The following is a 230,686-nucleotide window of genomic DNA, read 5'->3' as shown; positions in this document are numbered from 1 at the left end:
AAAACTGAAGAGGCTTACTTAAAAGAAGTGTCAAGTCATCGGTTTAGACAGCCTTTAGATGTTAATCAGTATCTTTTTCGGTTGTGGCAATTGTGCTCAGGTCGCTTTTATCCTGTAAATATATTTGAACGTGGTCAAAACTTTAACTTAAGGCTACAAAATCTTCCTGAAATTAATCAAGTGATTAAGAATGAAAGGCTTCCACAAATTTGTCTAAATGATGATGAACATGGGGTTGATTTTGAAAAGCTTAAAACAGGAATCATTCAGATTTTTGATCAAAAATTTAAAACGCTCTCAAGTTTTGAAAAAGAAATATCTCATTAAAATTTGAAAATTAATGAATAAAAAACCCTGCATAAGCAGGGTTTTTTAATTTGAGAATCTAAAAATTATTTAGATTCTTCAGCTTTTGGCTTTTCACGTAAGCGGATGCCCAAGTCACGAAGCTGATTTGCTTCAACAGGAGCAGGTGCTTGAGTAAGTGGACATTCAGCAGTCTTAGTTTTAGGGAATGCAATAACGTCACGAATAGAAGTCGCGCCAGTCATTAACATCACTAAACGGTCAAGACCAAATGCCAAACCACCGTGAGGAGGAGCGCCGTAACGAAGTGCATTTAATAAGAAGCTGAATTTCTCTTCTGCTTCTTCATCAGAAATACCAAGCGCTTCAAAAATCGCTTTTTGCATTTCTAATGTATAAATACGAAGTGAACCACCACCAACTTCAGTACCGTTCAATACCATGTCGTAAGCAACAGAAAGTGCTTCACCTGGATTGCTCTTCACTTCTTCTACGCTTGATTTTGGTAGCGTGAATGGATGGTGAACAGAAGTCCATTTGCCATCGTCAGTTTCTTCAAACATTGGGAAGTCAACAACCCAAAGTGGAGCCCACTCACAAGTTGAAAGATTCAAATCATGGCCAATCTTCACACGAAGAGCACCCATTGCATCATTTACAACTTTAGCTTTATCTGCACCGAAGAATACGATATCGCCATCTTGCGCACCAACACGTGCCAACAATTCAAGTACGATCGGTTCAATGAATTTCACGATTGGAGATTGAAGACCTTCAATTCCTTTAGCGAGTTCATTAACTTTGATGTAAGCCAAACCTTTTGCACCATAGATGCCAACGAATTTGGTGTATTCATCGATTGCACTACGTGGCAATGATGCTGCACCTGGAACACGTAAGGCAACAATACGACCTTTAGGATCTTTTGCAGGACCCGCAAATACTTTGAACTCTACTTCTTGCATTAAGTCTGCAACATCGACGAGTTTCAACGGAATACGCATGTCAGGTTTGTCTGATGCATAGTCACGCATTGCATCTGCATACGTCATACGTTGGAATTTATCGAATTTAACGCCAAGAAGTTCATCGAACATCTTCACAGTAAGGACTTCCATTAAGTCCATAATGTCATCGTCACTCATGAACGATGTTTCAACGTCGATTTGAGTAAATTCTGGTTGACGATCAGCACGTAAGTCTTCGTCACGGAAACATTTCGCGATTTGGTAGTAACGATCAATACCACCCACCATCAACAATTGTTTGAATAATTGTGGTGATTGTGGAAGTGCATAGAAACTACCATTTTGTACACGACTTGGTACTAAGTAGTCACGCGCACCTTCAGGAGTTGCACGTGTCAAAATAGGTGTTTCAACGTCTAAGAAACCATTATCTTCGAAATAGTTACGAATAAGATTGGTCAATTTAGAACGGAAGCGTAAACGATCCAACATTTCAGGACGACGAATATCTAAGAAACGATATTTCAAACGAATTTCTTCAGAAATATTGGTATTTTCATCATTTAAAGGGAATGGAGGTGTTTCTGAAGCGGCAAGAACTTCGATGTCTTTACCTAAAACTTCAATTTGACCACTCACCATGTTGGCATTTTCAGTACCTTCATAACGGCGACGAACACGACCTGTAATTTTTAATACATATTCAGAACGTGCTTTATCTGCAGTTGCAAATGCTTCTGGAGTATCTGGGTCAATAACCACTTGAACGAGACCATCACGGTCACGCATATCAAGGAAAATAACACCACCATGGTCACGGCGACGATGTACCCAACCGCATAGTGTAACGGTTTGGTCGATTTGGGCTTCAGTTAAAGAGCCACAGTAATGAGTTCGCATCATAATGAAAATTATCCAAACTATATTGGCTGAAAAGACGGATGCGTAAACCGCGCACCGTCAAAAAAAAATAAGTTTTCGATTATGCCTTGTTGCATGGTTTGTCACAAGAAGTAGATCAAAAAACCGCAGAAATTAACCTGAAAATGAGCAATTTGGCAGCAAGTTTCCTGATTCATCCCATTCTTTGTTGCCTATCTAAAAACAAGAATAATAAGCATCCTAAGCTAAAGGTGCTTAACCAGCCCTGCATAAACTCATTAATCGAACGGCCTGTAAAATAATAGGTATCAGCATGCCAAACCTCATGAGGAATATAGCGGGCATAATCCCAAAAAGAAAATAAACCCAAGAGCGTAGATAGAATAAATAAAGACCATGCAAAAATTTTAATTTTTCTACTTACTTTCCAATGCTGTTTATAGCGCTGGTAATAGTGAAGGCACATCCAAGCGAGAAAAGGTAAAGCAAGAGCAGAAGAGCCTAGTTGCAAAAGACGATGTAATGGATATGTACGTCCAAAAAGATGAACTGTTGTCGCTAATACATCTTTAAATACAAAGGTCCGAAAGTCTGCATGCGTTAAACCATCCCAAATCAGATGAGTCGCTATGCCGATGATGAGTGCAAATATGATTCCAATAAAAAATATAGAAATACGTTTTAAAGAATTGAGCGCAAGATCATGTTGCACACCAAAAAAACGGTACACCACTGGACGATAAAGAAAATACCAAACTGCACAAAAGACGAGACCTAATGCAAGGTTGGGATAAATCAGACCTTTCCATTGGTGCGTCAGCATGCTGGATTGAACTGTAAATAAGCGGTAAAGATCGGGTGTCATACTCCCAATGGCTAACGCAGCAATCGGTAAAGTGTTTTGGCTAAGCTTAGATAAGGGAGGAGCTATAACGGCATGAGAGATGGTAAAAGGCATTAGAAATCAAAAATTACTCACATCATTTAGTTGACTAGTCTAACGAATCGTCTAATTAAAAATGTTTTTTATTGCAAAACAAATGAAATGTTATAGTATAACAAAAATAAAACATATCGTGATTCGGGACACATCCAATGCAGTTTTATAAAAATATTTTGACCTTATCCATTTTAGCTGTCATATCCGTTCCTTCGTTTGCAGCAGAAAGTGAAAATGTTGAAAAGTTAGAAACTATTCGAATTAAAGCTCATCCACTTGAGCAAACTTCACAAGATTTTGCAGTTGCAGATACTGTTGTTGATCAAAAGCATTTATCGCAAGGTGCTGCCACCATTGGGGATGCGCTGAGTAGTGAAGTAGGAATTTATGCTAATCAGTTTGGGGCTGGTTCGAGTCGTCCAGTCATCCGTGGACAAGATGGGCCACGCGTTAAAGTACTTCAAAATTCATCAGAAAATATTGATGTCTCAACCTTATCTCCTGACCATGCGGTAACTGTAGATCCTGTGCTTGCAAAACAAGTCGAAGTGATTCGAGGTCCTTCAACTTTACTGTTTGGTGCTGGAACTGTGGGCGGTTTAGTTAACGTTATTGATAACAAGATCCCTACGCAAATGCCTGAAAACGGTTATGAAGGACAAGTTGGCTTACGTTACAACACTGGAAGTGATGAAAAACTGACGAGTGCTGGTGTAACTGTAGGTTTGGGTAGTCAAGTGGCTTTACGTGTTGAGGGGTTAACACGTGATGCGAATAACTACATTGCACCAAATTATATTCATGAAGGTGAAAAAGAGCGTCGTGTAGACAATACTTTTGCTCAGGGTGATTCAGTTAACGTTGGGTTGTCTTGGATTTATGACCGTGGTTATACAGGTATTTCTTATAGCAACCGTCGAGACCAATATGGTTTGCCTGGGCATAGCCATGAATATGAAAGTTGTAGTGCTCATCTAACGGGAATACCGCATTTACATTGTGGCGATCATGAACATGAAGATGGTGAAGAAGCCCATGACCATGGAAATGAAGAACATGATCACGAACATGGTGGCCCATGGATTGATTTAAAATCTGAGCGTTATGACTTTAAAACTGAGTTAAATGATCCATTTGCAGGCTTTCAAAAGTTACGCGCACAAGCAAGCTATACCGACTATCAGCATGATGAAATTGAAGAAGGCGCGATTGCTACCCGATTCCAAAACAAAGGCTATGACGGGCGTATTGAGTTAGTACATAACCCTATTGCTGATTGGGAAGGGGTCATTGGCGCGCAGTTAGGCCAGCAAAAATTAGATTTGACTGGCGAAGAAGCTTTTATGGCTCCGACCACTACGAAAAAGTGGAGCATATTTGCCTTAGAACATAAACAATGGAAAGACGTACATTTTGAGCTTTCTGCACGTGCAGATCAGCAAGAAATTGATGTAGACGACAACTCTAAACAAGATTTTGATGGTTCTGCCTTTTCTTATGCTGGTGCTGCGAACTGGGAGTTTGCGCCAAACTATAAACTTTCTTTTGTAGCCTCTCATCAAGAACGTTTACCTTTAGCTCAAGAGTTATATGCAAATGGTGGGCATTTTGCGACAAATACTTATGAGCTAGGGAATGACCAACTCAACAAAGAAAAGTCGAATAATGTTGAGCTAGGTTTGCATTTTGATAATGACAAACTCGACTATCATCTTCATGTTTACCATAACTGGTTTGATGATTATATCTATGCGCAAACCCTTGACCGCTATAAAGACTTCCGTTTAGTTCAATATACTCAAGATAAAGCACGTTTCTATGGTGCAGAGGGTGAAATTGGTTATCAAATTACCCCAATGTACAAGATCAGTGCTTTTGGTGACTATGTACGCGGTAAAATTGATGCTGAAGGTAATGCTCCGCGTATTCCAGCAGGACGTTTAGGGACTAAAGTCGACGCAGATTTTGGTGATGGTTTTAGTGGTTCTGCTGAGTATTATCATGTCTTTAACCAAGACAAGATCGCGGCATATGAGACCGAAACTGAAGGCTATAACATGCTCAATCTTGGTGTGGCATATTCAGGGCAATATGCTGCAAAAACGGATTATCGCGTGTACTTAAAAGCGAACAATTTGTTAGATGACACTATTTATCAACATGCTTCGTTCTTATCAAATATTCCACAAGTTGGACGCAATTTTACAGTAGGTGTTGATTTTAAATTTTAAGGGTTTAACACGAAACTAAACTTGAAAAATCAATCTAAAAGACCTAACTTGAAGCTATCAAGTTAGGTCTTTTTTATGCGTATTTTTCAACGAATTCATCAAAAAATAAATTGGTCAGGGCGTCGTTATATGGCGATATTACTTTGCGTTGTTGCTATTGCATATCTTGCATCGGCAATTTACCACACAGTAAAACCATTGCCACAAGGGATTAACTTTAGTGGCAAGCTTAGACATGCCGATGTCAAATTTTTAGCAGATAAAACCTACCTTGATGCAAAAGGGCAACAACAGGTTGATCAGCACATCTTTGATGAAATCTTGAAAATGATTGATGAGGCCAAAACCACGATTGTGGTGGATATGTTCTTGTTTAATTCAGAAGTTGGCGATTCAAAAATAAAGCAAAGACCTCTCATGCAAGAGTTAACCGATGCATTGGTAAGTAAAAAAAGACAAAATCGCCAAATTCAGATTGTGATGATTACTGACCCGATTAACTCGGTCTATGGGGGCTTAAAACCTGAAAATTACCGTCAGTTACGTCAAGCAGGTGTTGATGTGATTGAAACCAATTTAGGCCCATTACGTGCGTCTAACCCATTCTGGTCCGGCTTATGGTACATCTGCTGCCAGAATGTTGGAAATAATCCTGAAAAAGGCTGGTTACCAAATCCGTTCGGTGATGAAAAAATTACACTACGTAGCTATTTAAACTTATTTAACTTTAAGGCGAATCACCGTAAAACCGTGGTCGTCGATACCGATACTGGCTGGAAATCACTCGTAACTTCTGCAAACCCACATGATGGTAGTTCTAGACACTCAAATGTTGCATTGGTTGTAACGGGAGCCACAGCAGCAGATGTTTTACAATCTGAAGCCGCGGTTGCACGAATGTCGGGAAGTAGTGCACCCTCGCTTATTTTAGGTGATTTTGAAAAAGACGTAACCAAACCTCAAGTCCAAGTCTTAACTGAAGGGGCGATTTATCAATCTGTATTAAAATTGATTAACTCGGCTAAGCCTAAAGAGCACCTTGATTTAAGTATGTTCTATTTATCTGAACGCAAGATTATTCAGGCTCTAAAAAGTGCTCAAGAAAGAGGTGTTATTGTCCGAGTTTTGCTTGATCCCAATAAAGATGCTTTTGGCCGACAAAAGAATGGTATTCCAAACCGTCAGGTGGCCTCAGAACTTCATGCTTTAGGTATTCCAATTCGTTGGTGTGATACACATGGCGAGCAGAACCATAGCAAAATGATATTAAAATATAACGCTCAGCAAGCTGAGTTGATTGTAGGATCGGCTAATTTTACAGCCCGTAATTTAAAAAATTATAACCTTGAAACTGATATGTTGGTGATTGGCAAAGTTCAAGATCAAGTCTTTAAAGATGCTCAAAATTACTTCAATACATCGTGGTCAAACCTGCAAGGCAGACAGATGAGCGTGGACTATGCGAAGTATGCAGATGAGTCAAAAGTGAAGTATTGGATTTATCGTTTTATGGAATGGTCAGGTTTATCGACTTTCTAACTAACAAAAACAGTCTTGGAGTTTTTCAGAAATTGGCTTGTGCCTAAAGTCATCCACAACCTGCCCAAAATCTGCGCTTAAATTGTTTTTGCAATAAAATTAGTTAAGTGAAAACAGTGAACAGGTTTTGTGGATGACAAATGCTTTTGGTTACTTTGGGCGAAACCAAAGTAACGAATTAGCTACTAGTAATTAGAAGTTAAAGCGGTAAGACTCCGCCATGCTAATTAAAAAATAGAGAATACAACTTTGAAAATTTTAAGGCGCTGGAGGAATCAACTGATCCAAAGTCTTATCATCTAACTTTTCTAATTCACTCAAATCAGTCTTAATTTTCCACTGTGACTCATCATCAACAGGATTTGGCAAACGCGCTTCAAGCCAATCACAGACTACATCTGGAGAAAACTCAGGATGATTACACTGAATAATCCATGATAAAAAATCTTTTGCTTCACCGTTCATATACGGAGGTGGAGAAACAGGAAAGAATAAGGTCGGTAGGCGTTCGTTTGTTGATAGGTAGTTTAAAACATGCCCTAACTCTTGAACTGTTTGCCATGCAAGTGGGTGTTCTACATCAATACTGAACTTAAACCACCAAGCGTGTTCGCCATCTGCACCATTCGCCATGATACGTGCTTCTTGCACACTTGGAACTTTGCAGAAAAACTGATGAAGACGTTCAAAACTGATTTCAGACACAGCAATTGACCTAGCTAGAAAAAAGCTAATGTTAGCATAGATACAGATTCTTCATATTTTCTTTATAGTCATTACAAACCTTAGCAATGTTATCTGTTTTATTCATGGTTTCTCCTTGGCTGTCTTCTAATCTAGCTTCATATCAAGATTAAAAGGAAATAGGGCATGAAAAAGCCAATCGTTCTTGTACTTTCGACGTTAATGTTAGGTATATCAGCTACCGCGATGGCCGATACAAATCATCGTTGGGATAATAATCATGGTAGAGACCATGATCGATATGAACATCGTGATCGTGATGACCGCCGTCATGATTATCGTAATGATCATCGAGCTCCAAGTTGGTCAAATTCCGATCGTGGTAAGCACTATGGTCGATATGTAGCATTTAAACGCGGTGATCGTATTCCTGCGGAATACCGTACTAGTCGCTATTATGTTTCAGACTGGAGATCGCATCGTTTGTATGAGCCGCCACGTGGATACCGTTGGGTTAAAACGCCTAACCAATATTTACTTGTAGACTCAAAACATCAAATTTATCGTGTTCGTTAATTTTGAAATATAGAATATATAAATGGCCTCAATGTTGAGGCCATTTTTTTATGCTAATTCATCATCTTGAGGTTGAGGGGGCTTTAAGGTTGTGGGTGTTTTTGCATGCTTTTCTTTCATCACTGAAGGATAATTCCAAGATGCAAAACGAACGACTAAGATAGAAAGGGCTAAAATAAGAATTGAGCCTGTAATAATGACTTGGTCCATATCTGCTTTATGGTCATGTTGGATATCTGAAATAAGTAGACGGGTTAATGCCGTAATCGCAACATAAATAAGAAAGCGTACAGGCATATGATTGGTTTTAAAGTAAATCCCAACCATTGCTCCAAGCTCTAAGTATATAAATAATAATAAAATATCATCAATTGAAGCATAATTTTTGACTGTCAAAATTTCAAAAACAGTATTGGCTGCGGACCACGCCACCATACAGCCAATAATAAACAAGGCTAAATAATGAAAAGCTTCAACGGCATAATGACCAAATCGGTCCAGAATACGCTCATACTTTTTGGGATCAGGCATAGTAAAATCTTTTGTTTGCTTCGTAATGTTTAGAAATTAAACAAATTTCATGCCAATTGAAATAGTAGATACAAAATAAAAAACGCCTGATTTTTCAGGCGTTTTTTATAAAGAACTTAATTAAGCTTGGTTCGTAAAGTAATCTTCACTAAAGCCCATAATTAAGTCAGAACCTGCTTTGATTTTAGCAATACGCGCATCAATATCTGGCAAGATACGTTCAGCAAAGTATTGAGCTAAAGCAAGTTTGTTTTGGTAGAAATCACCAGATTTATCTTTAGCAGCAGCTGCAATCTTCGCAAACATATAAGCGAAGCTGAGTAAACCAACTGCATGTAAGTAATCAACCGCAGCTGAGTTCGGGAAGTCTACATTTTCAGCAGCTTGTTCGATAATAAACTGAGTGATTGCTTCAATTTCAGTTGCAGCATCTAAAGTTGCATCTTTAATAAAGTTCAAATCTGTGTCTAAGTCATTTGCAAAGTCACGGATTTCAGTGATGTATTCAGCAATGAACGCACCGCCGCACTTAATGGTTTTACGACCAATTAAATCTTGAGATTGAACGCCGTTTGTTCCTTCGTAAATTTGAGCAATACGAAGATCACGGATACATTGTTCCATACCCCATTCACGAATATAACCGTGACCACCGAACACCATTTGAGCATCTAAAGTTGCTTGGAATGCTGTATCGGTCAGGTAGGCTTTAGCAATCGGCGTTAAAAGCGCAACGCGATTATTGGCTTTTTTCACTGCTTCTGCATCAGTTGAGAATTTAGTGATATCGAGCTGTTGACCTACATAGACTGCAAATGCACGTGATGCTTCATTGTTTGCACGTACGTTTAACAACATACGACGCACGTCACCATGTACCAAAATGCTATCTGCTGGTTTGTTTGGTGATTGAACACCTAATGCACTACGGCCTTGTAAGCGGTCAGTCGCATATTGTGCTGCATTTTGATATGCAAACTCAGATGCACCTAAACCTTGAATACCCATAGATAAACGTTCGTAGTTCATCATAACGAACATGGCAGCAAGACCTTCGTTTTCTTTACCAACGAGGTAACCTTTTGCTCCATCAAAGTTCATCACACAAGTTGCAGATGCTTTAATCCCCATTTTATGTTCGATAGAACCTGGACCAACTAGGTTGCGTTCACCTAATGAACCATCTTCATTCACAAAGTACTTAGGTACGATAAAGAGCGAGATACCACGTGAACCAGCAGGGGCATCTGGAGTTTTAGCAAGTACCAAATGAATGATGTTTTCTGCTAAGTCGTTGTCACCACCAGTGATGAAGATTTTAGTACCTGTAATGTTATAAGTACCATCTTCATTAGGTTCGGCTTTAGTTTTGATAATACCTAAGTCAGTACCTGCATGCGGTTCTGTCAAACACATAGTGCCTGACCATTCGCCTGAATAAATCTTAGGTAAGTAAGTTTCTTTTTGTTCTTGAGATGCATAGCTGCTTAAAGCCATACCTGCACCCACTGAAAGAAGCGGGTAAAGCATAAACGATGGGTTAGTTGCAAATAACATTTCATCAGAAAGAACGGTGAGCATTTTGGGCATGCCTTGACCGCCCCATTCTTCATCGGCCCCTAAGCCAATCCAACCGCCTTCTGCATATTGACGGAATGCATCTTTAAAACCTGCTGGTGTGAACACCTCGCCGTTTTCATAGCGAGCGCCTTCTTCATCACCGGTACGGTTTAATGGATGAGTCACGTTCTGAGCAAATTTAGCCATTTCTTCTAAAATTGCTTCAGCAGTTGCAGCATCTACATGAGCGAGTTTCTCATTAGACTGCCAAAATTGTTCTGCTTTGAATACATCATTTAAGATGAATTTCATATCAGCTAAAGGAGCATTGTAAATTGGCATAATCGTTCACCTTTTTTGTGCACATTGGCCTGTGCTAGATATCCTGTTAAACGAAATGGATATGGAATTTAAAGTGTAAATTTATCATTGATTTTATAAAAAAAGGACCGTCAAAACTGAGCAGTCCTTTTTCGTTTTTTAACATTGCATATCGCAACTAACTATGGTTAGAAAGCGAAATGTTCAGCATCTAATGACATTAATGGATCTAGGCCACCAGCAATAACATCTACATGTGAGCGAACACGTGGCAAGATTTTTTTGAAGTAGAAGCGAGCAGTTGTTACTTTTGCATTGTAGAAGTCAACTTCGCTAGTACCTTCTGCTAATTTCTCTTGTGCAACAAGTGCCATACGAGCCCATAGGTACGCTAAAGTGATATAACCTGAGAAGTAGAGGTAGTCTACAGCAGCAGCACCTACTTCATCTGGGTTTTGCATTGCGCGCATACCGATTTGCATAGTGAGATCGCCCCATTCTTTGTTAAGCGCTGCAAGCGGCTCAACAAATTCTTTCATGGCAGCGTTGTCTTTGTTTGCTTCAACAAATTTGTGAACCATTTTGGTAAAGTCTTTCAGCATTGCACCTTGAGTTTGCAATACTTTACGACCTAACAAATCAAGTGCCTGAATTTCGGTTGTACCTTCATACAAGCAAGCAATACGTGTATCACGTACGATTTGTTCCATGCCATGCTCAGAAATAAAGCCATGACCACCGAAGACTTGAACACCGTGCTTAGCAGACTCAGAACCAGTTTCAGTTAAGAATGCTTTTGCAATTGGAGTCAATAAAGACAAGATGTTGTCAGCAAACTTACGCTCTTCTTCTGTTTCGCCTTTTTCAACGATGTCAGCGTATTGAGCAAGTAAGTAAACAAGTGCACGACCGCCTTCAGCAAACGCTTTTTGAGTTAAAAGCATATTACGTACAGCAGGGTGAACGATAATCGGATCTGCATCTTTTTCTGGAGCTTTCGGACCAGAAAGTGAACGCATTGCTAAACGTTCTTTCGCGTAAGTTAACGCACCTTGGAAAGATGATTCAGATGCTGCTAAACCTTGAACAGCAGTACCAATACGTGCTGTGTTCATGAAGGTGAACATACAGTTCAAACCACGGTTTTCAGGTCCAATCAAATAACCTTTTGCTTGGTCAAAGTTGATGACACAAGTCGCGTTACCATGAATACCCATTTTGTGTTCGATAGAACCACAACGTACCGCATTACGCTCGCCAATAGTTCCATCTGCATTTACATGGAATTTAGGAACGATGAATAATGAGATACCTTTAGTACCTTTCGGTGCACCTGGTAAACGTGCAAGAACGATATGGATGATGTTCTCAGCCATGTCGTGTTCACCAGCAGAGATAAAGATTTTCTCGCCAGAGATTGCATAGCTACCGTCAGCATTTGGTTCTGCTTTAGAGCGGATAATACCTAAGTCCGAACCTGCATGAGATTCAGTTAAGCACATCGTACCTGTCCAAACACCTGAAACAAGGTTTGGTAAATAAGTATCTTTCTGTTCATCAGAACCATGATGTTCTAATGTACGTACAGCTCCGTGAGACAAGCCTGGGTACATACCCCAAGACCAGTTTGCTGTACCAACCATTTCAGAAATTGCAATACCTAAAGAGTTAGGTAAAGCCTGACCACCGTATTGTTCTTCTGCTGATAAAGACGGGAAGCCAAGTTCAATATATTTTTGATAAGCTTCTTTAAAGCCTGTTGGAGTGGTAACTACGCCATCATTCCAAGTACAACCTTCGCGGTCGCCAACTTGGTTTAAAGGAGAAAGTTCATTTTCACAAAAGTCTGCCGCAGCTTCTAAATATTGATCAACCAATTCACGGCTTACGTTACCTTGGAAATCAGGTAATTTTGCATAGTGTTCTTCAGCATTTAATAATTCATGCAAAACGAATTGCATATCACGTAAGGGCGCTTTGTATTGTGGCATATCGGGTTCCTCAATACTGGTGAAACCAGAGTTATAATCTTAATCTATGAGAATGTGCCATGAGGCACCTTGGACTATTACATCGTGCAACAACTTGCATAACTGCACAAGCACCTCAGGACCTTTACTTTGTGACTGCAAAGTCAAGAAAAAAATGCTTAAACTAGCTAAGTGCTTTGAGTGTAAACACTTTTGGTTATGTTTATATGATACAAATAGTCAAAATCGTAAATAGTTATGTATAAACAAAAGGCGCCTATAGGCGCCTTTTGTTTCATGATTTTTAGAATTATTTTGCTTGAGCTGATGCAGGAGCAGGGGCATTAACAGGAGGTTGAGGGCGTTTGGGTTCAAAACGAAGGTTACAAGTACCTTCAAGTGTCTTATCTCCAACTTGAACATTTACTGCTTGTCCGTTGGCCTTGCCATCACATGCTTTTTGGATTTGTTCAAAGCGAGCTTGACGTTCTGCACGGTGCTGTTCCCATGCTACTTTTTGTTCTGGTGTGAACTCACGATGTTTCATACGGTGGTGGCCTTCACGTGGGCCATCTTGCATCATGCCACGTTCTGGCTTAGGTGGTTGAGTCGTCGATTGACAAGCCGCTAAACTTCCCATTGTTACAATTGCCGCACTAAATAATGCAATTTTTGCCGTCGTTTTCATATTTAAAGCCTTTTAATGTTGTGTTTACTGATGGCTTAAAGATTAGATAATAAAGATGTAGAAACAATGGAGAGTTTTTCTTTTCGTTGTTGGTTACAATGCCAAATATAGCGTAAAAATGAGAGAGTGCTTTTGAACGTTCTACGTGTTCCCATTGCATTACGGTTGTTTTTGACAGTCTTGCTCACCACATTGCTTATTGCGACCGCAAGCTTGAGCGTTTTGCACTGGACAATGCAAAAGAACTTTGCCAAATATGTGGCTGACGTTGAAATGCAGAAGCTCGACCGCCTTATTACCAATCTTGGCAATGTCTATACGGTGTACCATGATTGGGGAAATGCGATTCAGGCACAAATTTTACAAATCGAAGGGACTGCGGCTCCCGATGATTATGATCGCCTCTCACAGTGGTGGCTTCGTCGCCAATATGATATTGCCATACAACAGCACTCTTTCGATGAACATGCCCTCATCAATATTTCACCCCAAGTTGCGCCGACAAATAAAAATACTATTTTTAGCGATGAAGAGTTAAAAACGCTTGAGCAAAATTTACCTTCTCAATATCAACCGTTTGAAGGGCTACGTTTCCCTTTAAGTGCAAACCAGTTTCGCCCAAGTGATGATAAAAATAAGTCAAAGAAGGGGAGCTTAAAAGATATTGAAACTCAAAATGGTAAGAAGCGTTTTATTGCTTTGCCTGACCGCTTGGGTTTAAGTTCTCGTTTATCTTTATATGATGCAAATCACCAGTTTGTGGTTGGTGAACCGCCTTCTTCAGATCAGATGTCATTTCGCCCGATTATCTTAAACAATCAAGTCGTGGGATATTTAGGCTTAAAACCTGTTTTAGATAAAGAAGATGCTTTAAGTATTAATTTCTTTAGTAATCAAAAGCGTTATTTACTCTTAATTTATGCTTTAACTTTACTATCCAGTTTAGTTGCAGCGCTATTGATGGCGACTTATTTTAAGAAACCGATTCAGCGTTTATTAAATGCGACAAATGAATTAACGAAAGGAAATTATCAGCATCAAGTTGTTATTAAACGAAATGACGAATTAGGTGATTTATCTACCCAATTGAACCATTTGGCAGAAATTTTACACCGGCATGAAGAATCACGTCGTCAATGGGTAGCGGATACTTCCCATGAATTAAAAACGCCATTGGCTGTATTGCAAGCACAAATTGAAGCGATGCAAGACGGTATTCGAAAGGCAACCCCTGAACATCTTGATGCGATGATGCGTCAGGTTTCAAGCCTGAAAAAATTAACACAAGACCTTGCAGACTTGGCACAGGCAGATGCCCAGCAGCTTAAGTGTTATTTGAGTTCTGTTAATCCGTGGGAAGTTGTATTACAAGAGGTTGAGAACTTTAAACCGAAACTTGAGCAAGCTGGTCTCGAAATTCAAGTTGAAGGAACAAGTTCTCCGCTATTATTAGATCGTGATCGGTTTAAACAGATTATTGTTAATTTAATTAGTAATAGTATTCGTTACACAGAAACAGGTGGCAAAATTCATATTCATACAGCTCAAACTCCACAGGAGTGGACTTTGTATGTTGATGACAGTCCATTTGGTTTAAACGATGAGCAGTTATCTCGTTTAGGTGAACGTTTCTATCGCGTAGATGATTCGCGTACGCGTAGTACAGGTGGAACAGGGCTAGGCTTGGCTTTGTCTTGTAAAATTGCGCAGGCGCTCGGTGGTACACTCAGTTTTGAACATTCACCATTAGGTGGTTTACGTTGTGTACTCACTTTTAAAAAGCAGAGTTAAATATAAAAGGAAAAATATCTCATGAAACATGTGATGTTGGTTGAAGATGAAGTCGAATTGGCGCATTTGGTGCGTGATTATCTTGAAGCTGCCGGTTTTGAAGTAAGTATGTTTCATGATGGTCAAGACGCCTATGCGAGTTTCCAGCAACGTAAACCTAATTTAATGGTTCTGGACTTAATGGTTCCACGAATGGATGGTTTGACCATTTGCCGTAAGGTACGTGAACAGTCAGATTTACCGATTATTATGGTGACTGCTCGTACCGAAGAAATCGACCGCGTCTTGGGTCTGAATATGGGCGCTGATGATTATGTATGTAAACCGTTTAGCCCAAAAGAGTTGGTTGCTCGCGTACAGGCAGTTTTACGCCGTTTAGAACGTAAGGCAGAGCCTGAACAAAATGATTCTTTCCGAATTGATAAAGCACAGCAAAGAATTTGGTATCAACAAAAATCGTTGAGCTTAACGCCAACCGAATTTCGTTTACTTGAGCTATTTTTAGAGCATGTTGGACAAGTCTATTCACGAGCACAATTATTGGATCATATTAATCCAGATAGTTTTGACGTTGCCGATCGTGTGATTGACAGTCATATCAAAAACTTGCGTCGAAAAATTAGTGAAGCGGCTGAAACTGGTAACCGCCATGAGTGGATTCAAGCAGTTTACGGTGTAGGTTACCGCTTCGAATATCCAGAAGAATAAGCACTCACAAAAGTTATTCTGTGGATAACCACAATGTTATCCACAGAAAATGTGGATAATTTTAAAGATTTTATGGATAAATTATAATCTTTGTATGATTTGGCACGAATTGCCAAATCTCGTCTATATCTACATTTCTAACTGCGATACATCCTAAAGTCCAATCCTTATGTGGCATATAAGTCGAGCTAAAAGGCATCGATAGTAAGGATTTTGGGACTGATCCATGAATCATGATATCTCCACCTGTTGGTTGATTATGTTGCTTGGCATAAGCAATATCTTTCGCATCGGGATAGGAAATATGCAAAGATTTATAGTAGGCACTTTGTGAGTTGCGCCAATCTATAGAATAAACCCCTTCAGGTGTTTTTCCATCATTTTCAAAGTGTTTATGCCCTTCAGGGTTAAAGCCTAGACGAATAGGATAACGACGAATCACCTCATTATTATTTTTGAGGAGGAGTATGCGTTGATTTTTAAATACTTCAATTGATGTGATGGGCTTGGTCTTAATGAGTTCTAAGATCTCTTCGGTTGAAAGAGCTTTATGGGATGATGTAAAAGTCGGTAAATATTTTTCATAATTATAAAAAGCGATTCCCAATGGAATCATGAGAAGTGTACAAATAATGATAGGTCTAATTTTCATATATTATTCTTTAATGTTTAAGAAACTCTCTAAGCTACCACTAAAGCGGCTTAAGAGAGCTTTAGTCTTTTAAAATATTAAGAAGAGCAGCTTACCGCTACATCTGGTACGTCATTTGGTAAAGGACCTAAATCTTGTGGCTGTTCAAGTTCTGGTTGTCTTGTATATGGCTGATCAAGCAGCTTAAACAAACGGTCTACTTCGCTAAAATCATCTCGTTCAGCTGCTTCAATAGCATGTTGAGCCATGTGATTCCGTAAGATATAAACTGGATTAGCTTTTTGCATATTCGCATCAAGCTCATCTGTATCTTGATGTTCACGAATGCTTTCATATTGGCTAAGAAACTCATCAAACTGTCGAATATCAAGGCAATCATCTCGTAGAGCTTTATATTCTTTATTTTGAAGTCGGATAAAGCTCTGAGTGTAGTCGAGTTGTTCAGCCTGTAAGATTTTTAAAAAACTAAAACTACAATCAAGGCTGTCTTTATGAAAATGAGGTAATCCCATTTTTTTACATAAACCAGTTGTGTAATGTTCCATGAAGGTTGGTTCAAATTGTTCTAAGCAACGCGCTAACTCTTCTTTGAACTGATCCTTTTGTTCAGGCTCAGCGAGAGGGATTAAGTTGTTTAACCACGTCCATAAATTCCAATGACCTATACTTGGTTGATTTTGGTAAGTATAACGGCCTTGATAATCCGAGTGGTTATTGATCCAGTTCGGACGAAAGCGCTCCATAAAGCCATATGGACCAAAATCGAGTGTAGAACCAGTAATGTTGAGATTGTCTGTATTCATCACCCCATGAGCAAATCCAACCAACTGCCATTTTGCAATCATAATTGCAGTACGCTCAACCACCTTTTTGGCAAAAGATAAAATAGGGTTCTCGGTTTCTAGACACTCAGGATAATGCCACTCAATACATTTTTGAGTGAATTCTGGCAGCAACTCTGGAGCGTATTGATTAATCCATTCAAAATGTCCTAAACGGATATGGCATTCAGATGTTCTTAGTAACATTGCTCCCAATTCTAGTTTTTCGCGCTGTACCCCTTGAGTGGAGGTTGTAAAACCTACCGCGTGGCTAGAAGCGACTCCTAAAGCATTTAAAGCATGCCCAGCTAAATATTCACGAACCACAGAACGCAATACTGCGCGTCCGTCTCCCATTCTTGAGTAGGGTGTCGGGCCTGCACCTTTTAGATGTAGATCTATGGTTTGACCCTTTGTATTAAGTATTTGCGCAATTAGTAAGCCACGCCCATCACCGAGTTGTCCCGCCCATTGTCCGAATTGGTGACCAGCATAGACCATAGCAAGAGAAGGAAATTGAGTAAAAGTACGCTGTCCGCTACAGATTTCAACCCATGCATTTTTTTCGTCTTCTGACCATTGCAGCTCATCAGCTAAAGCAGTATTGAAATGACCTGCTTTTGCACCACGTAAAGGGGACGGCTGCTGAACATGGAATAATTTAGAAGGAAGTGAAGGGTAGAGCGGATTAAATTGCATGGGCTTGGCAAAATAGAGAGAGCGGATTTCACTATACCATAGTTAAAAAGCGGGCATAAAAATAGCTCCCGAAAGAGCTATTTTAGAGCAGAATTTATTTTAGTCTGATACTACATTAGTGTTCTTTTTAATGTTACGCATTAAAGTTTCTAAACACTCACGATGATGACTTAAACGGTGTTCAAGCAATTGAAAATCAACTTTAAGCTTGTGATCCATTCTATGAATCTTTTCAGCCATTGCTGCTTTTTTCGCTTGTAGTTCTTGCTCTTTTAGCTTTGCCCAGTCATTTAATGTATGGGTAAAAGCTTCGTATTCCTGAGCAATACGTTGTTTCATCTGAGTCATATCAGCATTTACATTGTGACCATAAATAGCAAGGTCTTGTTCAGCGTATTTAAATTTCATCGCCAATTCTGCTTTTTTAATATTAAAGCTTGGAATACGACGTAAATTTTTAGCTAAACCAAGTTTAGAACATGACCAGATCAACCATTTTGTTGGATCATATTGCCACCATTTCACACCATTACGATAATCGTATTGGAAGATGTGATGGTAGTTATGGTAACCCTCGCCCCAGGTAGCAATGGCTAACCAGAAATTATCACGTGCAGTGTTTTCGTCTGTATAAGGACGTTTACCCCACATGTGGCAAAGCGAGTTAATAAAGAAAGTCACTTGATGGCTAATGATTAAACGCAATAGACCACCTATGAGGACTACACCCCACAAATCGCCAGTTGCCCAACCAATTAAGCCTAAAATTCCAACATGAACTGCAACTACGAGTAAACCATAGTATTTATGCTGGAACATGACCAGTTTATCGTTCAATAAGTCTGGTGCATTTTTAAAATCTGGCTCAGATGGTGAATGATCGCGGATCATCCAACCCATATGGGCATACCAAAAACCACGATTAATTGAATATGGATCTTCATCAACATGATCAACATGTCGATGGTGTGTACGGTGACCAGATGCCCAGAACAAAATACTATTTTGCACGGCAAATGTACCACCAATCATTAAAAGAATTTTAAGTGGTAACGACGCTTCATAAGCTCGGTGAGCCCACAGGCGGTGATAACCAGCAGTAATCCCCATACTACTTAGAGCTAAAAGAAAAAATAAGCTTACCCATGCGCTTACACTAAAATCATAATAATACGCATAAATCGGGATTATGATTGCAGCAAGAATTGGTAAACCAATTAAGGTAATGCTAGCGGTCCAGTTAATTGGGGCTTTGAGTGGGGCGGAAGTCATATCCGGCAGCGCTCCTAGAAACCTTGTCAGACAAGGTACAAAGACAAAACGACATAGCAAAACCAATCATCAAGATATATTGCTATTCTATCCTTCATATTAGCACGTGCTTAGTGAGAATCACTAACATTATTGTACAGATGTATTGAAAGAACGGTAACAGATTTAAACTATGTCACAGAGTTTTTCAAGTAGGAGAAGTTGTTTAATGAACGTACAACGATTGAAAAAAAAGAACAACATTGATATTGCAAGAAAATTATCATTGAAGTGTGTCTTGGTCACGATCAGTCTTGTATTAGCTGCATGTCAAAGTACCCCACAACAAAATATTCAGAAAGGCCAGAAAGCTCAAGTAAAACCAGTCCATCGCGTACAACCTCCTGTAGTAAAAAAGAGAGTAAGTCCTGATGGGATTCAAGATATTGATTGGCAAATTACCCAGATTAATGGTCATAAAGCCAAGTTTTTTGATCAATGGCCAGTTCTTTCTTTAAATTCTGCTGTCAAAACAGTCTCAGGTCATACGGGCTGTAATGGCGTTTTTGGTCGATATACTTTTGATTTCAGTCAACAGAAACTTGATATGCAGGTTAATGCAGGACATTCAAGTTGTGATGGTGCGTTGGCTCAAGAGGCAGAGTTGATTGATTCTTTACAGCGTATTCAAAAATTTCAATTGGTAGGGAATACACTCTATTTGCTTGACCAAAGCGGTCAGCGATTGATTCAGGCACAAAAGAAATAATAAAAGGTGGTTTTACCACCTTTTTTATATTTACAGAGCTTGTAACATCGTAGTTGGAATATCTGTAATTAGCCCCTGTACATCTAAATCCCGTAAAGATTTAGCTCGTTCAATGTCATTTACTGTCCAAACACTAATATTTAGGTTTGCTTGTTGTGAAAGCTGAATCATTTCATCTGTTGCGAGTTGATCATGCCAGCCAATATGACAGCAACCATATTGATGAGCGAGTTCAATTGCGATTGCACCCACTGGAAGTTCAACTAACAACCCACGTTTAAATGAAGAATTCATCTCACGTAAAGCTGTTAGGATTTGAAGGTCAAAACTTGTGATTGTTACGACTTTCTCAAAACCCTGCAATTCAGTCTCAAGCTTTTGAACGAGTTTTTCTGCTAAAGCCATGTCTCTTACAGCTTTCACTTCAACTTCAATATGATCAAAGTTATCAAGTAAGTTTAAAACGCCTGTAAGTGTAGGTGTTGGTTCAGAGTTTGGCCAATTGGGCCAGTTTTGACGATGATCAAATGATAATGCTTGAGACAAATTAGATTGCTCAACAATTTGATCTATTCCTGCGGTACGTAAAAAGTTGTCATCATGGATAACAACTAATTCTTGATCTTGAAGCTGACGAATATCAAATTCGACACCACGAATACCTAGATTTTTTATGTGCTGAAAACCACCTAGCGTGTTTTCAGGAGCTTCTTTGCGTGCACCACGATGACCAATAATGCGCATAATTTTCTTCTATCAACTATTTTTAATGATGGTCTCTTCAAAAGAGCAGAGACCATTCTTAATCTAATCTATTTTTAAATAATCTCATTAATATTTTTTTGCCAAAGCACTTCTTGTCCACCTTCAGCACGTTGTAAAGCGCGGGATGCTACAAACAACCAGTCAGACAGACGGTTTAAAAGTTGGAGTGCCGTGGTTTGAATATTCTGGTCGCGTGTTTGTACTGACATTAGAGATCTTTCTGCACGGCGGCAGACAGCACGTGCCTGATGGGCATAACTGCAAGTTAAAGAGCCAGACGGTAGAATAAACTCTTTCAGCATCGGTAAGTCTTCATTCATACGGTCAATTTCTTTTTCAAGAAATTCAATGCAAACAGGCTGAAGTAAATTGTAGTTTGGAATACAAACCTCGCCGCCTAAGTCAAAAAGCCAATGTTGAACTAAGCTTAGACTCTTATCCCAATTTGCTTTGTCTATTACTTGACTTGCAGTGATTTGAGCTCGAAGAACGCCAATAATGGCATTTAGTTCATCGACATCACCAAGTGCTGCAACCCTTAAATCATCTTTGGCAACACGAGAGCCATCGCCTAAACCTGTTGTACCTGAGTCGCCTGTGCGTGTATAGATTTTGCTTAAACGGTGTCCCATGATGGATATCCTGAACATAAAAAAGGGGATAATGTCGGTCAGAACATTACCCCGAAACTGGAGTTAAGAAAATATTTTTATAATAAAGTTTTGCTTAGTAGCTTAAGGTCACACCAGCTGATGCAAGGCGGCCGCCGTTAATATAATAGCTTCCACTACCATATGCGGTGCGATATTTAGAGTCACTTATGTTTTGAATATTAGCAAAAACATTTATATTCTTATTGATCTTATATTGGCCATACATATCTACACGGAAATGTCCTGGAATTTGGACATCGTCAAAGGCACTATTGTCGTAATCGCCATTTGCAAGCATCGTAGTTGAGAAGGTATAACGTTCATCTGTCCAACCTGCTGTTAGAGCAATATTTTGACGTGGACGACGGCTTAAATCATCATTATTAGTCTTATTTTTAGCACGGACATAGTTATAGCTTAAATTTGTAAATAGGTTTTCACCTTGCCATTTTATATAAAGTTCACTGCCTTCCATTTTAGCTTTATCAAGATTTCTCATTTGATTAAGAACACCATCAAAATCAATGAGATTATCGACTTCAGTTGTATATAGCGATAGACCAGTTGAAATATTATAGGCTAGTTTCTGGTCTAGACCAATTTCATATGAAAAGCTTTCTTCTGGTTTTAAGTCCGGATTGCCACCATAAGCATACATGTCATTAAGTGTCGGTGCTTTAAAGGCTGAACCAATATTTGCATAAATACTAGTTAATGGTAGAACTTGATAGCGGACAGAGCCTTGAGCAACGGTGTGTGTGCCGAATTTTTCATTGTCTTCCACACGAAGACCAACCTGTGTATTTAATCCTGCCTGATCATATTTATGTTGAATATAATAGCCTGTTGAATCAATATCTTCCTGATATGGCGTACCGTATGAGATAACGTCACCATCAATATTTCGATGTGTTACACCTAATAATAATTTTTGATTTGGTGTAAAGCCCCATTGGCCATAAATTTCAGCTTCTTGGGTTTTGCTATGTACATAATCTGGCGAATTATTTTGATCGATATCATCTTTAAATTGAGAGACGCGTGCGTGTAACGCTAAATTCTCAAGAATATTTACACGTCCTTTGACATTAATGATTTCATTTTTAAAATCTTGAGAAATGAGGTTGCCATTATTGTCATAATCGCTATAGCCTTCATTTTCACTATAATCAACAGAAGCGGCATAATTCTCTTTATCAACGCCTACCTTTGCACTATAACCTTTTTGATCAAATGAGGCATTGGGAGCATTTTTTATATCTTTTACAGGTGTCCCATCGGTTTCTAGGCGTTGGCCACGAATTTGTGCATAAAAACCATCCTCTGCTAAATCAGCACCGATAACAGATTTATAAGTTTTATCTTCACCAATCTCACCTGTAACAAAAGCTGAGGTTTTTTCAGGTGTTTTTGAAATTAGCTGTACAACACCAGAAATTGCATCAGTGCCGTACAAAACAGAGGCAGGACCCTTAAGTATTTCAATTTGCTTAATATCAGTTGTCTCAATAAATGCGAGTGATGCTGTACCGGACGTTGCTGAATTTAGACGGACACCATCTCTTAATATAAGAGCTTGTTCCGATTTGCCGCCACGCAAGAAAATTGAAGCTATTTGTCCATAACCACCACTTTGCACCATATTAATGGATGCATCTGTTTGTAATAATTGTGGTAAAGATGCGATAGGTGATTGTTCGAGAACTTTTGGCTCAATAATATTGATTCGAGCCGGAACTTCACTCGCTTTTTCAGCACTTTTTGAAGCAGTCACTACAATTGGATCAAGTTGAGTTGCGTTCGTTGTATCTTCAGCAAAAATAACAGGTGAAAACCCCATCGCAATAGCGATAGCCCCTACCAGACGAGTAGGTTGAAAAGTCTTAGACATAACATGCTCCATACATTCACCCCACGTGAATGATCGGGTAGATAGATGAAACAAGTAGGTCTCCGGACTTCAACGCCATATTTAAGTTATGGACATATTCACCTTCCCACATCATTGCAGTGGTGTAAGTCGAGAACGACTTAAAAAATATGCTTTACATTGTTACCGTTGCGGGGGCAGTGCCGGACTTTCACCAGCTTCCCTAAAGCATTAATTGCTTACACTTGCTTCCAATTTTACGCAGTATAAAGTGGCGATTTATTTCATACAATGTCATTTGGACCAATTCCCAGAGAACTTTTACGCAAGGGACAAAAATTGCATTACAATGGCACTTATTTTAAGAAATGGTTGTAGTTTAGGCAGATCATGAGCCCATCAAACCAAAAACGTACACGAGCGAAAATCTGTGGAATTACTCGCCCTCAAGATGTTCAGTCAGTAGTTGCGGCTGGAGCTGATGCAATTGGTTTTGTATTTTTTCCACCAAGTCCAAGACATGTCACACTCGAGCAGGCACAAGAACTAGTTAAATTTATTCCTCCTTATGTACAACTTGTTGGTTTGTTTGTGAATGCAAGTGCTACTGAGATTCAGTCAGTACTTGATTGTGTTCCCCTAGATGTATTACAACTACATGGCGACGAAACTCCAGAACAATGTCAGGAGATAGCTCGCCATTGTAAGCGTCGCTGGTATAAAGCGATTCAGGTTAAGCCTGACCTTGATGTTATTGCTGAAATTCAAAAATATCAGGCGGCTGGAGCCAGTGCTGTCTTGCTCGATGCGTGGCATCCTGAGCTTAAAGGGGGCACAGGACATCAGTTTGACTGGTCTAAATTCCCAAAACTTGATATTCCATTAATCTTGGCAGGTGGTTTAACCCCTGACAATGTCATTGACGCTATTCATACTACCGGTGCTTTTGCAGTAGATGTGAGCGGAGGCGTAGAGTCCGCAAAAGGTATAAAAGACCAACAACTCATTGAACGATTTATGCAAGGAGTCCAACGTGGATCAGCAAAACAATGTGATTGACTATACACAGTACCCAGATGCTGCAGGGCATTTCGGTATCCATGGCGGACGTTTTGTGTCAGAAACTCTAATGGCGGCATTAGAAGATTTAGAAAATCTATATTCCCGCATGAAAAATGATGAACAGTTTCTGGCAGAATTCGACCGCGATCTCGCCTACTATGTAGGTCGTCCTAGTCCACTTTATTATGCTGAGCGATGGTCAAAAGAGTTAGGTGGTGCGCAAATTTACCTGAAACGTGAAGACTTGAACCATACAGGCTCACATAAGGTAAACAACACGATTGGTCAGGCGTTATTGGCAAAGCTTTCTGGTAAAAAACGTATTATTGCTGAAACTGGTGCTGGGCAACATGGTGTGGCAACTGCAACAATTGCCGCGCGTTTGGGTCTTGAATGTGTTGTTTATATGGGTGCTGAAGACGTTAAGCGTCAAGCTATGAACGTTTATCGTATGCGTTTGTTGGGCGCGACTGTTGTGCCTGTACAGAGTGGCTCTAAAACACTTAAAGATGCCATGAACGAAGCGATGCGTGACTGGGTGACCAATGTTGATAGTACTTACTATGTGATTGGTACGGTGGCAGGTCCTCACCCATACCCACAACTTGTACGTGATTTCCAGTCAATTATTGGGCGTGAAGCACGTAAACAGATTTTGGAACAAGCGGGTCGCTTACCAGATGCATTGGTTGCTTGTGTGGGTGGTGGTTCAAATGCAATGGGCTTGTTCTACCCATTCTTAAATGATGCCAATGTGAAAATGTATGGTGTTGAAGCTGCTGGTTTTGGTATTGAAACTGGTAAACACTCTGCGCCGTTAAATGCTGGTCATGTTGGTGTGTTACATGGTAACCGTACTTACTTGATGAGTGATGAGCAAGGTCAGATTATCGAAACACATAGTATCTCTGCTGGGTTAGATTATCCGGGTGTTGGTCCTGAACATAGTTTCTTGAAAGATATGAAGCGTGTTGAGTATGTGCCGATTAATGATACAGAAGCTCTACAAGGCTTCCGTGATTTAACTAAAATCGAAGGAATTATTCCTGCTCTTGAAAGCTCACATGCCATGGCTTATGTCTCTAAGCTTGCACCAACGATGTCTAAAGATCAGATTATTATTGCGACCGTTTCAGGTCGTGGTGATAAAGATTTAATGACTGTTGCACGCATTGATGGCGTAGAAATGGTTGAGATGTAAGCGGGAATAAAAATGCCAAGTCTGTTTATGGTAATGTTGGGTGGGCGTCATGCACGCGCAAATACAGAAGTTCATGATGTTGTCATGGCTGTAGGAGATACTTTGGAAGAAGTTTATCCTCAACTTAAACAGGCTTGGTTTGGTAAGGCTCAAGGATTACATATTGATGCTTGGGCTAAGCTTTCAGGAGTAAAATCCCAAGAGCAAAATTATCAAATCCATTTTACTGATGCAGCACCAAAACCAGATGACTTAAAGTTATATTTAATTAATCTGGGTGGATATAATGCTCATGAGTTCGGTGAGCTCCATCAGTATGAGTTTGTTGTTGCACCCAATGCTGTTATTGCAAAACAATTGGGTAAACAATTTATAGATCAACAGTGGCAAAAAGCGCATACGGATCGAGTCATTGATATTGATGACTGCTTAGCGATAGATTGTGTGGCAGGGCGCTATATTCATTTAATAAAAGGCGATTTTGCTGCAACAATTTGGGAAAATACGTATTTGACCGTGGTATAGGTCATTTGAAATCTAATATTCATATGGAAGTGGGTAAATGGATTTAATTCAAGAAAATGGACAGCCTCGTTATGGGCGTTTTGAATCTGTACCGTCAACCATTCATGTACAACATTATATTTATAAAACCCCTTATGGTAAGGTCTTAAAAGGCTGGCGTAAGCAATTAAAATACAAGAAATTTAAATTCTGTGGCATTCAACATAAACACTATAGTATTGGTCTAGCAATTGCAGATATCGGCTGGGTCGGTCACGGTTTTTTCTATATTTATGATCATGAAACACAGCAGGTAATTGAGTGGAATGCAATTCAGCCTTTGGGGCATAAAACCTATCTCGATGAACAGCCATTGTTTAATCAAAGCTATTTTTCTAAATCGCCTTATCAATTTGATATTCAGCATGCGAATGGTGTGCGGTACATTCGAGTTACTAAATATGGTGAGATTAAACTCAGTGCTCGGATTTTTTGTGCTGGCACCGATATATTAAGTTTGTGTACACCGACAGGAATTAATGGTTGGACCTATACTCAAAAGCAGACGACGCTGGGTGTAGAAGGGATGTTTATTAATAAACAAAACCAAGTTGTACAATTTGATGAAAAGACTTTTGCATCTTTAGACGATACTTGTGGTTTTTTGCGACCTGAAACAGCTTGGTTCTGGCTTTCATGTAATTTCTGGGATGAGCAAGGGCGGCGTATTGGTTTAAATTTAGCTTCTGGTGTTAATGAAAGCTTTGGTAATGAAAACTGTTTATGGATTAATGGGGTTTTATTTCCACTGACTGACGTTTTATTTGAAAAAGTAAATGATGAACTTTGGAAAATTAGTTCTCTAGATCAAAAGCTTAATCTGCAAATCCATATTGGTTGGTGTAGATACGAAAATATTAATTTAAGAATGATTGGAAGCCAGTTCAATCAGTGGCAAGCTAAAATTAGTGGCACGATTGAGCATGAGACGAATGATGTCATCACTTGCAATGAACAATATGGTTTACTAGAACAACATTATGCAAAATGGTAACAAGCAGGTTATAAACCTGCTTGCCAGAATGCTTCGCCAGCTGCAATTGGATCATTTGTCTTTTCGAGTGTTTCAATCCAAACAGGATATTGACGAATTACCGGATGCTGACTTGGATGAAAGTCTTTTTTAAACCAGTCCAGATATTGGCTTTTCATGGCTGTTAATGTGCCATTTTTGCCAAAGAACCAAGGTAAACCCTTAAGGCTCATTAAGAGTCTTTCTCTAGAACTAAAACCATCACATTTCAACATGACATTGGTGCGATAAAGCGTAAAACCAAACATTAATACTGTTGTAGCAACTAATACAAAGCGACGTGTTGACTCTGGTACTTCACCGACTTGTTTCATCACATCAAATGCAACATCTCGATGCTCCATCTCTTCAATGGCATGCCAAGCAAACAGTGCTCGAACATACGGATGTGCATTTTCCAAAGTTTTTTTATTGCTATAAAACGTCTCTGCCATTAAAGCTGTTAAATGTTCGGCAGCAGCAGTCATGGCAATGTTGTATTGAGGTGAGCGTTTTGTCAGTTCAAAACGGAAAATCCTTTTCAGCGTGGTTGTGAACTGGTCAACAGGCATGCCTTGCTCTTTCATGATCTGATTCATTTTGTCATGAGCAATACCGTGTTGGGCTTCTTGTTTAATAAAGTCCACAACTCGTCTTTGTAGTTCTGGATCATCAATTTTGTCACGGAACATACGAACACATTCGATAAAATAACGCTCTCCATCTGGAAAGGTTAAGCTGAGTGCATCGAACATACGAGTCAAAAAAGGATCATTATTAAACCAAAAGCGAGGTGCTTCGTTTAAATGAAAATCTAGATCTTTACGAACCACTGGATCGACCTGATAAGAAACATGTGCGTTCATATTTTTATTTCTCGCATCTAACTTGTTCACTAGTATGTCGCGACTGGTCGGCTTTGTTTTGACAGTTATTGCCAATTTTTATACAGTTTACGACAAGGTGGCAGTAAAAAAAGGATGCGCCATGCAGGAGTTTACGATTTCAAATGGTTATTTTTACCTTTGGAATACTTACTTAAAAGAAAAGGGGATGGACTGGCAGGCATTAAATCTAACAGATGTTCAGGTTCGCCAAGTTCAAAACATTTTATCTGCATCTATCGATGCTCAATCACCTTTAACTTTTTTTCTTGAGCTTTTAGAGCTGACCGAATTTCGACTACAAGTTTCCAATTTAGCTTTGGAAATGGCAACTTGTATTACACCTGCCAATTTTGGTGTATTGGGATATATGGCATCCCGAAGTGGTAGCTTTGCAGAGGTTCTTGAATATATCATGAAGTTTCACCGTCTGGTGATTGACGGTGAGCAAGTCGTGCCTATGCAAATCGAGCAAGATGCTTCTAAAATTCGTTTGTATTGGCCGTTGGTTGATGACAGTAATATCATACTTTGTGAATTGACCTTGGCAGCTATGGTACAACTTGCTAAACAAATAGCCCCACTGCATGATTTTCTCTTGCAACAAGTTGAGTTTGTGCACAGCGCACGTGGTCCGTTAGTGCACTATCAGCGTTTCTTTCAATGCAAATTATCATTTGGAAAACCTTACTATGCATTAACTTTTGCAAGTGAGGGACTAAGTATTCGCCCTCAACATGCAGACCCGACCTTAATGCAACTTTTGGTGAAACAGGCAGAAGAGGCGTTAGCTCAGCGTAAAATACAAACAGATTTAGCTCAGCAAATACATTGGATCGTGCATGAATATTTTAAGCAAAGACAGCAAGCACCTAAAATAGAAGATATTGCCATCGAGTTGAATATTTCAGTACGAAGCCTACAGCGCCAACTACAGTCATTAAACACTTCATTTAAATTAATTTTAGATGCAGAGCGCATGAGACGCTGTGAGATATTACTCAATCAAAATGCAAGCCTCACTTTAATTGCTGAACAGTTGGGATATTCGGACCAGTCAGCACTTGCACGGGCTCATAAAAATTTGACAGGACAAACCTTGCTGACAAGAAAAAGACAATTACAGCTAACCAATAAAAATGCAGTGAAATAGGCATTTTTGGATGGTTTTCTATTCAGATGACGATCTAATAATGGCTCGAAAATAGGAAGCTTTGATCATTGAGAAAAGTTTCAAAATATTGATAAATGTACGCCATGGGTTGTATGAATCATACAATCGAATATCGCCATAACGTTAGACCTGTTCAATGGACAAAAAATAGCGTTAAAATGCGATGTTCTTGTATTTCTACAAACAACTCCTCAATTTTAAATAATTCAAGGAAAGCACAACCCTATGTCACGTCTTGCCACCCGTTTTGAAAAGCTTAAGTCCCAACAACGTAAAGCGCTTGTATCTTATGTTATGGCGGGTGATCCACAACCGCAAGTAACAGTTCCGTTACTGCATAAAATGGTTGCGGCAGGAGTAGATGTCATTGAGCTTGGTTTACCATTTTCAGATCCAATGGCTGATGGTCCGGTAATTGCGCTTGCAGCTGAACGTGCGCTTGCAGCAGGGACTAACACATTAGATGCTCTTAATATGGTAAAGGAGTTCCGTGAACAGGATCAGGATACACCTGTTGTTTTAATGGGTTATCTAAATCCGGTTGAAGTGATTGGTTACGAGAAGTTTATTTCTCATGCGAAACAGTGTGGTGTAGATGGCTTATTGCTGGTGGATTTACCGCCGGAAGAGTCAAAAGAGTTTGGTGCTGTGTTGAAGCAACATGACATGGATCAAATCTTCTTGCTCGCGCCAACTTCTACAGACCAACGCATTCAACATGTGGCAAATCAGGCAAGTGGATTTATCTACTATGTTTCACTTAAAGGTGTAACAGGAGCAGCAACACTAGATACGGCAGAAGCTGCTGCACGTATTCAGAAAATCAAAAATGCCACTGATATTCCAGTTGGTGTTGGTTTTGGTATTAGTGATGCTGCTTCAGCAAAAGCAATGGGTAGTGTTGCTGATGCTGTGATTGTAGGTAGTGCTTTCGTTAAAAATTTTGCAACGTTGGCAGCGGATGACGCTGTTGAACAGACGGTGAATAAAGTCAAGGAGCTTCGAGCAGCGCTCGATGAGTTAGTATGAATCAAGAAGTGAAATCAGGGAAAGTTCTTAGCCCTGCGACCCCATGGACAAAACGTCCGGTTCCAGGTATTGAAGTCGCAAATGAACAACAAATTCTCAAAGCAACATTTACTGAGCCAACGATTGAATGCCCTGAATGTCATGCTCTAGTGACACGTACAGCAATCTCTTTCAATGCGTATGTTTGTCCGCAGTGTGATGAACACTTACGAATGAAAGCTCGTGATCGTTTGAACTGGTTCTTCGACAATGTAGTAACAGAATTAGGACAAGAGTTTAGCGCGAAAGACCCGTTAAAGTTTGTCGACACCAAACCATATCCAGACCGTATGCGTGAAGCGCAAAGCAAAACTGGTGAAACAGAAGCTTTAATTGCAATGCAAGGCAATTTAAATGGCGTGGATATGATTGCATGTGCTTTTGAGTTCGACTTTATGGGCGGCTCTATGGGTACTGTAGTGGGTGACCGTTTTGTTCAGGCTGCTGAACTTGCTATTGCAAAACGTCAACCATTGATCTGTTTCGCAGCTTCTGGTGGCGCACGTATGCAAGAAGGCATGTTGTCACTTATGCAAATGGCACGTACTTCAGCGGCGATCCAAAAATTAAAAGATGCAGGTTTACCTTATATCGTGGTGTTAACACATCCGGTGTATGGCGGTGTAACAGCTTCTTTAGCAATGTTAGGTGATATTCATATTGCTGAACCGAAAGCGATGATCGGCTTTGCAGGTAAACGTGTAATTGAACAAACTGTACGTGAAACATTGGAAGAGCCATTCCAACGTGCTGAATATTTGCTTGATCATGGCGTAATCGATCAGATTGTTCATCGTCATGCTTTACGTGATACTGTATCCCGACTTGTATCGAAATTGATGAACTTACCTTGAATCAACAAGCTCCACTTTCAATAGACTCTTTAGATACATGGCTCAATTATTGGAGCCATGTTCACGTTACAGGGATAGATCTTGGTCTGGAACGTGTAATTCCTGTGGCAGAAAAGCTGGGTGTAACTCAGCCTACTGCTAAAGTTTTTACAGTAGCCGGAACGAATGGTAAAGGCTCAACTACAACTACACTAGCTGCTATATTAAATGAGCAGGGGTACAAAGTTGGGTTATATCAGTCACCCCATATCTATCGCTTTAATGAACGAGTCAAATTAGGTGGAGTCGAAGTCGATGATCAAAGTCTGATTGATGCTTTTGTTCAAGTCGATCAGGCTCGTCGCGATTGTGATTTAAGCTTATCTTTTTTTGAAGCAACCACTTTGGCTGCTTTTGTCATTTTTAAACAACAGCAATGCGATGTATGGGTGCTCGAAGTCGGCTTGGGCGGGCGCTTAGATGTTGTTAATGTAATTGATCCCAATGTTGCGATTATTACTAATATTGGCCTAGATCATACCGATTGGTTAGGCGATACCATTGAAAAAATTGCTTTTGAAAAAGCAGGCATTATTCGTCCACACATTCCGGTTGTCTTTGCTGGCGAACAATTTCTACCTCAAGCAATTCAAGATAAAGCAGAAAGCACACAAGCAATTTTATATACCGTTAATCGTGATTATTTTTATAAACTCGCCGATGATGGGCAAAACTGGTACTTTGCTTCAGAAGGAACCACTTTAAAGCTTCCTTTAGGTGGTTTAGCCATCGAAAATATTGCGGGGGCGGTTGCAGCCATTTTAAATAGCGGACTTGAAATTTCTCAGTCTGCTTTAGAAAAAGGTATTCAAGCTGCACGCTTAGCAGGGCGTTTTGAACAGCGTCAAGTGGAAGGGAAAACGGTAATTTTTGATGCTGGACACAATCCACATGGTGTTGAATTTTTGTTAAAGCAATTGCGAAATTTCTTAGAATACAATAAACAGTACACAGAAGTTGTCGCAGTATTTTCAATGCTGGCAGATAAAGATATAAAATCAGTAGTCGAATTATTGAAACCTACTGTTTTACATTGGAAAATTGCTGAGTTGAATGTGCCGCGTGCTGCATCGATTCAGCAACTCAATGATGCCTTGCAAGGTCAGACAGTACAACAATATGGCAATATCAAAGAGGCATTTAAATCAGCGCTTGAGCAAACAAATAACAATCAGCTGATTTTGGCCTGTGGTTCGTTTCATACTTTAGAAGCGATTTGGGAGTATTTGGAAGAATGTCAATGAATAACAAACAACGCTGGATGGGTGGTGTTGTTTTACTGGGTGGTGGTGTTTTATTGGCAGCATTACTTCTAAAAGGAAATGAAGAAATAAAGCAGGTTGAAGTTCAGCCAGACGCATCCACAGCGCCAAAAACTCAAACTAAGCCAAAACAAGCAACTGAAGGACAAATGGTACAACTCCAACCTCTAGCGGTTGATGTTGCAACAGAAAAGCGGTTGCTAGAAGAACAACGCCGTTCGCGTGAAAAGGCTGTTGCAGAGCAGGAAGCACGTGCAGCTGAGTTTTTAGCAATGCAACAGCAAGCTGAAGCCGATGCTGCTCGTAAAGCGGCTGCCGAATATGCTGCGATTAATGCACGTCGTACAGCTGCTCAAGAAAGTTCAGACAATATTCCGCCGGAAGTTGTCGGCAGCGATGGTAAAGTAAAAAGTCCACAAACTGATGTGAAGAAAAAATCTGTAGATAGTGCAAAAGCAGAAGCAGATAAAAAAGCGGCTGATGCCAAGCGCCAAGCAGAAGCTGACAAGAAAGTAGCTGAAGCAAAACGCCAAGCAGAAGCAGATAAAAAAGCAACTGAAGCAAAACGCCAAGCAGAAGCAGATAAGAAAGCAGCTGAAGCAAAACGTCAGGCAGAGGCTGATAAGAAAGCAACAGAAGCAAAACGTCAAGCAGAAGCAGATAAGAAAGCAACTGAAGCAAAACACAAAACAGAAGCAGATAAGAAAGCATCAGATGCTAAACGCAAAGCTGAAGCTGATAAAAAAGCTGATGCTGAAAAAGCGCGTGAGCTACTTGAAAATGGTGATAAAAAGTGGATGGTGCAAGTTGCATTGGCTGCTAACCAAGCAAATGCAGATTCAGTTGTTTCTAAATTACGAGCTAAAGGCTACAAGGTAACTACGAGCCAAACCAGTAAAGGAATCCGTATTATGGTTGGACCAGCGAAAGACCGTGATACAGCAGATGCAGCCCGTAAGAAAATTACTTCTGATTCAAGCTTAAATATGAAATCAGCTTGGGTAATTGACTGGGTGCCGCTTGATCAGCGATAACGGCTGATCATCCCCTAAATCAAATCAGGAACACTCAAAGGCTTTATTCTTGTGAGGAGTGTTCCATTCAATAGGGGATTTTGAAGATGAATACAACGATCCAAATATTAGAACGATTTGTTTTTGCACAAGATTCAGTGATTAGCGCACTGTCTGGAGTTGCTTGTGTGGGGGATGATGTTTATTTTGTTGGTGATAATCTCCCTTATTTATTAAGAATCAATCGAACCCAGAACATGGCCGATGCAACGGTCTTTGAAAAAATTCCATTATTTGATCCTTCAGAGCAAATACCGCTAAGTACATTAAGCAAAGAACAGAAGCCTGATTTTGAAGCTTTAACCTCCATAAGTTGGAACGGACAATCACAGCTTTTGGTGATGGGCTCGGGTTCTACAGAAAATCGAAAACGAGCATTACTCTATAACCCTGCCAATGATCAGGTCAGAACTTTCTTGGATGCGGTTGATTATGATTTTTTGCAGCATCAGGTTGAATTAACAGGTGGGGCTGATCTCAATATAGAAGCCATATGTTCAGACCATCGTTATCTCTATATCTTTCAACGTGGTAACATAAATCTCCATCATGGGGTTTTAGTCTTTGATTTAATCAAAATTCAAGCAGGAAAATCCTTAGAAAATGCACTTATACATTCGCTCAAACTGAGCTTAGCTGAGCTTGATGGTTCAGCAAGTGGCATTTCAGATGCTTGTTTTTTAGCGGATAAAAATTTGATTGTTGCTACAGCTACGGTCGAACAAACACTCAATACCTATGATGACGGTGCTGTCTTGGGAAGTTTTATCTTGGTGTTTTCGCCTGAGGGTAAAGCTTTAGCAGCTCATTTGATTCGAGATGCGAAAGGACAGACGCTGCCAATCAAGGTCGAAGGGATTACTTGGTTTGAGTCGAGATCCGATGGCGAAGTATTTTTATTAGTGACAGACAGTGATGGTGGTGATTCTGAAATTTTGAAGGTATTACTTAGCAACGCCGCTTTGGGAAAATCATAAAGTTAAATCATATTTTTGATGATCATCTATCTTTAAATGTATATTTTTCGATGTAATTGATAATAATGAAAACAATAAATAAGTTGGTGATTGAGCCAACTTATTTGTCTAATAATCGTGTTTGAATACAAAAGTAATCCAGTCTTTAACTGCTGGAATTCGACAGTTGCTGTTGAGTCCATTTTACATTTTCAGGTGTAAATAGGCCGTCAATGTTCTTCCAGATAATATGATAGCCATAACCGCCTTCCTTCATTTCTTTAACCGCATCATCAATTGCCCAATTTTCAAAAATAATGCGATACATGGCAACACTAGCACCTGTACGGTCTGAGCCATGGTAGCAGTGCAATAAAACACGTTGATTATTCTGCTTGGCAATCTTAATTTGTTGCATGACTTCTAATAGATCTTGTCGGTCAATTGCCCATGTATTGATAGGAATATGTGCAAGGTTAAAATTTTCATTTTTAAAAACTAAATCATCTGAAGCTCTAGCTCTTAAATTAATAATGGTACTTATTTGATGACGTTTTAACTCGGGAACCATCGTTGCATCGGGTTGTTCACTGCGAAAAACAGTATCACTAATTTGATAAAAGTTATGACTCTGAGAGACTAAAGTGCCCCAGTCTTTTGGTCGTTGCTCATGGGCAATACTTTCATGCTGCATACATCCCTGTAAATTTATACAGATGGCAAGTGTGATGAGTGATAATTTTTTCATGTTTGATACCGGTTAAGCTCATAAGGATCATGAGCACAAATTATTTCAATCGTTGGCTCATGTTGAGCTAAATGCTGCAAGCGTTTGAGATTAACAAGACGTTTCTCATTATCTTCTGCAAATGTTTTTTCCAGCAAACTAAGTGATCTTAATTTATTTTTAGGGTTTAACTCTAGGTGTGAGTAGTACGCATCTCCACAAAATAATAACCATTGATTTTGTTGCTTTATGGCAATGCCACAATGACCAGCTGAGTGACCCAATAAAGGTATCATTAAAATTTCATCTTGAAAAAGAGGAAAGCCTTTTACTTTTTCCAGATTAAACCATGCTTCACCTTGCTGATATTCAACAAAGTTCCAGTAACGATGGTCTTTATATTGATTGGTTCTATAGCGAAGTTTGCCCTTAAGATTTGGAAGTTGGGTCGCGTTATATTCTGCCGCTAAAACATGAACTGTGGCATGGGGAAAATCTGAAATTCCACCGGCATGATCAAAATCAAGATGAGTGACAAAGATATGTTGTACATCCTTAGGACTAAATCCGAGTTTTTGGATTTGCTGGATGGCACTAAACTCAAGATTAGTCTCAATTTTGCCTAAACGTTGGACTAATGAACCTAGTCGCTGCTTCATATGTAAGTAATCTTGCAATCCAAAACCTGTATCAATAAGTACAAGGCCGCGATCGGTTTCAACTAACAGGCAATGGCAGACGACTTCAGCCCTGAAGCCTTTTTGTCCAAAGAGTGGGGCACAAACTGGGCACATGCTACCGCACTTTAAATGATGAATTTTATAGATCATGATTTTTATTTTTTATACCGAATCGCTTCGAGTTATAACTGATCTGGGCAGTAAAAACCATGTGTATTCAATACATAAATAAAAAGCCATCACGTTGGATGACTTTTTAGGGTGTGATATTTAATTAAGATTTTCTAAAAATTTGGTACTTGCTTCGCATGTCCTGTTATGAACTTTTTAACTAGTTGCGTACGTGTCGCTGACAGTTTTTATTAGGAAAATTTCGAATGCCTGCCTACGTGTCTCGTTTGTCTTGCACTCGATTAAAGCCTTTTTTAAAGGCTTTTAAAATCAGCACATAACTGTCAGCTTTATTAGGAAACTTTAGAATGTTTGCCTACGCGCTTCGCTTGCCTTGCAAGCAATAAAAACCTTTAGTCGGTTTTATTGCTTTCAGGCTGTGGTGTTAAGCGTAAATAAGGTTTAACCGCTGTATAGCCTTTAGGAAAGCGCTGTTTAATTTCTTCTTCATCTTTAAGTGAGGGCACAATAACGACATCTTCACCTTGCTGCCAGTTCGCTGGCGTCGCTACTTTATGCTTGTCAGTTAATTGTAAAGAGTCAACAACACGTAAGACTTCATTAAAATTTCGGCCTGTTGAAGCAGGGTAGGTAATGATTAAGCGAACTTTTTTATTCGGATCAATAATCACTAATGAACGAACTGTTAGTGTTTCACTGGCATTTGGATGAATGAAATCATATAGCTCAGAGACTTTACGATCTTTATCTGCAATGATTGGAAAATTTACAGTCGTATTTTGTGTTTCATTAATGTCATTGATCCATCCCTTATGAGACTCTACATCATCTACTGACAAAGCAATTGCTTTAACATTACGCTTCGTAAATTCATCTTTTAATTTTGCTGTGTAACCTAACTCTGTTGTACATACGGGCGTATAGTCGGCTGGATGTGAAAATAAAATTCCCCAACTATCCCCTAGAAAATCATAAAAATTAATTGTGCCTTCACTCGATTCTTGTTGAAAATCGGGGGCAGTGTCTCCTAATCGTAGTGTCATGATCGTTCCTCAATTGCTCATAATTTGTTATTCGATCCACTGAATATGCAGCATTTTCTTTATGATTAAAATTATTGTTTTTGTATTTTATTATGAGTTTTTTATATAAGTGTAAATATATATGACCAAAACTCACTATTTTATGTGCTTAATCAATGTAACTTTAAGGTAAATTTGCTAAATTAGATTTCTCGGAAGTTATGCTTAATAGATGAGCGTTAATGTTACGTTTTTAGGGGCAGGGCGCATTACGGGGGACTAGGCGAATGATAAAACCATTCGTCTAACTATCAGATTTTTTTTAGGGGTTTTGTGCAAAACCCTTGTACTTCAAATTTCTGGCACCATAATAAACGACTGAGAAAAAGTTTATTCATTTGACCAAGCAAGATTTAGAGAGTTTATCCATGTTGGCAAGTCTGATCGGAGGTATCTTCGGTACAAAAAATGAGCGCGAACTCAAACGCATGCGCAAAATTGTTGAGCAAATCAATGCGCTCGAGCCGACGATATCAGCTTTAAGCGATGCAGACTTATCTGCAAAAACTCCAGAATTCAAACAACGTTATAATAATGGCGAAAGTTTAGATAAATTACTTCCAGAAGCGTTTGCAGTGTGTCGTGAAGCTGCCAAACGTGTAATGGGCATGCGTCACTATGACGTTCAGCTTATTGGTGGTATTACCTTACATGAAGGTAAGATTGCCGAAATGCGTACCGGTGAAGGTAAAACCCTGATGGGTACTTTGGCGTGTTATTTAAACGCATTAAGTGGCGAAGGCGTTCATGTCATTACTGTGAACGATTATTTGGCACAGCGTGATGCTGAGTTGAACCGTCCATTATTTGAATTTTTGGGTTTATCTATTGGTACGATCTATTCAATGCAAGGACCTTCTGAAAAAGCGGAAGCTTATCTTGCTGATATTACTTATGGTACCAATAACGAATTCGGTTTTGACTACTTACGCGACAACATGGTGTTTTCTTTAGCAGAAAAGAAACAACGTGGCTTGCACTATGCCATTATCGATGAAGTTGACTCAATCTTGATTGATGAAGCACGTACACCATTAATTATTTCTGGTCAAAGTGAAGACTCTTCGCATCTTTATGCTGCAATCAATACGATTCCCCCTAGATTACGTCCGCAAAAAGAAGAAAAAGTCGCAGATGGTGGGCATTTCTGGATTGATGAAAAGCAGCGTTCAGTTGAAATGACCGAAATTGGTTATGAAACTGTTGAGCAAGAACTTATTCAGATGGGCTTGTTGGCTGAAGGTGAAAGCTTATATTCAGCAACGAATCTAAGCCTTGTTCACCATGTGTCTGCTGCTATCCGTGCACATTTCTTATTCCAACGTGATGTTCACTATATTATTCACGATGGCGAAGTCGTGATTGTTGATGAACATACTGGCCGTACAATGCCGGGCCGTCGTTGGTCAGAAGGTTTGCATCAAGCAGTTGAAGCGAAAGAAGGTTTGGAAATTCAGCCTGAAAACCAGACTTTAGCGACCACAACATTCCAGAACTATTTCCGTCTATATAAAAAGCTTTCAGGTATGACAGGTACTGCTGATACTGAAGCTGCGGAAATGAAAGAAATTTATGGTCTTGATGTTGTGATTATTCCAACTCACCGCCCAATGGTACGTAATGACCAAAACGATTTAATTTATTTAAACCGTAATGGTAAATATGACGCGATTATTCAAGAAATTACGAATATTCGTGAGCAAGGTGTGGCACCGATTCTTATTGGTACAGCGACCATTGAAGCTAGTGAAATTTTATCTTCTAAGTTAATGCAAGCTGGTATTCATCACGAAGTGTTGAATGCAAAACAACATGAGCGTGAAGCTGACATTATTGCTCAAGCGGGTAGCCCGAATGCAGTAACGATTGCAACGAACATGGCGGGTCGTGGTACTGACATTATCTTGGGTGGTAACTGGAAAGCGAAACTTGCCAAACTTGAAAACCCTACTGCTGAAGATGAAGCACATCTGAAAGCACAATGGGAACAAGACCATGAAGATGTATTGCAATCAGGTGGTTTGCACATCATTGGTTCTGAACGCCATGAATCACGTCGTATTGATAACCAGTTACGTGGTCGTGCGGGCCGTCAGGGTGACCCTGGTGTTTCTCGTTTCTATTTGTCTCTTGAAGATGACCTTATGCGTATTTTCGCAGGTGACCGCGTAGTTGGAATGATGCGCGCGATGGGTCTACAAGAAAATGAAGCGATTGAACACAAAATGGTGAGTCGTTCAATTGAGAACGCTCAGCGTAAAGTTGAAGCTCGTAACTTTGATATTCGTAAAAACTTATTGAAATACGATGATGTGAATAATGAACAACGTAAGATCATTTATTCACAACGTGATGAAGTGTTAGCTGAAAATACCTTAAAAGAATACGTCGAAGAAATGCATCATGAAGTGATGAAAGGCGTGATTGCTAACTTTATTCCACCTGAGTCAATTCATGACCAGTGGGATGTTGAAGGTTTAGAAAATGCTTTACGTATTGATTTGGGCATTGAGCTACCAATTCAGGAATGGTTAGATCAAGATCGTCGTCTAGATGAAGAAGGTTTAGTTGAGCGAATCAGTGATGAAGTGATTGAACGTTATCGCCAACGCCGTGCTCAAATGGGTGATGAATCAGCAGCAATGCTTGAACGTCACTTCGTTTTAAACTCTCTTGATCGTCATTGGAAAGATCACTTAGCTGCAATGGATTACTTGCGTCAAGGTATTCACTTACGTGGCTATGCGCAAAAAAATCCTGAACAGGAATACAAGAAAGAAGCTTTCAACCTGTTTGTAAATATGCTCGGTATTATTAAAACTGATGTTGTGACTGATTTGTCTCGTGTACATATCCCAACACCAGAAGAACTTGCAGAAATGGAAGCTCAACAGCAGCAGCAAGCTGAATCGATGAAGCTTTCTTTTGAGCATGACGATGTAGATGGTTTAACAGGGGAAGTTACACTTTCTCAAGAGACTATGAACGAGTCTGCCGATCAGCAAGCTTTCCCTGTTCCAGAAAGCCGTAATGCACCATGCCCATGTGGGTCTGGACTAAAATATAAGCAATGTCACGGTAAGATCTAATTTGCCTTCATAAAAAAGCAGAACAATTGTTCTGCTTTTTTTACGTTTGTAGTAAGCCTGTGAATAATGTTTGCAGTTTTAAGCATTAAATGCTATTTACTTCTCATCCAGAGTGTATGTTGGAAAGACAATGAAAAAAGTATTACAACCTTTATTTTTAACTGTTCTTGCTGTGCCTAGTTTTGTTTTCGCAGCAGAAGCAGCTTCAGCCCCTCAAACGACAACGGTTGATAAAGTACTTGCAGCAAAAGGGCCAACTTCGGCTCAAGCTGTAGTGAAGCAAGAAAATACAACAGTGATTAGCCCGCGTACTGGTATTCGCTATACGTTAGGTAACACAGCTAATCGTCCAATTATTTTACAAACCACTGCGATTGCTCCGGCAAACTCAGCAAATATTAATCGTATTGTGGCAACTAACCCTGCTTTATCTGCGAAGAGCCAAGAAAAAGCAAAAGTGGCTTTAATTGGTGAAGCAGCTGTAGCAGGAGCAGCCGCTGTTGCAGCAAGCAATGTAGCAGCTCCAGCATCAATAAACTAAGTCACATATTTATAAAAAAGCCGGTCAATGATGAACCGGCTTTTTTTTTATAAGAATTTCTAGTTTTTAGATCTGATTATTCACATCATCATTTTTTGTTTCACGAATGAATAAGAAAGCGATGAGTGATAAAAGTGATGCCACAGTAAGATAATAACCAACTGCATATAAACCATAAGTTTCAGCAAGTTTAGTGGCAATGAGTGGAGCAAAAGATGCACCAAAAATACCTGCCAAGTTAAACGTTAATGCTGAACCTGTATAACGAACTGAAGTTGGGAAAAGTTCAGAAAGAACCGTACCAATCGGACCATAGGTCAGGCCCATAATCGACAAGCCTGTACATAAGAAGAGAAAGACAATTAACGTATTTCCAGACTCTAACATGCTAGAGAAGAATAAGCCGAAAATCGCAGCAGCAATACAAACACCAATCGAAGTGGCTTTACGACCAAATTTTTCTGCAAAAATAGCCGATAAAGGAATGAATGCAGCAAAGCACAGTGTGGCAAAGAGTTGAAGTTCTAAGAACTCACCACGTGAATAGCCAAGTTTGGTGGTTCCCCAGTTTAAGGCAAATACAGTTGTAAGATAGAACACCACAAATGTACAGATTGCTGCAATCGTACCAAGTACAAGTTTACCTGTATGTTTGGTTAAGACTTCTTTAAATGGAATATTGACTTCTTTTTGCTTATCCAAAACTTTTTGGAATGCTGGAGTCTCATGGAGTTTTAAACGGATATATAAGCCAACAATCACTAATACAGCACTTGCAATAAAGGGAATACGCCAGCCCCATTGCATGAATGCCTGCTCAGGAATGGCTGCACCCAATAATAAAAATGAACCTGTTGCTAAAATGAAGCCAATTGGAGCCCCAAGCTGTGGGAACATGCCATACCATGCGCGCTTACCTTCAGGTGCATTCTCTGTCGCAAGTAATACAGCACCGCTCCATTCACCACCTAAACCTAAGCCTTGCCCTAGACGGCATACAGCTAATAGTAATGGAGCGACAATTCCAATCTGTGCATATGTTGGAAGTAAACCAATACAGACTGTTGAAATACCCATGGTGAGCAAAGCTGCAACTAGCGTGGCTTTACGACCAATACGGTCTCCTAAATGACCGAATAATGCTGCACCGATAGGGCGGGCAATAAAGGCAATGGCGAAGGTTGCTAAAGATTGTAAGACTGCGGCACTGCCACTACTAGCAGGGAAAAACAGGTGAGGAAAGATAAGTACTGCGGCAGTTGCATAGATATAAAAGTCGAAGAACTCAATGGTTGTACCGACTAAACTTGCAAACAAAACCCGCGTTTTTGAATTAGTGGCTACTGCCGGAGCAGCAGTCGCAGAGGTTGACTCCATATAAGACCTTATATCAGTTAAAATTTATTTTTAATTTACTATTCTTTTTAAAGACATATTTTTCTAAAAGAATAGCGTGAAAGAACATCATCCATGACTCTTTCAGGATCACTGAATAAGAGTGAAAAATGAACTAAACAATGTACCAATAGATCGCAAGAAAGTGTGCTCCTGCACCTAAAAGCACAAAAATGTGCCAGATCGCATGGGTATATCTTACCTTTTTTAACGCGTAAAACAATGCTCCAACCGTATAAGCTAAACCGCCAATAATCAAGAAAATCAATGCGTCTTTACTCAAATAAGTACGCATATCATCCATTACAAAAACAGCAAGCCATCCCATTACAATATAGGCCAGCAAAGAAATTTTTTGAAAACGATGAATAAAAACTAACTTGAAAAGTGTACCAATTGCAGCAATGCTCCAGAGTGCAATAAGCAGAATATGGGCTTTTTGTGTAGGAATCGCGATGCTTAAGAAAGGGGTATATGTCCCAGCAATTAAATAATAAATAGCAGTGTGGTCTAGTTTCTTATACCAGTAACGTAGATTTTGTGTCTGAGCAAAGTGATAGAGAGTTGAACTCGTGAAAACTAGAATTAGACTAAATGAGTATACCCATAACCCCACCCATTGAGCAGTTGGAAGATAAGATCCCTTCATAATTAAAAAGATAGAAGCAATAACTGCCATAACGACACCAGCTCCATGGCTGTAGGCGTTAAGTAGTTCTTCTTTTGGATCGTAAGTTTCCAGCACAGATTTACTCATGAGTTTAATTTTTTTGATTAAAAATACAAATGTATAGAAATACAAAACAGTCGTAAAGTTATTTTATTTTTAATCCTAGACCCTTTAAACTTCTATTTTATATGAGTCTTCATTTTTTAGGTATATCCGTGTCGGTTTTCTCCTTTGAGCAAGAACAGCAATTCTTTTATGAAATCAAACAAATGCTTGATGAGCAGACTTTTGAGCGTTTGATTTTGAGCCAATATAAAGGAGAGTTGGAACAACTGGAAAAAATCACTTTCCGTATTGTAGAGTTACATGGACAAAAACAGCTTTCAGCTCTATATCACCACACTACTCAGGATGTGACCAAAAACTATTCTTTTGAAGAGGGTTTGGAGCAGATTGAGCAGTTAATCATACAGTGTAAGCAAGCGAACTTATTTTCAACTACTCAAGAAATTCAACTTAAAAAAAATAAGAAAAAAGCCCTATTAAATATAGGTAAAAAGCAGGCTGTAAATGCGACACAAACGGTTCAGACGCATGATCGTGAAAAGCAACGCTATGTACAGCAGGGCAATGCATTTCTAAAAGAGCTTGGTATTACCGATGAAAAAGGCCAAATCATTCCAAGCATGGCTCGTAAATGGAAACAGATAAATAAATTTATTGAAATTTTTGCGAGTGCCTATGAACAGATTGACGCATCTCAGCAAGAGTTACGGATTGTCGATTTCGGTTCAGGTAAAGGCTATTTAACTTTTGCTTTATATGATTATTTGCAAGAACAACAAAAAACACCTCTCATTACCGGTGTTGAATTACGTCCGAATCTGGTTGAATTCTGCCAAAAAGTTGCAGATAAAGTTGATTTCAATCATCTAGATTTTTTTGAAGGTGATGTACGTAGCTATCAACCAGAAAAGCTGGACGTCATGATTGCCTTGCATGCTTGTGACATTGCTACCGATTTTGCGATTCATACCGGCATTCGTTTAAATGCATCAATGATTATGTGTGCCCCATGTTGCCACAAAGAGTTGCGCCCACAATTACATAGTCCCGAAGTTTTACAGCCAATGCTGCAATTTGGAATTCATGCTGGTCAGCAAGCTGAAATGTTAACCGATACATTACGTGCATTACTTTTAAAAGCTTATGGCTATGAAACCAAAGTTTTTGAGTTTGTATCGCTTGAACATACCAGTAAAAACAAAATGATTCTGGCGACGAAGCGTAAGGATGTCACTCAGCCTGATGCCAAGATCATGGCTCAAATTCAAGCCTTGAAAGACATGTATGGTATTAAAAAACAAACTCTAGAATTGTTATTACAAGACCAGTTGCCTATCGAGAATATTGGTTGTAAGTGTTAAGCAGGTTAACCCATGTATAAAATTATAGCGGGTGGGTGGGAGCAGCTTCAGAAAGATGCCAAGCTCATCCGTGAGCAAGTTTTTATTCAAGAGCAGGGAATTGCCCCAGAAGATGAATGGGATGATTTGGATGCTAGGGTTTTGCACTTTATTGTGTATGACCGTGAGCAACCAATTGCTACAGCACGCTTGTTGCCGCAGCATAGCGTAGGGCGGGTAGCTGTTTTAATGCCTTATCGAAAGCAGGGTGTGGGCAAAATTTTAATGCAGCACATTATTGATTATGCGCGCCAGCAGAACTTACCTTATCTAAAGCTTTCAGCTCAAACTTATGTGACCGCGTTTTATGAAGCATTGGGCTTTGTAGTTCAAGGCGAGGAATATCTAGATTGTGGTATCCCACATATTGATATGACTTTAGAGGTAAATTGAGACTTCTTTTTAGAAATCTCAATTTGGCATTATTTCATTGCATTCCAGCTTTCAATGGCTTGTAAACCTGTTTCTAAGCCGACTTCATAGCTATAGCGAAGCTTTTTCGGATTCGTACTTAAACGACCTGCCATATTCTTAAGGGGTGGCGGGCAAACTTCTAAAATTTGCTGGTCTGGGTTAGAACCGCGGACAAAATCTACTGAAGCATTATATCTGGCACAACGGCTACGTAAGCTGTTTGCGAAACCATAATGATGTTTAAATGCATATTTCGCGAGGAATTGATCCCCTCTGCTGCTGGCTTTAAAGTAATTTTTTGGGCGAGTGCGTAAAACTAACAGTTTTTTGACATCACTTTGCTGAGCCGTCCAGCGTACAGGTAAAGCATCTGCAACACCGCCATCAAAGTATGGTTCACCCATAATATCGACGGGATGACGCGTTAAAACTGGAATTGAGCTAGAAGCACGAAGTGCATTTAGCAAGTTGTCTTTACCAGCACGCAGATATTCAGCATGACCTGTTTTGGCATGCGTTAATACCATATAAAAATCAGGATTCTTAGCAAACAGGCTTTGCTGATCAAGCGGATGCTCTTGCTCGCCAATCTCCCACATCCATTCTAAATCAAGTAAATCTCCGCCTTTAAAAAAGCGTTTGTAATCGATAAATTCAGGACGGAGGGAGTGATCAGTGTAAAACGTTAACGTGCGGCCTTGTTGACCTGCTAAGTAGTTTGCAACGTTGGTTGAACCAGATGATACTCCAACGTATAGATCGAAAGGATTGAACTGTTGCTGTAAAAAAGCATCAAGTACGCCACTGGTAAAGGCACCACGCATGCCTCCACCCTCTACAACAAGTGCATTACGGGAAAAATCTGTCATTTGATATCTAATTACTGAGTTGAGTTCTGATGTTCTTTCATATCCATTTCAGACATGTTGTCACTATGTTGAGCGTGTTGCTCTGTGGAATTTTCAGCTTTTTGCTGCATTTGCTCTTGTTGTGCTTTGCGCTGAGCCCCTGGCATATAGTCAGGTTCATTACTCATCGCTAAATAGAAAAAGCCAAGGAAAATCGCACTCAAAACACCAACGATCAGAACAAATTTCCAACCTAAAATTGCTGACTCGGAAGAATTTTTATCGGACATAAGGATTTCTCGAATGTGCTTTAGAAGCACAAAAATGAAGTCTATTTATAGCATATTTAGGCAGGAGGCTGAAATCTTAAAGGTCATAAAGAAAAACCCATATAAATAAAATATATTTATATGGGCAAGGTTTATGCAGTTTTTAAATATTCAATAAGTCTAAGTTATTGAATATTTTGTTTCTGCTCAGCTTTGGTTTTTAGCAAAGTTGGAGGTGTAAAACGTTCACCATATTTGGCAGCTAATTCTTCAGCTCGCTTCTGTGCTTTATCAGTACCATATTGGTTGAGGAATTGAATGGCTCCACCCGTCCAAGGTGCATAACCAATCCCAAAGATAGAACCGACATTGGCATCAATCACAGACTCTAATACGCCTTCTTCATAACAGCGTAGGGTATCTAAAGCCTGTACAAACAGAATGCGATCTATCATATCTTGTTCAGAAATGTCGTGATCTTTTTGCCAGCGGTTTAAACCTTCCCACAGGTGCTTTTTACCATTTTCTGGATATTCATAGAAACCTGCACCGGCTGCTTTACCTTTACGGTTTAACTCATGAATCATGGTATGAACGACTTCATCGACAGAGGTCTTAGGCAAATCTTTCCCTTCGGCTTGTAGCGCTTTACGTGCTTCACTGGCAACATGTTCGGTTAAGGTTAAAGATACTTCATCTTGAATAGCGAGAGGGCCTACAGGCATCCCTGCTTTAAGCGCTGCCATTTCAATGCGGGCTGGATGAACGCCTTCGGCAAGTAAGCGCATACCTTCTTGAATAAAAGTACCAAACACACGACTGGTAAAGAAGCCACGGCTATCATTGACAACAATTGGCGTTTTTCCAATTTGTTGTACAAAGTCGTAGGCTTTAGCAAGTGTGTCGCTTGAGGTGTTTTTACCTTTAATAATTTCTACCAACTGCATTTTGTCTACTGGGCTAAAGAAATGTAGTCCAATAAACTTCTGGGCATCTTTACTCGCCGTTGCCAAACCTGTGATTGGTAGGGTGGAAGTATTCGATGCAAAGATTCCACTTTCAGCTAAATATTGTTCAGCTTCTTGAGTGACTTTGGCTTTGAGCTCTTGGTTTTCAAATACTGCTTCAATAATGAGATCACAGCCTTGTAAGTCTTGTGCTGAGGCAGTTGCTGTAATGAGGGATAATACTTGGTCACGTTTTTCTGCGGTCATACGGCCTTGAGAAACGCGTTTATCTAGAAGTTTCTGCGAATAGGCTTTGCCTTTTTCAGCATTTTCAACAGATACATCTTTTAGTACAACAGGAATGCCTTTAATTGCGGTTGAATATGCAATACCAGCACCCATCATGCCTGCACCTAACACACCAACTTTGGTGGCTTGCCATTTTGCAACATCGGTAGGGCGGCTAGCACCAGACTTAATTGCATTTAGACCGTGCCAGAAAGTGCCGATCATATTTTTAGAGATCTGACCCGTGGTGAGTTGGGTGAAGTAACGAGATTCGATGCGTAAAGCGGTATCTACATCGACCTGAGCGCCTTCAACTGCTGCCGCCATAATTGCTTCAGGAGCAGGGTAACAACCTTTGGTTTTGTCTCTTAACATGGCTGGGGCAATAGCAAGAACTTGAGCAACAGCTGGAGTCTTTGGATCGCCACCCGGAATTTTATAACCCTTCACATCAAAAGGTTGTTGAGATTTCGGATTGGCTTTTACCCATGCGATTGCTTTATCTAAAAGCTCTTGTTCGTTTTCGGCAGTGTCATGGATTAAACCTAAAGATTTTGCTTTATCGACACCAAATTGCTTGCCTTCCATTAAGAAAGGAAATGCATTTTGTAAGCCAAGTAGGCGTACCATGCGGACAATACCGCCACCCCCAGGCAATAGGCCTAAAGTGACTTCAGGTAGGCCGAACTTACTTTTTGGGTCATTAATGGCAATACGATGATGGCAGCTTAATGCAATTTCCCAACCGCCACCAAGCGCTGTGCCATTTAAGGCTGCAACTACAGGAATACCTAGAGTTTCAATGGTACGTAAATGACCTTTTAACTTTTCAACCATGTTGAAAAAATCAGTGGCATGTTCGGGCTGAACCTGAATAAGCTCATCTAGATCGCCCCCAGCAAAGAAAGTTTTTTTGGCTGAGCGGAAAATAACGCCCGCAAGTGCTGTTTCTGCTTTTAGTTTTTGGGTTGCCTCATCAAGCGAGTCTCGAAACTCGGCATTCATGGTGTTTGCAGATTGACCTGTTGAATCAAGCGTTAAAATGACAATGTTATCGGCATTTTTTTCGTATTGGATTGCACTCATCTTTAATATCCCTAATCTTTATACGCGTTCAATAATGGTGGCAATACCCATACCACCACCGACACAGAGCGTAGCTAAACCGCGCTTTTTATTTTGACGTTCAAGCTCATCAAGTAGCGTGCCTAAAATCATGGCACCCGTTGCACCCAATGGATGGCCTAAAGCAATCGCACCGCCATTTACATTGACTTTTTCTGGTGGAACATTGAGTTCATTGATAAAACGCATTACAACTGCTGCAAAGGCTTCATTGACTTCAAACAGGTCAATATCATCAATGGTAAGACCAGCTTTTTCTAAGGCTTTACGTGCAGCGGGAGCAGGGCCAGTCAGCATGATCGTAGGGTCTGTCCCGACCAGTGCAGTCGCCAGAACTTTAGCGCGTGGTTTTAAGTTTTGTTCTTTCACGGCTTTTTCTGAGGCCAATAAAACCACAGCAGCTCCATCAACAATGCCAGATGAGTTACCTGCATGATGAACATGATTGATTTTTTGTGCTTCAGGATATTTTTGTAAGGCAACAGCATCAAAACCCATTTGTCCCATCATTTCAAAACTTGGGTTGAGTTTAGTCAGTCCTTCAACTGTCGTATTTCCTTTAATAAATTCATCTTTTTCTAAAATCACCACACCCGAGTGATCTTTTACTGGAACCACTGATTGATCGAAATAGCCATTTGCCTGAGCTGCTGCGGCTTTTTGCTGAGAGTTTACTGCAAATGTATCTACATCTTCGCGAGTATAACTATCTAAGGTTGCAATGAGGTCAGCTCCTACACCTTGTGGAACAAATGATGATTTAAGGTTTGTTTCAGGGTCTAACGCCCACGGCCCGCCATCGGAGCCCATTGGAATACGTGACATTGACTCGACGCCACCAGCAACCACTAAATCTTCCCAGCCTGAGCGAACTTTCATTGCTGCCATGTTGACTGCTTCTAAACCTGAAGCACAAAAACGATTTATTTGCACCCCAGCAACATCATCATTCCAGCCTGCGGCAATGGCTGCTGTTTTTGCAATATCACCACCTTGGTCACCAATTGGCGTTACACAGCCCAGAACAATATCGTCGACTTTAGACGTATCGAGTTTATGGCGTTGCTGTAATTCATTTAATAAAGTGGTGAGTAAGGTAATTGGTTTTACTTCGTAAAGAGAGCCGTCTTTTTTTCCTTTTCCGCGTGGTGTGCGAATGGCATCAATAATATAAGCCTCGCTCATAACAGTTCCTTTTTTATTGCTTAAAATTTATTTGTGTTTTGAGTGTACTGGTTTTAATAGCGAGTGCAATGACGATAAGCGCACCAGTCAGGTGATGATTTTTGCCAATAGAGATACAAAAAAGCCCAAGTTGAACTTGGGCTAAATGTGAAACTAAAGAGATTAAAGAATTAGTGGTAACCGTGTAGCTGGCGATATAAGCCAGGGGTCACACCTGTCCATTTTTTAAATGCGCGGTGGAAAGTACTGGTTTCACTAAAGCCAACTTGTTGTGCAACATCTTCAAGTGTTAATTCAGGATTGAGTAACAAGTGAATAGCAGCATCTCGGCGTAGGGCATCTTTCACGCCTTGATAGCTTTTACCTTCAGCAGCCAAGCGGCGGCGTAAGGTTTGAGGAGATAAGTACAACATTGATGCAACGTCATTAAGCGTTGGCATTTCTTCACCAATCTGGCTTTTGAGTACGTCACGAATACGAGAAGTCAGCGAGTTTGTGTTTTTGAATTTTACTAAAAGCTGAGCAGGAGCTGCTTTTAAGAACTCTTCTAGCGTTTTTTCATCTTGGCGGATTGGCAAATCAAGATAATCGGCCGCAAAGGTAATTTCAGTACGCGGTGCATCAAACTGCATGACTGGTGCAAAAAATAATGCATCATATTCATCTGCATGGGCAGGACGTGGATAGCTAAAATGAACACGTTCTAACGGTAAGCGACGTTCAATCAGCCACGATGCCAAACCATGCCAAATCATTAACATACTTTCAGTAATGAAATGGTCCGGATCTAATGTTTTTGGAATGAGTGGAACTAAACGTGCTTCATGTTTGTCACGCTCTAGGCTTACAGACCATTCATCACCGAATAATTTGTAAAATTGAGATGAGAGTTCAAGGGCTTGGCCCAAGGTTTTTGCATGAATAATCAACTGACACATAATGGCAAAAGTGCCCAAACGACGTGGCTGTACATCAAAACCGACGTGTTCATCTTGTGTGACCATCCACAACATTTTTATAAAACGAGTGTATTGTTCTGGCGAGATTCGAGCTTTAGGTTGACGTAATAGTTCCGCTTCGATACCCACATGTGAAAGTAACGTCTCGACATCCATGCCAAGGCGTTTTACGCCTGTCAAAGCCGCATTCACGAAGTGGATGCTAATCGTATCGCGACTCATATTGAATCCTTCAGTCTCTTTGATGTTCACTTTAAATTGACCTAAATGACCGTCTAAAAAAATAAATTGGCGATTTACAACAGAGTAAAAGCACTTTTTACATGTTAAATTGCCGAAATGATCAAGGTAAATGGCTGAACATGACATTGTTTTAGAATATTTGCTTAACTAATATAAAAGAAAATATGAATAATAGTGGTTAAAAAACGATGATGACAGCATTAAATGGACTTAAAGTTCTCGATTTCTCGACACTCTTACCTGGACCTTTTGCCACAATGTATTTAGCCGATATGGGTGCAGAAGTCATCCATATTGAATCTCCATCACGTCCAGATTTAATTCGCATCATGCCGCCTTATGCAAATGGACAAGCAACGGCACATAGTTATTTAAATCGAAATAAACAGTCGATTGTTCTTGATTTAAAAGATCCGGCGAGTATTGAGCTGATTAAAGCCAAGATTTCTGAATTTGATATTGTCATCGAGCAGTTTCGACCTGATGTGATGCGCCGTCTAGGATTAGACTACTCAACGCTTGCAGAAATTAATCCACGTTTAATTTATTGTTCAATTACCGGATATGGACAGACTGGAATCTATAAAGACAGAGCTGGGCATGACATTAATTATTTAGCTTTAGCTGGTATTGCTGGGTATAGCGGCCGACAAGACAGTGGCCCGCCACCGCTTGGTATTCAAGTTGCGGATATTGCAGGTGGTTCACTTCATGCGGTCATTGCTATTTTAGCCGCAGTGGTCGAGCGCGGGCGTAGCGGCATGGGGCAATACATTGATATTTCCATGACCGATTGTGTGGCAAGCTTAAATAGTATGGCCGCATCAGCCACACTTGCTGCTCAAGTTGAGCAGGCTCCAGAACATGGCATGCTCAATGGTGGCATTTTCTATGATTATTATATAACGCAAGATGGGCGCTATCTATCAATTGGTAGTCTTGAACCACAATTTATGTCAGGTTTATCAATCGCACTTGATTTACCTTTATTATTACAAAAAGGCGCTTCCTTAGATGTAGAAGACCGACAAGAAGTTAAACAAGCTATTCAAGAAAAAATTAAAACTAAATCATTTAAAGAATGGCATGAAATATTCGCAAATCTTGATGTATGTGTAGAACCTGTTTTAAACCTAACTGAGGCTTTAAATTCTCCCTTAGCACAAGAACGTGGATGGATTGTGGATGTACCTTTGCAAAATAATACAGCAGATACAGAACCACAATTGGCTTGTCCAATTAAGTTTTCACGGTCTAAAATGAGATATTCCTTTATAGGTCAAAAGCTTGGCGAAGGGCGATGGTAAGGGCTTAATGTTATTTTTTAGTCAGGGTGGGTGAAAATTATTATCTGATTAATCAATTAATTAACATTTTGAATAATTTCTTTACATAAAATTAGCGTACCCTTAATAAACAAAGACATAAAAGGTATGTAAACATGAAAGCACATAAATCCTTGATGGCTTCTTGTTTATCCGTTTTATCAATTACCCTTTTTATTCAGCATGCACAAGCTGCGGCTGCATTTGACCCAAATAGTCCGTGGATGTTGGGTGATTGGAACGGTCAACGCACAGCGTTACAAGCACAAGGTTATGATTTTTCGTTTGGATATACCGGTGAATATGCTGGTATTTTAGACTCAAAGCAGACATCTACCCATGGTAGTGCTTATACAGGGCAACTTGCTTTAGGAACTCATTTTGACCTAAATAAAATTTTAGGTTGGCAAGATACAGAAGCTCAAATCACGTTAACTTATCGTGATGGGCAGTCGCTTTCTGAACACTCACCAGCTTTAGCAGGGCACTTAAGCTCGGCACAAGAAGTGTGGGGGCGTGAGCAAACTTGGCGTTTAACAGATTTGTGGATTAAGAAAAAATTCATGGATCAAAAGTTAGACGTTAAAGTGGGCCGTTTTGGTGAAGGTGAAGACTTTAATAGTTTTGACTGTGATTTCCAGAACTTGGCGCTTTGTGGTTCTCAAGTAGGGAACTGGGTCGGCGATCAGTGGTATAACTGGCCAGTTAGCCAATGGGCAATGCGTGTTAAATATAACTTGCAACCTGACTTATATACGCAAGTTGGTGTATATGAATATAACCCAGAAAATCTGGACCGAGGCAAAGGTTTTAACCTGAGTACGGATGGTTCTCACGGTGCAATTATTCCTGCCGAAGTGGTTTGGTCACCTAAATTAGGTGCTCAAAGCATGGCTGGTGAATACCGTTTAGGTTATTACTACAGTACTGCTGATGCCAAAGAAATTGCAGATGAAACAAAAAATTCTCATAAACAAGGTGTTTGGGTAACTGCAAAACAAAAATTATTTCAGCCTGCTGATCAAACAGACCGCGGTTTGACTGGTTTTGTAAACCTGACTTTCCACGATTCCGACACTAACAAAATTGATAACATGCAAAATGTAGGCTTAGTCTATAAAGGTTTGCTGAATCAACGTCCTCAAGATGAGTTGGCATTAGGTGTTGCACGTATCCATATCAACGATGATTGGAACGATGTCCAAAATAAAGAATACGACACTGAATACAATACCGAGCTTTACTACGGTATTCATGCGACGAATTGGCTGACTATCCGTCCAAATGTGCAATATGTTCGTCATGTTGGGGCATTAAAAAATGGTGATAATACTTGGGTAGGCGGTATTAAATTCTCAACTGCATTCTAAGCGTAATTACTCCGAAAACGGATTGTCGAGGGTTAAATCATTGATTGACATAACTTGACCTTCCGTTTTTTTCTTTGTGCCTGAGTTTTATTTTAGATGTATTGATAGGCCAGTTTTTGAACAAAAGCTCGGCGTATCTTTCCGATAAAAATGATGATTGATAAGAGGTGATTTATGAATCAACCTACTTCAAGATCAGGATTAACGACTTTTACCGTAATTATTATTGGGTTATTAGCGTTATTCCTGTTAATTGGAGGTATTTGGCTCGCTACATTAGGCGGTTCAATTTACTATATTATTGCTGGTGTATTACTCCTAATTGTTGCATGGCAACTTTATAAGCGCGCATCCACAGCATTGTGGGTGTATGCCGCTTTAATGCTAGGTACCATTATTTGGGGTGTCTGGGAAGTTGGAACCGACTTTTGGGCGCTTGCACCGCGTTTAGATATTTTAGGCATTCTTGGTTTATGGTTATTGGTTCCAGCCGTGACTCGTGGAATCAACAACCTTGGATCAAGTAAAGTTGCCTTATCTTCAACTTTAGCAATTGCAATCTTGTTGATGGTTTACTCTGTTTTCAATGATCCGCAAGAAATTAATGGTGAAATCAAAACACCTCAACCAGAAACTGCTCAAGCAGTACCTGGTGTTGCCGAGAGTGATTGGCCTGCTTATGGTCGTACTCAGGCAGGTGTGCGTTACTCGCCGTTAAAACAGATTAATGACCAAAACGTAAAAGATTTGAAAGTTGCTTGGACTTTACGTACTGGCGATCTTAAAACGGATAACGATTCTGGCGAAACAACCAATCAGGTTACTCCGATTAAAATCGGTAATAACATGTTTATCTGTACAGCTCATCAGCAGTTAATCTCGATTGATCCTGCGACAGGTAAAGAAAAATGGCGTTTTGATCCGAAGCTTAAAACGGATAAATCGTTCCAGCATTTAACTTGTCGTGGTGTGATGTATTACGATGCAAACAACACAACTGAGTTTGCAACGAGTCTTCAAGGTAAGAAATCTAACTCTACACAATGTCCGCGTAAAGTCTTTGTTCCAGTGAATGACGGCCGTTTAGTTGCGGTGAATGCTGACACTGGTAAAGCATGTACTGACTTTGGTAAAAATGGTGAAGTGAACTTACAAGAGTTTATGCCATACGCTTACCCAGGTGGTTACAACCCAACATCTCCTGGTATCGTGACTGGTTCAACAGTTGTTATTGCTGGTTCGGTAACAGATAACTACTCAAACAAAGAGCCATCAGGTGTAATTCGTGGATACGACGTTAACACTGGTAAACTTCTTTGGGTGTTTGATACTGGCGCAGCAGATCCAAACGCAATGCCGGGTGAAGGCACGAATTTCGTTCATAACTCACCAAATGCGTGGGCACCTTTAGCATACGATGCCAAACTTGATATCGTTTATGTGCCAACAGGTGTAGGTACTCCAGATATCTGGGGTGGTGACCGTACTGAGTTGAAAGAGCGTTATGCAAACTCGATGTTAGCGATTAACGCTTCAACTGGTAAATTAGTATGGAACTTCCAGACAACCCATCACGATTTATGGGATATGGATGTACCATCTCAGCCATCTTTAGCTGATATTAAAAACAAAGCTGGCCAAACTGTTCCTGCAATCTATGTATTGACGAAAACAGGTAATGCCTTTGTTCTTGATCGTCGTAATGGTCAACCAATTGTTCCTGTAACTGAGAAACCAGTTCCACAAACAGTTAAACGTGGACCACAAACGAAAGGCGAGCATTATTCAAAAACTCAGCCATTCTCTGACTTGAACTTGGCTCCACAAGACAAATTGACTGATAAAGACATGTGGGGTGCCACAATGCTTGATCAGCTCATGTGTCGTGTATCTTTCAAACGTCTAAATTACGATGGTATTTATACTCCACCATCTGAAAACGGTACTTTAGTTTTCCCTGGTAACTTAGGTGTGTTTGAGTGGGGCGGTATGTCGGTTAACCCTGACCGTCAGGTTGCTGTAATGAACCCAATCGGATTGCCATTTGTGAGCCGTTTGATTCCTGCTGATCCAAACCGTGCGCAAACTGCAAAAGGTGCGGGAACTGAGCAGGGCGTACAACCAATGTACGGCGTGCCTTATGGCGTAGAAATCAGCGCATTCTTATCTCCACTTGGTTTACCTTGTAAACAACCAGCTTGGGGATATGTTGCAGGCGTAGATTTGAAAACCCATGAAGTGGTATGGAAAAAACGTATTGGTACAATTCGTGACAGCTTGCCGAACTTGTTCCAGTTACCAGCTGTAAAAATTGGTGTTCCTGGTTTAGGTGGTTCAATCTCTACTGCGGGTAATGTTATGTTTGTTGGTGCAACTCAAGATAATTACTTACGTGCGTTTAACGTTACTAATGGTAAGAAACTTTGGGAAGCGCGTTTACCAGCGGGTGGACAAGCAACACCAATGACTTATGAAATCAATGGTAAGCAATATGTTGTAATTATGGCCGGTGGTCATGGTTCATTTGGTACGAAAATGGGCGACTATTTAGTGGCTTATGCCTTACCAGATAACAAATAAAATGCTTCTATAAAAAGGGCCTGGATTTATCCAGGCTTTTTTTATATCGATTTATATTAAAGCTTATCAATAAAACCGTTATTAAATATGCAAAAAAAGCATTTTATTGATGAATAAAAGCTCGCTATGCTATCTGCCTTAATAATGAATCTACTAGCCATACGCCATGTATTTATATACCGATTTCGATCAGCAGCTGATTAATCAACGAGTTGCTCAGTTCCGCGATCAGACAGAGCGCTATTTAGCGGGCAAACTTTCTGAAGATGAATACCGTCCATTACGTTTGCAAAATGGTTTATATGTGCAACGCTATGCGCCTATGCTGCGTATTGCTGTGCCGTATGGCTTAATGAGTTCAAAACAATTACGTAAAATTGCTGAAGTTTCAACTGAATATGATCGTGGCTATGCACACGTATCTACACGTCAGAACATTCAGTTAAACTGGCCAGCTCTTGAAGATGTACCAGAAATTTTAGCTGAACTTGCAACCGTACAAATGCATGCCATTCAAACCAGTGGTAACTGTATTCGTAATACAACGACTGACCAATATGCAGGTGTGGTTGCAGGTGAAATTGCAGACCCACGTCCAACATGTGAATTGATTCGTCAGTGGAGTACGTTCCACCCTGAATTTGCATTCTTGCCACGTAAATTCAAAATTGCCGTTTCTGCACTTGAAGAAAAAGACCGTGCTGCAACAGCATTCCACGATATTGGTGTATATATCGTGCGTAATGAAGCGGGTGAAATCGGCTACAAAATTATGGCTGGTGGTGGTTTAGGCCGTACTCCAATCATTGGTAGCGTCATTCGTGAGTTTTTACCACGTGAAGATTTAATTTCTTACTTAGAAGCCGTTCTGCGTGTTTATAACTTGCATGGCCGTCGTGATAACAAATATAAAGCGCGTATCAAAATTTTAGTGAAAGCATTAACTCCTGAAGTTTTTGCTCAGAAAGTTGAAGCTGAATTTGAACATACACGTGAATCATTAAAAATTCAGCCAGAAATCTTGAAAAAATTGGATGAAGAGTTCATCCCATTTGACTATCAAGATTTGGCAGATGAAGATTTCACTGCTTTATTTGCTGAGCATCCAAAATTCAAGCAATGGTTCAATATCAACACACATGCACATAAAGTGAAGGGTTATCGTATTGTTACGATTTCTCTAAAACGTGCAGGTATCGCACCGGGTGATATGACCACTGAAGAAATGAACTTTATTGCAGATCTTGCTGATAAATATACTTTCGGTGAACTTCGCACAACTCACGAACAAAACATTGCTTTGGCAGATGTACCTCAAAAAGATTTGTTCGATGTATGGCAAGCGCTTGAACAACAAAATATGGCTCGTGCACATATCGGTTTCATTACCGATATTATTAGTTGCCCGGGCGGTGATTTCTGTTCACTGGCAAATGCGAAATCAATTCCAATTGCTGAAGCAATTACACGTCGTTTCGATGACTTGGATAAGGTGTATGACCTTGGTCATTTAGACTTAAATATTTCTGGCTGTATGAATGCCTGTGGTCACCACCACGTAGGTAACATCGGTATTTTAGGTGTAGATAAAAAAGGTGCTGAATTCTACCAAATTACATTAGGTGGTAATTCAGACCATGATGCATCAATCGGTGATATCTTAGGGCCATCATTTGCAGCAGATGCTGTGCCTGACGTAATTGAAGAAATATTAAATACTTATCTTGATTTACGTACTGAAGGTGAGCGTTTTGTTGACACATATCGCCGTGTAGGAATTCAACCATTTAAGGAGCGTGCATATGCTTAATACAGCTCTACCAGTGCTTTATAAAGATGGCACGATCGCTGACAATACTTATCAAATCATTGCTGAAGATGGTGTTATTCCTCAAGGTGATGTTGTTGTAACAACAGCTCAACTAGACCAATTAGCAAACATTCAAGGTAAAAAAGCTTTGTATGTTACTGTGAATGATTCACCTGAAGATCATACATTCCCATTAAATGAGCTTAATGCAATTTTCATTGAGTTTGCAGGTTTTGGTGATGGTCGTGGTTATTCATTTGCTGCACTATTACGTCGCCAAGGTTTCCAAGGTGAATTGCGCGCAACGGGTGATGTATTTAAGGATGTCTTAAACTACTTAAAACGTTCTGGTTTTGATAGTTTTGTCGTAAAAGAAGGCAAAGACGTACAAGAAGCGGCGGCAGGTTTGCAAGATTTTACCAACCCATATCAAGCTTCAACCGCTGTACCGCAAGCAAGTTATCAAACTGGCGCTTAAATAGATTTCAAATATGAAAGCTGAACTTAGGTTCGGCTTTTTTTATAAATAATTTTTAAATGACTTAAATGAAGAACAAGAATGCTAGGTTTAATTTCAAAAATAAACCCCGGCGCTTGGTGGTTATTATTTGCCATCGCGACGGATGTACTCTCAACATTTTATTCTGCTAGAGGTAATGGCTTAGTTAATAAGACAGCTCAAGGTATTGCTCTGATTCTATATATGATCTCTTTCGCTTGTGCTGCGATTGCTTTGAAATATATGCAGGCTGGAATTTTGTATGTACTTTGGTCTGGAATTGGCGTATTAGCGACAGCTTTTCTGGCAAAGATTTTTCTTGGGCAAAATATTGATGTGGCGGGGTGGGTTGGAATTGGATTCATTACGGTGGGGCTGATGATTATTGCTCAATATTCCAATATCGATATTTAAAAGCCTCATAGAAATATGTGAGTGTTTCTATGAGGCTTAAGTGTTGAAAATATTAAGTATCAAGCTGGCAGTTGACCATCCATTTTATGCCAAATTGATCGGTAAACGCTCCGTATAATGCACCCCAGAACGTTTTTTCTAGAGGCATTTCAATTTGACCGTTAACAGACAACGCATCAAAAAGTTGTTTAGCTTTTTCTTGCTCGTCCTTTTCAAGATTAATTGCGATGTAGTGATTATTGCCTTGGGTAAAAACACTGTTAGGCGCACAGAACTGATCATTTGTATCTGATGCCATAAGTACAGTGTATTCATTAATGGGTAGAGAAACGTGAAGAACCAGATTTTTGTTCGCTTCAGATAGTGTCACACCTTCTGACGGTGGCATATCACCATAGCGACTCAACATGGCAAACTCGCCGCCAAAAACTGATTTATAGAAATTAAAAGCTTGCTCTGCCTGACCTTGAAAGTTGAGATAGTGATTGAGTTGCATTGTTATAGTCCATTGTTGTTTTCATTTAGAAGAATAAGTTAAAACGTAAAAGTGATTTTGTGGGTCATTTTTTGTAGTTTTTTCATAAAAAAAATCCCGCCGAAGCGGGATTTTGAAATATTGTTTTTTTAATTAAATGAGTTCAATTGCAACGGCTGTAGCCTCACCACCACCAATACAAAGAGCAGCAATACCTTTTTTACCGCCAGTACGTTTAAGAGTATGGATCAATGTAAGAATAATACGAGAACCTGTAGAACCTACTGGATGACCTAATGCGCAAGCACCACCATTGATATTTACTTTTTCAGCATCAAGTTTGAAATCATCAATTGGGCACATGGTGACCATGGCAAAAGCTTCGTTAATTTCCCAAAGGTCGACATCTTGAGCATTCCAGCCAGCTTTTTTCAAAACTTTCTCGATAGCACCAACAGGAGCGATTGTAAATTCTGAAGGATGCTGAGAGTTTGATGCTGTTGCGATAATTTTCGCAAGCGGCTGTAAACCACGTTGAGCAGCAACTTCACTTGATGTTAGTACTAATGCAGATGCACCATCCGAAATAGAACTCGCATTTGCAGCAGTAATTGTACCGTCTTTTGCAAAAGCTGGTTTAAGCGAAGGAATTTTGTCGATCTTTGCATTTAGAGGTTGTTCATCTTGATCAACAACAACATCGCCTTTGCGACTAGGTACGGTAACCGAAACAATTTCATCTTTGAAATAGCCTTCAATAATCGCTGTTTGAGCACGTTTCAAAGAACGAATTGCAAAGTCATCCATTTGCTCGCGTGTATAGCCACGTGTGTTTGCCATATCTTGAGCAAAAGAACCCATTAAACGACCAGTTTCAGCATCCTCAAGTCCATCAAGAAACATATGATCCTTAATTTCGCCATGGCCCATACGATAGCCAGCGCGTGCTTTTGGTAAAACATAAGGCGCATTTGTCATGGACTCCATACCGCCAGCAACAACAATTTCAGCGCTGCCTGCTTTAATCATATCGGTTGCTTGCATTACTGCTTTCATGCCAGAGCCACAAAGCTTATTAATAGTCACAGCACCTGTAGAATCTGGTAAGCCTGCTTTACGCATTGCTTGACGAGCAGGGCCTTGTTTTAAACCAGCAGGAAGAACACACCCCATAATGACTTCTTCGACATCAGTAGGTTGTAAACCTGCTCTTGCGATTGCCTCTTTAATGGTTACAGCACCTAGTTCAGGCGCAGTAAGTCCCGATAACGATCCTTGAAAACCACCCATGGCAGTACGAGCACCATTAACAATTATGATGTCAGTCATTGTTCTAATCTCCAGTTGTTCTTAATCTCAAAATAAGAAATGTTTAAAACCTAGGCAGTATATTGCAAAAATCAGAGAGAAATATCTTCTGCATTAGACTGTAGAGTTCTAACAATTTTTAAGGTCTTCTAAACGAATATGTCCCATTTTGCTGAGAACTAATTTAAAGTTTTTAAGCTGATCATAAGAACAATATGTAAAACTGCCGTTAGACTCACGTGGCAGTCCAGTGTCTCCCTGAAATACGATACTATTGAGTTTTTTTCCAAATTTTTGAAATTTTAAAGAACCATAACGATGATTAAGTTCAACATTGGTCAATATCTCTTCGTCGCTTTCTCTCTGTAGATTATGATTTGTGTCTACAAAGCTTATAAGGCTTGTATCCCAATTACTATTACACAGCGTTAAATCAACACTTGGGCAAAGTACGACACTCTTATGTCGTAGAATTGCGTCATATTTGGCTTTTTGTATATGAATTGTCAGTAGTCGAGGAGTGTTTTTTAATTCTACCGAAGCCATAAATTGATGGTATAAAGGAAGAGCTATAGTGAACATAATCATAAGAATTGCGAGCGTTATAGTGAGTTCCATCAATGTGAAACCAGGAGATTTAAACATTAAAATTCCTTAATATATAAAAGAATATTTTGATTTTATGCGTTCTATCAATGATTTATATAGTTTTTTATAATGAGGAAACACAAAATTAAATAAAGGTTATCAGGACGCTAGAATACTGGTAAAATCACCCTAAGCGAAAGAAAGAAGTTGTTCATATTTGCTAGTTGAGTAAAAAATTACCGAATTACAACGGAAATTGTAAGTAATTTTGTCAATAATTTACTTGATTAAAATTATCAAGCACTTGGAAAGTCTATCAAGTGTTTGTATGATTCAAATGTGAATAGCTTAAAAATAATACTGGGGTAAAAATATCTCAGGGGCCAATAAATTTAGGCTGAGCTTGAACAACAATTGTTATCTCTGGAGGATATCCATGAAATTGAGTCGTATTGCACTTGCTATGCTTGTCGCTGCTCCATTAGCTGCTGCTAATGCTGGCGTAACTGTTACCCCATTATTGCTTGGTTACACTTTCCAAGACACTCAACACAACAATGGCGGTAAAGATGGCGAGTTAACTAACGGACCTGAACTACAAGACGATTTATTCGTTGGTGCAGCTCTTGGTATTGAGTTAACACCATGGTTAGGTTTCGAAGCTGAATATAACCAAGTTAAAGGTGATGTAGACGGTCTTGCTGCTGGCGCTGAATACAAACAAAAACAAATCAACGGTAACTTCTATGTTACTTCTGATTTAATCACTAAAAACTATGACAGCAAAATCAAGCCATACGTATTGTTAGGTGCTGGTCACTACAAATACGAGATTCCTGATCTTGCGTACCATAATGATGAAGAAGGTACTTTAGGTAATGCTGGTTTTGGTGCTTTCTGGCGCTTAAACGATGCTTTATCTCTTCGTACAGAAGCTCGTGGTACTTATAACTTTGACGAAAAATTCTGGAACTATACAGCTCTTGCTGGTTTGAACGTAGTTCTTGGTGGTCACTTGAAGCCTGCTGCTCCTGTAGTAGAAGTTGCTCCAGTTGAACCAACTCCAGTTGCTCCACAACCACAAGAGTTAACTGAAGACCTTAACATGGAACTTCGTGTGTTCTTTGATACTAACAAATCAAATATCAAAGACCAATACAAGCCAGAAATCGCTAAAGTTGCTGAGAAGTTAACTGAATACCCTAACGCTACTGCACGTATCGAAGGTCACACAGATAACACTGGTCCACGTAAGTTAAACGAACGTTTATCTTTAGCTCGTGCTAACTCTGTTAAATCAGCTCTTGTAAACGAATACAATGTTGATGCATCTCGTTTGTCTACTCAAGGTTTCGCTTGGGATCAACCGATTGCTGACAACAAAACTAAAGAAGGCCGTGCTATGAACCGTCGTGTATTCGCGACAATCACTGGTAGCCGTACTGTAGTTGTTCAACCTGGTCAAGAAGCAGCAGCTCAATAATTTGAGTTTTTGAACAGTAAAAAAGCGACTCGTTAGAGTCGCTTTTTTTATTGCGATTTTTAAAATATTTAGTCATTTCTATATCTCCTTAATAATAATTTCTTTCGATTTTGGTCTAAATTATTTACCAATCGCCTTTTCTTAATTGCTGTTTAGTATCTTGTCTATCTCTACGATGTTGAGCACGAGGCTTTTCCGTTTCATGCATCCCGCCTTTTTGAAGTAAAGGGGAGAGAGCCACCTGATTACGGACTTTGATTTTTGACATTTCTTTAATTTTCATGTTTTAACCTTTAATACATAAAACTTGTTTAAGTGTGTGGACAACTTCAATGAGGTCACCCTGATTTGCCATGACTTCATCAATATCCTTATAAGCACTTGGGATTTCGTCGACAACGCCACTGTCTTTACGGCACTCAATACCTTGGGTTTGTTCAATAAGATCTTGCTGGTTAAAAAGGTTTTTTGCCTTGCTTCGACTCATCTTACGACCTGCACCATGAGAACAAGAACAAAATGACTCAGGATTTGCTTTACCTCTGACGATATAAGATCTTGCCCCCATTGAACCTGGGATAATGCCTAATTCATCTAAACCAGCACGAATTGCGCCTTTTCGGGTAATCAATAAATTTTCACCAAAATGTGTTTCACGGCTTACATAGTTATGGTGACAATTAATTGCTTCTTTTGTCATTTGAAAAGAGGGTAGAAGAGGGCGAATTGCCTCTAATATTAATCGCATCATTTCTTTGCGATTTTCAAAAGCATATTCCTGAGCCCATTCTACCGCTTCCACATAGTCATCAAAACTTTTTGAGCCTTCGGCAAAATAACTCAAATCTTTATCAGGGACATGACCAAAACGATGTTGAGCTTCTTTCTTGGCTAACTCAATAAAATAAGTACCAATAACGTTACCAAGCCCTCTGCTACCCGAATGCAGCATGATCCATACGTCTTGATTTTCATCAATACAAAGCTCGATAAAGTGGTTGCCGCCACCTAAAGTGCCCAATTGTTTTTGCCATGTCGCATCAAATTGTCGAAGCATCCGGACAAGACCGGGATGCTTTTTGATAATCGGCTCTAAGCTTTTTTCAAGTGGAATAATGCTTGAAGCTTTTGCCTTGACCTGTTTATGTAAGGCAAATCCAACGGGGACTTTGCGCTCAATAGCATCGCGTAAACGACTTAAACTATCTGGCAATTGAGAAGCCTTTAGACTTAAACGAATTGCATTCATTCCACAGCCAATATCTACGCCTACAGCAGCAGGAATAATGGCATGTTTCGTCGGAATAACACTGCCTACAGTCGCACCTTTTCCTACGTGAACATCTGGCATAACAGCAATATGTGAGTATATAAATTGCAGTTGAGCCATTTTCTTGAGTTGTTCAATACTTTCACTATCTATATCTTGAGTGAAAATTTTAACGGGAACACCGTAAAGTGCTTCCTCGTTTAATATTTTTTGTATGCCCATAATTTTTCTCTTATTTTTGTCCGAGCAGGCATAAAAAAACCTAGCGAATGCTAGGTTTTAAATTTGAGCATTCGGACAAGTGAAGTGAATTCGTACACTTGTCCGTGAGCTGACATCGTGCCAAATTATTTAGTCTGTTTTACCTAGTACTGTTGGCATGATGTCCTCCTTATTTAAAAGTGCCGTTGAAAATCTGAACGGAATTTTACGCTTTTTAAATCAAAGATCAAGCTTTTGATCTTTGATTTACTTTTAATTGTCTATTGAAACTGATTTTTAATCTTGTTCAGGTTTGACGTTCATTTGATCATAAGGGATCAGTTTGGTTTTATTTTTCCACTTATAGCCTAACCAGATAATTAAGAACAATGGCAAGCTGATATAGGTTGAAAGTAGGCCTAACCAGTCAATTTTTCCACCTAAAATGGCTTGATAGTTTTGTCCCAAAATAATAATTGAACATAGGATAAATGCAAACCAAGGGGCAAATGGGAAAAATTTGGCACGGTATGCTAAATCTTCTAATTTATAGCCTTGAGCAATATAACCTTTGCGGAAACGATAGTGTGAAATAGCAATTCCTAGCCAAACAATAAAGCCGCACATACCTGACATATTGAGTAGCCAGTTAAATACTTGTTTTTCACCAATAAAAGTTGTCAAGAAACAAAAAGCGGCGATAATTGTTGTGGCATATAGTGCATTCATTGGAACGCCACGACCATCAAGTTTTGCAAACCATCTTGGCGCACGGCCTTCCTGAGCCATTTTAAACAACATGCGAGTTGAAGAGTACATGCCTGAGTTACCTGCTGATAAAATAGCAGTAAGAATGACAGCATTCATTAAGCCAGCCGCAAAAGCAAAGCCAACTCTTTCATAGAGTAAGGTAAATGGAGAAAGCGCAATATTTTCAGTGGTAGCAGCTTGTAGTAGATTTGGGTCATCATAGGCAATCAGAGTGCCGATAATGAAAATACATAAGACATAAAATAATAAGATTCGCCAGAAAATCTGTTTGATTGCAAGTGGAATCGTTTTCTTTGGATCTTTTGATTCACCAGCGGCAACGCCAACCATCTCAGTTCCTTGGAAAGAGAATCCGGCAATCATTGCAACACCAATCATGGCCTGTAAACCACCTACAAAAGGTGCTTCTTTATAGGTCCAGTTTCCAAAAGCTGCGACACCTGGAGTTAGCATAATCTTAATGATCATTGCTAAACCAATGATAATAAAGGCAACGATGGCGATCACTTTTACCATTGAGAACCAGAATTCGCTTTCGCCGAATCCCTTTACTGTCATGGCATTAATCATAAAGATAACGATAAGGAATAGGGCACTCCAATAGAAGCCTGGTATATCAGGGAACCAGAATTTCATAATAAACTGAACTGCAACAAGTTCGAATGCAACTGTAATTGCCCAGTTATACCAGTAGTTCCAACCTAGAGCGAAGCCAAAGCCTTCTTCAACATAACGACTGCCATATGTAAAAAAAGCACCAGAAGTCGGATTGTGGGTTGCAAGCTCACCTAAACTGGTCATTAAGAAGTAAATCATAATGCCAATGAGAGAGTAGGCGAGTAGCGCCCCACCTGGGCCAGCATTTGCAATGGTTGATCCAGAAGCAAGGAAGAGGCCTGTACCAATGGAACCACCAATGGCGATCATATTCAGATGACGAGCCCCGAGCTTACGCTGGAGTTTTTCAGGAGCATGTGTTTCGCTCATGGAGATTCCTTACATAGTTTGTTATGCACAGGCATATAACACCTTAAAGCCTTGAAGGTCAGTTTTAGTCTGGCACTGACCAAAGTGCTTCTCAATTAAGATCGGATAGTTTAAAAAACGGTTTGCTACAATCCATAGCTCACCTGATGCCTTTAAATGTTTTTTAGCGTTCTGGCAGAGTCCTTCACTTGCATCATAGTTGGTATGAATACCTTGATGAAAAGGAGGATTACTGACAATGGCATCGAGTTCTGTTGGGGCGTCTGCAATACCTATAACAGGCTGCAATCTCAACTGGTCTGAACCTATTCCATTTCGACTAAAAGTCATTTCCGTTGACCGTAAAGCGAAAGCATCAATATCTAGGGCATGAATAATATTACTTGAATTTATTTTTGCCAAATAGCAACTGATAATTCCAGCACCACACCCGAAGTCGGCAATTCTACCTGATTTCACCTGATTAAGATAAGGGAGTAAAACAGCAGTTCCGACATCTAGATGATTTTGGCTAAAGACACCGGGTAGGGCGCAAATCGTAAGCTCTTGTTCATTCACCTGAACAGTATAAGTTTTAAGCCATTTTTCCAGAGGTTTAATCTGTTCTGTTTTCTCAATCTTTAAGTGCCACAATTGACAGTGGCGGGCACTATCAAGTTTTAGTACTTTGCCGAAGTTTTGTAATTGTTTAGCCGCTCTTTCTACGCCACCCTTTTTTTCACCGACTAAAAAAACAGATTGATTGGTTTTAAGATGACTCATCACTACATGCAATATGTAATTCAAAAGCTCTTTAGATTTTGGAACAAAAATGATTGCTTGGTCGAATTCTTGTGATGGAAACTCAACTGAGAAGTGCGCTTCTGTTCCACTATTTATAAATCCCTGATAGTCGGCATGATTCCATGTCCAGACTGACGCATCAGTCCCAGCGGGTAATTGACTGACTAAGGCATCATTCGGCGCATTAATTAACAAGATTCTACCTTTTAAATAGTCTTGCTGTCTTAATACCACTTCACTTCTAGGATCCATGTACATCTCTCATGAAGAAGAATGCCCAGTGGGAGCTGGGCAGTAATCAAAATTAAAAGTTAGTTATTTATGAGTTTCAGGAAGCACAACATTTAGAATTAATGCCGCTATACCACCTGTTGCCACGCCCGAGCTAAAAATATTTTTAAATAATTCTGGAAGGTGTTCTAAAATTTGAGGAACTTGAGCAACACCTAAACCTAATGCAAGTGAGATGGCAATAATTAATAATGCTCGGCGATCAAGATGAACTGAAGACAGAATATTAATACCAGATGCAGCCACTGCACCGAACATGACCATAACAGCGCCACCTAAAACCGCTTGAGGAACTGCTTGTATCACACCAGCTACCGCAGGAAATAGACCTAATAAAACCAGTAAAATGGCAATCCAGATACCTACATAGCGGCTAGCAACCCCAGTGAGTTGAATTACACCATTGTTTTGAGCGAAAACAGAACTCGGGAAAGTGTTAAATAGTCCAGCTAGCAAAGAGTTTGCACCATTCACTAATACGCCACCTTTAATGCGTTTCATCCATTCAGGACCATTAACAGGTTGGTTGGAAAGTTTACTGGTTGCTGTCACATCACCAATTGCTTCTAAAGAGGTCACCAAGTAAATGAATGCCATTGGAATGAACAATCCCCAAGAGAAACTCAAACCAAAGTGCATTGGTGTTGGAATTTGGACGAGTGGCGCGTCTTTAATACCAGAGAAATCTAGATGACCCATAAATCCAGCAAGAACATAACCACTCACTAAAGCGATTAAAATAGCTGAACTTTTAATCCAAACCACTCGAATACGATTCAGCACAACAATAATGGCAAGTACCGTACATGACATAATAAGGTTGTCTGCACTTGCAAAAGTATGATCTTGCATGGCTTGGTAGCCACCACCCATACTAATCAAGCCTTCTTTAATAAGCGTTAAGCCAATTAATAAAACAACAATACCTGTCACCAAAGGAGTAATGAGTCTTTTTACCCATGGAAGAATTTGCGAAACACCCATTTCAATGAAGGAGCCGGCAATGACCACACCAAATATTGCAGCCATAACTTGGTTGACTGGTGTTCCTGCGGCAACCATTGCACTACCAATACCAATAATAGGACCAATAAAGTTAAAGCTTGTGCCTTGAACAATCAGAAGACCTGCACCAAACGGACCAACTTTTTTACATTGTAAAAATGTAGCAATACCTGAAATTACCAAAGACATCGATAAAATCATGTTAGTTTCGGTGCGTGAAACACCTAAAGCTAAGCAAATTAAAAGGCCAGGTGTAACAATTGGTACAATAATCGCAAGCAAATGCTGGAAAGCTGCTAAAAAAGCGATCAAAGGTTTTGGTCGATCATTTAAACCATAAACAAGGTCTAAATGGTCTTGAGAGTGTTGATTGGACATGGGTATAGGTCCGCCGCAATTTTGCAAATTGGCGCTATTCTAATCGAGATAACTATCTTTACAAAACGAAATACAGGCTATTAGAAATTTTTTTGTCAATGTCAATAAACTGTCACTACTCAAGAGTAGTGTTTTTCTGTATAATTTGCCCTCAAACTTTAGGCGTATCGAATTTACATGTCAGATATTAAAACACTCCGTAACATTGCCATCATTGCGCACGTCGATCATGGTAAAACGACTTTAGTCGACAAACTTTTACAACAATCAGGTGCATTAGGTGATCGCGCGGGTGAAATCGAGCGTGTGATGGATTCAGGTGCAATTGAAAGTGAACGTGGTATTACCATTCTTGCAAAAAACACTGCAATTAAATGGACTGATGCGCGTACAAATACAGAATACCGCATTAACATCGTGGACACCCCAGGACATGCTGACTTCGGTGGTGAAGTTGAACGTGTAATGTCGATGGTTGACTGCGTACTTCTTCTTGTCGATTCTCAAGAAGGTCCAATGCCACAAACTCGTTTTGTGACATCGAAAGCCTTTGCGAGCGGTTTGAAGCCAATCGTGATTATCAACAAAGTAGATAAGCCAAGTGCGCGTCCTGATTGGGTAATTGACCAAGTATTTGATTTGTTTGATAACTTAGGTGGTACTGACGAACAGTTAGACTTCCCAGTTGTTTATGCTTCAGGTCTTCGTGGTGTTGCTGGTCCTTCTCCAGAAGAACTTGCTGACGACATGACTCCATTGTTCCAAACAATTGTAGATATCGTTGAACCACCAGCAGTTGATGTTGATGGTCCATTCCAAATGCAAATCTCTTCACTTGATTATAACAGCTTCGTAGGTGTTATCGGTGTTGGTCGTATTCAGCGTGGTTCAGTTAAATTAAACACACCTGTAACTGTTATCGACAAAGAAGGTAAAACACGTAACGGTCGTATCTTAAAAATCATGGGTTACCATGGTCTAGATCGCGTTGACGTTGAAGAGGCAAATGCTGGTGATATCGTTTGTGTAACAGGTATCGATGCACTTCATATTTCTGACACGATTTGTGATCCGAAAAATGTTGAAGCTTTACCGCCGTTATCTGTAGATGAACCTACTGTTACGATGACTTTCCAAGTAAACAACTCACCGTTTGCGGGTAAAGAAGGTAAATTTGTTACTTCACGTAATATTCGTGAACGTTTAGATCGTGAATTGATTCACAACGTAGCATTACGTGTTGAAGATACTGACAGTCCAGACCGTTTCAAAGTGTCTGGTCGTGGTGAACTTCACCTTTCAGTTCTTATTGAAAACATGCGTCGTGAAGGCTTCGAAATGGGCGTATCACGTCCACAAGTTATTTTGAAAGAAGTTGACGGCGAAAAGCAAGAACCATACGAAAACGTAACATTTGACGTTGAAGAACAGCACCAAGGTTCGGTAATGGAACAAATGGGTTACCGTAAAGGTGAAATGACAAATATGGAAGTTGACGGTAAAGGCCGTATCCGTATTGAAGCAACTGTTCCTTCACGTGGCTTAATTGGTTTCCGTTCTGAATTCTTGACCATGACTTCTGGTACAGGGATCATGACATCAAGCTTCTCGCATTACGGTCCAATGAAACAAGGTACTGTTGCGAAACGTCAAAACGGTGTGTTGATTTCTATGGTTCAAGGCGTTTGTTTGGGCTATGCATTATTCACATTGCAAGACCGTGGTCGTCTATTCGCTAAACCTCAGTTAGAAGTTTACGAAGGTATGATCATTGGTATTAACTCTCGTTCAGATGATATGGTTGTTAACCCAACTAAAGCGAAACAGTTAACAAACGTACGTGCATCTGGTACAGATGAAGCGTTAACGTTGACACCAGCTGTTGAATACACGCTTGAACAAGCGCTTGAGTTCATTGAAGATGACGAATTAGTTGAAGTTACTCCAAAGTCAATCCGTATCCGTAAGCGTTACTTGACTGAAAACGAACGTAAACGTAACCGTGATAAATAATTTTTCTTAAGTGAAAAAGAAAAAACCGCTAAATTAATTTAGCGGTTTTTTTAATCGTTATATTTGAAATTAAACTAAGCTTAAAATCATATTTTTCTTATCAGTTAATATGTTGTTAAAGTGTGAAATAACTTTCTTTTTTTGATAAAAATATTAAATTATCAATATCATGGCGATTACTATCTAAATGGATAAGATGCCAATGAAAAGAAAAATATAACGTGTTTTAACCCCCGACATCTGGAGATGTTTAGATGAGTATTATTCAAGAATTTAAAGAATTTGCCGTGAAAGGCAATATGATGGATTTAGCCATTGGTGTGATTATTGGTGGTGCTTTTGGCAAAATCGTAGACTCTTTAGTAAAAGATATTATCATGCCGCTTATCACTGTAATCACGGGTGGTGGTGTTGATTTTTCGCAGAAATTCATTGTTCTAGGAGCAAATCCTGCCAATCTACAATCTTTAGATGCTTTGCAAAAAGCAGGTATCAATGTTTTAACTTATGGTAATTTCCTCACCATTTTAATCAACTTTATTATTTTGGCTTGGGTTGTGTTCTTAATGGTGAAATTATTAAACAGACTTCGCCGTGATAAGAATGAGCCAGAAGCTCCAGCTGCAACTCCTGAAGATATTCAATTATTGCGTGAAATTCGTGATGAATTGAAAAAGCAAGCTTAACAATCTTCTGAAGTAATAAAAAACGGTACTAAAGGTGCCGTTTTTTATGACTAAGTATTTTATGTTGGGCTAAAGATATTGATAAAATTGAAAGATTACCAATAAGTTCAATTACACATATTGTAAAAGGGGTATAAATAAATGAATCAGCTTTTTGTGTATGGAACCTTATGTCCAAATAAAGCAAATGCTCATATTTTAGAGCAGATTGGCGGTAACTGGACAAAAGCCACTGTGCGTGGTGTGCTTCATGTTTTAGATTGGGGACCCGACAAAGGCTTAAAAGCAATTGTTTTAGACGAAAAAGCCGATTGGGTAGAGGGTTATCTGTTTAGCACAGAAAAACTGGCTGAAAACTGGCAGATGCTTGATGATTTTGAAGGTTTTCAATATCAACGTGTCATAGTCGATGTGAAGCTTGAGTCAGGTGAACAGATCAAAGCTTGGACATATCAACTGAATGCGCAGGCTCAAGCTTCCAAAAACTATAATTAAAATAATGGAATCAACGTAAGCTACTCATTCTGAATTTAACTTCTAAAAGATGATAACCAAATTGGCTTTTTATTGGACCTTGTAGTACACGCTCAGCGGCTGTAAATACCACTTTATCAATCACTGGTACCAGCTGTCCTTTTTTGACTTCGCCTAATTCACCACCGCGTTTTGCTGAATTACAAGTTGAATATTGCTTAGCAAGTTTGGCAAAGTCAGCACCACTTTGTAGCTTCTTTTTTAACTGTTCAGCTAAGTCTTTATCTTTGACCAGAATATGTCGGACGATTGCTGTTTGCATTATAACTTCCTCTGAAAATTAGAGCTTATTGGGCTTTTTGAGGGGTTGGCACTCTGGGCAAAATACACTTGCACGTTGTCCAAGTTTCAAGTTTTCTAATGTGGTTTCACAGTTAACACACATCTGTCCGGCACGTCCATACGCCAAAAGGGTCTGTTGGAAATAACCATTTTCACCCATGGCATTGCTGTAATCACGTAAGGTCGAACCGCCCAAATCAATAGCAGATTTTAAAATCCGTTTGATTTCGATCACCAGTTTCTCGATTTGTTCAAAGCTAAGGTCCGCAGCAGGCTGTGCTGGATGGATCCCGACATTAAATAAACTTTCGGTTGCATAAATATTGCCAACACCAACCACAACATGATTATCCATAAGTGCAATTTTTGTGCCGACAGATTTATTTTTAAGTTTTGAAGCTAAATATTCTGCATTAAAGTCAGTACTTAAAGGTTCAGGTCCTAAAGTATCAATTAATTTCCCTTGTGTTTCAGAGTTTAGCCAGAGAATGCAGCCAAAGCGACGTGGGTCATGATAACGTAACTCATGTTCCTCAAAGCGAATGATGAAGTGATCGTGTTTTCTCAGCTCATCATTTGGCTGACACAAGCGGAAGCTGCCTGACATTCCTAAATGCCAAAGCATTTGATCTTGTTCAAATTCTGCCAAGATATATTTTGAGCGTCGATTTAATCCAATAAGACGTTGCCCAACAAGTTTTTGAACATCATCTGGTATTGCCCAGCGTAAGCTCGGGTTACGTACTTCTACACTTTGAACTTTTTGATTCAATAAGGGAAATAAGCTGGTTTTAGTTGTTTCGACTTCGGGTAACTCAGGCATCGCCAACTCGCAGAATTAACAGATATACTGGAATAATTAAGTATATCGTGTGGTATGTAATATTTCAGAGATTACTATGTCAGATATTTTACCATTAAGCTGGTTTCAACGTGAAACTTCACAGGTTGCTCATGATTTAATCGGATGTGTGCTATGTAAGCGACAAGCTGATGGACACGTCATTCGATGTACGATTACCGAAACAGAAGCTTATTTAGGAATTCGAGATAAAGCTTGCCATAGTTACAATGATAAACGCACAGCTCGAACAGACGTGATGTATGGTTCAGGTGGCACGATTTACGTCTACTTAATTTATGGCATGTATGAAATGCTCAATCTCATTACCCAGACAGAAGGCATCCCTGAAGGGGTAATGATTCGTTCTGCATTTTTGAATGGTGCTTCAACCAAAAAAGAATATAAGCTTTTAGCTGGACCCGGCAAACTCACACGATATTTAGGCATTGATCGATCTTTAAAAGGTCAAACTTTAGGTGAAGAATCTGGACTGTGGGTTGAATCGGCATCAACGCAGCCTGAAGTGGTGATGACACCACGTATAGGAATTGACTATGCCGAGGAGGCAAAAGATTGGCCTGAACGATATTGCTGGAAAGATCATCCCTCTTTAAGTCGTTAATTAAAGTAGGTAGTAAGTTCTTCGATAGTGATTAAGTGTGTTCCAGATTTAAAACAATGCAGAGCAAATTCTATATCCAGACAAGACACTGCTTTTTGTTATCATAACTACAATATAAATAAAGGAAATAAGCATGTCCTTATTACGCTTAGACCGACTTCATTACTGTATTTTGATGAGTATGGGTTGTATTTCTAGCCCACTTGTTTGGGCAGATGACTTAGCTCAAGACATTACGGTATTGCCAACTTTACATGTTGAAGCAACACGTACCGATACAACCTATTTGCAAACACCTGCTTCGGTTTTTAGAGTTGATGCGCCTCAAGTTGATAATTCCTCACAAGTAAATTTAACTGAAGTTGTGAAAGGAATACCGAGTTTACAGATTCGTAATCGCGAAAATTATGCACAAGATTTACAGCTCTCCATGCGTGGTTTTGGTGCACGTTCAACTTTTGGTGTTCGAGGTATTCGCCTGTATGTGGATGGTATTCCTGCAACGATGCCAGATGGACAAGGCCAAACCTCTAATATCGATTTAAGTAGTCTGGATCATGTTGAAGTTCTAACAGGACCTTTCTCTTCACTTTACGGAAACTCATCTGGTGGGACGATTTTAACGTCTACTAAAGAAGGGCAAGGGAAAGACTCGATTGAGCTGAGTTATTCGGGTGGAAGTCATGATAAAAGTCGAGCTGGGCTTGTGCTACAAGGTGGGGCAAAGGGTGCGAATGAACCAAGTTATGTTATTAGTTCATCATATTTCGATACCGATGGTTACCGAGAACATAGTAGTGCAGAGAAAGTATTAAACAATGCAAAGCTCAGTTGGAATCTTGATGATGGAAGCAAAATCAACTGGGTGACTAACTATGTCAAAATTCATGCAGATGATCCGCAGGGTTTAACTCATGACCAGTGGAATGCTAACCCAAAGCAACAGGTTCCATTTTTAAAGCAATTTAATGTCCGTAAAGATATTGAACAAACTCAAACGGGCGTGACATGGTCTAAACCGATTAATGATAAAAATGAACTCTATGCCATGGCATATCTAGGCAATCGTCAGGTGACACAATATCAATCGATTCCAAAAGGTGAAGTAACGCTAAAAGATGGTAAACCTATTTACTCAGGTCAAAAAAGTCCTACACATGCTGGTGGGGTAATTGATTTTGAGCGTAACTATTATGGTGCTGACTTCCGTTGGACGGGTAAAGAACTATTGCCGAATACGACGATTAGTGCAGGTATTGCACTTGATATGATGGATGAGGACCGCAAAGGTTTTGAAAATTTTAATGTAAATAATGTTTATGGTGTTAAAGGTAATTTACGCCGTGATGAAGACAATACTTTGTGGAATATCGACCCCTATTTACAAGCTTCATGGCAGTTTTTGCCCACATGGCGTTTAGATACGGGTGTGCGTTATAGCAATGTGCATTACAAATCAAAAGATCATTTCACTTCAGGGCCTGATCAGTACGGGACTGTGAACGGTGATGATAGTGGTAAGACTGATTACAATAAAGTTTTGCCTTCTGCTGCTTTAAGCTGGCAAATTTTACCTGAACTTATGGCGTATGTGAGTTATGCCAAAGGTTTTGAAACACCGACATTTACTGAAATGGCATATCGTCCAGATGGTTTGAGTGGCTTTAATTTTGGTTTAACAGCATCAACAAGTGATACCTATGAAACAGGCTTAAAGTCACAAAATCATTTGGGTGATTTTACTTTGGCAGTTTTCCAAACTAAGACCAAAGATGACATTGTTTCAGCAGGGAATTCTAACGGCCGTTCAACATTCCGTAATGCAGATAAAACCTTACGTGAAGGCGTAGAGTTTGCATGGAATAAAAAGTTGTGGCGAGATTTAACTGCTACTGCTAGTTATGCCTATTTAGATGCAACCTTTGATGCGGATATTCCAGCCTCAGGAAGTGTTGCTCAAATTCCATCAGGGAATGCCATCCCAGGTATTGCTAAAAATCAGGCTTATGCATCTTTGGCTTGGCAACCTACGCACGGTCTATATGGTGGGGTAGATGTACAGTATATGGATAAAGTATACGTGAATGATACCAATAGTGACGCAGCGCCAAGCTACAGTGTAACCTCAGCTAATGTTGGTTATGCATGGGTAATGGGCGACTGGAAAGTAAATAGCTTTGCTCGTGTAGATAATCTCTTTGATAAAAACTATGCAGGTTCAGTCATCGTGAATGATTCAACTCAACCAGTTGGTCGTTATTTTGAACCCGCTGACGGGCGTAACTGGAGTGCAGGTTTACGTGTAATTAAACAATTCTAGGAATTAAAAATGGCAAAATTATTTGAAACGGTTAACTTTGGTTCACTACAACTGGCCAATAGAATTGTAATTGCCCCAATGTGCCAATATTCGGCAACAGATGACGGTGAAGTGACCTATTGGCATGAGCAGCAATGGGCAAATTATGCGTTGTCTGGCGCAGGGCTTTGTATTGTAGAGGCGACTGCTGTACAAGCTGAGGGACGTATTAGTTATGCAGACCTTGGACTTTGGAATGATCAGCAACGTGACCAAATCAAAACGTTATTGGGTAAGGTTAGAACACTTTCACCCATGCCATTTGGAATTCAGTTAGCACATGCAGGTCGTAAAGCGTCTACTGAAAAACCATGGTTAGGGAAAGGGCAAATTGCAAAAGATCAGCCACATGGTTGGCAAACGGTTGCCCCAAGTGAAAGTACCTTTTCCGTTCATGATGCTGCACCGCATGCTTTAACCATTGCTGAGATTAAAGAAGTTCAACAAGACTTTGCAGCAGCAGCAAAACGTGCCGTAGAAGCTGGCTTTGAGTTAATCGAAGTTCACGCTGCGCATGGTTACTTATTACATCAATTCTTATCGCCAATTGCGAATCAGCGTACAGATGAATACGGCGGTTCTTTAGAAAACCGTATGCGCATGACACTTGAGGTTCTTCAGGCGATTAAACTCGCTGTTCCTGCTGGTTATCCCGTGGGAGTTAGATTGTCTGCGACCGACTGGTTGGACGGTGTAGAACACTGGGATATCGAATCTACAGTTGGTTTATCAAAAGCTTTAGAGCAGTTGGGCGCAGCCTATGTGCATGTGTCTAGTGGTGGTTTGCACGAGCACCAATCTATTCAGATTGGAGCTGGCTACCAAGTTCCTTTTGCTGAACAAGTCAAAAAGCATGTGTCTATTCCAGTCATTGCTGTAGGGCTGATTACCGAACCTGAACAAGCAGAAAGTATCCTTACTTCGCATCAGGCCGATGCAATTGGTCTTGCTCGTGCCATGTTATATGACCCAAGATGGCCTTGGCATGCAGCAGCAGCTTTAGGCGCGCAAGTTAAAATAGCACCTCAATATTTACGTTGCCAACCTCATGGGGTAAAACAGCTTTTTAATTCTTTTTAACTGTATCGGGCAAAGTTATCTTTGCCCGTTTTTCTTTAGATGAGTGAGGTCGTTCGGTGGTTTTTCAGGTTATTTTGCCTATCTTGATATTGCTATTGATGGGCTATGTTTGTGTCCTCATCAAATTGGTAACGCCTGAACAGATCCGGGCACTTAGCGCATTTGTGATTAAAATTTCTTTACCAGGTTTTTTAATTCATTCTTTAGCAAATAAAAACTTACAGGACATTTGGCACCCTGCTTATTTTGTTGCTTATGGCGGTGGCTCTTTAATTTTATTTTTCTTGGCTTTTATTCTTTATCGAAAATATTTTAAAAATAGTTTAACCCATAGCGCCGTAATCGCGATGGGCGCTTCGATGTCCAATACTGGATTCATGGGAACTGCTATTTTGACTATGTTAATTGGCAACCATGCAGCAATCTATATTTCTTTAACCTTAATCATTGAAAATTTATTGATTGTGGCACTCATGCTGATTTTGGCTGAAGCTGGTCTACATCAACAACAAAATCTTTTACCGCTTTTAAAACAAACCTTTTTGAATTTACTCAAGAATCCAGTGATTATCGCTATTTTGGTTGGGATGGGATGCATTCTTTTAGATGTTAACCTTCCTACGACTCTTGATCAGTCTTTAGAGTTACTTGGGCGCACGGCATCACCTTTGGCTTTGTTTGCAATTGGGGGAAGCTTAGTTGGAATTGGAATTACAACAGTAAACATGCAAAGTGTTTTGTTGGCGACATTTAAAGTTATCCTGATGCCATCTGTTATTTTTGCACTCTTTTTAATCACTCCAGATGTAAGCCGTGAAATGCTTTACGCTGGAACATTAATTGCTGCTTTACCGATGCCAATTGCTTTTGGAATTTTTGGACAAGCATATGGTTTAAATGAAAAGGCCTTAACACCTTTAATGATTAGTACCGTTGTTGGTTTTATTGGGGTGAGTGGACTTATCGCTTTGTGGTGGTAAATTAAAAAGCCCCTCGCGGGGCTTAAATCATTCACTATTTTTTCGGAGCTGGCTGTGCTGGAGCAGTGGCTGGTTGTTTACTTTTTTCTGCAATAATTTTATCAACCGAAGCTAAAGATTCTCTAGCATTGGGAACATTTTGGTTAGCTAACTCAGCAAAAATCTTTTTAGCCTGTGGCAAATTTTGCGGAATGATATTGCCATTGGCCATCATGGTCGCTAAAGCCATAGAAGCTGGTGCATAACCTTTTTGTGCAATTGATTGTAAAGACTCAATACCTTGACGTTTCATGAGTGGGTTTTTATTTTCCACACCTTGGCTAATATCATAAAGGGCTTTGACCTGAATCGCTGGGTAGTTGCCCTTTCTAATTAAAGGCGCTAACTTTTGCAGAGCGATTTGATGTGATTGCGGTTTTTTCTGAGCAAATAAAATCGTCGCAATTTTTACAGTCGCATCATCAGAACCTTGAGCCGATGCTTTTTGAATATATTGACTGAATTTATTACTATCTTTGGCAACGCCTAGTTCGCCTGTCTCATAGATTTGAGCGAGTGTGTAACTCGCTTGTGCGTAGCCTTTATTAGATGCATCTTCATAATACTTAAGGGCTTTAGAAGAATCTTTTGCTGTGCCTTGCCCAGTTTGGGTCATGTAACCTAAGTTATAGATGGCTTGGGCATTACCCGTTTGAGCTAGGCGTTGCATTTCCTGAAATGCAGCTGGGTAATTTTTTGCTGCATACATTTGTTCAGCTTGTTTAAAAGCATCTGTTTTAGCAGCCGTCGTAGTGTTATCTGCCGCAAAAATTGATGCACTTGAAAGGGTGATTAGGCTTGCGATTAGTAATTTCTTCATTTCTTTTTAACCTTTTACTTCGTAGCTACATCATTCCATTGATGCATTAAATAGTTTCAAGTTCTCATCATAAATCTTGAACGCTGAAAGTAAACAGCCGATTTGTATATGAAGCACTGCACTTTGGACAAATTGTGGAGAAAAAATACCCACTCACGTTAATAAAACGGAGTGGGTGATACTGTTATTTTGCTGTCTGGAGTAATGCTTCAATTTGCTTGGCATCATTTGGTACGCCAGAAATTCTTTGACCATCTTGCAAGAACAGGGTGGGCGTTCCATCAATATTTAATTTATTACCGAAAGCAATATTTTTCTGGATTGGTGTTGAACAGTTTTTGCTGGTCGTAGGTAGCTTACGGTTAAGCATATAGTTCGTCCAAGCTTCTGCCGGATTTTTTGAACACCAGATTTGATTTGAAACTTTTTCAGCGTTCGGATGTAAACTGGTAAGAGGGTAAAGGAAAACATATACCGTTACGTTATCAACCCCAACCATATTTTGTTCTAGGCGCTGGCAATATGGACAATCAGGATCACTAAAGATATAGATCGTACGTTCACCTTTTCCTTTTACGTATTTAATCGCTTGATTAAGCGGTAAGCTTTTAACATCAATCTTACCTAATTCGGCAATTCGTTCATCAGTCATATTTTTTTGTTGTTTAATATCGACTAAATTACCGACAAAAAAGTACTTGGCATCTTGATTGGTATAAACAATACGGCCGCTTGTATACACTTCATAAATGCCTTGTACAGGAGATTGGTAAACACCTTTTACAGGCAAATCTGGATAATTGGTCTTAAGATTTTGTTCAAGTGTTTTAACATCAGCATGAGCAGAACCGAAAATAGCCAAACTCAACATGAGTGTAGCAAGTTTAGTCTTCATCTTTTTTCTCTTTAATTTCAACAGGGTTAATGATGGCATATAAAACTTAAAAAATTGACGTTCTAATTTAATGAATTCATTAGTATTTTGTATCTATAAAAAAGCCCACAAGTTTATAGGTGGGCTTTCCAGCTTAAGCAAATAATGAGTTATTGTGGTCTGGCAACATCACCGCTTAAGGCTTCAGGTAAATCAAGAACTTGAAGGCCCAGCTCTTCTAGAGCAGCAGGTTTAGCCACAACTAAAGCAAGATAACCTTCCTCATTTGCAACACTATTGACGACTTCAATATCTTTATGGAGTTGAGCTTTCGCTGCAGGTGCTTCACCTGTACCTTGCACTAGATGTAACCAGTGTTTGGGTTTTGCTTTAAACCAAAGGCGCGCCACAATTTCTTGACCAAGGTAACAGCCCTTATCGTAATTAACGCCTTCACGTTGATGTAAGCGGAGTTCCTGTGGTTGAAACTCGTGTTCTGTTGCCTGTGTAATCCAAGCTTGGCCAGAAAGAATAGCTTGTTTCTGCCATTCAGAAATATCAGTTTCTAGTGCAGAAAACTCAGTCTGATGACCAGAGATTTTTGGAAAAGCAGGACCTTGTTCACTCAAGGTCATTTTCGAAAAAGCACCAAATTTTTTAATATGTTTGGCAAACTCTTCTGCTTGATCTTGAGCAACTACGATTTCAAAACTTTCAGCATTAATCTTTTTTAACCACAAGCCAAAGTGGATACGACCTTTAAGATCACAGATGGCTGTATAGCGTGTTTCATTTTCAGCTAAACGTTCAATATCTACAGTAACTTGGCCTTGTAAAAACTTTTGTGCATCTACACCGTTTAAAGCATATGAGGAGAAAGCGAGCAGACTCATGATTAATCTCAAATTCAATATGTTTCTTTATGATTGCCGACTATTTTGCTCCATTTTTACTAAAAAATCAGCCATAGTTTTTGTATTTTGATTTTGCATAAAAGATAGCTTTATTGTTTAAAAAAACACCAAAAATATACGTTCGGATGAATCCGAAGGTTTAAGCTAATAAACATAATTTCGATAATTCAAAGGAAATTAAAATAAGGAGAATAATGATGGCAACAGGTACAGTGAAATTTCATCGAGTGTTTAAGGCACCAGCCGAGCGTGTTTATCGTGCATTTTTAGATCCAGACGCTTTAGTAAAGTGGTTACCACCTCATGGTTTTACCGCAAAGGTCCATAGTTTTGATTCAAGTGTGGGTGGCTCATATAAAATGAGTTTTACCAATTTTTCGACAGGTTCAACACATGCTTTTGGTGGAACCTATGTTGAATTAGTTCCAAATGAGCTAATTCGCTATAACGACCAATTTGATGACCCTAATTTACCTGGGACTATGCAAGTCACCATTACATTAAAAACTGTATTGGTGGGTACGGAAGTGCATATTACGCAAGAAGGAATACCAGAAGTTATTCCTGTGGAAGCGTGCTATTTGGGATGGCAAGAATCCTTATCTTTACTGACTTTGTTAATAGAAGCGGATATCCCTGACCAATAAACCTTCTAAAATTTTAATTAAATATTTAAAAAGTGAGTGGAGCTAAATCTACTCACTTTTCTTTTATCAGATCTATCCAAAATGAAAAAAATATTGAATGATTTTATAGGGCTAAAATATAAACCTTACGCAGAGAAAGACTATGGATATACACATTAAAAGAATTTATGAAAATGCTGACCCTAGTGATGGAAAGCGTATTTTAGTTGACCGTCTATGGGGTAGGGGAATTAGCAAAGAAAATGCTCATTTAGATTTATGGCTAAAAGAAGTGGCTCCTTCAACTGAACTTCGAAAATGGTTCCATGCAGCAACGCCGGATCATTGGAAAGAGTTTAAGCAGCGTTATCTGGAGGAGCTTGAAACCAACCCAGCAGTGAAAGAGCTACAAGAGATCGCATCGAAGCATAAAGTCACGCTCTTATATTCAGCAAAAGATGTTGAAAATAACCATGCAATTATTTTGAAGGAATATTTATTAAGCAAAAACTCAAAATGAATATATAAATTTTTTTTTGGTAAAAGTGTTTTATTTAAAACTTTAAAAAATGAGTCATATCTCGCATAATATACTTTTTGAGATTTTTTTCATGTCTTTGCCAAATTGCCCAAAATGCCAATCAGAATATACTTACCAAGATGGCGACTTATTGATTTGTCCTGAATGCTCAAATGAGTGGAAAGAAGGAGATGCTTTAGCAACTGAAGAACAAGAAATTATTAAAGATGCTAATGGAAATATTTTAGCCGATGGCGACAGTGTGACTGTAGTTAAAGACTTAAAAATTAAAGGCTCATCTTCAGTGGTAAAAGTAGGTACGAAAGTAAAAACGATTCGCTTAGTTCCAGATGCAAGTGACGGTCACAATATCGATTGTAAAATTGATGGTATTGGTCAGATGAAATTAAAATCTGAATTTGTAAAAAAAGCTTAAATTGTTAATTTTCATTACATTTCGGTAGAGATATACGTCTATATCTCTATCTTTTAAATTTCTAACATCATTATAATTTTATTACGAAAAAGTATAAAAAATGGGCTATTCAAAGAATGATTGCCCATTTATATTGTCATAAATAACAAATAACTTTCGTCCAGAATAATAACGAAAGTCATACCCACACCAACAAAAAAATGAGGTTTTTATGGCAGGATGGTACGAAATTTCACAAGCGAGTGATGGTCAATACCGCTTTATCTTAAAGGCAGGAAATGGTGAACCTATTTTAAATAGTGAGCTATATAAGGCAAAAGCCTCTGCTGTAAATGGTATTGAATCAATTCAAAAAAACAGTGGTGATGACGCGCGATATGAGCGTTTAACTGCAAAAAATGGAAAGCCTTATTTCAATTTAAAAGCTGCAAATCATCAGATTATTGGAACGAGTCAGTTCTATGCGAGTGAAGCTTCACGAGATAAAGGAATTGAGTCTGTTAAAACCAATGGTTCATCAACGACCATTAAGGATTTAACAGTTCAGGCATAAAAACTCAGTTAAAAAAAAGCAGCTTCTCAAAGCTGCTTTTTTATTTATGTATTTATTAACGCGCTAACTTAGCTAAAAGTTCTTCTTTAGTTAAATTGCTCGCTTCAGCATCTCGGCGGCCTTTATATTCAAAAGTGCCTGCATCAAGACCTTTTTCACCGATCACAATACGGTGTGGAATACCCATCAATTCAAGGTCAGAGAATTTAACGCCCGGACGTTCGTTACGATCATCAAGTAATACATCAAAACCTTGTGCCTGAAGTTCTGCATAAAGAGATTCTGCTGCTTCAAGAGTACGTGGAGATTTGTGCGCATTCATTGGAACAATTGCAATTTCAAAAGGTGCAATGGCTTGTGGCCAGATAATGCCTTTGTCATCGTAGTTTTGTTCAATTGCAGCTGCAACTACACGTGTTACACCAATACCGTAGCATCCCATGGTTACTGTAAATGGTTTGCCATCTTCACCTAAAACTTTACAACCTAAAGCTTCAGAGTATTTAGTACCAAGTTGGAAAATATGGCCTACTTCAATACCACGTTTAATTTGTAGTGTACCTTTGCCATCTGGAGATGGATCGCCTTCAACTACATTACGCAAATCGAAAACTTCGGTAATTTGTGCATCACGCTCCCAGTTTACACCTACAGCATGTTTGTCAGCTTCATTTGCACCAGCAACGAAGTCTGAAAGAACAGATGCAGCGCGGTCAACAATCACAGTTAAGCCTTTTTCGACTAAACCTTGTGGACCTGTAAAGCCAGCAGTTAAACCAAATGCTTGAAGTTGTTCTTCAGTTGCAAAAGTAAGAGGGGCAGCCACTAAAGGATGCTTCTCAGCTTTAATCTCATTAAGTTCGTGGTCACCACGTACAAATAGAGCAACGACAGGAACCTGACCTTTTTCGTCAGCCATGCCTTGAACCAATAATGCTTTAACAGATTGCTTAGGATCAGCATTTAAGAATTGGCAGACATCGTCAATCGTTTTCTGATCTGGTGTTTCAACCAATTTTAGTTCTTGAGTAGGGGCTGCACGTTCACCCACTAAAACAGCCTCAGCCATTTCAACGTTTGCTGCATAATCAGATTCAGTTGAAAATGCGATGTCATCTTCACCACTTGAAGCCAAAACGTGAAACTCATGTGAAGCTGAACCACCAATTGAACCTGTATCTGCTTGTACTGGGCGGAAGTCTAAGCCTAAGCGAGTGAAAATACGGCTGTATGTGTCGTACATCACGTCATAAGTTTCTTGTAATGACTCTTGAGTTGCATGGAAAGAATAAGCATCTTTCATGATGAACTCACGTGAACGCATTACCCCAAAACGTGGGCGAATTTCATCACGGAATTTGGTTTGAATTTGATAGAAATTTACAGGAAGCTGCTTATAACTTTTGAGTTCGTTACGCGCCATATCCGTAATAACTTCTTCATGCGTTGGTCCAAGTACAAATGGGTTCGCATGGCGATCTTTAAAGCGTAATAATTCAGGACCGTATTGTTCGTAGCGACCTGATTCTTCCCAAAGACTTGCGGGTTGAGTCACGGGCATGAATACTTCCATTGCACCTGAACGGTTCATTTCTTCACGAACAATTGCATCTACTTTTTTGAGCACACGTGTTCCCATCGGCAGCCATGTATATAAACCAGATGCCAATTTACGAATCATCCCCGCACGTAACATGAGCTGGTGTGAAATCACTTCAGCATCATTTGGGGTTTCTCTCAACGTTGCAAATAAAAAGCGGCTTGCGCGCATGGAAAAAGTCCTAAAAGTTAAGCGTTATAAAAACGCAGATTATACGATAATCGCTGCATTATGACATGAATCGTCGAGTTTGACGCAGCATAAAGTTTTTCAAGTCATCTAGATAAGTGAAAATGACGGGTACAACCACAAGAGTCAATAGGGTAGAGGTAATCACTCCCCCAATCACAGCGTGGGCCATTGGTGCGCTTTGCTCACCGCCTTCGCCAAGACCTAAAGCTAGAGGAACCATACCCATCACCATAGCGCTTGTAGTCATTAAAATTGGGCGTAAACGGGTTTTGCCAGCTTGTAAAATAGCATCATAACGGCTGACACCCTGATCCATCGCTTTCTTAATAAAATCGATAAGCAAAATCGCGTTTTTGGTGACAAGCCCCATAAGCATGATAATGCCAATAATCGAAAACAGGTTCAGTGTGCTTTGGAACAAGAAGAGGGCAAGGAATACGCCAATTAGTGATAATGGTAAAGAGGCCATAATCGCAGCTGGATGAATAAAGCTATTAAATTGAGAACCTAAAACAATATAGATAAATACAATCGATAGGGTAATTGCTGTTAATGCATATCCTGCAGATTCTGCCATATCGGCATTGGCACCTTGAGTATCAAATGTATAGCCCGCAGGTAGCTTAAACGCCTTTTGCATTTTATCGATGTCTTGACCAATGTCGCCGCTAGGTCGTCCTGAGGTATTTGCCTCAATCAGTACTTCACGCTCAAGATCACGTCGGTTAATTTGTGAAGCGCCAAGTTTTTCTTCGGTTGTTGCAACTGCGCTAAGTGGAACTAAAATGTTTTGCCCATTGGCATTGGTTTTATTTGAGTTGAGATATAGGTTCTGAACATCTTGCGGCAGCATACGTTTATTTTCGTTTAGACGAACATTAACGTCATAGTTTTCACCATCCCGATCTTCCCATGTTGTCACATTATCACCAGCAATTAATGGACGAATCGCATTGGCAATTTGTGAAACTGATAGGCCTAAATCACTTGCCAGTACACGATTAATATGAACACCCAGAGTTGGTTTTGGTTCTTTCAAAGAGCTTTCTAAATCAACTACACCTTTAATTTTTTCCATTTCAGCGATAAAACGATCTGAAATTTTTTGTAGTTCATTTAAGTCTGTCCCTTTAATAGAAATCATGATTGGCTTTTGCCCACCCGAAACAGAATCTTGTGCTGCGGCAACAGACGTAACTCGAATGCCCGCTACAGTTTGCAAACGATCACGGAATTCATTATTGAGCGCATTAAGATCCTTGTTTCGCTGTTGTTTCGGCTTTAAGGTAACCCCCAAACCGGCGCGATTTTTACCAGAATCAACCCCACTATTGACAACACCATAAGTTGAAACGACATCTGGAAATTGCCTGATAATTTGGTCAACCTGATGGAGTTTTGCTTGGGTATATTCCAAAGAAGCGTCTACAGGAGTTTCGAACTGAATCCGAATTTCGCCTTTATCTGGAGTAGGTACAAATTCAGTTCCAATGAGTTTAGAAAGTCCTAATGCAGCAAATAATGAAGCGATTGCAATAATCACCGTGATGAAACGGAAGCGTAGAGCTAGTTTTAATAGCTTTTCATACATATGACTAAGTCGATCTAGCAAATTAGAAATATGGTCAAAAAACCGTTGTAGCCAATTATCTTTTTTCTTGACCGGATCTTTCCAGTGAGCAGAAAGCATTGGATCGAGCGTAAAGCTAATAAACATTGAAATTAGAACAGCGGTACTGACTGTTACACCAAACTGATAAAAGAAACGTCCAATCAGTCCGCCCATAAAGGCAACAGGTAAAAAGACGGCTACAATAGTAAGGGTAGTTGCGAGTACAGCCAAACCAATTTCTTTTGTCCCTTCAAGGGCAGCTGTGACATGATCTTTGCCAAGTTCTGTATGTCTTACAATATTTTCCCGAACTACAATTGCATCATCAATTAATAGACCAATACTGAGTGATAGGGCTAACAGCGTCATCATGTTAATGCTAAACCCAAAAGCCCAGATAAAAGTTAGGGTTCCAAGAAGGGTAATGGGTAAGGTTAAACCTGTGATGACGGTAGAGCGGAAAGAGCCTAAAAATAATAAAACAATTAAAACTGCTAAGGCGGCACCTTCAATAATAGTACGGGCAACATCTTTAATTGAAGCGCGAATGCCTTTAGAGCTATCAGCTACGACTTTATAATTTAAGCCCGCAGGCATCTGAGCTTTTAACTTCTCTAAAGTTTGATAAGTTTTGTCGACGACTTGAATTACATTGGCATCGGAACTTTTTAAAATATCAATAGAGACAGCCGTTTTACCATTATAAAAAGCGCTTGATTGTAGTTCTGCTTGAGTGTCTTCAACAGTTGCGACTTGCTTTAAAAAAATCGGTGAACCATTTTTATTGGCAATCACCAAATCGCCAAATGCAAGGGGATGAATAACCTTTGATTGAATCTGTACAACAAGTTCTGAGTTCTTTTGTTGTAAGGTTCCTGCCGGAACTTCAATATTTTCATTTTTTAATGTAGTAATGACCTGATCAATGCCTATGCCGTAACTTTGCAATTGCTCAGGAAGAATTTTTATTCGTATTTGTCGTTTGGCATCCCCCAATAAATTCACATTACCGACACCAGACACGGTTTTGAGTTGAGGCACAATCCGTTTATCGACATATGAACTCAATTGAGCCAAATTCATGCTAGTAGATTCAAAGACAACAGACATAATTGGACTAGAGGAAGGGTCGTAGCGCTGTACAATTGGTGTATCAATTTCATCACGGAACTGTGCTGCGACGGGAGCAATTTTGTCTCGAACATCTTGTGCTGCAATGGCTGAAGATGTATCAAGATTAAACTCTGCAACGACCATCGAAAAACCTTCACTTGAACGTGAGGTAATTTGCTTAATGCCTGAAATCGTATTGATTTGATCTTCGAGTTTTTTAGTAATATCTGATTCGACAGCTTCAGGCGAAGCACCAGCATATTCTGTAGTGACTACGACGAATGGGAAATCTATATTTGGAAACTCTTCAACAGTCATCCGTTTCCAAGAAGCTAACCCGAGTACCATTAAGCTGATCATCATCATAATAGTAAAAACGGGGTATTTCACGCTGATTCGAGTAAACCACATACGCTATTTGCTACCTTATTTATTTTTGTCGTTTGTAACCGTCACTTTTTTATTAATGTCGGAATCTTCAAATTGAATACGGCTCACCAGATCTGTGCTTTGCAAACCACCAACCAAAGCAATATTGTCGTTATAGCGCTGTTCAATCACTCGAATTTTAACTTTTTGGATGGTGTGATTACGTACCACCCATACAAAAGGATCATGCTGCATATTTTGAATGCTGTCTAAAGGAATCGTTTGGCCTTGATTGGTGTCACTACGAAGAATATTTCCATTAATGAAAGCTCCTATGCTTAACGAATCAATTTTTTCTTTAGGAACTGCAAAAAATTCGATTTGTCGGCTGTCTTGATCTGCAACAGGTGAAATACGAGTAAGCGTTGCGTTTAATTGTTTAGAATTTCCCTGAATCTGATATTGGATACTGTTACCTACCTTAAGCGCAGACTGCTGTTCAATGGGTAACTTGGCCTGTATTTCAAGTTGGTCTGGATTTACGATTTCAAATAGCGTTTGACCAACTGATACAGTCTGACCTGGTTCTACTTGTCGCTTAGTAATTACACCTGAAATTGGACTGGTAATAATTCCGTCTTGATCCGCTTTACGTGCAATATCAACATTGGCTTGTTGAGCTTTTACACTTTCAAGTTGGCCTTTGTAGTCAACCTGACTCTGTTCAAACTCGACACGAGCAATAAACCCTTGATTAAACAGTCTTTGCTTTCGGTTCATTAAATTGCGTGCAAGTTCAGCTTGTGATTGAGCTGATGCAAGGTTGGCGCGCGCTTGTGCTAATCGTGCAACATTGTCCTGATTATTCAATCTCACTAAAACTTGGCCTTTTTGTACCTGTTGACCAACATTTGTAGTTACAGTGGTCGCCGTGGCGCTCACTTGAGCCTGAATTGAACTTTGCTGAACCGCACGGATCGTTCCTGTAAAAGCAGTTTGAGAGTCAAGCGCTCCCTCTTTAACTGCAATCAGGTCTTGAGGAATGAGTTCAATTTTTGCTGGAGCTGGTGCCGTTGTTTTAGTTGTTTCTTGCTGATTACATGCAGCTAAAATCAAACATAAACTAATAATACTCAGTTTAAAAATAGTGGAAGGGGTGAGATGCATTTTGTGCATACAGCATCATCCTATAATTCAAATTTTATTTTGCCCCTATTCTTGATAAACCTTTACAGTTATTCAAGCTTTTTTAAACGTTCGATAATATTTTCATACTCGCTGTTGGTACGGTTGTAGGTCTTGGAAAGTGTTTCAAGTGTTTGTTTAACCCTGTAAATATTATTTAGATTGTTTTCAATCAACGTCTTATGGTGCTCAGGAATAACTTCTCTTTTTCTGAAATATTCCATTTCTTGACGTTTAAATAAAATTTTGTCTTCTTGTAACTGGTCGAGTTGTTCCTGTTGATAGTTAATTTGCTTCTTTATAGCAAGTAATGCTTGATCTCTTTTAATCGTGGCTGTCTTACTATTGCTATAGGCTTTTTTTAATTTGATATCTAGTTCTCTATGTCGTGCTGATAATGCTCTTTGACTTGATTGATTTAAATCAGCCTGCGCATTATAAGAATGGTTTCTTTTAATCACTTGCATATTTTGATCTAGAACTTCATAACCATAACGAATATGAGCAGGTGTGACTGATGTACTGATATTGGCCGTACCCTGTTGATCATAATAACGATACCAGACCACTTTAGAAGTATCGGCTATAGCAAGGGTGGAAGCCCAGAAAAAGAGTGAACCGAAGGAAATAATGCCTATAGATACAGACAAGCAGTTCCTATAAAAGGCATATTTCATCCAATCATTCATTGAAAATCCCCAGAAAAGAAAGCTAAATCGCTTATTTTTAAATAATTAATCTTTATTATATTAGTTATTATTTAGCTGAATAAAAATATAGTCATTATAAAAAAAATGATAATTTCAATTAAAGTGTGATGAGGTTAAAAGTTATTGTTTATAAATGAGAAAGTAGACAAAAATGCCTCATTGAAAATAGACCGTGAGATATGTTAAAAATGCTTATAAATGCGTAAAAACAAATTTAAGTTAAATTGCATTTATATTTTATATTTATTGGGGATGGAAGATTAAATGGAAGATGCATTCCAAAATCTGAAAGTAATGGTAATTGATGACTCAAAAACCATTCGCCGTACAGCCGAAACTTTATTACAGCGAGAAGGCTGTGAAGTGATTACTGCGGTGGATGGATTTGAAGCTTTGTCCAAAATTGCAGAAGCAAATCCAGATATTGTTTTTGTCGATATCATGATGCCTCGTTTAGATGGTTATCAAACTTGCGCTTTGATTAAAAACTCTCAAAATTATCAGAACATTCCCGTTATCATGCTCTCTAGTAAAGATGGTTTATTTGATCAGGCAAAAGGGCGTGTGGTAGGTTCAGATGAATACTTGACGAAACCTTTTAGCAAAGATGAATTGTTAAACGCGATTCGTAATCACGTAAGTTCATAATTAAGTAATTTAAGGGCAAAGAAATGACACGTATTCTCATTGTTGATGATTCACCAACAGAAACTTTTCGTTTTAAAGAAATTCTAACCAAGCATGGTTATGACGTACTTGAAGCATCTAATGGTGCAGATGGTGTAACTTTGGCAAAAGCAGAACAACCTGACTTAGTGTTAATGGATGTTGTCATGCCAGGTGTAAATGGTTTTCAGGCAACACGCCAGATTACCCGTGATGAAGACACTAAGCATATTCCTGTGGTAATCGTGAGTACTAAAGATCAGGCAACTGACCGAGTATGGGGCAAGCGTCAAGGTGCAATCGACTATCTGATTAAACCTATCGAAGAAAAGCAATTGATTGATGTAATTAAACAATTTCTAAAGTAACTCATCCATCCATAAAAACATAAATAGCGGGGTTATATGCCCGTTTTATAGGATCGAGTATGGCAGCGAATGGATTTATCGAGTTACTTCGTTTGTCTAAACGGGGTAATAAGAATTACGCTTCAGTTCAAAATGAAGCACAGCGATGGTCAGGGATTGCTTTTGAAATGAGAGGGCAATACTTCGTCGCACCACTTGGGGAAGTGTCAGAAGTTATCTATCCACCGAAATATACGCCAGTTCCAAATGCTCAAAGTTGGGTGAAGGGTTTGGCGAACATTCGGGGACGGTTACTTTCGGTTTCTGATTTGGCTCATTTTATTTCAGGGCAACGAAGTACATTTTCGTCTGCCCAAAAAGTGTTATGTATTAGCCATCACGACCAGTATGTGGGGTTGGTTGTGGATCAGGTCTTGGGGATTCAGCACTTTAATAAAAAAAGTTTTTTTTCTCAAAGCTTAGACTTGGAGGAAAATCTAAAAGATTATTGCCAAGGTTATTTTCACCAACATAACCAGCATTGGCATGTCTTTTTATTTAGTCGTTTATTGCAAAACCCACACTACATGAATGCATCGACAAAATTTATAAACTAATTTTTACGCTGTGAAAAACAGAGTATTTTCTGGGGAGAAGCTATGGGCTTTAAGCTTAAAAAGAAAGGCGGCAATCGTGTTGCGTCCGAAAAATCGGGTCTCAATTTTATTGCAAAAATCCAGTCGGGAATTGAGCAATACGCCAGTTTATTTGGGGAAAGTGAAAAGTCCAAGCCTATCCTTTATGTAGCGTTGTTATGTTTATTATTTGCTTTAACTTCGCTCGCTTATTTATTTTATAGCGTACCTCGACATAACGAATTAACACGTAGTTTGGGTGAATTGCGCTTATTGTCACAAACTATTTCTAGACAGGCTACTGAAGCAACGGCTTCAGGATCACCTAAAGCCATGAAAGACTTGGCCGAATCAAATAAACTTTTTGCAGAAAATATCAAAGATGTTGAAAATATTCATGGTACATCTTCAAAAGAATACAAAAAGGTTGCGGTTCTGTGGAAAGCTTTGTCGTATGACATTAACTTGATCTCGTCACATCAGGACGTAATTAATCAGTTATACAACATGAATATCTCGATTAGTGATTCTATTCCAGAGATTCAGGCTGAATATAACTTGATGGTCGATAAGATGGTTCGCGAAAAAGCACCGAGTAGTCAGGTGATTATTGCTAAGAACCAAGTATTTATTGCAGAACGTATTTTACGTTCTATTAACACCGTTTTAGTTGGTTCAGAAAATTCTCGGACCTCAGCACATGACTTTGGTGTAGATATTGAGACCTTCGGTGTGTATTTAAATGCACAGCTAAACGGAAATGCTGAATTGGGCGTTGCTAGAGTTGAGTCTCCAGAAGTACGTGAATCTTTGGAAGGTATTAAATCTGAATATGATCAAGTTTTAAAATCTGCAGCGGCATCAGTTCTTAAACATACAGATCAGATTGTAAACGTACGTCAATCATCAGGTGAGATCTTCTCGGAATCTGATGAAATGTTATCTGTTTTGGGTGATCTTTCTAAGCAAACACAGTATGGTTGGAAAGCCTTTGTTTTAGTTGCGCTTCTTACATTATCAATTATTGGTTTAATTAGCTCAGTCTTAAAGCTTTTATCACTTCGTAGTAAAGCGGATAAACAACGTGTAGCTACCTTACAAGAAGAATATGACCGTAACCAAAACGCGATTTTACGTTTACTAGATGAAATTGCCGACTTGGCAGATGGTGACTTGCGTTCATATGCAACGGTATCTGAGGACTTTACAGGAGCGATTGCCGACTCGATTAACTTCGCGATTGACCAATTACGTGATCTTGTATCCCGAATTCATGAAACTTCTCAGGAAGTTGCCCGCTATACGCATGATACACAAAATATTACTAACCAGTTGGCAGAAGCATCAGAGCATCAGGCACAAGAAATTGCTGGCGCGTCGACTGCAATGAATGAAATGGCATTGTCTATTGACCAAGTATCTTCAAATGCATCTGAATCTACCGAAGTAGCAGAGCGTTCGGTAGAAATTGCTTCTAATGGAGCACAAGTAGTAAACCGTTCAATTGAAGGGATGGACACGATTCGTGAACAGATTCAGGAAACCTCTAAACGTATTAAACGTTTGGGTGAGTCTTCACAAGAAATTGGTAACATCGTATCGTTAATTAATGACATTGCGGACCAAACAAACATTCTTGCATTAAATGCAGCAATTCAAGCATCTATGGCAGGTGAAGCAGGACGTGGTTTTGCCGTGGTTGCAGACGAAGTACAGCGTCTTGCAGAACGTTCTGCATCGGCAACTAAACAGATTGAAACTCTGGTTAAAACAATTCAGACCGATACGAATGAAGCTGTTATTTCAATGGAACAAACAACCACTGAGGTTGTGCGCGGAGCGAACTTGGCAAAAGATGCAGGTATTGCCTTGGACGAGATTCAAAAAGTATCTGGTGACTTGGCAAACTTGATGGCCAACATTTCTGATGCAGCAAAACTTCAGTCTGCATCTGCGAGTCACATTGCGACAACCATGACCGTCGTACAAGAAATTACTTCGCAAACGACAACTGCAACATTCGATACAGCGCGTTCTGTTTCTGAATTAGCAAATATGGCAGAGTCATTACGTGAATCGGTAACGGACTTTAAATTACCTGATTAAATTGGGGACGAGGATAGCTGTTTCTATACTAGCTATTCTTCTAAAAAGTATTAACAACACCAGATAAGTATTGGGGACACAGCTATTTATCTGGTGTTGACTCTGTCGTTTTTCTCCATTTAGGGGACAAGCAAAAGAAGCCTTTGCTATGAAAGAAATATTAAAAACTTTAACTGAAGCAATGATGCTACCGGAAGATAGCTATTCTCAACAAGATGCTGAATTTCTTGATATCTTCGTTGAAGAAATTGAAGAAATTTTTGTTGAATTACAATCTTTGATTCATGAATGGATGCAATCTAAAAATGTTGCTACGCTGACTGAGATCCGTCGCCATTTTCATACCTTGAAAGGTTCAGGGCGAATGATTGCAGCGAAATCCTCTGCTGAGCTTGCTTGGACTGTAGAAGATACGCTTAATCGGGTAATCAATGAGAGTCTCACATTAACTCCTAACGTCCAACAATATGTTCAGTTGGTATTTAAGTTCTATTTCTTTAAATTAGTAGATGACTTTAAATCTAAAAAGGAACATGCAGTAGATTTTAGACCTCTTATTTTATTGGGACAACAATTACAACAACAGCAAAGTCTAGAGCCTGCTTTAGAAGAACTTTTATTATTGTCGGATACTCTCACTGCGGAAACTAAGACTGGTTTAGAGGTGGGGGATTTAGAACAGGAATCAGATAATTTAACTCTAGAAACCGCCATAGAAAGTGAACATAACCTTGCTGAAACCTTAGTTTTATTTATGGAAGAAGCGGAAGAGCACTTAGCGACCATCGATCAGTTCTTAGAACAAGAAATACATCAGCACGAGAGTTACAATGCATTAATCCGTGCATTACATACGTTGCGCGGCAGCTCAGCAATGGCTCAGGTAGAAGCAATTTTTGATGCTAGTACTAAAGTTGAGCATTTATTCAAAATTCTATTACAAGAAGAGCTATCTTCTCATTCAGAAGAAATTTTACTACTCCGTGATTACCGTCAGTTTATTCGAAATTGTTTAGATCTATTGGCTGCGCATTGCTCTAATGAGCAATTAGACTTTAACCTGAAACAGTTCAATCAGGTTTGGGATGTTTATATGGAACAACATGGGGAGCATGCGAGCCCGCTCACGCCTCCACATGGTTTAGTATCTCAGCTGTTACAGCTAGATGTTTCAGAATTACTTGATGCAGAGTTGGATTTTGAAAAGGGAATTCGTTCTGAGTTTCCTCATTATCTTGAACGTTTAAGTGAACAAGCTGATTTGTTATTGCAACATACTCAGTCGCAGGCCATGATTGGTTTATATGAATATACGAACCAGCTGAAAGATAGCTATGACGTATTGCTTGATCGACCTGATTTATTACATTCAGATTATGTTTTTGAAATTTATCAGAAAGCACATCAACAATTAATTCAGTTATTTGATGCATTAGCTGCGGGTCAAAGAGTTAGTATTATTGAGCAACACCAAAATATTTTGGAAGAGTTAAAACTATATACCCAATATATTCCAAGCCTTAATTCTGAAGCATTAGAAAGTCATCAGGAAGTTGTTGAGTCGCTATTTAGTGCTGATGTAGAACAAACAGCAAATGAATCTTCAGCATCTATCGAAAGTATACTAACTGATCATGTAGTGATGAGTCAGAGTGTGCATTTAGATCGCCAGTTCATGTCTACGGAGCACGTAAACCGTTATTTTGATCCAGAACTGTTAGATATTTTTCTTGAAGAAGCCGATGAGTTGCTTGAAGGAATGGATACAGATCTTAATATTTGGGTTAATGATCAAGAGAACTTTGCTGCTCTTAATAATCTGATGCGCTATTTGCATACCTTAAAAGGTGGGGCAAATATGATTCAGGCAAATTATATTGGTTTAATTGCACATGAACTAGAAAGTATTTATGAGCGCTTAATTCAAAGACAGTTAATTACTTCATCTGCTCTCATTGATTTTATTCGTCTAGTTCAAGATGATTTAGCTGATCGCCTACAAATAGTACGTGAACAGCACCTAGATTATGCTGCTTCTCATACTATTCAAGCGCTTAAGAATGCAGGTAAGGTATATAATTCACTCGGGTCTGCTGCTAAAGAGATGCAAGCAGAGTCTGAAACAGATGTTATACCGGAATCAAATTTTGAAGTATTACAACAAGAAGCTATACACAATACTGCGTTAAATCTCGATGAGTTAACTTCTAATTTTGAGCAGATTGTTGAGTCTAATAATAGGCTTGTTGAGTACACCGAATTACAAGTTTTTGATGCAGAAGGCTATACAGAGAGTATCCAAGATCAGGATATTGACTCTGTTGTCGAGCAGACATTTATGGAGGAAGCGGCCGAGCTGTTAGAGATGGCCGATCACCTATTAAAGCAGTGGTTTGAGCAGCGTACCAATCGTAGTATCTTGCTTCAGCTACAAAGGGCAGTACACAGCTTGAAAGGTGGTTCCCGTATGGTGGGACTTGAAACCGTACAAGCGATTGCTTATCAACTTGAAAACGCTTTTGAAAAATTTGCGCTTTATCATTTTAGCTCAAATATTTATGACAACTTGCTAGAGAGTGCGATTGTTTGGTTAAAAGAGGCAATTTTCAAGCAAAATTATCAACATTTCGATGGTTTACAACAAAGTTTAGAAAATATTCAGTTTATTGAAACTGCAATACAGATTCCAAGTAAGTTGACCAGAACTGATCTATTTAGCACTGAACCTGTAATGAGCTTTGTGCAAGGTGATGGTGCAGAACCGCCGCCAATGATGGGGGCATGGGAACAAGCACAGCATCTTGAACAAAATAATGAGATGATCCGGGTTTCGGCAGATTTAATTGAGAAAATGATTGATTTGTCTGGTGAAAATTCGATTAACCGTTCACGAATTGAAATGGATCTCAGTCAATTTGGTCATACGTTAGTGGAAATGGAATTAGCCATTCAACGACTAGCAGATCAGTTACGTCGAATGGAAGGCGAATTAGAAAGTCAGATTATTGCAAAACACGGTATTGAGCACTCTCGTTATACAGAATTTGACCCTCTAGAGATGGACCAATATTCTTCATTGAATCAATTATCGAAATCACTTGCCGAATCTGCATCGGATTTAGTGGATTTCAAAAATACATTATCCGAAAAAATCAGAGACACTGAAAGTTTGCTGGTACAACAGTCACGTATTCAGGCCGAAATTCAAGAAGGTCTCATGCGAACACGATTAGTACCATTTTCTCGATTGCTACCTCGTTTACAAAGAATTGTGAGGCAGACTTCTACTGCGTTGGATCGACCAGCAGAGCTTTTTGTTAATAATACCGAAGGTGAATTAGACCGGACAATGCTAGAACGTTTGGTTACACCACTTGAGCACATGCTTCGAAATGCGATTGACCATGGTTTAGAAGATCGTGTGCAACGTGAACAAGCGCGAAAACCAGAAACTGGACGTATTGAACTGAATATTCATCGTCAAGGTACGGATGTTGTTGTTACATTTAAGGATGATGGCCGGGGTATTGATATCGAGAAGGTCCGTCAAAAGGCCCTATTGTCTGGTTTGATTAATCCTGAACAAGTATTAGAACATCAAGATATTTTACAGTTGATTTTCCATCCAGGGTTAAGTACGGCCGATCAAGTCACTCAGATCTCAGGTCGTGGTGTAGGACTAGATGTTGTACAAAGTGATATTAAAGCTTTGGGCGGACATGTGAGTGTGGACTCTGTGTATGGGCAAGGAACAATCTTTACAATACGCGTTCCAACCACAGTAGCTGTTAGTGATGCCTTAATGGTTAAAGTTGCTGATCAACAATTTGCAATTCCTTTGGCTCAAATTGATCGAATTGTTCGAGTTTCACCAACATCATTAGAACAGTATTTTGGAAGTGCACAAGAATTCTTTGAATTTGAAAATAAACGCTATCCATTACGCTATTTATCTGAGTTTGTTGGTAATCAACCAATTCCACGTTTAAGCGGGATGATGTATTCATTACCAGTATTAATGATTAAGACCAATAATGGACAAACAATTGCATTATTGGTTGATCAGCTTATTGGTTCACGTGCGCAGATTGTGGTTAAGCCAATCGGGCAGCAGTTCTCTAGCATTGGTGCGATTGCAGGCGCAACTATTTTAGGTGATGGCCAAGTTTGTCTAATTTTAGATGGACAAAATATTGCTCGCCAAATTCAGTCTACCCGCCGACATAAGCAGCTGAATGAAGCTATCTATAGACAACGCGAGTCTGACGAACGCCGTCTCATTATGATTGTAGATGACTCTGTCACAGTCCGTAAGGTAACGACTCGTTTACTTGAACGTCAGGGCTATGACGTAGTCACTGCTAAAGATGGTATCGATGCAATTGAGCAGTTGGAAAATATTAAACCAGATCTTATGCTGCTTGATATCGAAATGCCGCGAATGGATGGCTTTGAGGTACTTAATCTCGTGCGACATCATGATCTACATCAAGATATGCCAGTCATTATGATTACATCCAGAACTGGCGAAAAACACCGTGAACGAGCATTTACTTTAGGGGTTAACCAATACATGGGTAAACCTTTCCAAGAAGAAGACTTACTTCACAATATTGATGCTTTTTTCACAATACGTGAAGAGGAACTTGCCTAATGAAGAGTCATATCAGCACATCTTTAATTAATGAAATGGATCAGCAAGAACTTCAACATTTAATTACTGTTTCAACTGGTTTTATTGATGCATATATTATTGAATGCGATCAGCAAGTGCCGATGCTATTGCCTCAAAATATAGTGTTATCAGCTATGGATGTTAAAAATGGTATCAAGCATATTGAATGGCATGACGTAAAACTTCCTGTCTATACAGTGCATAATGAAATTGATTCGCGAGCGGTGGCATTAGTTATTGAAAGTGAAGATATCAGCCAACGTTTTGCACTCATATGTAAATCGATGCCAGTTTCAGTTCGTCTGCGTATTTCTGAAGTCGTAGATGAAAACGAAGATATACAGGACTCTTTGCAGCACCCAACTGTATTTAAATATGTGCGTATGGAGAATCAACGCTACCACGTTCCTAATTTGCAATATATTCAAAATTCGCTTCATCTATAAAAAAAGGAACTCATTTTGAGTTCCTTTTTAATTTTTATTTAGCTAATAAATTTTCTAAAATTTGCTCATAAATATCAGTGAGTGGATCGAGGTCATGCACGTCAACATGTTCATTAATTTGATGAATTGTTGCATTAAGAACGCCTAACTCCAATACCTGTGCGCCTGTTGGAGCAATAAAACGTCCGTCAGAAGTACCACCACTTGTTGAAAGCTCAGTTTCAGTGCCAGTTACATTTAAAATCGCAGTTTGAGCCGCATTAACGAGTTCACCAACTGGAGTCAGGAAAGGTAAACCAGAGAGATTCCAAACGATTTCATACTGTAAACCGTGTTTATCTAAAATCTCATGAACACGTTGTTTAAGCTGTTCAGCAGTCACTTCTGTTGAATAACGGAAGTTAAAAGTAACTTCTAAAGTACCTGGAATTACGTTGGTTGCACCAGTTCCAGCATGAATATTTGAAATCTGAAATGATGTTGCTGGAAAATATTCATTTCCATTATCCCAAACGCTTTGGCATAGCTCTGTTAAAGCAGGTGATGCTTCATGAATTGGGTTTAGTGCTAAATGTGGATAAGCCACATGACCTTGTTTACCTTGGACCTTTAATACTGCATTGAGTGAGCCACGACGCCCATTTTTAACAATATCACCTAATTTATGAGTACTTGAGGGTTCACCTACCAAACACCATTTAATTTTTTCATTACGTTCTTCAAGAGTCTCAATAACCTTGACCGTACCGTTAACCGCAGGGCCTTCTTCATCAGAAGTAATTAGAAATGCGATAGATCCTTTATGGTCTGGATGTTTTGCTACAAAACGCTCAGATGCGACAACCATGGCTGCCAAAGCTGTCTTCATATCTGCCGAACCGCGACCATATAATTTTCCATCGCGGATTTCAGGTGCAAATGGGTCTGAATTCCACGCTTCTAACTTACCTGTCGGCACTACGTCAGTATGACCTGCAAAACAAAATACAGGTTCTTCAGTTCCGTGACGTGCCCAGAGATTATCAACCTCACCAAAACGCATTGGTTCAATATGAAAACCAACTTGGCTTAAACGGTCTGCCATGATGGTCTGGCAAGTATGATCAATTGGAGTAACAGAAGGTTGTTGTAAAAGTTCTAGGCTAAGCGAGAGAGTATCTGAATGGTTCATACCGGACATTGCGTGCTGATCAGGTGAAATATAGTCCGATATAATAGGCGAATCTCTACCTGATGGGTACGTAAAAATAAAAAAACCTTATCGGAATGATAAGGTTTTTTAGTGACAACTCTAACTTACATTTTATCTTGTGTTTTTTCAGCAGTATTCGTTACAGCATCACCTGCTTTAGAAACATCTTTACCAAAACCCTTAAACGTATTACAGCCTGTTAAAACAACAGCAATCATTACAGAAGCAGCTAAAACTTTTTTCATCATTTTCTCCGTTTAAATTTAATAATGAAGTAAATTTAGATTAAAAAACAAACGGAAAAAGAAACATGACTGTTTAATAGTAAAAACGTTATAAAATGTGTCTAGAATCTTAAATTTATTGTTAATTATTTAAATTTCTGCATGTTGGACTTCAATTTTAAGTGTGAAGGGTGTCTAAACATATAAAACAGAACTTCCTGACCATTTTTACAATATAAGCCGTCTGTCCACCAGTGTGCTGGGGCGGAACTAGGCTGTTTATTTGGACATAGCCATTCGTGCCTTTCTAATCGATAAAAAGAAGAATGAGGAATTGTGGTGTCCCAATAGCCCAAACGACGCTTTAAATTGATCCAGTCAGGTAGAGGCTGCTGTAAATTTAACTCAAAAGGAAGATAAAGTTGTCCCTTTAAAACTGCAAAGCGTTGATGAATTTCAAAGTTTAATGCTTCAAGAAATTGAAATTGTTTGTTGGTAAAGTGGTAAAGCTTTTTGCTTAAAGTATCCTGACGGTTCAGGCCAATCCATTGTTCTAAATGTAAATCTGCCTCACCGAGATAATATTTTAAGGCGACCTCCCAATGTTCAATTTTTTGCGTTTCTTTATTTAAAATTAAAAAATCTAGCTCACCTAGGGTTTTTGCCCCTTCAATTTTTTGAATACTATGTCCCAATAATTGATAGGGATGGTATTGATCCTCTTGTAGCCAAAACCAAAGTAGATGTTCAAAGCGTAAACCTAGGCGTGTACTTTTAAGCTGAGATAAAAACTGAATTAAAGGTTCTGGGGACTGATCGAGCTCTTTTAAACGTGGCAAATAATTTTGAAAATGACTTTCCCATACTTCGGTTGGATGTAGCTTAAAATGATGTTGTATATATAGACTTTTTGGTAGTTGGGAAAGTAAATTTGGACTAGCAATACAAAATGCTAGCTGTCGAACTATAGGATGTTGAAATTGTAGCCATGGTTCGAAATAGGACATTTTAACTGAGGCAATATTCATACATTTAATACTCGAAGTAATTCATCCTAATTTCATAACGGATCAACAAAAAACATTAGAAAAACACTTTATACTAACGCCAACAGCAGGTTAAGGTTTATATATGCGAACATTGTTCTGGCGCTTTTTAGTCGTGATTTTTATCACGCTAGGCATTATTGGAGCAATTTTACCTGGTATGCCGACAACAGTGTTTTTGATACTGGCTGCTTGGGCTGCTTCAAAAGGCTGGCCACAAATGGATGATTGGTTGTTAAATCACCCTAAATATGGACCAACATTACGTGATTGGCGAGCCAATGGCACAGTGCCTCGTAAAGCGAAGTGGATTGCAAGCATAATGATGGCAATTAGCGGAATTATAATGCTATTTACTTCAGCGCCACTTTTGGTCAAGGCTTTTACTGATATTACTATGTTCATCGTTGCAGTTTGGTTATGGCTACGCCCTGAGCCAAAATAAAAGATTGATAATCTTTTATTTTGGCTCAAGACAAGCAGTGAAACTGCGCGTAGATATAAGAAGATTGATAATCTTTTATTTTTAGTGCAAGAGAAGCCCTTACAATAATTTTTTAGTTAAACTCAAAATATTTGAGTTGATATAAGAGAATAAATTCAATGTCTCAATTTAAGTTCGAAGATGCTGATGTTCTCATCGATTTAGCAAACCAAACATTAACTTTGCCTAAACATAATAAGTTTTATGTCATTTCTACAGGAAAGAATGGAATTGGTGAGCAGGAAAATACGGGTAGAACACCACGTGGATGGCATAGAGTGGCGAAGAAAATTGGTGCAGAGGCCCCCCAAAATGCAGTTTTTATCGCGCGTAAGCCAACAGGGGAGGTTTATAGCACTGAGTTAGCTGCGCAATATCCTGAGCGAGACTGGATACTTTCTCGTATTCTCTGGTTAGATGGTCTAGAGACCGGGTTTAATAAAGGGGAAGGCCACGACACTATGCAACGTTATATCTATATTCATGGAACTCCAGACACGCAACCAATGGGGGTGCCAATGTCACATGGGTGTGTTCGAATGCGTAATGAAGAAATCATTGAGCTATTTGATTTAGTTGCTGAAGATGCATTAGTTTACTTGTCTGAACAATCTTTAACCTGAGTACGAGTTTTATCTATTCTTCATTAGCGGTGTAAATGCAGAAAATATTGAAATAAGTGTTTAAATAAAATACAAAAAATTGTTTTTTACTTAATAATGACTTATTTTTAATCATTCATTCGCATTTTTTTAAAAAGAAGTCGAAAAGCGTTTGACACCTGTTAAAGATTCTCTATAATGCACCTCACAAACGATGAAGACGTTAAAGGGCGCTTAGCTCAGTTGGTAGAGCGTCTGCCTTACAAGCAGAATGTCGGCGGTTCGATCCCGTCAGCGCCCACCATTATTTCATTCCAAAAGTTAAATTTTTCAAATATTTAAATTGCTTATTTGTTTGTAATTTTTAATCTTTATTTGAATTCTTTATCTAAGTCACTCTAAATTTAGTTGTTCTATTCTAAAGCTCAAAGTTTATATCTCCAATTGACTGAAAATCATTAGTAAAGTTATTTCTTATTTGGATAAATGACTTTTGTGTTATTTAATTTGGGGCTATAGGTTTAAAACCTAACTGTGTTTAAAAGTGATTGCTTGAGTTATAGACTAAAATTATTTCACATAAAATTTTCTTAAAAAATTTATTTTATATTTTTATTGAATAGACTTTTCTTATATTAAATTTGCCATGTAATGACTCAAATAGAGCTTTATATATTTCATAAGCTTACGATATCTATTTCTAACCAATAACAATACTTTCTTGCGTAAAAAAAACTGCTATTTTTTTAATAGCAGTTTTGAAATAAGTCATTCTTAATATTCGTTAAAAAACCATCCACTTGCAAAAGCGAAGTATTCTCGTAACCAAGAATTGTAGCGAGTAGCTAATGGTGTTTCAGCTGCCACTGTATAAACTTGCATATAACCTTGTTTTTTAGCAATAGCTGCTGCTCGTGGAGTGTGAAAATCGCTTGTCACAATAGCAATCGGTTGGTCGAGGGTAATGTGGTGCTGTGCTAATAGTGGTTTACTATTCATTAGATTAAGTTCAGTACTTGTACTTTTATCTTCAAGTATCATTCGTTCTTTTGCTAAATGATAATGTTGTTCTAGATAACGCGACATCACTAATGCTTCGCTTTCCTTTTCTGAAAAATCAAGACCTCCCGTTACAACAACTTTTGCTTGGAGCTGTTTTAGAGCAATAGGGGCGGCCGTATCTAAACGTTTTGCAAGAGTTTTGGATGGTTGACCATTTTCAACGCCACTACCTAATACAATGATTGCATTTACTGGAGGCAGATTTTGACTTGTCTCTTTATTCTCTTTAATAAAATCAAAGAAATAGCCTAAGCTAATTAGCCATATCCAGAGGCATAACCATCCAAAACGCCAAAGTGTGTGTAAGCGATAGTGATAGAAGAAGAAACGCTCTAAATGATAATAAAATAAAGAATAGAGGCAGAAGAAAGCGCCCAAAATTAAAGGGATAATTGTGCCGACATTAATTTTATTTAGAGAAATTAAAATTAACCCATCCAGAAATAAAATCGAACCAATGATTGCTAGGAAAATACGGATCCACTTACTGACTTGCATTGTGTTTACAGTTGCAATTTAAATTGCAGACAGTGTATGCAAAATCATTTTGAATGCAATAAAAAACCGAGTAAAGCATCTGTGCCATACTCGGTTTTCTGATTTATTGGCCTTTAATAAACATCACGGCGATAACGGCCTTGTTGTCTTAATTCATCTAACTGTTCATCACCTAGAATTTCAACCAGTGCTTGGTCGACTCCACTTGCCATACCATCAATGCTACCACAGACATAGAGAACAGCGCCGCGTTCTATCCAGCTTACTAATTCTGCTGCATTCTGACGGATTACATCTTGAACATACACGCGTTGTTCTTGATCTCGGGAAAATGCTAAATCTAGACGTTTTAGCATTCCTGTTGTTTGCCATGCTTCAATTGTTGATGCATAGAAGAAATCACATGCGCTTTGACGTTCACCAAAGATTAACCAGTTTTCAGTGTAATCATGACGAGTACGTGTATGTAACAGGCTCATTAAACCTGCAATACCGGTTCCGTTACCAATACAAATAATAGGGCGGTTGTCATCAATAAGATGGAATGATTCATTGGTACGAATACGCAAAGCAACGTCATCATTGACTTGAGTATGTTGAGTCAGCCATCCAGAACCTAAACCTAAGTTACCAGACTCATCATGTTGTTGACGAACAACCAAACGAAGCACTTGCTGAGAAGGAATACTCGCAATTGAGTACTCTCGCGTTGGTAAGTTAGGAAGCTGTTCTAATAAATGGTCCAGATTCGCAAATGGTTCAATTTCGCTCGTTAAATCTTTATTCCAAAGCGCTTTCTCAATTGAGATTTCTAATGAGTCGACTTTGGCATTTTTAAGAATATGATGCTTCTGTAAGAATGCCTGAATACGTTCAGGGCTATTACCAGGCTGAATTTCAGCAATATCACCAGCTTGCCATATTGCTTCGTGCTTTGCGTTAAGCTCAATATTATAAGCAGGTTGCCCTAAGCTATTTGGATTGAGTAAGTCACGTTGTTGTAACTTCCATGTATCAAAAACTTTTTCTAAATTTACAGCATGTAAATCTAATTTAGTTGCTTTCGCGAGTGCTTGATTCCAGTTTTGAATATCCGCTAAGTGTGCATTATCAACTTCAATTGTATTAAAGAGGGCATGAGCACCATTAATTTTAAGCCAAGCATCTACTGCGTGACCAAAACTACAATACGTATCAGGATATTCTTTAGAACCTAGCGCCAAAACAGCATAGTTCATGTGCTTAAGATCTAGATTTGCTTTTAAAAGCTTTTTAGCAAAGCTTGTAGCGAGGTCGGGAGCATCACCAGTACCGTATGTACTGATTACAAATAAAACCTGCTCATGCTGCTCTAAATCAGATTGTGTTAGCTGCTGTACAGGTTTAACCAGAACTGGTTGATGAGCTTCTTGTAAACTTGTTGCTGTACTCCAAGCAAGTTGTTCTGCTACACCAGTTTGAGTTGCATAGGTAATAAGCCAAGGCTTTGCATTTGGATCAATGTATTGCCCAGCCAAAGACTGACGAGCCGCCTGTGTTAACTTTTTCTGTTTGCGGCGTTTAAGATAAAGCATCAACCCTGTAACAAAGAATAAAGGCATTGCCAATGAAGCAAGCATCGCAACGAATTGATAAATTGGTCCAAAGAAGCTACCACGGTGTACGGGTAACATACTGCTCATGATTTTTTGATTAAGCTTTTTATCTTCGTAAAGCTCCATCTTTTCGATAGTGCCAGTTTGATAATTATAGATGGCTTGGTTGCGTGCACGTTCGTGTTGCGGGGTAGCATCGACAAAGCTTAACTCAATTTTTCCATCATCTTTTTTAGGTAGGCTTAATGTTAGCGTCGAATAATCACGTCCGACCTGACTATTGAATCCACTCCATGTTTGATTAAGTACTGTAATGAGCTGAGTATTATCTAACTGAGGCTCTGATTTTTTATCAGTATTATGCTCAGATCGTTTATTTTGTTGCATTCCTCGATTTTGAGGAGCGGAGCCATGACCTTGTGGTTTGGGTTGTTCAACTCCCATCACTTTGAACATGCCACTGCGCCACCAGTCATAAGACCAATATAGACCTGTACATGCGAATAGTAGATAAAAAACAATGACCCATGTCCCAACAACAGCATGTAGATCCCAAATAAAATTTCGGCCTTTCAATTTTGGTTTAACCGCGAGCCATTGACGAGCAGAATGCTTTTTAGGCCAGCGTAAATATAATCCACTCAGTACAAAATAAATTAACATTAAGGCACAAGCACCAGTAATTTGCTTGCCAACTTCGCCTGCGGTTAAATTACGATGAATTTGTTGTATTAATAACAACAGTTTTCTGCCTTTAACATCGGGCAGAACCTGAGCGTTATAAGGATTCACCATCATATTATAGCCACGGCGTTCACCTTCTTTTTCAATATTGACAGTAGAAGAGGTGGTCGGATCCTTGGCAATCGTAATGCTATTAATTTTAATTTCAGGCTGAGTCGTATTGAAATGTTGATATAGCTGAGCAGGCGTTAATTTTGGAGTGCTTTCAGCTTGAACAACATAACTATCAGAATTTACCCATTTTAAAATTTGTTGGTCATAAGAATAAATTGCACCTGTTACACCCATAATGGATAAGATTAGGCCAGCAGTAATACCCAGAAACCAATGAATTTGAAATAAAATTTTTTTAAACATGGTCGAAAATGTGAATATGATGGAGATCTTGTAAAGAAGTATAGCCGAAGATTGAGTAGATAATATGGATTTTGGAGATAATATTAATTTTCATTATCATTTGTTTTTACTGCAATAAAAAACCTCCATAAGGAGGCCTTTTATGAAATCAAAACTTACAGAGTTTTCGGTTCGCCTACAGATTCTTTTAAGTGCGTGCGAATCGTATTGAACGAGAAGTTTTTAGAATCCATACGCTTAGGTAAAATATAAGCACCTTGTTGTTCTTGGCCTTTTGGGTCTTTTACTTTGAAATTTACCAAGATGAAATCAGGTCCATTGTACCATTCGTAGATATTTTTCCATCCAATTGTACCAACGCCTTCTTGTTGGCCCATTTTTTGGCGCATCACAATACCATGAGGCTGCACGCCTAAACGAATACCTTTGATTTCCTGTACCGGAAATTCATTCATTTTGCGTTTAACGTACCATTCTAATCCGTATTTACGACCTAGGTAGTAAAGTACTACAGCGACAATAGCAACCCAGCAAAAAACAGTAGAATAGTTCTTAATAAAAATAAGACCTAATATAGCTAGGGCTAAAACTACACCCATAATTGCCCAAATTTTTGTGCTGATTTTATTGGTGCTGCGCCAGATAAGAAGCTGTGCATTACGTTGTTCAGCTTCTGACACGTCATATGGAACAGGCTGAAGCGTATAAGCGTATAAAGTTTTCGCGGTCATAGTGCAAATAACAAATTGTAAACTGTTTTAAGTTTAGCACTAATTGGCATAAGTCAGGAAAGGATATTATGCCAATTTAATACTAAATTCCGAGGCAAATTTATAATGATGCAAGCTCACTGGCATCATTATCAAGATCATGACTTAGACGTTGTTTTAACATACTAAATCGGTTCAACACACCAAGCATGAGTGAGAGCTGCTGTAAAATAATGAGTGATTTTTGGTCATTTTCGTCATTTTGGCTTAGACGCTGACGTATCGTTTGGAGCATATTTTGTGCTGTAAGATCAGGCATCTCATCTCTTAAGAGAGCTCCTTGAATATCATCTAGTGCTTGGTCTAATAATTTAAGAACAGCTTGATCCTGAAGGCTTTCTCGATGTGCCCCAAGTGCCGCGATATAACTTAAAAATGTATGGTTTAAACATAAAAATTCAAAAATATCGGATTTACGAGTTGGGTCAAAGTCTGGTTCAGTCGCTAAAGTTGAAATAAGTGAAGCAACTTCAGCATCTGTATTATGTGCAGCTCGACGTACAATTCGGTAATTGAGCGCATGATTACGGCCTTCATGATACTGTTTCACAACTTCAGCTAAATAATTACATTGAGCTTGTAATGAACGTCTGATGTTGCGAGGTAAACGACGGAACTTCCAGTCGGGCCAAATAAATGTCACGCCAAACCAAGCTAAAGCACAACCAATTAAGGTATCTAAAAATCTTGGAATGGCCGCAGCCATTGCTGAACCGTCCAGATTAAAGTTAATTAGTGCAAGAATTGTGATAAAAGCGGTTGCTTGCGCATATTGCTTACTGCGTAATTCAAAAAACAGGACTCCACTTAATATCAACATGAATAGTTGCCCTTCGGTTGAAGGAATTAAGAAGATAATCGCAAGACCTACAATAATCCCAACTAATGTTCCAACAATTCGTAGACGTAAGCGACGCTTGGTAGCGTTAAAATTAGGTTGGCTTACAAATAGAGCTGTAAGCATAATCCAGTAGCCATATTCAATATGGGTCATTTGGATGAGCACATATCCAATAAATAAAACAATCGATACACGAATCGCGTGGCGGAACAGCACAGATTCTGGAGTTAAATTTTGTTTTATCCGGATGACAATATCATTCCATCCTTGTAAATCATCATCTTTAAGCTGGTTTTCGGCTTGTTTCACTTTATCAGATTGAATGTGTTGTTCAGTTTCCAAGTTGAGTAACTGGGAATCGATAGATTTTAAGTTTTGGTATAAAGCGAAAAGCGCATTTACCCATAAAAGGTCATAATGCTGATCGTGTCTTAGCTTCTCTAAAGAAAGGCGTAGGTTTTCAAAGCTTTGTTTAAACCTTTTATTATGGTTATAAGGTTTACGTTGCAAAATACATTCATTTAACTCTTGGCAAGCTTTGCCTTGGATTGCCAAAATCCGTTGGAATCTAAATAAAATATCACTATGCTGAAAAATTTTGGCTAACTTTTGATAGTCGATATGAGCAGAGTCAGCACGCTCATGAATGTCTTGAGCGACAAAATAATAATGTAAGCTTCGGCGTGTATCTTTTTGCCCACGGTCGCCTTTTAAACGAGTCAATAAAGCTGTTTTTAAGTCATTAAAAATCGTAATTAACTTACCGTTTTCTAATGACAGTTCGATCATACTTTGCTGATAGCTTGCAGCAGTCATATCTACATCAAACAAATTTGATTTTGCAAATAGAAAATCACCTAGGGATGCATAAGATGCAGCCAGTTTGTCTTGTAGTTGTCGAACCGGAAATAGTAAAAAACTAATAGTTGCAATTAAGCCATACCATGCAGCACCTGCAACTAAAAGGGCTGGTTGAATATACCAGTGGTCGAAGAGATGAACACCTAGCATGGTATAGACTGAAACAACCAAACATCCATAAGAGATGGTTGCGTAACGACGTCCTAATGAACCCAGTAAAATCCAGCCAATACACGAAGCAATCAATCCCAAAGCAAAAGCCATTGGGTAGGGGAAAAGTAATTGTACGGAAGCTGCGGTAATGAAGAACCCAATATAAGTATAAATCAGGTTCATGATTCGTACTGAAAAGCGATCATCAATATCGCTTAAACCGGCTGCAACCACACCCAAAGTAAGTGGAATTGTTGCTAATTGATAGCCCAGAAAATAAGGCACGAAAGCAGTTCCTGAAAAGGCTATCAGCATTCGCACGTTATACATAAATGTTGTGTTATAAGTCGCTCTTTTTAGGCGTTTAAACCAAGATTTCAAAGGAAGTCCTTGCTGATCAACCTGAGGATAAAGGATTTGTGTATTTCTACACCAATGTTGCACAAATCATACGATAGACAGTGTAAGCTTGTCTGTATGCAAATGATTGAAAAATGAAATATCGTTATGTCTGAACAAACAGCCCAGCGTCAATACTCTATTGGCTGGATTATGTTGCTCGCTTTACTTACGGCTTTAGGGCCATTATCCATCGATATGTACTTACCTGCTTTGCCACAAATGGCGCATGATTTTGGGGTAAGTACACAAATGGTGGCCAATACACTACCAGCTTACTTTTTTGGTTTAGCTGTTGGGCAATTGGTTTATGGTCCTCTAAGCGACCGGATTGGTAGAAAAAAACCACTTTATTTTGGTCTCGCACTTTATGCAGTCGCAAGCTTATTTTGCGTATTGGCTACAAATGAATGGGGCTTGATTGCTGCTCGTATTTTGCAAGCTTTAGGCGGCTGTGTTGGTGTGGTTATGGCCCGTGCAGCCATACGCGATAAATTAGATGTTCAAGGCTCGGCACAAGCTTTTTCAAGCATGATGATTGTAATGGGGTTAGCACCTATTTTGGCACCGATGATCGGGGCTTGGATTTTAATTTGGTTTCCGTGGCAAGCGATTTTTATTGCGCTTTCAATCGTGGGAGTCATATGTTGGTTGTGCGTACATTTCTTCTTTAAAGAGACCTTGGCAATCGATAAAAGACTCAAGCTGTCACCATATCAAGTCGTTACCCTCTATGGGGCTATTTTCAAAGATGCGAGTTTCCGCTTACCTATGTTTGCAGGTTGTTTAACAGGGGCGGCGCTATTTTGTTATATCAGCTCAGCACCAGCAGTTTTTATGGATCAATACGGACTTAATCAGCAAGAGTTTGCTTATGCCTTTGGACTAAATGCTTTTGGCATTATGTTGATGTCATCTTTAAATAAGCATTTAACATCACGTGTTGAGATCACTAAACGGTTAAAGGCAGGTTCACTTGTACAAGTGACTGGAGCTATTATCGTATTTATTGCGGGTTTAATTCCTGCTGCGCCTTTATGGCTTGTTATGTTAGGGCTATTTTTAGCTATTTCAGGCATTGGTTTAACAGGACCAAATGCAATGGCGCTGGCAATGTCCAAACAAGGTGCCCGTGCAGGAACAGCCAGTGCAATTATGGGAAGTATGCAATTCGCTTGTGGCCTCTTGGGGGGCGTGCTGCTTAACTTCCTCATTTGGTCTGCATCGCTCAACATGGGCGTGATGATGGTGTTATTTACGCTGAGTGGGTTCGTTGTCGTTCTAAAAGCGGTGCAACAAGTAGAAACCAAGCCATTCTCATAGTTTTAAAAGAATGGCGACTTAGATCTTATTCGTCTAGAAAAACTGTGAAATTTTCGACAGGTTCTCTAGGTGTAATGAAGGTATTTACAATGTGATTAGGGTCAGCATGACCTAATGCAATTGCACAAACTAGTTCTTCATCATCTGATGCACCTAAGATATCTAAAACAATAGGGTGAAAATGGTTCCAAGCTGCTTGTGGGCATGTATCTAAACCTCGTGCCTTGGCAGCAACCATCACGTTTTGGATCATCATTGCGATATCCATTTTAGACCCGATTCCCATGGTTTTATTTACTGTAAAGAAAAGGCCAGCTGGTGCATCAAACAGTTTAAAGTTACGTAACTGTTGTTCAGCCATTTTTTCTTTTTCGCCCTTTTTAATTTCGAGTAGACCATAGAGCCCCCAACCATTTTCGCGGCGGCGGTCAATAAAAGGGGATATCCATTTTTCAGGGTAATAGGCAAAAGTTTCTTTATATTGTTCTGCAAGTTCCGGGTTTTTTGAAACTTCGATTTGTGCTGCACAGACACGTTCAACCATTTCATTACGCTTGTTGCCTGTTACTACATACACTTTCCACGGTTGAGTATTAGTTCCAGAAGGTGCTCGACTTGCGACTTGTAATATATCTTTAATAACTCCTGACTCAATTGGAGTATTTAAAAAAGCGCGGACAGAATGTCGAGAAGTGATAGCTTCATCAACGAGACGAACTTGTTCCAGATTCATGAGATACTCCTATATCATTTTCTTAAATATTTCATACTTTATTGAAGCTTAATTTCATGTTTTGAAAGTACTTCATTTATAAGCACAAAATATTAGAAAAGAGATATTCTTACAGGTATGATAATTTAATTAGTTTAGACATATTGTCTGATTAATCATAATTCGAATATGCCACTTTAGATTTAAATAGACAAAATAGTGTGATTTTGTCGGTTATAAAAATAAAAGCATAACAGTGAGTGGGTGAAAAATATTCAATTGAAAAAAAAGGTATAATATGTTTAAAAACAGTACAAAACGGATAGTTTTATATAAAATATGACCATTTTTTATATAAAATTTTAATGAAAAATATACACAAAACTTTAAATTTCTGCATAATACCGACTTTTTTACGCAGGTATGATTTCTCCATACTCACGTTAGGAAATAGTGGCTGCAAACAAAATCCCTTTACAAAAGGATTTAGGTGCAGAAATGGAGAAATACACGAGATATAGGAGCTTTACATGAGTCTACCACTCATCAACAAGCAGTTCATGAAACAAGGATTGGCGATTACCATTGCAACCATGAAAATGAACGTAACTCACGCAGCTACTGGGCCACAAAAAATACAACAGCTTATAAACGCACTCTTCTTTGATCATGGAGAAAAGGGCGCAGATAGTCGCGTTATGGCGATCGCTTGTTACAGTCTTTGAAATTTATATCCAGTTTAGACATTTGCTCAAAAGTATATGTAAATATGCTTATTGGCTTAAATCCAGTTTTTGTATAACTCGCTTGATTGATGGGAATCATTAGACGAGTTTATTTAGCGGTGGTCATTTGTTAGTTTCCAAGTTTGTAGCTGAGTCGATGCATACTGTTTTTCCAAAAGCGGAAATTTTCAGTAGTGCAATGATATTATTTTGTCTGAAGGTCGCTTTCTCTCATGCAACCTTCAAAGGCTTAGTGTTGGGCATGATGTTGCTTAAACTTGTGACGATAATTGCTATTCAATTGACATTAAAAGTTTTTTCTTGAATTTACTGAAAAGTCCCGGTTTCTAGGGGCTTTTTTGTTTATTGCAGTATTTTGGCATGTGCTTTTAGCACATTAGCAAGGAACGTAAGCGGACCGAGTATGAATGAACAACTCAATGCCACACTGATGTCGTGGGTAAAATTTTTTAATGACCCTTTATGGGACTTTTTGGTTATTTTCTTGCTGGCTGTAGGCGTTTTTTATACGGTCTTAACAGGAGCAGTGCAAATTCGCATGTTCTTGCAAAGTATCCGAGTGATGAAAAGCAGTCGTACCGAAGGCGAAGATGAGCATGGTCTTACACCTTTTCAGGCGTTTGTAACTGGCCTTGCGAGCCGTGTTGGGGTAGGTAATATTGCTGGTGTAGCAATTGCCATCGCAATTGGTGGCCCTGGTGCAGTGTTCTGGATGTGGGTAACAGCTGTTCTTGGTATGAGCTCTGCTTTTATTGAGTCTACGCTTGCTCAACTATTTAAAGTTCGAGATAGTAAGACTAAACAGTTCCGCGGTGGACCAGCCTACTATATTACTCAAGGTTTACGTAGTAAAACCTTTGGTGTGGTCTTCGCACTTGCATTGATCTTTACCTATGGTTTCGTATTCAACTCAGTTCAAATCAATGCGATTGCTAATGCATCATCACATGCTTGGGGTTGGGACAAAGCTAATTTTATTGCTCATTTAGGTGGCGTTGATCTAGAAATTTCATGGGTTGGCCTTGCTCTTGTAGTTTTAGTGGCATTGGCAATTTTTGGTGGTATTAAGCGTATCGCTAAATTTGCAGAGATGTTTGTACCTTTAAAAGCAGGTCTTTATCTATCTGTTGCTCTATATATTGCAATCAGTAACTATGCAATTTTGCCTGATATTTTAAAGCTGATTGTGACTGAAGCTTTCAATTTTAATTCTGCAGCAGGTGGTTTCTTTGGTGCGGCAGTGTCAATGGCAATGATGCAAGGGATTAAGCGTGGTTTATTCTCTAACGAAGCTGGTATGGGTTCTGCACCAAACGCAGCGGCTGCATCTGATGTAAAACATCCTGTAAACCAAGGTTTGGTACAAATGCTCGGTGTATTTGTAGATACTTTCATTGTATGTACAAGTACTGCAATCATTATTTTGGTTTCTGGCGTTTACCAAGATGCAGGTTTTGTTGGTGTTGAATTAACACAACGTGCCTTAGAAACTCAAGTTGGACATTGGGGATCGGACTTCCTTGCAGTTCTATTATTCTTATTCTGTTATTCAGCTGTACTAGGTAACTATGCCTATGCAGAAGGTAATGTACAGTTTATTAATAACAATCCGAAAGTCATGTTCATCTTCCGTATTTTTGTATTGGTGATGGTGTACTTCGGTGCAATTGGTAGTGTTCCACTCGTTTGGTCTATGGCTGACTTGTTTATGGGTATCATGGCAACCATTAACTTGATTGCAATCTTACTGTTAACGCCGATGGCGCGCACATTGTTGAAAGATTACCGTGAACAATTGAAAAAAGGCATTAAAGAGCCTGAGTTTAAAATTGATAAGTATCCGGAATTGAAAAAGAAAGTTGATTCAGATATCTGGTAAGTTAAAAAAGGCCTCTTATAAATAAGGGGCCTTTTTCATAGGGGGATAGATAAAATACTTGAGTCTAAATTTTAAACATGACAAATTAAATAAATTCGATACAGCTTTTCACAAGACTAGCAACTAAAATTGCAATCCGAACTTAAACCTCATAGTGCGAAGATAGGCCATGAAACAGCTTAAATTGTGGGTTCTCGGACTCTCTATGGTGTTGGCAGGATGCCAGACCACTACACACTTGTCTGCTGCTCTAAAACCGCAAACAGCGGAGGCTTATGCTCGCTCTGTCGATCAGCCATTTGCACGAATTAAAAAACAGCAAAAACGTCCAGTTGTTGCGCTCGTATTGGGTAGCGGTGGAGCACGAGGTTATGCTCATATAGGCGTCATTGAGGTTTTGGAACAACATGGTATTCGACCAGATTTTATTGTAGGTACCAGTGCCGGTAGTATTGTTGGAGCACTTTATGCAAGTGGTAAAAGTCCTTCTGAATTACGTGATACTGCATTAAAAATGAAAGCTGGCGATGTGCGTGATATTAGTATCGGGCTAAAAGGTTTTTTTGATGGCAAAAAAGTAGAAAACTACGTTAACGAGCAAGTAAACAACATGCCACTCGAAAAAATGAAAATCCCAATGTATGTGGTTGCAACCGAATTAAAGCATGGCACTAAAACTGTGTTTAACTATGGTAATACTGGGCAAGCCGTAAGAGCCTCGGCTTCAATTCCAAGCATGTTTGTACCGACTAAAATCGGTAAATCTGAATATGTCGATGGTGGTTTAGTGAGCCCTGTACCTGTTGAAGTCGCACGCGATTTAGGTGCTGATGTCATTATTGCCGTTGATATTTTAGCTCAGCCTATTTATACAGAAACCTCGAATGTCTGGGGGCTGTTTAACCAGAATATTAATATTATGCAAGGTCGTCTAGCAGCAGAGGAATTACAATATGCGGATGTTGTTATTCAACCAGATTTAAGAGAAAAAGCCCATATTTTTGATGTGAAAGGCCGTGAAGCTACTATGAAATCCGGTATAGATGCAGCTAATGCAAAACTTTCTGATATTCAATTTGCAATTGATGAAAAAATAGCTGAACAAAATCTATCTACGGATGGTTTGAGCGCACAAACCCAATAATTTAACGTTAATCTTTTGAAAATTAAATAAAAAGCCTCAGCAGGGCTTTTTTTTATGCGAGTTTAAATCCTTAATTTTTGGAATAAAAATTTTTGTATATTAGGTACATGTTGGATATGCTGAAAACTCTGATGACCAATATAAAATATTGATGTCATTTTTAAAAAATAATTGATTTGTAATGTATTGAGGCTGACTAGATAAATGATACAGCAACAGGTTAAAAATGGGTTTCCAACATTAGATGATGTTCATGCTGCCGCAGAGCGTTTGGAAGGTTTAGTCGTAAAAACTCCTTTTGTTTTCTCAGAAACCATTTCTAAAACCTTAGGGGCTGAAATGTGGCTGAAATTTGAAAACTTACAATTTACAGCTTCTTTTAAAGAGCGTGGGGCACTGAATAAACTGTTGTGTTTATCTGACCAAGAAAAACAACATGGTGTTATTGCAGCTTCGGCAGGCAATCATGCGCAAGGCGTAGCGTATCATGCTCAGCGCACAGGGGTAACAGCGACCATCGTGATGCCGAAATCTACACCTAATGTAAAAGTACAGCGAGTGCGTGAATATGGGGCACGAGTGATTTTACATGGACATGATTTTTCTGAAGCTGCTGCTGAAATGCACCGCGTTGCACAAGAAGAATCTTTAACGATTATCCATCCATTTGATGATGCAGAAATTATTGCAGGTCAAGGAACCATTGCGCTTGAAATGCTTGCAGCTGTACCTGACCTAGACATTTTAGTTGTGCCAATTGGAGGGGGCGGCCTAATTTCAGGTATTGCGATTGCTGCCAAAGCCATAAATCCAAAGATTAAAATTATTGGGGTGCAATCAGTTGTATACCCAAGTATGGCAAAACTACTGTGCAATTATCAGCATGCCGTTTCAATGGGCTCTACAGTTGCAGAAGGTATTGCGGTAAAAACTCCGGGTGAGCTTACAACCCAAGTTGCTAAAGAATATGTCGACGATATTGTGGTTGTCACTGAAGACATGATTGAAGAGGCAATTGCACTCTTACTTAATATTGAGAAAACAGTATGTGAAGGGGCTGGTGCGACTGGTATTGCTGCGATTATGTCTCGTCCAGATCTATTTTTAGGCCATAAATTAGGTGTAGTGCTGTCTGGTGGCAATATTGATACACGCGTTATGGTTTCAGTATTACAACGTCATTTAACGCGTACAGGGCGTATGGTTCGTATTCGTGTTGAATTACCAGATAATCCGGGTGCTTTAGCTCGTTTAACCGCAATTATTGCTGAGCAAGGCGGTAATATTTATGAACTACGCCATGAGCGCTTTGCGGCAACAAGCCGTGCAAAAGAAAGTGCCGTGAGTGTTGACGTTGAGCTTAAAAGCGCCTCAGACCTAGATTTGCTCATTCAGGCAATGCAATTGGAAGGTTATATTGTTCGTAAAGAAGAGATTTAATCTCTGATATTGCTGTGTTATAAAAGCCGTATATGGCTCTATTAAGGGTCATATGCAACGCAATTTAAATGGATTAAATTGCTCAAAAGGGATGAATTTACAAAAAAACGATCAAATCCTTCAATGAAACGAGAAAAACTGACAATTCTCTAAACTTTATCCTTCACAATTTTAAGGTTTAGGTTTTAGTATTCTCCTCATTGTAAATTTGAAGAAATATAAGGATATCCGCGCTTAATGTTCAAATCATTTTTTCCATCACCACGATATTTCTTTATATCTGCGGTTATTTGGATCGCATTAAATATGGTGCTCTGGTACTCAGGTGGAAACACATGGGGAACTTTTATCGGGTTTGCTAAGGGCTACCATGACGCACAACTACCTGTTGGTGTTAGCCGTTTTTGGTCTCCAACTTTCTTATGGTTTTACGTTTGGTTTTTAGTTTCTACAGCACTCTTTGCCGGCTTTTGGAAAATTATATCGAACAACCCATGGCAGAGTTGGTCTATATGGGGGTCGGCATTTATTTTGTTTAATATCTGGTTTGGAGTTCAGGTCAGTGTTGCGATTAATGCTTGGTATGTACCATTTTGGGATTTAATTCAAAAAATGCTTTCTGACGGAGGTGGTGACCTCTCGGCATTATATAGTGAAACCCTAGTTTTTCTTTATATTGCAATGGTTGCAGTGACTCTAGCCGTGATTAATGCTTTTTTCACAAGCCATTATGTATTTCGTTGGCGTACGGCAATGAATGAATACTATACAGAGCATTGGGAAAAGCTACGTCATGTTGAAGGTGCTTCACAGCGTGTGCAAGAAGACACCATGCGTTTTGCAACGATTATGGAAGATTTAGGTGTTGAGCTGGTAAAAGCTGTCATGATTTTAATTGCGTTTTTACCTATTTTATTTCAATTGTCTAAACATGTTCCTGTTTTACCCATCGTTGGTGAACTAGAACATTCCTTAGTATGGGCCGCAATTGTATGGGCAGCTTTTGGTACAGTTTTATTAATGGTAGTAGGTATTAAATTACCAGGACTGCAATTTAATAATCAGAAAGTAGAAGCAGCGTACCGTAAAGAACTCGTTTATGGCGAAGACCATGCAGATCGTGCAAGACCAGCTACTTTAAAAGAGCTTTTTACTAGAGTCCGTAAAAACTACTTCCGACTCTATTTTCATTATGCTTACTTTAACTTGGTCGCTACATGGTATAAGCAGTTAGATATTTTATATAGTCTGGTTGTTTTGTTCCCTGCTATTGCAAGTGGAAAAATGACTTTAGGTTTAATTAACCAAATTGGTGGTGTATTCGATAAGGTTCGTGAATCTTTCCAATATTTAATTAGTTCATGGAAAACAATTATTGAACTACTTTCAATTTATAAGCGTTTAAAAGCTTTTGAATCGATATTACATAAGTAAAAAAAGCCCGCGAAAGCGGGTTTTTTTATGAGTTTTGTTTTAATGAGTTGCGTTATAAAAATTGAGAATAGGCCCAACCAAAGACTGTTGCGATTTATCTAAGGTCACTTGAATCTCTTTATAGTTAAACGTGTCTTCGTCGTAATATTTCGCAATACCATGTGTTTTATTATTGATTTGGGGAATTTGATAACTAAAAAAAGCTATTTTCTTAGAGGGATGAACAATATTGATCAGTTTTTTAGGGTCTTTATATCCACCAAACTCATTTTCAATACTTTCTTTTAACAGTTCAGGAAAGTAGAGCGTTGCATTTGGCAATCCACATCCAACACAAAATGAAGAGTCATAAAGTTCTATCGCTTGTTTTTGATCTGGACTCATTATTAGAGCAAAACCACTACCGTTGGCACCTGCATTTGCTTGCACATCTTGCCAATTTCTAGGCACAAGCACTAACCCTGTTTCAGGTAATGCCAGAAGCTTAAGCTGCTTGGCATGTTGAGCATCAAGCTTAAAATTAAAGCGGCAATTTTTTAGTGTGCATTTTTCAAAATCTTTAAGCAAACCATCATCTGTTGGGCTCAGTGCAGTAACACCATAAAATGGGACCGTAATGCCGTTTAAAAATTTTGCTTCTCCGAGAGCGTAGAACTGGTTATCTGCTTTTCGGGTTGCAGCAGAGCTATAAAACTTTGGGAAATGAGGAGTAAAGCTTTTTACTTCGGCATGTGTAACTGAAGCTGCACTCACTAACGCGACACATAGTAAAAAATATAGTTTTTTCATTTTTAAAAAGTAATCATTTAAATTTTATATCAATCTAGCATATTCTTTTAAACTAGACGGTAACCCAAAATTTTATACTGTTTTGACTTAATAATAAAACAGATCTATAGAGACATGAAAAATGAAAAAAATGCTTTCAATCTGCTGTTTATCGGTCATTAGTTCTTATGGTTTTGCTCAAGACATAAAAGGTATTTCATTTTCACATCAAGACTGGGAAATCTCTTGCAGTAATACGGGAGCATGTAAGGCCGCAGGGTATCAAAATGAAGAAAATGGCGATAATCCAGCGTCGCTGCTATTAGTGGGTAAAGCGGGTCCCAAGCAACCTGTACAGGCTGAATTTGCTTTATCAGACTATGAGCAAAGCTTGCCTGCAAGTCAGCTTAAAAATATCCACTTTTATGTGAATGGCAAAGATTTAGGCACTGTCACTGTGGAGGGTGTCGACCTGCCATTAATGGGGAAACTGAATAACTCACAGATCAACGCTTTACTCCAGCAGTCAAAGCAGAAAACTGAAATTATATTTAAAAATGCGCAGCATGAATGGACCATTTCCGATGCAGGAATGACTGCTGTGTTGCTAAAAATGGATGATTTTCAGAAACGTATCGGAACTGTTGGTGCTTTAGTCAAAAAAGGGCCGGCTAATGAATCAAAAGTGTTGGCAGCCCAACCCAAATTAATTGTAAAGCATGTCAAAACAGCGGCTAAGCCATATTTGACGTTGCAACCAAAAAGTAAGTCGTATCAATCTGTTTATCATAGTTTAATGTCAGCTCAAACGAACCCAAAAGAAGAAGGATTTTGTGAAGGAATCTATGGTAGTAGTGATGGAGCTGAACCACAAAAAATCGAGTTGTATAAACTGACCAATAAGAAAGTTCTGGCGACCACTCTATGTTGGAGAGGTGCTTATAACGAAGGGTATGGCGCTTGGGTACTTGATGAACCTTTGACTGGTAAAGCAACATTTGTAACTGAGACAGCATCGGATTTTGATAGTGGCATTATTAGTAGTGCTCAAAAGGGAAGAGGTGTTGGAGATTGCTGGGCGACTGAGGAATGGGTGTGGGATGGTCAAAAATTTGTACATACGAAGGATATGTGGACAGGCATGTGCAAAGGCTTGGCAGCAGGGGGCGTGTGGGAGCTTGATAAAATTGAGTCTATTGTCAAATAGCTTAGTGTTCGACTAAAAATATTTTTAGGAAAAGAATAAATGATTAAAAGGAAAATAGAGATAGCTTTCTTGGTTGTAGCTGGAATGTTTGCTTGTTTTGCCAATCCTGCTTTTGCTGCACCTTTAGATATTTTAGAGTTTAAAAAAGATCAATTGCCCCAAACTGAACAGAAACAACTATGTGAGCAAATAAGAGATTTATGTCTGCAAGGCGTGCAATGGCGTAGCCTAAAAACTCCAGACCAGAATTTATGGATATTATCGAGTCGTAATGATATCGCACAGTTTAAACCTACATCTACTGGTTTTAAATTGGTCAGGAAATGGAATATTGTGACAATAGCAAGCGAAGATGATCTTCATAAACAATATATATTTCCCAAGCTTTTTCCACTCACTCAACAGCGTTATGCAATTGCAATAATTGATCAGTTTTCTGAAATGTATTCAGGAGGTGGTGCAAATATTGAACGGGCTAGCTTTTATGAGTTACAGGAATCAGGCAATGAACGTCCCTTTATTAAAAATTATCCATTTAGTTTTAGTCGGATGATCAGAGCCTGTTTTTCTGAGCAAGACTATGAAAGTTCCAAAGGGAATTGTCATGATGAGGATTCTTTAAGTCTGGATATTCGTCCAATCAAACCGTTATTGTGGCAATTTCGCTATCGTTATAGTTTAGGTGTATCACCTGCATCAGATTCAGGTGAGAAATCATATAAGGGCAGTAGAAACTTAAATATTGACTTAAATAAAGCACCAGAACAACCGAGCATTCCTGAAACATGGAATTATGCCGGAATGGGTTAAGGATTAAATCAGTTGATAAATTTGAAGAAGTAGACGATTTACAGAGTCATAACAGGTAACACCACTCGCTCTGTGATACAAAGAACAGATTGTTTATTGGAGCTAGACCTATGTCACGTCATGTTTATGCGATTGCCCGCCGTAAGTTTTCACATTTGAGCCGTTCAGTTTGTATGGCTGTTGCTGTACTAGGTACAACACAAATTGCGATGGCTGGCCCAACGGTCGATCAGTTGAGTGACTGTTTAGTTAAGGCCACAACCACTTCAGACAAGACCACTGTACTTCAATGGACATTTACGGCGTTAGCTGCCCATCCAGACTTAAAAGCATTTAGTAATGTAACACCTGAGCAAAAAGATCAGTTAGACCAAAAACTGGCACAGGTTTTACAACGTATAATCGTAGAGCAATGTTCTACCCAAACCAAAGCTGTGATTCAAGCGGAAGGCGTTAAGGCTGTTGGAGAGGCTTTTCAGCAGTTAGGTCAAAGCGCGGGTGAAGATATTGTTAAAGACCCAGCAGTTAAACAGCAGTTGCAGGGTACATTACGCTATATCGATTTAAATAAACTAGTAACGACGTTTTTAACGCCAGAGATTTGGAATAAGTTGGGAATCACGAGATAGTAATTTAGTTTTCTGTTTCTCAAATAAATGAATGTAACCTGCTATTAGATGAAATTGGTCTATAACTAATAGCAGGTTTTATTTTTAATGGCTTTAATGGCAAGGCCTGCTTAAATACTAATCGTCGCACCTAAAACTTTCACAAACTGAGCTAACCAAGCAGGATGTGCAGGCCAAGCTGGTGCAGTCACCAAATGTCCATCTGTAACAGCTTCGGTCACAGCAATATCTACATATTGTCCCCCAGCTAATTTTACTTCGGCAGCACATGCAGGGTAAGCAGAACACAAGCGGTCTTTTAGTACATCTGCCGCAGCAAGTAACTGAGCGCCGTGACATACCGCTGCAATTGGTTTTTTCACTCTATCGAACTCACGCACAATTTCGATAACACGTTCATTCATGCGTAAATATTCTGGTGCACGACCACCCGGAATGACTAAGCCTACATAGTCTTCAGTATTAACCGCCTCAAAATCATAGTTAATGGCAAAGTTGTGTCCACGTTTTTCGCTATAGGTTTGGTCACCTTCAAAGTCATGAATAGCAGTAGCAATATGGTCGCCGTTCTTTTTATTTGGGCAAACAGCATGCACGGTATAACCTAAACCAGTTAAGAACTGAAATGGAACCATCGTTTCATAGTCTTCAGCATAGTCACCGACTAACATTAAAATCTTTTTAGACATGATTTATCTCTCTTTTTAAAATATTAAGTTATCTAAATTCTTAATTTAAATTAGCACAGTCACTGTGTCATTTTTTAGAAAAAAGTGCATTCTTTAGTTGAAGGATATTTCATAAGTGATCTAAAAAAGCCCCGATAAATCGAGACTGCTTAAACTTCCTTAGGTCTTTTCTTATAACTGGCAAGCTTTACCCTGATATTCATAACGGTTTACGACGTATTCTTGACCATTCCATCGATAAATAGCAAAACAAAAACCTGGGCCTCCATTGTCAATATCAGGCCAGCCATCTTTACCTTTGGTTTTCAAAAAGGTGGGTATGCCAGAGTTACTAAATAATTGTTTCCATTTCCCGTCTTTTTGCTGTGAAACGATATAGTAGCCAACACCCGTATTGCCATAACACATACTGCTACTATCTTGAATGACGGCATCTTTACGCCCATCACTATTCAAATCTTTATAAATGATAATTTCACCGATATCACAATTGCCTTCCCACACATGTTTTGTTTTTGCAAAGCCTGCTGCTTTAAAAATAGGTGCTACCTCGCTCTTTGGAACTTGAGCAGCTTGAGCAAAAATTGTCGAGTTTATTAACAATAAAGAAGTCGTAATAAGTAATCTATTTGTCATGGTTAACCTGTTGAGTATAGTTTTAGCTTAAAAATTTATTGTGGATTCATTAAGTTTATAAAATAGATAAAAACCCGCTCTAAAGCGGGTTTTCTTTTGAAGTGAGATCAGTTTAACCAATCAATTTTTTCATTAATTCATTTACTTGAGCAGGGTTGGCTTTACCCTTAGATGCTTTCATGACTTGACCTACAAGACCGTTAAAGGCTTTTTCCTTACCAGACTTGTATTCTTCAACCATTTTTTCATTGGCTGCAAGCACTTCTTTAATGATTGCTTCAATTGCCCCAGTGTCAGTTTCTTGCTTTAAGCCTTTTTCCGCAATAATGTCATCGGCAGATTTACCTTCTGATTCCCACATAAAGCCAAAGACTTGTTTCGCAATCTTACCGCTAATAGTGTTGTCAATAATACGTGCAATCATGCCGCCAAGCTGTTCAGCAGAAACAGGAGAGTCAGCCAAATCTAGGTTTGCTTTGTTTAACGCGCCTGAGAATTCGCCCATCACCCAGTTTGCAGATACTTTACCTTGGGCAGCACCGCCCGCAGCAGCCACAACAGCCTCATAGAAGTCTGCCATTTCGCGTGAGAGCGTAAGTACATGTGCATCGTACTCAGTTACACCAAAGTCTGCGATAAAGCGTGCACGGCGTGCAGCAGGTAGCTCTGGAAGCGCAGCACGAGCAGCTTCAATTTGCTCATCTGCAATAATCACTGGTAACAAGTCTGGATCTGGGAAGTAGCGGTAGTCATTCGCTTCTTCTTTAGAACGCATTGAACGCGTTTCCATTTTGTTTGGATCGAACAAACGTGTTTCTTGGTCGATGCTTCCGCCGTATTCCAAAATTTCCATTTGGCGTTCAATTTCAACATTGATCGCTTGCTCGATGAAACGGAATGAGTTGAGGTTTTTTAACTCACAGCGTGTACCAAATGGCTGTCCTGGACGACGTAAAGACACGTTACAGTCTGCACGGAATGAACCTTCAGCCATGTTACCGTCGGAAATACCTAACCAACGCACAAGTGTATGAATTGATTTGATATATGCCACAGCTTCTTCAACTGAACGCATATCTGGTTCAGACACGATTTCAAGCAACGGTGTACCAGCACGGTTTAAGTCAATGCCAGACATGCCTTCAAATTGGTCATGAATAGATTTACCTGCATCTTCTTCAAGGTGAGCACGAGTTACACCAATACGTTTAGTCGTGCCATCTTCAAGTTGGATATCAATGTGGCCTAAGCCGACAATTGGATTGTCCATCTGGCTGATCTGGTAGCCTTTTGGCGAGTCAGGGTAGAAGTAGTTTTTACGAGCAAATACAGATGCTTGATCGATGTAGGCATCAATACCCAAGCCAAAGCGAATCGCAAGATCAACCACTTTTTCATTGAGAACAGGTAAAACACCTGGCATTGCCAAGTCTACAAGGCTTGCTTGTGTATTCGGGTCTTGACCAAATTCAGTCGATGAACCAGAGAAAATTTTAGAATTGGTTGCAAGCTGAGTGTGAATCTCGATACCAATAACGACTTCCCAACCGTCAATCAATTTCAACTTTTGAGCTTCAGCCATTATGCATTCTCCTCAGCAATTGCTGCACGTTTGGTATGCCAGTCAGTGTTTTGTTGGTATTGATGAACAATTGACAGCAATTGTGATTCTGACCAGTAGTTGCCAATCAATTGTAAGCCGACAGGCAAGCTGTCTTTGTCAAAACCAACAGGAGCATTAATCGCTGGTAAGCCTGCTAAGTTCACTGCAAGTGTATAGATATCGCCTAAATACATTTCAGTTGGACTTAAGTTTGCACCAATTTTATAAGCAGTCGTTGGTGCAGACGGTGCAGCGATCACATCCACATTTTCAAATGCTTTTAAGAAGTCTTGTTGAATTAAACGACGTACTTTTTGTGCTTTCACATAGTAAGCATCGTAATAACCCGCAGAAAGCGCATAGGTACCAATTAAGATACGACGTTGAACTTCTGGACCAAAACCTTCTGAACGTGAACGCTTGTAAAGATCCATTAAGTCAGCTGGGTTTTCACAGCGGTGGCCGTAACGAACACCATCATAACGAGACAAATTAGAAGATGCCTCTGCTGGCGCGATGAGGTAATACGTTGGTACATAAGCTTCAGTCATATTGAGATCAATCTCAACAAGTGTTGCACCCATTTCTTCAAGCTTTTTCAAAGACTCTTTAACACGAGCTTTTACGTCAGCATCTAGGCCAACCACGTTGAAGTACTGTTTAGGAATACCAATGCGTAAGCCTTTTAGAGATGTATTGCTTAAGTTTGCCACGTAGTCATCGACTTCTTTTTTAACAGAAGTTGAGTCTTTCGCATCGTGACCTGCAATTACATTCATGAGGTAAGCACAGTCTTCAGCAGAACGTGCCATTGGACCTGCTTGGTCTAAAGATGATGCATAGGCAATAATACCGAAACGAGACACACGGCCATATGTTGGTTTTAAGCCTGTTAAGCCACAGAAAGAGGCAGGTTGGCGAATTGAACCACCAGTATCAGTACCAGTAGCAAAAGGCGCTAAATCAGCCGCTACAGCCGCAGCAGAGCCACCAGATGAACCACCAGGAACATGATCAAGTGCCCATGGGTTGCTGGTTGCACCAACATACGAGCTTTCAGAAGTTGAGCCCATTGCAAACTCGTCCATGTTCACTTTACCTAAAGTGACTAGACCAGCAGCTTTAGTTTTTTCCACAACAGTTGCATCGTAAGGAGAGATGAAGTTGTCTAGAATTTTTGAACCAGCAGTTGTTTTAATACCTTTGGTACAAAAGATATCTTTATGAGCAAGAGGAATACCCGTTAGAGCAGTTGCATTACCTGCTTTTAATGCAGCATCGGCAGCGTCTGCTTCTGCAAGCGCTTGTTCAGGTGTAACCGTCACGTAGCTTTTAACTTGTGAGTCGATTTTAGCAATACGTTGCAAATAATGTTCAGTCAGTTCGCGAGATGAAAACTTCGCTTGGCTTAAGCCCTCAGCAAGTTCACGAATTGATAAGCGATGTAAATCAGTCATGAGTAAAATTTCTTTACATTCAAAATAGGGAAGATGGGTTAATTGAGTAAAAGTTATTCAATCACGCGAGGAACAAGATACAAACCATCTTGAGTTGCGGGTGCAACTGCTTGGTACTCATCTCGATGATTGCTTTCAGTTACCACATCAGCACGTAAAGGTTGAGGATTATCAAAAGGACTCTTTAAAGGTTCTACGCCTTCAGTATCAATGCCTTTTAAGGTTTCCATCATGCCTAAAATTTTATTTAGACTTTGAGCATATTCAGCAGATTGCGTATCATTGAGCGACAATCGAGCAAGATTGGCGATTGCTGAAACTGTTTGTGCATTTAAATCTGCTGAATGCTGTGCATCCGATGTAGACATAACATCACCTAATCAGTATTAAAAATTTTCAAAATATCGTGCGTTATAATAAGCGATTGACTTGTTCAAATCATCACATTTAGTTTAAAGTTGCCACCTTGCATCCACATGAAAGTTTAACTGAGAACGAACCGTGATTCTAAAACGACTAATTGGCTTGTTTTCGCCGGATCTAGCCATTGATTTAGGTACAGCAAATACACTTATTTATGCACCAGGCCGCGGCATTATATTAAATGAACCAACAGTTGTGGCAATTCGTCACAGTGGTTCACAAAAAATTGTTGCTGCAGTAGGGCTGGACGCGAAACAAATGTTAGGCCGTACACCTGCGAATATTTCTGCAATTCGTCCAATGAAAGACGGTGTAATTGCGGATTTTGAAGTGACTGAAACCATGTTAAATCAGTTTATTGGTAAAGTTCACGAAAAACGTTTGTTCCCACCTGCACCTCGTGTGGTTGTATGTGTACCATGTAAATCAACTTTGGTCGAGCGTCGTGCGATTCGTGAAGCTGTATTTAATGCTGGTGCACGTGATGTTCGTCTTATTGAAGAGCCTATGGCTGCTGCAATTGGCGCAGGCATGCCAGTTGAACAGGCGTGTGGTTCTATGGTTGTGGATGTTGGTGGTGGTACAACAGAAATTGCAATTATTTCATTGCAAGGTTGTGTCTATGCTGACTCATTACGCATCGGTGGTGATGTTTTTGATGAGCAAATTATCAATTATGTTCGTAAAGCTCACGGTTGTGTAATTGGTGAAACCACAGCAGAAATTATTAAAAAAGAAGTAGGTATGGCTGTTTCTGATGGTACAACATTAGAAATCGAAGTACGTGGGCGTAACCTTGCAGAAGGTGTACCTCGTGCGATTACTGTAACTTCTGACGAAATTACTCAAGCAATCTCGGATCCGTTACAAAACATTGTAAGCGCAGTGAAATCAGCACTTGAGCAAACTCCTCCAGAGCTTTCTTCTGATATTGCCGAGCGCGGTATTGTGTTGACAGGCGGTGGTGCGTTACTTCGTAACCTCGATAAATTGTTAGCTCAAGAAACTGGTTTACCAGTTATGGTTGCTGAAGATCCTCTTACTTGTGTTACCCGTGGTGGTGGTAAAGTATTGGAATTCTTTGACAATCCGAACCATGACATGCTTTTTGTTGGTTAAGTTTAAGGATTAGGCGGTGCAACCGAATATTTTTTCAAGACAGCCGCCATCTTTCCGCTCGTTCGTTATTGCGGTCATTACATGCTTGGTTGTGCTATTTTTTGATTGGCGCATGCCGTATGTGATTCAGCCAGCAAGGGATGTCTTGTACGCTGCATATAACCCAATTTATGCATTGGCCAGTTATCCAGTACTGTCAAGAGAATGGCTGAATCAACAAACAAAATCTGAAGCACAACTGCGTCGTGAAAATACTGCGATGCAGGCTGAGCTTTTACAAGCTCAAGTCCGCTTACAGAAGCTTTCTGAACTATCTGCTGAAAACACCCGTTTGCGAGGTCTTCTTGATACTCCATTAATTATTGATGGACGTATGGAGATTGCAGAAGTGATTGGGACAGATGCAGACCCATTGCGTCATATCATCATTGTTAACCGTGGCTCTATGGACCATTTAAAGGTCGGTCAAACGGTTCTGGATGATAAGGGGATTATGGGGCAGATCATTAATGTATACCCTCATAGCTCACGTGTAATGTTGTTATCAGATAAAGAACATTCACTTTCGGTACGTCTTGAACGCACTGGAATGCGGGCGATTGTTTCTGGTACAGGTGATTTGGGTCGTTTGAAAATGGAATATGTGCCGACTAGTGCGAATATTCAAGTGGGCGATAAAGTGTTTAGCTCAGGTTTGGGCGAACATTTCCCAGCAGGGTACGCAGTAGGTACAGTTGCCAAAATCAAACGTCATAACTCAGGTGAGTTTGCGGAAATTGATGTAACACCAGCAGCGCAATTAGCAACAGGACACCATGTAGTTGTACTTTTTTCGGATTCATTAGCAAAGGAGCAGCCATATGCCAATCGCTAAACTGAAACGAGAAAAGCGCAAAGATCCATTATGGGGGATTATTATCTCCGTTATCGTGGGTTCTGTGCTCATGGTTTACCCGCTGTCCTACGATATTTCAGGTTGGCGCCCATTATTCATGTTGATGATTATGCTGTTTTGGGTGGTATGTCAGCCAACGTGGTGTGGGGTCTGGTTTGCATTTGGAATGGGGATTTTTACAGACTTATTGCTTGATGCACCTTTGGGCCTCAATGCCCTAAGTTTTGTAATTATGACTTTTCTTACTCGTTTTTTAATTCGTGAACGCCGTATCTTAACCTTTGGTAATTTATGGACGATTGCAACTCTGGTCATTATTGCTCATTTAGCGTTTATGTGGGTAACCCAGACCATGGGTGGAATTCATTTTTCGATTGCTAGACACTGGCAACCATTAATGACAAGTATCATCACTTGGCCAATCGTCTATTATTGTTTGGCAAAATGGCGAATATAGTTTTAGCATCTAGCTCTCCTCGTCGGAAGGAGTTGTTGCAACAACTGGGTTTGGATTTTGAAATCTATAGCCCTGATATTGACGAATCTGTTCATGAGAATGAACTCGTTCATCAGTATGTTGAACGTTTAGCTAGAGAAAAAGCGCAAACTGTATTAAAAAATTTTCCAGAAGCAATTGTTATTGCTGCTGATACAAGTCTAGGGCTGGATGGCCAAATAATTGGTAAGCCTGAATCGAAAAGCCATGCTTTTGACATATGGAAACAATTATCTGGGCGTTGGCATGACGTGTTTTCTGGAATATGTGTTGCTACTCAACAACAAATGTTGAGTCAGGTTGTACAGACACAAGTTGAGTTCCAACATCTGACTACGCAAGATATGGAAGATTATTGGACCACAGGAGAGCCTGTTGGGAAGGCCGGTGGATATGCAATTCAAGGGATTGCTTCTCAATATATTCCCCAAATTCAAGGAAGTTATAGTAATGTGGTAGGACTTCCTTTATACGAATTTGCACAGTTATTAAAAAGAGTAAAGACATAAGGGGTTGTTATCATTCTTAATTGAATAGCATTGTCGATGAACACTAGACAAAGTTAAAATTAACAGCTTCTCTGACTCTTTAATAAAAATTTTATAATGCTTTGAGTTTATGTATGTCAGAAGAATTACTTATTAATGTCACGCCTATGGAGTGTCGGGTGGCATTAATCGAAAATGGAACTGTTAATGAGCTGTATGTCGAGCGTACAGTCAAGCGCGGTCTAGTCGGCAATATTTACAAGGGTAAAGTCGTGCGAGTGCTTCCGGGCATGCAAGCTGCTTTTGTTGATATCGGTTTATCTCGCACCGCCTTTTTACATATCAATGATATGGTTTGGCCTCGTTCACAGCCCACCCCAAACGTTTTTGAACTCTTACATCCCGGTCAAACCCTGACCGTTCAAGTCATGAAAGATATGTTAGGAACGAAAGGGGCACGTCTGAGTACAGATCTCTCGATTCCTTCTCGTTATCTGGTTCTCATGCCATATGGTAACCATATTGGTGTATCGCAGCGTATTGAGTCTGAAGAAGAACGAGAGCGACTACGCAATATTATCGAAAGTATTCAATCTGAACATAATCTGCCGGGTAGCGTGATTGTACGTACAGCTGCCGAAGGTGTGGATGAGGCAGAAATTGCACGGGATATGTGCTATCTGAGTAAATTATGGGAATACATCCAACGTAAGCAGATTGATGTTGCAGTTCCTTCCTTAATTTTTGAAGAGCTTCCATTACCTCAACGTATTATTCGAGATTTAGCAAGCGAAGAGACTGCAAAGATTTATGTCGATTCGAGAGAAATTCATGCCAAGCTTCTTGAGTTTGTTGAAGAGTTTGTTCCGAATATGCAAAGTCGACTCATTCATTATCCGGGTGAGCGACCGCTATTTGATCTCTATAACGTTGAAGAAGATATTCAGAAAGCCCTTCAAACACGTGTTGCTTTGAAATCGGGTGGCTATCTGATGATCGACCAGACTGAAGCCATGACGACAATTGACGTTAATACTGGCTCATATGTTGGCGGTCGTAGTCTTGAAGACACCGTTTTTAAAACCAATATGGAAGCGACACAAGTCATTGCACGTCAACTTAGATTGCGTAATTTGGGTGGTATTCTCATTATTGATTTTATTGACATGCAAGAGGCAACTCACCGTGAAGAGGTGATGCGTCAGTTTGAAAAAATGCTTGAACGCGATCACGCCAAGACCAAAATCACTCAGGTATCAGAACTTGGTCTGGTCGAAATGACGCGTAAACGAACACGTGAATCGTTAGAACATTTGCTGTGTGAGTCGTGTCCAACGTGTCAAGGACGTGGTTTTGTCAAAACAGCAGAGACAGTGTGTTACGAAATATTTCGTGAGATATTACGATATACCCGCGCATTTGAGTCAACGAGTGGCTTTACTGTTGTTGCTCACCCTTCTGTGATTGACCGATTATTAACAGCAGAAGCACCCGCAGTGGCTGATTTAGAGCATTTTATTAACCGTGTCATTAAATTTCAGGTCGAAAATTTATATACGCAAGAGCAATACGATATCATTTTAAGTTAAAGTTGTAACAAGATATCGCTTAATCCTTGTTACAACTGAAATTTTACTTTCATTCATGAATTTTAAATACTACTTACATACAGTAGCCCTAGACGTTCTCCCTATTTAACGTCTTAGCAAACAATAAGAGGTATAACCCATGAATGTAAGTGAAAACTTAATTAGCAACGGTCTTAAACATGTTTTAGAAAGCACGCCAGTAAATAGCTGCTATATGTTGAATGACCAAGGTAAAGAAGTACCGATCACAACTGCAATGATTCGTTCAGTATGTCATCAGTTGCTTAATCAGTGCCGCACAATCAAAAAATAAGGGGCCAATTCAAAGCCCCTTAACTTTTCTAACTTGCTGAATGATGTTTCAGTTGTTTCTCTGCAATAATTTCTTCAAAACGTTGAATCTCATCTTCTAAATGAGTCAAAAGGTTTTGCATTTTTGGTAAAGCATTTCGACAAGCCGTTAATCCCACTTCAAGCTTATCTAAATAACTGGTCATGGTAATATTTAAAGCTTGTCCATCCATGACAATCGAAGCAGGGTAGAGAGCATCTAATTTCGCGCCATTCCAATAAAGTGGTTCACGTGGCCCTGGTACATTGGAAATCACTAAATTGAACGCCTGACGCTTAGGAAGCATTCCTGACATGATGTTTAATCCTGCTGGACCATAAACAACCGCGCTATAGTTTAAAATTTCATTAGCAGTCATACGGCTAAAGCGTTGCTTTGAGTTTTGCATGCTGCGACGAATAATTTCTAGACGTTCTAACGGTTGGTCTTTATGAGTCCCTAAATTTGCCAGAATCATAGTAATCCGGTTACTCATATCAGAATCATCTGTGCGTAATGAAGCTGGAACCATGGCAATAAGTGGCTTTTTAGGTAAGCTATTTTGACTAATCAAATATTCACGTAAAGCACCAGAACATACTGCTAGCACAACATCGTTAATCGTTACGCCTAATGCTTTTGAAATTTTTCTAAGGCGGCTCAATTCAAACGATTGGGCAGCAAAACGACGTGAAGCACTTACTCTTTGGTTCAAAATCGAAACTGGCGCCTGAAAGGTAGAAACATAATCAGGATTTTTGCCCATTTCTTTAAATATAGTCTGAGATAACTCTTGCATGACTTTAGGAGCTATATCGAGTTGAGACTTAATACCTCCTAAAATACTCTTAATTTTACTTGTACTTGGAGTAGGCACTTTTAGGCGTTTAGTTCTTTTGCTCTCAACACACCATAAAGGAACCACGTGTTTCTCTTCAGGTGTTTTTGAAAGTGATTTCTCGATCAAACGCATACCCGCAACGCCATCAACCATTGCATGGTGGATTTTAAAATACATAGCGAAACGGTTGCCTTCGATTCCTTCAATAATGTCACAGGTCCACAGCGGCTTAGCGCGGTCAATTAATGAGCTGTGTTGTTGCGAGATATAAACAAGAAGTTCACGAATGCGCCCAGGATGAGGTAAAGCAATGTGGCGAAAGTGATGATCGATATCGAACTCTTCATCTTCATCCCAAAATAGACCATTTAAACGGTTATTGAAGGGAGGAATAGGAATGCTTTTTGAGCGTTTAATATCTTCTACTAAATCATGTACAAAAGTTTCAGGCGCATTTTCAGGAATTTCAAATAAAAATAATCCACCGACATGCATGGGTTGCTGTCTTTTTTCAAGTGACAGAAAAATGAAATCAATTGGGTGTAATGGACGCATAAATCATTGTGCCTCATGCATTTTTCTAAGAAGCCCTTATCTGAGCTCTTATTAGAATTATAGAACCGTAAAATTAAGTATATAGCGTTTAGAGTAGAGAAAATATGACTTTGTGTACGTAACATGACATAAAAAAAACCACTGATTTGCCAGTGGTTTTTTGATATCAAATTACTTCTTCATGTTACCTGCATGTAATCCGCACTCTTTTTGAGTCGCTTCTTCCCACCACCAGCGTCCTTCACGTTCATGCTGGTTCGGTAATACAGCTCGTGTACATGGTTCACAGCCAATAGAAACAAAACCACGTTCGTGGAGAGGGTTATATGGAATTTCCATCATACGGATGTAGCTCCATACTTCAGCACTTGTCCAGTTCGCTAGAGGATTATATTTAATAAGTTGCTTATCTGGACCAGAGAAGCCAGCATCAGCTTGTACTACTGGAATTTCTGTGCGTGTACCAGGGCTTTGGTCTTTACGTTGGCCAGTAATCCAGCCATCTAAAGTCGCAAGTTTTTTACGTAAAGGCTGAACTTTTCGAATACCACAACATTCCTGATGCCCATCTGTAAAAAAGCTGAATAAACCTTTTTCGTTTACCATGTTTTGAACAGCTTCAGATTCAGGGAAACAAATTTCGATATTAATATTGTAGTGTTTACGGACAGTTTCAATAAATTGATACGTTTCAGCATGGAGGCGGCCAGTGTCGAGACTAAAGACACGGAAAGGCTTACCCAAACGTGAAGCAATATCAATTAAGACAACATCTTCTGCTCCCGAAAAAGAAATTGCGATTTCACCTTGTTGGCTTAAGGCAAGTTCTAAAATTTCTCGAGGGCTTTTGGTTGCATATTCAGCAGCAAGAGCATCTACGATATCAATAGTCGGAATAACGGTCATGTGTGTTCCTGGCAAAAGGCTTGGGCGCATTGAGTTATGAAAAATATTCTAAAGGATAGTTGATAAACTGCTTAGCACTTTAATTTCGATCCTTATGAATAAAATTGATTTGATCAATAACAACGCAAAACTGAAAATCTTAATGGTATGATACAGCAATTTTTAACCAACGTTGGAAGCATTCATGGAAATCGTATGCCTAGATCTTGAAGGGGTTTTAGTTCCTGAAATCTGGATCAATTTCGCTAAAAAAACAGGGATTAAAGAACTCGAGGCGACAACTCGTGATATTCCGGATTATGATGTTTTAATGACTCAGCGCCTTAGTATTTTAAAACAACACGGTCTAGGCTTAAATGATATTCAAGAAGTCATTGCTGAGATGGGGCCTTTACCAGGTGCAAAAGAATTTGTTGAATGGGTAAGTACACATTTTCAACTCGTGATTCTGTCAGATACTTTCTATGAGTTTGCGCATCCTTTAATGAAGCAATTGGGTTGGCCAACAATTTTCTGTCATAAATTAGAGACAGATGAAGAAGGAATGATCACGGCTTATAAATTACGTCAACCAGATCAAAAACGTGAGTCGGTTAAGGCACTACATGGCTTAAATTTCCGTGTAATCGCTGCTGGTGATTCTTATAATGATACAACGATGCTAGGCGAAGCTGACCATGGTTTCTTGTTTGATGCACCTGCAAACGTAATTGCTGAGTTCCCGCAATTCCCTGCAATTCACGGCTATGACGCATTAAAAGAAGCAATCCGTTCAGTTTCAAAGCGTAGCATTCCAGCTTAAATAGCAAGAATATAAAAAGGCGCTTTAAGCGCCTTTTTATATGAATAAGTTTAAAACTTAGAATTTATAACCAAGTTTTAAACCGTAAGCGATAGCATTGTTGTCATCAAATGTACCAGCAGCTGAATGAGCGCCTGTAACAGCATCTGCATCACCCAACCAGAAATATTTTACACCGCCAGCAATAAACGTTTGTGTAGTAGGGCTGTATTGAACACCTAAGCCTAAGTTCCAATACCCTTCAGTTGGACCTAAAGTTGTAACAGGATTACCTGCGCCAGAGTCCCAACCTACAGAAACGTTACCCGCCCATTTATCAGTAAGCTTACGACCTACACCAGCAGTGACAGACCATTGGTCATCTGAGTAATCTACTAAATTAAATCCATTAGGTTTACCTAATTGAGGTAATAATTGACCAGCTGCCTTAGAAACAATTCCAAACTTGTGTGGTTGTACTGCAAAGTCTTTCCAGTTTACCCAGCGGACATTGGCGAATGCTACAGTATTTGCCATGATACCCGTTTGGAAATCAAGATTCACAGACTGTGGTGTTGTGATAGTAGTTTTGCCATCACCTTGAAGTGATGCAAGCTGTTTGCCAATTGCTGCTTGAGTTGCTGGATCAGTGATACCTAATGCACCAAATAGAAGTGCTGGGTTGGCAGCAACCAAGTTCACAATAGGAATGTTCTCTTTGATATTTACATCGTGATCAATTTCAGAACGGTAAGTTAAAGAAGCTTTAAGCGCAATTTCTGGAATTTGATAAGCTACACCTGCTAGCCAACCAGCTCCACCAGTTTCTTTAATATCAGCGTCATAGCCATTATATAGGCTATAAGCTGAACCTCTTAAATGAACATTTCCTTTAATAGTTTGGTATACACCACCACCATAAATATTCCAGTTTACTGTCGGTTGATAACCAAAAACGAAAGCAAGATTCTGTGTATCAACTTCTACAGATGTACCTCCAGTAATTGTATTACCTAAGCCGGCTTGACCTAATGTTGGACTTGCCGGTGAAGGTAATAAACGGTCATTTGGATTTGCTACAAAGTTGTTCTTACCTGTGTATTGAGCATCAGAACCAAAAGGTTGATCGTAAAGTAAACCAAAAGAGAATTTATCAGTAAGTTGTAATTTTAATGCCGCACTAGGGAAATAGTAGTCGTCTGCCATATCACCAGTAGCATTTCCAGAAATATCTTTACCTGATACATCTGGATCTAGAACCGAAATACCAGCTTCAAAGTAGTTTCCAGGCTGCAAAAATGCAGACATTGATTGTCCAGAGCGATCCAATGCTGCTGCAAAAACCCCAGTTGCAGGCAGCGTTGCTAAAATCATTGCAGTGCTCAGATGTTTTAATTTCATTTTAATCTTTCCTTGAACTTCAAGACATTTTTTTAAAAGTAACAGAGTTAAACCGTTTAAACTGTGTTGCCTTCAAAGCTTCTAATTACAACTTATAAAAGCTTTGATAACTCCATGTAACAAAAATAGCATAATTACAATAAGAGTAAATCTGTTATATGAACTGAGCAGTACTCATTTTTTATACAAATAAGGTCAATAATGGATGAAATATGAAGGAATATTTTCATTGGTAAATTATTTTAATTAATTGATATTTATATTTTTAATCTATTAATAAAGTAGTTTGTTTTAGTGACATTTTTGTCACAAATCCAAGAAAAATGGTCAAAGATTTTTTTGTAAAAATATGAATTAATTGATTATGAAATGAGTATTAGTTGTCATTTTTAGTTGATAAGTCTAGTTTCTCTACATCTGTATATTATTGATTAAATTTTATATTCTAAATTTTTAGGAAAAAATCCCCCTTTATTTTTTACCATTTGATCTATTTTTTAGGCGATTTAATTTTACATTTGAGCGTCTATAATTTAAAGAATAACCGAAAATAAAAACTAACTTTCGGTTGTCCTATTTTTAGATTTAAAACATACCATTAGAGGGGATACAGTCTGTCATCAAACTCTTCAAGTTTTGGAAATTTTAGTGGTTCAAGTTGGTCTAGATGCGTTAGATAAGTTACATAGTCTTCGAGGAGGGTTTCTCTGGCCTCTTGGCTAATGTAGGGGACGTGGTAGGCAGTGAATGGTGGTAGAACTTCAAAACCAGCATATGCCAAAGTACCGCGTTGAATCGGGGATAGATAATGTTCGATTGGCCCATGAATAGTGTTTTCTCCAAACATGTGTGTTCTACCACCGAGTGTTAAACACAACATCGCTTTTTTACCAGCCATTCCACCGTGGTTATAAAAGCGTTTACCCCCGTAAAAGAGCCCTGAAACAAATACACGATCAATCCAGCCTTTTAAAATTGCTGGTACAGAGGTCCAGTAAAGTGGGAAATTTAAAATGACTAAATCAGCTTTTTTTACCTTTTCAATTTCTGCCTGAATATCCGGAGCTAGAAGTTGATTTTTACTGGCATTTCTTTGCTCTAATGCATAGTTAAAATAGTCAGGCTGATTGAGCTCTAAAAAATCCTCTTTGGATGCAATAGGGTTAAATTGCATGGCATATAAATCTGAAACCTCTACGCGATGTCCCAATTTTTCTAAGGTTTGCTTTGCTGTACTTTTTAGAGCAGTGGTAAAAGATTGTGGTTCTGGGTGGGCATGGACAATCAGGATATTCATAGGGGCACCTGTGTTTTTCAGAAATTGTGCTGTCTAGTGCAATTAAGCAGATTTTGTTTTGAATCACTATGCATCAATTTAAAAGCATGGCATAGTTCATGAACTGACAGTTTTTACCATTTCGCGCCATTTATTTTGCTCAATGGGTTACTCATGAATCCAGAATTACCCGGAACTTATATTAACTTAATCGTCGAGACTGTTAAGCGGTGGGGTGTCTCTTGTGAGCAGCTTTTAGATGGAAGCGGCATAACAGTAGATCAATTAAAAAAACCATATTGGTATGTAGAATTTAATCATCTAAATCAGCTCATTGAGCGGGCCATCGAGTTGTGCAAAGAGCCTGCATTAGCAGGGTATTTGGCTTTAGAAATGACTGCTTCATGTTATGGTTCAGTCGGAATGGCTGCCATAGTTTCTCCAAATTTAGGGGAAGCCTTGAAAATTCTTGAACAGTTCATTGGGTCACGTTGCGAGGTTTTTAAACCAGAAGTAAAACAAGAAAATAATTATGCATATTGGTTCATTCATCAGCCTGTAAAGGAATTTCAGTTGAGTCCAAATGCCAACATTTTTTTATTGGTAGGCTTTGTTCAAATTGCAAAAAATTTAACAGGCTTATCCAATTTAGGGAAAGTTGAATTACAAATGCCAGAACCGACAGGTTTTGCCAAAATAAGTAGTCAACTGGCAGTCACTTGTTTATTTAATCAAAAATGCAACAGTTGGATATTTTCAAAAGACTATTTAGCACAGCCTGTATTAACGGCAGACCCAATGTTGGCGCCTTTAGTAAATGCACAATGCAAGCGAGATATAGAAAAATTAAAGTTACACAGTGGCTGGAAATGGCAAGTCAAACAAGTTGCTGAAAAATTACTTGTAAATGGCGAGATTGAGACATTAAAGGTAGGGCAAGTGGCTCAATTCATGAATATTTCAGAGCGAACTTTGCAACGATATTTAGCCATTGAAAATACAAGTTTTACCATCTTGGTTGACTCACTTAAAAAGCAACATGCCCAGAAACTTTTAGCTCAAAATAGCATGTCGATTGAAAAGGTGGCTTTAATACTAGGTTATGCCGATACATCTCATTTTACCCGTGCATTTAAGCGTTGGATGGGAGTCACACCCAAGTATTTCCAGACCCGCAGCAAAATGGATGAATTGAGTTCACATTTGGGTTAGAGAGGCCACTGATTTAATTGCATGACCTCTAAATCTGATTCGAGAGCTCTAAGCCGTTCGTTCTGGCTTAGATGAGAGTGATTCAATCACTTCAAAATAGCTAGGTGGTGCTGGGACATGTCCGCGGTCTCTCAATAGACGATGCATGCGTGGCAGTTTGAAGTAGGGTACCGAAGCCATTAAATGGTGTTCCATGTGGTAATTGACGTGAATAGGGGCTACAAAGCTTCTAGCAATCCAACCTGCACGTGTTGTGCGGGTATTGGTTAAGGCTGTAAGACTCGTTTGCATACCTGCATGCTCCGCCATTGAGCGAATTCTTAAAAATAATGGAAATGGGGTTAAATAAGCTAAAGGCCATAACCAATAAAACCGTTGTTGACCAAAAGCTTTTAAAACCGCATAGAGTGCTACATTGGTTGCAATGGCTCCACTACTGTTTTTTATAATACTTTTGGCATAGTCAACGAGATCTTTATTACTTCGCTCTAGCCAGACTTGATCATTTGCAACCGTCCATTTCATTAAATCGAGATCCATTAACACTCGACCAAAGCTAAATTTTAATCCCGTCATACCTGTTAAGTCCCGTAAGAATTTGCGGGTAAGAGATTTTTTGCTTACGGGAAAATCCGACACTAACGAAAGATCAGGATCATCTGGGGTAGAGGTTTTTGCATGATGGCGAACGTGATGTTGACGGTACTTGTGTAGATCATTCCAGATTGGGCGGGCGCATAGCCATTCGCCTATAAAGTCATTTATTTTTTTATTTTTGAACAAGCTTTTATGTGATGCATCATGCATCAGAATTGCTAGGCATAACTGGCGACCCGCCAATATAGCTAAGGCAAGCATACAAGCAAGTAATTTGCCCCAGCTAGGTAAGTAATCCCACATCATGATTAAGCTAGCAAATGTTCCCCCAATAACCGCCCATGTACTTGCAACAGCCCAAGCGCCGTAAGCATCTGAAGGCTCTGTGAATTCTTGTATTTCTTCTCTGCTAAATAGATCGGTAACACTCACCTGTGTATTCATTTTTATTCTCCCAAATCAGATTTTGGTATTCATCTTTTATATTACTAATATAATCATAAAATTTTAAAAGTTGTAATATTTGTTTGTAAAAAAATAAATCGCTCTTTAATGTGTTAATTCATTTTCATAAAGTTTTTGCCACAGCTTTTGTCCAATCGAGTCTAGCTGTTGTACATTTTGAGCAAATTGATTGCGGGCATGTTCATTAACAAAAGGAGAGGGTAGTAAAGGATCATTCATTAATAAAGTAATGGTTTCTCGCCCTAGTAACAATGCTTGAGCAGCAGCGTCATTGAGCGGTAATTTTTCATATTTTAAAAGCCACTGCTGAATATCTTGGCTATAGTTTTTGTAGTTTAATTCGAGTTGTTTGGTATCCCATAAAGAAGCAATCAACTGAAGGCTTTTTGAATCAAACTGTTGAATAACACAAATTTTTGTTTCACTTTCAAGGCCTGCTAAAACAAGTTCTTCACATGTTTTTTCGAAACTATAGGCCAAATTGTCTGGTCGAATATAAATACCGGTTTCGAGTTCTTTAAAGCCAAATTGACGTAATGCTCGTTCTCTCTTTTTTAAAGCGGTGCGATCTATGCGACCTAATGTGCCTGTAAATACTGCAAGATAATGCTGTTGCCATTCTTTGGTTTGTTTAATGCCATTTTTGCGGTTCAAAATGATTTTTGCCCATTCTTTGGTTGATGGCGAAAGTTGATAAATACCGCGCTCGACACTTTCTATCATGCCTTCATTTAATAGCCGAGTCGTAGCAACACGAATTCCATTTTCACTCATATTAAAGAGTTTGGCGGCAATTAATATCTGTTTGATGGTGAGTTGAGGATAGGCTGAGGAAAGAAATAAATCGATAATAAGATGGCGTGCATTAATTTTAGTATTTTTCATTCAGATAGAATTTTTGATATGAGCTGCATTTAATCACAATAATATCATGTTTTTTTAAGAGCTTTTTAAGATGATTTTGTAGAGTAAGAGGCGGCAAAAAAGTTTTATCTATAACAAGAGAAATTTTGGCAGTTCTTTACCAAGTTTTATCTTTTTACGATAGTTAACCCAAGTTTGTCATCATGATGTGATACATTATCGCACTTTAAATAAACTGCCTTTTACTAGGGGCAATAACCACAAACGTTAGAAATGATCTGATATTGAACATGTGTTAAGTCAAATTTGAGGCTTACCAATTGCGATAAAACAAATTTTAGATCGTTCTAGTGATTAACTTTCTTTGAGCAAGTTATGGAAAATTTTGAAGTTATAAAAGCACTGTTTCTAGGCTTTATTGAAGGCTTAACTGAGTTTTTACCCATCTCGAGTACAGGCCATCTGATTTTATTTGGTCATATTATCGATTTCCATTCAGACGGTGGACGTGTATTTGAGGTCGTAATCCAGTTAGGTGCTATTTTGGCAGTGTGCTGGTTATACCGACAAAAAATTATTAATTTGATTAAAGGTTTTTTTAGTGGAGATGTCGAGTCTCGTCATTTCGCCATCAGTGTACTTATTGCATTTTTCCCTGCAGTCATTATTGGTGTTTTGGCCGTCGACTTTATTAAAAGTGTTTTGTTCAGCCCAATTGTCGTTGCTATTGCATTGATTGTTGGTGCTCTCATTATTTTCTGGGTTGAATCTAAGCAGTTTGAACATAAGACAGACGATGCGACAAAAATTACTTTTAAACAAGCACTTTTAGTCGGGTTTGCTCAATGTGTTGCCATGATTCCGGGGACTTCACGTTCAGGTGCAACGATTGTAGGCGGAATGTTTGCGGGCTTATCACGTAAAGCTGCTACAGAATTTTCTTTCTTCCTTGCAATGCCAACCATGTTGGGTGCAGCAACTTTTGACTTGATCAAAAATGCAGACGTACTTACCGCTGATAATATGATTAATATTGGAGTGGGCTTCGTTGCAGCCTTTATTGCCGCTTTATTTGTTGTAAAAGCATTAGTGCTATTTGTAGAGCGCCATACGTTACGTGTATTTGCATGGTATCGAATCGTATTGGGTGTAATTATTCTGATTGCAGCAATGTTCTTTAATTTATCAGCTTAAAATCTGATGGAGTGAAAACCTAGAGTATTCTAGGTTTTTTTATGCCTAAAAATTGATTTGAATTGCCTATTTATACAAAGTAAACCGAAGACATATGTTTTCATTTTAGGTTCATTGTTATATTGATTTAAACAAGATATGGAGCAGATTAATGACCCTTCCAACCACTATGAAAATTATTGAAATTACCGCTCCAGGTGGACCTGAGGTTCTAAAAGTTCAAGAGGCTAATATTCCAGTACCTCAAGCAGATGAAGTTTTAATTGAGGTAAAGGCTGCTGGAATTAACCGCCCTGACGTGTTACAGCGTATGGGTTTATATCCGATGCCTAAAGATGTTACTCAAATACCGGGGCTAGAAGTTGCTGGCGTGGTGGTTGCGGTAGGTGACCAAGTGCAACAGTTCAAAGTCGGAGATAAAGTTTGTGCTTTAACAAATGGTGGTGGTTATGCAGAGTACTGTGCAGTTGCCGCGACACAAGTATTACCAATACCTGAAAATTTATCGTTTACTCAAGCCGCTGCTATTCCAGAAACGTTCTTCACAGTTTGGGCCAATCTGTTTGATATTGGTCGTTTAAAGGCAAATGAAACAGCATTGATTCACGGAGGGGCCAGTGGCATTGGCACCACTGCTTTAGCCATCTGTCATGCTTTAGGGATTAAAACTTTTGCTACGGTTGGAAGCGAAGATAAAGTTGAGGCACTCTCTGATTTGACCACGGCAATTAACTATAAAACCCAAGATTTTGAGCAAGAAATTTTGAAACACACCCAAGACCAAGGTGTTGATGTTATTTTGGATATTGTGGGTGGCTCTTATTTTCAGAAAAATTTAAATCTATTAAAACGTGATGGTCGACTTGTCATTATTGGTTTTATGGGTGGTCGAATCGCAAAAGAATTTGATTTACAAAAATTGATTTTAAAGCGTGCCACGATTACGGGTTCAACGATGCGAGCGCGTACTAGCGAAGAAAAAGCACAAATTGCCCAATCTTTGCATGAGCATGTGTGGCCATTACTGGCAGAAGGTAAGTGTTTACCTCAAATCTATAAAACATATGCTTTTTCAGATGTACAAAGTGCTCATGCGTGTATGGAGCAGGGTGATCACATCGGAAAGATCGTTTTAGAAATGAATGCGTAAAGCTGTAATCACTAAAGTTTAGGTGAACGACAGGTTCGCCTAAACTGAATTTTATAATTTTAAACTCTGCCTATTTCTCTATAAAAATTGCCAAATTCTATTGGCAGATTGCACCAGTTCTATGACTTCACCTATACATTGAGTAAGAAATAAGAATTGGCTCTTAATTTATTATTTCTTTCCATACTGATGAAAAAGGATAGTAACAATGAATACCGCAAATATTGATGATAAAAATCCTACTCCAGATTTAGCTGAAGATAATGCCTTTTTCCCATCACCTTATTCACTGAGTCAATATACTGCCCCAAAGACAGACTATGATGGAACTACATACTCAACGCCGTATACGGGCAGTAAAAAAATCTTAGTGATTGCAACCGATGAGCGGTATATTCAAATGCAAAACGGTAAGTTTTTTTCTACTGGGAATCATCCTGTTGAAATGCTTTTACCGATGTTTCATTTAGATAATGCTGGCTTTGAAATTGATGTTGCGACACTTTCAGGTAATCCTACCAAGCTTGAAATGTGGGCAATGCCAAAGCAAGAACAAGTTGTATTAGACACCTTTCAGAAATATGCAGACAAGTTAAAAAATCCTCTAAAGCTCGGAGATATTTTAGAAAAAGTAGTAGGGGAAAACTCACCTTATGCGGCTGTCTTTATTCCGGGTGGGCATGGTGTATTAGCTAAGATTCCACATAGCCTTGAGGTAAAAAAAGTCCTTAAATGGGCAGTTGAACAAGATAAATTTATTATTACCTTATGTCATGGGCCTGCTGCATTATTGGCTGCGGCTGTAGATGAAGCGCCTGAAAACTATATTTTCAAAGGTTATCAAATGTGTGTATTCCCTGATGCATTAGATACAGGGGCGAATATCGATATTGGCTATATGCCGGGTGCCTTACCTTGGTTAGTCGGTGAAAACCTTGAAAAACTCGGTGTGGAAATTTTAAATAAGGGTATTACCGGACAATGTCATAGAGACCGTAAATTGTTAACAGGTGATAGTCCGCTTGCTTCTAATAATTTAGGCAAACTTGCAGCTGAAACGTTGTTGGCTGAAGTGAAGGATTAAGTATATTGTTCTATCGAAATAGGGCTTTTATTAAGTCCTATTTTTTTTATAATAAATAGAGTGTTAGGTGGAAATTTGAAAATGGTAAATGATGTAAAATCAGTATAATAAGTAAGGGATAGGAGAATATTAAAATGATAAAAATAGAAGATATAAATCTACTTGAGCAAGGATATAAGTTGGTTTTTGATTTAAGGTCATCTTCTTCAATATTGATGGATGAAAATTATATCAAAAATATACAGCAAACTACGTTGGATAAGGGAACAACTATGGGGCTTAAGGGTGACAATGATTTATATGCAACAGCTGAATGGTGGGTAAATATCGAAAATGGTAATATAGAAAATTACTATGTTAGAGGGTTAATAGTTGAAATAAATGAAGAAAATCCATTTGTAGATGGAAGTACCATGATTACAATTAAAGTAAATGGAACTGATAAAGAAATATTTCAAGATATAGTTTTTACTAATGAAAGAGAAAAGGCTATAAGTAAAGAGCTCTATAAAGTTGGAAATGAAATAGTATCTATTTATATTTTGGATAAATTAAAAGAGGATGATGTTTGGAATTGGGTAGTAGAAGAAAAACTAGGTGTTTCTCCATTACTTAATAGGGTTTATATTAAGGGTGGGGATTAAAATTATTCTATATTGACGGGTTGTAGGTGTTTAATATGAGTGAAGATGAAATTAATATTATAGCCTATAACTATGTGGGTTATATTAAACTATACAAAGATATTATTTTTTCTGCTGATGGTAATAAAAATGATATTATTTATAACCAAAGTGGAGTTAATAGGAGAGTTTTTTCGGGATACGTTAGCTTTCCCGAAGTTGAAAAGAACACTTTATTTTATATGAAAGCTTTTTTGCTTACTCTTACTGTAGATATACCTTGTAACGAAGAAATTCATTCTTTAATTAAAATATTTTCATATTGTGACAACCACTCTTCATTAATTGAAAAATTATCATTAGGACTAAAATCTAATTCAAAAGGTCTTGTTTTTAATGGGCTTAAAGAAATAATAGGTGATTTTTACTTGTTTGAAAAAATTGATGACTTGTTTTTCTATGATGGAAGAGAGGAGTTGTACAATAATTTTTTTAAAAATGATAAATAATTTAGATGATTGTAAAGTATAAAATGGATAAAGATTAAATAAAATGATAGAGAATTGTGCACTGATTGATCAAGGATATAAATTGATTTTTGATTTAAAAATATGGTTGGAAAAAAATGGGAAAGATGAGATTAGGTCTACACATGCTTTGACTCTGGATAGTACTACTAATAGTGGTTTAAGTGGAGTGTATGGTTTATATGGAACAAGTGAGTGGTGGGATAATGTTGAAAAAGGTAATATTGAAACATATATTGTAAGTGGGGTAATAGCTGATCTTTGTAAGGGAAATATTTTTGTGGATGATGGTGCAATGATAACTATTATTTCAGATAATAATGAAGATGAGATATATGAAGGAGTAGTGTTTACGAATGAAAACTTGAAAAGAGAGTATGGTAATCTTTACTCTAAAGGAAATAAAATAGTTGTTTTTTATATTTTAGATGAGTTGAAAGATAAAGATACTTGGAATTCTTTAATTCAGAGTAAATTGGGAGTTTTGCCTATAACAAGTAAGATTTATATTAAAGATAGAAATTAAAATTTTTATATTATTGGCTCTATAAATAATTTGGAAACTAATTGTGAGTATGAAGGATATAATTAAAGATTGTAAATTTCGAAGTAAACTCTAGTCAAGAAAATTTAATAAATATAAATAGATACTTGAATGAGATAGTAAGTATTACTGAATGTAAATTTTAAGATTAAGGGGTAACATTATAAAAAACCGTGGTGCTGGAGGTAGCTGGTAATGAGGAATTTGTATAGCTTACTATTTATACTAGTGTTAGTGGCATGCTCTGGTACAGTTGATTTACTTGTTTCGGGTAATGCTAATAGCGGAATTATATTTCAGCTATCTAAAAGTGATGCCAAAAAGCTTGATAGTGGTTTTCGATTTTATGTAATGGATAATAGTACTGTTCCTGCCGGTACATTGAAAGAAACAGTATGGGAGATTAAGATAAATAGGGAAATAAAATGGTTTAATTTTAAAAATGATTATGCCTATAAATGGACTTATGGAGTTAAACCAAATGGATTTAAAGAGATTGTGAAACCCAAGCAGCTAAAGTTAAATACTCAATATTATTATTCGATTGATGGTGGGGCAGGCTATCATGGTTCAGGTTGTTTTTATTTAAATGAGAACAAAATGGTTATAGATAGTAAGAGCTGTTGAATCGGGTATTGTTCAGAACTCTGGTCTTATAGTTTATCATCTATAGGTATCACTGCGCTATGCTTGTGCCTTATGGGTTAATATAATGTGACGGTTATGATGTGGGAACTAACCAGTTCTAAATTTTTATATAAAAGATGTGAAATAAAATAATTTTAAAATAAAGCTATGAGGTTTTATTTGGATAAAGGAAATAATATGAGACCTTTTTTAGTATGTTTGATTGTTTTTCTTAGTGGTTGTAGAGCTGTAGAAATTAATAAGGAGTATTATTTTCAGCAAGGTTTTAATGCATCAACTGTTGTGAATCTAACTAATTATGTCTATATAATTAAAGAGTTACAAAAACATGAAGATGTGGATATATATATTCCTTTATTACTTATTGCACAAGATATGAGGAGGATATCAGAAAACGATTTAACTCTTTATGATAAAAAGAATTTATGTCAAGTTAAATATTTTATAGATAATAGATATTTAAATGATCAAAGAAAGATTCAAAAAGATCTCTTGGAAACTAAAAAATGGCTTTTAAATCTAAATTACTGTGATTAAGTTTATATATGAAAATTTAAAATTGGAACAGTGTCTTAAGAGTATTTTAATATTAAAGGAATTGTATGAAAAATTATATTATAAATTTATCTGAAGATTTTTCTGAATATGCTTGGGAAATTGAGTTAAAGGGATGTTTTGAGGTAGATATACAGGTATTTGATAAATTATATACGTTTAATTTTTATGATCCTATTAGATTAAAACAAGCTATTGAAGATGATTTGAGATCAAATCAATTTTTTCTGTGAAAATCTGGTTATATTGCCAAAAGTGAATTTAGATAATATTGAGAAATTTATAGAAAATATAATTATTACACTTTATTTATTATCTTTTTCTACAAAAAGATAAATTTTTATTATGTTCTTCTATATATAATCTTCAACTGTAGACTATTTTATTATATGTACGCCCTGCGGGACTCGAACCCACGTCGGTCGCTTAGGAGGCAACTGCTCTATCCAGTTAAGCTAAGGGCGCATAATTTTATGATTATAAACGAAAAAGCTATTGCTAAGGCAATGGCTTTTTCATGTTTTAAGTATTAAAACTTTAGCCATAGTGGGTAATAAAGATAAAGTGGAACCATTCAACGGTTTCGAACACTTATGTCTTGTAGAAAAACAGTTTAGAAAGCTGAAAAATCACAAAAAATTCATGCTTATCTTTCTATGATCTGAAGCAAAAGACGAAAAAGGTTTAAGGCAAGCAATCGGGTAGATAGCGTTATTACCAGAGAGTTGTTTGTTAAAAATCAGATTTGGCTATCGTATAATTCAAAAGGGCATAACATGAAAAAAATTGATGAACAGGACTTATCTAGAATTATTGAAATGGCATGGGAAGATCGAACTCCATTTGAAGCAATTGAGCGAGAGTATTGCTTAAGTGAAAGCGAAGTTATTCGTTTAATGAGATACAACCTGAAAACCAATAGTTTTAAGCTCTGGCGCAAACGTATGGCAGGGCGTAAAACTAAGCATCAACAATTACGTTCACCAGAAATTGAACGAGCTTACTGTTCGCGTCAGTATAAATATGCATAACTTCTAATTTTATTGTCGATGAAATTTTAATTTTTACAGTGCGTAATTTTCTGATTATAAAAAAAGCCCCTATCGAAATAGGGGCTTTTTTGTGTTTAGGTACAAAATATAGAATTATTGTTTTTTAGAATTCAATAATTTAAATAGTACAAACATGAGAACGATCCAGATTGGAATCATCATCACTGATTCTTTGAAACCTTGGCTCCACATAATGTAGAGAACAACTGCAATAAAGCCTAAAACCAAATAGTTACTAAATGGTGCCCAAAGTGCAGGGAAGTGAGTTTTTTCACCTTTTGCTTTCATTGCTGATCTAAATTTGAGGTGAGTCAAACTAATCATTGCCCAGTTCAATACTAATGCACCAACGACGATATACATTAAGTGACTTAATGCATTTTCGGGTACAAAGTAGTTCAACAGTACACAACCAAAAATTAACAATGCAGAAAGTAATACGGCTGGAACAGGTACGCCTTGTTTGTTTACTTTTTTGAAAACTTTTGGAGCGTTACCTTGTTGAGCTAGACCGTATAACATACGGCTGTTTGCGAACATACCACTGTTATAAACAGATAGAGCAGCAGTTAAAATAATAAAGTTAAGAAGATGTGCAGCCCAACCAATTCCCATTTGGCTAAAAATCATGACGAATGGGCTTTTGTCGAGGCCACCAAGATCTAATTGGTTCCATGGCACTAATGAAAGCAAAATTGTCAATGAACCGATATAGAAAATTAAGATACGGAAAACGACTTGGTTAATTGCTTTTGGAATGGTTTTTTTCGGATCTTTTGCTTCAGCCGCTGCCATACCAATTAGCTCAATACCGCCAAAGGCGAACATTAAGAAAGCTAACATATAGAACAGGCCACTAAAGCCATTTGGAAAAAAGCCACCATGTGTCCAAAGGTTACTAAATGAAATGCTTGAACCAACATCTGCTGTAAACAACAAATAAAGGCCAAATACAATCATAGAAATGACCGCAGTTACTTTAATAATGGCAAGCCAGAATTCAGATTCACCATAAAATTTAACGTTGGTTAAGTTAACTGCCGTGATTACGACAAAGAAAAATAAGACAGAAGTCCATGCTGGTATGTGGGGCCACCAATAATTAATATATTTGGCCACAGCGGTGAGTTCACTCATCGCAACCAGAACATAGAGTATCCAATAATTCCATCCAGCTAAAAATCCAGGAAATTTCCCCCAATATTTATAAGCAAAATGGCTGAACGATCCTGCAACAGGTTCTTCAACAATCATTTCTCCCAAGTGGCGCATAATCAAAAACGCGATTAAGCCGCCAATGGCATATCCTAAAATAATGGATGGTCCCGCAGATTGAATCACTTGCGCCGAGCCTAAAAATAATCCGGTACCAATTGCTCCACCCATAGCAATTAATTGGATGTGTCGATTTTTTAGTCCTCGTTGCAGTGTAGAAGATTCGTTGGTCAAAGGTCTTCACTCACAATGAATAAGTAAATTATTCTAATAGATGGAGTTATTTTAGCCTAGACTACAAATTAATAAGCTGTGACTGAAAAGTAATATTAAAATATATTTAAAATCATTGGCTTACTTTTAATATTTCAATATCGAGTGAAAAGTGCTCTAAAAAATATAATTTCATATAGACTTTTTTTCTTAGATTTTGCTTAGATTAAGTCATTGCAAGCACATTGCTAAATTCCCAAAATATGCTCGCGTCAATACGATTGATGTATAAAGCAGAGTGCTATCTCTTGACCTTAAAACAATTTAAGATGCAGAGAAGGGTAAACAAGAATGCTTGTTTTGATATAGAAGAACATAATAGTAAGGATAACAGTTGATATGAGCTCAGTACCGCAAATTAAAATTCCAGCAACTTATATGCGTGGTGGAACCAGTAAAGGTGTATTTTTTAAGCTTGATGATTTGCCGGAAAGAGCTCAAGTTGCAGGTCAAGCAAGAGATCAGCTCTTACTACGTGTCATTGGTAGCCCAGACCCCTATGGAAAACAAATTGATGGAATGGGCGGAGCCACTTCGAGTACGAGTAAAACAGTTATTCTCGCTAAAAGTTCTCAGCCAGATCATGATGTTGATTATTTGTTTGGTCAGGTTTCAATTGATCAGGCTTTTGTAGACTGGAGTGGTAACTGCGGTAATTTGACTGCTGCTGTTGGTTCTTTTGCGATTTCAAATGGCTTGGTTGATGCAGACCGTATTCCTGAAAATGGCCGATGCACGGTTCGAATTTGGCAAAAAAATATTCAAAAAACCATTATTGCCCATGTGCCTATCACCAATGGTCAAGTTCAAGAAACTGGTGATTTTGAGCTTGATGGTGTGACGTTTCCTGCCGCTGAGGTTCAAATTGAGTTTTTAGATCCGGCCGATGATGGTGAAGAGGGCGGCGATATGTTCCCGACAGGAAATGTCGTTGACGAATTAGACGTTCCTGATATTGGTCGTTTCCAAGCGACATTTATTAATGCAGGTATTCCAACCATTTTTTTAAATGCAGAAGATTTGGGTTACCAAGGCACTGAATTACAAGATCATATTAATAGCGATGCGGCAGCACTGGCACGTTTTGAAAAAATTCGTGCGTATGGTGCTGTACAGATGGGTTTAATTAAAGATATTTCAGAAGCAGCTGCGCGTCAGCACACACCAAAAATTGCTTTTGTTTCTAAACCAAAAAACTATACAGCATCGAGTGGTAAGCCTGTTTCAGAGAGTGATGTCGATTTACTGGTTCGTGCTTTGTCGATGGGTAAATTGCACCATGCCATGATGGGAACAGCAGCAGTCGCGATTGGTACGGCAGCCGCAATTCCTGGCACATTAGTAAACCTTGCGGCTGGTGGTGGCGAACGTGAAGCAGTACGTTTTGGGCATCCTTCTGGAACATTACGTGTTGGCGCTCAAGCTGAACTTGTTAATGATCAATGGGCGGTTAAAAAAGCCATTATGAGTCGTAGTGCACGTGTGTTAATGGAAGGTTGGGTGCGTGTTCCAGGTGACAGTTTCTAAACATCTTCTAAATAAAAAGCCTCTCAATGTGTAGAGGCTTTTTTACGCTTGCCTTTAAAAACTCATCACCCACTTTTTACAGTGAATCGTGTATGATGTAGCGCATGAATGCTTCATTACATTCAATAAAATTTCTCTACTGATTTTATCGAGGCGACTGTGTCATCACTCTCTCAAGTTAATGCGGATGTTTTAAAACAAGCTCAACAACGTATTCAACAAGATTTATTGACGACATTGGCTGCGTTCTCAATTCCAGAGCCTTTAAAAAGTGCAGTACACCATGCAGTTATGCTTGGTGGAAAACGTGTGCGTCCGGCTTTATGTTATGCCACTGCTGCTTTACAGCCAAATCCAAATTTTGCTGCCGCTCGTCGTGCTGCGGTTGCAGTCGAACTCATTCATTGTTACTCACTAGCGCACGATGATTTGCCTTGTATGGACAATGATTTACTGCGTCGTGGTCAGCCGACTTGTCATGTTGCGTTTGGTGAAGATACTGCTTTGCTTGCAGGCGACATTTTACAATCGATGGCTTTTGAGGTTTTAGGTAGTCGTTTGTTTGATGAACAAGGGCAGGGTACTGATGCCGCGATTGTATTAAAACAAATGCAGATTTTAGCAACTGCCAGCTCTAAAATGGTCTCTGGACAAGTTTTAGATTTACAAGCTGAAGGCAAGCAAATTGCTCAAGACGAACTAGAAAATATCCATCGTAATAAAACTGGTGCGCTCATTCAGGCCGCAATTATGATGGGTGCAGTCACTATCTTTTCCGGAACGGATCAAGCAATTCCAAAATTGCGCCAATATGGGCAGACCATTGGATTAGCTTTTCAAGTGTTAGACGATATTCTCGATATTACTTCGAGTACCGAAGCTTTGGGTAAAACTGCTGGTAAGGATGAGCAAGTGCAAAAATCGACATACCCAGCGTTAATGGGTCTCGAACAAGCACAGATTTATGCCAAAGAATTGCATGATCAAGCTTTTGAGGCCTTAGCTCATTTTGGTGATAATGCAAAAGAATTAGTTGATATCTCACAATTTCTTTTAGCGCGTACGAACTAATAATATTAAATTAATATTCATAACTTCTATTCATGCGAAATGAATAAAGGAGAAAAAAATGAATGGTGAACAACTCCATCAAAAAGCAATTGAAATTGCGCGTAATCTTCCCTTTAGTCAACAGACTCATCCTTTTGGTCCAGACTATGAAGTTTTTAAAATTTTAGAGAAAATATTCATGCTGACGACAGAAGTTGCAGGCGTCAAAATGATTAATGTGAAGTGTGATCCGTATAAAAGTCAGGAATATCAGGAGCTTTATTCATTTATTATTCCGGGTTATCACATGAATAAAAAACATTGGATTTCGATTACACCGCATAAGAACTTAACAAGCGATTTACTGCAAGATTTAATTCATGATTCTTATGATTTAGTCGTAAAGAAATTACCTTTGAAAGATCAGAAAAGATTAAAAAACCAATAATATAAAACATAAAAAACGGCGACATTATCGTCACCGTTTTGATTTTAATTACTTATTTGAAGTAATTGAATTAATTATGCTTTCCCATAATACCGCGAATTGTATTTAAAACATCGGCAGGTAAAACCACAGTTTTAGCATTATTTGATTTAGCCATATCCTGCATTGCTTTTACATATTGTTCACCCAAAAGGTAAGCAACCGGAATCTCTTTATCGCCAACTGCACTGGTCACCATTTCAATTGCACGTTGAGAAGCTTCAGCTAACACGACTTGTGCTTCTGCATCACGGCGAGAAGCTTCTAAACGACCTTCTGCACTTAAAATAGCAGCCTGTTTTTCACCATCGGCTTTAGTAACAGCAGCACGACGTTGACGTTCTGCGGCAGCTTGTTCTTCCATGGCAGCTTGCATGGTATGAGACGGCTGAATATCTTGAATCTCAACAGTTTTTAAGGTAATGCCCCAATCTGAAATATCGTCAGAAATAGCAGCTTTTAACTTAGCCTTAATATGATCTCGTGAAGACAATGCATCATCTAGATCCATTTCACCGACAATAGAACGTAATGAGGTTTGTACAAGGTTCTGAATCGCCCATGTATAGTTTTCAATACCGTAAACTGCTTTTTCTGGTGTGGTTAAATTAATATAGGCAACAGCATTCATGAGCAATACGGCATTGTCACGTGTAATCACTTCTTGCGACGGAATATCTAGCACAATATCTTTCGTGGTAATTTTATAAGCCACTTCATCGATATAGGGAATCACAAAATTAAGTCCCGGATTAAGGGTCGTGTGATATTTACCTAAACGTTGGACAATCCATTTGTAGCCCTGAGGAACAATACGAACCCCTTTAAAAATGGTAACACCAACAAAAGCCAAAAAGGCTAAAACAATAATAGTACCGACTGGCATGAAAATACCCTCTCTTTATCTTTAATGTTTATGAAGTACCATGGGTTTGAACAATTAAGTCGTTACCCGAAATGTCAATAACTCTGACACGATCGCCCACTTTAACAGGAGTGGTGCTCCGACAATTCCACTCATCGGCCCCTAAAATAGGCATTGGAAAGCGAACAATAATTTGATCATGGTCTAGACCAGTTTGAATAACCATTCCAATTTGACCAATTGTTGCTTCACGGGGTAAGCCCGCTTTCGTTTTATCAATTGATAAGGGTTTAATAAACTTGAACCAAAGAATGGTGCATAGCACTGATAATATTATCCACAATACAATTTGCGTTGTGAGGCTAATATCTGGAAATAACCAATAGAGAATGCACACCATAATGGCGGCAATACCAAACCAGAGTGCGGCAAAGGCAGGTAGAATCAGTTCAGAAAGAATAAGTAAGATACCCAATACAAACCAGTGCCAAGGTTGTACAACAAACTCCATAAATCTGCTCTTTTATATATCTTTATGATGGGTAAAAGTGACTAATATCACTTTTACCACTGTAGCAGATGATAGGAAATGTGGATAGAAAAAAACCACCTCAATTAGAATTTAGAGCGTGGCGCGGGCTTAAATGCTGCTGGAGATTTTTTGAAGTTTGCAATTGCACCTTCAATTTGACGCATTTGAGCTTGAGCAGCTTTTTCACCTTCCAAAATTGCTTCATTACTGGATTTCAAGTCTAGTGTACCTAAATGACCAACTTTAGGTTTAATTACCACATTTGCTTGCTTGAGTTCTTCATTAATACTTTGTTGGCCCATGATATTAATCGTCTGATCAAGTAATCCCCACATATTGGCTGGGCGGTTACCTGCCGGACGCGCGGAAATATCAACTGCAATCACAATATCTGCACCCATATCACGAGCTGTTTTTACAGGAATTGGGCTAACTAGGCCGCCATCTACGTATTTTTGATTGCCGATTGTGGCAGGGACGAACACATTAGGAATACTGCAAGATGCACGTACGGCTTGGCCTGCATTACCTTTAATAAAGTCTGCCTTTTGACCATTATCAAGACGAGTTGCCACAGCCGCAAAGCGGATTGGAAACTTCTCAATTGGTTTATTGCCAACATTACGGTTAACGTAGTCTTGTAACTTTTGTCCGAGAATAATGCCTTGACGATTAAGGGTTAAATCACGGATATCAGACTCTTGTAATTTCAGAGCCAGACTTTGCAATTGATAAGGTGTTTGCCCACTCGCGTAGATACTTCCAACAAAGCTACCAGCGCTGGTACCCGTTACAATTTTAGGTTTAATTCCATGAGACTCTAAAACCTTGATCACACCAATATGTGAAAATCCTTTTGCTCCACCGCCACCTAAAGCAAGCGCAATGACAGGTTCACGGGCTTTAATTGAGGTAGTCGGCGTTGGTGTTTTGCTAAATTTATCACAGCCAAATAGTGCTAGAGAGATAAATCCAATACTGGCAAATTGAGCAATTTTCATCTTTAAAAATAATCTATGTCGAGATAAATTAAGAAGGGCCATAAGACCAGATTCGCTCAATTTTTGCTAGGTTTTTTTCACTAGATTTTGTAAAGGTTCGGCCAGCCAATTACGATTCTTGGGTGAAATTTTTCCTTCATAGCGGTCAAAAATCTTTTGTAGATCTTCATCATAGTTTCCACTTGGGTCTAAGTGACCTAAGCAGTGAATCGTTTTATGGTCATAATCAAAAGAAAACATCACAATTGGAATATTGGCTTTTGCGGCAATATGGTAAAAACCACTTTTCATTTTTTTTGCTTTTTTACGTGTGCCTTCAGGTGCCATCCCAATCCAGATCTTGTCATATTTTTGAATCGTGGTGACGACTTGTTCAGTTAGTCCATTGGCTGTGTCACGTTTAACTGGAATAACACCAGCCCAATCTAACGCCCGTTTAAAAGGTGGTTTAAAAAGAGCATCTTTACCCAAAACCGTAATCTGGATACCTAATCCGAAAATAGCAAGAAAACCATACCACCCATCAATGTTAGACGTATGAGGTGAAATAATCGCAACTGCTTTTGGATAATTAGGAATTTCGCCTTCAATTGTCCAACCTTGCGCTAAAAAAAGTTTTTTAAATAGTGCTCGGCTTAACGCAGTGCCGCGTTGAGGTACCAAATGAGGTAAATTAGGGAAATGTTGATCCATATTTTTTTAAATTTTAACTTGTCCTTGTTTAATCTTAATCTTTTGAAATATATGCTTCATTGGCAAAATGTAAGAACAACATGACATTTGATGTTATTCCTCATTAAAGAAATAAAAAGTAGGTATCTATGTTTCGGCAGCAAAATCTTTATCTTCTGCTATTTTCCTTATATTGGGCACAAGGGCTACCAGTGGGTTTTATGACCCATGCTTTACCTGTTATTTTAAGGGCACAAGGTGTATCACTCGCTCATATTGGTGGTTTTGGTTTACTCATGCTGCCTTGGTCAATCAAGATTTTTTGGGCGCCGTGGGTTGATCGACATGCGCTTTCACGTTTAGGGCACTACCGCAGCTGGATTTTACCTACTCAGTTTTTGACTGTGGTCGTACTTTGCATTTTGTCTTTTTTCCCCATTCAAGCTTTAGATCAGCCTATTTATTTATTTGCCTTTTTTATTTCGCTTCTTTTAATGAACTTAACAGGAGCAACACAAGATATTGCTACCGATGCTTTGGCGGTTAATTTGTTACAGCATGACCAGCAACATTGGGGAAATACATTTCAGGTGATTGGTTCCCGACTAGGTTTTATTGTCGGGGGAGGCGCCGTACTTTGGTGTTTAGACTGGTTGACATGGCAACCCACTTTTTTGCTATTAGCGGCTTTGGTATTTTTAAACACTTTACCTATTTTATTATTTAAAGAGCCTAAACACACTTCTCATTCAAATAATGAACATCAACTTAACCAACAAAACTTAGTCATAAAGATTAAGGCCTACTTGAGTTATTTCTCTCAAAATAAAGAGCTTCGTTCTTGGTTAGTTGTACTTATTACTTTTAAAGTAGCAGATGGTTTAGCTGGACCATTACTTAAACCTTTAATGGTTGATATGGGACTAAGTTTTACTCAAATTGGCGTTTATATCACGATGCTCGGTGCAGTAGCAGCACTGGCAGGGGCTGCAATTGCAGGTTGGATGCTTAAATACTTTTCTAGACCTACGGCCTTAATTGTGTTTTCAGTATTTAAAATCATGAGTTTAGCGGCTTATACCTATTTAGCTTATGCCTACGAGCAGAAAATTCAACTCAATGTTTGGGGAGTTTATGCCGTAAATGCTTTAGAGGATGCATTCTCTGCAATGTTGTTGGTGGTTATGTTGACCTTAGTCATGCATTACAGTCGAAAGGAATATGCGGGTACAGATTTTACCTTTCAGGTTTCGGTCATGGCGACTGTAAGTGGTCTTCTTTATAGTTTCAGTGGTGTGCTTGGCGATGCACTTGGTTATTTCCATTATTTGATAGCTATTGTCATTATTGGCATTGTTACTTTGCTCCCTATTTACCTGTGGAAACATGCAAAACTACAAGAAAAATAATGTTAACTAAATGAAATAAAGAAACTTAATATTGCTTAAGCGGTGATCTAAGCTTTATCTAATACCTTTGTCTATGTTTTTAAAAATGTATGTTTTTAGCTATTTAAATGCTCTATTAATTATGCCATCTTGTTTGGGTAGCAAATGGAAGCTAACTGGAGTAAAAATGGATTTCGTTAACAAGAAAAATCATGTGAATCAATCAAAATGGGTAGAAAAATGTTCAAGTAGATTGGATATTAGCCTAAAGTCTAAAAAAGAATAATGAAATAACGATTTAATCATTCTATAAGATAAGAGAGTTGTGTAGGATTCGTTACAACATGAAGTTAAGGTAAAAATCTGTAAGTCAAAGTATATTTTTTATGTCTTTGGTTATTGGTTTTGGTCTTGCATAACGTTGAAATTGGTTTTGGTTGCGGTAATAAAATTAATGTAACCAAAGTGGAGGAGAGTTGATTTTTTAGCCCCCTAATTTAATGGCGTAAATCAACTTGGCATGGATAGGCAACATAAAATATATTTTTGGAGTTTTTGATGGATCTATTCCTTAATCGTAAATCTTTCGTTGTTAAAAGTTTAGCGCTTACAGTTACAGCTTTAATGATGAGTGGGGCACATGCTGCAACTTCCGACAAAGCGGAAATTCAACAGCTTCGTAAAGAAGTTGAAGCTTTAAAAGCTTTAATTCAACAACAAAGCCAAGTGCAGCAACAACAGCAGCAAGTACAGCAACAACAGCAAGTTCAACTCGCTGAAGTTAAGGCACAACCTGTTGCTGCACCAGTTTCACCTTTAGCATCATTAAAATCTAAAGCTGGCGCTGATGTGAACCTATATGGTTTTGTTCGTGGCGACGCTAACTATATTATTGAAGGTGCAGATGGTGACTTCGCTGATGCAAGTAAGTCAACTGGCGAAGCAAAAGATAAATTGCGTGCAACAGCTAAAACGACACGTCTTGGTTTAGATTTTACTGCTCCAGTAAGTAATGCCAAAGTTGGTGGTAAAATTGAATTAGACTTTGCAAGTAGTGACAATAGCAAATCTGAAAACGTACGTATTCGTCATGCTTACTTGACTTATAACAACTGGTTGTTTGGTCAAACAACGTCTAACTTCTTGGCGAGCCATGCACCAGAAATGATCGATTTCTCGACGAATATTGGTGGTGGTACGACACGTATTCCACAAGTACGTTATAACTATAAATTAGCTCCTGCAACTCAGTTATTTGTTTCAGCAGAAGAAGGTAATAGCTCGGCAACAGGTGACTCAGTTAAATACAGATTACCTGTATTAACAGCTAAAATCACTCAAGGCTACGCTGCAGGTAATGGTAATGCTTCTGCTCGAGCTTTTGTTGAAAACTATAAATCAGGTAAAGGTGATGACCAAACTGGATGGGGTGTTGCTGCAGGTACCGACTTTAAAGTATCAGATCCTTTAAAACTCTTTGCTGATGCTTCTTATGTTGTAGGTAACAGCAACTACTTATATGGTAGTAATTCTGCTTATACTTTAGTTAATGATAATATTGAACAAAATGAATTTGTAGCAGTACAAGTAGGTGGAACTTATAAGATTTTACCTAACTTACGCGCTACTTTAGCGTATGGTGCTCAATTCGCTGATGACGGTACTGATTATGCAAAAGCATATACAGCTGGGAATGAAAAAGTTCAACAAGCATGGCTTAACGTAATTTACACACCAGTTAAACCAATTGACTTAGGTATTGAATATGTCAATGGTAAACGTGAAACCTTTGCTGGTGATGACTACAAAGATAACCGTGTTGGTTTAATGGCTAAATATAGTTTCTAAGAACAATATTTAGTTAAAAATTAAAAAAGAAGGGGTTAAATCTAACCTCTTCTTTTTTTTATAAAAAAAATTAAAATAAGTGTTTTTTAAAAGTATCTGTCTTAGATCATTTTTTATTTAAGTCATTTTTAAGTTTCAATTTCTACAGTAAAGCATCATAAAAAGATTGTAGTTCCCCAAGATGCTGAATTTTTTTTCTATATTAAAAAATAAACAGATTTCACTGTTTATGTTTAATTTCATTATAGCCATTTGGTTAGGTGCAATTCTAAATATTGGTTTTTATAACAAAGTACATCTTTTAACTCCATATTTTGGAGTAAAGGCTATTCTATTTTTAGCTGCTACAGTGGTTATTGTTGTTGCTGCTTATTATGCGCTCTTACAAATTTTAAATTGGAAATGGACTGCCAAATTTTTTGCAATTTTGCTGGTCTTCATTGGTGGTTTTAGCTCTTATTTTGTTAATACATTAGGTGTAATCATCTCGCCTGATCAGATTCAAAATATGATCCAAACAGATGTATCTGAAGTTTCTGATTTAGTTTCATTACGCTTTGGACTTTGGACAGTTTTCTTTGTAGTTTTACCTATTATTTTAATTACACAAGTAAAGCTTAAAAAAGAAAAAGTCTCTCATTTATTATTGAAAAAAGTCGGCTCAATTGTCGCTTCTTTTGCAATTGTCGGTATTTTGCTATTTACTTATTATGTCGATTTTGCTGCTATTTTTCGTGAACATCGTGATTTAAAAGGCATGATTTCTCCTCAAAATAGTATTTCTTCTTTAATGTCTTATTATCATAAGAAGGCACCTAAGAAGAACTTACCATTAATACATTATGGTGAAGATGCTCATCAAGTTCAGGCAGTACAAAAGAGCCTGCCTAAATTAATGGTGCTGGTTGTCGGAGAGACAGCTCGTGCGGAAAGTTTTTCACTCAATGGTTATGCCAAAAATACGAATCCAGAGCTTTCTAAACAAGATATTTTGAATTTTTCTCAAGTTAGCTCATGTGGTACAGCAACTGCTGTTTCAGTTCCATGCATGTTCTCTGGCATGCCACGTGTTGACTATGATGAGCAATTAGCAAGTCATCGTGAAGGTCTATTGGACATTGCAAAGCGTGCGGGTTACCAAGTGACTTGGATTGATAATAATTCTGGTTGTAAAGGTGCTTGTGATCGTGTTGAGCAATATCAAATATCAGAAAAGTTAAAGCAAAAATGGTGTAAAGATGGCGAATGCTATGATGATATTTTAATTGATAGCTTAAATGAGTATTTAGCCACTATTCCTAAAGAAGACACGCGTCCACGTTTAATTGTTTTACATCAAGTCGGAAGTCATGGCCCTGCTTATTACAAGCGTGCACCTGCGGCATATCAACCCTTCAAACCGACTTGTGATACTAATGCGATACAGGGCTGCTCTCGAACAGAGTTATTAAATAGTTATGATGACACGATTGTGTATACAGATCATGTGTTAAGTCAGATGATTAATAAACTAAAAGAATTATCGAAATATCAAACAGGTTTATGGTATTTATCTGATCATGGTGAATCAACTGGTGAACATGGTTTATATTTACATGGTTCACCGTATGCAATCGCACCGAGTCAACAAACACATGTACCAATGATTATGTGGTTTTCTGATACCTGGAAACAACACAACGTTGCACAAGTGAGTTGTTTAGGCCAACAAACTAAAGAAAAGGTAAGTCAGGATAATTTATTTCCAAGCTTATTAAGTTTGTTAGATGTAAAAACTCAGGTCATCAACCCTCAACTGGATATGCTGCACTCTTGTGCCCATGTGAATTAAAGCGAGCCTAGAACATGACAAAAATCTTGATGATTGAAGATGATTTTATGATTGCAGAGTCAACAATAACGTTGCTGCAATATCATCAATTTGAGGTGGAGTGGGTCAATAATGGCTTGGATGGTCTGGCTCAGTTGGCTAAAAATAAATTCGATTTAATTCTTTTGGACTTAGGGCTGCCTATGATGGATGGCATGCAGGTCTTAAAGCAAATTCGCCAGAGAGCTGCAACTCCAGTTTTAATCATTTCGGCACGAGACCAGTTACAAAACCGCGTGGATGGATTAAACCACGGTGCAGATGATTACTTAATCAAACCATACGAATTTGATGAGTTACTTGCTCGTATACATGCGCTATTGCGTCGTAGTGGGGTGGAAGCTCAGCTTGCGAATCATGAGCAACTATTACAAAGTGGTGATCTGGTTTTAAACGTTGAACAACATATTGCAACCTTTAAAGGGCAACGGATCGATTTGTCGAATCGTGAATGGGCGATTCTTATTCCTTTAATGAGCCACCCAAATAAAATCTTTTCTAAAGCAAATCTTGAAGATAAGTTATATGATTTCGATAGTGATGTGACCAGTAATACAATTGAAGTATATGTGCATCACTTGAGAGCTAAACTCGGGAAAGACTTTATTCGAACTATTCGAGGGTTGGGTTACCGTTTAGGGCAATCGTAACTTAAATTTTGGAACTTCATAATAGTGCATTACTCATTAAAGAAACGACTGATTTGGGGCACCTCAATTTTCAGTGTCATCTTAGGTTGTATATTAATTTTTAGTGCCTATAAGGTTGCACTTCAAGAAGTTGATGAAATTTTAGATACTCAAATGCGTTATTTAGCAGAACGAACAGCTGAATATCCATTGAAAACAGTAAGTAGTAAGTTCGATTTTCACAAAACTTATCATGAAGAAGATCTATTTGTAGACATTTGGGCTTATAAAGATCAGGCCCATTTATCTCATCATTTACATCTGTTAGTTCCACCTGTCGCACAAGCTGGTTTTTATTCGCATAAAACTAGCCAAGGCGTAGTGAGAACTTACGTTTTGCCTTTAAAAGATTATCAGATTCAGGTAAGTCAACAAGAGCGAGTTCGTGAAGCTTTTGCTTGGGAGCTTGCTGGAAGTATGTTCATTCCCTATCTAATTATTTTGCCATTTGCGATTTTTGCTTTAGCCGCGATTATTCGCCGAGGTCTAAAGCCCATAGATGACTTTAAAAATGAACTGACTCATCGCGATTCGGAAGAATTAACGCCAATTGAAGCTTTAGACTATCCTCAAGAATTATTGCCGACTATTGATGAAATGAACCGTCTGTTTGAACGTATATCTAAGGCTCAAATGGAACAAAAACAGTTTATTGCAGATGCTGCTCATGAATTACGAACTCCTGTTACAGCCTTAAATTTACAAACTAAAATTCTAATCAGTCAACTTCCTGAGCATGAGTCTTTGCAAAATCTGAGTAAAGGATTAGCACGTATTCAGCATTTGGTCACACAGCTTTTGGCTTTGGCTAAGCAAGATGTTTCTTTAAGTGTGATTGAACCGACCAAAACTTTTCAACTCAATGATGTCGCTTTAAATTGTGTTGAACAGCTGGTTAATTTAGCTATGCAAAAAGATATTGACCTAGGATTTGTTCGTAACGAACCGATTGAAATGCATAGTGTGGAGCCAACAGTACATTCAATTATTTTCAACCTAATTGATAACGCAATCAAATACACGCCTCATGAAGGAATGATAAATATTTCAGTTTTTACTGCTACAGATGGCGATGCATGTATACAAATTGAAGATAGCGGTGCAGGTATTGACCCTGAACATTATGATAAAGTTTTAAAACGTTTTTATCGTGTACACCACCACCTTGAAGTGGGTAGTGGCTTAGGTTTATCAATTGTTGACCGAGCGACTCAGCGTTTAGGTGGAACTTTGACGCTAGATCGAAGCTTAGAGCTTGGTGGGCTTTCTGTTCTGGTTAAACTGCCTAAAACTCTACATAGTCATGAAACAAGAGCTTGATTTATACAAGTTCTTGTTTGATTCGTTTTTCAAATTCAAAGCGGTGAATACAAATCCTGTAAAATAAGATATTTACTGCCCAAACTACCCAGCCTGTCCATAAATTGTGGCTCAGGAAATGCGCGCCACGCATCATTTGCCCCCAGCCCATTAGAAAGCCTAAGATGATGCCAGCGATAAGATAAAAATAAGCACGTTTAGGTTGCTCAAGACGATAAACAAAATAGCCTGTCATTAAAATAAAGCCTGCGCTTGCATGACCACCTGGAAAGCAATGACCATGTGTAGAAGTAAAGTCCCACACATAACTTAAAGCAGTCGGATGAACCATATTCCAAGGGCAGGCGTGAGCAGATTGTGATTTTAATAAGCCAACTATACCGCTACCAATCATGCTCACAAAAAACATATAGCCATATTGCCAGCGGTAAAGCTTCAATTTTTCTACTTTGAATGATGCAATCCACAGACCTAAAAAGATCACATAAACGGTGGTGATGATTTGTTTTACGATTTCATGGTTAACCCTGACAAGGTACCAATTGTCCCGATTAAAAAAATGACCTGTTGAATCCATCCAAGGGTGGATGAAATACATATCAATTTTCCCACCCACCGGAAATATAAATAAAAGTATAAAAAAACTAAGGGCTAGAAAAATAAGCTGAAGTTGAAAAAATTGTTTTTGTTGGTTCATTGCGATGCAAAATCAATTTGAGTGTGAGTTGAAGGCATTACATAAAATAAAACTTAAATTGTTCTTAAACTAAACAAATTTTAATGTTTAAATAAAGTTGATTTTAAAAATAATATTGATGATTCATAGGTATATATTATTTACTTATAGAAATTATGTGGGGGTTTTTTTAGTCATTTTGGCTTGTGAGAACTTTTGAAATAATGATAAGCAGAATATTAACTCTGCTTATCAATCACTGAATTAGAACATACCTTCTTCGGAGTTTGCAGAAATTTTATGAATGGATAAATCTGCACCTCTAAACTCATCTTCTTGAGATAAGCGAATGCCAATGGTTGCTTTGAGTAAGCCGTAGACAATAAAGCCGCCAGCGAGCGCAATGGCAATTGCAAGTGTTGTACCAATGAGCTGTGAGGCAAAAGATACACCACCTAAACCACCAAGCCATTGTTGACCAAATAGACCTACTGCAATACCACCAAATGCACCACACACACCATGTAATGGCCATACCCCCAATACATCATCAACTTTGAGTTTGTTTTGTGTGTAGGTAAATAGGTACACAAACATCGCACCGGCTGCACCACCAATAACAAGCGCGCTGATTGGATGAACAATGTCAGACCCTGCACAGATTGCGACTAGGCCTGCAAGTGGACCGTTATGTAAGAAACCAGGGTCATTTTTACCAATCGCATTTGCTGTAATCGTTCCCCCAACCATTGCCATGAGTGAGTTAATGGCAACTAGACCAGAAATAGCATCTACACGCTGAGCACTCATCACGTTAAAGCCAAACCAGCCTACAATTAAAATCCATGAACCAAGCGCCAAAAATGGAATAGAAGATGGTGGGTGAGCACTTACGCGACCATCTTTCTTATAACGACCAGAACGTGCTCCCAATAAAATGACAGCAGCAAGCGCAATCCAGCCACCCATAGCGTGGACAACAACTGAACCAGCAAAGTCATGAAAAGCTGCACCAAAGGTAGTTTCTAACCACTTTTGCAGACCATAGTTACCATTCCAGACCATGCCTTCGAAAAAAGGATAAACCAGCGCAACTAAAGCGAGTGTTGCAATGGCTTGAGAACGCATTTTTGCACGTTCGGCAATACCACCTGAAATAATGGCAGGAATTGCCGCAGCAAAAGTGAGTAAAAAGAAGCAACGCATGAGGTTGTAGCCATGATCGCTTGATAAAACCGTACCATCATGGAAGAAATGCTGGCCATAAGAAATGTAGTAGCCAACAAAGAAATATGCGATTGCGGAGAGGGCAAAGTCAGTCAGAATTTTACTCAGTGCGTTCACCTGATTTTTATGGCGAACCGTACCAAGTTCCAAGAATGCAAAACCTGCGTGCATGGCAAGAACCAAAACAGCACCAAGTAATAAGAAAAATAGATCTACATTTTGCATAGCATGCTCGAAAAAAGTGCTAAATTCCATTTTGGAACAAATCTGGATCTGTGAATTGCACCAAAATAGATTTAAGGAATCTAAAAACCTAAGTTTGTCGAAACAAACTCAATTGCATGAAAATGAATATGCAATAAGCGCACCAATTTAGATTGGGTAATGAGGTTTTGACGACAAATGGTGCGTTGAATTGCTCGAGATAAGGGCGATACTCATGCTTTTATGTTAAAAATCATCTAATACGCTTATAAATTGACCTAAAAAAGTTCGTTATTAAAATTTAAAAGAGTTGTTTGTATTTGAACTAATGATCCGACCAAACTTCCTGAGCAACTTCAATAAATGCTTTCACAGCTGGACTCATATGCTTTTTATTTTTCACTGCGAGTCCAATAGAACGTTTAAGGTTCGGTTTAAAGGGGCGTTTAACTACATTTGGATAGAGTGAGAGTAACTCTTTAGTAATTACCATATCAGACACAATGGAGACCCCTAGCTGGTTGTGGACCATGCTGACGATACTCAGAATTTGTGAAACATAAAATTTGATATCTGGTTTAACGTTAAAGTTTTTTAGAATTAATTCGACCTGATGTCTACTACCTGCCATTGTCATGATAAAAGGGCAGTTTTCTAGTTGTGCTGGATCAATATAGAGTTGTTGCGCCAGTGGGTAACCATTTGGAATTAGGGCAACAAAACGGTCTTCGATTAAAGGGAATGTATCGAACCGCTCATCTGGCATAATCAAAAAACCGACCTCTATACGCCGTTCCAATAACCATTGAGCCACTTCTTTATCCTCACCTTCATCGATATAAATTTCGATTTTAGGATAGCGCTGCCGAAAGCTTTCTAAAATTTCAGGCAATAGATAAATGGATGATGAAGCCCCAAAAGATCCGATATGTAATGTGCCTTCATTTAACCCATGGATCGCAGCCACTTCTTTTTCTAATGTATTAGAAATACTCAATAGCTCTTTTACATGAGTGAGTAACTGCTGACCTGTTGTAGTCAGCTCAATATCACTTTGAGTTCTTGAAATGAGGTTAATACCCCATTGTTGTTCTAATGACTTAAGCGCATGAGAAACTGCCGACTGTGAAATTCCCAGCTTTTCTGCTGTAGCAGTAAAGCTTTTTAGTTCAGCAATAAGTGCGAAAATTTCAAGCTGGGTAAATGTCATGTTGTACTTATTATGAGTAAAAACTCATTTTATCATGAGTTTTCATTATCTTTAATATATGAGTAAGCCAAAGGAATTGCCAAAAATAGCAAGTCCTTCAATCAAACTCGAGTAAAGAAATGAATAGCATTGTTTTATCTCTTTTTCCTTTAGTTGCATTAATTGCATCGGGATACTTATTTAAAAAATATCGTTTTTTTAGCGATGAATTTTGGGCTGGGGCAGAGAAGCTCAATTACTATATTTTATTTCCAGCTTTACTTTTTAGTACGTTGTCGACCGCGAAAATTGACTTACAAAGTTTGAGTACAGCCATTATTGCTATGTTGATTGTGGTTTTGGCAGTCACCATTTTCTTGTACCTACTTCGCGTGTTTTGGCATATATCGCCTGCACGTTTTGGTGTGCACGTACAAAGTATGGTGCGCTTTAATACTTATATTGGTCTGGCGTTAGTGACTTCGCTTTTTAAAAGTGAAGGAATGGCAATTCTGGCAATTTTATTGGCGCTTTGCATTCCACTTGTGAACGTTATTTCGGTGCTTGCCCTAACCTCTAAAGAACACATGGCGCTTAAGCCTGTTTTGATTGCACTTCTTAAAAACCCTTTAATTGCATCGTGTGTGGTGGGAGCGGCAGTCAATGCACTTCACATCCCGATTTGGGAAGGCTTTTCTAGCTTTATTAAGCTTTTTTCAGCATCGAGTTTGCCACTAGGTTTGTTATGTGTGGGCGCAGCTTTACAGTTTATGCAAATTAAAAAAGATATTGTCGTGTTGGCGGCAGACACTTTTGCACGACTTTTGGCAGTGCCTGCTTTAGCCTATGTGGTCTGCATGTGGTTTGGTTTACCAAGCTTACAAACACAGATTTTAGTGATTTTCTTTGCGCTACCCACAGCTTCTGCATCATACATTTTAACCAAAGTTTTAGGTGGCGACAGCCAACTCATGGCAGCCGTGATTAGCTTTCAAACCTTATGTGCTGCCGTGACTTTACCAGTAGTGATTTGGTGGATCTCTTAAGATATAAACATTTAGGTATACACGTTCTATTTTCTAAAAATTAATAGGCTAATTCTGACTTAAGAAATGCTTTACTACCTTCCTCATCTGATTATTGCTACACTTTTTTCTTTTTCAGGTGGATGAGTATGTCCTTTGATCTCAAAGTGAGCTTACAGCAAAGGTCTGAGCCGTCTGCACAGCAGAAAAAACTTAATCGCCTGATTGATAAAATAGAGCAGCAAAAAGTTAGCCTTAGCACATGGCAAAATGCACAAGCTGAGATTCAACAGCATATTCGGCAAAAATTGATGCCTGTGTATAGCGATTTACATGAAGTGCTATTTCAGCAGTTGGATCAACTTTGGAATATGTTACATAGCCATGAGTTTTCCAAAGCGGATATGCAACAACTAGACGAAAAAATTGCCCAGCTTGCACAAATGTTGAAGCGCTCCAAACAGCTATCTGAAGAACAGTTGGAGTTAGTGAAGCAGATTGATACCTTTTATCAGCAACATGCTCAAAAGTTAGAAAAGAAAAATAAAAGGGCTCAGCCAATAAAATCCGAATACGGTGAAAATACTGATCAATGTTCTGAATTTGATGAAGACTTTGAACAGTATGCTGCCGAGCAGCAACACGCGCGTGAACAAGCCAAACAGCAAAGACAACAACAGAAGCGTGAACAAGCTGAGCAAATGGCAGCGCAGTCACTTAAAACGGTTTATTTAAAAATTGCCGCGATGATTCACCCAGACCGTGAGCAAGATGAAACAAAGAAACAGGAAAAAACTGAGTTGTTTCAACAGGCAAGTCAGGCCTATGAAAAGCAGGATTTGTTTTATTTACTCAAACTCCAGTTACAGCTTGAACAGAATAAAGGAGTAGGAGCTAAAGAATTATCTACCGAGCAATTAAGGTTTTATAAACTGGCTTTGGATGCACAAAGCCAGCAGCTTGAAAGCCAAATAGCTGAGATTTTAGACTCTTTTCAATTAGCGGAGAATGTGAAAGCGGAGCATGTACATATTAGTGATGTTTATAAAGCTGTCGATGCTGATTGTGCTGAGTTAAAGCAGCAGGTGAAGTGGGAAAAAGAACGCTTAAAGCACATGAAAAAAGCGAGTGGGGTGGAGATGTTGTTGGGGCATGGGGTTTTATAGTCTAATAATCCCTCTTCTGGAGAAGAGGGATTATCTAATAAATGAATCTATGTGGAAGACAATTTGAGAAATTCGTTTGTAGTTTCAATATGATGTTTAATAGAAATTTTCTTACTGATTCCTAGTCCCGGATAGTGTTTTTTATTTCTATAGTTACGAAAATCATTAATAGCTGAAGTTTTATAAAATGAAACTTTCTCAAAATCAACATCTTGAAGGAACTTGTTGACCGCATCTAGAAATTTTTTTCCTACATTATCAGTAGAGTTGTCATCATATGATAAATAATGTTTTACATATTTTGTATGATTTCTATTCAAATCAGTATATGTGCTATGAATTGCAACCACAAAGGCTGGGCCTCCACCATTTGAATATTTTTTCGGTGTTATAGTAAAGTCACCGTAACCTATCACATTTTTTTTATTTTTAAATTGCACATTTAGATCTGTAAGTAAGCTTTCTGATGGGTAATCAGCATTTCTCTTTATCTTTGGGAAAAAATCACCATATAAAACGATGTTTTCAAGCTTATCAATTATTGACTCTCCCGTGTGTTGGGGAAGGAATAAAATTTTGGCTTGACTTAGTAAGTGTTCATCAATTGCATAGTATTCATCAAATAATAGAGTGAAGTCGTTAAATTTTTTTAGAAAAAAATCTGCATTTGGATTATTCATATTAATGCAAGGTAAATAGTCAATATTAATCTTGCTCGCTTCAAGGAGAGTGTAAAAGAGATCAGAGTTGTTTTTATACTCCCCAATATTTGGATTCATTATAATAATAGGGCGAATATTCTTCTCGTTTAATTTTTTTACACTTAAAAGAAGGTCTTTAGTATTTTTTTTAACTGGTTCTATTATAGGTAAAAAATAGTCGAAACTATTTATTAGAGCTAATTCTTTTAAAGCAGATAATTCATGTTGTTTCCCACGGAGTATTGGAAAGTACATTTATTGTTTCCCCATTTTTTAATTGTATGATATCAGCGAGACTTCTTAGATCAGACTTTTGAAAGTTATAACTAATGACTGCATTAGTAAGTGATGTTGGAAACTTACTGATTGTTTTATCATCATTCTTTCTCTTTTTTTTCAAAATTTCAATAAAAAATTTATTCAATTTTTTTTCGTTGGGGAAATTTTTAATAATAGAAAGACAATGGTCATATATTTCAGTATTTGGAACGTCTACATTTTTCTTTGTGATTTGATTAGCTAACAACTTAAACTCAGGTTGTCTTAATGATTGCATTATTAAATTTTTATCAATTACAAAGTTTTTAATGTGTGATCTTCTAATTTTCTTTAGATTTAATTTGTTGTTAAACTCAATAATACCTATATATTCTGGTAAATAGTTTAATAGCTTTTTTGTGAATTTAGGCGCACATACTACATATATTTCATTGAAAAGTTTTTCATACTCTTTTAATTGTAAGTCTAACCTTTGTAAGCTATCAAATTCAGTCTTAATTTCATAGCAAGTTGATTTTCCATTTAATATTACACAATCTGCTTTTCTTTGGCCTACACGAAATTCTGTTAGAACCGTAGCATTTTCAAAACTATATTTTTCTAAAAATAATTTCTGAATAATCATATTCTTATATATATATTCATTTGCATAATTCTGACTTAATAATTTAAACGATTCATTGAAAATATCTGCTATTGAAAACTCTTTATTAGTACTAAAAAAATCAATATGAATTTGATTAATAAACTCTAAGTTGCCTCGAGAAAGTTGTTGTAAATGAGCACTTGTAAATAGTTGTGCTAATTTTTTGTAGTCAGTATTCATATTTTATCCAGATAATTTATATGTCTAAGATAAAAAATCTCCCCTATGAATTTGACATAAGGGAGGTTTATCAAACCACTATATTAAAGCGCAGCAATTTGCTCCATATTCGCTTTAACTTTCTCTAACTGAGCAGCAAACTCAGCAAGCTTCGCTTTTTCACCTTCAACAACCGCTGCTGGTGCTTTAGATACAAAGCCTTCGTTTGCAAGTTTGCCCGCAATTTGATCGTGTTGCTTTTGGATTTTATCCAAGTCTTTTTGCAAACGAGCAAGCTCAGCTTTAGGGTCAATTAAGCCTTTCATTGGTACAAATACCGATGCATGGCTTACAACGCTAGAGCAAGACAAAGGCGGTTCTTGGTCTTTATTCAAGAATTCAATGCTTTCAACTTTAGCCAATGCTTTGAACAACGCTTCAATACGAATGATTTGTTCACGTTCAGCGTCAGATGTGTTTTGAAGTAATACTGGCAACAAGCGTGCATTACCTAAGCCTAACTCACCACGAATGTTACGTACCGCACCAATCAAGCCTTGAAGCCATTGCATATCTGCTTCAGCTTGTTCGTTGATTTTTGCTTGCTCAGGAATAGGGTATTGAGCAGTCATAATCGTTGGGCCGCCTTGACCAAGCATTGGTGCAAGAGTCTGCCAAATTTCTTCTGTCAAATACGGCATTAATGGATGAGCTAAACGTAAAGAAGCTTCCATCACTGCAAGCAATACACGGCGTACTTCAGCTTTACGCTCTTCTGCAACTTCTGCATCGTTCAGAACTGGTTTAGTTAACTCAACATACCAGTCACAGTATTCATTCCAAATAAAGTCGTAAATCGCTTGTGCAGCAAGGTCTAAACGATACGTTGCAAACGCTTGGTGTACAGCAGCTTCTGCTTTTTGCAGACGGCTCATAATCCATTGTTCTGGAAGCTCCCATAGATCAGGACGAGCTTCTTGACCAACAGTTTGACCTTCAACATTCATCAGAACGAAACGAGTCGCGTTCCAGATTTTGTTACAGAAGTTACGGTAGCCTTCAACACGTTTTAAATCGAACTTGATGTCACGACCAGTGTTTGCAAGGGCACAGAACGTGAAACGAACTGCGTCAGTACCGTAAGCATTAATACCTTCAGGGAACTCTTTGCGCGTTGATTTTTCAATCTTCGCCGCATCTTTCGGGTTCATCAAGCCAGTCGTACGTTTTGCAACTAAGCTTTCTAAATCAATACCGTCAATCAAATCTAATGGGTCAAGTACGTTACCTTTAGACTTCGACATTTTTTGACCTTCACCATCACGTACCAAGCCGTGAACGTAAACAGTCTTGAATGGTACTTGAGATGAACCATCTTCATTTTTCATGAAGTGTAGGGTCATCATGATCATACGGGCAACCCAGAAGAAAATGATGTCAAAACCAGTCACCAACACATCTGTTGGGTGGAAAGTTTTTAAGAAATCATTTACTTCATCTTGCTTCGCATCGCCAGTCCAACCTAAAGTTGAGAATGTCCAAAGCGCAGAAGAGAACCATGTATCAAGAACGTCTTCGTCTTGTTTAAGTTCAACGTCAGCAGCGATGTTGTTTTTCTCACGAACTTCTTCTTCGTTACGACCCACATAGATGTTGCCATTCGCATCGTACCAAGCTGGAATACGGTGACCCCACCAAAGCTGACGTGAAATACACCAGTCTTGAATGTCACGCATCCACGCCATGTACATGTTGCTGTACTGCTCTGGAACAAACTTAATACGGCCATCTTGAACTGCTTCAATTGCAGGCTCAGCAAGAGGTGCAATTTTTACATACCATTGGTCAGTTAATAATGGCTCAATGATTACGCCTGAACGGTCGCCACGTGGAGCTTTCAAGTCATACGGTTGGATTTGATCTAACCAGCCTTCAGCTTCAGCTTGAGCAACTAATTTTTTACGTGCTGCAAAGCGTTCTAAACCAGCGTATTCCGCAGGTGCAGTAATGGTTTTAGAAATTTGTTCACCAGCTTTGGCAATATATTCGAACTCACCTAAAACTTCGGCATTTTTGTTGAAGATATTAATGATTGGCAAACTATTGCGTTTACCTAGGTCATAGTCGTTAAAGTCATGAGCAGGCGTGATTTTTACACAGCCAGTACCAAAGTCTTTTTCAACGTAGTCGTCAGCAACGATCGGAATTAAACGACCAGTAATTGGCAATACAATATTTTTACCAACAAGGTGTGCATAACGCTCATCTTCAGGATGAACAGCAACCGCAGTATCGCCCAGTAACGTTTCAGGACGAGTTGTTGCAACGACTAAATAGTCTTTGCCATCTTGAGTTTTAACTGATTTGTCTTCAAAGAAATATTTAAAGTGCCAAAGTGAGCCTTTTTCTTCTTTGCTTTCAACTTCAAGGTCAGAAAGAGCAGTTTGAAGTTTAGGGTCCCAGTTTACAAGGCGCTTACCACGGTAAATTAAACCGTCTTCGTGTAAACGAACGAATACTTCTTTAACTGCGTTTGATAAACCTTCATCCATCGTGAAGCGTTCACGTGACCAGTCTACAGATGAACCTAAGCGACGAATTTGTTTAGTAATCGTGCCGCCAGATTGTTCTTTCCATTCCCAAACTTTTTCGATGAACTTATCACGGCCCAAGTCATGACGAGTCACACCTTGTAAGCCAAGTTGACGCTCAACAACCATTTGAGTTGCAATACCCGCATGGTCAGTACCTGGTTGCCACAAGGTGTTTTTACCCATCATACGGTTATAACGGGTGAGGGCATCCATAATGGCATTGTTAAAGCCATGGCCCATGTGCAAACTACCAGTGACGTTTGGTGGCGGAATCATGATACAGAATGATTCACCGTGACCAGAAGGTTTGAAGTAACCTTGTTCTTCCCACGTTTGGTACCACTTCTTTTCGATCTCGGTTGGATCGTATGTGGTCGCAATATTTTGAGCGGTTTGAGCGTCAGTCATAGTAGCTTAGATCGAATATGCATAAAAAATTGCACCTATTGTAGCAAAAAAATGCCTCGAAATTAATGTGCTGAAAACAGATAAACGGTTTTGTATTTTTTTCAAAAAACGGTAGATTTATGAAAGATGGATCACAATTTAATCGTGTAGACACACGGCAGAAAAATTACAAAAGAATTGAAAAAGGATGTTGCTCATGAGTTATGAAGTTTTTTTGAAAATTTCCGATTCAACTTATACCCAATTCGAGACCATTCGGCAGAAACTGCATGATGGGGTAAGCCAAAGTCAGGCAAAACCTTTAGGGGATGTATTGTCTGACCTTTCTTGTGAAATTATTGAGCAGGTTTTTTCTGTACTTTTACAGTCAGGGAATACAACTATGTCTCCAAAACAGCAAGCTGAGTCTGAAAAAGTGATTCAGCAAGTTTTAGAGACTTTTCGAAAATACATGCCTTGGTCAGTTTCATTCTTTGGAAATGAACGTCTTTTACCTTTAGTCGATTACATGACATCTCTGATGAAAGAGCAGGGACAGCAAGTTTATATTACCTATCCGGTTACGCTTCAACTCGTGCAACAAGCCGAAAGTCTGACTCAGCAAATTCGTGATGGGAATATGCAGAGTGTGGCAGCTGCTTTTGAGACCCTCATTCAAATTGTAGATTTAGGCGTAACAAGCCTAGTACGTGAACCTAAAAAGCGTTTAAAATTTAATTTAGTTGTCGATAAAACCCTGAATGGGGTGATCAACATGACGACGCATTTAGGCTATAAACGTTTGGAAAAGTTAGGTACACAGGTCGATCAGACCACAGCAACTCATTATATCAACCACTTTTTGGCCTTCATGCATCAAGCTGCATAATTTAAAAAGATAATAGGAACATAAAGCATGGCCAAACTTGATACTTTGCAAAATAAAGTGGTATGGATTACGGGAGCATCTTCTGGTTTAGGCAAGGCCTTGGCTGGGGAGTTGGCTTTGCAAGGTGCAGAGGTGATTTTGACATCTCGTCGTTTTGATGAATTAGAAGCAGTTCGAGTGGGTTTGTTAAATCCAGATCAACATTTATCTGTGGTTGCAGATATTACTGATGAAAAGCAGGTACAAGAAGCCTATGAGCAGATTTTAAAAGCGAAAGGCAGAATTGACTGGCTTATTAATAATGCAGGCTTAAGCCAACGTGCTTTAATTGAAGATACGACGATGGCAACTGAACGCGCCATTATGGAAGTCGACTATTTCTCACAAGTGGCATTAACCAAAGCTGTGCTTCCGACCATGCTAAAACAAAAGTCTGGTCGAGTTGTATTTGTGTCGAGTGTGGCGGGTTTATTAGGAACGCAGTACCGTGCAAGTTATTCGGCTGCTAAAGCTGCAATTCATATGTGGGCGAATAGTTTACGTGCCGAGGTCTCAGATCAAGGTGTTGAAGTTTCAGTTATTTTCCCGGGCTTTGTAAAAACTAATGTTTCTTTTAATGCGTTAAATGGTGCTGGACAACCTCAAGGTCATCAAGATGAAGCCATCGAGAATGGTTTGGAGGCAGATGTATTTGCAGAGCAATCTGTAAAAGCATTAATGCAAGGCCAAGAATATATTGTTGTTGGTGGAGCAAAAGAAAAACTAGGGGTTATGGTTTCTCGGATGTCGCCAAAACTTCTCTATAAAATGATTCGGAAAACAAAAGTAAAATAAAAAAGTGATTTTGCCGTGCTAAATTGATGGAAAACCCGCATAGAAGGTTCACCATGGATCAAGATTATCACCGTATTTTAGAAGTCATTACGCGTTTTCAATTGGTCTTTGACCAGAAAAATTGGGACGCTTTTGATGAGTTATTGGCAGATCAACTTGAGGTGGACTATTTCCAGTTTAGGGGAGAGCCTTTATGTGTCGTGTCTTGTCATGAATATAAAGGTTCTCGGCAACAGGCGTTGTCGCATCTTCGGTTGCAACATAACTTAAGTAATCCGATCATCCGTATTGAACAAGATCGGGCATGGTTAGAATGTAATTATCAAATTTATCGTTTTTCAGAAAATGATTATTTTCATTCGTTTGGTCGTTATTATTTTACTTTGGCAAAACAACAGGGCAGTTGGAAAATTACCGGAATTTGCCAACATTTAACTAAAAATATTGGCAATCCACGCATTCATTTTTCTAGTGTAGGGCAGTATTAATCTTTTACTGCTGTACCGTAGGCAAAGACTTCGACCATTCCGCCCTGCATTCCTAGTTCGGTTGTACTCAGCCGAACTCCCATAATATGGTTAGCTCCTGCGGTATGGGCTTGTTGTTTTAAACGAACAATTGCTTCACGGCGAGCACGCTCAACCACACTTTCATAACTGGTGAGGCGACCACCCAAAACATTCTTAATGGATGCCAATACATATTTAAAGTAATCGTGAGAAATCACAACATTACTGCTAATAAAGTGGCCTAGTTGATCACTCGTCGCAAAACGATTCGTATCAATTCGGATATGGGCCAGTCGTTGCTCTTTTTCTAGAAGTTCATTCAAATGTTTTCGTTCAATATGGCGCCCAAAACCCCAACCAATACTGAAAAGAATCAGAAAAATAACAAGCTGAAAAATAAGATTTTCCATTTTCTACCTATGCACTAAATGGATCTGGTAGATGGGGTGCTTGAGGCTGTACGACTACTGCTGTGCCATATACAAATAGTTCGGAAGCACCTTGAGCAATATTTGAAGTTGAAAAACGAATACCAACAATTGCATTCGCACCCAGTTGCTGGGCTTTGGCAATCATACGATGCATGGCTTCTTGGCGGGATTCTTCTAATAATTCGGTATAACCTGTAAGTTCACCACCCACAATATTTTTTAAACTCGCCATCAAGTCACGGCCAACATGCTTACTACGGACTGTACTTCCATAAACAACATCAAGCTGTTTTAAAATCTGGTGGCCTGGAACACTTTCTAAATTACTCAGTAACATTATTTTTTATCAATCTAAATCTCTTAAGGTTTCAAGATAAGAAATATTCACATGAGATGCAATAAAAAAGCCCACCGAAGTGAGCTTTTATAGATAAGTTATTTAAAACTTATTGCTTTTTAAGTTCAGCACTTGATGGTTGATTAACCACTGTATCTGAAGAGTTTGCTTTTAAACCGCCACCTAGAGTTTTATATAACTCGATTTGGTTGTTTAAGTTAGCTTGTTGAAGCAACAATAAACCTTGTTCTGCTGAATAAGATGAACGCTGTGCATCAAGAACAGTTAAGTAACTATCAATACCAGCACGGAAGCGGGCATTTGATAATGTGTAGTTGCGGTTAGTTGCTTCTACTAGACGTTGTTGAGCTGTTAAACGTTCACCAATATTGGCACGAGTGGCAAGCGCATCATTAACTTCGCGGAATGCAGACTGAACTGATTTTTCATAATCAGACAATGCGATTTTCTGATCGGTTTCAGAAATTTTTACATTCGCACGACGTGTGCCCCAGTCAAAGATTGGTAAGTCTAGGCTTGGCCCAATTGACCATGCAAAACCACCAGACTTAAATAAATCACTTAAGTCAGTCGATGCGTAACCTGCAGAACCCGTTAAGCTAATTGTTGGGAATAAACGTGCTTTTGCAGCACCAATATTCGCACCAGCAGCGCTTAAGTTATATTCGGCAGCTTTTACATCTGGACGGTTGTTAAGCAAGTCGCTTGGTAAACCAGCTGTATATACATTCTGTTGAGTAATGCGTTTTACAGGTTGGTTTGGCAACAAGTTTTGCGGAATCGATTGACCTGATAACAAGTTCAACAAGTTTTGTGCTTGAGCCATCTGAGTTTTGTAGTTCGCTACATCGTTACGCGCAGTTTCTACAGAAATCTGTGCCTGACGTAGTGGAACTTCACTGTCGATACCCACATCAAAACGTTTTTTGTTGAGGTTGTAAGAGTCTTGCTGTGCTTTAAGCGTTTGCTCTGCAAGCTTTAGATTCGCCGATGCAAAAGAATAGTTCAACCATGCTTGAGCAACCTGACTAATCAGACTGATTTGTGTCGAATCACGTGCACTTTGCGTTGAAAGATAACTATCTAATGCAGCATCTTTCAAGCTACGAACGCGGCCCCAAAAATCAAGCTCATAGGCGGTTACACCCAAACCCACCTGATAGGTAGAGTAGGGGTTATTCGGATCACGGCTTTGAGAAACCTGACGAATTGCACTACCACTTGCTCCGATGGTTGGAAGCTGGTTGTTTTGAGTAATTCGATATTGCTGTTGAGCACGTTCAATATTGAGCGTTGCTGTACGTAAGTCACGGTTGTTGGCAAGAGCCAAATCAATCACTTCGAGCAAACGAGGGTCAGAAAAGAACTGTTTATAACCCTGTTCTGCAATAGACGTACCAGAAGCGCTGTTATATCCATAGCTTTGTGGTATATCGGTTTTCACGACTGGTTCTGGGCCGCGCATGCTTTGACAAGCTGCCAAAGCAAGCGCAAGTGCAGATACCGCAATGCTACGACCTGAAATAGACCATACTTTTTGCATCACGATTTATGCTCCTGAGTGTTTATGGTTTTTGGTTTGTACTTAAAGATACTACGAATCCACACATAGAATACAGGGATAAAGAAGATACCTAAGAACGTTGCACTGAGTACGCCACCGAGTACACCGAAGCCGACTGAGTGCTGACTTCCTGCACCAGCACCTGTTGAAAGGGCAAGTGGAAGTACACCAAAACCGAAGGCAAGGGTGGTCATAATAATTGGACGTAAACGCATTTTTGAAGCATGTAAAGTTGCATCAAGTAGGTCTTCGCCTTTTTCCTGCAACTCTTTTGCGAACTCAACAATCAAGATCGCATTTTTTGCAGAAAGACCAATTACCGCGATCATCGCTACCTGGAAGTAAATGTTATTTGAGAGATTTGGATCTCCTTTAATAATCATACCCAAGTAAGTCAATACGATTGCACCAATAATACCAAGTGGTACTACAAGTAAAACCGAGAACGGAATAGACCAGCTTTCATATAATGCAGCTAAGCAAAGGAAAACGATTAACAATGAAAGAGCATAAAGGAATGGAGCTTGAGCACCAGACTCACGTTCTTCAAGTGATAAACCTGTCCATTCATAGTCGAAACCTTGTAAGCCCATAGATGGTAACTTAGCAATAATTTCTTCCATGGCTTTCATGGAATCACCAGAACTTACGCCAGGTGCAGGTGTACCTTGAATGTTAACCGATGACACGCCGTTATAACGTTCAAGACGAGGAGAACCATATGTCCATTCGCCTGTAGCAAATGCAGAGAACGGTACCATTTCGCCTTTACTATTACGTACATACCACTTGTTTAAGTCTTCAGGCATCATACGGCTACCCGAATCACCTTGAACATAAACTTTTTTCACACGACCGCGGTCAACGAAGTCGTTAATGTATGAGCCACCCCATGCAATACGCATAGTGTTGTTAATGTCAGCAATGCTAACGCCCATAGCACCAGCTTGAGCCTGATCTACATTAATTTGATACTGAGGTGTATCTTCTTGACCATTAGGACGTACCCCTACAAGACGCTTATCTTGTGAAGCCAAACCTAAAATTGTGTTACGTGCGGCAATCAGTTTCTCATGGCCTTGACCACTTGAATCTTTAAGCTGCAAGTTAAAACCAGCAGTTACACCTAGTTCAGGCATTGCTGGAAGCTGTAATGGCATGATGTAAGATGCGTCTTTGACGATCATGTTTAATGCCATACCGCGCTGAATTAACGCACCAATTTGAGATTCTGGTGAAGTACGTTCACTCCAGTCTTTCAATTTAACGAAGCCAATACCAGCATTTTGACCAACACCCGTGAATGAGAAACCTGAAACGGTGAAAATAGATTCCACTGTATCTTTTTCATTCATGAAGAAGTTTGTCATGGTATCAACAACTTTATTCGTACGATCAAGCGTTGCATTCGGTGGTAATTGTACAAGTGTCATGACCACGCCCTGATCTTCTTCTGGTAAGAATGAAGATGGGAGTTTTTGGAACAAGAACACCAATAGGCCAATCACTAAAGCGTAAAGTACGCCAGAGAAGATTTTGCCTTTAAGCATGCGGCTAACACCATTTTGGTAGCTATGCGACATGCGGTCAAAACCGTTGTTAAATCCTCTGAAGAAACGAGCAAAAATATTATTGCTTGGTTCTTTATTAGGATCATGCTGTTTTAAAATTGTTGCACAAAGTGCTGGCGTGAAGGTTAACGCCACAATTAACGATAAGACCATTGCTGTTACAAGGGTAATCGAGAATTGGCGGTAAATTACACCAGTCGTACCACCAAAGAATGCCATTGGTACGAATACCGCTGTCAATACGCTTGTAATACCAATTAATGCACCAGAAATCTGTTCCATTGATCGTGAAGTCGCCGTGACCGGATCGGTATGCTCTTCACTCATTACACGTTCAACGTTTTCTACTACAACAATGGCATCATCGACCAGAAGACCAATTGCCAATACCATAGCGAACATGGTTAAGGTGTTAATTGAGAAACCAAAGATATTGATGACAGCAAATGTACCTAATACAACAACAGGTACAGCAAGTGTAGGAATAATGGTTGCACGCCAGTTCTGCAAGAACAAGAACATGACAATGAATACTAAAATTACCGCTTCAATTAATGTGTGTACAACACTTTCAATTGAAAGACGAATAAATGGAGTAGTGTCATAAGCCAGTTTATCTGCAAGGCCTGCTGGATAGTTCTTACGTAATTCGGTTAAACGATGTTCAACAGCATCAGCGGTATCAAGTGCGTTGGCACCAGTTGCAATTTTAATTGCAAGACCACCAGCAGGTTTACCATTAAACTTCGAATCGAACTGATAGTTATCAGAACCTAACTCAACACGAGCAACATCTTTTAAACGAACCTCAGCACCTGATGCTGTGTTCTTTAAGAAGATATTTTTAAATTGCTCAGGTGTTTGCAACAAGCTTTGTGCATTCACTGTCGCGTTAAGCACTTGACCTTGTACCGCTGGCGCTCCGCCTAACTGACCTACAGCAACTTGTGAGTTTTGCGCTTGTAAAGCAGTCGCAATATCACTTGGTGTTAACTGGTAATTAGTCAATTTTGCAGGGTCGAGCCAGATACGCATTGCGTATGAACCACCAAAGACTTGTACCTCACCAACACCAGCAACACGGCTAAGTGGTTCTTTAATTGACGAGTTTACGTAATCTTTAATGTCTGAGTCTGAAAGGGTATTGTCTGGTGAATAGAATGCAATAACTTGCAAGAAGCTTGCACCAGATTTGGTAACTGTCACACCTTGACGTTGAACATCTTCAGGTAAAAGGGCAGTTGCAGATTGCAGTTTGTTTTGAACCTGAACCTGTGCAATATCTGGATCAATACCTTGTTCAAAGTTTAATTGAATAGAGGCCTGACCGTTACCCGCACTGTTAGATGAAATATAACGTAAACCATCTAGACCATTCATTTGTTGTTCAATGATCTGGGTTACGGTGTTTTCAACAGTCTCAGCCGATGCACCAGGATAAGTTGCAGCAATTGTAACTGTCGGTGGTGCAATCGTCGGATACTGTGCAATAGGCATTTTTGTGAGCGTGAGAATACCCGCTAACATAATGACTAGTGCAATCACCCACGCAAAAATGGGGCGATGAATAAAAAATTGTGCCATTCAATCTACCCCTTATGCATTAGATGCTTTCTGTTCTGCTTGAGGTTTACCTGATTGAGCCGGTTTTGTCGCATTTGGAGCTGCACCTTGAGGGGTTGCTGGTTGAGCTTGGTAAGGTTTTGCTGACACTTCTTGCCCTTCTTTAACTTTGGCAACACCATCAACAATCACTTTCTCACCAGCTTTGAGACCATTGGTCACAATCCAGTTTTGTCCTTGAACACCAGAAGTTTCAACAGGACGACTCTCAACAGCACCTTTTGCATTAACAAGCATTGCAATGGCTTGACCTGTCGGTAAACGTGTAATTGCAGCTTGAGGAATCAGATAAGCATTTGGAACTACACCTTGAACAATCTGCGCAGTTGTGTACATGCCTGGAAGTAACAGATGATTCGGGTTCGAGAATACGGCACGTAAAGTAATCGTTCCTGTATCCTGATTTACAGAAGCATCAGAGAAAGCAAGTTGTCCTTCGATTGGATAGGTTGAACCATCTTCGAGCTTCAATTTTACTTTCGTGTTGTTACTATTGTCTAAACTACCTTTACTCAATTGTTGACGTAAACGTAATAACTCGGCGCTAGACTGGTTAATATCAACATAGATTGGATCTAACTGTTGAATCGTCACTAAAGGATCAGTTTGGTTTGCAGTGACTAAAGCACCAGCTGTTACAGAAGAACGTCCAGACTGACCAGAAATTGGTGAGCGAATTGTAGAATAACCAAGATCTACATTTGCATTCGTTACTTGAGCTTTTGCAGCAGAAACTTGTGCTTCTGCAACATTAACCTGACCAAGTAAGTCGTCATATTCTTGTCTAGATACAGCGTTACTCGAAACAAGTTGCTTATAACGGTTTAACTTAGTACGTAGGGAAGCTAGATTTGCCTGTTGTTGTAAAAGTGATGCTTTTGCATTTTCGAGCGTTGCATGGTTAGTTCGAGAATCAAGTTGATAAAGAGCCTGACCTTCACGAACATAACTTCCTTCAGCAAACAAGCGTTTTAAAATTACGCCACTTGTTTGAGGGCGAACTTCAGAAATTTGATATGCTGAAGTACGACCAGAAAGTTCAACGCTTTGTTCAACACTTTGTGGTTGAGCAACAATAACACCTACTTCAGCAGGCGGCATTTTCTGAGCAGCAGCAGCTTGCTGTTTCTCATCGGAGCCTTTGCCACAACCAACAAGTGCGATACTTGTTGCTAATGCGCAAGCAGTAAGGGCAGGAGCCCAAAGCTTAGCCGACATCATTGTTCCACCTCGTTAGATAAAATCTAAAAATATATTTGTTTTTTACTTAACCTACTTTGTGTTTGTAATAACCAGAGCCAAAGCAGTGCAATCCAAATAAAACCTATGCCCCAACCGGCGAGTACATCTGTTGGAAAATGAACTCCAGCATATATTCTTGAAAGCCCCATACAGATAAACCAAAGACAGGAGATCAAAATGATAGAAGGAGAGTTAGTGTTGGGCTTATGGCATAACATTATCATTGCCAGACAGGCCAGTGTTGATGCATAAACACTGTGTGCACTTGGGAACGATGCACCGTAACTTTCGACAATATGATATACCTGTGGGGGTCTTGGGCGGTCAACACACCACTTGAGCAGCCAACCCATGGTGATACTGCCAATAACTCCCACGCTAATGAAAATAACAGTAATATATTTTTTATACCATGCTTGATATATACATACCAGAAAGGATAAAAAACATACAAAAGGCATACCACCTACACGTGCCAGAAAGATCGTAATAAAGTTAAGATAATCTGATCGGTGTCCACTTAATATTTGAACGCTCAGGAGATCCATAGATTGAAGTCTTGGTACAAAAAGACCAAGCACACCTAATCCAAAAAAAATACAACCAATAAAAAGCAACATATAGGGCATGTATATACCTTTGCTTATTCAAGCAGTGTCCACTACTGAAAGCCGTTAAAAGTGTACTTGCCAGTACACTTTTTTTCAAGCCTGATAGATCATCGTAAATTCATTTTGAAAATTTTTTAACATTTGGAAAAACAATCACAACAAAATTGACGGAATTCACATTTTGTGTACAAAGCAATATTGTTAATGCTCTACCTTTTTTCCACTATTTGTTGTCGTATTTTCTTCAAGTTCTAGAGGTTGTTTTGGTGGCCAGAAAAAATCGCTTGGGCGAGTCAGAAAATGGGTCATTACCAGTTTAGCTAAAGGTTTCCATTGTTCAAAGCGAACTCGACGTGCCCGTAGTGCCACAATAATGGTTAAGGTGAAACTAACGAATAAGTTAGTGAGACCAATACATAACACGCCTAAAAAGGACACGATAATCAGTCCGATATCTGGGCTGCCGTTAATTGTCATTAAACCTTGAATAAAGTTAGCCGAGGCAAAGGCAATATGGCGAATATCCAAAGGTAAACCTAGAATAAAACCTATGGTGCCCATACTTCCTAACATAATCCCGAATAAGAAGTTACCAGCTAAAGCTCCTAAATTACGCTCAATATATTCAGCAAAACGGTTAAGGCGATCTTGCCCTAACCAGTTTGCTAAACGGCGATGTGCTCTAAGGCGTGGACCGACTTTCCGGTAAACAGCCATATTGTCGAAGTATCCCGCAATAAGGCCTGACAAAAATAAGCAAACTCCGGCTATGGCTGCATGTGGAACTGCCAAAGAGGTGAAGGGATTTAGGCTGTGCAACAAATAAGTTGCTTTAGTATGAGTTAATAAAGGCTCATCAAGATAGAACTGCCAAGCAAAAGTAATGAGCGCGGCAGTAGGAATCGCAATTGAAATATTGCCTAAAATAGCAATGAATTGTGTTCGAATAATATTAATAATAAGAGCTGCTAACTCTGCAATTTGAGCTGTTTTAGAGCCTTTGCGCTGTTGTACCGTTGCAGCAAGGGCAGCAGCAGTCATTGCGGGTTGTTTGGTTGCAACTGTGAAATGAAGAACATGAATCAGAATGAACCCTAGAGAATAATTCATACTGAAAGTAAAGGCTTGCATAAGCGGAGCCATGGTCATTCTTGCTGCAAGAATTTTTAAAGATGCCATACAGGCAATAATGACACCCGCTCCAGCGGCAGCTTTATACATGCCCCAGAAACCTTTTGTATCGGTACTTACATAATGTTCGCCTGTTCGGCTAGCATTTTCAGTCACTTGAAAGGCAATGAGTTCACTTGTCGTACTTAATAAAGAGCGAACACTTTTTTCACTGTAGTGCGCCTTGGTTAAATCGGAAATAAGATGTCCTAAAGAGACATATTTTCCTTTACTGTTATCTACAACCAAATAAAGCAGTAATTCAATTCGGTCGAGGCACTGCTCAAGTAACGACAATAAATAAGTCAAACTTAAGCTGACACCAATTCTTTTGGTGGCACGGCGAATCTTTAAAACCACATCCCGACATTGTTCCAGCATAACAAATGCTTGCGATGCATCGGGAGGAGAAATAACTGCAATTTCATGTTCAGAAAGTTCTTGTTTTTTGTACTTTTCAATAAACTCAATAATTTCACGGTTCTGAACTAAAAATGGTGATTCATATTCAGTTAATTCCGGTTGAGCATTAATAAATTCAGGGTAAAGGCCAATTCCACTAATTCGATAAGTTAAGACGGTAATTGCTTTAATCATTTCACTTTGAATGACAAGCTTTTCGTCTACATTACTTTGGCTTTGTCCAATAAGACTGAATAAATTTGCCCAATCTTCATCATCAATATTATTGAGCCAGATTTTGTCACTTTCTAAATAAAAAATTCGACCAATTAATATTTTGAGTTGGCTTGCATCTTCGATTAACGGTAAAAAATGTGCTCCGAGTCTTTGTCCAAGCTGGTTCCAGAAACCATCTAAAGACAAAATTCCGCTATCGGCATATAAGCTGACTTGTTTATAGCGATTAATTAGACGTAATAAAAAAGTTTGTAGCAGAAGCGGTGCTGTAGGTGTGCGTAATAGGCTTTCAATTAAAGCCTGTATTTTTTGCTTTATCTCATCCGTATCATGAGGATCGGATGGACGAATGGCATTGACTAATTCAATGATTGGATTTTCGTCAATGACAGCTTGAGTATCCTCAAGCTGTTTCTGTATTTTTAAAAAATGATCTGAAAAATTTATATGCATAGGCAAAATAATATCTATTGTATTCGATGTAACGCAAGCTGAGTTAAGTTAATCAAAGCCTGACGATATGGTGTATCGGGTAGGTTTGATAAAGCTTGCAGTGCTGCTTCTGTTTCTTCTTGGGCACGTTGGTGACAATAATCTAAAGCACCAGACTTCTGTACAATTTCTATAACTTGAGATAATTGGTCCACTCCACCAGTTGCGATACTGCGACGAATAATCGCATGCTCATCTCCTGTTGAGTGTGCTAATGCAGAAATTAACGGTAAAGTTGGCTTACCTTCCATTAAATCATCACCAATATTTTTACCTAATGTTTCAGCATCTGAAGTGTAGTCTAAAATATCATCAATAATTTGGAATGCATTACCAAAATGACCGGCAAATAATCTCAAAGGTTCACGATACGCTTCTTGTCCTGCCAAAATAGCAGCGCCTTCTGTAGCCAGTTCAAACAGACGAGAAGTTTTACCGTGAATAATTTTTAAATAAGTTTCTTCTGTTGTATCTGGTTGATGTTGCGATTGAAGTTGTAATACTTCACCTTCCGCAATTTCACATGTACCTGTTGAAAAGTCTTTCAATAAAGTCATGTTGTTTAAATCGACCAGTAAATCGAAAGCACGTGCAATGAGGAAGTCACCGACTAATACGGCTGTCTGATTGTTCCATGTCGCATTTGCTGTAGGTCGACCACGACGAAGCCCAGATTCATCTACCACATCATCATGGACTAATGTCGCGGTATGCAACATTTCAATGATTGCAGCCAGACGCTGTGCGTTTGCCATGTTATCTAGGCCACATGCGCGAGCAGCGAGTAAGCACATGATTGGGCGCATACGTTTTCCGCCAGCCTCAACAACATGTTTGCTGACAGACATGACTAAACCGACTTTTGAGCTAATTCCTTCATTAATCAAGTGATCCATCGCAGCAAAGTCTGAGGCAACAGGCGCAAGAATGTCTTGCTTGAAATCGATGACCATATGAAGAAAAACCCCGTATTGGTAGATAAGTGGCGTTAGTGTATCAAGTAAAGGTGTGTTGCACAGGTTAACAAGTGGCTGATATTAATCATTTCTATTGTCTTTATGCGTTCTTTGTTCTTTATTTAAGCAAAACATGATATTTCCGGCAAAACAATAAATTTAATGACATCAGCATTAATACAACTTGTTCTTGTCGCAATTTGTGTCTGGAACTGTATTTTAATTTTCATTCAGAATCAATGAAAACTGCTAAATTCCAATCTAAGCTGTTTGTTGATTTTGTAAAAATAGGGCAATAGGCTTTACTGATAAACAGAAAATACTTGTCGTTTGATCAAATTTCACTTAAAATCTGTCGCCTTATATAACCCCAGTGGCGAACGTTTTAAGATCGATATATCCCTTATCGGCACGACGACACGGGCTAATTGGAGTACATTATGTACGCAGTAATCCAAAGCGGTGGTAAACAGCACCGTGTAGTTGAGGGTGAAACCCTTAAAGTTGAATTATTGAAAGCTGAATCTGGCGCGACTATTACATTTGATGATGTATTAATGGTTGTAAACGGTGACAGCATTCAAATCGGTGCTCCAGTTGTAGCTGGCGCTAAAGTAACTGCAGAAGTGGTTGGTCATGGTCGTCACGACAAAATCCGCATTATCAAAATGCGTCGTCGTAAACATTACCGTAAACAACAAGGTCACCGTCAATGGTTCACTGAGTTGAAAATTACTGGTATTTCAGGCTAATCACGAGGAGTAAGAGACATGGCAACTAAAAAAGCCGGTGGATCGACGAAGAACGGTCGTGATTCAAACCCAAAAATGTTAGGTGTTAAAATTTACGGCGGTCAAGCTGTAACTGCTGGTAACATCATCGTTCGTCAACGTGGTACTGAGTTCCACGCTGGTGCAAATGTTGGTATGGGCCGTGACCATACTTTATTTGCTACTGCTGACGGCGTAGTAAAATTCGAAGTGAAAGGTCAATTTGGCCGTCGCTACGTAAAAGTTGAAACTGTTTAAGTTTTAGCTTCAAAAAAAGCCCACATTTTGTGGGCTTTTTTTATGGAATCTAATCTGGTTTATCTTCATCATGATGAATGAAATTCTACAAACAACATGAATAACATAACAAAATATCTTATTTTCTCAATGATTAGCACAGAGTTTGTCGGTTAATATGAGTCTTGAATTAAGAGCTTGCTAAGTTTCATAACTTTGAAAGATGGCAAGTTGTCTTACAGCAACTAAAAAGGTGATGACATGAATATGCTTCGTAAAACTATGTGTGCTATTACACTCAGCGCGTCAGTGCTTGCTCCTGTAATGAGTACTACAGTGTTTGCTGCGCCTGTAGCAGCACCGGAGCAACAGGCAATTGGGAACCTGGTTAATCAGTTATCAGGATTACAGCGTTTGACTGCCGATTTTGAACAAACAACTAAAGCCAATACAAAAACTGTGGCACAGAAAAAGAGTTTAAGTGCACAGCATATGAACCAGACATTTAAAGGCTCAATGAAAGTTGAACGTCCTGGGAAATTTTATTGGGAAACGGTGAGTCCTGCTAAACAAACGATTGTAACGAGTGGAAAAACAGTTTGGATTTACGACCCCGATTTACAACAAGCTGTACGTCAAAGCTTAGATGATCAGGTTGCAGATACGCCAGCGTTATTACTCTCTGGTAACACCAATCAAATCATGAAGTCTTATCGTGTAACACAGCCAGATAAATCAAAACTCTATTTCACATTATTCCCTAAAAAAGAAGATGGTGCTTTCCAAAGCTTAACGATTAGTTTTGGAGCAAATAAAGCGCCTACGCTTATGGTGTTACAAGATTCACTAGGTCAAACTACCTATGTTCGTTTCAAAAACGTGAAAGTAAATGCTTCAATTCCAGCATCTGTCTTTAACTTTACGCCACCAAAAGGCACAGATGTTATTGACCAATAATTAGTTCTTCTCAAAAAAGCTACCTTTCACGGTAGCTTTTTTTATATTAGAGAGATAGATACATTTTTTAACCCCGTCTTATTCTTACGCTTTGTATAGTGATAGAGGTAAATTCATGGGGATTATTATGCGACTTTACGATAAAAAAATTATTTGTATTCTTCCATTAATGGCTGCAATGGCAATTGTGAGTGGTTGCCAACCAAAGTCGGCAGCTAAAGAGGAACAAGCCGCTTCGACTGCAAAAGTTAAAGAGACAAAAGAGGTTGGCGTGCCTGTAATTCAGGCAAAAGTAATCCCAGTAAAATTGCCGAAATCAAAAGTTTGTTTAGAAGATGGGTGTACTGAGTATGACTTTCAAACAGTACAAACCAATCAGAAGTGGATTAATGATTACTTTACCAATCGTATAAAGAAAGCAGATCCGAATGCTTTTGCAAATTTAGCTGATCAGCCAGTCGATGTACCTGAAGGTGAGCCTCGTTCGAGTCAAAGTGCAATTTATGTCCGCTATTTGGGGCAAAATTATAACCTTGCAACTTTTGCGTTACAGACCTATTCATATTCTGCTGGTGCAGCACATGGTATGTCTCACCAAGAATTTGTGACTTTTGATTTATTAAATAAAAAGCACATTACTGTTGCCGAACTTGTTCAGCCAGATGTTGAAAAACAGTTAGTTGATGCACTTTTTGATGCGAATACCAATTGGCTTCAAGAGCACAATATCAGCCGTGAAAAACTGCAATTAAGTGATAATTTCTACTATGGCGCAAATGGGATTGTTTTTGTCTATCCAATTTATGAGCTGGCTTCTTATGCTGAAGGAATGTCTGAATTAACATTGCCATATTCTGAGGCAGCTAAGTTCATTAAACCTGAGTATTTGCCAAGTGTGCCAAACTATAACTTGTAAAATAGGTGATCTATTCTAACAATTGTGTGAAAGCTATTCGTTATGAAGATGATCACTATATTTTTTAGTGTGAAGGCCTTACACTATAGCCAGTTTTTTACCCATATTATGATTGATTATGATCGACCCTAAGTTACTCAGAAATAATATTGAAGCCGTTAATGCGGCTTTGGCAAAACGTGGTGTTCAATTAGATGTTCAAGAATGGGCTTCTTTAGAAACTCGCCGTAAAGACTTGCAATCAAAAACTGAAAAATTGCAGGCAGAACGTAATGCCGGTGCAAAACAAGTGGGTCAGATTAAAAAATCCGGTGGCGATGCTTCTGAAATCATGGCGCGTATGCAAGCCATTGGTGATGAAATCAAAGCTGCTGAAGTTGCTTTGTCAGAGCTACAAAACGAGATTGAGCAAAAAGCGTTTAGCATTCCTAACTTACCAGATGAATCTGTTCCTGCTGGTAAAAATGAAGATGATAACGTTGAAATCTCAAAATGGGGCACGCCTCGTCAGTTTGATTTTGAAATCAAAGATCATACTGATTTAGGTGAGTGGATGGGCGGTTTAGAGTTCGAAACAGCTACTAAATTGACTGGTTCACGTTTTAGCGTATTGAAAGGTTCTTTAGCGCGCTTACAACGTGCATTAACACAGTTCATGCTTGATACCCATACGTTAAAAAATGGTTATACAGAAGCTTATGTGCCTTATTTGGTAAATGCTGATTCACTGCGTGGTACGGGTCAGTTACCAAAATTTGAAGAAGATTTATTTAAACTTCAAGGTGAAAAAGAATATTATCTCATCCCTACAGCAGAAGTTCCTGTTACTAACTTCGTTCGTGATGAGATTATTGATACCGAGCGCTTGCCACTAAAATACGCTGCACATACGCCTTGTTTCCGTAGTGAAGCGGGTTCTTATGGCCGCGATACACGTGGTTTGATTCGCCAGCACCAGTTTGACAAGGTTGAAATGGTGCAAATCGTTAAACCTGAAACCTCTATGCAAGCACTTGAAGAACTCACTGCACATGCTGAGGGCATTTTACAGGCACTTGGTTTGCCATACCGCAAAATTTTGCTCTGTGGTGGTGATATGGGTTTTGGTGCGACTAAAACTTACGACCTAGAAGTTTGGGTTCCAAGCCAAAATACTTACCGTGAAATCTCAAGCTGCTCTAATATGGGTGATTTTCAAGCACGCCGTATGAAAGCACGCTACAGAATGGATCAAAAGAAGATCGAATTGGTGCATACTTTAAATGGTTCTGGTCTTGCGGTTGGACGTACTTTGCTTGCTGTAATGGAAAATTACCAACGTGAAGACGGTTCTATCGAGGTTCCAGAAGTATTACGCCCATATATGGGTGGTTTAACATTTATTGATTAAGCTTTGCATCTAAATTGTGCACGGTTTTTGCTTAAACATAATCAGATGATTAATGTAGAGGTTTAAGGTGGATATTTTTCCAATCTCTTTAAAGTTGCAAGAGCAACGTTGTCTGATTGTGGGTGGTGGGCATATTGCGTTGCGCAAAGCAAACTTATTAGCAAAAGCAGGAGCAGTAATTGATATTATTGCTCCTGCGATTGAAGAGCAGCTTTTACAGTTAGTCAAAACGACAGATGGACAGTATTTTGCCGAGTCCTTTGTCGAAAAAATATTAAATACGCCTTATCGCTTAGTGATTGCTGCGACTAATGATGCACAAGTGAATAAAGCCGTTTTTGAACAATGTGAAGCGCGTAATTTGCTGGTTAATAGTGTAGATGATATTCCACACTGCCGTTTTATGGTTCCAGCCATTATTGACCGTTCTCCGTTGATCATTTCTGTTGCCTCAAATGGCGCATCGCCAGTCTTATCTAGACAACTTCGTACTCAAATAGAAACGATTGTTCCACATGGTATGGGTAAGTTGGCTGAGTTTTCAGGTCAATGGCGTAAGCAGGTAAAAGAAAAGATTACAAACCCCGATGAGCGCCGAATCTTTTGGGAAAACTTATATGCCAGTCCATTAAAAGAACAAGTTTTTAATGACAATCTGGACGTGGCAAATGATTTAATTCAGCAAGCTCTAACAGAATGGACCGCGCCTAAAGGTGAGGTTTACTTGGTAGGTGCTGGGCCGGGTGACCCTGAGCTACTGACATTAAAAGCATTACGTCTGATGCAACAAGCTGACGTTGTGATTTATGATCGTTTGGTGTCTGAACCCATCTTAGAACTTTGTCGCCGTGATGCGACTAAGATTTATGTCGGTAAAGCCCGTTCAAATCACTCGGTTCCACAAGACGGTATTAATGCTTTACTGGTTGAATATGCTCAACAGGGAAAACGCGTTTGTCGTTTGAAAGGTGGTGATCCGTTTATCTTTGGGCGTGGTGGTGAAGAGATTCAAGAGCTGGTTGAAGCAAATGTCACTTTTCAAGTAGTACCTGGTATTACGGCAGCATCAGGCTGTTCCGCTTATGCGGGTATTCCGCTAACACATCGTGACTATGCACAAAGTGTACGTTTCTTAACTGGGCATTTAAAGGAAGGTTCACCTGAACTTCCTTGGAATGAACTGGTTTATGAAAATCAAACTTTAGTTTTATATATGGGATTGGTTGGATTAGAGCGCATTTGTGAGCAACTTATTGCTCATGGTCAACGTGCTGATATGCCAGTTGCTTTAATCTCTAAAGGAACCACACCAGAACAGAAAGTTATCGTTGGAACATTAGCCGATATTGCGACTAAAGTGTCTGAACATCATATCGTAGCGCCGACTTTAACCATTATTGGTGAAGTAGTGAGTTTACGTGAACAGTTAAAATGGCAATAAGTTCATCTGAATTTATTGTTTATTATTAAAGTCGAGAAAATTTGTGATTCATGTTGTCCTATACGAGCCTGAAATTCCTGCCAATACAGGCAATATCATTCGTTTATGTGCTAATACGGGCGCACAGTTGCATTTAGTCAAACCCTTGGGTTTCGAGCTAGATGATAAAAAGCTCAAGCGTGCAGGATTGGACTATCATGAATGGGCGCGTATGCAGATTTGGGACAATATTGAACTATGTCTTGCAGACTTAAAAGCTAAAGGTGTTGAGCATGTTTTTCCGCTCACTACTAAAGGTTCTGCAACCCCGCATACAGTTGATTTAAATCGACCTGTGGCTTTATTGATGGGGCCGGAAACGCGTGGTTTGCCTGAGCATGTTCGCTTAATGTTTCCGCAAGAACAATGGATTCGATTGCCGATGGCTGAAAATTCAAGAAGTTTAAATTTGTCTAATGCAACAGCCGTCATTGTTTATGAAGCATGGCGTCAGCAAGGTTTCAAAAACTTAGGATAAATAACTAAGTTTTAAATAAAAATAAGGCCACTATTGTGGCCTTATTTGTTTTTGGATTCCTTATTTAGGGAAAACCACACCACTTGCTAAATCATAGTTAGTGGGTGAGTTGGTATAGATCGATCCAAGTCGAACAGCAAAGAACCATCCTAATTTACCTTGATCTTGAATTCGATTTTCAACGAGATATGGCTCATCTAATTCAGATACTGCATCTTCAATAAATACTTTATATTCAACAGGTCCTGTATTTTCACTGTCACGTTCAAATAGATAACCATCAACATTAAAGAAGCCAAGATTGTTATTTGCATCAACAAGTCTATAACCCTCTGCAGCCTGCTCTTTAAGAAGTTTTTCAAGTTTTATTGCATCATCTTTATTAAATGGAATATGTTGTGGAACTTCAAAATAACGATAAGCATAAGTACCGTTATGCGTACTACTATTTACACATGTTGGTACGTAGAATGTGCCATTTGTTGTACCGTTATTGGTAAATGTCGAGTTTGCGTAGAGTAATTTGCAACCTTGCGCACCCAATTCATTGAAAGCATTTATGATGCTAGTCCGAGAAGTATTTGTTAAGAATCGGTTAGAGTAAGTATAAGTTGCTGGTTTTTTATCATTTTTCACAAATAAATATTTGTCTGTGTTTGATGCCACTTCTCCAAATGAAAGTTTATATATATAGCCTAAGCTACCTTGTTTGTTTAACTCATTGACCCATAGTAAATAGCGGTTGGCTACTGAAGTGGTTTTTACATCAACCGTTTTATAGGTATATGTGTCAGTGGATTTATTGTTTTTTACATATAAATTTTTATACAGCGCAAAGCTACCGTCAGGGTTATCTAAACTGACTGATGGAGTAAGAAGGGCATAGCCTTGGCGTCCTTGGTCATTAAGTTGATTTAATACATCTGCCCAAGATTCTTTATTATCTCCTAATCTATAACTTGCTGTTGCCAATACTTGAGTTGGCTTTTGCATACTTGCTGGTGGAGTTGTTTTTGTAAAGCATGTATTTATGAGATCAAAGTTTGCTTGCTGTAGATAATTATGTATTGCATTTGGCTGATCTGTAGGTACTAAACAGAATTGATTTGCGTTTTTAAAGCCCAGAATAGCTGGTTGTTTCTGAGTTAGTTTTCCTGCTACTACAAGTTGCCAATTTACCTTGTTATAACTTGAAGTTTGTACAGTTTGCGGTGCTCCAATATTTGAAACCAGACTAAAATCTTCAGCTTGGCGATAACTTGCCACAATGTTACCTGTACAGTTCGCTTCATTTTCATAACGTACAGTTTCACTCGTAAATCGAACACTATTATCAGAAACTTTAATAACATTCATTTTTAAAGCAGAGCCATTAATACAAGCTCCTTTACCTGCTAGCCAACTTCCTACGAAGCGATCTGCTACCGTTGTTGGTGTTGGTGTTGGTGTTGGTGTTGGTGTTGGTGTCGGTGTTGGTGTTGGTGTTGGTGTTGGTGTCGGTGTCGGTGTTGGTGTTGGTGTCGGTGTCGGTGTCGGTGTCGGTGTTGGTGTCGGTGTTGGTGTTGGTGTTGGTGTCGAATCATTATCGTCAGACCCACACCCACTTAATGCTATAAAAATCAAAGCAATGCTGCTTCCTTTTACTATGTTATTCATCACATAAGCCCTTTTTTTATAAAAATGTGAAAATTTAACATTTTTAAAATAGATCAATTATAATGCAGTTGTAAAGATCAAATTTGAAAAAAAGGTTCAACATGGCAGCTTATAATCAAATTGAAATATTCCAACAAAGCCAGAAATGGTTTGATCAGTTGCCATTTGAATGGAAAAAATGGCTTGAAGAAAATTTAGAAAAAGGATGTTCGATTGAGCAATTAGTCGATGTTTTAAAAGAAAATGGATTTGGGTTAACGTTTCAAACGAGTGAGCCGAATTCTCTAAGCTTATCTGACCAAGACCAGGAATGGATCATTGAACAAGTTTTGAATGAGGCACCATCTGCGGAAATAGTGAAAAGATTAGTAGAGCAGGGGCTTCATCGGCAACAAGTAGAAGAATATTTAGGTAATTTAGAAAATAATCAGTTATATAAAATTCTTAAGAAAAAGCACCACCAATTTAAGAAACGTGAGTGGTTAATAGAAACTTTAGACCAACTGGCCCAGCTAGATTCTAATTACTGTAAAGAAATACCTTCAATCCCTGCGCCAATATTCTCAAATTTTATTAAAGATTATTACAGTCAACACCGTCCTGTGATTTTGAAGAAAGGGATAGAGCACTGGCCTGCTTTACATAAGTGGACACCTGAATATTTTGCAACTCGATTTGGCCAGCATTTAGTTGAAGTTCAAATGAATAGAAATAAAGATGAGCAATTTGAAAGACATTCTCCTTTGTTAAAGCAGACTATGAAAATGTCGGAGTTTGTATCAAAAGTTATGTCTGTCGAAGCAAGCAACGATTTCTATATGACTGCAAATAATGCGACCAATAGTCATCAGATGCTTCAGGAGTTATTTTTAGATATAGGCGATTTTGCAGACGGGTACAGCAACTTGGCTTTAAAAGATGAGCGTAGTTTTTTATGGTTCGGGCCGAAGGGAACCTTTACGCCATTACATCACGATTTAACGAATAATATGTTAGTTCAAATTTATGGACGCAAAAAAGTAACTTTGATTCCGGCTTTGCAAGTCCCTCATCTATATAACGATCATTGGGTGTTTAGTGAGCTGAGTAATGCAAATGAAATTGATTTTAAAAAATATCCTTTAGCAAGATCGATTACCCTAGTGGAATGTATTTTGAATGCAGGAGAAGCTTTATTTATCCCAATTGGTTGGTGGCATAGTGTAGAAAGTCTTGATGTTTCAATGAGTATTTCTTTTACCAATTTTAATGCCCCAAACCATTTTGTTCATCGGTTTCCAAAGGAGGCCTAAGAATGAAAATTGCATCTTAAACCGTTCAGTGTGACAATTGCTCAGCTCATACTGTTTTTCAAAGATGAAGGAAAATTGTTAACTTATGTCGACACTCCAAACGAATAATGCAGAACTTAACCAAAAGCAGGTATTGCAGTTAATGGAATATCTGACGCAATGGTTAATTCGTTCGGGAGTTGGATATAACGACTTTGTTACTGCTTTAAAACCCGTTTTCTATCAGCAGTCTTTAGCTGAGCTAGAACGTATAGATCAAAAAACTACTGATTCGGCAGTTAGTCTACTTTCTGGTTTACATCGTAAGGATGTTAATGCTTTTAAAAAAGCGACACAGGCTGGGCAGCCTTTAACTGAAGCAAAAGTAGCAGAGCCAGTGAGTGTTCCTGCTCGGGTGATTGGTTTATGGCTTGCAGAGGGCTTAGCAGAAAAAATTCCTTTTATTAGCCAAGATCAGATTAGCTTTGAAAGTTTGGTAAAGAAAGTTTCAACCGAAAAACATCCAAGATCTATTTTGAATGAACTTGAGCGTTTAAATATAGTGAAAGAAGAAGATGGCCTTGTGTCGTTACAGCAGCGAAGTTTTATGCCTGATGTAGAGCAATTCGAGGTTCGAAAATTATTAACGAATAACTTAGAGGCACATTTAGCTGCCGGGGTTCATAATTTATTTCAGCCAGAAAAAGAACCTTATTTAGAACAAGCAATTTTTGCTGATGAACTAACAGATGAATCGATCACTTTACTCAAAGAAGCAAGTTTACGCTTATGGGAAGATCTATCACTACAAGTACTCAAGTTAGCCATTGAACGTTGTGCACTCGATGAAGGAAAAGAGGGTGCAACCAAAACTTTCCGTTTCGGAGCTTATCAATATGACCAAAACAACTTATAAAAAATTAATAATATCCATGAGCTTCATTATGATAGGCAGCCTTTTGACTGCTTGCGGAGAGGATTTATTCGCCGGTGGTGCCAGTTTGGGTGGGTCAGGATATCCAACTAAACCCGGTAAACCGGGTGATTATGAAACACCAGCCGATGGGAATAAAGGTGACTCAAAAGATAATGACATTTGGTTACCTGCACCAAGTGAAGATGACTGTAATGGCTTGCATCGTAAATTAGAATTTCTTAATAATGTAACAAGAGAACCAATTGAAAAAGAAACGGTTTTTAAATACGCACAGCAATTAACTTTGAACGGTACTCTTGCTTTACAGATTACTCAAACCAATATGGGCTTAGAAAAAATACAAGAACGACAACCTGCTTGTCATGTACCTTTAGAACTCTATTTACTTGGAAATACCAAACGTTCTTATCCGGAAAATGATTGTAAAGAGACTCAAATATATGAGTATCAACCTGCTGAAACAAAAACGTTTATTGTCAATTATCCCGCATTTGAAGTCATGAATGGTACTTGGAAATATGGTCTGGAAAGTACCTATTTGAAAAATAATCAGGAGTTAAAACAATGTGAGCCTTTAACGATTCAATTTAAAATAAGTGCGCCACCTGATCCGATTAAAATCAATTAAGTTGAGTCACCTTTAAGATAAGAACAAAGCCTAATCGATAAAGTTCAATAAAATTTTAAAGAAAGTATGAGTTAAACTTGCTCTAGCACTTTTTCATCATAAGTTATTTGGGCTGCTAAAACCTGTTCAATATTGGTTTCGGCCCACTCCTTTAATTGGAACGCCATTGAAGCTACATTTTGCCCTAAAGAAGTAAGTGAGTAATCAACGCGAATTGGGGATGTATTCTGGATTTTACGCTCGATGAAACCGTCTCTTTCCAGCATTTTTAACTTCTGTGATAAGACTTTAGGGGAAATGCCTTGAATATTTTTTTTGAGCAGATTGAAGTGCTGAGTTTCTTCTTCAAGAACATTTAAAATCAATAAAACCCATTTATCTGCAATTTTTTCAAAAAATAGACGAGCAGGGCAATGTTGTTGAAAAATATTATATTTTAGACATTCATTCATACCACTTACCTATAATTTTTTGAAAAATTACACTAGTTACCAACTAGTAACTAATTGACACCTAGTTTCTAAAATATATCATAAAGTGGAATTTAATAAAACAAAGGTTTGCTCCCATGTCTAACTCTAATATCGCGGTTGTATATTTCTCTGGTTACGGCCATACAAAAGTTGTTGCTGAAACGTTCGCAAACGAGATTAATGCTCAGCTCATTCAGATTGATCAGGAAGGAAATATTACTGATGAAGATTGGCAGACATTAAATGATGCGAAGGGGATTGTTTTTGGTGCTCCGACTTATATGGGTACAGCGCCATGGCAGTTTAAAAAGTTCGCTGATGCAACTTCAAAAGTATGGTTTACACGTGGCTGGCAAGATAAAGTATTTGCAGGTTTTACAAACAGCGCGAGCTTAAATGGGGATAAGCAAGTAACTCTTATCCAATTACAAACTTTAGCAGCACAGCATGGTGGGATTTGGGTGAGTCTTGGTTTATTACCAGCAAATACAAAAAACGCAACACGTGAAGATGTAAACAACTTAGGCGGTTCAGTAGGGCTTTTAGTTCAATCACCTTCAGATGCAAGTGTGGAAGAAATTCCGACAGGTGATCTTGAAACAGCAAAAGTTTATGCTCAACGTGTACAAAGCATTGTGAATAAAATTTACGGTTAATTTGACCATAAAAAAGGCGCTTTAAGCGCCTTTTTTTATTACTCATGCTCATTATGTTGCGGAGCATTATATTTGAAGCCTTTGGTTTTATAGGCAAGATAACCTACACCAATCACGGCCCACGCTAAGCCAATTTGTAAGGCAAGCTTATCAATTTCTAACCACATCATAAACACACTGGCAAAACCAAGCGTTGGTATAGCAATATAATTGATGATGTCTTTAAGCGTTTTGTTCTTGCCATCTCTTAATGCATAACGAGAAATCACAGAGAAGTTAACAAAACTAAAAGCAGTTAAGGCACCAAAACTAATCAAGTTAACAATATGCTCAAGATCTAAAAAGCCAGCAGATAACGCAACTACACCAACAATAAGAATGTTGTAAGTTGGAGTATGCAATTTTGGACTGATATGACCAAATAATTTCTTGTTGATGACCCCATCGCGTCCCATCACATACATTAAACGTGATACACCCGCATGGGCAGAAATACCTGATGCCATCACAGCGACTACAGCAAAATATAAAACCAAAGTTTTAAACATCAGACTACCAATCGCAGCGACCATCACAGGTTGTGATTCATCTAAAGGATTAAAGTAAGTGTTTGGGTTACTTGGGAAATATAATTGGATGAAGTAAGTACTTACAATGAAAATAATACCTGCAAGTAATGCTGTAGAAAAAATAGCTTTTGGTAGCGTTTTTTCTGCATCTTTTGTTTCTTCAGCAAGAGAAGATAAAGCGTCAAAACCGGTAAAAGAGAAGCACAGTACGGTCGCGCCCGCAATTAAAGAACTGACAGACGTCATATCGTTCCAAAAAGGAGTTAATGACCACAATGCCGCTTTATCTGGATTTAAAGTTCCATCTGCATATACACCTTGAGTAAGTAGAGTGTATACCTGATAAACGAAATAAAAAATTACGCCAAGCTGAATAACAACGATCGTACTGTTAAAACGTGCGACAAATCGTGCACCAAATAAGTTAATAACAGTCATTAGCGTTGTTAAACCAATCACCCATAACCAGTTATTTACTTCTGGAAAAAGAGCTCTTAGGTAAATATCTGCCAAGATAATATTAACAAGCGGTGACAGTAGATAGTCTAACCAAGAAGACCAACCCACCATAAAGCCAACGTTAGGATGAATTGATTTTTGAGCATACGTATAGGCCGACCCAGAAGAAGGGTAGCGCTTAATCATATGTCCATAACTGATCGATGTTAATAAGATTGCGACTAATGCAAAAATGTAGGAAGTTGGTACATGACCACCACTCCGTTCTGACACTAAACCAAAAGTATCAAATAACGTTAATGGCTGAATGTAAGCTAAACCAATAATAACAATATGCCAAAGCACAAGATTCTTTTGAAGCTTAGCTGTTGGTTTAGTCCCAGATAAATTTGTCAACGGCGTTATCCTCATAATCGTTGATCAAGGATCAGCTTGGTGTTAAGGATCGTTTGAGACGAACGATCCCCCCTACAGAAAAAGATAAAGTGCGCCAATCTATCCTAAATTGATATAAATTGTCAGTACTTTCATCTATTTTTTAGCAAATTTTTTGCCATATATTCCAAATAAAATAATGAATAAAAATTCTTATTCATAAAAAAGGTCTGATTTAATATATAAATCAGACCTTTTTTATGCTTTTGGGAGTTTAACTTGTCGAATTACCAAGCTTTTTCTAAGATATCTCGGATATCTTTTAAGCTTGCTTCTTTCGGGTTGTAAATAATTGAGCCATCATTTAGTGCTTTTTCTGCAACTTCATCAAGCTGTGCCTCAGTTACTTTACCTGTTTCACGTAAAGTGCGTGGTAACTTTGTTAAAGTAAATAGGCGATCACGCATTGCTAAGATAGTCGTAATTGCTCTATCTGCGCGCTGGCTTGCTGGAGTTTGTGCATAAATATCTGCACCAGCGAGTGGCAATAATAACTCCCCAATTTTCTGACCATTTACTTGTTTATTATATTCAAGCACATATGGTAAGAATAAATTCATGCATAAACCGTGGGGCAGGTGGGCAACAGCACCTAAAGCATGCCCTAGTGAGTGAACTAGGCCGACCATTGAGTTAGAAAATGCAATACCTGCCATTGTTGAAGCTTGAGCTAGCTCTAAACGGCCTTGAGCATCATTTGGGTTTTCTAAGACATTAAATAGATTTTCACTAATCTTTTTAATTCCTGCACTTGCATAAGCATCACTCAATGGATTCGCAGCCATACATGTATATGCTTCAACACAATGCGTTAAAGCATCCATACCTGTCATTGCAGTTAAATGAGGAGGCAATGTAAGCGTCATGCGTGGATCTAAAATTGCAGCATGTGGCATTAAATAATAAGAAGCGAACGCTAACTTAACATTCTTTTGAGTATCTGAAACAACTGCAACCATCGTTACTTCTGAGCCAGTACCCGAAGTTGTTGGAATCACAAAAAATGGTTTTAATGGTTTCGGTAGGTTATGAGCACCTGCATATTGCAATAAGTCATTTCCACCTTCAGATACCAAAATGTTGGTTGCTTTAGATGTGTCTATAACTGAACCGCCACCTACAGCAATAATCGCATCACATTTGTTTGTACGATAAGCTTCTGCTGCAAGACGAACGACTTCTAAACTCGAATCGGGTGGTACATCATCAAAAACATGGCCAATGACAGCATCAGTTGTACTAAATGCAGCTTCAATTGGATTTAATAACCCATTTGCGCGAACACCCTTATCTGTAATGATAAGAGGGCGTTTTGCGCCTAAAGTCGCAAGCTCAAACGGAATATGTTCTAGCGCAGCATTACCAGCAATGACTTTTACAGGACAAAAAAATTCGTAATATGGTTTGGCCATGTTATGCGCTCCGCTTGAAATAGGACTTGGCTACTTTTAAGTAAATATTTGCAGCCTCGTTGAATTTTTCTTTTAGGGTAAGTTCGGTTGGGTATTCTTTGACTGCTAGGGAAGCAACCAATTTAGGTAAAATAAGAGATTCCATTTTATTTAGGCAGCGTACCAAGCGGATCGCAGCAGATACATCACCATCGGCAATCATTCGGTCATTGGCAAATGCCTGAGCAGTACTTTCTTGAAAAGAAAACACTAAAAAGGCATGAGTGACATGTTTGAATGTAATCGTTAAGTCTGGTTTTTTTTCAGCTCTTTCAAGTAGCTCTAACTGTTTGTCTTCTGTCACTCGAGCAAAAAATGCTGGTCCATTTGGGAAAACATTCATTGAAAGTACAAAGTGAACAGGAAATTTAGATACTTCCTCTTGTATTTCATTGTCCACTTGACTTGCCATGACTAAGCCACGACCAATAACATCCATCATGAGCTTAACGTAGGCAAGTTGCAGAGTCGGCTTTACCGCTTTTGTCGAAATCACTCGCGTATCCCTTGTTAAAATTATGCGAAAGCAAATTTAGAGTAATTACTCTAATCCATTTTTATTTCATCGCAAAGCGATTTATTCATATTTGACTTTAGGGTCATTAAAGTACCCAGTGCTATTAATATACTCAATAAAGTCCTGACAAAGTTGACCAAATGATGGATAAGGAGTCACTAAATCTTGTATACGTACCATTTCTAAGCCTGCATAGCCGCAAGGATTGATGGTCTGGAACCCAGTTAAGGCACAATCCAGATTTAGTGCTAACCCATGGTAACTACGGCCACGACGAATTTTAAAACCTAAGGAACCAATCTTGCGGCCATCTACATATACTCCAGGTGCATCAGGCTTGGCATAAGCTTCAATTCCATACTTTTTCAAAACATCTATCATGAATTGTTCAGCAAAACTGACCAATGTACGTACGTTCCATTTTAGACGATTAAGATCAAACATGAAGTAAGCAACGAGTTGACCTGGACCATGCCAAGTCACTTGCCCACCACGGTCAGTTTGTACTACAGGAATGTCTGATGAAATTAGGATATGTTCTGGTTTACCAGCTTGACCTTGAGTTAATACATTATGATGTTGAAGTAACCATAGCTCATCAGGCGTATCTTGATCACGCTCGTTTGTTAAGAGTTTCATGGTTTCAAATTTGCTTTGATAATCTTGTAAATCGTTCCATTGCCGAATGATCAAGTTGGGTTTATCAAGGCTCATCACAAAATATTCCTATAAGTTAGTTCATGCGGCGCCAGTTAATATCTGCAAGATAGAAGCCGAAAACCTTGTAATTTTAAAGGATTTTATAAGAGGAATTCTAAATATTTGTATGGTTTTTCACGATAGATTGGTTCTAAAATTTCCAAAAAAATACCACAGTAAGAATGTCTGACTGTGGTATTGATTGAAGAACTTAAAATTAAAGCGCAGTTCTAATCTGCGGACAAGCAGCCAAGTCAGCATAAAGTGCATGAACTTGTTCCAATTCTTCAAAGCGCAATTGTGCTGTTAAAGAGTGATACTTGCCGGTGCGAGATTCTTGAACTTTTAGTGTTGTATGGTCAAAGTCTGGAAAATGTTTTACCAAAATATCGAGTACAGCAACACGTAATTCTTCACCCGCATCGCCAATAAGTTTAATTGGATAATCCATCGGAAATACCCAAAGATGTTCTTGTAGTTCGCGAGATGGAGTGCGGTCTAACATAAGTTACCTCATGATTTGAAACGCCTGCATCATCGCAGGCGTTTATAGCTCTTTCTATTAAATGGGGCTTGGTTTTGAAATTTCAAGCTTTCAAAACTTAGTCATTTTCAAGGAAAGAACGCAAGTGTTCAGAACGAGAAGGGTGGCGCAATTTACGCAACGCTTTCGCTTCAATCTGACGAATACGTTCACGTGTTACGTCAAACTGCTTACCCACTTCTTCTAGTGTATGATCGGTTGGCATATCAATACCAAAACGCATCTTCAAGACTTTTGCTTCACGTTCAGTTAAATTTTCAAGTACTTCACGTGTTGCTTCTTTTAAGCCTTCTGAAGTCGCAGCATCAATTGGAGAAGTGATGTTTTGGTCTTCAATGAAATCGCCAAGATGCGAATCTTCATCATCACCAATTGGAGTTTCCATTGAAATTGGTTCTTTGGCAATTTTAAGTACCTTACGAACCTTAACTTCGTCCATTTCTAAACGTTCACCTAATTCTTCAGGTGTCGGTTCACGGCCCATTTCTTGTAACAATTGACGAGATACGCGGTTGATCTTGTTAATCGTTTCAATCATATGCACAGGAATACGGATTGTACGAGCCTGATCGGCAATCGAACGGGTAATCGCCTGACGAATCCACCAAGTTGCATAAGTCGAGAATTTATAACCACGACGATATTCAAACTTGTCTACAGCTTTCATCAAACCAATGTTCCCTTCTTGAATCAAGTCAAGGAACTGTAAACCACGGTTGGTATATTTTTTCGCAATCGAAATTACCAAACGAAGGTTGGCTTCTACCATTTCTTTCTTAGCACGGCGTGCTTTCGCTTCGCCAATCGCCATACGCTTAGAAATATCTTTAATTTCAGCAACGCTTAAATTAAGTTCTTTCTCAATATCTGCAATCTTTTGCTGGAATGCTAAAACATCCGGACGAACCTTTTCTAAATGCGCCTTGATCTCAGCAGGAGCTTTTGCAATCTGTTCATCTAACCAAGCTGGATTTGATTCTTGCTTAGGGAAAGATGTACGGAATTGAGTGCGATCCATACGGCCACGACGTACTGCGTAACGCATAACTTCACGTTCGTTAGCACGAATTTGCTCATGTGTACCACGAATCATTTCAGAGATGATGTCAAATAAACGTGGTGTAAATTTAAACATCATAAACACAGTAGCTAAAGCTTCTAAAGCATCATCTGCTTCTGGGCTGTTACGGCCATGTTTCTCAATAATAGCTTTTGTTTTAGTCCATGCAGCTTCAAGTTCATTAAAACGAACTTTTGCAACTTCAGGGTCTGGACCAGACTCACCTTCAGAATCATCGTCGCTTTCTGACTCTTCATCTTCTTCATCATCGTCAAGCTTAACTTCTTTTGCTGGTGCAGCTGGCGCTTCTTCTTCCTCAAGTTCTGTTTCTTCTTCTAGAACTTCAGGAATATCTTCGTCAGTTTCTGGATCAAGATAGCCAGATAAAATATCGGCAAGGCGACGTTCGCCAGTCAAGAAATCATTATATTCTTTTAATACAACTTCAACAGCATTTGGCCAGTACGCAATTGAATTAAGGACATCACGAATCCCTTCTTCAATACGTTTTGCAATGCTGATTTCACCTTCACGGGTTAACAGTTCAACTGTACCCATTTCACGCATGTACATACGTACAGGGTCTGTCGTACGCCCAGGCTCATTTTCAACCGATGCAAGTACGGCAGCAGCTTCTTCTTCAGCAACTTCATCGGCTGTGTCAGTTGACTCACCGAACATGGTATCGTCAGATTCAGGTGCGCGCTCGTGTACAGGAATACCAACGTCTTGAAGCATTTGAATAATGTCTTCAATCTGTTCGCTTTCAGTAATCGAGTCCGGCAGATGATCGTTAACCTCAGCGTAAGTTAAGTAACCTTGTTCTTTGCCTCGGCTAATCAGAGCCGCTACTTGAGAAGTAGGGGAATGCATATCGCTCATCTTTGCTTACTCTTCGTTGAATCTGTGGCAGTGAAAAACCGTGCATGATAGCACAATTTGCTTGAAATATTTTGGATTTGATCGGTAACCGTTAAATAAAAAATATCTTTGAATTCACGTCTGTTTTTTGGATATTGGGCTAAAATCATTTTTTTCAAGCTTAAATCATCGAAAAGATCATAGAATTTTTTCTTGATCAAAAAAATAGTTCAGTTTTATAAATACACAATTTTTTGGGTGAAAAAAAGTACAAATATGCAGTTTAATGAAAAAAATATAAATAAAACTTGACATGGTTCTGTAAGAGAGATAAATAGCGCCTAGACCCATTCACATTTTTTCATTAGAGGTAGTTTTAGTGTCTTCTACAGATTTTGAACTAGATGATAACTACGGTGATGATGATGATGTCGGTTTTGATGAGTCATCAGGCAAAATCACTGCGAAAGAATCATTAGAAAAACGTAGATTAATTGATGATCTATTAGCTCAACGCCGTTTAGAGCGTGAGTTGAAAGATTTTGATTATGATTTAGACGATGATGATCTTGATGATGAAGACTAATCAAATCTGAATAGGGCATCGTCAGCTTAAATGCTATGCTATCGTAGATTTCTTTTTTATAGTCAGGTAACACAATGAGTGCGTTAGATTTAGACCAATTAAGTGAATATCTAGATGGAGACCACAATGAGTATGGTTTAGATTTCGCTGCAACTCATGGCTTTCTGTGTGCAATTGCAGTAGGCCCTCAGTTTGACCGTTGGTTAGATGAGCTGTTTGATAATAACCATAAGAAGGTTCCTGCTGAAATTATTCAGCAAATCAAGGCGTGGTTGGAGTCAATTCGACAAGATTTAGCAAATGAAAATGGAATTGCATTTCCATTTGAAGTTGAAGAAGCTGATGTTGAATCTAGCTTAGGCGACTGGAGTGTGGGATTTGTTGATGCAATGTTCTTAAATGAAGATGCATGGTTTGCACCTGAATATGAAGAACAATTAATTGATTTAACTTTACCAATGATGGTATTTAGTGGAATTGATGAAGAAGATCCACAGATGGAATCTTTCCGTCGTAATGGACAGTTAATGGATGAACTGGCAGAAGAAATCCCAGATAATTTGAATGAATTATACTTGATGTATCATACGCCAAATTAAACTTTAAAAATTAAGTAAATAACGTCCTTTCTAGGGCGTTTTTTATGCTTTTAGTATTTTAATACATAATTAAATATAATATTTTTACATTAATTTTATTTGTATATAATTATACGCAAAATTTTTGAAAACTCTCTCTTAATCAAAAATTAATTTATTTCGTCATATGTATATTTCATGGGCGATATGAAAATCTTTAATGCTATAACAATGCGATTTAATATGAATATAATTTTTAAACTTACTGGATTATTCTCAATAATATTACTAGTTGCCTGTGGGGGTGAAAATAGTAATAGCGTAAATGAAATGCAAATTGTGGAATCTAAACAAACAGAAGCTACCTATAAAGTAGTTGTCGGTACAGCTTTTTCGAATTCCGCTTTGAATGGTGCAAATGTAACAGCAATTTGTAAAGACGGAGCTGGTTTTAAAAGTCCTGTAGTTGTTAATGCACAAGGGCAATGGGAAGGTGAAGTAGACAGTAGTAAGCTTCCTTGTCGTTTACAGGTAAAAGCTAATGGCCAAAGCTACCATAGTTATATTGATCAAGAGAGAGATGTAAATATCAATCCACTGACGGATATGGTAATTGCTTATGCAAGTAACCAAATTCCTGTAATGTGGTATCAATCTGGAATTATGACCACAGAAAAATTAAAATCATCAAATTCTGCTTTGGTAGCTGAGCTTATTAAAAAGGGCTATGGTATTGATAATGATGTGGATCTATTTAATGTTGAGGTGAAAGCTAATAGTTCTATTCATCAAGCTATTCAAGAGTTGTTAGAGGCTATTGAAAATAATGAAAACATTAAAGACTATGAGGAATTACTAACTTTAATTAAAGATGGAAACTTATCTCAATTGCCTAAGAAAGTTGATAGTTTGAATAACTCAATACCTATGGTTTTTAATTTTAATACGAATGCCTGTCAAATGCTTCCTGCATTAGAGAATATGCAGCAATACAATAAATGTTCAGATAAGGTTATTAATAATTTTGTTGAAACTAATTTGGTGACTGCCGACTCAGATGAAAAGTGTGTTTTGGTAAAACAAGGTAATAAAGTGAGTTTAACTAAAGGGAATCAAACCGTATCAGCATTATTGGATAAAGAAAAAGAAGATGGCATGGACTTTACTTTTGATGAGGGCGAACTGGAGATTGTAGATCTTGTGATTAATACAGGACCTTATACGGATATAAATAGCTATAGTCAGATTGGATTAGATTTTTCTAATGATGGGAAGTTGAGAGCTGCTGTTGGGAAATCTCCAACAGTGCCCTCAATGAATTGCGTGAGCTTGGAGTTCAAGAAATTTATGGGACTTTATAAATAAAATTAAAAAGGGCATTATTTGATGCCCTTTTTATAAATTATAAACGTTTACGTTTTGCAGCCGCAATTTGTGACTGGCGCATACGGAAACCAGCTTTTTGTTTTTCAGTTGTCTTGTCGATGCAATATACACAAGAAACACCATGTTCATAACTTGTTAAAGCAGACTCTTCTGGAGTCAAAGGCCAACCACAAGCATGACATTTAACATTTACACCTTCTTCGACACCATGAGTTACAGCAGTCCGGCCATCAAAAACAAAACATTCACCTTCCCATAAACTTTCATCGGCAGGGGTTTCTTCTAAATATTTAAGAATACCGCCTTTGAGGTGATAAACCTCTGTAAATCCTTCTTGAAGAAGTAGTGAGGTTGATTTTTCACAGCGAATACCACCTGTACAGAACATCGCAATTTTTTTATCTTTATGCTGTTCTAATTCTTTTTTAACGTATTCTGGAAACTCTCGGAATGTTTCAGTTTTAGGGTCGATAGCACCTTTGAAAGTACCTGCCTTATATTCATAATCATTACGCGTATCGATTAAAATTACATCATCACGTGCAATTAAATCATTCCATTCTTTTGGATCAAGGTAATGGCCCACTAAGTCACGGGGTTTAACTTCAACACCTAAAGTCACAATTTCTTCTTTAAGTTTAATTTTCATTTTACGGAAAGGTTTGTCAGAGCTATGAGATTCCTTATATTCCATAGAGGCAAAACCTTCATTGAGTAAAAATTGATAGAGACTATCAATTGCTACACGGTCGCCGGCAACAGTACCATTAATTCCTTCACCTGCTACAATCAGAGTTCCGCAAAGGTTGATTGTTTTCACTAAGTCTAATAAACGTTGTTGAAGATCGGCAGGATCTTGAACTTCTTTAAATTGATATAGTGCTGCAACAACCCAACCCGCGGTCGCTTGCTGTTCTACAGGTGCAAGCTGTTCTACAGTAGCGTTCATGGAAAACTCCAAATGTATTAAGATAGAAATTTAAGGCGCATATTTTAGCGCGAAAAGTTGTAATAAGCGAGAAAACCATAAAAAGTATATGGTTTATTTAAGGAGTCGGTTTTGAGTAGTGATCATCGAATGCTCTCTCTCACCCCATGTGCAGGGCGTTGTTCAACAGTTTTTGGTGATCAGGTTTGCCGTGGTTGTCGTCGTTTTAACCATGAAGTGATTCAATGGAATACTTATACAGCAGAGCAACGTTTGGCTGTATGGAGGCGTTTAGATGATCAGTTGAATCAAATCCTAGTGCCCATGTTACCTCATGCGAACTTGCAGCATGTAGAAGGATTTATTTTAAGTAAACGTGTTCGGCTGATGGAAGGAGCGAGTAAAGGCCGCAAACTTTATCATGCCTTGAAAATATGTGAGAAAAATAAGCATCTGGCAACAGAAAGTGGTTTAGGTATTTCAGATGCTCAAGTCAAAACAATATGGGTTGAATTCGAAAGGCGCGTTTTAGCTTTAGCTAAAGCGAGTTATGAGTTGGCTTGGTTGAGAGCTGATGGAATTAGTCATCATTTACTAAGTGTATTTGACGAAGAATAGGTTTGTAGATTGAATTGAAGATATCTCAATAAAAAAGCTGCCAGAAGGCAGCTTTTTTATCATTAATTTTCTTTCGAATATTAACGTTTGATATCGCGCTGAGTCGGGCCAGTATAAAGCTGACGAGGACGACCAATTTTGTAAGGTGCGCTGTGCATTTCTAACCAGTGGCTGATCCAACCTACTGTACGTGCAAGTGCAAAGATTACCGTAAACATTTCTGTAGGGATACCAATCGCTTTAAGGATGATACCTGAGTAGAAATCTACGTTAGGGTAAAGTTTACGTTCAACGAAGTACGGGTCGTTCAATGCAATACGCTCAAGTTCCATAGCAAGCGCTAATTGAGGATCATTGATATTTAATGCTTCAAGAACTTCGTCACAAGTTTGTTTCATGACTTTTGCACGTGGGTCGAAGTTTTTGTACACACGGTGACCGAAGCCCATGAGTTTAACTTCTTTACGTTTTACTTTTTCCATGAACTCGGCAACGTTTTCTACACTACCGATTTCATCAAGCATTTTAAGTACAGCTTCGTTTGCACCACCGTGAGCAGGTCCCCAAAGTGCAGAAATACCTGAAGAGATACATGCGTATGGGTTTGCACCAGTAGAGCCAGCAAGACGTACTGTAGATGTCGAAGCATTTTGTTCGTGATCAGCATGAAGCGTGAAGATACGATCCATTGCGCGAGCAAGAACAGGATTTACTTTGTAATCACGGTCAGCAGGAGTAGCAAACATCATGTGTAAGAAGTTTTCCGCGTAATTTAAGTCATTACGTGGATAGATGAATGGTTGACCTACTGTGTATTTGTAACTCCAAGCAGCAAGTGTTGGAATTTTTGCAATGAGACGAATCGCAGTGATTTCACGGTGATTGATGTCTTCAATGTCAAGATTGTTGTGATAGAACGCAGATAATGCACCAACAACACCAACCATGATAGCCATAGGGTGAGCATCACGACGGAAACCATTGAAGAAACGGCTAACTTGATCGTGAACCATAGTGTGAGCACGAACTTTGGCATCAAACTCTGTTTTTTGTTCAGCAGTTGGGAGCTCGCCATTTAATAATAAATAACAAGTTTCAAGATAGTCTGCTTGAGTTGCTAACTGATCAATTGGGTAGCCGCGGTGTAATAAAATACCTTTGTCACCATCAATGAACGTAATTTTAGACTCGCATGCAGCTGTCGCCATAAAACCAGGATCGAAAGTAAAATGACCTTCTTTCAATATGCTGCTGACATCAATTACATCTGGACCTAAAGTGCCACTGTAGATTGGTAATCCAATTTCTTTGCCATCAAGATGTAATACGGCTTTTTTGCCATTTGCTTCAGACATTCAATAGATCTCCTGTCCTGGTGAATGTTGATCTGACCCGAAATCCTAATGTTCTCATGTGCGAATCAGACGGTGTCAAAATTTGCTATAAGATTAGTGAGTACTGAAATTTTGTCAATTATACTTATGGATAAAAAATGACGATCCCACAGAGAGTTAGTCATCAAGACCCGAGCAAAAAAGTCAGTAAAATCACTGCATCGGGATGGTATAATAAGTCAATTCAACAAGAACGTGCAGAAAAAAAATGAAGTATGAGTACAATTGTAAGCAAATTTTAAAATCAAGATTAAAAATGACAAGTCGGTAGAAAATGCCAATCCAATTAAAAAAATCATAAAACTCATGGTGTAATTTCAAATTGCCAATCAAAAAAACTCTATTTTTATTTAGTTGTAACAAAGAATATTGCTGTTTTTTTAAGTTTAATTGTATAAAAAATAGCTAATTGAACTGCATTAAAATAATAAAAACTCTTATTCGCAGTAAAAATTGCTTTCTAAAATGTATTTTAGATTGACTGATTTGGGTGGAATATAAGTATGTTCACTTATTTGAATAGTAGCTTTTATTGAAAATATGCGGAGTTACTAACATTTTTCTATTTATATGATGAATTTATAACTTTATCTTTAGTCTAAAACTTACTTATTTAAAAGAAATTTCAGAAAAAATGAAATTAAATAAAAAGTTATTTTAAACAACAACATGGTGGAACTATATATATCTTTTTAATAGGGTTAATAGGGTGATATCATTGTGAATGATTCTTATTTAATTGTTTTTTGCTGAAATGGGAAAGTGGATTGTTTGTATTTTGATACTTCGCGTTTTATAATTCAGTGTCGTTTATAGGTTAGGCATGAGCTGTGCTTGCCTAACAATGCCAGCTTTCCTTGGAATTAATTCAACAAACTCCGGTCGGAGTTTCTACCTACAGGATGCCCGCTGTGAAAAGCAACAGACCTGTCAATTTGTCCATGGGTCAGGTGTTAGCGGTAAATTTACGCTCACCCGTGGCTATTGCATCAATTTTACACCGTTTATCAGGTGTCATCGTTTTCTTATTAGTACCAGTTCTATTATGGATTTTAGATAAATCATTATCTTCACCAGAAGGATTTGACTACGTTAAAAATGTCGTGTTTGGAAATATCCTTGTACGTTTTATCGTTTGGGTATTTGTAGCCGGCCTCTTATTCCACTTTATTGCTGGAGTAAAGCACTTACTTGCAGATTTAGGTTTTGCTGAAGAACTGCAAAGTGGTCGTATAGCAGCGACAATTTCATTGATCTTATCTGTGGTAGCTATTATCGCAGCCTTTGTATGGATTATGTTCTAATGAAAAGTGCTACAGGTTTAACTGGTTCAGGTTCTCGTGATTGGTTTATCCAGCGTGTAAGTGCGGTTGTACTAGCAGCCTATACTGTTGTTCTTTTGGGTTGGATTCTCTGCAAAGGCGGATTTGACTATCAACAATGGGCTGGTTTCATGATGACATTACCAATGAAGATTTTTTCTTTATTGGCAATTTTATCGCTTATCGCACACGCATGGATTGGTATGTGGCAAGTTTTTACTGACTATGTCACTACTCGTCAAATGGGTCCTTCAGCGAAAGGTTTACGCCTTGTACTGACGACGGCTGTCATTATTGCAGTGTTTGTGTACGCAATCTGGGGTATCCAGATTTTCTGGGCGAATTGATAGGAAGACATCATGGGCGCGATAACCCCTAAAGAAGATTATTCAAATATTCAAAACCTCACTTTCGATGCAGTTATCGTTGGTGGTGGTGGTTCTGGTATGCGTGCATCTTACCAACTCGCTCAAGCGGGTTTGAAAGTTGCAGTACTGACTAAAGTTTTCCCGACACGTTCGCACACTGTAGCTGCTCAAGGTGGTATCGGTGCGTCGTTAGGTAATATGCAAGAAGATAACTGGCATTTCCATTTTTACGATACAGTAAAAGGTTCTGACTGGTTAGGTGATCAAGACGCAATTGAATTTATGTGTCGTGAAGCGCCAAAAGTTGTGTATGAACTTGAACACATGGGTATGCCGTTTGACCGTAACGCGGATGGTACAATTTACCAACGTCCGTTCGGTGGTCACTCTGCTAACTATGGTGATAAACCAGTTCCACGTGCTTGTGCAGCTGCGGACCGTACAGGTCATGCATTATTGCATACGCTTTATCAAAGCAACGTGAAAATGGGTACTCAATTCTTCGTTGAGTGGATCGCTCTTGATTTGATCCGTAACGAAGCTGGTGATGTTCTTGGTGTAACAGCGATTGACCAAGAAACTGGTAACATTTCAGTATTCCAAGCAAAAGCGACATTATTTGCTACAGGTGGTGCTGGTCGTGTTTACCGTGCATCAACAAATGCTTATATCAACACTGGTGACGGTCTTGGTATGGCTGCTCGTGCTGGTATTCCATTGCAAGATATGGAGTTCTGGCAATTCCACCCAACGGGTGTTGCGGGCGCTGGTGTATTGTTGACCGAAGGTTGTCGTGGTGAAGGTGCAATCCTTCGTAATAAAGACGGCGAACCGTTCATGGAACGTTATGCACCGACTTTAAAAGACTTGGCTCCACGTGACTTCGTTTCACGTTCTATGGACCAGGAAATTAAAGAAGGTCGTGGTTGTGGTCCAAAAGGTGATTATATCTTACTTGATATGACTCACTTGGGTGCTGAAACAATCATGAAGCGTTTACCATCTGTATTTGAGATTGGTAAAAAATTCGCGAACGTTGATATCACAAAAGAAGCGATTCCTGTAGTACCAACAATCCATTATCAAATGGGTGGTATTCCTACGAATATGCATGGTCAGGTGTGTTTACCTGAAGTGGGTACAGACAACTACACTAAACCTGTAAAAGGTTTCTATGCAATTGGCGAATGTTCTTGTGTATCAGTACATGGTGCAAACCGTTTAGGTACGAACTCACTTCTTGACTTGGTTGTATTTGGTAAAGCTGCTGGTGAGCACATTATCGATTACGTAACTAAGCATCATGGTGATGAATACGCACCACTTCCAACAGATGTATTGGGGCAAACACTAGCTCGTGTACGTAAGTTGGATGACTCAACTTCTGGTGAAAATGCTCAAGAAGTTGCTGATGTAATTCGTGATATCGTTCAAGATCACGCTGGTGTATTCCGTACTCAAGCATTGCTTGATAAGGGTGTAAAAGAGATTCTTGCTCTTGAGCCACGTGTGCGTAATATCCACTTGAAAGATAAATCTAGAGTATTTAACACTGCGCGTGTTGAAGCACTTGAAGTTGAAAACTTGTATGAAGTTGCAAAAGCAACTCTGATTTCAGCTGCTGCGCGTAAAGAGTGTCGTGGTGCGCATACTGTAGTTGATTATGAATTACCAGCTGATCACCCAACTTATTCATACGGTCGCCGTGATGATGAGTGGATGAAACATACGTTATGGTATTCATCAGATAACCGTTTGGAATATAAGCCAGTGCGCTTCAAACCGTTGACTGTTGATGCAATTCCGCCAGCACCACGTACATTCTAATCGGGAGTATAAAGATGAGTAGAGGTACTCGTACATTCGAAATCTACCGCTATGATCCTGATAAGGATAAAGCGCCGTACATGCAAACTTTCAAGCTTGAATTGACTGATAAGCACCGTATGTTGCTTGATGCATTACTTGCATTGAAAGTTCAAGACGAAACGTTAACATTCCGTCGCTCTTGCCGTGAAGGTATTTGTGGTTCAGATGGTGTGAATATCAATGGTAAAAATGGTTTGGCTTGTTTAGAAAACCTGAATGATTTACCAGAGAAAATCGTAATTCGTCCATTACCAGGTTTGCCGGTAGTTAAAGATTTGGTTGTTGATATGAACCAATTCTATGATCAATATGACAAGATTCAGCCATTCTTGATCAATAACCAACCAGCTCCACCTAAAGAGCGTTTACAATCTCCAGAAGAGCGTGAACACTTAAACGGTTTGTATGAATGTATTCTTTGTGCATGTTGTTCAACTTCATGCCCATCATTCTGGTGGAACCCTGACAAGTTCTTGGGTCCTTCAGCATTGTTGAATGCATACCGTTTTATTATTGATTCTCGTGATACTGCTACTGCAGACCGTTTGTCTCGTCTTGACGATCCATTCAGTTTGTTCCGTTGTAAAGGTATTATGAACTGTGTGTCAGTATGTCCTAAAGGTCTAAATCCTACAAAAGCAATCGGTCACATCCGTAATATGCTATTAGATCAAGCGGGTTAATTCTGCACAAATAGAGAGCGCACATCCTTGATGTGCGTTTTTTTTTAACTTTATAATGTAAACTTTAGACTTTGGTCGAAAAAGATGAGGTTTTTATATATTGCACCATATATTAAAAGATAAAATCGCATATGTATTTCGCCAGTTTATAGGTGGTATGTGTCAAAAAAATCAATCGTTCGTTAAGAACATGATACGATTTGCCACAAAGTTATAGGTGAAAAAAGCGTATACTAGTGAAATTAATTTAAGTAGCACGATCTTAGATCTGTGCTTAATTTTTATGGTTAAAGTCATTTTAGAAAAGTTAATTTTAAAGTTAATTTTTCTAAAAAGATTTGCAAAAAATTGCTCGGTTTTAATCGAGTATAAGGTGAGTGATGATGCCATTGAGGGTGTTGTGATTCATTAATTACCTATGGAGTTTCCTCTCTAGGTAGTATGACGCCCCATGGTCTTAAAGACCTGTTGGGTAAGTAGTGCCTTTTTTACCAATTTGGCATTATGCATCATGGGTGTGCTTAAAAGGCAGCCTGTAATATTTTTTGCAATAGGAAATGGGTCCACAAATGCAAGAAGTTGCTGACGCATTGCGTCTTGACACTGAACTTTCCGCTGATAGTGCAGCGTATATTGAAGAACTTTACGAGCAGTACCTGTCTTCCCCAACCTCTGTAGCTGAGGACTGGCGCCAATATTTCGATAAATATCCAAAGGGTGACCAACCACACGGCGCTGTGCGTGAGCAATTCCTATTACTAGGACGTAATGCTAATCGTGTTCAACCTGTTGTACAAAGTACGGTAAGTACTGAGCATGAACGTCGTCAAATTGGCGTTTTACAACTTATTGCTGCTTATCGTAATCGTGGACATCAAAAAGCTAAATTAGATCCATTAGGTCTTGCTAAGCGTGAAGATATTCCTGATTTAGATCTTTCAGCACATGGTTTAACCAAATCAGATTTAGACACAGTATTCAACACAGGCAATCTTGAGATTGGAAAAAGCGAAGCAACGCTTGCTGAAATGATTGAAGCAATGGAAGCAATCTATTGTGGTTCAATCGGTGTTGAATATATGCATATCGTGGACACAAAAGAAAAGCGTTGGATTCAACAACGTCTTGAAAGTGTTCGTGGTCAGCTTAATTTTACAAATGATCAAAAGAAAGGGTTCTTGGAGCGTTTAACCGCTGCAGAAGGGCTTGAAAAATTCCTAGGTAATAAATACGTTGGTGCTAAACGCTTTGGTGTAGAAGGTGGTGAATCTTTTATTCCTATGGTGAATGAAATCATTCAACGTGCTGGTGCTGTTGGTTGTAAAGAAGTTGTTATTGGTATGCCACACCGTGGCCGTTTAAACCTTCTTGTTAATATTATGGGTAAAAACCCTGCGGACTTGTTTGGTGAGTTTGAAGGTAAAGCTATTCATAAGAAAGGTTCTGGCGACGTTAAATACCATCAAGGTTTCTCAAGTAATGTAATGACTCCAGGTGGTGAAGTTCACTTGGCATTAGCATTTAACCCATCTCACTTGGAAATCGTTGGTCCTGTAGTTGAAGGTTCTGTGCGTGCACGTCAAGTGCGTCGTAGAGACATCGGCGGTGATGATGTATTGCCAGTAATTGTTCATGGTGATGCTGCATTTGCAGGTCAAGGTGTGAACATGGAAACCTTCCAGATGTCACAAACTCGTGGCTATACGGTTGGTGGTACTGTACACATTATCGTAAACAACCAAGTTGGTTTTACAACTTCTGATCCACGTGATGCGCGTTCTACTGAATATTGTACTGACGTTGCAAAAATGATTCAGACGCCAATATTCCATGTGAATGGCGATGATCCTGAAGCAGTAATCTTTGCTACTCAATTAGCACATGATTTCCGTCACGAATTCCGTAAAGATGTTGTGCTTGACTTGTTCTGTTACCGTCGTCGTGGTCATAACGAAGCAGATGAGCCATCTGGTACACAACCATTGATGTATCAAGTGATTGCTAAAAAAGCAACAACTCGTACACTCTATTCAGATCAGCTTGTTCAACAAAAAGTAATTGATCGTGCTGAAGCAGACCAAATGGTTGAAGATTACCGTGCAGATTTAGAAGCCGGAAACCATGTGGCAAATGCTTTAGTACTTGAACCAAATACGAAAATGTTTGTTGATTGGACGCCATATTTGGGCCATGACTACACAGACGATTGGGATACTTCATTTGACTTAAATCGCTTAAAAGAATTAGGCGAGGGCATGAGCAAACTTCCGGAAGGATTTGTTATGCAGCGTCAAGTGCAAAAAGTAATTGAAGATCGTGTGAAAATGCAAACTGGTGAAATTGCATTGAACTGGGGCGCTGCTGAAACTTTAGCTTACGCAACCTTGATCGATGAAGATTACCTTGTTCGTATTACTGGTGAAGACGTTGGGCGTGGTACATTCTCACACCGTCATGCAAAATTGCATAATCAGGTAGATGGTTCAACATATATTCCACTTTGCAATGTCAAAGAAAACCAGCCTCGTTTTGCAATTTACGATTCTTTATTATCTGAAGAAGCTGTTCTTGCATTTGAATATGGTTATGCAACTACAATTCCTAAGAGCTTAATTATTTGGGAAGCACAATTTGGTGACTTCGTAAACTGCGCTCAGGTTGTAATTGACCAGTTTATTGCTTCTGGCGAGACTAAGTGGGAACGTGTTTGTGGTTTGACAATGTTGTTACCACACGGTTTCGAAGGTCAAGGCCCAGAGCATTCGTCAGCTCGTTTAGAACGTTTCTTACAGTTATGTGCTGAAGATAACATGCAAGTGATCACTCCAACGACACCTGCACAGATTTTCCATGCATTACGTCGTCAAGCTGTACGCCCAATTCGTAAGCCATTGATCGTAATGTCACCGAAATCTTTACTTCGTCATAAACTTGCTACTTCTACTTTAGAAGAGCTTGCAAATGGTTCATTCCAGACTGTAATTGACGAAATCGATCAAATTAACAAGTCAGATGTAACTCGTCTTGTACTTTGTGGTGGTAAAGTTTATTACGACTTACTCGAAAAACGTCGTGAACAAAACTTAACTAACGTCGCAATTGTACGTATTGAACAGTTATATCCATACCCAGAACAACGTCTTGCGGAAATCTTGGCTGCATATCCAAACGTGAAAGAACTTGTTTGGACACAAGAAGAGCCGAAGAACCAAGGCGCTTGGTTATTTATCGCACCTCGTTTATACGACGATATCTTAAAATCTGGCAAACAAATCCGTATCAGTTTTGCAGGTCGTGAAGCTTCTGCTGCACCAGCTTGTGGCTCACCGTACTTGCATGCAAAACAACAAGCTCAGCTAATTAATGATGCATTGGCAATCGAAGCTGAACAATCAGGAGATTCTCAATAATGGCAACCGAAATTAAAGCACCGGTATTCCCAGAGTCAGTTGCAGATGGAACCATCGCGACTTGGCATAAAAAGGTGGGTGAACCTGTATCACGTGATGAAGTAATCTGTGATATTGAAACCGACAAAGTTGTTTTAGAAGTGGTTGCTCCTGCAGATGGTAGCTTAGTTGCAATCATTAAAGGTGAAGGCGATACAGTTCTTTCTGACGAAGTGATTGCTCAGTTTGAAGCTGGTGCTGGTGCAGCGGCTGCTCCTGCAGTAGAGCAAGCAGTTGCTCAAACTCAAGCTGGTGCAGCTCCTGTTGTTGAGCGCACTGAAGCTGTATCTGGTCAAGCTCCTGCAGTTCGTAAAGCTTTGTCTGAAACTGGTATTGCTGCTGCTGACGTACAAGGTACTGGTCGCGGTGGTCGTATCACTAAAGAAGATGTGGCAAACCATCAAACTAAACCAGCTGCTAACGTTACTCCGTTAAGCGTAGCTGTTGGTGAGCGTATCGAAAAACGCGTTCCAATGACTCGTTTACGTAAGCGTGTAGCTGAGCGTCTTCTTTCTGCAACTCAAGAAACTGCAATGTTAACTACATTTAACGAAGTTAACATGAAGCCAATCATGGAATTGCGTAAGCAATATAAAGATGCGTTTGAAAAACGCCATGGTGCTCGTTTAGGCTTCATGTCATTCTTTGTTAAAGCTGTAACTGAAGCACTTAAGCGCTATCCTGCGGTAAATGCTTCAATTGATGGCGACGATATTGTTTATCATGGTTACTATGACATCGGTGTTGCAGTATCTTCTGATCGTGGTCTTGTTGTTCCAGTATTACGTGATACTGATCGTATGAGCTATGCAGAAGTTGAAGCAGGTATTGGTGCTTATGCTGCTAAAGCGCGCGATGGTAAATTATCTATCGAAGAAATGACTGGTGGTACTTTCACTATCACTAACGGTGGTACTTTCGGTTCATTACTTTCAACTCCAATTTTGAATCAGCCGCAAACTGGTATCTTGGGTATGCACAAAATCCAAGAGCGTCCTATGGCTGTAAATGGTCAAGTTGAAATCTTGCCAATGATGTATTTAGCGCTTTCTTATGACCACCGTATGATCGATGGTAAAGAAGCAGTAGGTTTCTTGGTAGCAATCAAAGAATTGTTAGAAGAACCAGCTAAACTCATCCTTGATCTTTAATTTCTTCGAATAATATTACCGAGATAGAGTGATCCTCTATCTCGGACCATGGAGATAAACAATGTCTCAACAATTTGATCTTGTTGTTATTGGCGGTGGTCCTGGTGGTTATGAAGCTGCAATTCGTGCTGCTCAACTAGGCTTTAAAGTCGCTTGTATCGAAAAACGTATTCACAACGGTAAGCCATCTTTAGGTGGTACATGCTTAAACGTAGGTTGTATCCCTTCTAAAGCATTACTTGACTCTTCACATCGTTATGAAGATACAGTGCATCATTTAGCTGATCACGGTATTACTACAGGTGAAGTGAATTTTGATCTTGCTAAGCTTCTTGCTCGTAAAGACAAAATTGTTGACCAATTAACTGGTGGTATCGATCAATTGCTTAAAGGCAACGGTATTGAATGGTTAAAAGGTACTGGTAAATTACTTGCTGGTAAAAAAGTTGAGTTTGTTTCACACGAAGGTGAGACTCAAGTTTTAGAACCTAAATATGTGATTCTTGCATCTGGTTCTGTACCTGTAAATATTCCTGTAGCTCCTGTAGCTCCTGTAGATCAAGATATTATTGTTGATTCAACTGGCGCATTAAACTTCCCAGAAGTACCTAAACGTTTAGGTGTTATTGGTGCTGGTGTAATCGGTTTAGAGCTTGGTTCTGTTTGGCGTCGTCTTGGTTCTGAAGTTGTTGTATTTGAAGCAATGGATGCATTTTTACCAATGGCTGATAAGGCTTTGGCAAAAGACTACCAAAAACTTTTAACTAAGCAAGGTCTTGATATTCGTATTGGCGCTAAAGTTGCTGGTACTGAAGTTAATGGTCGCGAAGTGACTGTTAAATATACTCAAGGTGGCGAAGAAAAAACTCAGACTTTTGACAAATTAATCGTTTGTGTAGGCCGTAAAGCTTATGCAGAAGGTTTGTTGGCAGACGATTCAGGTATTAAATTGACTGAACGTGGTCTAGTTGAAGTAAACGATTACTGTGCAACTTCTGTAGAAGGTGTATATGCAATTGGTGACTTGGTTCGCGGTCCAATGCTTGCTCATAAAGCAATGGAAGAAGGTGTAATGGCTGTTGAGCGTATCCACGGTCATGCAGCTCAAGTGAACTATGACACAATCATTTCTGTTATCTATACACATCCGGAAGCGGCATGGGTTGGTTTAACTGAAGAACAAGCTAAAGAAAAAGGTCATGAAGTTAAAACTGGTCAATTCGGTTTTGCTGTAAATGGTCGTGCTTTAGCTGCGGGTGAAGGTGCTGGTTTCGTTAAGTTCGTTGCTGATGCAAAAACTGACCGTTTATTAGGTATGCATGTCATTGGACCTGCTGCATCTGATATCGTACACCAAGGTATGATCGCACTTGAATTTGTATCTTCTGTTGAAGACCTTCAGTTAATGACATTTGGTCATCCAACATTCTCTGAAGTTGTTCATGAAGCTGCACTTGCTGTAGATGGTCGTGCAATTCACGCGATTCAACGTAAGCGTAAATAAAATAAAGAGCGGTTCTCCGCTCTTTTTCACATTTGATGGTGTGATTAAAAAAACATCAAGGTGATAGAGGTAGACAGCAATTTGCATATACAACATGAGAATGTTGCGCAAATTGAAGACAACAAACAAAGTTAAGTAGGTAACTAAATGAACTTACATGAGTATCAAGCTAAAGCGTTATTGAAAGAATATGGTATGCCGGTACAAGAAGGTATCTTGGCAACCAATGCAGACGAAGCAGTTGCTGCATTCGAACAGCTTGGTGGTAAATTCGCGGTAATGAAAGCGCAAGTTCATGCTGGTGGTCGTGGTAAGGCTGGTGGCGTTAAAGTTGCAAAATCTAAAGAAGATGTTATCGAATTTGCAAACAACATTATTGGTACTCGTCTTGTAACGTATCAAACTGATGCAAATGGTCAACCAGTAAACAGCATTATTGTTGCTGAAGACGTATACCCAGTTGAGCGTGAGCTTTACTTGGGTGCGGTTGTAGACCGTTCTAGCCGTCGTATTACTTTCATGGCTTCTACAGAAGGTGGTGTAGAAATCGAGAAAGTTGCAGAAGAAACTCCAGAAAAAATTATCAAAGTTGAAGTTGATCCATTAGTTGGCTTACAACCATTCCAAGCGCGTGAAGTTGCGTTTGCTTTAGGTTTGAAAGACAAGCAAATCAGCCAGTTTGTTAAAATTATGGCTGCTGCTTACCAAGCATTTGTAGAAAATGACTTTGCATTATTCGAAATTAACCCACTTTCAGTTCGTGAAAATGGCGATATTTTATGTGTAGATGCAAAAGTTGGTATCGACTCTAACGCGCTTTACCGTTTACCTAAAGTTGCTGCTTTACGTGACAAATCTCAAGAGAATGAGCGTGAATTAAAAGCATCTGAATTTGATCTTAACTATGTTGCTTTAGAAGGTAACATTGGTTGTATGGTTAACGGTGCTGGTCTTGCAATGGCAACTATGGACATCATTAAACTTTATGGTGGTCAGCCTGCAAACTTCCTTGACGTTGGTGGCGGTGCAACTAAAGAACGTGTAATCGAAGCGTTCAAAATCATCCTTGCTGATACATCTGTACAAGGTGTTTTAATTAACATCTTTGGTGGTATCGTACGTTGTGACATGATTGCTGAAGCGATTATTGCAGCGGTTCAAGAAGTAAACGTAACTGTTCCAGTTGTTGTTCGTTTAGAAGGTAACAACGCTGAGTTAGGTGCTAAATTACTTGATGAATCTGGTTTGAAATTAATTTCTGCGAACGGCTTGTCTGATGCCGCAGAAAAAGTTGTAGCTGCAGTTAAAGCGTAAGGGGAGTATCAATCATGAGCGTATTAATTAATAAAGACACTAAAGTATTGGTACAAGGTTTTACTGGTAAAAACGGTACTTTCCACTCTGCACAAGCTTTAGACTACGGTACAAAAGTTGTTGGTGGTGTTACTCCAGGTAAAGGTGGTACAACTCACCTTGACTTGCCAGTATTCAACACAATGAAAGAAGCTGTACGTGAAACAAATGCAGATGCATCTGTAATCTATGTACCAGCTCCATTCGTTTTAGACTCTATCGTTGAAGCGGTTGATTCAGGTGTTGGCCTAATTGTTGTGATCACTGAAGGTGTTCCAACAATCGACATGCTTAAAGCAAAACGCTACTTAGAAACTAACGGTAACGGTACTCGTTTAGTTGGTCCTAACTGCCCAGGCGTGATCACTCCGGGTGAATGTAAGATCGGTATTATGCCTGGTCACATCCACCAACCAGGTCGTATTGGTATCATTTCACGTTCAGGTACATTGACTTATGAAGCTGTTGCTCAAACAACTAAGCTTGGTTTAGGTCAATCTACTTGTATCGGTATTGGTGGTGACCCAATCCCAGGTATGAACCAAATCGAAGCTCTTCAATTGTTCCAAGACGATCCAGATACTGATGCTATCATCATGATCGGTGAGATCGGTGGTACAGCGGAAGAAGAAGCTGCTGAATTCATCAAATCTAACGTGACTAAGCCTGTAGTAGGTTACATTGCTGGTGTAACTGCACCTAAAGGTAAGCGTATGGGTCACGCTGGTGCGATCATTTCTGGCGGTCAAGGTACTGCTGAAGAAAAATTCGCTGCATTTGAACGCGCGGGAATGGCTTACACTCGTAGCCCAGCTGAGCTTGGTTCAACAATGTTGCAAGTTTTAAAAGAGAAAGGTTTAGCTTAATCGCTTTATCCTGAATCTTAAAAAACACCGCATCTGAAAATGATGCGGTGTTTTTTTATCTATAAATCAAAAATAAAATTTCTAAACAAGACAAAATAAAATGTTTAAGCAAAAAAATACGCAATGATTGGGGTGATCATTGCGTAGAACAACGAATCTGTAAAAACAGTTTCGGTTTAAGGAGAAATGTCGTGAGGTTCATATAATGTAACCTACATAACAAATAATAGAGATAGTTAAGAAATTCTTCATCGCTATTAGCGTTAATAAGTGTTACTTCACGTTAATAGGGTAAAAGCATGTGAATGATAGTGGATACATTAGTAATTCTAAAAAATTAATACTATGGATTAAATAAGCATAAAAAAAGCCCCGAAGGGCTTTTAGTTATAAATAGCATTAGAATTTAAATAATCCTAAGCCATCTTTAACTTCATCTAAGGTCTGTTGAGTAATAAGACGGCATTTATCTGTACCTTGACGTAAAACATCCATAATGTAGTCAGGATCTTTAGCAAGTTCTTCACGACGTTCACGGATAGGGCTAATCAATTCTTTCAAAACACCTTCAAGACGTTTTTTAACAGTTCCATCACCTAGACCGCCGCGACGATAATGCGCTTTTAATTCTTCAACTTCTTCTTTATTTGGATCAAATGCATCTAAATAAGTAAATACAATGTTTCCTTCAACCTGACCTGGATCTTCAATACGAAGATGATTTGGATCGGTATACATTGCATTTACAGCTTTTTTGATGTCTTTATCAGAAGCATTTAAAACAATGGTATTGCCTAATGATTTAGACATTTTTGCCTTGCCATCAAAACCAGGTAAGCGTGCCATATTTGAAAGCAAAGCTTTACATTCAGGTAAAAGGTCTTGGCCAATTTGACGATTTATTCGACGTACAATTTCATTGGTTTGTTCAATCATTGGAATCTGATCTTCACCCACTGGAACCACAGTCGCTTTGAAAGCAGTAATGTCAGCAGCTTGTGCAACAGGGTAGCAGAGGAAACCAGCCGGAATGTCACGCTCGAAACCGCGCATTTGAATTTCAGACTTAATGGTCGGGTTACGTTCTAAGCGTGCAACCGTCACGAAGTTAAGATAGAGCATGGTGAGCTCATTCAGTGCTGGCAAGCATGATTGTACGCAAATCGTGGTTTTTGTTGGATCAATGCCTACAGCTAAATAATCTAGAGCAACTTCCAAAATATTGCGACGGACTTTATCTGGATTATCTGCATTGTCTGTTAATGCTTGAGCATCTGCTAATAAGAGATGTTGATGATGGCTATCCTGTAAACCTACACGAGAACGCAAAGAACCGACAAAATGCCCAAGATGAAGTTGTCCGGTTGGGCGGTCGCCTGTCAAAATAATTGGACGCTGATCAACATTACTCATTATTTATTCCACTGTCTTATTGGCTTAATCAGGGGTAGTAAGCCCTGCAATATAAAAGATTGGCATTATTGTACGGGAAATAAAAAAAATTCGTCAGCGATTGGGTAAACTTTTCTTAAAATAATATTGTGAATTTATTCAGTAAAATTACAGAAATTCAAAAAAATCATCTTACAATAGCGTAATAAATACAAACTTGGATAAGAAATGGCAAGTGGCTTACTTTTATTACTAGATGATATTGCAACAATTTTAGATGACGTTGCTTTAATGAGCAAAATGGCAGCAAAGAAAACTGCCGGAGTTTTAGGTGACGATTTAGCCTTGAATGCTCAGCAAGTCACAGGTGTTCGTGCAGATCGTGAGCTTCCTATTGTTTGGAAAGTGGCTAAAGGCTCATTTGTTAATAAACTTATTTTAGTTCCTTTAGCATTATTAATTAGTGTGGTTGCACCTTGGCTCATTAACCCTTTGTTAATGCTAGGTGGCTTATTTTTATGTTATGAGGGAGTGGAAAAAGTTATTCATACCATTATGCATAAAAAGTCCTCTACTCCTGAGGAGGCCAAAGCAGAGTTTGAAAATGAAGAATTAGACTTAGCAACATTTGAAAAAGATAAAATCAAAGGTGCTGTTCGCACAGACTTTATTTTATCTGCAGAAATTGTTGTGATCTCTCTGGGTACCGTTGCTACTGCTACCTTAATGACTAAAGTAAGTGTACTCAGCATTATTGCAGTTGTGATGACAATTGGTGTTTATGGCTTGGTTGCCATGATTGTTAAGATTGATGATCTTGGATTATATCTAACAGATCAAACAGCATCTTTTAAGCAGACTTTAGGTCGTGGCTTGCTCGCATTTGCACCTGTTTTGATGAAGTTACTTTCTATTGTCGGCACTATTGCAATGTTTTTGGTAGGGGGAGGGATCATTAATCATACTATTCCTTTACTACATCATTTAACTGAAAATACAGTGGACCATGTTGAGACTATACCAGCGGTAGGAAATATCATTGGTGCTTTAACACCGACACTGGTTAACTTTGTAATAGGACTGGTTGCTGGTGCAATTGTTTTATTAATTGTGAGCTTAATACAAAAAATGTGGCCAAAAAAAGCATCGGGTTCATGATGCCATTCTAAAATAAGAGGGAAATTATGCGCTGGAAAGGTCGTCGAATTAGTACCAATGTTGAAGATCGTCGAGGTGGTGGCGGTGTTAGAGCAGGTGGTATCAGCATTATTGGTTTGGTTGTTGCATTTGTTGCGTGGAAGTTTTTTGGGGTTGATCCACAACAAGCTTATCAGGCAACTCAGCAGGTCACTGCATCACAACAGTCAAATGCAACTGCACCAGAAAGTTTAACAGCCGAGCAAAAAGAAGCCTCTGATTTTGTTGGAACTGTTTTGGCTGATACAGAGGATACGTGGACTCCTATATTTAAACAGTTAGGTAAAACATATACGCCGCCAAGATTAGTATTGTTTAGTGGAATGATTCAGTCTGGGTGTGGTACTGCGCAATCTGCAATGGGGCCATTTTATTGTCCGGCAGACCAGAAGGTTTATATCGATACAGAATTCTTTAAAGATATGCGTCAGCAAATGGGGATTTCTGGTGAGCAAAATCAATCTGAACTTTCCAGACAAGATCAGGCAGGCGATTTTGCTCAAGCTTATGTTGTTGCACATGAGGTAGGGCATCATGTTCAAACCTTGCTTGGTATTTCTTCACAAGTACAACAAGCCCGTGCACAAGTGAGCCAAAGAGAAGGTAATCAATTATCTGTTCGCCAAGAGTTGCAAGCTGATTGTTTGGCTGGTATTTGGGCGAGTCATAATCAGCAACGTACTCAATTTTTAGAGCAAGGTGACATTGAAGAAGCGATGGATGCTGCTCAAAAAATTGGAGATGATTATTTACAGAAGCGCTCTACTGGTCAGGTTGTTCCAGATAGCTTTACTCATGGTAGTAGTGAACAGCGAATGCACTGGTTTCAGGTCGGTTTAAAAACTGGCGATATTAACCAATGTGATACTTTTAATAATCCAGTTTAAGATTCTATAGGGTGAGTCTTGTTAAACATATTTAAGAAGCTCATCCATTTTTCTTTAGATCATAACTATAAATAATGTTAAGAAATTTAACAGAGTGATAGATTGTTCAATCAATTCGTTAAACTTGTGTCCTAGTTTTTGTTTTTAAGATTATGGCATTGTTAATGCCAGCTTTTTTGTTCAGTTTGGTCGATCTAGCAAAGTTTCTTTTATTTGGTCGTTGACCCAGAAGAAGGGTATTCATGGGTAATTTTTTTCTACTACAAGCACTTACAGTGGTTTTTGCGCTCTCAATAGCCACCACGATTTTTAATAAGCGTATTTTGGGCTTTCCACAGGCTATTGGTGTACCTCTGGTTTCGGCAATTTTTGTCTTTATTTTGCAATGGGGGGCTAGTCTGTTAAATGGTAACGAATTTATTACCATCAATATCCACCATATTGAGGAAGTAGTACGCAATATCGACTTTTACGATTTTTTAATTAATGGGGTGATCTGTTTTATTCTAACTTCTTCAGCACTTAAATTTAAAATTTCTGATTTAAGGAGTTACTGGAAGCAAATCAGTATTTTGGCCACCATTGCATTAGTCATTTGCGCCGTTTTATTTGGTGGATTGCTCTATGGGTTCCAACTACTGGTTGGATATCATGTGCCAATTTTGGTGCTTTTACTTTTAGGTGCAGCTTTAGGGGCAACAGACCCTATTGGTATTAAAGGTGTACTTAGTTCGATTCGTGCCCCGCATCATTTGATTGTTAAGCTAGAAGGCGAGTCACTATTTAATGATGCAATGTGTATTGCATTGTTTATGACCTTGCTTAATGTTTTACAGGGTGAACATTTTTCGTTGATAGCGACACTAGAAGCTTTACTCTATGAAATTGTTGTTGCAGTCGGGATTGGTTGGGCATTTGGGGTAGGGGTGTTACGTCTATTACGTGGTAAACACGAAATGGAGTCTCTGATTTTAACAACAGCTTTGCTCGCGAGTGGAGCATATTTGGTTGCTTTGTTTGCACATGCATCAGCACCTATTGCTTGTGTAATTGGCGGTTTAATTGTTGGAAACAAATGGAAAGAAATACGAGAAGAGCGAGAGATTCAAGAAGTTAATCATTTTTGGCATACCGTAGAAGGAATCATCAACTCATTCCTGTTTACTTTAATTGGCTTAGAGTTATTTATTCTTGATTTAAACTTTAGCCTAATTTTAGGTGGTATTGTTGCATTCTTTATACTTCATATCTCTCGTTTTGCTGCCAACTTTATGGCTTTTGCCTTTTTCCCGAACATGCGGAAAATGAAAAGTTATAATGGTAGTCTAACGATTCTATCTTGGGGTGGGGTACGAGGCGGAATTTCACTTGCATTGATTTTGGCAGTTGCCAATATTCCCGCATTAAGTCCATATAGTAGTATCCTGATTGGCTATACTTTTATTAGTGTGTTGTTGTCAGGCATTGTATGTGGTCTGGGTCTGCCTGCTGTGATGAATGCTTTCTATTACAATCCGAATGAAGAAACCGAAGGACTAAAAGGTCTATATCAAAGATTGTGTCATAAGATGAATCGGAGAGGCTTTCAATATATTGTTGGAGAGGATGCACTGGGTAGAGAAACGATTACCGTTTTTAATCCGGATATTCTGGTAGACCAAAAAACTGAAGATGGAATTGCAACAATGCATGACCCAAATAAGTTACAAGAAGTAAAACGATTTGAGAGTCCTGATAATTTCTAAATATTTGCAGTTTTAAATTTTATAAGATATTTAAAAATTAGGTTTTAGTGTAATAGTAAAATATTACCTAAAGCCTTTTTTTTCTATATATATCATTAATGATATATTTTATTTTATTAAGATATTAATAATTGTTATATGAATATTTTAATTAAATGACATTTCAACAAATGGTAAATAATAAAATAAGAAATTTGTTTTATATATAAAACATTTAACGCAATTTTTCATTAAATTAACACAAGAAAAACTTAAAGAAGACTTATATATAATTTGTATTAATTAAAATTTTTTCTGTAGGTACTTTAGTATTTGTTTTTTTTATTTTAAAGTGGTTAATGTAAAAATGATCACATTACTTAATGTTTTTAAGTTGTAGGTCAAAAACTTGAAAACATTAAGTAAAAAGAATTATACATAAAATCATTTAAATCAATAATATAAAAGGAATACAGATATGCCTGAAATACAAATAATTGCCAAGGATAGTCACGACACCTTGTCAACCATCAAGGGAACTTCCGCATCGCTTACAGAAGCGTCGGTGGTATTAGTAAAAGTGGCTGCCAGTGATGTATTGGTAGTGAATAGGGAGGGAACCAATGCAGTCATTCGCCTGAAAAATGGCGAGACAATTGTTATTGAAGGCTTTTTTAGTGGAACAGCTGAGCCTAAAGATAACAGCCTTGTTTTTCAAGACGAAAATGGACAGTTAATCTGGGCAAAATTCAAAGATGCTGAAAATGATGCAGACGCGGATGCTGATGCCGATGCTGATGCCGACAGTGATGTTGAACCACAAGCACTCGTAGCTGAAGATTTACCCGCGGCTTTACCTGCAGAGGCACCACAAGAGCTGGTGTCTGATGTTATTTATCAGCCTATTTCTTCAATTGAACCATTGCTTTATCACGATGGTGGCATAAACCCATGGTTATGGGCTATTCCATTAGTTGCGGGTGGTATTATCGCAGCAGCATCAAACAGTGATAGCAATGATGACGACTCTTCAACACCTACCGACACAACACCACCAAATACAGATGGCGTTACTTTCTCGGTTAATCCAGTTACATCTGATAATGTAATTAATGCATCAGAGGCAGCAGGTAATGTCACGATTACTGGTATTTTGAAAAACATTCCAGCAGATGCGGCAAATACTGTAGTAACCGTTGTAATCAATGGTCAAGAGTACACCGCAATTGTAGACAAGGTTGCAGGTACTTGGAGTGTAAGCGTACCAGGTAGCGGTTTAGCTGCAGATGCAGATAAAACTATTGATGCGACTGTAACGTTTACAGATGCGGCAGGTAATAGCAGCACTGTTAAAGATACGCAAACTTATACAGTTGATACCACTGCACCAAATGCGCCAGTGATTGACCCGGTGAACGGGGTAGACCCGATTACGGGTACAGCAGAACCTGGTTCAACAGTAACAGTGACTTATCCGGACGGTAGCACAGCAAGTGTAGTTGCAGGTACAGATGGTACTTGGACTGTACCAAATCCAGGTTTAAATGATGGCGATGAAGTTGAAGCGATTGCTACAGACCCAGCAGGTAATCCGTCATTACCTGGTACAGCTATTGTTGATGCAGTTGGTCCGAATACAGATGGTGTTAATTTTGCAGTTGACTCTGTCACAGCGGACAACTTGATTAATGCCTCAGAAGCAGCTGGTAACGTTACGATTACCGGTGTTCTCAAAAACGTTCCGGCAGATGCGGCGAATACAGCCGTTACAGTTGTTATTAACGGGGTGACTTATACTGCAACTGTAGATAGTACAGCGGGTACATGGACAGTAAGTGTACCGGGCAGTGGCTTAACAGCAGATGCAGATAAAACCATTGATGCGAAAGTAACGTTTACAGATGCGGCAGGTAATAGCAGTACTGTTAACGACACACAAACATATACAGTTGATACCACAGCACCAGCAGCACCAGTGATTGACCTGGTTAACGGAACAGATCCAATTACAGGTACAGCAGAACCTGGTTCAACAGTGACCGTAACTTATCCTGATGGCAGTACAGCAAGTGTAGTTGCAGGACCGGATGGTAACTGGACTGTGCCAAATCCAGGTCTTAATGATGGCGATGAAGTTGAAGCGATTGCTACAGACCCTGCAGGCAACCCATCATTGCCGGGCACAGCTATTGTTGATGCAGTTGGTCCGAATACAGATGGTGTTAACTTTGCAGTTGACTCTGTCACAGCGGACAACGTGATTAATGCCTCAGAAGCAGCTGGTAACGTTACGATTACTGGTGTTCTTAAAGATATTCCTGCAGATGCGGCGAATACAGCCGTTACTGTTGTTATTAACGGGGTGACTTATACTGCAACTGTAGATAGTACAGCGGGTACATGGACAGTAAGTGTACCGGGCAGTGGCTTAACAGCAGATGCAGATAAAACCATTGATGCGAAAGTAACGTTTACAGATGCGGCAGGTAATAGCAGCACTGTTAACGATACACAAACATATACAGTTGATACCACAGCGCCAGCAGCACCAGTGATTGACCCGGTTAACGGAACAGATCCAATTACAGGTACAGCAGAACCTGGTTCAACAGTGACCGTAACTTATCCTGATGGCAGTACAGCAAGTGTAGTTGCAGGACCGGATGGTAACTGGACTGTGCCAAATCCAGGTCTTAATGATGGCGATGAAGTTGAAGCGATTGCTACAGACCCTGCAGGCAACCCATCATTGCCGGGCACAGCTATTGTTGATGCAGTTGGTCCAAATACAGATGGTGTTAACTTTGCAGTTGACTCTGTCACAGCGGACAACGTGATTAATGCCTCAGAAGAAGCTGGTAACGTTACGATTACTGGTGTTCTTAAAGATATTCCTGCAGATGCGGCGAATACAGCCGTTACTGTTGTTATTAATGGAGTGACTTATACTGCAACTGTAGATAGTACAGCGGGTACATGGACAGTAAGTGTACCGGGTAGTGGCTTAACGGCAGATGCAGATAAAACCATTGATGCGAAAGTGACGTTTACAGATGCGGCAGGTAATAGCAGTACTGTCAACGATGCACAAACTTATACAGTTGATACCATAGCACCGAATGCACCAGTGATTGACCCGGTTAACGGAACAGATCCAATTACTGGTACAGCAGAGCCTGGTTCAACAGTGACTGTCAGCTTTCCTTTCCCTGAGGGTGCGACTGCAACAGTTGTGGCAGGTCCAGATGGCAGTTGGACGGTACCAAACCCAGGCACCCTGGCGGATTACGAAACGGTGACTGCAACAGCAACAGATCCTGCCGGCAATACATCGGGACCGGGAACAGCTATGGTGGATACCATTGCACCACCAGAACCTGAGGTTGATCCAGTTAATGGTAGGGATCCAATCACAGGCTGGACATCAGAACCTGGGGCGATAGTGACTGTAAGCTTCCCTGACGGTACGACAGCAACAGTGGTTGCAGGACCGGACGGCACATGGTCAGTACCAAACCCTGGCCTTAATGATGGAGATATAATAACTGCAACAGTGACAGATCAAGCAAATAACACTTCAGCACCTGCAACAAGGATTGTTGATGCGCTTGCGCCGACAGTCGCTCTTAATGATCTATTGACCAACGACAGTACTCCAGCGTTAACCGGTACAGTGAATGATTTTAATGCTACTGTGGTTGTGAATGTGGATGGTGTTGATTACCCAGCGACGAACAACGGTGACGGCACCTGGACGCTTGCAGACAATACCTTGCCTGCACTCACCGATGGTCCACACACGATTACTGTGACTGCAACAGATGCAGCAGGTAATGTCGGTACAGACACCGCTGTGGTAACAGTAGATACCACTGCACCAAATGCACCAGTACTTGATCCAATCAATGCCACTGACCCAGTGAGCGGTACAGCAGAACCTGGTTCAACAGTGACAGTCAGCTTCCCGGACGGTACAACAGCAACTGTAGTTGCAGGTACAGATGGTAGCTGGTCAGTACCAAACCCAGGTGACTTGACTGACGGTCAAACCGTAACAGCAACAGCGACTGACCCTGCAGGCAATACTTCATTGCCAGGTTCAGGGGTGGTGTCTGCGGACATCACGCCACCAGTGGTCGCGCTTGATGATGTGTTAACCAATGACAGCACACCTGCACTCACCGGTACAGTCAATGATCCGACTGCAACAGTGGTGGTGAATGTAGATGGCACTGACTACCCGGCAGTAAACAATGGTGATGGCACCTGGAGTCTTGCAGACAATACCTTGCCTGTATTAACTGATGGTCCACACACCATTACTGTGACTGCAACAGATGCAGCAGGTAATGTCGGTACAGACACCGCTGTGGTGACGATTGATACGGTTGCACCAAATGCACCAGTACTTGATCCGATCAATGCCA

Annotated in this window: 209 protein-coding genes, 2 tRNA genes, 2 pseudogenes and 1 riboswitch (1 of these 214 cut by a window edge); of the genes and pseudogenes, 119 read left to right on the top strand and 94 right to left on the bottom strand. The window is 38.9% G+C overall.

Going from position 1 to position 230,686, the window contains the following annotated elements; all coding sequences use genetic code 11:
- On the top strand, window positions 1–327 hold the final stretch of the coding sequence (locus tag HL290_RS14505) for a stealth conserved region 3 domain-containing protein (protein ID WP_198496846.1). Its footprint begins 702 nt before the window's first position; the window shows 327 of its 1,029 coding nt (coding positions 703–1,029); its start codon lies off the left edge, out of view; the stop codon is at window positions 325–327.
- Between the two features lie 65 nt (window positions 328–392).
- Here HL290_RS14505 and aspS read toward each other — a convergent pair whose 3' ends face one another.
- Window positions 393–2,177: an aspartate--tRNA ligase gene (aspS, locus tag HL290_RS14500; RefSeq protein WP_017392427.1), complete on the bottom strand. Its 1,785-nt coding sequence runs from the start codon at window positions 2,175–2,177 to the stop codon at window positions 393–395.
- A 172-nt stretch (window positions 2,178–2,349) separates the two neighbouring features.
- The gene (locus HL290_RS14495) at window positions 2,350–3,114 is read right to left on the bottom strand and encodes a DUF4184 family protein (protein ID WP_198496845.1); all 765 of its coding nucleotides are present in this window, start codon (window positions 3,112–3,114) and stop codon (window positions 2,350–2,352) included.
- Between the two features lie 137 nt (window positions 3,115–3,251).
- Between HL290_RS14495 and znuD the strand changes: the two genes are divergently transcribed.
- Window positions 3,252–5,327: a zinc piracy TonB-dependent receptor ZnuD gene (znuD, locus tag HL290_RS14490; protein WP_198496844.1), complete on the top strand. Its 2,076-nt coding sequence runs from the start codon at window positions 3,252–3,254 to the stop codon at window positions 5,325–5,327.
- A gap of 75 nt (window positions 5,328–5,402) precedes the next feature.
- A complete protein-coding gene (locus HL290_RS14485; RefSeq protein WP_198496843.1) occupies window positions 5,403–6,866 on the top strand; it encodes a phospholipase D family protein in 1,464 nt (487 codons plus the stop codon).
- A 258-nt stretch (window positions 6,867–7,124) separates the two neighbouring features.
- On the opposite strand, the gene HL290_RS14480 is transcribed toward HL290_RS14485, so the two are convergent.
- A complete protein-coding gene (locus tag HL290_RS14480; protein WP_004638883.1) occupies window positions 7,125–7,571 on the bottom strand; it encodes a hypothetical protein in 447 nt (148 codons plus the stop codon).
- A gap of 165 nt (window positions 7,572–7,736) precedes the next feature.
- Between HL290_RS14480 and HL290_RS14475 the strand changes: the two genes are divergently transcribed.
- Window positions 7,737–8,126, top strand: coding sequence for an RcnB family protein (locus HL290_RS14475; RefSeq protein ID WP_198496842.1), 390 nt, complete (start codon window positions 7,737–7,739; stop codon window positions 8,124–8,126).
- A gap of 48 nt (window positions 8,127–8,174) precedes the next feature.
- Here HL290_RS14475 and HL290_RS14470 read toward each other — a convergent pair whose 3' ends face one another.
- From HL290_RS14470 to HL290_RS14455, 4 genes are all read right to left on the bottom strand, one after another.
- Window positions 8,175–8,657: a phosphate-starvation-inducible protein PsiE gene (locus HL290_RS14470; RefSeq protein ID WP_198496841.1), complete on the bottom strand. Its 483-nt coding sequence runs from the start codon at window positions 8,655–8,657 to the stop codon at window positions 8,175–8,177.
- A gap of 120 nt (window positions 8,658–8,777) precedes the next feature.
- Complete coding sequence (locus HL290_RS14465) at window positions 8,778–10,559, bottom strand: acyl-CoA dehydrogenase C-terminal domain-containing protein (RefSeq protein ID WP_005050138.1); 1,782 nt, start codon at window positions 10,557–10,559, stop codon at window positions 8,778–8,780.
- A 167-nt stretch (window positions 10,560–10,726) separates the two neighbouring features.
- Window positions 10,727–12,529 (bottom strand): acyl-CoA dehydrogenase C-terminal domain-containing protein, encoded by a 1,803-nt coding sequence (locus HL290_RS14460; RefSeq protein WP_003655174.1) that lies wholly within the window; start codon window positions 12,527–12,529, stop codon window positions 10,727–10,729.
- A gap of 289 nt (window positions 12,530–12,818) precedes the next feature.
- On the bottom strand, window positions 12,819–13,196 hold the full coding sequence (locus HL290_RS14455) for a hypothetical protein (protein WP_198496840.1): 378 nt from the start codon (window positions 13,194–13,196) through the stop codon (window positions 12,819–12,821).
- A gap of 132 nt (window positions 13,197–13,328) precedes the next feature.
- Here HL290_RS14455 and baeS point away from each other — a divergent pair, with 132 nt between their 5' ends.
- The gene (gene baeS, locus HL290_RS14450) at window positions 13,329–14,987 is read left to right on the top strand and encodes a sensor histidine kinase efflux regulator BaeS (RefSeq protein WP_045435620.1); all 1,659 of its coding nucleotides are present in this window, start codon (window positions 13,329–13,331) and stop codon (window positions 14,985–14,987) included.
- 21 nt (window positions 14,988–15,008) lie between these two features.
- A complete protein-coding gene (locus HL290_RS14445) occupies window positions 15,009–15,695 on the top strand; it encodes a response regulator (protein ID WP_003655179.1) in 687 nt (228 codons plus the stop codon).
- Window positions 15,696–15,765: 70 nt separating this feature from the next.
- On the opposite strand, the gene HL290_RS14440 is transcribed toward HL290_RS14445, so the two are convergent.
- The 3 genes from HL290_RS14440 to HL290_RS14430 form a co-directional block, all read right to left on the bottom strand.
- Window positions 15,766–16,347: a L,D-transpeptidase family protein gene (locus tag HL290_RS14440; protein ID WP_198496839.1), complete on the bottom strand. Its 582-nt coding sequence runs from the start codon at window positions 16,345–16,347 to the stop codon at window positions 15,766–15,768.
- Window positions 16,348–16,424: 77 nt separating this feature from the next.
- Window positions 16,425–17,867 carry a protein adenylyltransferase SelO gene (locus HL290_RS14435; RefSeq protein ID WP_198496838.1) on the bottom strand — a complete coding sequence of 481 codons (1,443 nt, stop codon included), beginning with the start codon at window positions 17,865–17,867 and terminating at the stop codon, window positions 16,425–16,427.
- A 99-nt stretch (window positions 17,868–17,966) separates the two neighbouring features.
- Window positions 17,967–19,139, bottom strand: coding sequence for an acyl-CoA desaturase (locus tag HL290_RS14430; protein WP_017392438.1), 1,173 nt, complete (start codon window positions 19,137–19,139; stop codon window positions 17,967–17,969).
- Window positions 19,140–19,347: 208 nt separating this feature from the next.
- Between HL290_RS14430 and HL290_RS14425 the strand changes: the two genes are divergently transcribed.
- Window positions 19,348–19,887, top strand: a complete 540-nt coding sequence (locus HL290_RS14425) for an META domain-containing protein (protein WP_198496837.1) — start codon at window positions 19,348–19,350, stop codon at window positions 19,885–19,887.
- 30 nt (window positions 19,888–19,917) lie between these two features.
- On the opposite strand, the gene HL290_RS14420 is transcribed toward HL290_RS14425, so the two are convergent.
- From HL290_RS14420 to HL290_RS14410, 3 genes are all read right to left on the bottom strand, one after another.
- Window positions 19,918–20,631, bottom strand: a complete 714-nt coding sequence (locus tag HL290_RS14420; RefSeq protein WP_198496836.1) for a glycerophosphodiester phosphodiesterase — start codon at window positions 20,629–20,631, stop codon at window positions 19,918–19,920.
- A 74-nt stretch (window positions 20,632–20,705) separates the two neighbouring features.
- Window positions 20,706–21,284: a cob(I)yrinic acid a,c-diamide adenosyltransferase gene (locus HL290_RS14415; RefSeq protein ID WP_004638907.1), complete on the bottom strand. Its 579-nt coding sequence runs from the start codon at window positions 21,282–21,284 to the stop codon at window positions 20,706–20,708.
- Window positions 21,285–21,378: 94 nt separating this feature from the next.
- Entirely contained in the window at window positions 21,379–23,196 is a 1,818-nt protein-coding gene (locus tag HL290_RS14410; RefSeq protein WP_198496835.1) for a TonB-dependent receptor plug domain-containing protein, read from the bottom strand.
- A 35-nt stretch (window positions 23,197–23,231) separates the two neighbouring features.
- Window positions 23,232–23,439, bottom strand: a riboswitch (cobalamin riboswitch).
- Between the two features lie 126 nt (window positions 23,440–23,565).
- Between HL290_RS14410 and HL290_RS14405 the strand changes: the two genes are divergently transcribed.
- From HL290_RS14405 to HL290_RS14390, 4 genes are read left to right on the top strand one after another with little or no spacing between them, the layout of a single operon-like run.
- A complete protein-coding gene (locus tag HL290_RS14405; protein WP_092708657.1) occupies window positions 23,566–24,234 on the top strand; it encodes a phosphoribosylanthranilate isomerase in 669 nt (222 codons plus the stop codon).
- Window positions 24,209–25,438, top strand: coding sequence for a tryptophan synthase subunit beta (trpB, locus tag HL290_RS14400; protein WP_003655197.1), 1,230 nt, complete (start codon window positions 24,209–24,211; stop codon window positions 25,436–25,438). Before HL290_RS14405 ends, trpB begins: the two co-directional genes overlap by 26 nt.
- 12 nt (window positions 25,439–25,450) lie before the next feature.
- A complete protein-coding gene (locus HL290_RS14395) occupies window positions 25,451–25,963 on the top strand; it encodes a DUF1543 domain-containing protein (RefSeq protein ID WP_198496834.1) in 513 nt (170 codons plus the stop codon).
- A 37-nt stretch (window positions 25,964–26,000) separates the two neighbouring features.
- Window positions 26,001–26,996 (top strand): DUF2804 domain-containing protein, encoded by a 996-nt coding sequence (locus HL290_RS14390; RefSeq protein WP_004638915.1) that lies wholly within the window; start codon window positions 26,001–26,003, stop codon window positions 26,994–26,996.
- Between the two features lie 8 nt (window positions 26,997–27,004).
- Here the strand turns inward: HL290_RS14390 and HL290_RS14385 are convergent, their stop codons facing one another.
- Window positions 27,005–27,880, bottom strand: coding sequence for a metal-dependent hydrolase (locus HL290_RS14385; RefSeq protein WP_017389846.1), 876 nt, complete (start codon window positions 27,878–27,880; stop codon window positions 27,005–27,007).
- Between the two features lie 121 nt (window positions 27,881–28,001).
- Here HL290_RS14385 and HL290_RS14380 point away from each other — a divergent pair, with 121 nt between their 5' ends.
- The 6 genes from HL290_RS14380 (at window position 28,002) to HL290_RS14355 (ending at window position 34,345) form a co-directional block, all read left to right on the top strand.
- The gene (locus tag HL290_RS14380) at window positions 28,002–29,051 is read left to right on the top strand and encodes an AraC family transcriptional regulator (RefSeq protein WP_198496833.1); all 1,050 of its coding nucleotides are present in this window, start codon (window positions 28,002–28,004) and stop codon (window positions 29,049–29,051) included.
- A gap of 246 nt (window positions 29,052–29,297) precedes the next feature.
- A complete protein-coding gene (gene trpA / locus HL290_RS14375) occupies window positions 29,298–30,101 on the top strand; it encodes a tryptophan synthase subunit alpha (protein WP_017392444.1) in 804 nt (267 codons plus the stop codon).
- The gene (gene accD, locus HL290_RS14370; RefSeq protein ID WP_198496832.1) at window positions 30,098–30,994 is read left to right on the top strand and encodes an acetyl-CoA carboxylase, carboxyltransferase subunit beta; all 897 of its coding nucleotides are present in this window, start codon (window positions 30,098–30,100) and stop codon (window positions 30,992–30,994) included. The genes trpA and accD overlap by 4 nt, the downstream gene beginning before the upstream one ends.
- On the top strand, window positions 30,991–32,277 hold the full coding sequence (gene folC, locus HL290_RS14365) for a bifunctional tetrahydrofolate synthase/dihydrofolate synthase (protein ID WP_198496831.1): 1,287 nt from the start codon (window positions 30,991–30,993) through the stop codon (window positions 32,275–32,277). Before accD ends, folC begins: the two co-directional genes overlap by 4 nt.
- On the top strand, window positions 32,268–33,329 hold the full coding sequence (locus HL290_RS14360; protein WP_198496830.1) for an SPOR domain-containing protein: 1,062 nt from the start codon (window positions 32,268–32,270) through the stop codon (window positions 33,327–33,329). The genes folC and HL290_RS14360 overlap by 10 nt, the downstream gene beginning before the upstream one ends.
- A gap of 86 nt (window positions 33,330–33,415) precedes the next feature.
- Complete coding sequence (locus tag HL290_RS14355; RefSeq protein ID WP_198496829.1) at window positions 33,416–34,345, top strand: DUF6929 family protein; 930 nt, start codon at window positions 33,416–33,418, stop codon at window positions 34,343–34,345.
- Between the two features lie 145 nt (window positions 34,346–34,490).
- Here the strand turns inward: HL290_RS14355 and HL290_RS14350 are convergent, their stop codons facing one another.
- The 3 genes from HL290_RS14350 to HL290_RS14340 form a co-directional block, all read right to left on the bottom strand.
- Window positions 34,491–35,072, bottom strand: coding sequence for a dual specificity protein phosphatase family protein (locus HL290_RS14350; protein WP_198496828.1), 582 nt, complete (start codon window positions 35,070–35,072; stop codon window positions 34,491–34,493).
- Window positions 35,069–35,881: an MBL fold metallo-hydrolase gene (locus HL290_RS14345; RefSeq protein ID WP_198496827.1), complete on the bottom strand. Its 813-nt coding sequence runs from the start codon at window positions 35,879–35,881 to the stop codon at window positions 35,069–35,071. The genes HL290_RS14350 and HL290_RS14345 overlap by 4 nt, the downstream gene beginning before the upstream one ends.
- 374 nt (window positions 35,882–36,255) lie before the next feature.
- Window positions 36,256–36,906, bottom strand: a complete 651-nt coding sequence (locus tag HL290_RS14340; RefSeq protein ID WP_087400106.1) for a peroxiredoxin — start codon at window positions 36,904–36,906, stop codon at window positions 36,256–36,258.
- A gap of 407 nt (window positions 36,907–37,313) precedes the next feature.
- Between HL290_RS14340 and secA the strand changes: the two genes are divergently transcribed.
- Together secA and HL290_RS14330 are read left to right on the top strand one after the other, a co-directional pair.
- Window positions 37,314–40,034, top strand: a complete 2,721-nt coding sequence (gene secA / locus HL290_RS14335; RefSeq protein WP_092708684.1) for a preprotein translocase subunit SecA — start codon at window positions 37,314–37,316, stop codon at window positions 40,032–40,034.
- 130 nt (window positions 40,035–40,164) lie between these two features.
- Window positions 40,165–40,575: a hypothetical protein gene (locus HL290_RS14330; protein WP_005050079.1), complete on the top strand. Its 411-nt coding sequence runs from the start codon at window positions 40,165–40,167 to the stop codon at window positions 40,573–40,575.
- Window positions 40,576–40,641: 66 nt separating this feature from the next.
- Here the strand turns inward: HL290_RS14330 and HL290_RS14325 are convergent, their stop codons facing one another.
- Both HL290_RS14325 and trhA read right to left on the bottom strand, forming a co-directional pair.
- Window positions 40,642–41,952, bottom strand: coding sequence for an MFS transporter (locus tag HL290_RS14325; protein ID WP_198496826.1), 1,311 nt, complete (start codon window positions 41,950–41,952; stop codon window positions 40,642–40,644).
- 133 nt (window positions 41,953–42,085) lie between these two features.
- On the bottom strand, window positions 42,086–42,727 hold the full coding sequence (gene trhA / locus HL290_RS14320) for a PAQR family membrane homeostasis protein TrhA (RefSeq protein WP_003655229.1): 642 nt from the start codon (window positions 42,725–42,727) through the stop codon (window positions 42,086–42,088).
- Window positions 42,728–42,855: 128 nt separating this feature from the next.
- Between trhA and HL290_RS14315 the strand changes: the two genes are divergently transcribed.
- Window positions 42,856–44,067: a class I SAM-dependent methyltransferase gene (locus HL290_RS14315; RefSeq protein WP_198496825.1), complete on the top strand. Its 1,212-nt coding sequence runs from the start codon at window positions 42,856–42,858 to the stop codon at window positions 44,065–44,067.
- A gap of 12 nt (window positions 44,068–44,079) precedes the next feature.
- Complete coding sequence (locus HL290_RS14310; RefSeq protein WP_198496824.1) at window positions 44,080–44,499, top strand: GNAT family N-acetyltransferase; 420 nt, start codon at window positions 44,080–44,082, stop codon at window positions 44,497–44,499.
- A 29-nt stretch (window positions 44,500–44,528) separates the two neighbouring features.
- Here HL290_RS14310 and HL290_RS14305 read toward each other — a convergent pair whose 3' ends face one another.
- The 5 genes from HL290_RS14305 to HL290_RS14285 form a co-directional block, all read right to left on the bottom strand.
- Window positions 44,529–45,389: a patatin family protein gene (locus HL290_RS14305; RefSeq protein WP_198496823.1), complete on the bottom strand. Its 861-nt coding sequence runs from the start codon at window positions 45,387–45,389 to the stop codon at window positions 44,529–44,531.
- Between the two features lie 11 nt (window positions 45,390–45,400).
- On the bottom strand, window positions 45,401–45,658 hold the full coding sequence (locus HL290_RS14300; RefSeq protein WP_004638947.1) for a hypothetical protein: 258 nt from the start codon (window positions 45,656–45,658) through the stop codon (window positions 45,401–45,403).
- 164 nt (window positions 45,659–45,822) lie between these two features.
- The gene (locus tag HL290_RS14295; protein WP_198496822.1) at window positions 45,823–47,958 is read right to left on the bottom strand and encodes a 3-hydroxyacyl-CoA dehydrogenase NAD-binding domain-containing protein; all 2,136 of its coding nucleotides are present in this window, start codon (window positions 47,956–47,958) and stop codon (window positions 45,823–45,825) included.
- Window positions 47,959–47,976: 18 nt separating this feature from the next.
- Complete coding sequence (locus tag HL290_RS14290) at window positions 47,977–49,182, bottom strand: acetyl-CoA C-acetyltransferase (protein ID WP_198496821.1); 1,206 nt, start codon at window positions 49,180–49,182, stop codon at window positions 47,977–47,979.
- 170 nt (window positions 49,183–49,352) lie between these two features.
- Complete coding sequence (locus HL290_RS14285) at window positions 49,353–50,363, bottom strand: AraC family transcriptional regulator (RefSeq protein WP_004638954.1); 1,011 nt, start codon at window positions 50,361–50,363, stop codon at window positions 49,353–49,355.
- Between the two features lie 209 nt (window positions 50,364–50,572).
- Here HL290_RS14285 and HL290_RS14280 point away from each other — a divergent pair, with 209 nt between their 5' ends.
- From HL290_RS14280 to HL290_RS14255, 6 genes are all read left to right on the top strand, one after another.
- Entirely contained in the window at window positions 50,573–51,691 is a 1,119-nt protein-coding gene (locus tag HL290_RS14280) for a CaiB/BaiF CoA transferase family protein (protein WP_198496820.1), read from the top strand.
- Window positions 51,692–51,846: 155 nt separating this feature from the next.
- Window positions 51,847–53,079 carry a carbohydrate porin gene (locus tag HL290_RS14275; protein WP_080547808.1) on the top strand — a complete coding sequence of 411 codons (1,233 nt, stop codon included), beginning with the start codon at window positions 51,847–51,849 and terminating at the stop codon, window positions 53,077–53,079.
- Between the two features lie 174 nt (window positions 53,080–53,253).
- Window positions 53,254–55,659 (top strand): glucose/quinate/shikimate family membrane-bound PQQ-dependent dehydrogenase, encoded by a 2,406-nt coding sequence (locus HL290_RS14270; protein WP_198496819.1) that lies wholly within the window; start codon window positions 53,254–53,256, stop codon window positions 55,657–55,659.
- A 166-nt stretch (window positions 55,660–55,825) separates the two neighbouring features.
- Window positions 55,826–57,469 (top strand): nitrite/sulfite reductase, encoded by a 1,644-nt coding sequence (locus HL290_RS14265; protein ID WP_003655249.1) that lies wholly within the window; start codon window positions 55,826–55,828, stop codon window positions 57,467–57,469.
- Complete coding sequence (locus HL290_RS14260) at window positions 57,462–57,947, top strand: DUF934 domain-containing protein (RefSeq protein WP_004638960.1); 486 nt, start codon at window positions 57,462–57,464, stop codon at window positions 57,945–57,947. Before HL290_RS14265 ends, HL290_RS14260 begins: the two co-directional genes overlap by 8 nt.
- A gap of 81 nt (window positions 57,948–58,028) precedes the next feature.
- The gene (locus tag HL290_RS14255) at window positions 58,029–58,382 is read left to right on the top strand and encodes a DMT family transporter (RefSeq protein WP_004638961.1); all 354 of its coding nucleotides are present in this window, start codon (window positions 58,029–58,031) and stop codon (window positions 58,380–58,382) included.
- Window positions 58,383–58,434: 52 nt separating this feature from the next.
- Here HL290_RS14255 and HL290_RS14250 read toward each other — a convergent pair whose 3' ends face one another.
- The 3 genes from HL290_RS14250 to HL290_RS14240 all read right to left on the bottom strand — a co-directional run bounded on the left by HL290_RS14250 (window position 58,435) and on the right by HL290_RS14240 (window position 60,810).
- Window positions 58,435–58,878, bottom strand: a complete 444-nt coding sequence (locus HL290_RS14250; RefSeq protein ID WP_009389331.1) for a VOC family protein — start codon at window positions 58,876–58,878, stop codon at window positions 58,435–58,437.
- A gap of 132 nt (window positions 58,879–59,010) precedes the next feature.
- Complete coding sequence (locus tag HL290_RS14245) at window positions 59,011–60,186, bottom strand: thiolase family protein (RefSeq protein ID WP_198496818.1); 1,176 nt, start codon at window positions 60,184–60,186, stop codon at window positions 59,011–59,013.
- A gap of 108 nt (window positions 60,187–60,294) precedes the next feature.
- Entirely contained in the window at window positions 60,295–60,810 is a 516-nt protein-coding gene (locus HL290_RS14240; protein ID WP_004638963.1) for a GspH/FimT family pseudopilin, read from the bottom strand.
- A gap of 379 nt (window positions 60,811–61,189) precedes the next feature.
- Here HL290_RS14240 and omp38 point away from each other — a divergent pair, with 379 nt between their 5' ends.
- Window positions 61,190–62,236 carry an outer membrane protein Omp38 gene (omp38, locus tag HL290_RS14235; RefSeq protein WP_045435474.1) on the top strand — a complete coding sequence of 349 codons (1,047 nt, stop codon included), beginning with the start codon at window positions 61,190–61,192 and terminating at the stop codon, window positions 62,234–62,236.
- 124 nt (window positions 62,237–62,360) lie between these two features.
- On the opposite strand, the gene HL290_RS14230 is transcribed toward omp38, so the two are convergent.
- The 5 genes from HL290_RS14230 to HL290_RS14210 form a co-directional block, all read right to left on the bottom strand.
- The gene (locus HL290_RS14230; RefSeq protein ID WP_003655256.1) at window positions 62,361–62,519 is read right to left on the bottom strand and encodes a hypothetical protein; all 159 of its coding nucleotides are present in this window, start codon (window positions 62,517–62,519) and stop codon (window positions 62,361–62,363) included.
- Between the two features lie 3 nt (window positions 62,520–62,522).
- Window positions 62,523–63,728, bottom strand: coding sequence for an RtcB family protein (locus tag HL290_RS14225; protein WP_198496817.1), 1,206 nt, complete (start codon window positions 63,726–63,728; stop codon window positions 62,523–62,525).
- Between the two features lie 276 nt (window positions 63,729–64,004).
- The gene (locus tag HL290_RS14220) at window positions 64,005–65,465 is read right to left on the bottom strand and encodes an amino acid permease (RefSeq protein ID WP_198496816.1); all 1,461 of its coding nucleotides are present in this window, start codon (window positions 65,463–65,465) and stop codon (window positions 64,005–64,007) included.
- A gap of 21 nt (window positions 65,466–65,486) precedes the next feature.
- Window positions 65,487–66,500: a class I SAM-dependent methyltransferase gene (locus HL290_RS14215; RefSeq protein WP_198496815.1), complete on the bottom strand. Its 1,014-nt coding sequence runs from the start codon at window positions 66,498–66,500 to the stop codon at window positions 65,487–65,489.
- A gap of 63 nt (window positions 66,501–66,563) precedes the next feature.
- Window positions 66,564–67,922, bottom strand: coding sequence for a uracil-xanthine permease family protein (locus tag HL290_RS14210; protein WP_198496814.1), 1,359 nt, complete (start codon window positions 67,920–67,922; stop codon window positions 66,564–66,566).
- A 177-nt stretch (window positions 67,923–68,099) separates the two neighbouring features.
- Between HL290_RS14210 and typA the strand changes: the two genes are divergently transcribed.
- From typA to HL290_RS14195, 3 genes are all read left to right on the top strand, one after another.
- The gene (typA, locus tag HL290_RS14205) at window positions 68,100–69,935 is read left to right on the top strand and encodes a translational GTPase TypA (protein ID WP_003655262.1); all 1,836 of its coding nucleotides are present in this window, start codon (window positions 68,100–68,102) and stop codon (window positions 69,933–69,935) included.
- Between the two features lie 254 nt (window positions 69,936–70,189).
- Entirely contained in the window at window positions 70,190–70,621 is a 432-nt protein-coding gene (gene mscL, locus HL290_RS14200; RefSeq protein ID WP_005036267.1) for a large conductance mechanosensitive channel protein MscL, read from the top strand.
- Between the two features lie 141 nt (window positions 70,622–70,762).
- Window positions 70,763–71,116, top strand: a complete 354-nt coding sequence (locus HL290_RS14195) for a gamma-glutamylcyclotransferase family protein (RefSeq protein ID WP_198496813.1) — start codon at window positions 70,763–70,765, stop codon at window positions 71,114–71,116.
- Between the two features lie 10 nt (window positions 71,117–71,126).
- Here HL290_RS14195 and HL290_RS14190 read toward each other — a convergent pair whose 3' ends face one another.
- Window positions 71,127–71,417, bottom strand: a complete 291-nt coding sequence (locus HL290_RS14190; protein WP_003655265.1) for a peptidylprolyl isomerase — start codon at window positions 71,415–71,417, stop codon at window positions 71,127–71,129.
- Window positions 71,418–71,435: 18 nt separating this feature from the next.
- Entirely contained in the window at window positions 71,436–72,260 is an 825-nt protein-coding gene (gene mutM / locus HL290_RS14185; RefSeq protein ID WP_198496812.1) for a bifunctional DNA-formamidopyrimidine glycosylase/DNA-(apurinic or apyrimidinic site) lyase, read from the bottom strand.
- Window positions 72,261–72,336: 76 nt separating this feature from the next.
- On the opposite strand from mutM, the gene HL290_RS14180 reads away from it, so the two are divergent.
- The 4 genes from HL290_RS14180 to HL290_RS14165 all read left to right on the top strand — a co-directional run bounded on the left by HL290_RS14180 (window position 72,337) and on the right by HL290_RS14165 (window position 77,322).
- Window positions 72,337–72,903, top strand: a complete 567-nt coding sequence (locus HL290_RS14180) for a DNA-3-methyladenine glycosylase (protein WP_198496811.1) — start codon at window positions 72,337–72,339, stop codon at window positions 72,901–72,903.
- A 133-nt stretch (window positions 72,904–73,036) separates the two neighbouring features.
- On the top strand, window positions 73,037–75,223 hold the full coding sequence (locus HL290_RS14175) for a TonB-dependent receptor family protein (protein WP_198496810.1): 2,187 nt from the start codon (window positions 73,037–73,039) through the stop codon (window positions 75,221–75,223).
- Between the two features lie 9 nt (window positions 75,224–75,232).
- Window positions 75,233–76,342: an NADH:flavin oxidoreductase/NADH oxidase gene (locus HL290_RS14170; protein WP_198496809.1), complete on the top strand. Its 1,110-nt coding sequence runs from the start codon at window positions 75,233–75,235 to the stop codon at window positions 76,340–76,342.
- A gap of 56 nt (window positions 76,343–76,398) precedes the next feature.
- Complete coding sequence (locus tag HL290_RS14165) at window positions 76,399–77,322, top strand: AEC family transporter (RefSeq protein ID WP_198496808.1); 924 nt, start codon at window positions 76,399–76,401, stop codon at window positions 77,320–77,322.
- A gap of 34 nt (window positions 77,323–77,356) precedes the next feature.
- Here HL290_RS14165 and HL290_RS14160 read toward each other — a convergent pair whose 3' ends face one another.
- From HL290_RS14160 to HL290_RS18695, 4 genes and pseudogenes are all read right to left on the bottom strand, one after another.
- Complete coding sequence (locus HL290_RS14160) at window positions 77,357–78,181, bottom strand: tetratricopeptide repeat protein (RefSeq protein WP_198496807.1); 825 nt, start codon at window positions 78,179–78,181, stop codon at window positions 77,357–77,359.
- Window positions 78,182–78,365: 184 nt separating this feature from the next.
- Window positions 78,366–79,076, bottom strand: coding sequence for a DsbC family protein (locus tag HL290_RS14155; RefSeq protein WP_045435444.1), 711 nt, complete (start codon window positions 79,074–79,076; stop codon window positions 78,366–78,368).
- 149 nt (window positions 79,077–79,225) lie between these two features.
- Window positions 79,226–79,948 (bottom strand): YgfZ/GcvT domain-containing protein, encoded by a 723-nt coding sequence (locus HL290_RS14150; protein ID WP_198496806.1) that lies wholly within the window; start codon window positions 79,946–79,948, stop codon window positions 79,226–79,228.
- Window positions 79,949–80,061: 113 nt separating this feature from the next.
- Window positions 80,062–80,124 (bottom strand): annotated as a pseudogene (locus HL290_RS18695) (hypothetical protein); the annotation flags it as partial.
- Window positions 80,125–80,163: 39 nt separating this feature from the next.
- Between HL290_RS18695 and HL290_RS14145 the strand changes: the two are divergent.
- From HL290_RS14145 to HL290_RS14130, 4 genes are all read left to right on the top strand, one after another.
- The gene (locus HL290_RS14145; protein WP_080592459.1) at window positions 80,164–80,616 is read left to right on the top strand and encodes an SRPBCC family protein; all 453 of its coding nucleotides are present in this window, start codon (window positions 80,164–80,166) and stop codon (window positions 80,614–80,616) included.
- Between the two features lie 142 nt (window positions 80,617–80,758).
- Entirely contained in the window at window positions 80,759–81,115 is a 357-nt protein-coding gene (locus tag HL290_RS14140) for a DUF488 domain-containing protein (protein WP_198496805.1), read from the top strand.
- A 91-nt stretch (window positions 81,116–81,206) separates the two neighbouring features.
- Window positions 81,207–81,551, top strand: coding sequence for a zinc ribbon domain-containing protein YjdM (locus tag HL290_RS14135; RefSeq protein WP_005036305.1), 345 nt, complete (start codon window positions 81,207–81,209; stop codon window positions 81,549–81,551).
- A gap of 211 nt (window positions 81,552–81,762) precedes the next feature.
- A complete protein-coding gene (locus tag HL290_RS14130) occupies window positions 81,763–82,104 on the top strand; it encodes a YegP family protein (protein ID WP_004638995.1) in 342 nt (113 codons plus the stop codon).
- 55 nt (window positions 82,105–82,159) lie between these two features.
- Here the strand turns inward: HL290_RS14130 and HL290_RS14125 are convergent, their stop codons facing one another.
- The 4 genes from HL290_RS14125 to HL290_RS14110 all read right to left on the bottom strand — a co-directional run bounded on the left by HL290_RS14125 (window position 82,160) and on the right by HL290_RS14110 (window position 88,864).
- Entirely contained in the window at window positions 82,160–83,875 is a 1,716-nt protein-coding gene (locus tag HL290_RS14125; RefSeq protein ID WP_198496804.1) for a proline--tRNA ligase, read from the bottom strand.
- 58 nt (window positions 83,876–83,933) lie between these two features.
- Window positions 83,934–87,032: an efflux RND transporter permease subunit gene (locus HL290_RS14120; RefSeq protein WP_198496803.1), complete on the bottom strand. Its 3,099-nt coding sequence runs from the start codon at window positions 87,030–87,032 to the stop codon at window positions 83,934–83,936.
- 15 nt (window positions 87,033–87,047) lie between these two features.
- Window positions 87,048–88,157 (bottom strand): efflux RND transporter periplasmic adaptor subunit, encoded by a 1,110-nt coding sequence (locus HL290_RS14115; protein ID WP_080547813.1) that lies wholly within the window; start codon window positions 88,155–88,157, stop codon window positions 87,048–87,050.
- A gap of 68 nt (window positions 88,158–88,225) precedes the next feature.
- On the bottom strand, window positions 88,226–88,864 hold the full coding sequence (locus HL290_RS14110) for a hypothetical protein (RefSeq protein WP_045435428.1): 639 nt from the start codon (window positions 88,862–88,864) through the stop codon (window positions 88,226–88,228).
- Window positions 88,865–89,149: 285 nt separating this feature from the next.
- Between HL290_RS14110 and pilG the strand changes: the two genes are divergently transcribed.
- The 6 genes from pilG (at window position 89,150) to HL290_RS14080 (ending at window position 97,760) form a co-directional block, all read left to right on the top strand.
- Entirely contained in the window at window positions 89,150–89,533 is a 384-nt protein-coding gene (pilG, locus tag HL290_RS14105) for a twitching motility response regulator PilG (protein WP_000389061.1), read from the top strand.
- Between the two features lie 23 nt (window positions 89,534–89,556).
- On the top strand, window positions 89,557–89,919 hold the full coding sequence (locus tag HL290_RS14100) for a response regulator (RefSeq protein WP_005036319.1): 363 nt from the start codon (window positions 89,557–89,559) through the stop codon (window positions 89,917–89,919).
- Window positions 89,920–89,978: 59 nt separating this feature from the next.
- On the top strand, window positions 89,979–90,515 hold the full coding sequence (locus HL290_RS14095; protein ID WP_005309806.1) for a chemotaxis protein CheW: 537 nt from the start codon (window positions 89,979–89,981) through the stop codon (window positions 90,513–90,515).
- A gap of 42 nt (window positions 90,516–90,557) precedes the next feature.
- Entirely contained in the window at window positions 90,558–92,639 is a 2,082-nt protein-coding gene (locus tag HL290_RS14090; RefSeq protein ID WP_198496802.1) for a methyl-accepting chemotaxis protein, read from the top strand.
- A gap of 148 nt (window positions 92,640–92,787) precedes the next feature.
- Window positions 92,788–97,293, top strand: coding sequence for a hybrid sensor histidine kinase/response regulator (locus HL290_RS14085; protein WP_198496801.1), 4,506 nt, complete (start codon window positions 92,788–92,790; stop codon window positions 97,291–97,293).
- Window positions 97,293–97,760 (top strand): hypothetical protein, encoded by a 468-nt coding sequence (locus HL290_RS14080; RefSeq protein WP_004639007.1) that lies wholly within the window; start codon window positions 97,293–97,295, stop codon window positions 97,758–97,760. Before HL290_RS14085 ends, HL290_RS14080 begins: the two co-directional genes overlap by 1 nt.
- Before the next feature lie 34 nt (window positions 97,761–97,794).
- Here HL290_RS14080 and dapE read toward each other — a convergent pair whose 3' ends face one another.
- The 3 genes from dapE to HL290_RS14065 form a co-directional block, all read right to left on the bottom strand.
- Window positions 97,795–98,931 carry a succinyl-diaminopimelate desuccinylase gene (gene dapE, locus HL290_RS14075; RefSeq protein ID WP_198496800.1) on the bottom strand — a complete coding sequence of 379 codons (1,137 nt, stop codon included), beginning with the start codon at window positions 98,929–98,931 and terminating at the stop codon, window positions 97,795–97,797.
- Between the two features lie 125 nt (window positions 98,932–99,056).
- Window positions 99,057–99,200, bottom strand: a complete 144-nt coding sequence (locus HL290_RS14070; protein WP_003655297.1) for an entericidin A/B family lipoprotein — start codon at window positions 99,198–99,200, stop codon at window positions 99,057–99,059.
- Window positions 99,201–99,322: 122 nt separating this feature from the next.
- Complete coding sequence (locus HL290_RS14065; protein WP_198496799.1) at window positions 99,323–100,204, bottom strand: DUF1853 family protein; 882 nt, start codon at window positions 100,202–100,204, stop codon at window positions 99,323–99,325.
- A 103-nt stretch (window positions 100,205–100,307) separates the two neighbouring features.
- On the opposite strand from HL290_RS14065, the gene HL290_RS14060 reads away from it, so the two are divergent.
- The 3 genes from HL290_RS14060 (at window position 100,308) to HL290_RS14050 (ending at window position 101,612) form a co-directional block, all read left to right on the top strand.
- Window positions 100,308–100,667: a YbaN family protein gene (locus HL290_RS14060; RefSeq protein ID WP_198496798.1), complete on the top strand. Its 360-nt coding sequence runs from the start codon at window positions 100,308–100,310 to the stop codon at window positions 100,665–100,667.
- Window positions 100,668–100,825: 158 nt separating this feature from the next.
- Window positions 100,826–101,329 carry a cell wall-recycling L,D-carboxypeptidase ElsL gene (elsL, locus tag HL290_RS14055; RefSeq protein WP_005036336.1) on the top strand — a complete coding sequence of 168 codons (504 nt, stop codon included), beginning with the start codon at window positions 100,826–100,828 and terminating at the stop codon, window positions 101,327–101,329.
- A gap of 207 nt (window positions 101,330–101,536) precedes the next feature.
- Window positions 101,537–101,612, top strand: a tRNA-Val gene (locus HL290_RS14050).
- A gap of 470 nt (window positions 101,613–102,082) precedes the next feature.
- Here HL290_RS14050 and HL290_RS14045 read toward each other — a convergent pair.
- From HL290_RS14045 to yccS, 4 genes are all read right to left on the bottom strand, one after another.
- Complete coding sequence (locus HL290_RS14045; RefSeq protein WP_198496797.1) at window positions 102,083–102,868, bottom strand: YdcF family protein; 786 nt, start codon at window positions 102,866–102,868, stop codon at window positions 102,083–102,085.
- A 113-nt stretch (window positions 102,869–102,981) separates the two neighbouring features.
- A complete protein-coding gene (locus tag HL290_RS14040; protein WP_198496796.1) occupies window positions 102,982–105,564 on the bottom strand; it encodes a PepSY domain-containing protein in 2,583 nt (860 codons plus the stop codon).
- Window positions 105,565–105,719: 155 nt separating this feature from the next.
- Window positions 105,720–106,295 carry an SdpI family protein gene (locus tag HL290_RS14035; protein WP_198496795.1) on the bottom strand — a complete coding sequence of 192 codons (576 nt, stop codon included), beginning with the start codon at window positions 106,293–106,295 and terminating at the stop codon, window positions 105,720–105,722.
- Between the two features lie 100 nt (window positions 106,296–106,395).
- Window positions 106,396–108,570 carry a YccS family putative transporter gene (gene yccS / locus HL290_RS14030; protein ID WP_151743390.1) on the bottom strand — a complete coding sequence of 725 codons (2,175 nt, stop codon included), beginning with the start codon at window positions 108,568–108,570 and terminating at the stop codon, window positions 106,396–106,398.
- A 126-nt stretch (window positions 108,571–108,696) separates the two neighbouring features.
- Between yccS and HL290_RS14025 the strand changes: the two genes are divergently transcribed.
- Entirely contained in the window at window positions 108,697–109,911 is a 1,215-nt protein-coding gene (locus tag HL290_RS14025; protein ID WP_198496794.1) for a multidrug effflux MFS transporter, read from the top strand.
- 25 nt (window positions 109,912–109,936) lie between these two features.
- Here HL290_RS14025 and HL290_RS14020 read toward each other — a convergent pair whose 3' ends face one another.
- Complete coding sequence (locus HL290_RS14020) at window positions 109,937–110,644, bottom strand: nitroreductase (RefSeq protein WP_004639026.1); 708 nt, start codon at window positions 110,642–110,644, stop codon at window positions 109,937–109,939.
- Window positions 110,645–111,153: 509 nt separating this feature from the next.
- On the opposite strand from HL290_RS14020, the gene HL290_RS14015 reads away from it, so the two are divergent.
- The 6 genes from HL290_RS14015 to sbmA all read left to right on the top strand — a co-directional run bounded on the left by HL290_RS14015 (window position 111,154) and on the right by sbmA (window position 117,266).
- Complete coding sequence (locus tag HL290_RS14015) at window positions 111,154–111,348, top strand: hypothetical protein (RefSeq protein ID WP_198496793.1); 195 nt, start codon at window positions 111,154–111,156, stop codon at window positions 111,346–111,348.
- Between the two features lie 184 nt (window positions 111,349–111,532).
- On the top strand, window positions 111,533–111,673 hold the full coding sequence (locus HL290_RS14010) for a hypothetical protein (protein WP_132071758.1): 141 nt from the start codon (window positions 111,533–111,535) through the stop codon (window positions 111,671–111,673).
- 99 nt (window positions 111,674–111,772) lie between these two features.
- On the top strand, window positions 111,773–113,248 hold the full coding sequence (locus tag HL290_RS14005) for an alanine/glycine:cation symporter family protein (RefSeq protein WP_004639031.1): 1,476 nt from the start codon (window positions 111,773–111,775) through the stop codon (window positions 113,246–113,248).
- A gap of 169 nt (window positions 113,249–113,417) precedes the next feature.
- Window positions 113,418–114,392 carry a patatin-like phospholipase family protein gene (locus tag HL290_RS14000; protein ID WP_003655311.1) on the top strand — a complete coding sequence of 325 codons (975 nt, stop codon included), beginning with the start codon at window positions 113,418–113,420 and terminating at the stop codon, window positions 114,390–114,392.
- 204 nt (window positions 114,393–114,596) lie between these two features.
- Complete coding sequence (locus tag HL290_RS13995) at window positions 114,597–115,832, top strand: threonine ammonia-lyase (RefSeq protein ID WP_004639034.1); 1,236 nt, start codon at window positions 114,597–114,599, stop codon at window positions 115,830–115,832.
- Window positions 115,833–116,069: 237 nt separating this feature from the next.
- The gene (sbmA, locus tag HL290_RS13990) at window positions 116,070–117,266 is read left to right on the top strand and encodes a peptide antibiotic transporter SbmA (protein WP_198496792.1); all 1,197 of its coding nucleotides are present in this window, start codon (window positions 116,070–116,072) and stop codon (window positions 117,264–117,266) included.
- Between the two features lie 39 nt (window positions 117,267–117,305).
- Here the strand turns inward: sbmA and HL290_RS13985 are convergent, their stop codons facing one another.
- Window positions 117,306–118,055, bottom strand: coding sequence for a DUF4850 domain-containing protein (locus HL290_RS13985; protein WP_198496791.1), 750 nt, complete (start codon window positions 118,053–118,055; stop codon window positions 117,306–117,308).
- A 121-nt stretch (window positions 118,056–118,176) separates the two neighbouring features.
- On the opposite strand from HL290_RS13985, the gene HL290_RS13980 reads away from it, so the two are divergent.
- The 3 genes from HL290_RS13980 (at window position 118,177) to HL290_RS13970 (ending at window position 120,680) form a co-directional block, all read left to right on the top strand.
- Window positions 118,177–119,241 carry a DUF1176 domain-containing protein gene (locus HL290_RS13980; RefSeq protein ID WP_198496790.1) on the top strand — a complete coding sequence of 355 codons (1,065 nt, stop codon included), beginning with the start codon at window positions 118,177–118,179 and terminating at the stop codon, window positions 119,239–119,241.
- Window positions 119,242–119,280: 39 nt separating this feature from the next.
- On the top strand, window positions 119,281–120,051 hold the full coding sequence (locus HL290_RS13975) for a hypothetical protein (protein ID WP_198496789.1): 771 nt from the start codon (window positions 119,281–119,283) through the stop codon (window positions 120,049–120,051).
- A 110-nt stretch (window positions 120,052–120,161) separates the two neighbouring features.
- Window positions 120,162–120,680 carry a hypothetical protein gene (locus tag HL290_RS13970; RefSeq protein ID WP_005049977.1) on the top strand — a complete coding sequence of 173 codons (519 nt, stop codon included), beginning with the start codon at window positions 120,162–120,164 and terminating at the stop codon, window positions 120,678–120,680.
- A gap of 110 nt (window positions 120,681–120,790) precedes the next feature.
- Here HL290_RS13970 and HL290_RS13965 read toward each other — a convergent pair whose 3' ends face one another.
- The 5 genes from HL290_RS13965 to gatC form a co-directional block, all read right to left on the bottom strand.
- On the bottom strand, window positions 120,791–121,369 hold the full coding sequence (locus tag HL290_RS13965) for a DJ-1/PfpI family protein (RefSeq protein WP_198496788.1): 579 nt from the start codon (window positions 121,367–121,369) through the stop codon (window positions 120,791–120,793).
- 171 nt (window positions 121,370–121,540) lie between these two features.
- On the bottom strand, window positions 121,541–122,005 hold the full coding sequence (locus tag HL290_RS13960; protein WP_198496787.1) for a hypothetical protein: 465 nt from the start codon (window positions 122,003–122,005) through the stop codon (window positions 121,541–121,543).
- Window positions 122,006–122,117: 112 nt separating this feature from the next.
- Window positions 122,118–123,587 (bottom strand): Asp-tRNA(Asn)/Glu-tRNA(Gln) amidotransferase subunit GatB, encoded by a 1,470-nt coding sequence (gene gatB, locus HL290_RS13955; protein ID WP_017392507.1) that lies wholly within the window; start codon window positions 123,585–123,587, stop codon window positions 122,118–122,120.
- Window positions 123,587–125,065 (bottom strand): Asp-tRNA(Asn)/Glu-tRNA(Gln) amidotransferase subunit GatA, encoded by a 1,479-nt coding sequence (gene gatA, locus HL290_RS13950; RefSeq protein WP_198496786.1) that lies wholly within the window; start codon window positions 125,063–125,065, stop codon window positions 123,587–123,589. The genes gatB and gatA overlap by 1 nt, the downstream gene beginning before the upstream one ends.
- Window positions 125,066–125,118: 53 nt before the next feature.
- The gene (gatC, locus tag HL290_RS13945) at window positions 125,119–125,433 is read right to left on the bottom strand and encodes an Asp-tRNA(Asn)/Glu-tRNA(Gln) amidotransferase subunit GatC (protein WP_000107699.1); all 315 of its coding nucleotides are present in this window, start codon (window positions 125,431–125,433) and stop codon (window positions 125,119–125,121) included.
- Window positions 125,434–125,566: 133 nt separating this feature from the next.
- On the opposite strand from gatC, the gene HL290_RS13940 reads away from it, so the two are divergent.
- From HL290_RS13940 to HL290_RS13915, 6 genes are all read left to right on the top strand, one after another.
- Window positions 125,567–126,607, top strand: a complete 1,041-nt coding sequence (locus HL290_RS13940; protein ID WP_003655325.1) for a rod shape-determining protein — start codon at window positions 125,567–125,569, stop codon at window positions 126,605–126,607.
- A 16-nt stretch (window positions 126,608–126,623) separates the two neighbouring features.
- Window positions 126,624–127,481: a rod shape-determining protein MreC gene (gene mreC / locus HL290_RS13935; RefSeq protein ID WP_003655326.1), complete on the top strand. Its 858-nt coding sequence runs from the start codon at window positions 126,624–126,626 to the stop codon at window positions 127,479–127,481.
- Entirely contained in the window at window positions 127,468–127,959 is a 492-nt protein-coding gene (gene mreD / locus HL290_RS13930; protein ID WP_003655328.1) for a rod shape-determining protein MreD, read from the top strand. The genes mreC and mreD overlap by 14 nt, the downstream gene beginning before the upstream one ends.
- On the top strand, window positions 127,947–128,507 hold the full coding sequence (locus HL290_RS13925) for a Maf-like protein (RefSeq protein WP_198496785.1): 561 nt from the start codon (window positions 127,947–127,949) through the stop codon (window positions 128,505–128,507). Before mreD ends, HL290_RS13925 begins: the two co-directional genes overlap by 13 nt.
- Before the next feature lie 113 nt (window positions 128,508–128,620).
- Window positions 128,621–130,075 carry a ribonuclease G gene (rng, locus tag HL290_RS13920; RefSeq protein WP_005036381.1) on the top strand — a complete coding sequence of 485 codons (1,455 nt, stop codon included), beginning with the start codon at window positions 128,621–128,623 and terminating at the stop codon, window positions 130,073–130,075.
- 139 nt (window positions 130,076–130,214) lie between these two features.
- Entirely contained in the window at window positions 130,215–130,388 is a 174-nt protein-coding gene (locus tag HL290_RS13915) for a PA1571 family protein (protein WP_002116397.1), read from the top strand.
- A gap of 28 nt (window positions 130,389–130,416) precedes the next feature.
- Here the strand turns inward: HL290_RS13915 and HL290_RS13910 are convergent, their stop codons facing one another.
- Both HL290_RS13910 and HL290_RS13905 read right to left on the bottom strand, forming a co-directional pair.
- A complete protein-coding gene (locus HL290_RS13910; protein WP_042897680.1) occupies window positions 130,417–131,802 on the bottom strand; it encodes a WS/DGAT/MGAT family O-acyltransferase in 1,386 nt (461 codons plus the stop codon).
- Window positions 131,803–131,973: 171 nt separating this feature from the next.
- Window positions 131,974–132,708, bottom strand: coding sequence for a phosphoadenylyl-sulfate reductase (locus HL290_RS13905; protein ID WP_004639063.1), 735 nt, complete (start codon window positions 132,706–132,708; stop codon window positions 131,974–131,976).
- 184 nt (window positions 132,709–132,892) lie between these two features.
- On the opposite strand from HL290_RS13905, the gene thrH reads away from it, so the two are divergent.
- Window positions 132,893–133,510, top strand: a complete 618-nt coding sequence (thrH, locus tag HL290_RS13900) for a bifunctional phosphoserine phosphatase/homoserine phosphotransferase ThrH (protein WP_198496784.1) — start codon at window positions 132,893–132,895, stop codon at window positions 133,508–133,510.
- Window positions 133,511–133,567: 57 nt separating this feature from the next.
- Here thrH and HL290_RS13895 read toward each other — a convergent pair whose 3' ends face one another.
- Both HL290_RS13895 and HL290_RS13890 read right to left on the bottom strand, forming a co-directional pair.
- Complete coding sequence (locus tag HL290_RS13895) at window positions 133,568–134,890, bottom strand: OmpP1/FadL family transporter (RefSeq protein ID WP_198496783.1); 1,323 nt, start codon at window positions 134,888–134,890, stop codon at window positions 133,568–133,570.
- A 598-nt stretch (window positions 134,891–135,488) separates the two neighbouring features.
- Window positions 135,489–136,187, bottom strand: coding sequence for an NAD(P)H-dependent oxidoreductase (locus tag HL290_RS13890; RefSeq protein WP_198496782.1), 699 nt, complete (start codon window positions 136,185–136,187; stop codon window positions 135,489–135,491).
- Window positions 136,188–136,340: 153 nt separating this feature from the next.
- Here HL290_RS13890 and HL290_RS13885 point away from each other — a divergent pair, with 153 nt between their 5' ends.
- Entirely contained in the window at window positions 136,341–137,378 is a 1,038-nt protein-coding gene (locus HL290_RS13885) for an AraC family transcriptional regulator (RefSeq protein ID WP_198496781.1), read from the top strand.
- 48 nt (window positions 137,379–137,426) lie between these two features.
- Here the strand turns inward: HL290_RS13885 and HL290_RS13880 are convergent, their stop codons facing one another.
- Both HL290_RS13880 and HL290_RS13875 read right to left on the bottom strand, forming a co-directional pair.
- The gene (locus tag HL290_RS13880) at window positions 137,427–138,419 is read right to left on the bottom strand and encodes a fatty acid desaturase family protein (protein WP_198496780.1); all 993 of its coding nucleotides are present in this window, start codon (window positions 138,417–138,419) and stop codon (window positions 137,427–137,429) included.
- Window positions 138,420–138,524: 105 nt separating this feature from the next.
- On the bottom strand, window positions 138,525–139,325 hold the full coding sequence (locus HL290_RS13875) for a PaaX family transcriptional regulator C-terminal domain-containing protein (RefSeq protein ID WP_045435321.1): 801 nt from the start codon (window positions 139,323–139,325) through the stop codon (window positions 138,525–138,527).
- 354 nt (window positions 139,326–139,679) lie between these two features.
- Between HL290_RS13875 and HL290_RS13870 the strand changes: the two genes are divergently transcribed.
- The 9 genes from HL290_RS13870 (at window position 139,680) to HL290_RS18885 (ending at window position 145,862) form a co-directional block, all read left to right on the top strand.
- The gene (locus HL290_RS13870) at window positions 139,680–140,498 is read left to right on the top strand and encodes an undecaprenyl-diphosphate phosphatase (protein ID WP_198496779.1); all 819 of its coding nucleotides are present in this window, start codon (window positions 139,680–139,682) and stop codon (window positions 140,496–140,498) included.
- 151 nt (window positions 140,499–140,649) lie between these two features.
- Complete coding sequence (locus tag HL290_RS13865) at window positions 140,650–141,648, top strand: NAD(P)H-quinone oxidoreductase (RefSeq protein ID WP_198496778.1); 999 nt, start codon at window positions 140,650–140,652, stop codon at window positions 141,646–141,648.
- A gap of 208 nt (window positions 141,649–141,856) precedes the next feature.
- On the top strand, window positions 141,857–142,732 hold the full coding sequence (gene hchA, locus HL290_RS13860) for a glyoxalase III HchA (protein ID WP_198496777.1): 876 nt from the start codon (window positions 141,857–141,859) through the stop codon (window positions 142,730–142,732).
- Window positions 142,733–142,866: 134 nt separating this feature from the next.
- The gene (locus HL290_RS13855; protein WP_198496776.1) at window positions 142,867–143,376 is read left to right on the top strand and encodes a hypothetical protein; all 510 of its coding nucleotides are present in this window, start codon (window positions 142,867–142,869) and stop codon (window positions 143,374–143,376) included.
- A gap of 35 nt (window positions 143,377–143,411) precedes the next feature.
- Window positions 143,412–143,864, top strand: a complete 453-nt coding sequence (locus HL290_RS13850; protein WP_198496775.1) for a hypothetical protein — start codon at window positions 143,412–143,414, stop codon at window positions 143,862–143,864.
- 43 nt (window positions 143,865–143,907) lie between these two features.
- The gene (locus tag HL290_RS13845) at window positions 143,908–144,408 is read left to right on the top strand and encodes a hypothetical protein (protein ID WP_198496774.1); all 501 of its coding nucleotides are present in this window, start codon (window positions 143,908–143,910) and stop codon (window positions 144,406–144,408) included.
- A gap of 213 nt (window positions 144,409–144,621) precedes the next feature.
- Window positions 144,622–145,053, top strand: a complete 432-nt coding sequence (locus HL290_RS13840; RefSeq protein ID WP_198496773.1) for a hypothetical protein — start codon at window positions 144,622–144,624, stop codon at window positions 145,051–145,053.
- Window positions 145,054–145,251: 198 nt separating this feature from the next.
- A complete protein-coding gene (locus tag HL290_RS13835; protein WP_198496772.1) occupies window positions 145,252–145,611 on the top strand; it encodes a hypothetical protein in 360 nt (119 codons plus the stop codon).
- A 65-nt stretch (window positions 145,612–145,676) separates the two neighbouring features.
- Entirely contained in the window at window positions 145,677–145,862 is a 186-nt protein-coding gene (locus HL290_RS18885) for a hypothetical protein (protein ID WP_227602296.1), read from the top strand.
- Window positions 145,863–146,021: 159 nt separating this feature from the next.
- Here HL290_RS18885 and HL290_RS13825 read toward each other — a convergent pair.
- Window positions 146,022–146,094 (bottom strand) — tRNA-Arg (locus HL290_RS13825).
- A gap of 311 nt (window positions 146,095–146,405) precedes the next feature.
- On the opposite strand from HL290_RS13825, the gene HL290_RS13820 reads away from it, so the two are divergent.
- Window positions 146,406–146,660 (top strand): TIGR03643 family protein, encoded by a 255-nt coding sequence (locus tag HL290_RS13820; protein WP_198496771.1) that lies wholly within the window; start codon window positions 146,406–146,408, stop codon window positions 146,658–146,660.
- A gap of 114 nt (window positions 146,661–146,774) precedes the next feature.
- Here the strand turns inward: HL290_RS13820 and HL290_RS13815 are convergent, their stop codons facing one another.
- Complete coding sequence (locus tag HL290_RS13815; protein ID WP_003655361.1) at window positions 146,775–148,130, bottom strand: amino acid permease; 1,356 nt, start codon at window positions 148,128–148,130, stop codon at window positions 146,775–146,777.
- 378 nt (window positions 148,131–148,508) lie between these two features.
- On the opposite strand from HL290_RS13815, the gene prpF reads away from it, so the two are divergent.
- The 3 genes from prpF to HL290_RS13800 all read left to right on the top strand — a co-directional run bounded on the left by prpF (window position 148,509) and on the right by HL290_RS13800 (window position 151,194).
- Window positions 148,509–149,696, top strand: coding sequence for a 2-methylaconitate cis-trans isomerase PrpF (gene prpF, locus HL290_RS13810; protein WP_198496770.1), 1,188 nt, complete (start codon window positions 148,509–148,511; stop codon window positions 149,694–149,696).
- A gap of 159 nt (window positions 149,697–149,855) precedes the next feature.
- Window positions 149,856–150,767 (top strand): polyprenyl synthetase family protein, encoded by a 912-nt coding sequence (locus HL290_RS13805; RefSeq protein ID WP_198496769.1) that lies wholly within the window; start codon window positions 149,856–149,858, stop codon window positions 150,765–150,767.
- Between the two features lie 58 nt (window positions 150,768–150,825).
- Window positions 150,826–151,194, top strand: coding sequence for an MmcQ/YjbR family DNA-binding protein (locus tag HL290_RS13800; RefSeq protein WP_198496768.1), 369 nt, complete (start codon window positions 150,826–150,828; stop codon window positions 151,192–151,194).
- Window positions 151,195–151,264: 70 nt separating this feature from the next.
- Here HL290_RS13800 and HL290_RS13795 read toward each other — a convergent pair whose 3' ends face one another.
- From HL290_RS13795 to HL290_RS13780, 4 genes are all read right to left on the bottom strand, one after another.
- Window positions 151,265–152,119 (bottom strand): SPFH domain-containing protein, encoded by an 855-nt coding sequence (locus tag HL290_RS13795; protein WP_005036413.1) that lies wholly within the window; start codon window positions 152,117–152,119, stop codon window positions 151,265–151,267.
- Window positions 152,120–152,147: 28 nt separating this feature from the next.
- On the bottom strand, window positions 152,148–152,609 hold the full coding sequence (locus tag HL290_RS13790; RefSeq protein WP_004789340.1) for an NfeD family protein: 462 nt from the start codon (window positions 152,607–152,609) through the stop codon (window positions 152,148–152,150).
- Window positions 152,610–152,713: 104 nt separating this feature from the next.
- Complete coding sequence (locus HL290_RS13785; RefSeq protein WP_017392534.1) at window positions 152,714–153,631, bottom strand: patatin-like phospholipase family protein; 918 nt, start codon at window positions 153,629–153,631, stop codon at window positions 152,714–152,716.
- 66 nt (window positions 153,632–153,697) lie between these two features.
- On the bottom strand, window positions 153,698–154,324 hold the full coding sequence (locus HL290_RS13780) for a lysophospholipid acyltransferase family protein (RefSeq protein WP_042897723.1): 627 nt from the start codon (window positions 154,322–154,324) through the stop codon (window positions 153,698–153,700).
- A gap of 128 nt (window positions 154,325–154,452) precedes the next feature.
- Here HL290_RS13780 and HL290_RS13775 point away from each other — a divergent pair, with 128 nt between their 5' ends.
- The 6 genes from HL290_RS13775 (at window position 154,453) to HL290_RS13750 (ending at window position 161,418) form a co-directional block, all read left to right on the top strand.
- Window positions 154,453–155,712, top strand: a complete 1,260-nt coding sequence (locus HL290_RS13775; RefSeq protein ID WP_198496767.1) for an MFS transporter — start codon at window positions 154,453–154,455, stop codon at window positions 155,710–155,712.
- A 73-nt stretch (window positions 155,713–155,785) separates the two neighbouring features.
- The gene (locus HL290_RS13770) at window positions 155,786–155,977 is read left to right on the top strand and encodes a hypothetical protein (RefSeq protein ID WP_132071766.1); all 192 of its coding nucleotides are present in this window, start codon (window positions 155,786–155,788) and stop codon (window positions 155,975–155,977) included.
- Window positions 155,978–156,249: 272 nt separating this feature from the next.
- The gene (locus HL290_RS13765; RefSeq protein ID WP_198496766.1) at window positions 156,250–157,539 is read left to right on the top strand and encodes a DcaP family trimeric outer membrane transporter; all 1,290 of its coding nucleotides are present in this window, start codon (window positions 156,250–156,252) and stop codon (window positions 157,537–157,539) included.
- 181 nt (window positions 157,540–157,720) lie between these two features.
- On the top strand, window positions 157,721–159,370 hold the full coding sequence (locus HL290_RS13760) for a phosphoethanolamine transferase (RefSeq protein WP_198496765.1): 1,650 nt from the start codon (window positions 157,721–157,723) through the stop codon (window positions 159,368–159,370).
- 14 nt (window positions 159,371–159,384) lie between these two features.
- Window positions 159,385–160,059 (top strand): DNA-binding response regulator PmrA, encoded by a 675-nt coding sequence (locus HL290_RS13755; RefSeq protein ID WP_002116411.1) that lies wholly within the window; start codon window positions 159,385–159,387, stop codon window positions 160,057–160,059.
- A gap of 24 nt (window positions 160,060–160,083) precedes the next feature.
- The gene (locus tag HL290_RS13750; protein WP_198496764.1) at window positions 160,084–161,418 is read left to right on the top strand and encodes an ATP-binding protein; all 1,335 of its coding nucleotides are present in this window, start codon (window positions 160,084–160,086) and stop codon (window positions 161,416–161,418) included.
- Window position 161,419: 1 nt separating this feature from the next.
- Here HL290_RS13750 and HL290_RS13745 read toward each other — a convergent pair whose 3' ends face one another.
- From HL290_RS13745 to HL290_RS13735, 3 genes are all read right to left on the bottom strand, one after another.
- Window positions 161,420–162,115 carry a phosphatase PAP2 family protein gene (locus tag HL290_RS13745; RefSeq protein WP_198496763.1) on the bottom strand — a complete coding sequence of 232 codons (696 nt, stop codon included), beginning with the start codon at window positions 162,113–162,115 and terminating at the stop codon, window positions 161,420–161,422.
- 243 nt (window positions 162,116–162,358) lie between these two features.
- Window positions 162,359–163,546, bottom strand: a complete 1,188-nt coding sequence (locus HL290_RS13740) for an ammonium transporter (RefSeq protein ID WP_198496762.1) — start codon at window positions 163,544–163,546, stop codon at window positions 162,359–162,361.
- Between the two features lie 304 nt (window positions 163,547–163,850).
- Complete coding sequence (locus HL290_RS13735) at window positions 163,851–164,735, bottom strand: LysR family transcriptional regulator (protein ID WP_017389760.1); 885 nt, start codon at window positions 164,733–164,735, stop codon at window positions 163,851–163,853.
- A gap of 119 nt (window positions 164,736–164,854) precedes the next feature.
- Between HL290_RS13735 and HL290_RS13730 the strand changes: the two genes are divergently transcribed.
- Window positions 164,855–165,760: an AEC family transporter gene (locus HL290_RS13730; protein ID WP_198496761.1), complete on the top strand. Its 906-nt coding sequence runs from the start codon at window positions 164,855–164,857 to the stop codon at window positions 165,758–165,760.
- Between the two features lie 128 nt (window positions 165,761–165,888).
- Window positions 165,889–166,905 carry a molecular chaperone DnaJ gene (locus HL290_RS13725; protein WP_198496760.1) on the top strand — a complete coding sequence of 339 codons (1,017 nt, stop codon included), beginning with the start codon at window positions 165,889–165,891 and terminating at the stop codon, window positions 166,903–166,905.
- A 47-nt stretch (window positions 166,906–166,952) separates the two neighbouring features.
- On the opposite strand, the gene HL290_RS13720 is transcribed toward HL290_RS13725, so the two are convergent.
- From HL290_RS13720 to HL290_RS13710, 3 genes are all read right to left on the bottom strand, one after another.
- Window positions 166,953–167,861, bottom strand: coding sequence for a sce7725 family protein (locus tag HL290_RS13720; protein ID WP_198496759.1), 909 nt, complete (start codon window positions 167,859–167,861; stop codon window positions 166,953–166,955).
- Window positions 167,827–168,711, bottom strand: coding sequence for a sce7726 family protein (locus tag HL290_RS13715; RefSeq protein WP_198496758.1), 885 nt, complete (start codon window positions 168,709–168,711; stop codon window positions 167,827–167,829). Before HL290_RS13715 ends, HL290_RS13720 begins: the two co-directional genes overlap by 35 nt.
- An 83-nt stretch (window positions 168,712–168,794) precedes the next feature.
- Window positions 168,795–171,692 (bottom strand): valine--tRNA ligase, encoded by a 2,898-nt coding sequence (locus tag HL290_RS13710; RefSeq protein ID WP_198496757.1) that lies wholly within the window; start codon window positions 171,690–171,692, stop codon window positions 168,795–168,797.
- A 196-nt stretch (window positions 171,693–171,888) separates the two neighbouring features.
- Here HL290_RS13710 and HL290_RS13705 point away from each other — a divergent pair, with 196 nt between their 5' ends.
- The 3 genes from HL290_RS13705 to HL290_RS13695 are packed head-to-tail and all read left to right on the top strand — an operon-like array spanning window position 171,889 to window position 173,882.
- Window positions 171,889–172,560 carry a hypothetical protein gene (locus HL290_RS13705; protein WP_198496756.1) on the top strand — a complete coding sequence of 224 codons (672 nt, stop codon included), beginning with the start codon at window positions 171,889–171,891 and terminating at the stop codon, window positions 172,558–172,560.
- 27 nt (window positions 172,561–172,587) lie between these two features.
- A complete protein-coding gene (locus tag HL290_RS13700; RefSeq protein ID WP_198496755.1) occupies window positions 172,588–173,394 on the top strand; it encodes an SDR family NAD(P)-dependent oxidoreductase in 807 nt (268 codons plus the stop codon).
- Window positions 173,395–173,447: 53 nt separating this feature from the next.
- Window positions 173,448–173,882 (top strand): nuclear transport factor 2 family protein, encoded by a 435-nt coding sequence (locus HL290_RS13695; protein ID WP_005049894.1) that lies wholly within the window; start codon window positions 173,448–173,450, stop codon window positions 173,880–173,882.
- Here HL290_RS13695 and HL290_RS13690 read toward each other — a convergent pair.
- The 8 genes from HL290_RS13690 to sdsA form a co-directional block, all read right to left on the bottom strand.
- Window positions 173,879–174,313, bottom strand: coding sequence for a YbjQ family protein (locus HL290_RS13690; protein ID WP_151743353.1), 435 nt, complete (start codon window positions 174,311–174,313; stop codon window positions 173,879–173,881). The two genes, HL290_RS13695 and HL290_RS13690, sit on opposite strands and share 4 nt — an antisense overlap.
- 7 nt (window positions 174,314–174,320) lie before the next feature.
- A complete protein-coding gene (locus tag HL290_RS13685; protein ID WP_198496754.1) occupies window positions 174,321–174,671 on the bottom strand; it encodes a YbjQ family protein in 351 nt (116 codons plus the stop codon).
- Window positions 174,672–174,780: 109 nt separating this feature from the next.
- The gene (gene adeK / locus HL290_RS13680) at window positions 174,781–176,235 is read right to left on the bottom strand and encodes a multidrug efflux RND transporter outer membrane channel subunit AdeK (protein ID WP_045435268.1); all 1,455 of its coding nucleotides are present in this window, start codon (window positions 176,233–176,235) and stop codon (window positions 174,781–174,783) included.
- Window positions 176,235–179,411, bottom strand: a complete 3,177-nt coding sequence (gene adeJ, locus HL290_RS13675) for a multidrug efflux RND transporter permease subunit AdeJ (protein WP_005036454.1) — start codon at window positions 179,409–179,411, stop codon at window positions 176,235–176,237. Before adeJ ends, adeK begins: the two co-directional genes overlap by 1 nt.
- 12 nt (window positions 179,412–179,423) lie before the next feature.
- The gene (gene adeI / locus HL290_RS13670) at window positions 179,424–180,671 is read right to left on the bottom strand and encodes a multidrug efflux RND transporter periplasmic adaptor subunit AdeI (protein WP_198496753.1); all 1,248 of its coding nucleotides are present in this window, start codon (window positions 180,669–180,671) and stop codon (window positions 179,424–179,426) included.
- 23 nt (window positions 180,672–180,694) lie between these two features.
- Window positions 180,695–181,321: a phosphatase PAP2 family protein gene (locus tag HL290_RS13665; protein ID WP_198496752.1), complete on the bottom strand. Its 627-nt coding sequence runs from the start codon at window positions 181,319–181,321 to the stop codon at window positions 180,695–180,697.
- Window positions 181,322–181,504: 183 nt separating this feature from the next.
- Window positions 181,505–183,565: a site-specific recombinase gene (locus HL290_RS13660; RefSeq protein WP_198496751.1), complete on the bottom strand. Its 2,061-nt coding sequence runs from the start codon at window positions 183,563–183,565 to the stop codon at window positions 181,505–181,507.
- Between the two features lie 14 nt (window positions 183,566–183,579).
- Window positions 183,580–184,557, bottom strand: coding sequence for an All-trans-nonaprenyl-diphosphate synthase (sdsA, locus tag HL290_RS13655; protein ID WP_003655412.1), 978 nt, complete (start codon window positions 184,555–184,557; stop codon window positions 183,580–183,582).
- Between the two features lie 443 nt (window positions 184,558–185,000).
- Here sdsA and rplU point away from each other — a divergent pair, with 443 nt between their 5' ends.
- The 7 genes from rplU to HL290_RS13620 all read left to right on the top strand — a co-directional run bounded on the left by rplU (window position 185,001) and on the right by HL290_RS13620 (window position 190,788).
- The gene (rplU, locus tag HL290_RS13650; RefSeq protein ID WP_004639133.1) at window positions 185,001–185,312 is read left to right on the top strand and encodes a 50S ribosomal protein L21; all 312 of its coding nucleotides are present in this window, start codon (window positions 185,001–185,003) and stop codon (window positions 185,310–185,312) included.
- A gap of 18 nt (window positions 185,313–185,330) precedes the next feature.
- On the top strand, window positions 185,331–185,588 hold the full coding sequence (rpmA, locus tag HL290_RS13645) for a 50S ribosomal protein L27 (protein ID WP_003655414.1): 258 nt from the start codon (window positions 185,331–185,333) through the stop codon (window positions 185,586–185,588).
- Window positions 185,589–185,828: 240 nt separating this feature from the next.
- Window positions 185,829–186,524 (top strand): outer membrane lipoprotein chaperone LolA, encoded by a 696-nt coding sequence (gene lolA / locus HL290_RS13640; RefSeq protein WP_004789378.1) that lies wholly within the window; start codon window positions 185,829–185,831, stop codon window positions 186,522–186,524.
- 115 nt (window positions 186,525–186,639) lie between these two features.
- A complete protein-coding gene (locus HL290_RS13635) occupies window positions 186,640–187,440 on the top strand; it encodes an RsiV family protein (protein WP_198496750.1) in 801 nt (266 codons plus the stop codon).
- A 118-nt stretch (window positions 187,441–187,558) separates the two neighbouring features.
- On the top strand, window positions 187,559–188,830 hold the full coding sequence (gene serS, locus HL290_RS13630; RefSeq protein ID WP_198496749.1) for a serine--tRNA ligase: 1,272 nt from the start codon (window positions 187,559–187,561) through the stop codon (window positions 188,828–188,830).
- Between the two features lie 67 nt (window positions 188,831–188,897).
- Complete coding sequence (gene cysG / locus HL290_RS13625) at window positions 188,898–190,271, top strand: siroheme synthase CysG (protein ID WP_056483244.1); 1,374 nt, start codon at window positions 188,898–188,900, stop codon at window positions 190,269–190,271.
- A gap of 43 nt (window positions 190,272–190,314) precedes the next feature.
- The gene (locus HL290_RS13620) at window positions 190,315–190,788 is read left to right on the top strand and encodes a tRNA (cytidine(34)-2'-O)-methyltransferase (protein WP_002116042.1); all 474 of its coding nucleotides are present in this window, start codon (window positions 190,315–190,317) and stop codon (window positions 190,786–190,788) included.
- 60 nt (window positions 190,789–190,848) lie between these two features.
- Here HL290_RS13620 and HL290_RS13615 read toward each other — a convergent pair whose 3' ends face one another.
- The gene (locus tag HL290_RS13615; RefSeq protein ID WP_198496748.1) at window positions 190,849–192,444 is read right to left on the bottom strand and encodes a PT dipeptide repeat lipoprotein; all 1,596 of its coding nucleotides are present in this window, start codon (window positions 192,442–192,444) and stop codon (window positions 190,849–190,851) included.
- Window positions 192,445–192,545: 101 nt separating this feature from the next.
- Here HL290_RS13615 and HL290_RS13610 point away from each other — a divergent pair, with 101 nt between their 5' ends.
- From HL290_RS13610 to HL290_RS13600, 3 genes are all read left to right on the top strand, one after another.
- Window positions 192,546–193,736 (top strand): cupin-like domain-containing protein, encoded by a 1,191-nt coding sequence (locus tag HL290_RS13610; protein ID WP_198496747.1) that lies wholly within the window; start codon window positions 192,546–192,548, stop codon window positions 193,734–193,736.
- Between the two features lie 85 nt (window positions 193,737–193,821).
- Complete coding sequence (locus HL290_RS13605; RefSeq protein ID WP_198496746.1) at window positions 193,822–194,631, top strand: DUF6502 family protein; 810 nt, start codon at window positions 193,822–193,824, stop codon at window positions 194,629–194,631.
- A gap of 16 nt (window positions 194,632–194,647) precedes the next feature.
- Entirely contained in the window at window positions 194,648–195,280 is a 633-nt protein-coding gene (locus HL290_RS13600) for a hypothetical protein (RefSeq protein WP_198496872.1), read from the top strand.
- Between the two features lie 71 nt (window positions 195,281–195,351).
- Here the strand turns inward: HL290_RS13600 and HL290_RS13595 are convergent, their stop codons facing one another.
- Window positions 195,352–195,732: a winged helix-turn-helix transcriptional regulator gene (locus tag HL290_RS13595; RefSeq protein ID WP_198496745.1), complete on the bottom strand. Its 381-nt coding sequence runs from the start codon at window positions 195,730–195,732 to the stop codon at window positions 195,352–195,354.
- A gap of 116 nt (window positions 195,733–195,848) precedes the next feature.
- On the opposite strand from HL290_RS13595, the gene HL290_RS13590 reads away from it, so the two are divergent.
- Window positions 195,849–196,409, top strand: coding sequence for a flavodoxin family protein (locus HL290_RS13590; RefSeq protein ID WP_198496744.1), 561 nt, complete (start codon window positions 195,849–195,851; stop codon window positions 196,407–196,409).
- Between the two features lie 38 nt (window positions 196,410–196,447).
- Here the strand turns inward: HL290_RS13590 and HL290_RS13585 are convergent, their stop codons facing one another.
- The 6 genes from HL290_RS13585 to rpoD all read right to left on the bottom strand — a co-directional run bounded on the left by HL290_RS13585 (window position 196,448) and on the right by rpoD (window position 203,025).
- Window positions 196,448–197,833, bottom strand: coding sequence for an APC family permease (locus HL290_RS13585; protein ID WP_198496743.1), 1,386 nt, complete (start codon window positions 197,831–197,833; stop codon window positions 196,448–196,450).
- 266 nt (window positions 197,834–198,099) lie between these two features.
- Entirely contained in the window at window positions 198,100–199,284 is a 1,185-nt protein-coding gene (locus HL290_RS13580) for an iron-containing alcohol dehydrogenase (protein ID WP_003655435.1), read from the bottom strand.
- A gap of 1 nt (window position 199,285) precedes the next feature.
- Window positions 199,286–199,819, bottom strand: coding sequence for a hypothetical protein (locus HL290_RS13575; protein ID WP_003655436.1), 534 nt, complete (start codon window positions 199,817–199,819; stop codon window positions 199,286–199,288).
- Window positions 199,820–199,900: 81 nt separating this feature from the next.
- A complete protein-coding gene (gene lipB / locus HL290_RS13570) occupies window positions 199,901–200,554 on the bottom strand; it encodes a lipoyl(octanoyl) transferase LipB (RefSeq protein WP_045435228.1) in 654 nt (217 codons plus the stop codon).
- A gap of 202 nt (window positions 200,555–200,756) precedes the next feature.
- Window positions 200,757–201,044 carry a YbeD family protein gene (locus HL290_RS13565; RefSeq protein ID WP_045435226.1) on the bottom strand — a complete coding sequence of 96 codons (288 nt, stop codon included), beginning with the start codon at window positions 201,042–201,044 and terminating at the stop codon, window positions 200,757–200,759.
- Between the two features lie 97 nt (window positions 201,045–201,141).
- Window positions 201,142–203,025 (bottom strand): RNA polymerase sigma factor RpoD, encoded by a 1,884-nt coding sequence (rpoD, locus tag HL290_RS13560; protein WP_005036489.1) that lies wholly within the window; start codon window positions 203,023–203,025, stop codon window positions 201,142–201,144.
- Between the two features lie 358 nt (window positions 203,026–203,383).
- Between rpoD and HL290_RS13555 the strand changes: the two genes are divergently transcribed.
- From HL290_RS13555 to HL290_RS13545, 3 genes are all read left to right on the top strand, one after another.
- The gene (locus tag HL290_RS13555) at window positions 203,384–203,590 is read left to right on the top strand and encodes a PA3496 family putative envelope integrity protein (protein ID WP_002116495.1); all 207 of its coding nucleotides are present in this window, start codon (window positions 203,384–203,386) and stop codon (window positions 203,588–203,590) included.
- A gap of 74 nt (window positions 203,591–203,664) precedes the next feature.
- On the top strand, window positions 203,665–204,189 hold the full coding sequence (locus tag HL290_RS13550; RefSeq protein ID WP_003655445.1) for a YecA family protein: 525 nt from the start codon (window positions 203,665–203,667) through the stop codon (window positions 204,187–204,189).
- Between the two features lie 222 nt (window positions 204,190–204,411).
- Window positions 204,412–205,533 carry a hypothetical protein gene (locus tag HL290_RS13545; protein WP_198496871.1) on the top strand — a complete coding sequence of 374 codons (1,122 nt, stop codon included), beginning with the start codon at window positions 204,412–204,414 and terminating at the stop codon, window positions 205,531–205,533.
- A gap of 37 nt (window positions 205,534–205,570) precedes the next feature.
- On the opposite strand, the gene HL290_RS13540 is transcribed toward HL290_RS13545, so the two are convergent.
- Window positions 205,571–206,503, bottom strand: a complete 933-nt coding sequence (locus HL290_RS13540; protein ID WP_198496742.1) for a rhodanese-related sulfurtransferase — start codon at window positions 206,501–206,503, stop codon at window positions 205,571–205,573.
- Window positions 206,504–206,614: 111 nt separating this feature from the next.
- On the opposite strand from HL290_RS13540, the gene HL290_RS13535 reads away from it, so the two are divergent.
- Window positions 206,615–207,100 carry a DUF1289 domain-containing protein gene (locus HL290_RS13535; RefSeq protein WP_005036497.1) on the top strand — a complete coding sequence of 162 codons (486 nt, stop codon included), beginning with the start codon at window positions 206,615–206,617 and terminating at the stop codon, window positions 207,098–207,100.
- Between the two features lie 80 nt (window positions 207,101–207,180).
- Here the strand turns inward: HL290_RS13535 and gltA are convergent, their stop codons facing one another.
- Both gltA and HL290_RS18880 read right to left on the bottom strand, forming a co-directional pair.
- Entirely contained in the window at window positions 207,181–208,455 is a 1,275-nt protein-coding gene (gene gltA, locus HL290_RS13530) for a citrate synthase (protein WP_004789414.1), read from the bottom strand.
- 343 nt (window positions 208,456–208,798) lie between these two features.
- A pseudogene (locus HL290_RS18880) lies at window positions 208,799–208,899 on the bottom strand (hypothetical protein); the annotation flags it as partial.
- A 497-nt stretch (window positions 208,900–209,396) separates the two neighbouring features.
- Here HL290_RS18880 and sdhC point away from each other — a divergent pair.
- The 10 genes from sdhC to sucD all read left to right on the top strand — a co-directional run bounded on the left by sdhC (window position 209,397) and on the right by sucD (window position 221,059).
- Window positions 209,397–209,798, top strand: a complete 402-nt coding sequence (sdhC, locus tag HL290_RS13525) for a succinate dehydrogenase, cytochrome b556 subunit (protein WP_003655453.1) — start codon at window positions 209,397–209,399, stop codon at window positions 209,796–209,798.
- Window positions 209,798–210,163, top strand: coding sequence for a succinate dehydrogenase, hydrophobic membrane anchor protein (gene sdhD / locus HL290_RS13520; RefSeq protein ID WP_003655454.1), 366 nt, complete (start codon window positions 209,798–209,800; stop codon window positions 210,161–210,163). The genes sdhC and sdhD overlap by 1 nt, the downstream gene beginning before the upstream one ends.
- A gap of 12 nt (window positions 210,164–210,175) precedes the next feature.
- The gene (gene sdhA / locus HL290_RS13515) at window positions 210,176–212,011 is read left to right on the top strand and encodes a succinate dehydrogenase flavoprotein subunit (protein WP_003655456.1); all 1,836 of its coding nucleotides are present in this window, start codon (window positions 210,176–210,178) and stop codon (window positions 212,009–212,011) included.
- A gap of 14 nt (window positions 212,012–212,025) precedes the next feature.
- The gene (locus HL290_RS13510; RefSeq protein WP_003655458.1) at window positions 212,026–212,736 is read left to right on the top strand and encodes a succinate dehydrogenase iron-sulfur subunit; all 711 of its coding nucleotides are present in this window, start codon (window positions 212,026–212,028) and stop codon (window positions 212,734–212,736) included.
- Between the two features lie 283 nt (window positions 212,737–213,019).
- Window positions 213,020–213,148 (top strand): hypothetical protein, encoded by a 129-nt coding sequence (locus HL290_RS13505; RefSeq protein WP_002116082.1) that lies wholly within the window; start codon window positions 213,020–213,022, stop codon window positions 213,146–213,148.
- A gap of 157 nt (window positions 213,149–213,305) precedes the next feature.
- Window positions 213,306–216,146, top strand: a complete 2,841-nt coding sequence (locus tag HL290_RS13495; RefSeq protein WP_004639167.1) for a 2-oxoglutarate dehydrogenase E1 component — start codon at window positions 213,306–213,308, stop codon at window positions 216,144–216,146.
- Complete coding sequence (gene odhB, locus HL290_RS13490) at window positions 216,146–217,336, top strand: 2-oxoglutarate dehydrogenase complex dihydrolipoyllysine-residue succinyltransferase (protein ID WP_003655463.1); 1,191 nt, start codon at window positions 216,146–216,148, stop codon at window positions 217,334–217,336. The genes HL290_RS13495 and odhB overlap by 1 nt, the downstream gene beginning before the upstream one ends.
- Before the next feature lie 61 nt (window positions 217,337–217,397).
- On the top strand, window positions 217,398–218,840 hold the full coding sequence (gene lpdA, locus HL290_RS13485) for a dihydrolipoyl dehydrogenase (RefSeq protein WP_198496741.1): 1,443 nt from the start codon (window positions 217,398–217,400) through the stop codon (window positions 218,838–218,840).
- A gap of 147 nt (window positions 218,841–218,987) precedes the next feature.
- Window positions 218,988–220,154: an ADP-forming succinate--CoA ligase subunit beta gene (sucC, locus tag HL290_RS13480; RefSeq protein ID WP_003655470.1), complete on the top strand. Its 1,167-nt coding sequence runs from the start codon at window positions 218,988–218,990 to the stop codon at window positions 220,152–220,154.
- A 14-nt stretch (window positions 220,155–220,168) separates the two neighbouring features.
- Window positions 220,169–221,059: a succinate--CoA ligase subunit alpha gene (gene sucD / locus HL290_RS13475; RefSeq protein WP_003655479.1), complete on the top strand. Its 891-nt coding sequence runs from the start codon at window positions 220,169–220,171 to the stop codon at window positions 221,057–221,059.
- Window positions 221,060–221,458: 399 nt separating this feature from the next.
- On the opposite strand, the gene trpS is transcribed toward sucD, so the two are convergent.
- A complete protein-coding gene (gene trpS / locus HL290_RS13470; protein ID WP_016137032.1) occupies window positions 221,459–222,472 on the bottom strand; it encodes a tryptophan--tRNA ligase in 1,014 nt (337 codons plus the stop codon).
- A gap of 207 nt (window positions 222,473–222,679) precedes the next feature.
- Between trpS and HL290_RS13465 the strand changes: the two genes are divergently transcribed.
- From HL290_RS13465 to HL290_RS13450, 4 genes are all read left to right on the top strand, one after another.
- On the top strand, window positions 222,680–223,609 hold the full coding sequence (locus HL290_RS13465; RefSeq protein ID WP_198496740.1) for a DUF808 domain-containing protein: 930 nt from the start codon (window positions 222,680–222,682) through the stop codon (window positions 223,607–223,609).
- Between the two features lie 26 nt (window positions 223,610–223,635).
- On the top strand, window positions 223,636–224,535 hold the full coding sequence (locus tag HL290_RS13460) for a neutral zinc metallopeptidase (RefSeq protein WP_198496739.1): 900 nt from the start codon (window positions 223,636–223,638) through the stop codon (window positions 224,533–224,535).
- A 242-nt stretch (window positions 224,536–224,777) separates the two neighbouring features.
- The gene (locus HL290_RS13455) at window positions 224,778–226,280 is read left to right on the top strand and encodes a cation:proton antiporter (protein WP_004639176.1); all 1,503 of its coding nucleotides are present in this window, start codon (window positions 224,778–224,780) and stop codon (window positions 226,278–226,280) included.
- Between the two features lie 457 nt (window positions 226,281–226,737).
- On the top strand, window positions 226,738–230,686 hold a 3,949-nt coding region (locus tag HL290_RS13450), incomplete at its 3' end, for an Ig-like domain-containing protein (protein ID WP_198496738.1).

It is taken from the genome of Acinetobacter sp. AC1-2, from assembly GCF_016124155.1.
Taxonomy (GTDB): domain Bacteria; phylum Pseudomonadota; class Gammaproteobacteria; order Pseudomonadales; family Moraxellaceae; genus Acinetobacter; species Acinetobacter calcoaceticus.
The sequence above is the reverse complement of the archived record's forward strand: the minus strand, read 5'-3'. Positions and strand labels throughout refer to the sequence as shown.

Coding starts and splice junctions, on each gene's coding strand:
- HL290_RS13610 (WP_198496747.1), top strand. CDS start 192,546: ATGGCAGCTTATAATCAAATTGAAATATTCCAACAAAGCCAGAAATGG.
- HL290_RS13600 (WP_198496872.1), top strand. CDS start 194,648: ATGAGCTTCATTATGATAGGCAGCCTTTTGACTGCTTGCGGAGAGGAT.
- HL290_RS13835 (WP_198496772.1), top strand. CDS start 145,252: ATGAGACCTTTTTTAGTATGTTTGATTGTTTTTCTTAGTGGTTGTAGA.
- HL290_RS14065 (WP_198496799.1), bottom strand. CDS start 100,204: ATGAATATTGCCTCAGTTAAAATGTCCTATTTCGAACCATGGCTACAA.
- mreD (WP_003655328.1), top strand. CDS start 127,468: ATGCCAATCGCTAAACTGAAACGAGAAAAGCGCAAAGATCCATTATGG.
- sdhA (WP_003655456.1), top strand. CDS start 210,176: ATGGGCGCGATAACCCCTAAAGAAGATTATTCAAATATTCAAAACCTC.
- typA (WP_003655262.1), top strand. CDS start 68,100: ATGTCAGATATTAAAACACTCCGTAACATTGCCATCATTGCGCACGTC.
- HL290_RS13660 (WP_198496751.1), bottom strand. CDS start 183,565: ATGCATATAAATTTTTCAGATCATTTTTTAAAAATACAGAAACAGCTT.
- HL290_RS13460 (WP_198496739.1), top strand. CDS start 223,636: ATGCGCTGGAAAGGTCGTCGAATTAGTACCAATGTTGAAGATCGTCGA.
- HL290_RS14035 (WP_198496795.1), bottom strand. CDS start 106,295: ATGACCGCGAAAACTTTATACGCTTATACGCTTCAGCCTGTTCCATAT.
- HL290_RS14230 (WP_003655256.1), bottom strand. CDS start 62,519: ATGAAAATTAAAGAAATGTCAAAAATCAAAGTCCGTAATCAGGTGGCT.
- HL290_RS13495 (WP_004639167.1), top strand. CDS start 213,306: ATGCAAGAAGTTGCTGACGCATTGCGTCTTGACACTGAACTTTCCGCT.
- HL290_RS14270 (WP_198496819.1), top strand. CDS start 53,254: ATGAATCAACCTACTTCAAGATCAGGATTAACGACTTTTACCGTAATT.
- lolA (WP_004789378.1), top strand. CDS start 185,829: ATGAATATGCTTCGTAAAACTATGTGTGCTATTACACTCAGCGCGTCA.
- HL290_RS14495 (WP_198496845.1), bottom strand. CDS start 3,114: ATGCCTTTTACCATCTCTCATGCCGTTATAGCTCCTCCCTTATCTAAG.
- HL290_RS13870 (WP_198496779.1), top strand. CDS start 139,680: ATGGAAAATTTTGAAGTTATAAAAGCACTGTTTCTAGGCTTTATTGAA.
- HL290_RS14415 (WP_004638907.1), bottom strand. CDS start 21,284: ATGGGACACCGTTTAAGCAAAATCTATACACGCACAGGCGACTCAGGT.
- HL290_RS14070 (WP_003655297.1), bottom strand. CDS start 99,200: ATGATGAAAAAAGTTTTAGCTGCTTCTGTAATGATTGCTGTTGTTTTA.
- accD (WP_198496832.1), top strand. CDS start 30,098: ATGAATCAAGAAGTGAAATCAGGGAAAGTTCTTAGCCCTGCGACCCCA.
- rpoD (WP_005036489.1), bottom strand. CDS start 203,025: ATGAGCGATATGCATTCCCCTACTTCTCAAGTAGCGGCTCTGATTAGC.
- HL290_RS13730 (WP_198496761.1), top strand. CDS start 164,855: ATGAATAGCATTGTTTTATCTCTTTTTCCTTTAGTTGCATTAATTGCA.
- HL290_RS14255 (WP_004638961.1), top strand. CDS start 58,029: ATGCTAGGTTTAATTTCAAAAATAAACCCCGGCGCTTGGTGGTTATTA.
- HL290_RS13635 (WP_198496750.1), top strand. CDS start 186,640: ATGGGGATTATTATGCGACTTTACGATAAAAAAATTATTTGTATTCTT.
- pilG (WP_000389061.1), top strand. CDS start 89,150: ATGGAAGATGCATTCCAAAATCTGAAAGTAATGGTAATTGATGACTCA.
- HL290_RS14310 (WP_198496824.1), top strand. CDS start 44,080: ATGTATAAAATTATAGCGGGTGGGTGGGAGCAGCTTCAGAAAGATGCC.
- HL290_RS13855 (WP_198496776.1), top strand. CDS start 142,867: ATGATAAAAATAGAAGATATAAATCTACTTGAGCAAGGATATAAGTTG.
- sdhD (WP_003655454.1), top strand. CDS start 209,798: ATGAAAAGTGCTACAGGTTTAACTGGTTCAGGTTCTCGTGATTGGTTT.
- HL290_RS14125 (WP_198496804.1), bottom strand. CDS start 83,875: ATGCGCGCAAGCCGCTTTTTATTTGCAACGTTGAGAGAAACCCCAAAT.
- HL290_RS14360 (WP_198496830.1), top strand. CDS start 32,268: ATGTCAATGAATAACAAACAACGCTGGATGGGTGGTGTTGTTTTACTG.
- HL290_RS13580 (WP_003655435.1), bottom strand. CDS start 199,284: ATGGCCAAACCATATTACGAATTTTTTTGTCCTGTAAAAGTCATTGCT.
- mscL (WP_005036267.1), top strand. CDS start 70,190: ATGAGTATTATTCAAGAATTTAAAGAATTTGCCGTGAAAGGCAATATG.
- rng (WP_005036381.1), top strand. CDS start 128,621: ATGTCAGAAGAATTACTTATTAATGTCACGCCTATGGAGTGTCGGGTG.
- HL290_RS14295 (WP_198496822.1), bottom strand. CDS start 47,958: ATGAGTGCAATCCAATACGAAAAAAATGCCGATAACATTGTCATTTTA.
- HL290_RS14215 (WP_198496815.1), bottom strand. CDS start 66,500: ATGGATCCTAGAAGTGAAGTGGTATTAAGACAGCAAGACTATTTAAAA.
- HL290_RS13985 (WP_198496791.1), bottom strand. CDS start 118,055: ATGAAAAAACTATATTTTTTACTATGTGTCGCGTTAGTGAGTGCAGCT.
- HL290_RS13755 (WP_002116411.1), top strand. CDS start 159,385: ATGACAAAAATCTTGATGATTGAAGATGATTTTATGATTGCAGAGTCA.
- HL290_RS14130 (WP_004638995.1), top strand. CDS start 81,763: ATGGCAGGATGGTACGAAATTTCACAAGCGAGTGATGGTCAATACCGC.
- HL290_RS14460 (WP_003655174.1), bottom strand. CDS start 12,529: ATGCCACAATACAAAGCGCCCTTACGTGATATGCAATTCGTTTTGCAT.
- thrH (WP_198496784.1), top strand. CDS start 132,893: ATGGAAATCGTATGCCTAGATCTTGAAGGGGTTTTAGTTCCTGAAATC.
- HL290_RS14120 (WP_198496803.1), bottom strand. CDS start 87,032: ATGTGGTTTACTCGAATCAGCGTGAAATACCCCGTTTTTACTATTATG.
- HL290_RS13845 (WP_198496774.1), top strand. CDS start 143,908: ATGATAGAGAATTGTGCACTGATTGATCAAGGATATAAATTGATTTTT.
- HL290_RS13715 (WP_198496758.1), bottom strand. CDS start 168,711: ATGAATACTGACTACAAAAAATTAGCACAACTATTTACAAGTGCTCAT.
- HL290_RS14190 (WP_003655265.1), bottom strand. CDS start 71,417: ATGCAAACAGCAATCGTCCGACATATTCTGGTCAAAGATAAAGACTTA.
- HL290_RS13865 (WP_198496778.1), top strand. CDS start 140,650: ATGACCCTTCCAACCACTATGAAAATTATTGAAATTACCGCTCCAGGT.
- HL290_RS13895 (WP_198496783.1), bottom strand. CDS start 134,890: ATGAAATTAAAACATCTGAGCACTGCAATGATTTTAGCAACGCTGCCT.
- gatB (WP_017392507.1), bottom strand. CDS start 123,587: ATGGCTGAAGCTCAAAAGTTGAAATTGATTGACGGTTGGGAAGTCGTT.
- odhB (WP_003655463.1), top strand. CDS start 216,146: ATGGCAACCGAAATTAAAGCACCGGTATTCCCAGAGTCAGTTGCAGAT.
- HL290_RS13905 (WP_004639063.1), bottom strand. CDS start 132,708: ATGACCGTTATTCCGACTATTGATATCGTAGATGCTCTTGCTGCTGAA.
- gatC (WP_000107699.1), bottom strand. CDS start 125,433: ATGTCTACATCGGATGCACAGCATTCAGCAGATTTAAATGCACAAACA.
- HL290_RS14425 (WP_198496837.1), top strand. CDS start 19,348: ATGAACGTACAACGATTGAAAAAAAAGAACAACATTGATATTGCAAGA.
- serS (WP_198496749.1), top strand. CDS start 187,559: ATGATCGACCCTAAGTTACTCAGAAATAATATTGAAGCCGTTAATGCG.
- HL290_RS14080 (WP_004639007.1), top strand. CDS start 97,293: ATGAAGAGTCATATCAGCACATCTTTAATTAATGAAATGGATCAGCAA.
- HL290_RS14040 (WP_198496796.1), bottom strand. CDS start 105,564: ATGTTTAAAAAAATTTTATTTCAAATTCATTGGTTTCTGGGTATTACT.
- HL290_RS13965 (WP_198496788.1), bottom strand. CDS start 121,369: ATGTCTAAAAAGATTTTAATGTTAGTCGGTGACTATGCTGAAGACTAT.
- adeJ (WP_005036454.1), bottom strand. CDS start 179,411: ATGGCACAATTTTTTATTCATCGCCCCATTTTTGCGTGGGTGATTGCA.
- sdsA (WP_003655412.1), bottom strand. CDS start 184,557: ATGGTCATCGATTTCAAGCAAGACATTCTTGCGCCTGTTGCCTCAGAC.
- HL290_RS14285 (WP_004638954.1), bottom strand. CDS start 50,363: ATGAGTCGCGATACGATTAGCATCCACTTCGTGAATGCGGCTTTGACA.
- HL290_RS14195 (WP_198496813.1), top strand. CDS start 70,763: ATGAATCAGCTTTTTGTGTATGGAACCTTATGTCCAAATAAAGCAAAT.
- elsL (WP_005036336.1), top strand. CDS start 100,826: ATGTCTCAATTTAAGTTCGAAGATGCTGATGTTCTCATCGATTTAGCA.
- HL290_RS13820 (WP_198496771.1), top strand. CDS start 146,406: ATGAAAAAAATTGATGAACAGGACTTATCTAGAATTATTGAAATGGCA.
- HL290_RS14445 (WP_003655179.1), top strand. CDS start 15,009: ATGAAACATGTGATGTTGGTTGAAGATGAAGTCGAATTGGCGCATTTG.
- HL290_RS14175 (WP_198496810.1), top strand. CDS start 73,037: ATGTCCTTATTACGCTTAGACCGACTTCATTACTGTATTTTGATGAGT.
- HL290_RS14345 (WP_198496827.1), bottom strand. CDS start 35,881: ATGATCTATAAAATTCATCATTTAAAGTGCGGTAGCATGTGCCCAGTT.
- HL290_RS13595 (WP_198496745.1), bottom strand. CDS start 195,732: ATGAATGAATGTCTAAAATATAATATTTTTCAACAACATTGCCCTGCT.
- HL290_RS14385 (WP_017389846.1), bottom strand. CDS start 27,880: ATGAACGCACATGTTTCTTATCAGGTCGATCCAGTGGTTCGTAAAGAT.
- HL290_RS13850 (WP_198496775.1), top strand. CDS start 143,412: ATGAGTGAAGATGAAATTAATATTATAGCCTATAACTATGTGGGTTAT.
- HL290_RS13690 (WP_151743353.1), bottom strand. CDS start 174,313: ATGGAAAATCTTATTTTTCAGCTTGTTATTTTTCTGATTCTTTTCAGT.
- HL290_RS13665 (WP_198496752.1), bottom strand. CDS start 181,321: ATGCCCTATATGTTGCTTTTTATTGGTTGTATTTTTTTTGGATTAGGT.
- trpS (WP_016137032.1), bottom strand. CDS start 222,472: ATGAGTAATGTTGATCAGCGTCCAATTATTTTGACAGGCGACCGCCCA.
- HL290_RS14455 (WP_198496840.1), bottom strand. CDS start 13,196: ATGAAAACGACGGCAAAAATTGCATTATTTAGTGCGGCAATTGTAACA.
- HL290_RS14090 (WP_198496802.1), top strand. CDS start 90,558: ATGGGCTTTAAGCTTAAAAAGAAAGGCGGCAATCGTGTTGCGTCCGAA.
- HL290_RS13885 (WP_198496781.1), top strand. CDS start 136,341: ATGAATCCAGAATTACCCGGAACTTATATTAACTTAATCGTCGAGACT.
- HL290_RS14390 (WP_004638915.1), top strand. CDS start 26,001: ATGGATTTAATTCAAGAAAATGGACAGCCTCGTTATGGGCGTTTTGAA.
- HL290_RS13505 (WP_002116082.1), top strand. CDS start 213,020: ATGGTTAAAGTCATTTTAGAAAAGTTAATTTTAAAGTTAATTTTTCTA.
- HL290_RS14005 (WP_004639031.1), top strand. CDS start 111,773: ATGAATGAACAACTCAATGCCACACTGATGTCGTGGGTAAAATTTTTT.
- mutM (WP_198496812.1), bottom strand. CDS start 72,260: ATGCCTGAGTTACCCGAAGTCGAAACAACTAAAACCAGCTTATTTCCC.
- HL290_RS13780 (WP_042897723.1), bottom strand. CDS start 154,324: ATGGATCAACATTTCCCTAATTTACCTCATTTGGTACCTCAACGCGGC.
- HL290_RS14355 (WP_198496829.1), top strand. CDS start 33,416: ATGAATACAACGATCCAAATATTAGAACGATTTGTTTTTGCACAAGAT.
- HL290_RS13960 (WP_198496787.1), bottom strand. CDS start 122,005: ATGACAAATAGATTACTTATTACGACTTCTTTATTGTTAATAAACTCG.
- HL290_RS14275 (WP_080547808.1), top strand. CDS start 51,847: ATGGCTTCTTGTTTATCCGTTTTATCAATTACCCTTTTTATTCAGCAT.
- HL290_RS13720 (WP_198496759.1), bottom strand. CDS start 167,861: ATGTACTTTCCAATACTCCGTGGGAAACAACATGAATTATCTGCTTTA.
- HL290_RS13970 (WP_005049977.1), top strand. CDS start 120,162: ATGTCACGTCATGTTTATGCGATTGCCCGCCGTAAGTTTTCACATTTG.
- HL290_RS14475 (WP_198496842.1), top strand. CDS start 7,737: ATGAAAAAGCCAATCGTTCTTGTACTTTCGACGTTAATGTTAGGTATA.
- HL290_RS14405 (WP_092708657.1), top strand. CDS start 23,566: ATGAGCCCATCAAACCAAAAACGTACACGAGCGAAAATCTGTGGAATT.
- HL290_RS14280 (WP_198496820.1), top strand. CDS start 50,573: ATGATGACAGCATTAAATGGACTTAAAGTTCTCGATTTCTCGACACTC.
- HL290_RS14465 (WP_005050138.1), bottom strand. CDS start 10,559: ATGCCAATTTACAATGCTCCTTTAGCTGATATGAAATTCATCTTAAAT.
- HL290_RS18885 (WP_227602296.1), top strand. CDS start 145,677: ATGAAAAATTATATTATAAATTTATCTGAAGATTTTTCTGAATATGCT.
- HL290_RS14020 (WP_004639026.1), bottom strand. CDS start 110,644: ATGAATCTGGAACAAGTTCGTCTCGTTGATGAAGCTATCACTTCTCGA.
- HL290_RS14085 (WP_198496801.1), top strand. CDS start 92,788: ATGAAAGAAATATTAAAAACTTTAACTGAAGCAATGATGCTACCGGAA.
- HL290_RS14110 (WP_045435428.1), bottom strand. CDS start 88,864: ATGAATGATTGGATGAAATATGCCTTTTATAGGAACTGCTTGTCTGTA.
- HL290_RS14260 (WP_004638960.1), top strand. CDS start 57,462: ATGCTTAATACAGCTCTACCAGTGCTTTATAAAGATGGCACGATCGCT.
- HL290_RS14135 (WP_005036305.1), top strand. CDS start 81,207: ATGTCTTTGCCAAATTGCCCAAAATGCCAATCAGAATATACTTACCAA.
- trhA (WP_003655229.1), bottom strand. CDS start 42,727: ATGAGTAAATCTGTGCTGGAAACTTACGATCCAAAAGAAGAACTACTT.
- dapE (WP_198496800.1), bottom strand. CDS start 98,931: ATGAACCATTCAGATACTCTCTCGCTTAGCCTAGAACTTTTACAACAA.
- HL290_RS14170 (WP_198496809.1), top strand. CDS start 75,233: ATGGCAAAATTATTTGAAACGGTTAACTTTGGTTCACTACAACTGGCC.
- HL290_RS13925 (WP_198496785.1), top strand. CDS start 127,947: ATGGCGAATATAGTTTTAGCATCTAGCTCTCCTCGTCGGAAGGAGTTG.
- HL290_RS13465 (WP_198496740.1), top strand. CDS start 222,680: ATGGCAAGTGGCTTACTTTTATTACTAGATGATATTGCAACAATTTTA.
- trpA (WP_017392444.1), top strand. CDS start 29,298: ATGTCACGTCTTGCCACCCGTTTTGAAAAGCTTAAGTCCCAACAACGT.
- HL290_RS13915 (WP_002116397.1), top strand. CDS start 130,215: ATGAATGTAAGTGAAAACTTAATTAGCAACGGTCTTAAACATGTTTTA.
- HL290_RS14155 (WP_045435444.1), bottom strand. CDS start 79,076: ATGAAGACTAAACTTGCTACACTCATGTTGAGTTTGGCTATTTTCGGT.
- znuD (WP_198496844.1), top strand. CDS start 3,252: ATGCAGTTTTATAAAAATATTTTGACCTTATCCATTTTAGCTGTCATA.
- HL290_RS13775 (WP_198496767.1), top strand. CDS start 154,453: ATGTTTCGGCAGCAAAATCTTTATCTTCTGCTATTTTCCTTATATTGG.
- HL290_RS13550 (WP_003655445.1), top strand. CDS start 203,665: ATGAGTGCGTTAGATTTAGACCAATTAAGTGAATATCTAGATGGAGAC.
- omp38 (WP_045435474.1), top strand. CDS start 61,190: ATGAAATTGAGTCGTATTGCACTTGCTATGCTTGTCGCTGCTCCATTA.
- HL290_RS14290 (WP_198496821.1), bottom strand. CDS start 49,182: ATGAGCGAGGCTTATATTATTGATGCCATTCGCACACCACGCGGAAAA.
- HL290_RS13565 (WP_045435226.1), bottom strand. CDS start 201,044: ATGTTAGACCGCACTCCATCTCGCGAACTACAAGAACATCTTTGGGTA.
- HL290_RS14265 (WP_003655249.1), top strand. CDS start 55,826: ATGTATTTATATACCGATTTCGATCAGCAGCTGATTAATCAACGAGTT.
- HL290_RS14240 (WP_004638963.1), bottom strand. CDS start 60,810: ATGTTTAAATCTCCTGGTTTCACATTGATGGAACTCACTATAACGCTC.
- HL290_RS14420 (WP_198496836.1), bottom strand. CDS start 20,631: ATGCGCATTATTGGTCATCGTGGTGCACGCAAAGAAGCTCCTGAAAAC.
- HL290_RS14350 (WP_198496828.1), bottom strand. CDS start 35,072: ATGAAAAAATTATCACTCATCACACTTGCCATCTGTATAAATTTACAG.
- HL290_RS13875 (WP_045435321.1), bottom strand. CDS start 139,325: ATGAAAAATACTAAAATTAATGCACGCCATCTTATTATCGATTTATTT.
- HL290_RS13980 (WP_198496790.1), top strand. CDS start 118,177: ATGAAAAAAATGCTTTCAATCTGCTGTTTATCGGTCATTAGTTCTTAT.
- HL290_RS13890 (WP_198496782.1), bottom strand. CDS start 136,187: ATGAATATCCTGATTGTCCATGCCCACCCAGAACCACAATCTTTTACC.
- HL290_RS14220 (WP_198496816.1), bottom strand. CDS start 65,465: ATGAGCGAAACACATGCTCCTGAAAAACTCCAGCGTAAGCTCGGGGCT.
- HL290_RS13685 (WP_198496754.1), bottom strand. CDS start 174,671: ATGTTACTGAGTAATTTAGAAAGTGTTCCAGGCCACCAGATTTTAAAA.
- HL290_RS13740 (WP_198496762.1), bottom strand. CDS start 163,546: ATGCAAAATGTAGATCTATTTTTCTTATTACTTGGTGCTGTTTTGGTT.
- HL290_RS14470 (WP_198496841.1), bottom strand. CDS start 8,657: ATGCCTGATCCCAAAAAGTATGAGCGTATTCTGGACCGATTTGGTCAT.
- HL290_RS14015 (WP_198496793.1), top strand. CDS start 111,154: ATGAGTCTACCACTCATCAACAAGCAGTTCATGAAACAAGGATTGGCG.
- HL290_RS14180 (WP_198496811.1), top strand. CDS start 72,337: ATGTCAGATATTTTACCATTAAGCTGGTTTCAACGTGAAACTTCACAG.
- HL290_RS14000 (WP_003655311.1), top strand. CDS start 113,418: ATGAAACAGCTTAAATTGTGGGTTCTCGGACTCTCTATGGTGTTGGCA.
- HL290_RS14115 (WP_080547813.1), bottom strand. CDS start 88,157: ATGCATCTCACCCCTTCCACTATTTTTAAACTGAGTATTATTAGTTTA.
- adeI (WP_198496753.1), bottom strand. CDS start 180,671: ATGATGTCGGCTAAGCTTTGGGCTCCTGCCCTTACTGCTTGCGCATTA.
- HL290_RS13615 (WP_198496748.1), bottom strand. CDS start 192,444: ATGAATAACATAGTAAAAGGAAGCAGCATTGCTTTGATTTTTATAGCA.
- HL290_RS13540 (WP_198496742.1), bottom strand. CDS start 206,503: ATGAACGCTACTGTAGAACAGCTTGCACCTGTAGAACAGCAAGCGACC.
- HL290_RS13760 (WP_198496765.1), top strand. CDS start 157,721: ATGCTGAATTTTTTTTCTATATTAAAAAATAAACAGATTTCACTGTTT.
- HL290_RS14395 (WP_198496834.1), top strand. CDS start 25,451: ATGCCAAGTCTGTTTATGGTAATGTTGGGTGGGCGTCATGCACGCGCA.
- HL290_RS14325 (WP_198496826.1), bottom strand. CDS start 41,952: ATGGAGTCAACCTCTGCGACTGCTGCTCCGGCAGTAGCCACTAATTCA.
- HL290_RS14300 (WP_004638947.1), bottom strand. CDS start 45,658: ATGTCCGATAAAAATTCTTCCGAGTCAGCAATTTTAGGTTGGAAATTT.
- HL290_RS13695 (WP_005049894.1), top strand. CDS start 173,448: ATGGATCAAGATTATCACCGTATTTTAGAAGTCATTACGCGTTTTCAA.
- HL290_RS14435 (WP_198496838.1), bottom strand. CDS start 17,867: ATGCAATTTAATCCGCTCTACCCTTCACTTCCTTCTAAATTATTCCAT.
- HL290_RS14430 (WP_017392438.1), bottom strand. CDS start 19,139: ATGACTTCCGCCCCACTCAAAGCCCCAATTAACTGGACCGCTAGCATT.
- HL290_RS14045 (WP_198496797.1), bottom strand. CDS start 102,868: ATGCAAGTCAGTAAGTGGATCCGTATTTTCCTAGCAATCATTGGTTCG.
- HL290_RS13800 (WP_198496768.1), top strand. CDS start 150,826: ATGAATGGTGAACAACTCCATCAAAAAGCAATTGAAATTGCGCGTAAT.
- HL290_RS13995 (WP_004639034.1), top strand. CDS start 114,597: ATGATACAGCAACAGGTTAAAAATGGGTTTCCAACATTAGATGATGTT.
- HL290_RS13880 (WP_198496780.1), bottom strand. CDS start 138,419: ATGAATACACAGGTGAGTGTTACCGATCTATTTAGCAGAGAAGAAATA.
- sucC (WP_003655470.1), top strand. CDS start 218,988: ATGAACTTACATGAGTATCAAGCTAAAGCGTTATTGAAAGAATATGGT.
- rplU (WP_004639133.1), top strand. CDS start 185,001: ATGTACGCAGTAATCCAAAGCGGTGGTAAACAGCACCGTGTAGTTGAG.
- secA (WP_092708684.1), top strand. CDS start 37,314: ATGTTGGCAAGTCTGATCGGAGGTATCTTCGGTACAAAAAATGAGCGC.
- HL290_RS13795 (WP_005036413.1), bottom strand. CDS start 152,119: ATGCCAGTCGGTACTATTATTGTTTTAGCCTTTTTGGCTTTTGTTGGT.
- HL290_RS14410 (WP_198496835.1), bottom strand. CDS start 23,196: ATGTCTAAGACTTTTCAACCTACTCGTCTGGTAGGGGCTATCGCTATT.
- HL290_RS13510 (WP_003655458.1), top strand. CDS start 212,026: ATGAGTAGAGGTACTCGTACATTCGAAATCTACCGCTATGATCCTGAT.
- HL290_RS14340 (WP_087400106.1), bottom strand. CDS start 36,906: ATGACACTACGATTAGGAGACACTGCCCCCGATTTTCAACAAGAATCG.
- HL290_RS13700 (WP_198496755.1), top strand. CDS start 172,588: ATGGCCAAACTTGATACTTTGCAAAATAAAGTGGTATGGATTACGGGA.
- HL290_RS13605 (WP_198496746.1), top strand. CDS start 193,822: ATGTCGACACTCCAAACGAATAATGCAGAACTTAACCAAAAGCAGGTA.
- HL290_RS14305 (WP_198496823.1), bottom strand. CDS start 45,389: ATGACAGATTTTTCCCGTAATGCACTTGTTGTAGAGGGTGGAGGCATG.
- sucD (WP_003655479.1), top strand. CDS start 220,169: ATGAGCGTATTAATTAATAAAGACACTAAAGTATTGGTACAAGGTTTT.
- HL290_RS13455 (WP_004639176.1), top strand. CDS start 224,778: ATGGGTAATTTTTTTCTACTACAAGCACTTACAGTGGTTTTTGCGCTC.
- HL290_RS14440 (WP_198496839.1), bottom strand. CDS start 16,347: ATGAAAATTAGACCTATCATTATTTGTACACTTCTCATGATTCCATTG.
- HL290_RS14245 (WP_198496818.1), bottom strand. CDS start 60,186: ATGACTGACATCATAATTGTTAATGGTGCTCGTACTGCCATGGGTGGT.
- HL290_RS13975 (WP_198496789.1), top strand. CDS start 119,281: ATGATTAAAAGGAAAATAGAGATAGCTTTCTTGGTTGTAGCTGGAATG.
- HL290_RS14160 (WP_198496807.1), bottom strand. CDS start 78,181: ATGAAGAAATTACTAATCGCAAGCCTAATCACCCTTTCAAGTGCATCA.
- HL290_RS14060 (WP_198496798.1), top strand. CDS start 100,308: ATGCGAACATTGTTCTGGCGCTTTTTAGTCGTGATTTTTATCACGCTA.
- prpF (WP_198496770.1), top strand. CDS start 148,509: ATGAGCTCAGTACCGCAAATTAAAATTCCAGCAACTTATATGCGTGGT.
- sdhC (WP_003655453.1), top strand. CDS start 209,397: ATGCCCGCTGTGAAAAGCAACAGACCTGTCAATTTGTCCATGGGTCAG.
- hchA (WP_198496777.1), top strand. CDS start 141,857: ATGAATACCGCAAATATTGATGATAAAAATCCTACTCCAGATTTAGCT.
- HL290_RS14145 (WP_080592459.1), top strand. CDS start 80,164: ATGATGGCAACAGGTACAGTGAAATTTCATCGAGTGTTTAAGGCACCA.
- HL290_RS14250 (WP_009389331.1), bottom strand. CDS start 58,878: ATGCAACTCAATCACTATCTCAACTTTCAAGGTCAGGCAGAGCAAGCT.
- HL290_RS13910 (WP_042897680.1), bottom strand. CDS start 131,802: ATGCGTCCATTACACCCAATTGATTTCATTTTTCTGTCACTTGAAAAA.
- HL290_RS13765 (WP_198496766.1), top strand. CDS start 156,250: ATGGATCTATTCCTTAATCGTAAATCTTTCGTTGTTAAAAGTTTAGCG.
- HL290_RS14485 (WP_198496843.1), top strand. CDS start 5,403: ATGCGTATTTTTCAACGAATTCATCAAAAAATAAATTGGTCAGGGCGT.
- HL290_RS13545 (WP_198496871.1), top strand. CDS start 204,412: ATGAATATAATTTTTAAACTTACTGGATTATTCTCAATAATATTACTA.
- gatA (WP_198496786.1), bottom strand. CDS start 125,065: ATGACTGATTTACATCGCTTATCAATTCGTGAACTTGCTGAGGGCTTA.
- HL290_RS13725 (WP_198496760.1), top strand. CDS start 165,889: ATGTCCTTTGATCTCAAAGTGAGCTTACAGCAAAGGTCTGAGCCGTCT.
- lipB (WP_045435228.1), bottom strand. CDS start 200,554: ATGAGCCTTGATAAACCCAACTTGATCATTCGGCAATGGAACGATTTA.
- HL290_RS14210 (WP_198496814.1), bottom strand. CDS start 67,922: ATGTCCAATCAACACTCTCAAGACCATTTAGACCTTGTTTATGGTTTA.
- rpmA (WP_003655414.1), top strand. CDS start 185,331: ATGGCAACTAAAAAAGCCGGTGGATCGACGAAGAACGGTCGTGATTCA.
- HL290_RS14025 (WP_198496794.1), top strand. CDS start 108,697: ATGTCTGAACAAACAGCCCAGCGTCAATACTCTATTGGCTGGATTATG.
- HL290_RS13785 (WP_017392534.1), bottom strand. CDS start 153,631: ATGAAAATTGCTCAATTTGCCAGTATTGGATTTATCTCTCTAGCACTA.
- adeK (WP_045435268.1), bottom strand. CDS start 176,235: ATGCAAAAAGTATGGTCTATTTCAGGTCGTAGCATTGCGGTATCTGCA.
- sbmA (WP_198496792.1), top strand. CDS start 116,070: ATGTTCAAATCATTTTTTCCATCACCACGATATTTCTTTATATCTGCG.
- gltA (WP_004789414.1), bottom strand. CDS start 208,455: ATGTCTGAAGCAAATGGCAAAAAAGCCGTATTACATCTTGATGGCAAA.
- lpdA (WP_198496741.1), top strand. CDS start 217,398: ATGTCTCAACAATTTGATCTTGTTGTTATTGGCGGTGGTCCTGGTGGT.
- HL290_RS14140 (WP_198496805.1), top strand. CDS start 80,759: ATGGATATACACATTAAAAGAATTTATGAAAATGCTGACCCTAGTGAT.
- HL290_RS14095 (WP_005309806.1), top strand. CDS start 89,979: ATGGCAGCGAATGGATTTATCGAGTTACTTCGTTTGTCTAAACGGGGT.
- HL290_RS14330 (WP_005050079.1), top strand. CDS start 40,165: ATGAAAAAAGTATTACAACCTTTATTTTTAACTGTTCTTGCTGTGCCT.
- HL290_RS14225 (WP_198496817.1), bottom strand. CDS start 63,728: ATGGGCATACAAAAAATATTAAACGAGGAAGCACTTTACGGTGTTCCC.
- HL290_RS13770 (WP_132071766.1), top strand. CDS start 155,786: ATGTTTTTAAAAATGTATGTTTTTAGCTATTTAAATGCTCTATTAATT.
- HL290_RS13790 (WP_004789340.1), bottom strand. CDS start 152,609: ATGGAGTTTGTTGTACAACCTTGGCACTGGTTTGTATTGGGTATCTTA.
- HL290_RS13705 (WP_198496756.1), top strand. CDS start 171,889: ATGAGTTATGAAGTTTTTTTGAAAATTTCCGATTCAACTTATACCCAA.
- HL290_RS13735 (WP_017389760.1), bottom strand. CDS start 164,735: ATGACATTTACCCAGCTTGAAATTTTCGCACTTATTGCTGAACTAAAA.
- HL290_RS14380 (WP_198496833.1), top strand. CDS start 28,002: ATGCAGGAGTTTACGATTTCAAATGGTTATTTTTACCTTTGGAATACT.
- HL290_RS13745 (WP_198496763.1), bottom strand. CDS start 162,115: ATGAACCAACAAAAACAATTTTTTCAACTTCAGCTTATTTTTCTAGCC.
- HL290_RS14150 (WP_198496806.1), bottom strand. CDS start 79,948: ATGAGTCTGCTCGCTTTCTCCTCATATGCTTTAAACGGTGTAGATGCA.
- aspS (WP_017392427.1), bottom strand. CDS start 2,177: ATGATGCGAACTCATTACTGTGGCTCTTTAACTGAAGCCCAAATCGAC.
- HL290_RS14100 (WP_005036319.1), top strand. CDS start 89,557: ATGACACGTATTCTCATTGTTGATGATTCACCAACAGAAACTTTTCGT.
- HL290_RS13710 (WP_198496757.1), bottom strand. CDS start 171,692: ATGACTGACGCTCAAACCGCTCAAAATATTGCGACCACATACGATCCA.
- HL290_RS13590 (WP_198496744.1), top strand. CDS start 195,849: ATGTCTAACTCTAATATCGCGGTTGTATATTTCTCTGGTTACGGCCAT.
- HL290_RS13840 (WP_198496773.1), top strand. CDS start 144,622: ATGAGGAATTTGTATAGCTTACTATTTATACTAGTGTTAGTGGCATGC.